214 protein-coding genes, 2 pseudogenes, 3 riboswitches and 1 other annotated feature (2 of these 220 running past the window's edge) are annotated in these 230,686 nt (G+C 35.8%); of the genes and pseudogenes, 15 read left to right on the top strand and 201 right to left on the bottom strand.

Annotation, left to right across the window (positions count from 1 at the left end; translation table 11 throughout):
- The 15 genes from MKY29_RS07650 to MKY29_RS07575 all read right to left on the bottom strand — a co-directional run.
- Nucleotides 1-249, bottom strand: partial view of a hypothetical protein gene (locus MKY29_RS07650; protein WP_241598659.1) — the 5' portion only. It extends 177 nt beyond the left edge of the window; only the first 249 of its 426 coding nucleotides appear in the window; it begins with the start codon at nt 247-249; the stop codon falls past the left edge of the window.
- Nucleotides 250-404: 155 nt separating this feature from the next.
- The gene (locus tag MKY29_RS07645; protein ID WP_241598657.1) at nt 405-1,157 is read right to left on the bottom strand and encodes an aminoglycoside phosphotransferase family protein; all 753 of its coding nucleotides are present in this window, start codon (nt 1,155-1,157) and stop codon (nt 405-407) included.
- A gap of 629 nt (nt 1,158-1,786) precedes the next feature.
- Complete coding sequence (locus tag MKY29_RS07640; RefSeq protein WP_090562214.1) at nt 1,787-2,443, bottom strand: Type 1 glutamine amidotransferase-like domain-containing protein; 657 nt, start codon at nt 2,441-2,443, stop codon at nt 1,787-1,789.
- 154 nt (nt 2,444-2,597) lie between these two features.
- Nucleotides 2,598-4,175 (bottom strand): DUF4179 domain-containing protein, encoded by a 1,578-nt coding sequence (locus tag MKY29_RS07635; RefSeq protein WP_241595685.1) that lies wholly within the window; start codon nt 4,173-4,175, stop codon nt 2,598-2,600.
- Nucleotides 4,153-4,719, bottom strand: a complete 567-nt coding sequence (locus MKY29_RS07630; RefSeq protein WP_093496849.1) for an RNA polymerase sigma factor — start codon at nt 4,717-4,719, stop codon at nt 4,153-4,155. The genes MKY29_RS07635 and MKY29_RS07630 overlap by 23 nt, the downstream gene beginning before the upstream one ends.
- 316 nt (nt 4,720-5,035) lie before the next feature.
- The gene (locus MKY29_RS07625; RefSeq protein ID WP_241595688.1) at nt 5,036-5,392 is read right to left on the bottom strand and encodes an AraC family ligand binding domain-containing protein; all 357 of its coding nucleotides are present in this window, start codon (nt 5,390-5,392) and stop codon (nt 5,036-5,038) included.
- 222 nt (nt 5,393-5,614) lie between these two features.
- Nucleotides 5,615-6,013 (bottom strand): hypothetical protein, encoded by a 399-nt coding sequence (locus MKY29_RS07620; RefSeq protein WP_241595691.1) that lies wholly within the window; start codon nt 6,011-6,013, stop codon nt 5,615-5,617.
- A gap of 142 nt (nt 6,014-6,155) precedes the next feature.
- Nucleotides 6,156-6,677 (bottom strand): DUF5412 family protein, encoded by a 522-nt coding sequence (locus tag MKY29_RS07615; RefSeq protein WP_241595692.1) that lies wholly within the window; start codon nt 6,675-6,677, stop codon nt 6,156-6,158.
- An 819-nt stretch (nt 6,678-7,496) separates the two neighbouring features.
- The gene (locus MKY29_RS07605) at nt 7,497-7,736 is read right to left on the bottom strand and encodes a hypothetical protein (RefSeq protein ID WP_340879432.1); all 240 of its coding nucleotides are present in this window, start codon (nt 7,734-7,736) and stop codon (nt 7,497-7,499) included.
- A gap of 120 nt (nt 7,737-7,856) precedes the next feature.
- Nucleotides 7,857-8,858: a DUF3885 domain-containing protein gene (locus MKY29_RS07600; protein ID WP_340879431.1), complete on the bottom strand. Its 1,002-nt coding sequence runs from the start codon at nt 8,856-8,858 to the stop codon at nt 7,857-7,859.
- Nucleotides 8,859-9,141: 283 nt separating this feature from the next.
- Nucleotides 9,142-9,402: an Imm30 family immunity protein gene (locus tag MKY29_RS07595; protein WP_241595701.1), complete on the bottom strand. Its 261-nt coding sequence runs from the start codon at nt 9,400-9,402 to the stop codon at nt 9,142-9,144.
- Nucleotides 9,403-9,610: 208 nt separating this feature from the next.
- A complete protein-coding gene (locus tag MKY29_RS07590) occupies nt 9,611-9,952 on the bottom strand; it encodes a cell division protein FtsK (RefSeq protein ID WP_241595704.1) in 342 nt (113 codons plus the stop codon).
- Nucleotides 9,953-10,346: 394 nt separating this feature from the next.
- Nucleotides 10,347-10,802 (bottom strand): hypothetical protein, encoded by a 456-nt coding sequence (locus MKY29_RS07585; RefSeq protein ID WP_241595707.1) that lies wholly within the window; start codon nt 10,800-10,802, stop codon nt 10,347-10,349.
- A 479-nt stretch (nt 10,803-11,281) separates the two neighbouring features.
- The gene (locus MKY29_RS07580; RefSeq protein WP_241596333.1) at nt 11,282-11,851 is read right to left on the bottom strand and encodes a CPBP family intramembrane glutamic endopeptidase; all 570 of its coding nucleotides are present in this window, start codon (nt 11,849-11,851) and stop codon (nt 11,282-11,284) included.
- 224 nt (nt 11,852-12,075) lie between these two features.
- Nucleotides 12,076-12,204 (bottom strand): hypothetical protein, encoded by a 129-nt coding sequence (locus MKY29_RS07575; protein ID WP_276517562.1) that lies wholly within the window; start codon nt 12,202-12,204, stop codon nt 12,076-12,078.
- 421 nt (nt 12,205-12,625) lie between these two features.
- On the opposite strand from MKY29_RS07575, the gene MKY29_RS07570 reads away from it, so the two are divergent.
- Entirely contained in the window at nt 12,626-13,819 is a 1,194-nt protein-coding gene (locus MKY29_RS07570) for a winged helix-turn-helix domain-containing protein (RefSeq protein WP_340879430.1), read from the top strand.
- A gap of 627 nt (nt 13,820-14,446) precedes the next feature.
- A complete protein-coding gene (locus tag MKY29_RS07565) occupies nt 14,447-15,412 on the top strand; it encodes an aromatic acid exporter family protein (protein ID WP_241595713.1) in 966 nt (321 codons plus the stop codon).
- A gap of 279 nt (nt 15,413-15,691) precedes the next feature.
- On the opposite strand, the gene MKY29_RS07560 is transcribed toward MKY29_RS07565, so the two are convergent.
- From MKY29_RS07560 to MKY29_RS07550, 3 genes are all read right to left on the bottom strand, one after another.
- Nucleotides 15,692-15,937 (bottom strand): hypothetical protein, encoded by a 246-nt coding sequence (locus MKY29_RS07560; protein WP_093494548.1) that lies wholly within the window; start codon nt 15,935-15,937, stop codon nt 15,692-15,694.
- A 187-nt stretch (nt 15,938-16,124) separates the two neighbouring features.
- Complete coding sequence (locus tag MKY29_RS07555; protein ID WP_241595716.1) at nt 16,125-17,222, bottom strand: DUF418 domain-containing protein; 1,098 nt, start codon at nt 17,220-17,222, stop codon at nt 16,125-16,127.
- Nucleotides 17,215-17,805 carry a TetR/AcrR family transcriptional regulator gene (locus MKY29_RS07550; RefSeq protein ID WP_241595718.1) on the bottom strand — a complete coding sequence of 197 codons (591 nt, stop codon included), beginning with the start codon at nt 17,803-17,805 and terminating at the stop codon, nt 17,215-17,217. The genes MKY29_RS07555 and MKY29_RS07550 overlap by 8 nt, the downstream gene beginning before the upstream one ends.
- Before the next feature lie 266 nt (nt 17,806-18,071).
- Here MKY29_RS07550 and MKY29_RS07545 point away from each other — a divergent pair, with 266 nt between their 5' ends.
- Complete coding sequence (locus MKY29_RS07545) at nt 18,072-18,224, top strand: aspartyl-phosphate phosphatase Spo0E family protein (RefSeq protein ID WP_090562250.1); 153 nt, start codon at nt 18,072-18,074, stop codon at nt 18,222-18,224.
- A 304-nt stretch (nt 18,225-18,528) separates the two neighbouring features.
- Here the strand turns inward: MKY29_RS07545 and MKY29_RS07540 are convergent, their stop codons facing one another.
- The gene (locus MKY29_RS07540) at nt 18,529-19,488 is read right to left on the bottom strand and encodes a serine hydrolase domain-containing protein (RefSeq protein WP_340879429.1); all 960 of its coding nucleotides are present in this window, start codon (nt 19,486-19,488) and stop codon (nt 18,529-18,531) included.
- Nucleotides 19,489-19,853: 365 nt separating this feature from the next.
- A riboswitch (purine riboswitch) is annotated at nt 19,854-19,954 on the top strand.
- Nucleotides 19,955-20,040: 86 nt separating this feature from the next.
- On the opposite strand from MKY29_RS07540, the gene MKY29_RS07535 reads away from it, so the two are divergent.
- On the top strand, nt 20,041-21,210 hold the full coding sequence (locus tag MKY29_RS07535; protein ID WP_241595726.1) for an MFS transporter: 1,170 nt from the start codon (nt 20,041-20,043) through the stop codon (nt 21,208-21,210).
- 450 nt (nt 21,211-21,660) lie between these two features.
- Here MKY29_RS07535 and MKY29_RS07530 read toward each other — a convergent pair whose 3' ends face one another.
- The 10 genes from MKY29_RS07530 to MKY29_RS07485 form a co-directional block, all read right to left on the bottom strand.
- Complete coding sequence (locus MKY29_RS07530; RefSeq protein ID WP_340879428.1) at nt 21,661-22,224, bottom strand: class I SAM-dependent methyltransferase; 564 nt, start codon at nt 22,222-22,224, stop codon at nt 21,661-21,663.
- Between the two features lie 45 nt (nt 22,225-22,269).
- Entirely contained in the window at nt 22,270-22,479 is a 210-nt protein-coding gene (locus tag MKY29_RS07525) for a hypothetical protein (RefSeq protein WP_241595730.1), read from the bottom strand.
- A 27-nt stretch (nt 22,480-22,506) separates the two neighbouring features.
- Entirely contained in the window at nt 22,507-22,920 is a 414-nt protein-coding gene (locus MKY29_RS07520) for an RrF2 family transcriptional regulator (protein WP_093494540.1), read from the bottom strand.
- A gap of 494 nt (nt 22,921-23,414) precedes the next feature.
- The gene (locus tag MKY29_RS07515) at nt 23,415-24,974 is read right to left on the bottom strand and encodes an AraC family transcriptional regulator (protein ID WP_340879427.1); all 1,560 of its coding nucleotides are present in this window, start codon (nt 24,972-24,974) and stop codon (nt 23,415-23,417) included.
- A 152-nt stretch (nt 24,975-25,126) separates the two neighbouring features.
- Nucleotides 25,127-26,104 carry an ABC transporter substrate-binding protein gene (locus tag MKY29_RS07510; protein WP_340879426.1) on the bottom strand — a complete coding sequence of 326 codons (978 nt, stop codon included), beginning with the start codon at nt 26,102-26,104 and terminating at the stop codon, nt 25,127-25,129.
- 904 nt (nt 26,105-27,008) lie between these two features.
- A complete protein-coding gene (locus MKY29_RS07505; RefSeq protein ID WP_340879425.1) occupies nt 27,009-28,001 on the bottom strand; it encodes a glutaminase in 993 nt (330 codons plus the stop codon).
- Nucleotides 28,002-28,362: 361 nt separating this feature from the next.
- Entirely contained in the window at nt 28,363-28,737 is a 375-nt protein-coding gene (locus MKY29_RS07500; protein ID WP_093494536.1) for a YolD-like family protein, read from the bottom strand.
- On the bottom strand, nt 28,734-28,955 hold the full coding sequence (locus MKY29_RS07495; RefSeq protein ID WP_340879424.1) for a transcriptional regulator: 222 nt from the start codon (nt 28,953-28,955) through the stop codon (nt 28,734-28,736). Before MKY29_RS07495 ends, MKY29_RS07500 begins: the two co-directional genes overlap by 4 nt.
- Before the next feature lie 215 nt (nt 28,956-29,170).
- On the bottom strand, nt 29,171-29,476 hold the full coding sequence (locus MKY29_RS07490; RefSeq protein ID WP_093494535.1) for an NIPSNAP family protein: 306 nt from the start codon (nt 29,474-29,476) through the stop codon (nt 29,171-29,173).
- 243 nt (nt 29,477-29,719) lie between these two features.
- Complete coding sequence (locus tag MKY29_RS07485) at nt 29,720-30,190, bottom strand: DUF3291 domain-containing protein (RefSeq protein ID WP_241595743.1); 471 nt, start codon at nt 30,188-30,190, stop codon at nt 29,720-29,722.
- Nucleotides 30,191-30,448: 258 nt separating this feature from the next.
- Between MKY29_RS07485 and MKY29_RS07480 the strand changes: the two genes are divergently transcribed.
- The gene (locus tag MKY29_RS07480; RefSeq protein ID WP_241595748.1) at nt 30,449-30,589 is read left to right on the top strand and encodes a hypothetical protein; all 141 of its coding nucleotides are present in this window, start codon (nt 30,449-30,451) and stop codon (nt 30,587-30,589) included.
- A gap of 196 nt (nt 30,590-30,785) precedes the next feature.
- Here MKY29_RS07480 and MKY29_RS07475 read toward each other — a convergent pair whose 3' ends face one another.
- Nucleotides 30,786-32,051 carry a M48 family metallopeptidase gene (locus MKY29_RS07475; RefSeq protein ID WP_093494576.1) on the bottom strand — a complete coding sequence of 422 codons (1,266 nt, stop codon included), beginning with the start codon at nt 32,049-32,051 and terminating at the stop codon, nt 30,786-30,788.
- Between the two features lie 162 nt (nt 32,052-32,213).
- On the opposite strand from MKY29_RS07475, the gene MKY29_RS07470 reads away from it, so the two are divergent.
- A complete protein-coding gene (locus MKY29_RS07470; protein WP_340879423.1) occupies nt 32,214-34,403 on the top strand; it encodes a YhgE/Pip domain-containing protein in 2,190 nt (729 codons plus the stop codon).
- A gap of 608 nt (nt 34,404-35,011) precedes the next feature.
- Here MKY29_RS07470 and MKY29_RS07465 read toward each other — a convergent pair.
- From MKY29_RS07465 to MKY29_RS07420, 10 genes are all read right to left on the bottom strand, one after another.
- The gene (locus tag MKY29_RS07465) at nt 35,012-35,194 is read right to left on the bottom strand and encodes a hypothetical protein (RefSeq protein ID WP_269915666.1); all 183 of its coding nucleotides are present in this window, start codon (nt 35,192-35,194) and stop codon (nt 35,012-35,014) included.
- 278 nt (nt 35,195-35,472) lie between these two features.
- Entirely contained in the window at nt 35,473-37,440 is a 1,968-nt protein-coding gene (locus MKY29_RS07460) for an LTA synthase family protein (protein WP_269915665.1), read from the bottom strand.
- A gap of 711 nt (nt 37,441-38,151) precedes the next feature.
- Nucleotides 38,152-39,585 (bottom strand): glycogen synthase GlgA, encoded by a 1,434-nt coding sequence (glgA, locus tag MKY29_RS07455; protein WP_340879422.1) that lies wholly within the window; start codon nt 39,583-39,585, stop codon nt 38,152-38,154.
- Between the two features lie 17 nt (nt 39,586-39,602).
- Nucleotides 39,603-40,709 (bottom strand): glucose-1-phosphate adenylyltransferase subunit GlgD, encoded by a 1,107-nt coding sequence (gene glgD, locus MKY29_RS07450; RefSeq protein ID WP_340879421.1) that lies wholly within the window; start codon nt 40,707-40,709, stop codon nt 39,603-39,605.
- Between the two features lie 15 nt (nt 40,710-40,724).
- Complete coding sequence (locus MKY29_RS07445; protein ID WP_340879420.1) at nt 40,725-41,882, bottom strand: glucose-1-phosphate adenylyltransferase; 1,158 nt, start codon at nt 41,880-41,882, stop codon at nt 40,725-40,727.
- Entirely contained in the window at nt 41,872-43,821 is a 1,950-nt protein-coding gene (gene glgB, locus MKY29_RS07440) for a 1,4-alpha-glucan branching protein GlgB (RefSeq protein WP_340879419.1), read from the bottom strand. The genes MKY29_RS07445 and glgB overlap by 11 nt, the downstream gene beginning before the upstream one ends.
- Nucleotides 43,822-44,099: 278 nt before the next feature.
- Nucleotides 44,100-45,122 carry a glycoside hydrolase family 15 protein gene (locus tag MKY29_RS07435; RefSeq protein WP_093494528.1) on the bottom strand — a complete coding sequence of 341 codons (1,023 nt, stop codon included), beginning with the start codon at nt 45,120-45,122 and terminating at the stop codon, nt 44,100-44,102.
- A 479-nt stretch (nt 45,123-45,601) separates the two neighbouring features.
- Nucleotides 45,602-47,059, bottom strand: coding sequence for a D-alanyl-D-alanine carboxypeptidase/D-alanyl-D-alanine endopeptidase (gene dacB / locus MKY29_RS07430; RefSeq protein WP_340879418.1), 1,458 nt, complete (start codon nt 47,057-47,059; stop codon nt 45,602-45,604).
- Nucleotides 47,060-47,650: 591 nt separating this feature from the next.
- Complete coding sequence (locus tag MKY29_RS07425; protein ID WP_090562306.1) at nt 47,651-48,658, bottom strand: LLM class flavin-dependent oxidoreductase; 1,008 nt, start codon at nt 48,656-48,658, stop codon at nt 47,651-47,653.
- A gap of 378 nt (nt 48,659-49,036) precedes the next feature.
- Nucleotides 49,037-49,606: a hypothetical protein gene (locus MKY29_RS07420; RefSeq protein WP_241595770.1), complete on the bottom strand. Its 570-nt coding sequence runs from the start codon at nt 49,604-49,606 to the stop codon at nt 49,037-49,039.
- A gap of 1,038 nt (nt 49,607-50,644) precedes the next feature.
- On the opposite strand from MKY29_RS07420, the gene MKY29_RS07415 reads away from it, so the two are divergent.
- On the top strand, nt 50,645-50,995 hold the full coding sequence (locus tag MKY29_RS07415; RefSeq protein ID WP_340879417.1) for a hypothetical protein: 351 nt from the start codon (nt 50,645-50,647) through the stop codon (nt 50,993-50,995).
- Nucleotides 50,996-51,158: 163 nt separating this feature from the next.
- Here MKY29_RS07415 and MKY29_RS07410 read toward each other — a convergent pair whose 3' ends face one another.
- Nucleotides 51,159-51,866, bottom strand: coding sequence for a TrkA C-terminal domain-containing protein (locus tag MKY29_RS07410; RefSeq protein WP_093494525.1), 708 nt, complete (start codon nt 51,864-51,866; stop codon nt 51,159-51,161).
- 242 nt (nt 51,867-52,108) lie between these two features.
- On the opposite strand from MKY29_RS07410, the gene MKY29_RS07405 reads away from it, so the two are divergent.
- Nucleotides 52,109-53,110, top strand: a complete 1,002-nt coding sequence (locus MKY29_RS07405; protein WP_340879416.1) for a YeiH family protein — start codon at nt 52,109-52,111, stop codon at nt 53,108-53,110.
- A gap of 227 nt (nt 53,111-53,337) precedes the next feature.
- Here MKY29_RS07405 and ileS read toward each other — a convergent pair.
- The 3 genes and pseudogenes from ileS to MKY29_RS07390 all read right to left on the bottom strand — a co-directional run bounded on the left by ileS (nt 53,338) and on the right by MKY29_RS07390 (nt 59,781).
- Nucleotides 53,338-56,433 (bottom strand): annotated as a pseudogene (gene ileS, locus MKY29_RS07400) (isoleucine--tRNA ligase).
- 53 nt (nt 56,434-56,486) lie between these two features.
- Nucleotides 56,487-56,727: a binding site (T-box leader), on the bottom strand.
- 51 nt (nt 56,728-56,778) lie between these two features.
- Nucleotides 56,779-58,215 carry a 4-hydroxyphenylacetate 3-monooxygenase, oxygenase component gene (hpaB, locus tag MKY29_RS07395; RefSeq protein ID WP_340879415.1) on the bottom strand — a complete coding sequence of 479 codons (1,437 nt, stop codon included), beginning with the start codon at nt 58,213-58,215 and terminating at the stop codon, nt 56,779-56,781.
- Between the two features lie 780 nt (nt 58,216-58,995).
- Nucleotides 58,996-59,781, bottom strand: a complete 786-nt coding sequence (locus MKY29_RS07390) for an SDR family NAD(P)-dependent oxidoreductase (protein ID WP_340879414.1) — start codon at nt 59,779-59,781, stop codon at nt 58,996-58,998.
- 249 nt (nt 59,782-60,030) lie between these two features.
- Here MKY29_RS07390 and MKY29_RS07385 point away from each other — a divergent pair, with 249 nt between their 5' ends.
- Nucleotides 60,031-60,354 (top strand): DUF3889 domain-containing protein, encoded by a 324-nt coding sequence (locus MKY29_RS07385; RefSeq protein ID WP_340879413.1) that lies wholly within the window; start codon nt 60,031-60,033, stop codon nt 60,352-60,354.
- A gap of 118 nt (nt 60,355-60,472) precedes the next feature.
- Here the strand turns inward: MKY29_RS07385 and ribH are convergent, their stop codons facing one another.
- From ribH to ribE, 3 genes and pseudogenes are all read right to left on the bottom strand, one after another.
- Nucleotides 60,473-60,937 (bottom strand): 6,7-dimethyl-8-ribityllumazine synthase, encoded by a 465-nt coding sequence (ribH, locus tag MKY29_RS07380; RefSeq protein ID WP_093494516.1) that lies wholly within the window; start codon nt 60,935-60,937, stop codon nt 60,473-60,475.
- A 36-nt stretch (nt 60,938-60,973) separates the two neighbouring features.
- Nucleotides 60,974-61,561, bottom strand: a pseudogene (ribB, locus tag MKY29_RS07375) (3,4-dihydroxy-2-butanone-4-phosphate synthase); the annotation flags it as partial.
- Nucleotides 61,562-61,573: 12 nt separating this feature from the next.
- The gene (ribE, locus tag MKY29_RS07370; protein ID WP_340879412.1) at nt 61,574-62,209 is read right to left on the bottom strand and encodes a riboflavin synthase; all 636 of its coding nucleotides are present in this window, start codon (nt 62,207-62,209) and stop codon (nt 61,574-61,576) included.
- Nucleotides 62,210-62,348: 139 nt separating this feature from the next.
- Nucleotides 62,349-62,480: riboswitch (FMN riboswitch) on the bottom strand.
- Nucleotides 62,481-62,713: 233 nt separating this feature from the next.
- Nucleotides 62,714-62,845, bottom strand: a riboswitch (FMN riboswitch).
- Nucleotides 62,846-63,135: 290 nt separating this feature from the next.
- On the opposite strand from ribE, the gene MKY29_RS07365 reads away from it, so the two are divergent.
- Nucleotides 63,136-63,360: a hypothetical protein gene (locus tag MKY29_RS07365; protein ID WP_090562342.1), complete on the top strand. Its 225-nt coding sequence runs from the start codon at nt 63,136-63,138 to the stop codon at nt 63,358-63,360.
- A 60-nt stretch (nt 63,361-63,420) separates the two neighbouring features.
- On the opposite strand, the gene MKY29_RS07360 is transcribed toward MKY29_RS07365, so the two are convergent.
- Complete coding sequence (locus MKY29_RS07360; protein WP_093494514.1) at nt 63,421-64,281, bottom strand: YitT family protein; 861 nt, start codon at nt 64,279-64,281, stop codon at nt 63,421-63,423.
- Nucleotides 64,282-64,498: 217 nt separating this feature from the next.
- On the opposite strand from MKY29_RS07360, the gene MKY29_RS07355 reads away from it, so the two are divergent.
- Nucleotides 64,499-65,392, top strand: a complete 894-nt coding sequence (locus tag MKY29_RS07355) for a 3-hydroxyacyl-CoA dehydrogenase (RefSeq protein WP_340879411.1) — start codon at nt 64,499-64,501, stop codon at nt 65,390-65,392.
- A gap of 54 nt (nt 65,393-65,446) precedes the next feature.
- Here the strand turns inward: MKY29_RS07355 and MKY29_RS07350 are convergent, their stop codons facing one another.
- The 124 genes from MKY29_RS07350 to MKY29_RS06735 form a co-directional block, all read right to left on the bottom strand.
- Nucleotides 65,447-66,916: a protein adenylyltransferase SelO gene (locus MKY29_RS07350; RefSeq protein ID WP_093494512.1), complete on the bottom strand. Its 1,470-nt coding sequence runs from the start codon at nt 66,914-66,916 to the stop codon at nt 65,447-65,449.
- Between the two features lie 211 nt (nt 66,917-67,127).
- Nucleotides 67,128-67,835: an ABC transporter permease gene (locus MKY29_RS07345; protein WP_093494511.1), complete on the bottom strand. Its 708-nt coding sequence runs from the start codon at nt 67,833-67,835 to the stop codon at nt 67,128-67,130.
- Nucleotides 67,832-68,680 (bottom strand): ABC transporter ATP-binding protein, encoded by an 849-nt coding sequence (locus MKY29_RS07340; RefSeq protein WP_090562359.1) that lies wholly within the window; start codon nt 68,678-68,680, stop codon nt 67,832-67,834. Before MKY29_RS07340 ends, MKY29_RS07345 begins: the two co-directional genes overlap by 4 nt.
- 120 nt (nt 68,681-68,800) lie before the next feature.
- Nucleotides 68,801-69,805, bottom strand: coding sequence for a LytTR family transcriptional regulator DNA-binding domain-containing protein (locus MKY29_RS07335; RefSeq protein ID WP_340879410.1), 1,005 nt, complete (start codon nt 69,803-69,805; stop codon nt 68,801-68,803).
- A 115-nt stretch (nt 69,806-69,920) separates the two neighbouring features.
- A complete protein-coding gene (locus tag MKY29_RS07330; RefSeq protein WP_340879409.1) occupies nt 69,921-71,948 on the bottom strand; it encodes a TRAP transporter permease in 2,028 nt (675 codons plus the stop codon).
- Nucleotides 71,941-72,441 (bottom strand): DUF1850 domain-containing protein, encoded by a 501-nt coding sequence (locus MKY29_RS07325; RefSeq protein WP_340879408.1) that lies wholly within the window; start codon nt 72,439-72,441, stop codon nt 71,941-71,943. The genes MKY29_RS07330 and MKY29_RS07325 overlap by 8 nt, the downstream gene beginning before the upstream one ends.
- A gap of 88 nt (nt 72,442-72,529) precedes the next feature.
- Nucleotides 72,530-73,519, bottom strand: coding sequence for a TAXI family TRAP transporter solute-binding subunit (locus MKY29_RS07320; protein ID WP_241595822.1), 990 nt, complete (start codon nt 73,517-73,519; stop codon nt 72,530-72,532).
- A gap of 229 nt (nt 73,520-73,748) precedes the next feature.
- Complete coding sequence (locus MKY29_RS07315; protein WP_090562374.1) at nt 73,749-74,186, bottom strand: RicAFT regulatory complex protein RicA family protein; 438 nt, start codon at nt 74,184-74,186, stop codon at nt 73,749-73,751.
- Complete coding sequence (gene miaB, locus MKY29_RS07310; protein WP_340879406.1) at nt 74,186-75,733, bottom strand: tRNA (N6-isopentenyl adenosine(37)-C2)-methylthiotransferase MiaB; 1,548 nt, start codon at nt 75,731-75,733, stop codon at nt 74,186-74,188. Before miaB ends, MKY29_RS07315 begins: the two co-directional genes overlap by 1 nt.
- Nucleotides 75,734-76,071: 338 nt before the next feature.
- Complete coding sequence (locus MKY29_RS07305; RefSeq protein ID WP_090562380.1) at nt 76,072-76,938, bottom strand: 2-oxoacid:ferredoxin oxidoreductase subunit beta; 867 nt, start codon at nt 76,936-76,938, stop codon at nt 76,072-76,074.
- A complete protein-coding gene (locus MKY29_RS07300; RefSeq protein WP_340879405.1) occupies nt 76,925-78,679 on the bottom strand; it encodes a 2-oxoacid:acceptor oxidoreductase subunit alpha in 1,755 nt (584 codons plus the stop codon). The genes MKY29_RS07305 and MKY29_RS07300 overlap by 14 nt, the downstream gene beginning before the upstream one ends.
- Nucleotides 78,680-78,898: 219 nt before the next feature.
- Nucleotides 78,899-79,165: a stage V sporulation protein S gene (locus MKY29_RS07295; RefSeq protein WP_090562386.1), complete on the bottom strand. Its 267-nt coding sequence runs from the start codon at nt 79,163-79,165 to the stop codon at nt 78,899-78,901.
- Between the two features lie 84 nt (nt 79,166-79,249).
- On the bottom strand, nt 79,250-80,047 hold the full coding sequence (locus MKY29_RS07290) for a TIGR00282 family metallophosphoesterase (protein ID WP_090563553.1): 798 nt from the start codon (nt 80,045-80,047) through the stop codon (nt 79,250-79,252).
- 93 nt (nt 80,048-80,140) lie between these two features.
- Nucleotides 80,141-81,697, bottom strand: coding sequence for a ribonuclease Y (rny, locus tag MKY29_RS07285; RefSeq protein ID WP_093494503.1), 1,557 nt, complete (start codon nt 81,695-81,697; stop codon nt 80,141-80,143).
- Between the two features lie 713 nt (nt 81,698-82,410).
- Entirely contained in the window at nt 82,411-83,481 is a 1,071-nt protein-coding gene (gene recA / locus MKY29_RS07280) for a recombinase RecA (RefSeq protein ID WP_269915663.1), read from the bottom strand.
- A gap of 179 nt (nt 83,482-83,660) precedes the next feature.
- Nucleotides 83,661-84,917: a competence/damage-inducible protein A gene (locus tag MKY29_RS07275; protein WP_093494502.1), complete on the bottom strand. Its 1,257-nt coding sequence runs from the start codon at nt 84,915-84,917 to the stop codon at nt 83,661-83,663.
- Between the two features lie 14 nt (nt 84,918-84,931).
- Nucleotides 84,932-85,510, bottom strand: coding sequence for a CDP-diacylglycerol--glycerol-3-phosphate 3-phosphatidyltransferase (gene pgsA / locus MKY29_RS07270; protein WP_090563557.1), 579 nt, complete (start codon nt 85,508-85,510; stop codon nt 84,932-84,934).
- A gap of 54 nt (nt 85,511-85,564) precedes the next feature.
- Nucleotides 85,565-86,425: a helix-turn-helix domain-containing protein gene (locus MKY29_RS07265; RefSeq protein ID WP_340879404.1), complete on the bottom strand. Its 861-nt coding sequence runs from the start codon at nt 86,423-86,425 to the stop codon at nt 85,565-85,567.
- Nucleotides 86,426-86,441: 16 nt separating this feature from the next.
- Nucleotides 86,442-87,248, bottom strand: a complete 807-nt coding sequence (locus MKY29_RS07260; protein WP_090562399.1) for a DUF3388 domain-containing protein — start codon at nt 87,246-87,248, stop codon at nt 86,442-86,444.
- Nucleotides 87,249-87,405: 157 nt separating this feature from the next.
- Nucleotides 87,406-88,137, bottom strand: a complete 732-nt coding sequence (ymfI, locus tag MKY29_RS07255) for an elongation factor P 5-aminopentanone reductase (RefSeq protein WP_340879403.1) — start codon at nt 88,135-88,137, stop codon at nt 87,406-87,408.
- Nucleotides 88,130-89,431 (bottom strand): EF-P 5-aminopentanol modification-associated protein YfmH, encoded by a 1,302-nt coding sequence (gene yfmH, locus MKY29_RS07250; protein ID WP_093494499.1) that lies wholly within the window; start codon nt 89,429-89,431, stop codon nt 88,130-88,132. The genes ymfI and yfmH overlap by 8 nt, the downstream gene beginning before the upstream one ends.
- Entirely contained in the window at nt 89,424-90,701 is a 1,278-nt protein-coding gene (gene yfmF, locus MKY29_RS07245; RefSeq protein WP_241595831.1) for an EF-P 5-aminopentanol modification-associated protein YfmF, read from the bottom strand. Before yfmF ends, yfmH begins: the two co-directional genes overlap by 8 nt.
- 161 nt (nt 90,702-90,862) lie before the next feature.
- Complete coding sequence (locus tag MKY29_RS07240; RefSeq protein ID WP_241595834.1) at nt 90,863-91,822, bottom strand: ABC transporter permease; 960 nt, start codon at nt 91,820-91,822, stop codon at nt 90,863-90,865.
- 1 nt (nt 91,823) lies between these two features.
- Nucleotides 91,824-92,870, bottom strand: a complete 1,047-nt coding sequence (locus tag MKY29_RS07235) for an ABC transporter permease (RefSeq protein ID WP_093494496.1) — start codon at nt 92,868-92,870, stop codon at nt 91,824-91,826.
- Nucleotides 92,860-94,410 (bottom strand): ABC transporter ATP-binding protein, encoded by a 1,551-nt coding sequence (locus MKY29_RS07230; RefSeq protein ID WP_241595837.1) that lies wholly within the window; start codon nt 94,408-94,410, stop codon nt 92,860-92,862. The genes MKY29_RS07235 and MKY29_RS07230 overlap by 11 nt, the downstream gene beginning before the upstream one ends.
- A gap of 143 nt (nt 94,411-94,553) precedes the next feature.
- The gene (locus MKY29_RS07225; protein WP_241595840.1) at nt 94,554-95,639 is read right to left on the bottom strand and encodes a BMP family lipoprotein; all 1,086 of its coding nucleotides are present in this window, start codon (nt 95,637-95,639) and stop codon (nt 94,554-94,556) included.
- A gap of 46 nt (nt 95,640-95,685) precedes the next feature.
- Nucleotides 95,686-96,414 carry a GntR family transcriptional regulator gene (locus MKY29_RS07220; protein ID WP_093494493.1) on the bottom strand — a complete coding sequence of 243 codons (729 nt, stop codon included), beginning with the start codon at nt 96,412-96,414 and terminating at the stop codon, nt 95,686-95,688.
- Between the two features lie 198 nt (nt 96,415-96,612).
- A complete protein-coding gene (locus tag MKY29_RS07215; RefSeq protein ID WP_340880827.1) occupies nt 96,613-98,856 on the bottom strand; it encodes an FtsK/SpoIIIE family DNA translocase in 2,244 nt (747 codons plus the stop codon).
- Nucleotides 98,857-99,646: 790 nt separating this feature from the next.
- On the bottom strand, nt 99,647-101,314 hold the full coding sequence (locus MKY29_RS07210; RefSeq protein WP_241595847.1) for a ribonuclease J: 1,668 nt from the start codon (nt 101,312-101,314) through the stop codon (nt 99,647-99,649).
- A gap of 394 nt (nt 101,315-101,708) precedes the next feature.
- Nucleotides 101,709-102,590 (bottom strand): 4-hydroxy-tetrahydrodipicolinate synthase, encoded by an 882-nt coding sequence (dapA, locus tag MKY29_RS07205; RefSeq protein WP_340879402.1) that lies wholly within the window; start codon nt 102,588-102,590, stop codon nt 101,709-101,711.
- A 2-nt stretch (nt 102,591-102,592) separates the two neighbouring features.
- Nucleotides 102,593-103,639 (bottom strand): aspartate-semialdehyde dehydrogenase, encoded by a 1,047-nt coding sequence (locus MKY29_RS07200; RefSeq protein WP_093494491.1) that lies wholly within the window; start codon nt 103,637-103,639, stop codon nt 102,593-102,595.
- Between the two features lie 78 nt (nt 103,640-103,717).
- Complete coding sequence (locus MKY29_RS07195) at nt 103,718-104,305, bottom strand: dipicolinate synthase subunit B (protein WP_090562436.1); 588 nt, start codon at nt 104,303-104,305, stop codon at nt 103,718-103,720.
- The gene (locus MKY29_RS07190; RefSeq protein WP_340879401.1) at nt 104,305-105,105 is read right to left on the bottom strand and encodes an NAD(P)-dependent oxidoreductase; all 801 of its coding nucleotides are present in this window, start codon (nt 105,103-105,105) and stop codon (nt 104,305-104,307) included. Before MKY29_RS07190 ends, MKY29_RS07195 begins: the two co-directional genes overlap by 1 nt.
- Nucleotides 105,102-105,377 (bottom strand): YlmC/YmxH family sporulation protein, encoded by a 276-nt coding sequence (locus MKY29_RS07185; protein WP_090562440.1) that lies wholly within the window; start codon nt 105,375-105,377, stop codon nt 105,102-105,104. The genes MKY29_RS07190 and MKY29_RS07185 overlap by 4 nt, the downstream gene beginning before the upstream one ends.
- A gap of 724 nt (nt 105,378-106,101) precedes the next feature.
- Nucleotides 106,102-107,331, bottom strand: a complete 1,230-nt coding sequence (locus MKY29_RS07180; RefSeq protein WP_340879400.1) for a M16 family metallopeptidase — start codon at nt 107,329-107,331, stop codon at nt 106,102-106,104.
- Between the two features lie 94 nt (nt 107,332-107,425).
- Nucleotides 107,426-109,546, bottom strand: coding sequence for a polyribonucleotide nucleotidyltransferase (pnp, locus tag MKY29_RS07175; RefSeq protein WP_090562448.1), 2,121 nt, complete (start codon nt 109,544-109,546; stop codon nt 107,426-107,428).
- A gap of 155 nt (nt 109,547-109,701) precedes the next feature.
- A complete protein-coding gene (gene rpsO / locus MKY29_RS07170; protein ID WP_090562453.1) occupies nt 109,702-109,971 on the bottom strand; it encodes a 30S ribosomal protein S15 in 270 nt (89 codons plus the stop codon).
- 853 nt (nt 109,972-110,824) lie between these two features.
- The gene (gene ribF, locus MKY29_RS07165) at nt 110,825-111,778 is read right to left on the bottom strand and encodes a riboflavin biosynthesis protein RibF (RefSeq protein ID WP_093494487.1); all 954 of its coding nucleotides are present in this window, start codon (nt 111,776-111,778) and stop codon (nt 110,825-110,827) included.
- A gap of 1 nt (nt 111,779) precedes the next feature.
- Nucleotides 111,780-112,700: a tRNA pseudouridine(55) synthase TruB gene (truB, locus tag MKY29_RS07160; RefSeq protein ID WP_241595861.1), complete on the bottom strand. Its 921-nt coding sequence runs from the start codon at nt 112,698-112,700 to the stop codon at nt 111,780-111,782.
- A 70-nt stretch (nt 112,701-112,770) separates the two neighbouring features.
- Nucleotides 112,771-113,112 carry a 30S ribosome-binding factor RbfA gene (gene rbfA, locus MKY29_RS07155; protein WP_090562463.1) on the bottom strand — a complete coding sequence of 114 codons (342 nt, stop codon included), beginning with the start codon at nt 113,110-113,112 and terminating at the stop codon, nt 112,771-112,773.
- 22 nt (nt 113,113-113,134) lie between these two features.
- Entirely contained in the window at nt 113,135-113,413 is a 279-nt protein-coding gene (locus tag MKY29_RS07150; RefSeq protein WP_090562467.1) for a DUF503 domain-containing protein, read from the bottom strand.
- Nucleotides 113,413-115,779 carry a translation initiation factor IF-2 gene (gene infB / locus MKY29_RS07145; RefSeq protein WP_090562470.1) on the bottom strand — a complete coding sequence of 789 codons (2,367 nt, stop codon included), beginning with the start codon at nt 115,777-115,779 and terminating at the stop codon, nt 113,413-113,415. Before infB ends, MKY29_RS07150 begins: the two co-directional genes overlap by 1 nt.
- A gap of 4 nt (nt 115,780-115,783) precedes the next feature.
- Nucleotides 115,784-116,104 (bottom strand): YlxQ family RNA-binding protein, encoded by a 321-nt coding sequence (locus MKY29_RS07140; RefSeq protein ID WP_090562473.1) that lies wholly within the window; start codon nt 116,102-116,104, stop codon nt 115,784-115,786.
- Entirely contained in the window at nt 116,101-116,379 is a 279-nt protein-coding gene (rnpM, locus tag MKY29_RS07135; RefSeq protein ID WP_090562476.1) for an RNase P modulator RnpM, read from the bottom strand. Before rnpM ends, MKY29_RS07140 begins: the two co-directional genes overlap by 4 nt.
- Before the next feature lie 19 nt (nt 116,380-116,398).
- Nucleotides 116,399-117,532 (bottom strand): transcription termination factor NusA, encoded by a 1,134-nt coding sequence (nusA, locus tag MKY29_RS07130; protein WP_090562479.1) that lies wholly within the window; start codon nt 117,530-117,532, stop codon nt 116,399-116,401.
- Nucleotides 117,533-117,554: 22 nt separating this feature from the next.
- On the bottom strand, nt 117,555-118,034 hold the full coding sequence (gene rimP, locus MKY29_RS07125) for a ribosome maturation factor RimP (protein ID WP_340879399.1): 480 nt from the start codon (nt 118,032-118,034) through the stop codon (nt 117,555-117,557).
- 134 nt (nt 118,035-118,168) lie between these two features.
- Entirely contained in the window at nt 118,169-122,482 is a 4,314-nt protein-coding gene (locus tag MKY29_RS07120) for a PolC-type DNA polymerase III (RefSeq protein WP_340879398.1), read from the bottom strand.
- 73 nt (nt 122,483-122,555) lie between these two features.
- A complete protein-coding gene (gene rseP / locus MKY29_RS07115) occupies nt 122,556-123,821 on the bottom strand; it encodes an RIP metalloprotease RseP (RefSeq protein ID WP_340879397.1) in 1,266 nt (421 codons plus the stop codon).
- A gap of 45 nt (nt 123,822-123,866) precedes the next feature.
- Nucleotides 123,867-125,015 carry a 1-deoxy-D-xylulose-5-phosphate reductoisomerase gene (gene dxr / locus MKY29_RS07110; RefSeq protein ID WP_241595880.1) on the bottom strand — a complete coding sequence of 383 codons (1,149 nt, stop codon included), beginning with the start codon at nt 125,013-125,015 and terminating at the stop codon, nt 123,867-123,869.
- A gap of 17 nt (nt 125,016-125,032) precedes the next feature.
- The gene (locus MKY29_RS07105; protein WP_340879396.1) at nt 125,033-125,824 is read right to left on the bottom strand and encodes a phosphatidate cytidylyltransferase; all 792 of its coding nucleotides are present in this window, start codon (nt 125,822-125,824) and stop codon (nt 125,033-125,035) included.
- Nucleotides 125,821-126,615, bottom strand: coding sequence for an isoprenyl transferase (locus MKY29_RS07100; RefSeq protein ID WP_093494478.1), 795 nt, complete (start codon nt 126,613-126,615; stop codon nt 125,821-125,823). The genes MKY29_RS07105 and MKY29_RS07100 overlap by 4 nt, the downstream gene beginning before the upstream one ends.
- 192 nt (nt 126,616-126,807) lie before the next feature.
- Nucleotides 126,808-127,365, bottom strand: coding sequence for a ribosome recycling factor (gene frr / locus MKY29_RS07095; protein WP_090562503.1), 558 nt, complete (start codon nt 127,363-127,365; stop codon nt 126,808-126,810).
- A complete protein-coding gene (pyrH, locus tag MKY29_RS07090; RefSeq protein WP_090562507.1) occupies nt 127,365-128,090 on the bottom strand; it encodes a UMP kinase in 726 nt (241 codons plus the stop codon). The genes frr and pyrH overlap by 1 nt, the downstream gene beginning before the upstream one ends.
- A 241-nt stretch (nt 128,091-128,331) precedes the next feature.
- Entirely contained in the window at nt 128,332-129,216 is an 885-nt protein-coding gene (gene tsf, locus MKY29_RS07085; RefSeq protein ID WP_093494477.1) for a translation elongation factor Ts, read from the bottom strand.
- Nucleotides 129,217-129,318: 102 nt separating this feature from the next.
- Nucleotides 129,319-130,041 carry a 30S ribosomal protein S2 gene (gene rpsB / locus MKY29_RS07080; protein ID WP_090562513.1) on the bottom strand — a complete coding sequence of 241 codons (723 nt, stop codon included), beginning with the start codon at nt 130,039-130,041 and terminating at the stop codon, nt 129,319-129,321.
- A 151-nt stretch (nt 130,042-130,192) separates the two neighbouring features.
- On the bottom strand, nt 130,193-130,669 hold the full coding sequence (locus tag MKY29_RS07075) for a DUF6115 domain-containing protein (protein WP_093494476.1): 477 nt from the start codon (nt 130,667-130,669) through the stop codon (nt 130,193-130,195).
- A gap of 8 nt (nt 130,670-130,677) precedes the next feature.
- Nucleotides 130,678-130,980, bottom strand: a complete 303-nt coding sequence (locus tag MKY29_RS07070) for an RNA polymerase subunit sigma (RefSeq protein ID WP_340879395.1) — start codon at nt 130,978-130,980, stop codon at nt 130,678-130,680.
- A 149-nt stretch (nt 130,981-131,129) separates the two neighbouring features.
- Nucleotides 131,130-131,900, bottom strand: a complete 771-nt coding sequence (locus MKY29_RS07065) for a FliA/WhiG family RNA polymerase sigma factor (protein ID WP_340880826.1) — start codon at nt 131,898-131,900, stop codon at nt 131,130-131,132.
- A 115-nt stretch (nt 131,901-132,015) separates the two neighbouring features.
- Nucleotides 132,016-132,333, bottom strand: a complete 318-nt coding sequence (locus tag MKY29_RS07060; RefSeq protein WP_093494474.1) for a hypothetical protein — start codon at nt 132,331-132,333, stop codon at nt 132,016-132,018.
- Entirely contained in the window at nt 132,330-132,827 is a 498-nt protein-coding gene (locus tag MKY29_RS07055) for a chemotaxis protein CheD (protein ID WP_090562523.1), read from the bottom strand. Before MKY29_RS07055 ends, MKY29_RS07060 begins: the two co-directional genes overlap by 4 nt.
- A 1-nt stretch (nt 132,828) precedes the next feature.
- Nucleotides 132,829-133,461 (bottom strand): chemotaxis protein CheC, encoded by a 633-nt coding sequence (locus MKY29_RS07050; protein WP_093494473.1) that lies wholly within the window; start codon nt 133,459-133,461, stop codon nt 132,829-132,831.
- Complete coding sequence (locus MKY29_RS07045; protein ID WP_090562528.1) at nt 133,462-133,920, bottom strand: chemotaxis protein CheW; 459 nt, start codon at nt 133,918-133,920, stop codon at nt 133,462-133,464. It lies immediately after the preceding gene.
- 32 nt (nt 133,921-133,952) lie between these two features.
- Complete coding sequence (locus MKY29_RS07040; RefSeq protein ID WP_340879394.1) at nt 133,953-136,022, bottom strand: chemotaxis protein CheA; 2,070 nt, start codon at nt 136,020-136,022, stop codon at nt 133,953-133,955.
- A 14-nt stretch (nt 136,023-136,036) separates the two neighbouring features.
- The gene (locus MKY29_RS07035) at nt 136,037-137,134 is read right to left on the bottom strand and encodes a protein-glutamate methylesterase/protein-glutamine glutaminase (RefSeq protein WP_340879393.1); all 1,098 of its coding nucleotides are present in this window, start codon (nt 137,132-137,134) and stop codon (nt 136,037-136,039) included.
- A complete protein-coding gene (locus tag MKY29_RS07030; protein WP_340879392.1) occupies nt 137,134-138,006 on the bottom strand; it encodes a MinD/ParA family protein in 873 nt (290 codons plus the stop codon). The genes MKY29_RS07035 and MKY29_RS07030 overlap by 1 nt, the downstream gene beginning before the upstream one ends.
- The gene (gene flhF, locus MKY29_RS07025; protein ID WP_340879391.1) at nt 137,990-139,105 is read right to left on the bottom strand and encodes a flagellar biosynthesis protein FlhF; all 1,116 of its coding nucleotides are present in this window, start codon (nt 139,103-139,105) and stop codon (nt 137,990-137,992) included. Before flhF ends, MKY29_RS07030 begins: the two co-directional genes overlap by 17 nt.
- Nucleotides 139,102-141,135, bottom strand: a complete 2,034-nt coding sequence (flhA, locus tag MKY29_RS07020; protein WP_340879390.1) for a flagellar biosynthesis protein FlhA — start codon at nt 141,133-141,135, stop codon at nt 139,102-139,104. Before flhA ends, flhF begins: the two co-directional genes overlap by 4 nt.
- Before the next feature lie 25 nt (nt 141,136-141,160).
- Nucleotides 141,161-142,246, bottom strand: coding sequence for a flagellar biosynthesis protein FlhB (flhB, locus tag MKY29_RS07015; RefSeq protein WP_340879389.1), 1,086 nt, complete (start codon nt 142,244-142,246; stop codon nt 141,161-141,163).
- Between the two features lies 1 nt (nt 142,247).
- A complete protein-coding gene (gene fliR, locus MKY29_RS07010; RefSeq protein WP_340879388.1) occupies nt 142,248-143,024 on the bottom strand; it encodes a flagellar biosynthetic protein FliR in 777 nt (258 codons plus the stop codon).
- 4 nt (nt 143,025-143,028) lie between these two features.
- Nucleotides 143,029-143,298 carry a flagellar biosynthesis protein FliQ gene (gene fliQ / locus MKY29_RS07005; protein ID WP_093263173.1) on the bottom strand — a complete coding sequence of 90 codons (270 nt, stop codon included), beginning with the start codon at nt 143,296-143,298 and terminating at the stop codon, nt 143,029-143,031.
- Between the two features lie 12 nt (nt 143,299-143,310).
- Entirely contained in the window at nt 143,311-143,976 is a 666-nt protein-coding gene (gene fliP, locus MKY29_RS07000) for a flagellar type III secretion system pore protein FliP (protein ID WP_340879387.1), read from the bottom strand.
- Nucleotides 143,969-144,655: a flagellar biosynthetic protein FliO gene (locus MKY29_RS06995; protein ID WP_340879386.1), complete on the bottom strand. Its 687-nt coding sequence runs from the start codon at nt 144,653-144,655 to the stop codon at nt 143,969-143,971. Before MKY29_RS06995 ends, fliP begins: the two co-directional genes overlap by 8 nt.
- 7 nt (nt 144,656-144,662) lie before the next feature.
- The gene (locus tag MKY29_RS06990; RefSeq protein ID WP_241595927.1) at nt 144,663-145,025 is read right to left on the bottom strand and encodes a response regulator; all 363 of its coding nucleotides are present in this window, start codon (nt 145,023-145,025) and stop codon (nt 144,663-144,665) included.
- A 19-nt stretch (nt 145,026-145,044) separates the two neighbouring features.
- Complete coding sequence (gene fliY, locus MKY29_RS06985; protein WP_340880824.1) at nt 145,045-146,205, bottom strand: flagellar motor switch phosphatase FliY; 1,161 nt, start codon at nt 146,203-146,205, stop codon at nt 145,045-145,047.
- Nucleotides 146,198-147,196, bottom strand: coding sequence for a flagellar motor switch protein FliM (gene fliM / locus MKY29_RS06980; RefSeq protein WP_241595929.1), 999 nt, complete (start codon nt 147,194-147,196; stop codon nt 146,198-146,200). Before fliM ends, fliY begins: the two co-directional genes overlap by 8 nt.
- 29 nt (nt 147,197-147,225) lie before the next feature.
- Nucleotides 147,226-147,660: a flagellar basal body-associated protein FliL gene (gene fliL / locus MKY29_RS06975; RefSeq protein WP_340879385.1), complete on the bottom strand. Its 435-nt coding sequence runs from the start codon at nt 147,658-147,660 to the stop codon at nt 147,226-147,228.
- A complete protein-coding gene (locus MKY29_RS06970) occupies nt 147,650-147,871 on the bottom strand; it encodes a flagellar FlbD family protein (protein WP_241595935.1) in 222 nt (73 codons plus the stop codon). Before MKY29_RS06970 ends, fliL begins: the two co-directional genes overlap by 11 nt.
- Before the next feature lie 66 nt (nt 147,872-147,937).
- Nucleotides 147,938-149,194, bottom strand: a complete 1,257-nt coding sequence (locus MKY29_RS06965; protein WP_340879384.1) for a flagellar hook-basal body complex protein — start codon at nt 149,192-149,194, stop codon at nt 147,938-147,940.
- 83 nt (nt 149,195-149,277) lie between these two features.
- Nucleotides 149,278-149,658, bottom strand: a complete 381-nt coding sequence (locus MKY29_RS06960; protein ID WP_445677870.1) for a TIGR02530 family flagellar biosynthesis protein — start codon at nt 149,656-149,658, stop codon at nt 149,278-149,280.
- Between the two features lie 17 nt (nt 149,659-149,675).
- On the bottom strand, nt 149,676-150,317 hold the full coding sequence (gene flgD / locus MKY29_RS06955) for a flagellar hook assembly protein FlgD (protein ID WP_340879383.1): 642 nt from the start codon (nt 150,315-150,317) through the stop codon (nt 149,676-149,678).
- A gap of 3 nt (nt 150,318-150,320) precedes the next feature.
- Nucleotides 150,321-151,547 carry a flagellar hook-length control protein FliK gene (locus MKY29_RS06950; RefSeq protein ID WP_340879382.1) on the bottom strand — a complete coding sequence of 409 codons (1,227 nt, stop codon included), beginning with the start codon at nt 151,545-151,547 and terminating at the stop codon, nt 150,321-150,323.
- 31 nt (nt 151,548-151,578) lie between these two features.
- A complete protein-coding gene (locus MKY29_RS06945; protein WP_340879381.1) occupies nt 151,579-152,175 on the bottom strand; it encodes a MotE family protein in 597 nt (198 codons plus the stop codon).
- Between the two features lie 8 nt (nt 152,176-152,183).
- A complete protein-coding gene (fliJ, locus tag MKY29_RS06940; protein ID WP_340879380.1) occupies nt 152,184-152,633 on the bottom strand; it encodes a flagellar export protein FliJ in 450 nt (149 codons plus the stop codon).
- Entirely contained in the window at nt 152,634-153,956 is a 1,323-nt protein-coding gene (gene fliI, locus MKY29_RS06935; protein WP_340879379.1) for a flagellar protein export ATPase FliI, read from the bottom strand.
- 5 nt (nt 153,957-153,961) lie between these two features.
- Entirely contained in the window at nt 153,962-154,741 is a 780-nt protein-coding gene (gene fliH, locus MKY29_RS06930; RefSeq protein WP_340879378.1) for a flagellar assembly protein FliH, read from the bottom strand.
- Complete coding sequence (gene fliG / locus MKY29_RS06925) at nt 154,725-155,738, bottom strand: flagellar motor switch protein FliG (RefSeq protein ID WP_241595955.1); 1,014 nt, start codon at nt 155,736-155,738, stop codon at nt 154,725-154,727. The genes fliH and fliG overlap by 17 nt, the downstream gene beginning before the upstream one ends.
- A 122-nt stretch (nt 155,739-155,860) precedes the next feature.
- Complete coding sequence (fliF, locus tag MKY29_RS06920; protein WP_340879377.1) at nt 155,861-157,450, bottom strand: flagellar basal-body MS-ring/collar protein FliF; 1,590 nt, start codon at nt 157,448-157,450, stop codon at nt 155,861-155,863.
- Between the two features lie 59 nt (nt 157,451-157,509).
- The gene (gene fliE / locus MKY29_RS06915) at nt 157,510-157,815 is read right to left on the bottom strand and encodes a flagellar hook-basal body complex protein FliE (RefSeq protein ID WP_340879376.1); all 306 of its coding nucleotides are present in this window, start codon (nt 157,813-157,815) and stop codon (nt 157,510-157,512) included.
- 20 nt (nt 157,816-157,835) lie between these two features.
- Nucleotides 157,836-158,297: a flagellar basal body rod protein FlgC gene (gene flgC / locus MKY29_RS06910; protein ID WP_340879375.1), complete on the bottom strand. Its 462-nt coding sequence runs from the start codon at nt 158,295-158,297 to the stop codon at nt 157,836-157,838.
- Nucleotides 158,298-158,299: 2 nt separating this feature from the next.
- A complete protein-coding gene (gene flgB, locus MKY29_RS06905) occupies nt 158,300-158,689 on the bottom strand; it encodes a flagellar basal body rod protein FlgB (protein ID WP_340879374.1) in 390 nt (129 codons plus the stop codon).
- Between the two features lie 281 nt (nt 158,690-158,970).
- Entirely contained in the window at nt 158,971-159,750 is a 780-nt protein-coding gene (gene codY / locus MKY29_RS06900; protein WP_093494454.1) for a GTP-sensing pleiotropic transcriptional regulator CodY, read from the bottom strand.
- Between the two features lie 84 nt (nt 159,751-159,834).
- Nucleotides 159,835-161,226 carry an HslU--HslV peptidase ATPase subunit gene (gene hslU / locus MKY29_RS06895; RefSeq protein ID WP_093494453.1) on the bottom strand — a complete coding sequence of 464 codons (1,392 nt, stop codon included), beginning with the start codon at nt 161,224-161,226 and terminating at the stop codon, nt 159,835-159,837.
- Nucleotides 161,223-161,771 (bottom strand): ATP-dependent protease subunit HslV, encoded by a 549-nt coding sequence (gene hslV / locus MKY29_RS06890; protein WP_090562607.1) that lies wholly within the window; start codon nt 161,769-161,771, stop codon nt 161,223-161,225. Before hslV ends, hslU begins: the two co-directional genes overlap by 4 nt.
- Before the next feature lie 18 nt (nt 161,772-161,789).
- Nucleotides 161,790-162,689, bottom strand: coding sequence for a tyrosine recombinase XerC (gene xerC, locus MKY29_RS06885; RefSeq protein ID WP_338106462.1), 900 nt, complete (start codon nt 162,687-162,689; stop codon nt 161,790-161,792).
- A 71-nt stretch (nt 162,690-162,760) separates the two neighbouring features.
- The gene (gene trmFO, locus MKY29_RS06880) at nt 162,761-164,071 is read right to left on the bottom strand and encodes an FADH(2)-oxidizing methylenetetrahydrofolate--tRNA-(uracil(54)-C(5))-methyltransferase TrmFO (RefSeq protein WP_340879373.1); all 1,311 of its coding nucleotides are present in this window, start codon (nt 164,069-164,071) and stop codon (nt 162,761-162,763) included.
- Between the two features lie 15 nt (nt 164,072-164,086).
- Nucleotides 164,087-166,162, bottom strand: a complete 2,076-nt coding sequence (topA, locus tag MKY29_RS06875; RefSeq protein WP_340879372.1) for a type I DNA topoisomerase — start codon at nt 166,160-166,162, stop codon at nt 164,087-164,089.
- Nucleotides 166,163-166,272: 110 nt separating this feature from the next.
- On the bottom strand, nt 166,273-167,154 hold the full coding sequence (gene dprA / locus MKY29_RS06870; protein ID WP_340879371.1) for a DNA-processing protein DprA: 882 nt from the start codon (nt 167,152-167,154) through the stop codon (nt 166,273-166,275).
- Between the two features lie 728 nt (nt 167,155-167,882).
- Complete coding sequence (sucD, locus tag MKY29_RS06865; protein WP_090562618.1) at nt 167,883-168,785, bottom strand: succinate--CoA ligase subunit alpha; 903 nt, start codon at nt 168,783-168,785, stop codon at nt 167,883-167,885.
- Nucleotides 168,786-168,803: 18 nt separating this feature from the next.
- Entirely contained in the window at nt 168,804-169,964 is a 1,161-nt protein-coding gene (sucC, locus tag MKY29_RS06860) for an ADP-forming succinate--CoA ligase subunit beta (RefSeq protein ID WP_090562621.1), read from the bottom strand.
- Nucleotides 169,965-170,080: 116 nt separating this feature from the next.
- The gene (locus tag MKY29_RS06855; RefSeq protein ID WP_090562623.1) at nt 170,081-170,380 is read right to left on the bottom strand and encodes an EscU/YscU/HrcU family type III secretion system export apparatus switch protein; all 300 of its coding nucleotides are present in this window, start codon (nt 170,378-170,380) and stop codon (nt 170,081-170,083) included.
- Nucleotides 170,377-172,236, bottom strand: a complete 1,860-nt coding sequence (locus tag MKY29_RS06850; protein WP_340879370.1) for a hypothetical protein — start codon at nt 172,234-172,236, stop codon at nt 170,377-170,379. The genes MKY29_RS06855 and MKY29_RS06850 overlap by 4 nt, the downstream gene beginning before the upstream one ends.
- A 4-nt stretch (nt 172,237-172,240) precedes the next feature.
- The gene (locus tag MKY29_RS06845) at nt 172,241-173,011 is read right to left on the bottom strand and encodes a ribonuclease HII (protein WP_340880819.1); all 771 of its coding nucleotides are present in this window, start codon (nt 173,009-173,011) and stop codon (nt 172,241-172,243) included.
- A gap of 238 nt (nt 173,012-173,249) precedes the next feature.
- Nucleotides 173,250-174,101 (bottom strand): ribosome biogenesis GTPase YlqF, encoded by an 852-nt coding sequence (gene ylqF / locus MKY29_RS06840; RefSeq protein WP_090562630.1) that lies wholly within the window; start codon nt 174,099-174,101, stop codon nt 173,250-173,252.
- A 14-nt stretch (nt 174,102-174,115) separates the two neighbouring features.
- Complete coding sequence (lepB, locus tag MKY29_RS06835; RefSeq protein WP_093494445.1) at nt 174,116-174,676, bottom strand: signal peptidase I; 561 nt, start codon at nt 174,674-174,676, stop codon at nt 174,116-174,118.
- 280 nt (nt 174,677-174,956) lie between these two features.
- The gene (rplS, locus tag MKY29_RS06830) at nt 174,957-175,301 is read right to left on the bottom strand and encodes a 50S ribosomal protein L19 (RefSeq protein ID WP_090562635.1); all 345 of its coding nucleotides are present in this window, start codon (nt 175,299-175,301) and stop codon (nt 174,957-174,959) included.
- Between the two features lie 135 nt (nt 175,302-175,436).
- Nucleotides 175,437-176,168 carry a tRNA (guanosine(37)-N1)-methyltransferase TrmD gene (gene trmD / locus MKY29_RS06825; RefSeq protein ID WP_340879369.1) on the bottom strand — a complete coding sequence of 244 codons (732 nt, stop codon included), beginning with the start codon at nt 176,166-176,168 and terminating at the stop codon, nt 175,437-175,439.
- Nucleotides 176,168-176,686 carry a ribosome maturation factor RimM gene (gene rimM / locus MKY29_RS06820; RefSeq protein WP_093494444.1) on the bottom strand — a complete coding sequence of 173 codons (519 nt, stop codon included), beginning with the start codon at nt 176,684-176,686 and terminating at the stop codon, nt 176,168-176,170. Before rimM ends, trmD begins: the two co-directional genes overlap by 1 nt.
- Before the next feature lie 865 nt (nt 176,687-177,551).
- Nucleotides 177,552-177,785 (bottom strand): KH domain-containing protein, encoded by a 234-nt coding sequence (locus tag MKY29_RS06815; RefSeq protein WP_090562641.1) that lies wholly within the window; start codon nt 177,783-177,785, stop codon nt 177,552-177,554.
- A 14-nt stretch (nt 177,786-177,799) separates the two neighbouring features.
- Complete coding sequence (gene rpsP / locus MKY29_RS06810; protein WP_053590001.1) at nt 177,800-178,072, bottom strand: 30S ribosomal protein S16; 273 nt, start codon at nt 178,070-178,072, stop codon at nt 177,800-177,802.
- A gap of 104 nt (nt 178,073-178,176) precedes the next feature.
- Nucleotides 178,177-179,532, bottom strand: a complete 1,356-nt coding sequence (ffh, locus tag MKY29_RS06805; RefSeq protein WP_340879368.1) for a signal recognition particle protein — start codon at nt 179,530-179,532, stop codon at nt 178,177-178,179.
- 13 nt (nt 179,533-179,545) lie between these two features.
- Nucleotides 179,546-179,875, bottom strand: coding sequence for a putative DNA-binding protein (locus MKY29_RS06800; protein ID WP_090562647.1), 330 nt, complete (start codon nt 179,873-179,875; stop codon nt 179,546-179,548).
- A gap of 71 nt (nt 179,876-179,946) precedes the next feature.
- Nucleotides 179,947-180,969 carry a signal recognition particle-docking protein FtsY gene (ftsY, locus tag MKY29_RS06795; protein WP_090562650.1) on the bottom strand — a complete coding sequence of 341 codons (1,023 nt, stop codon included), beginning with the start codon at nt 180,967-180,969 and terminating at the stop codon, nt 179,947-179,949.
- A gap of 13 nt (nt 180,970-180,982) precedes the next feature.
- Complete coding sequence (gene smc, locus MKY29_RS06790) at nt 180,983-184,537, bottom strand: chromosome segregation protein SMC (protein WP_093494442.1); 3,555 nt, start codon at nt 184,535-184,537, stop codon at nt 180,983-180,985.
- 3 nt (nt 184,538-184,540) lie between these two features.
- On the bottom strand, nt 184,541-185,299 hold the full coding sequence (gene rnc / locus MKY29_RS06785; RefSeq protein ID WP_090562656.1) for a ribonuclease III: 759 nt from the start codon (nt 185,297-185,299) through the stop codon (nt 184,541-184,543).
- A 278-nt stretch (nt 185,300-185,577) separates the two neighbouring features.
- Nucleotides 185,578-185,814, bottom strand: coding sequence for an acyl carrier protein (gene acpP, locus MKY29_RS06780; RefSeq protein WP_090562659.1), 237 nt, complete (start codon nt 185,812-185,814; stop codon nt 185,578-185,580).
- Between the two features lie 203 nt (nt 185,815-186,017).
- Nucleotides 186,018-186,764, bottom strand: a complete 747-nt coding sequence (gene fabG / locus MKY29_RS06775) for a 3-oxoacyl-[acyl-carrier-protein] reductase (RefSeq protein WP_340879367.1) — start codon at nt 186,762-186,764, stop codon at nt 186,018-186,020.
- The gene (gene fabD / locus MKY29_RS06770; protein ID WP_340879366.1) at nt 186,757-187,707 is read right to left on the bottom strand and encodes an ACP S-malonyltransferase; all 951 of its coding nucleotides are present in this window, start codon (nt 187,705-187,707) and stop codon (nt 186,757-186,759) included. Before fabD ends, fabG begins: the two co-directional genes overlap by 8 nt.
- The gene (plsX, locus tag MKY29_RS06765) at nt 187,700-188,695 is read right to left on the bottom strand and encodes a phosphate acyltransferase PlsX (RefSeq protein WP_340879365.1); all 996 of its coding nucleotides are present in this window, start codon (nt 188,693-188,695) and stop codon (nt 187,700-187,702) included. Before plsX ends, fabD begins: the two co-directional genes overlap by 8 nt.
- Nucleotides 188,696-188,710: 15 nt before the next feature.
- Nucleotides 188,711-189,277 carry a transcription factor FapR gene (gene fapR, locus MKY29_RS06760; protein WP_090562672.1) on the bottom strand — a complete coding sequence of 189 codons (567 nt, stop codon included), beginning with the start codon at nt 189,275-189,277 and terminating at the stop codon, nt 188,711-188,713.
- A 96-nt stretch (nt 189,278-189,373) separates the two neighbouring features.
- Nucleotides 189,374-191,422, bottom strand: a complete 2,049-nt coding sequence (recG, locus tag MKY29_RS06755; RefSeq protein WP_340879364.1) for an ATP-dependent DNA helicase RecG — start codon at nt 191,420-191,422, stop codon at nt 189,374-189,376.
- Nucleotides 191,412-192,311, bottom strand: a complete 900-nt coding sequence (sdaAA, locus tag MKY29_RS06750) for an L-serine ammonia-lyase, iron-sulfur-dependent, subunit alpha (RefSeq protein ID WP_090562679.1) — start codon at nt 192,309-192,311, stop codon at nt 191,412-191,414. Before sdaAA ends, recG begins: the two co-directional genes overlap by 11 nt.
- Before the next feature lie 12 nt (nt 192,312-192,323).
- Nucleotides 192,324-192,986, bottom strand: a complete 663-nt coding sequence (sdaAB, locus tag MKY29_RS06745) for an L-serine ammonia-lyase, iron-sulfur-dependent subunit beta (protein ID WP_090562682.1) — start codon at nt 192,984-192,986, stop codon at nt 192,324-192,326.
- 567 nt (nt 192,987-193,553) lie between these two features.
- Nucleotides 193,554-195,209, bottom strand: coding sequence for a DAK2 domain-containing protein (locus tag MKY29_RS06740; RefSeq protein ID WP_093494437.1), 1,656 nt, complete (start codon nt 195,207-195,209; stop codon nt 193,554-193,556).
- A gap of 16 nt (nt 195,210-195,225) precedes the next feature.
- Nucleotides 195,226-195,588: an Asp23/Gls24 family envelope stress response protein gene (locus MKY29_RS06735; protein ID WP_093494436.1), complete on the bottom strand. Its 363-nt coding sequence runs from the start codon at nt 195,586-195,588 to the stop codon at nt 195,226-195,228.
- Nucleotides 195,589-196,534: 946 nt separating this feature from the next.
- Here MKY29_RS06735 and rpmB point away from each other — a divergent pair.
- Nucleotides 196,535-196,723, top strand: coding sequence for a 50S ribosomal protein L28 (gene rpmB, locus MKY29_RS06730; RefSeq protein WP_090562690.1), 189 nt, complete (start codon nt 196,535-196,537; stop codon nt 196,721-196,723).
- 49 nt (nt 196,724-196,772) lie between these two features.
- Here rpmB and spoVM read toward each other — a convergent pair whose 3' ends face one another.
- From spoVM to gmk, 13 genes are all read right to left on the bottom strand, one after another.
- Nucleotides 196,773-196,907, bottom strand: a complete 135-nt coding sequence (spoVM, locus tag MKY29_RS06725; RefSeq protein WP_235753847.1) for a stage V sporulation protein SpoVM — start codon at nt 196,905-196,907, stop codon at nt 196,773-196,775.
- On the bottom strand, nt 196,880-197,536 hold the full coding sequence (locus MKY29_RS06720) for a thiamine diphosphokinase (protein WP_093494435.1): 657 nt from the start codon (nt 197,534-197,536) through the stop codon (nt 196,880-196,882). The genes spoVM and MKY29_RS06720 overlap by 28 nt, the downstream gene beginning before the upstream one ends.
- The gene (rpe, locus tag MKY29_RS06715; protein ID WP_093494434.1) at nt 197,533-198,201 is read right to left on the bottom strand and encodes a ribulose-phosphate 3-epimerase; all 669 of its coding nucleotides are present in this window, start codon (nt 198,199-198,201) and stop codon (nt 197,533-197,535) included. Before rpe ends, MKY29_RS06720 begins: the two co-directional genes overlap by 4 nt.
- A gap of 3 nt (nt 198,202-198,204) precedes the next feature.
- Nucleotides 198,205-199,086, bottom strand: a complete 882-nt coding sequence (gene rsgA / locus MKY29_RS06710) for a ribosome small subunit-dependent GTPase A (RefSeq protein ID WP_090562700.1) — start codon at nt 199,084-199,086, stop codon at nt 198,205-198,207.
- An 11-nt stretch (nt 199,087-199,097) separates the two neighbouring features.
- The gene (gene pknB, locus MKY29_RS06705) at nt 199,098-201,089 is read right to left on the bottom strand and encodes a Stk1 family PASTA domain-containing Ser/Thr kinase (RefSeq protein WP_340879363.1); all 1,992 of its coding nucleotides are present in this window, start codon (nt 201,087-201,089) and stop codon (nt 199,098-199,100) included.
- 2 nt (nt 201,090-201,091) lie between these two features.
- Complete coding sequence (locus MKY29_RS06700) at nt 201,092-201,829, bottom strand: Stp1/IreP family PP2C-type Ser/Thr phosphatase (protein WP_090562705.1); 738 nt, start codon at nt 201,827-201,829, stop codon at nt 201,092-201,094.
- A gap of 40 nt (nt 201,830-201,869) precedes the next feature.
- Nucleotides 201,870-203,222 carry a 16S rRNA (cytosine(967)-C(5))-methyltransferase RsmB gene (gene rsmB / locus MKY29_RS06695; RefSeq protein ID WP_340879362.1) on the bottom strand — a complete coding sequence of 451 codons (1,353 nt, stop codon included), beginning with the start codon at nt 203,220-203,222 and terminating at the stop codon, nt 201,870-201,872.
- The gene (gene fmt / locus MKY29_RS06690) at nt 203,219-204,160 is read right to left on the bottom strand and encodes a methionyl-tRNA formyltransferase (RefSeq protein ID WP_340879361.1); all 942 of its coding nucleotides are present in this window, start codon (nt 204,158-204,160) and stop codon (nt 203,219-203,221) included. Before fmt ends, rsmB begins: the two co-directional genes overlap by 4 nt.
- Entirely contained in the window at nt 204,157-204,645 is a 489-nt protein-coding gene (gene def, locus MKY29_RS06685; RefSeq protein ID WP_340879360.1) for a peptide deformylase, read from the bottom strand. Before def ends, fmt begins: the two co-directional genes overlap by 4 nt.
- A 23-nt stretch (nt 204,646-204,668) precedes the next feature.
- Nucleotides 204,669-207,080, bottom strand: a complete 2,412-nt coding sequence (gene priA / locus MKY29_RS06680) for a primosomal protein N' (protein WP_340879359.1) — start codon at nt 207,078-207,080, stop codon at nt 204,669-204,671.
- Nucleotides 207,077-208,282, bottom strand: a complete 1,206-nt coding sequence (gene coaBC / locus MKY29_RS06675) for a bifunctional phosphopantothenoylcysteine decarboxylase/phosphopantothenate--cysteine ligase CoaBC (protein ID WP_340879358.1) — start codon at nt 208,280-208,282, stop codon at nt 207,077-207,079. The genes priA and coaBC overlap by 4 nt, the downstream gene beginning before the upstream one ends.
- Nucleotides 208,283-208,389: 107 nt before the next feature.
- Complete coding sequence (gene rpoZ, locus MKY29_RS06670) at nt 208,390-208,614, bottom strand: DNA-directed RNA polymerase subunit omega (RefSeq protein ID WP_093494426.1); 225 nt, start codon at nt 208,612-208,614, stop codon at nt 208,390-208,392.
- The gene (gmk, locus tag MKY29_RS06665) at nt 208,615-209,235 is read right to left on the bottom strand and encodes a guanylate kinase (protein ID WP_090563572.1); all 621 of its coding nucleotides are present in this window, start codon (nt 209,233-209,235) and stop codon (nt 208,615-208,617) included.
- 342 nt (nt 209,236-209,577) lie between these two features.
- On the opposite strand from gmk, the gene MKY29_RS06660 reads away from it, so the two are divergent.
- Nucleotides 209,578-211,260, top strand: a complete 1,683-nt coding sequence (locus MKY29_RS06660; RefSeq protein WP_340879357.1) for an Rqc2 family fibronectin-binding protein — start codon at nt 209,578-209,580, stop codon at nt 211,258-211,260.
- Between the two features lie 1,190 nt (nt 211,261-212,450).
- Here the strand turns inward: MKY29_RS06660 and MKY29_RS06655 are convergent.
- Nucleotides 212,451-213,287, bottom strand: coding sequence for a YitT family protein (locus tag MKY29_RS06655; RefSeq protein ID WP_340879356.1), 837 nt, complete (start codon nt 213,285-213,287; stop codon nt 212,451-212,453).
- A gap of 57 nt (nt 213,288-213,344) precedes the next feature.
- Nucleotides 213,345-214,241 (bottom strand): LysR family transcriptional regulator, encoded by an 897-nt coding sequence (locus MKY29_RS06650; protein ID WP_090562733.1) that lies wholly within the window; start codon nt 214,239-214,241, stop codon nt 213,345-213,347.
- Nucleotides 214,242-214,509: 268 nt separating this feature from the next.
- On the opposite strand from MKY29_RS06650, the gene MKY29_RS06645 reads away from it, so the two are divergent.
- Both MKY29_RS06645 and MKY29_RS06640 read left to right on the top strand, forming a co-directional pair.
- On the top strand, nt 214,510-214,782 hold the full coding sequence (locus MKY29_RS06645) for a small, acid-soluble spore protein, alpha/beta type (RefSeq protein WP_340879355.1): 273 nt from the start codon (nt 214,510-214,512) through the stop codon (nt 214,780-214,782).
- 150 nt (nt 214,783-214,932) lie between these two features.
- A complete protein-coding gene (locus MKY29_RS06640; RefSeq protein WP_340879354.1) occupies nt 214,933-215,745 on the top strand; it encodes a YgaP family membrane protein in 813 nt (270 codons plus the stop codon).
- 141 nt (nt 215,746-215,886) lie between these two features.
- Here the strand turns inward: MKY29_RS06640 and psiE are convergent, their stop codons facing one another.
- From psiE to lspA, 14 genes are all read right to left on the bottom strand, one after another.
- On the bottom strand, nt 215,887-216,333 hold the full coding sequence (psiE, locus tag MKY29_RS06635; protein WP_093494419.1) for a phosphate-starvation-inducible protein PsiE: 447 nt from the start codon (nt 216,331-216,333) through the stop codon (nt 215,887-215,889).
- A 242-nt stretch (nt 216,334-216,575) separates the two neighbouring features.
- Nucleotides 216,576-217,493: an HPr(Ser) kinase/phosphatase gene (gene hprK, locus MKY29_RS06630; protein WP_340879353.1), complete on the bottom strand. Its 918-nt coding sequence runs from the start codon at nt 217,491-217,493 to the stop codon at nt 216,576-216,578.
- Nucleotides 217,494-217,732: 239 nt separating this feature from the next.
- Nucleotides 217,733-218,365 (bottom strand): orotate phosphoribosyltransferase, encoded by a 633-nt coding sequence (gene pyrE, locus MKY29_RS06625; RefSeq protein WP_340879352.1) that lies wholly within the window; start codon nt 218,363-218,365, stop codon nt 217,733-217,735.
- Entirely contained in the window at nt 218,362-219,072 is a 711-nt protein-coding gene (pyrF, locus tag MKY29_RS06620) for an orotidine-5'-phosphate decarboxylase (protein ID WP_340879351.1), read from the bottom strand. Before pyrF ends, pyrE begins: the two co-directional genes overlap by 4 nt.
- Complete coding sequence (locus tag MKY29_RS06615) at nt 219,069-219,983, bottom strand: dihydroorotate dehydrogenase (RefSeq protein WP_340879350.1); 915 nt, start codon at nt 219,981-219,983, stop codon at nt 219,069-219,071. The genes pyrF and MKY29_RS06615 overlap by 4 nt, the downstream gene beginning before the upstream one ends.
- The gene (locus MKY29_RS06610) at nt 219,980-220,756 is read right to left on the bottom strand and encodes a dihydroorotate dehydrogenase electron transfer subunit (RefSeq protein ID WP_093494418.1); all 777 of its coding nucleotides are present in this window, start codon (nt 220,754-220,756) and stop codon (nt 219,980-219,982) included. The genes MKY29_RS06615 and MKY29_RS06610 overlap by 4 nt, the downstream gene beginning before the upstream one ends.
- Nucleotides 220,753-223,950, bottom strand: coding sequence for a carbamoyl-phosphate synthase large subunit (gene carB / locus MKY29_RS06605; protein WP_340879349.1), 3,198 nt, complete (start codon nt 223,948-223,950; stop codon nt 220,753-220,755). The genes MKY29_RS06610 and carB overlap by 4 nt, the downstream gene beginning before the upstream one ends.
- Nucleotides 223,943-225,043 (bottom strand): carbamoyl phosphate synthase small subunit, encoded by a 1,101-nt coding sequence (locus MKY29_RS06600; protein WP_340879348.1) that lies wholly within the window; start codon nt 225,041-225,043, stop codon nt 223,943-223,945. The genes carB and MKY29_RS06600 overlap by 8 nt, the downstream gene beginning before the upstream one ends.
- The gene (locus tag MKY29_RS06595; RefSeq protein WP_340879347.1) at nt 225,040-226,320 is read right to left on the bottom strand and encodes a dihydroorotase; all 1,281 of its coding nucleotides are present in this window, start codon (nt 226,318-226,320) and stop codon (nt 225,040-225,042) included. The genes MKY29_RS06600 and MKY29_RS06595 overlap by 4 nt, the downstream gene beginning before the upstream one ends.
- Before the next feature lies 1 nt (nt 226,321).
- Nucleotides 226,322-227,200, bottom strand: coding sequence for an aspartate carbamoyltransferase catalytic subunit (locus tag MKY29_RS06590; protein WP_269921341.1), 879 nt, complete (start codon nt 227,198-227,200; stop codon nt 226,322-226,324).
- A gap of 242 nt (nt 227,201-227,442) precedes the next feature.
- Entirely contained in the window at nt 227,443-228,762 is a 1,320-nt protein-coding gene (locus tag MKY29_RS06585) for a solute carrier family 23 protein (RefSeq protein WP_340879346.1), read from the bottom strand.
- Nucleotides 228,763-228,866: 104 nt separating this feature from the next.
- Nucleotides 228,867-229,406, bottom strand: a complete 540-nt coding sequence (gene pyrR, locus MKY29_RS06580) for a bifunctional pyr operon transcriptional regulator/uracil phosphoribosyltransferase PyrR (RefSeq protein ID WP_090562776.1) — start codon at nt 229,404-229,406, stop codon at nt 228,867-228,869.
- A 206-nt stretch (nt 229,407-229,612) separates the two neighbouring features.
- Nucleotides 229,613-230,539, bottom strand: a complete 927-nt coding sequence (locus MKY29_RS06575) for an RluA family pseudouridine synthase (RefSeq protein WP_340879345.1) — start codon at nt 230,537-230,539, stop codon at nt 229,613-229,615.
- Nucleotides 230,539-230,686: the 3' portion of a signal peptidase II gene (gene lspA / locus MKY29_RS06570; protein WP_093494411.1), read on the bottom strand. The gene runs 329 nt beyond the window's last position; only the last 148 of its 477 coding nucleotides appear in the window; its start codon lies off the right edge, out of view — the gene reads right to left on this strand; it ends in the stop codon at nt 230,539-230,541. The genes MKY29_RS06575 and lspA overlap by 1 nt, the downstream gene beginning before the upstream one ends.

Genomic DNA, 230,686 nt, shown 5'->3' with positions numbered 1-230,686 from the left:
ATTATTAGATAATAAATGATTTACTACATCTAGCGATATATTCCCTTTGAAAATAGTAAGATTATTTTCATTAACTGTTTCAAATGAGGCTTTTAGCATAGATTTGACTTCCTCTACAACCTCTTTTTCTTCATTCCAACAATGGATTTCTATAGTATCTGATTGTGATAAAAAATAGTTCATCAAAGGACCCCAGTAATCATTTTTTTCATCTTCATCAGATACACTAAAATACAGTTGGAAAACCATTTTACTTCCTCCTTTACGGGGTTTTTTATATACTTTTGCTCAAATTTCTTATTAAACTAAACGTCGTGTTAGTTCAATAAGAAAAAAGACTTTAATCCTTCTTGAAGTAAAGCAGCCGTTAGCTTAAGTAGGAATATTAACAAAATATGATTTTATTATAATGGATAGTAATGATTAACTATCTTAATAAGACGTTCGTTTTTTTCTGATGATACATTTTCAGATAATCTTGCTCCTGCAATGATTGGAGCCCATTGAAAAATGTCATCTTTAGATAAACCACTTTTTTGACAATAAAGACGCAAATACATATCTGCTAATTCAATTGAGAACTGTTCATACAATAGATACGTTCGATAGACGTCTGCACGTATATCCCCTGCACTGGAATCCACCCAATCAATAATTGTCACTAGGTTATTATCTGACATAATTAAATTAAACATATGAAAATCTCCATGACATAACCTTTTCTTATATATAATCGTATCCATTTTTTGTAGTAAAGCAGACTTATTCCTTTTATCTAACTGTTGTGCTGATTCAATTTGACGGCTTAACTTTAAAGACATTGGTTCAAGCGAATCAGCTCCTATCATATGAATTTTTCGCTGTATATCTATGGAGATATTCATGTAATATTCTGCTTGATCCATGTTTTCGGATAAAATATTACCTATTGTTTTCCCTTTAACAAACTCCATTATTATGGCTTGTTTCCCATTTATTGTCGTGACATCGAATATTTTAGGTACAGAAAGTCCACATGAATGGGCAAACTTTTGTTTATTTGCTTCATATGAAGATTCCGTATCGGGCAAGAAATCATTGAAAACTTTGACAATCTTGTTTTCGTAGAGATAGATTTGTGCTGTATTTCCAATTGCTATTGGAACTCCTAAATTCATGGGTTTCTCTCTCCCTTATTTTATTTAATAAGAATTATTAAACATTATTTCAAATGATTTTTCACGGACTTATTGAACTAAACTGCTTCATTAGTTCAATAAGAGGCTTTACTCCTTCTTGAAGTAAAGCACACAGTTAATTGAATAAGGTACTTACTGTATTACTTTAATTATCATAGTGAGAAATATAATAAACAATAAAACAATATGTATCCATACCATATATTTTATGATTAATGCCGCCCAGACTTTCTTTCGTAAACCATAGTGAAGAACAATAGTAAAAACTAAGAGACTGATTATCCCGCGAAGGATACTACCATCTACAAAGAATAAAACTACATTTATCAATACAGATATAACAAATAAAATGACATATATCTTTTCCTTTCTTTGCACCTCGTGTTGGAACTGAAACATTTCTTTTCACCTTGATTTCTTCATATTATTGATTAATTGATAATACCTTATTCAACTATACTCCCGCTTTAGTTTAAGTGTAACAATTCACAATGCAAATCTGAGAACAACTTAATGTTTGGACATAAAATAGACCATCGAAATGATGGCCAAATTTGCTAAAGCACATTGTTAATCTTTACAGGCAGCCACTTGGCCATTCACTACAACTAGAGCGTCGCATCCAATTTCTGAATCCTCGAGTGGGAAATTAAAAAAACATTGCCAAAAACGTCGATTTTATCTTCCTTTACACGTATAGCGCAATCTTTGTTAGACGCATAAATATTTATTTCTTCCGATAGGAGAGATAGTTCGCTTTGAACCAGTGCAATGTTATTTTCAAGATCAAAATGAGACAGGACGGAAAAATTGTCAAGACCTATTCCGTTGAAAACAGTGCTCATTTTAACTTTATATCCTAAGTTTTTCGAGCATAACCATTTAGCGGACATGTTGATTGCACCAGCACTTGCTCCCATCACTACGGCGCTGCTTTTTTTAATCGAATCCGATAATTCATATTCTATCAAAAAGCCATTTTGTTTAAGAGTATCCCCTCCTAATAAGAAAATGACTGAAGCATTTTGAATTATCGTTTTGGCATCTTCCTTCTGGACGCGATAATTAATTAAATGATATTCATCAAACATAATGCCAGCCTGGTCAAGCCACGAGCGTTCAGTAGCACCAGCTTCTTCATAAATAGATGGATTCGAGCTAATCATAACAAGCGATTTTCTATCAGTTATATCCTGCTGTAACACACTGCACAGATTCACTGGAAATAAATTGTTAAACCAGCCTAAATAATAGTGAGTTTTCATAAGTCCCCCCGTAGTATAGCGTAAATAACATTTATTCCTTGTGTCACTCATTCCGTTTTCTAGTTACCACCACAAAATACTCTCCATATGGCCCAAATGTTGTACACAACAACGCTTATTTATATATTTTTTATTTTCTATCCTATTGACTTATTTATTCATATAATGGAACTCGCCATTTGTTCTCTATCTCAAAATAGTTAGTTGCAGTAAGAAGATGTAAAGATATTTCTTCCGGAATGTCATTTAAACCATTCGTTTTGAAGTATAGCGTATGCTTGAAATCCCCTATTTCACCTGTTGTAGTTTCACTATCAAGTTTAAAATACCTTCCAGTATTTTCTTTCAACAACCACTCACCAAATTCCGTTTCATTACTTTTTTGATTCACTGCCATTTCAATTTCAAATATAGTTGGATCACTTGTATTGGCACTACTTTGTAATTCAGCCTTTTTTATTGTTACCTCATTTCCCATATATTTAAACGATACAGGATTCTCTATAATTTCTTTAGGATTAAACTTAATAGAAAAATCAGTGGGAATTACTTTATAGACACCGTCCAATACGAATGTGAGATTGCTGTCATTTTTATCAGGTACAAATACTTCTTTCCATACAGCATGCCCTATTTTTTCTTTTCCGCTTGCAGAACTTATGATTATTTTATCATCCATAGGTTCGGTCTGAATATAAGGAGAAAATTTCATTATGACATTGTTATCTTCATTTTCTATATGATATTTAATAGATGTTCCAAAGGATGTGAGTTCGCTGACGTCCAATCCGAACTGTTCTTTTAATGCTTTAAAGTTTTTCTCGATTTCTAATTGTTCTGATGCTTCGTACGAAGTTTCATAATGCAAGGTATTCGACGTGGGTGCGAATTGTATTTCTTTTAAATTAATTGCTACTCCATTTATCGTTTGGTTTTCTTTAGTAAGATTCACGTTTTTGGTGTTTTCTTTGTTACCTGATATTTCTACTGGTATTTCTATGTCCCAATTTCCCTGTTTGCCATTTAACTCGACAAGATGAAAATTGATTATTACTTTCTCTAATCCAGGTTCATCACTTATAAACACTTGAAAAGAATTATAATCTAATCCACCATCCAATCTGTAACCCATTGTATAATTGTATTCACCATTAAAACCAGTAACGGAGATTCGGTTACCTTTTATTGAATGATCTATGCTCGGTTTTTCTACAATTCCTTTTTCATTAATAACTTGTAAAGACAAAGCTACTCGGGATGAATCTACAATTATATCCTCCACTTTCAATGTAAGTTGTTGATCTGACACTTCCACATTAATCCTTTCACCTAACCCATCATCTGATGCCATATTTAATCCCTCATCTACCTGCTTGGTACTAAACATGCCACTTATTATCTGCGCAAAGGTAGGGCTTAATGTTGCAGTTAAAACTACAGCTAACGTAATGGTAGCAGCCAGTAGGACGATACGTTTCCAAATCAGTTTTTTTCTTCTAATATCTTTTTTCTTATAAGGTTCCAGTTGGTCCAATACAAGTGATGCAAAATGATCTGGTAATGTTGGTGATTGTAAATTTACCTTTAAAAATTCCTGTTCCTCTTTAAAAAGTTGAACAATACTTGTACAAGTATCACAATTGTTTAAATGAGAAAGTATTTGAGACTGTTCTTGCTCTGTTAGTAGGTTATCAGCGTACTGAGAAAGTTTATCGGCCTTCGGACAGTTCATAAAAATAGCCTCCTTCACGATTTATTGTTTCTCTCATTTTTTTCTTTGCTCTGTGAAGTTTATTTCGAACCCCCGAAAGGGGCACTTCAACCAGTTCACTTATTTCCTCATAGCTTAATTCATTCACATATCGTAATAGAATAATCATTCTTTCATCTTCAGGAAGCGTTAAAATTAGTCGTTCTAACTGTCTACTCTTTTCCTTTTTCAATAAAATAATCTCTGGATGATTAGAATCTACAACTCTTTCTTCGTTAATTTGTATTTGTTTCAATTGATAGCTTTTCTTTCTAAACTCATCCATACAATGGTTAATAGTCACCCGATAAATCCAACTTGAAAATGATCCCTTATGATTATACTTTCCAAGTTGGTGATATACTTTAATGAATGCCTCTTGAACTAAATCTTGTGCAATCTGTGGATTTTTGGTCATCCGTAAAACAGTCGCATAAAGTAAGTTTTTGTATTTATTTATAATGTGAGAATAAGCCTGCTTATTACCAGTTAATATCTCTTGAATCCATTGCAACTCTTCTTCCATATGAACCTCCTTCTAATACAATTATGGGCATGTCTTGTTTTTGTTTTTCCCTCTTCTCTAATAACGAGTTCTATAGTTAAATAATTTCATTTTTAGTGAAATTAATTTTATTCGACATAGTGAATACCTAATTTTAAGTGTGAACGATTTTTTCTTGCTGTACTTAAATCTTTATAAATATAAAAAAGCTTTACCTCTTCTTGAAGTAAAGCACACCGATAGCTGAACAAGTAGTCCGTTTTAAAGTTTTTTAAATTCATAAGAATATCTATCTGGTCCAGACTGTACCCTTTCTTTGCTATGACTTGAATAATATCTATTTCTTTGATGCCATAAATAAGGAAGGATTTAACTCGACACTTTCAAATACAATAGCAGTTAACCCATTTTCTGATTTCGTTTCATGCCATTCATCTTTTTCCCAAAATACCGCATCTCCAGACTGAACTTTAAAATATTCTTCTCTGTCATTACTAACATATCCTTCTCCTGTTATTACTACCAAAAGTTGAGGCACTACTGCTTGATGGTACCCTACAATGCCATTTTCTTCTAAGTGCATATATCCTATATTAGTTGCTTTATCTGTTTGAATAACACGAGACATAAAAAAATTTGAATCAAACTTTGAAATTCTCTTACCGCTATCTTTACTAAATTTATAAAACTCCATCATGTACCTCCAAAGAATTAGTATAGATAATACTTATTCAACCACGTTGAACGATAATCCTTTAATTCTTATTCAACTAAACTGCAGCATTTCTTTATGGGGAACATTTCACAATCTATCGCGGAAAGCTATTCGGATAAAGCTATGTTTTAGAATTGTCCTTCATTCCTGTAAAAATAAAAGATATTATAGTGAATAGTCCCTAAATCCATGATTTCTTATTCAACTAAGCTGTTTCTTTAGTTCAATAAGTACCACAAAAGCTATTAAAACCAGTATAATCACGCTTTTGGTTTTATTCTTATTCCACAGATTTATTGCTGATAAGAATCCTCCTAAAGTAAAAAAACCAATTCCAATTAACTCCATTATCCTAATGGCGAATAAAGACCCTAAATGTGCAAAGAAAGTACCCATTACAATAAATCCAATTGTTAAAACAAAACGGCATGACCTAAAATCATTGATTGCTGATTTTTTATCATCAGTATTCATTTTAAAATAAGTTCTAACAACTATAAAAGCTGGTAATCCCCAAATAACTATAAACGGGATAAGAGAATCAGCATCCATATTAATTATCCATTTCCCCTTTCCACACTTGGGTAAATTACTCTTCAACTAAACTGCACCTTTAGTTTAAGTGTAACATTTCACACTGCATATCTGAGATTCTGAGATTAATTTAAGATTTTGGACATAAAAAATAGGACATCGAAATGATGACCATATTTGGCTAAAGCACCACATTAGTAAAAAAATTTTAATCCAAAAAAGTTTCTCCTTTATCCAAATCCAAAGTGTGATTGTTAATTATAATAATATGGTTATTGTCCCATTCCACATCTACCTTGTGCATAGGGTCTTCATAATAAATCCTCTTTTTAAACCAAAGGGGACCATTTACAATTCCTTCTACACTAATAGAGGTAGCTGCTCCACCGTTTAATGTGTAAAAGTCGATGATGATTTTAGAGTCGGGTGATTGTGCTGTTTCAATGGGTTCTCTCGCAAATGTATTTACTGCTACCCCTAATAGAAAAATTACCGAAAGGGGAAATGTAATTAGCACAGTAAGCCAACTTCTCCATCTTGATGGTCTACTACTTTTGTCTTTCAATCCAATAATGCCCGTAACGAAAGCAATAACAGTGAGTAACCATAAAGTCAAAGCAGGTGGTGCTACTTGCCAAGTTCGGTTATATGATGCATATAACGATTGTAATGAAAGCACTAATAATAACAAACATAAAATGAATGACCACAAATTATATTTTCTTCCCACTAAATTACCTCCCGATTAGAAGTTCTGGTGTTCCCCTAAAAAACTTCTTATTGGATTAACTCGCGGCGCTAGTTAATAAAAAGCTGCCCATAAATACTGCCTCATGTTCTGCTAAAGTACACTGTTAGTGAAATAATTATTATCCAAAATTCCTATCCAAAAACAGAAGTAGATAACTACCTGCACAAAGATAAATTGCAACTTGAGTTATGATATAAATTGAACGTTCAGGAAAAGTTAACTTTCTTTCCCTCTTAATTTTCTTGAAATGTCTAAAATAATAGAATGAACATAGGAGTAGTATTATTGCTGATACTTGGAATAAGGTTTCCAATATACTAACCAAAAAATCGTCTCCCCACATTATAATCTTTTTTATTTTATTCTTCTGTTCCTACTTCAATAAAATAGAATTACTGTTGTTACACTAAAGCTCACAAGAAAAGATTGATATCCATTAACCGCTGTTATTCTAATTGTCCCCATTATTTCTTTTAGGTTGAACAAGCCAAGTTACTAGTAGAAAAAACAGTCCAAAGCAAACTCTATATAATGTATTTATTACTCTACTATTTTCATCAAATAAATCTATTGATAAAATAAAACTTAAACAATATCCAATAATAAAGATAACGAAATAGCGGAATATTATTTCTACACCCCTATTCTTTAAAAAATCCAACTCAAACATCGAAATCAACTTGGTATTCTTGGTATAACAATAGATCTTCAAAAAGTGATAGCCTTGTTTAACTAAGCACCCGTTGATTTAAGTATGATTTTTCACATTTTTTGTTTATTAGTATTAATTCTATTAATTTACTCATATTGAACAGCTAAAAATTCTAAACGCCCCTCTTTAAAATAGCTCTTCAGTTTTCGTTTACTAACAATAATCTTCCTAGTAATATTTTTAAAAATAACGTGCGTACTATTCTTCGTTAGCTGAAAGGTAAAACTTTCGTACTCAACACTTTTAAATCCTATCGAATAGGTTTTGCGGTACTGTAATTTGGGAGGTAGCCAATTAAATTTATGATGTAACATAAATGGCTTCATAATTACATCTCCTTTTTATTCCCTTTTACGACAGTTATCAATGAAAATTGTTTTGTTCTTGTTCAATTAAACTGCTTCGTTAGTCACTTAGAAAAAAGGCTTTAATCCTGGATTTTCAAATTAAAAAGCTTCTTTAACTGACCATCCTTTGTACTCACCTTTATATTTTTTTGAATATAAAGCCATGAGCTCAGTTTGATAATCAACAAGTGCTAAAGCCTCTGTTTTTGTTACTTTAATGTTAGTACACTCGCTATTTTTGTTACTGATCGCAATATTAAATCCTGTTTCACCTATCTCATTGATACATTCTTCTGCATATTCATTTGGTATGGTAAGAGCATGAGTAATGAGACATGTATTGTCCTGAGATAAGTTAATTTTAGTTTCTTTTACTTTTAGTCTGTTTTCTCTATGTCTTTTTTCTCTTTCCTCTATAGTTTCATGATAATTAAATAAACCTTCTTCAAAAGCGTAGTCTATTTCAATACGGTTATAGTCTAAAATCCACTTTCTAAACTTATGGTATACAGGCACAAGAGTAGCTTTATTTAAACCAAAAACATCACATCCACGGTCGTCATACATGTGAAATATTATGCCCTTTTCAGTGCTAATAAAGTAAACAGATTCTCCAATTGAAGGCTCTCTTCCTTGTTCATAATTCCCTATGCCTTCCAACACTTCCTTGTAGCTTATAGACTTTAAACGTGAGTATACAAATTTCATTTTGTATTCATTTTTTATTTCTATTGTTTGACCCGTTAACTCATCATAATACTCATCTATATCGTAAAAAGTTTCCTCTTCTATATTTTGTTTACTCAATAAGTCATACAGGTATTCTGGGGTGTTATTTCCAAACATAACATCCTCTGTTACATTCCAATCTTTTATAAAAAGATAAATAAAATCATTCGGCCTGAACACTTCCTCGAACAATGTGGTAACTCTTGTAACAACTTGATTAATTCTTTCTTCAGTTCCATTTTTATATGGATGACCTAGTTCGAACCTTAGATGCAAATCACTTGATAAGTTAGGGAAATTACTTTCTATGTACATCATTATTTTTTCCTTTATTGTAATTCCTCCCTTAAATAAATTCTGTATAGTTTCCATTCTGCTTGTAAATTCGCCTTTAGTATAATAAGAAGAAAAGCACACGCTTAGTTGAATAGGTTCAATAAAGAGTATTAATCCTATTAAAATCAAAGAAAGTGCTAGTAATACAAAATTATTTTTATCTCTTCAACTTTGCTCCCAAATCTATCAGGAGATTCGTTCTTGATATCATTTAATAAGTTCAATACCATCTCCTGATTTTGAACATCAACCTCTTTTAATGCTTCACCAAATAGTCTCCTATATTCATCATGGTTTAAAATCCTAAAATGCAAAATTTCTATCCACTCTCTGCATTTATCAGCGATTTTAAAGCTTCTTTTGGAGAAAATTCACTTAAATATTCTATTGTGTGTACAAGCCCCCACTTAATTTCTTCGTGTTCAGTATCATCCTCTAATATATCAATCAACTTTCCAATTATATGATAATCACTGGTTTTACCTATTACTGCTAATGCTTCTTCAAATAATAGAATTTCATTTTCAGTTTTCATAAAACGATTTAATTTCAAAGTATTAATTTGATAATCTAATTTCATGTGACTTCACTTCACCTCTTTAGTACCAAATTTCTATATGCACAGACATTTTTATTAGACTAAACTGCTTCGTTACTTCAATAAGAAAAAGGCTTTACTCCTTCTTGAAATAAAGCACCCGTTACTTTAAGTGAAGTCTTTCACAACCGTTATATAAGAGAATACCTTAATATTAATTTTTTTCTTTTCTGAAAACAAAAAAATTGTACTAGATTATTAATTGATGAACTTCACCTGTAATAAACATTAATAACCCCAATAAAGATAATATTATTCCCATAATAAACGTCCAAGGATTATCTTCTTTTTCCTTATCAAAAGTAAAAAAAGTTACTATACAAAAGATCAGAGTAATAATAGAAAAAGGATATTGAGGAAATACGAAAGCAAATCCACTAATAATCATTCCTACCACTCCATACGGATTTTGAGATGGAATGCTATCCATATATTTTATATCATCCTCCGATAAATCCTCGTTCCTGTCTCCCCATATGTCTATGTTCTTCCATCTGTTGAGGAAGTCGATAGTTTTTTTTAATATCTTCATCATAAGTCACCACTTTTCAAATCATCGGACTTTTTTTCCTCAAAAACCTACAATGTCATTCGAGACCACTAAGGTTTTCATCATAAATCATTTTATAAAACTAATCTGAGGCATTACTTAATTACGTTTAAAACAAGTTGAGATTCTATTTTGAAATTAACTTTCCATTTAAACAAGCAAAAAACTATTTTCCTTATTCAACTAACCTGTTGCTTTACTTTAATACGTATGAAATAAATAGAAGTTCCAATTTTAAACAACTTTTCCATTTGAAACAAGCATAAATCCATTTATCTTATTAAGCTAACTTGTTTACTTTAATTTATTTAGAAAAAAGGCTTTACTCCCTCTTGAAGTAAAGCATCTCGTTACTTTAAATATATTTCTTCACAAACTATAAATTCCCCATTAAAGTTGGGTCAGCACCAAACCATGTTTGAATATCATTTTCTTCTGTCAATGGTTGAATCCAACAAACACCAAAATAAAATTTTCTATCTGGAGTATTGTGATATGTTACATATTGAATTCCATCACTTAAATAATCCCCACCATAATCAGTATAATTTTCGTCGTCTGTGAATTCTCCTTCTATCCCAATTGTGAGTTTTATTTCATTTCTGTAAAAAGATATTGCTTCAAGCCTTTCACCATTTTCAAAATCTCCCTTTACATCTATTGAAGGTATACAACATTTAATCTCTTGATTTTTCATATCACTTTTGTATTCATATTGAATTAAATACCTACCACTTACATCTCGACAATGCAATTCTAAATCTAATTTTACAGCAGTAAATCCCACTTCATCATCATTAACAAATAATTTAATAGCACCTAAAGGAGTCAATAACATTTAATCCCCCACTTATTATTATTTTATCTTTTTAAACTAAACTGCTCCGTTAGCCATACATGCAGCAAAAAAAACGCTGCACCACAGAGGATGAAAATTGTTGCAGAACGGGTATAGGATACTACGGCTGGCGAAGAAGGTCGATGAACTATGGCCTTAGAGCCCTTCCGTTAGTCTGACTCCAACGACCACGGTGCATCACAGACTGTCGCACTCTATACGAGTAGCACTCATGGGAGATTAATCCTACTTTGGTTATTGCACCAGCTTGCCTTTATTCTTAGGAGAATGGAGTTGGTTCCTGATTTACCCTTTAACTTCATATAAAAATTCTGAAGGCTCAGCCTTTTTTTAAAAAAGCTTTTTCTGAGTCTTTTTTGTAATGCAATTTTGTTGATTTTGAGCATTTTTTAATTTTCATGGGAGTTCAATAAGAAAAAAAGGCTTTACTTCTTCTTGAAGTAAAGCACCAGTTAGTAGAAGAGTAACACTAACAAATTATACAAAGAGTGAATAATAATTACTGACCAAAGAGAATTACTTTTCTTATATACAACCCCAAATATAATACCCAACACAAAAACTGTTAATATGGAACTTAGAATATAAGGGAATTCAAACAGATCTTTATAAAACCAAATAGGAAAATGAATCAATACAAAGAGTAAAGCTGTAATTGTATTTGCTATCCAGAATCTAAAAGAATCCATTAGTTTTCTTAATAAAAAACCTCTAAAGACAATTTCCTCAGTTATACCAACCAATAGAATAGTATTAAGCCAGCCGTTAAATCCTATTTGAAAATCGATATTTTTTTTAAAAATGATAAAATTTATTAGAAAATAGAATATCAAGGCTAAGGATACCCAACCTGTCCATTTTAGACCTTTTCTAAAGTTATGATGTAACTGTAAATAAGAAAACGGTTTACTTTTTTCCATAATTTTAACTAATAAAATAACAGGAATGATCCAAATACCTACTTTAATAGTGGCTGATGATATAGCTCTTGGGACGGGGGCCATCAAATCTAAATATTGCACCAACCATAATTCTCTGATACACCATAGGGCATAAAATATTATGAAATATACCCAAATATAATTTTTATCTACTTTTAATTCTATCAGAAACTCCCCCTTCTCTTCTTCAACAATATATCCAATTCTACATGTAAGATAGTTGGCATAATAGCTATTTGTGAAAAACAGCCTTTACCTTTTACACCATTACTCAAGCATCCAATAGGTGAAGAACTAGTATTTTATTATTCGTTCAATTGTTTTAACAGTTCAATTATTTCTTTATTTTGTTCATTTGCTTTTCTTAACTTCACTTCAATAGTCAAGCAACTTATAGCTATCACAATAACACCAACGGTTATAATAAAACCCATCTTTAATTCTCCCTCACTACATCTATATTGCTTCATAAAAACCTAGAATCTTCTTCAACTAAACTGCTTCGTTAGTTCGATAAGAAAAAAGCTATACCCTCCTTGAAGAAAAGCACCTGGTTATTTGATAAGCATTTCTCTTTTAAATACCTAATGTATGTTTACCATAACCATTATTTAAGCTTTGAACAAGTAGCTCCACACAATTAACCGCATCTACTATATCTTCAGTTTGTACTACTGTTTCCTCTAAACCTTTTCCACGGAATCATATAACAAATATACCCAACACATACAATAAAAAGTATAAGAAACACTCTTAGCAATAATCATGAAAAAATTCATCTCACCCGTCTCCTTTGTTTTTCCCCTCCACTGTAATATAATAAAAAAACTAAACTAGAGGTAGGTGCGAACAAACATGATTCAATTAACAAACCGACAGGCACGGCAATTTCTGTTGTTGAAGCATGGACTTTTGGGCAAATATAAATTTAGTGGGAAACAGGGCTTATTGGATTTTGCTCGCCAGGTCAACTGTATTCAGTACGACCCCATCGATGTTTGCGGAAAAAACGCTGAATTGGTGCTACAATCGCGAATTAAAGGATTTACCAAGGGAATGCTCTACGAGTTGCTTTATGAAGATAGAAGCCTTGTAGATTATCCCGACAAAAACCTGGCCATTATACCTGTCGAGGACTGGCCGTATTTTGAACGATACAGGCAAGCCGCCCGACAACATGCTGAACGATATCCTGAAATGGAAGCATTAACAGAGCAAGCACGTGCTCACATCCAAAAACACGGTGCACTAAGTTCGAATGATTTAAAATTGGATGGAGATTTCTCGTGGCAATCGGCCATTCACTGGAGTGGAGGAAACAATTCATCTCGATCGGTGTTGGAACAGATGTATTCGACAGGGGAGTTGATTATCCATCATAAAAAAGGAACGCGTAAATATTACGATATCGCCAAGAAGTACATACAGCCAAATCTACTGAATGCATCAGAACCGCTAGAGGATGAGCTTGAACATCATAAGTGGCGGGTACTGCGTCGAATTAGCTCTGTAGGTCTATTATGGAATCGTGCATCAGATGCATGGCTGAACATATGGGGGTTGAAAGCAGCACAGCGCAACGAAGTTTTCCACCAACTATTACAAGAATCTTCCATTGTTGCAGTTGCTGTGGAACAAATGAAGGATACACTGTATTGCCTAGCAGAGGATTTACCGCTTATTGAAGCCGTTCTGCAAAATCAGGAGCAGAAATTTCGTTGCGAGCTTATTGCCCCGCTTGATAATTTCATATGGGACAGAAAACTTATCAAAGAATTGTTTGACTTCGATTATACATGGGAGATTTACACGCCTGCAATCAAACGAAAATTCGGCTATTATGTATTACCTCTATTATATGGAGAGGGTTTCATTGGACGCGCAGAGATAATCGCGGATCGAAAAACTGGAACGCTAATTGTTAAAAACATCTGGTATGAGAACGATGTGAAACAAACAACACGATTACAAACTGCTTTGAACAGTTGTCTCCAAAGGTTTGCGTTATTCAACGGGTGTGAGACGATTACGACAGAGTCTAAGAATTGATATTTGTATAGAAATAATAAAGTTGTTTACTTTTGGAGAAAAATAATAAGAGCATTACTATCTTTCATTTTTGTAGTAAGCACTAATCGAGTAGATGGAATTCTCTCTACCTTGTGGTAGATTGTGTTTCTCCCCCTCCCCAAACCGTGCTTGCGATCTTTAAGCATATGCCTTCTCTTAGTCATCATTCACAGAATGTAACTAATCTCTTTTCATAAGTCGTATATATTCACCTTATTTCTTGATGAAGGTAGCGGATAGGTCTTAAGTAAAAACTGGTTTTATCCCAAGTAAAAGATTTTCTTTGACTTCTTCTATTGAATTGTTGATATAGTAAATAGTAGTTTTCAAAAAGAAACGATTGCTCGACAGAAATACCTGCATACATACACCTGAGGTAAGCAAAAATAATTTTACTACAATAAGATTTTCCATTCTAATTAATCAAATATAACCAGTCTTAATTATGGTTTTAATTTGATTACTCGAGTGCAGGGTTTGTTGCGCAAATTACGTACATGCGTATTATTTGTGCAATTATCACCAGCCTAGTGAATTAACGCGTTTTTTGTAAAACAGGTAGTATGCAAGGATTTACATAGTAAAAAATAATAGGATGGTGCTTCTATGATTGGTTTTGGTTATCGGACGATAAAGACTGCTGTAGGAGCAGGTCTGGCAATTTGGATTGCGAGTTTATTGGATTTGGAATTTGCAACATTTGCAGCAATCATTGTTATTATGTGTATTGAGAAAACGAAGAAAAAAACATTAATTACAATTAAGGATAAATTCTTTACCTCTCTTTTATCTTTGATTCTTGGTGCTTTGTTGTTTGAATTATTGGGTTATAATCCTATTGTCTTTTCCTTATTTATTATTTTATTTGTTCCACTCCTCGTAAGAGCTCATATCCAGGGTGGTTTTGTCACAAGTATGGTTGTCGTTTTACATGTTTATACGGTAAAGGATGCTAACTGGGCTATTCTTCTGAACGAGCTCTATATCATTTTTATAGGTATGGGTATTGCTCTTCTTGTTAATAGTTTTATGCCAAATCTCAAGCGAGATATTGAAATCTTTAAGAGGGAGATTGAACAAAAGTTTGAAGTTATTCTCTTTGAATTCTCTGCCCATTTAAGGGATAGTATGCGAAACTGGGATGGGAAAGAAATACTTGAAGTAGAGGAATTGATTAATCAATCCAAAAGCATAGCCATTCAAGATGTAGAAAATCATCTGTTGCGAAAACAAAATAAAGACTATTATTATTTGGAAATGCGAGAGGATCAACTGGAACTCCTAAAACATATGATGAAAATCGTTGCTATCTTCTCTTCCTCTAGTCTAGACGTCAAACAGAAAGAAATGATTGCAGAGTTTTTGGAGAATTTAAGTCGAAACGTTCATTCGGGAGATACAACCGACATTTCATTAAATGAGTTAGAGGATTTAAATGCCTTGATCCGCAAGATGGATTTGCCAAAGACAAGAGAAGAATTTGAAGTACGGGCAAATCTATTTTATCTGATTTTTGAAATGAAGAACTATTTAAACATAAAGAAAAAACTTTTTGTAAAAAGAAGTCGATAATGGAAGAGCTAGCGAGAATGGATATTTAGTTCATTAACAATAAAAAGCTCTCTTGTAGCTTATTAAATCCAGTCCATCCTATACTTTTTACGGCACTTGTGCGAATCAACTATACTAGTCAACAAACATTTACAGATTAAATTATCACCAATTTATCCCCAGTTTTATAATTTCCAAAACAATATAAAAAAGCGAGGTATTCGATTATTAAATCGACAAATACCTCGCTAATTTAAACTCTATTCCAATGGTCTCGGTGAGTGTTTCTCTGCTGAGCACTTATTTGTTGTTTTTAATATAGTCCATACCTTCTGGTGTTATAGCTAAAACTAGGTTATCTGAACCTTGCCCACTATCTAAGGCATATTCCTTTTCGATAAGGTACTCAATAGCTAGTTTGCTATTGAGGTCAGCATTTACCATTGCTTTAGGTAATACATAACTTCCTCCATTATTAGCAAAATGATAGTCATACAGACTTTGCAATAATATATTTGATAGTTTGTTTATTTCTTCATTAGTCATAAATAATCCCTCCTCACTATCAATATACAACACAAGAGGAAAAAATTCTTTATTTTAGCATTCGATGCACAATATTCATTATGGACCACTTTACACTCCGAGAAAAGTGTTGCATGTAATTCATCCCCTCTAGCAGTATAGATAGCACCAACCATTTATACTATCTGCTATTTCTAATGGAATCATTCTAGTTAACAAGCTTTCTCATAACCAATTCAAGTGGACCTCTTTTAAATTTCATTCTCCATATTATTGAAAACAAAATACTCCCTACAAAAAACAAAACAGAAAATATCAATGAAAATCCAAGTGTCTGATATTCCAATTTACTTAATAAAATCAATATCCCAATACCAACAAATACGTGACTTACATAATGAGTTAAGGCTAATTGGCCTGTTTTAACTAAGGCATTTATTAACCAATTCCTAGAGAATTTACTAGTAATATAAATGGAAATTACTACTACAAGTAAAGCTGAAGAAGTATTTGATATTAGGTAGAATAGATTTGGAGGTATTGGTCCTGTTTGAAATAAATAACTTGCACTTTCTACATCTAATATCCTAAGAGAAAACTGAAGTAAAACTCTAGATATGAACTCAGAGAATATTAAAAGTATTGAGGAAATTATTCCTATTTTTTTAAGGATAATCTTATTTGTTAAATCGTGCCGTCCTATAATCATGCCTATTAAAAAGAAGCAAACCCAAGGAAATATAGGATGGTAACCATTAAACAATAAATTTCTTAAATATCCTTCGGCAGTCCAAAAGTCTGTGTATTCTATAAACGGTCTATCGAGATTCCATCCCTTTAAATAGTTACCTGTTACTTGCATAATTTGAGCAATTAGGCCAAAAAGGATACATATTATTATAATAATTTTGTTAGAAGCAGCAATTAAAAATGAAGCGATAAACATAAACATACCGTAATAATGTAGAATATCTCCAGTCCAACCTGCAACGTATAAAACCATACCTAGTAGAAATAGAAAAACAGATCTTTTCCAGATGATTTTCTTGCTATTTCTTATTAGTAAATCAGAGTTTCCATTTCTAGCTTGCCTAGTCATTAAGGATATACCAATTCCAGCCAACAAAACAAAGATTGCAGAAGCTCTGCCTTGAAAAAGCTCTGTAAACCATATTAACCACTCTGCACCATTACCCTCAGCCCCAACTATTACTTTATAGTTAACAACAAACATTCCAAATAAAGCTAATGCTCTAGCAAAGTCGAGCCCCTCTATCCGTTGATTTGTGATTTGGTGTTTAATCATTTCTAACTCCCTTTAGCACACTTTTTACTGCTTCTTCCCATGTCCCCTTGTAATCTAATTCAAGCCCTGTCAATATAAAATTGCCTATATTATCTATAACCATTACAAGTATATTAGATTTGTTTTCAACATTATCCCTATTAACAACACCAATTTTAACGCCATAATTCATTAACATACTAAAGTTTTCAAAGTAGCTTTTCTGTATTTTATTTAACTGAGTCATATATTTATCATTCCTTGTTGCTAATAAAATATATTCATTAAATATTTTATTAAAATAAACATCTCTTTCCTGTTCCTGGATCATTTTAAATCCAAAGTTAAGCAGAAATTGTTCAAAGTTATTAACTGTCAAATCATCAAGCATAATGGTAGATTGAATCATTATTTCCTTGCAAATTTCCTCAAATAAAAAATCAATTAATTTTTCTTTCGAGTCGAAGTAATAATAAATAGCTGGCTTTGAAATGCCTACTCCTTTAGCAATCATGGCTAAACTAGTTTTATCAAATCCATTTTCTGCAAACATTTTATAAGCAGTTTCTACTATAAGATCATACGTTTCTTTTTTATCTTTCATATTATTACTCCTCAAATTTTACTTACCGGTCGGTAAATTAATGATAGCATCGAATAAAGAAATATAGTAGAGACTAGTTTATTTTTAATAATTTTAAATTTTAGTATATTTATAATTTTCAAATTAAATTATAATATAAGTAATTATATTAAATACATAATTTAAAGTAATAATTTTATTCCTTAAAAATTGAATATCATAATCACTTTATTTAATTTAACCATAGAGACAAAGCTATGATTACCCAATAATCTGGAGGTATTTTTATGAAAAGCTTAGTTAGTAAGAAAAAATTGGAATTTATAATAGAGATCAAAAGAAAAGTTATGTGCAAAAAAGCAATAATTTTAGGATTTACTCATCCAGAAGTGGTTAAATGTAGTCAAGAATTAGATGTATTACTTAATATTAGAAAGTAGTCAAAAACGTCATCGAACTTTAAAGAATATGTTACTTTCTTCGGAATAATTCCAAACTCTAATGTCACGATTCAACAGTACATTACCAAAAACCTTTATTTAATTCATTAAAATATAGATTCTCATAAAAGCGTAATTTTTGCATTACAATTACAAAGAATCATTTTTAGATAAATTGATGCTATACTGGTATTTTCCATCCTTTTAGTCTTATTTTCATATTATTATATCTAGAGAACTGAGCTTGGAGAAAGATTTCCAAGCTCAGTTTATTCTGGCACATTCACTAAACACCCGATTTATCTTATTCGAACAATGGCATAATATGCTTTCTAATCAATTCAATTCTATCCTTGGCACGTGGCATAAATCGAGAAGCAATAGTGATTATCATTTCCTTTTTGAGGTTTATGAAAATTACGTTTCCACCATCACCCAGAGCTGCATAGCAATCATCAACAATCCACCATAAGTAACCGTATGACAACTCTCCCCATCGAGTTTTTTCATTAGTGCTGTCCTTTATCCATTTGGAAGATAGTATTTGATTACCGTTCCATACACCACCACTTAAATATAACTGACCTATTTTTGCCATATCCCGTGCCGTTAAAGTAAGCCCCCAACCGGCGGTGTTTATACCTTTAGGGTCTACTATCCAACCAGTAACATATTTATCCTTAAGAAAAGCTAAATACTCTTCTTTGTTTTGTATAATTACATTTTTAGGAGCTCTGATTTTAAGAGGGTTAAACAAGCTTTCCGTTGCGAAATCAATCACAGATTGACCTGTTGCACTTACAAGTATACCTGATAAAATATGTGTACCAACGGTTGAGTATTTAAACTCTCCAATATCGCCTTTCCCCCCTAGCAAATCCAATGTAGCTTTTATCCAATCATCACTTGTATAAATTTTAGTATATGGCTCTGACTTGTATTTGTACGGTGCGGTCATTGTCATCAAATTTTTTATGGTGATATTTTGTATTGTTTTTTCGCCACGCTTAACTGTGTAATCCGGAAAAAATTCTAAAACTTTCTGTTCTACATTTTTAATATATCCTTTATCTATTGCAATACCAATAAGAACAGATATTATACTTTTGGTTACAGATGCTATATGCAAAACATCGTCTTTGGTGTACCCATCAAAATATTTTTCATAAATCAAACTTTCATCCTTTATAATAACAACGCCTGATATATTGGAATATTCTTTTTTTATTAAATCTTCAAAGTTAGAAATAGGATTATTATTCATTTTCACCTTTTTGTATTGGCATATTGACGTCAAATATATCAATCCATTCCTTTCGTTAAGTTGTTTTATCAATATTGATGTAATAAAGAATAATTTATTATAAAATTATATTCAATTCTTTTTTTTCAATTAAATAAGAATATGCGAGGCAGCACTTTGTCAATTCAAATCCTTTATCCATCTTTTCTTTGTCTTTATAAATAACTAAACAAAACGTAGGCACAAACATGACAAAAATCAGTACAATTGATCAAATAAAAAATAACATAATTCTCATCTGTACTTTCTGAATTATGAGGAACACATATATCGCAAATAACACTTGAATGGTTGGAGAATTGGTAGTAATATCAATAAAGTGATCACACTTAAAACTATATAGAAACTGTATAATCTCTAGAATATGGCTAGAGGGTATCTACCAGGAACCATAACAATCCTGACTACAGAAAATGAATTTTTTCATTTTTTATAGTCAGGATTATTTGTGTTTTCTGTAGATAATCTTCAGAGCAATTTCTTTATTTTAACTTAGAAGGGAAATGAAAGAATATGAATTTGAAAGTATTTATATTAGCATTATCAACCGTTGCGGTAGGATTGGTTGAATTAATCGTTGGTGGAATATTGCCGACGATCGCCGATGATTTTAATATTTCATTAAGTACTGCGGGGCAACTTATTACGGTGTTTGCCCTTATCTATGCCATTGCCGGACCAGTTCTGTTGGTATTGACCAACAAGATAGAGCGTAAAAAATTGTATCTTGCTTCTATGTTTGTATTTTTCATCGGAAATGTAATGACATATTTTAGTCCAAACTTTACCTTTATGATGGTAGCAAGGGTGTTTACGGCAACTAGTACAGCACTTGTAGTTGTCCTTTCATTAACTATCGCTGTTAAGGTTGTTGCTCCTGCTCACCAAGCAAAAGCTTTGGGGCTAATTTATATGGGGATTAGTTCGTCACTAGTGTTAGGTGTACCATTGGGAATACTAATTTCCAATATGTTTGGATGGCGTGTAATATTCCTTGGAATTGCTGTATTATCAATTGGATCGATGGTACTAATTTCTCTATTTTTGGCCCGCATTCCCGGAGAAACAACAATTCCACTTTCACAACAATTAAAGGCTTTAGGAAGTCAGAAAATAATCAGTGCCCACCTTGCTACGATGTTAATGCTAGCAGGACATTATACGATTTATGCCTATTTTACACCATTCTTAGAGACGAATCTTCATTTAAATTCGAACTGGATTAGTATCTGCTATTTTGTATTTGGTATTGCAGCTGTAAGTGGTGGAGCATTCGGAGGAACTCTTTCTGATTGGATTGGTGCTCGCAAAAGTATCATCATCGTTATCAGTGCATTTGCTGTTGTATTGTGTATATTGCCATTTACAACCTCTTCACTCTTTTTATTTATCCCAACGATGATGGTTTGGGGAGCATTGAGCTGGAGCCTAGCACCGCCCCAACAAAGCTATTTGATTCAAATAGATCCAGCTACCTCTGCTATACAGCAAAGCTTTAATAATTCCGCATTACAAATTGGTATTTCACTTGGGTCAGCAATTGGTGGCCTAGTATTAAATCAAACGGGCTCAGTTTCTAGTACAGCTTGGTTTGGGAGCGGCATTGTCATTATTGCGTTATTATGTGCTATTATTTCTATTACGAGACCTATTATATCAAGAGAAAAAAAGGAAGCGGTCTAATTTTCCCAAATGGTTAAGCGCTGGCGATTGTAATATTAAAGTTTATTTTGTGCCATTTCAAAGAGTGTATTTATAAGAAGGGTAACTCCTCAAAATATAAATGCACTCTCAAATGCTGTATTAATACTATTTTATTTATTTTAGAACTTGTTTTAAAAAACATATTTTTCCTTCGTATCTTCGCTGTTTACCCTTTAGTCTTCAGAAAGTAAATTCGACTCTCCGTCAATTTCTTCAATGACCCCTGTTCTTTTATTAAATTTTCGAGATATATAGACTGTTGCTTAGAGTAATTATAATATTGGAAGTCAATTGAACAATATTATTCTTAAAATATGCTTATTGTACGAAAAAATAGACCATCAAAATGATGGCCATGTTACTAAAGCACTTTTATATTAAATACTTTAAAGATACTTAATATCTTTAATTAAGATAAAAGTCAACCGGTTAATTCGTATTCTGCGCAATGAGCATGTATAGAGATTCCGTCGGGAAAAATTTCTCTGTTATCTGGAACCCTGCTTCTTTCAGTTCCTGCTCCATTCCTTCCATGGTAATTCTCGGTGCTTTCTTGGAACTTCCTTTTGGTACAAGTTCCAAACAGATTAGATAGCCTTCTTTTTTCAGTACTTTTTTCATTTGCCGTAACAGCGGAGCTAGCGGCTGAATTTCATGTAGTACCAGGGAAGCAATGATTATATCGATAGAACCTTCAGGTAAACAAAGAGCCTCCATACTGCCCTGTACCGAGACAATATTACTGAGCTGTTCCTCCAAGGCTTTCTCATTTATTATTTCCAGCATGGTAGCGTCGATATCCAGCGCATATACTTTCCCTTTAATTCTTTTTGCCGCAGGGATGGAAAAATAACCGGTACCAGCACCAAAGTCCAACATGCTGTCCGTTTCTTTTACAGGAATCATGTTCAACAGCTGTTCCGGTGAGAACTCTTTTCTTCGTTCAGGACTTTCCAAGTAAGATAATTTTCCTTTATTGTGCGAGTGATGCATATAAATCCTCCTTTTTTAAGCAGCTATTTAAGCGTGCTGTTACTACTAGTTAAATTTTTCTTCTATCAGTTCTGCATTTACAGCTATAGCAGCCATACTGCCTTCCCCCGCAACAATAATTAGTTGAGAGGGACCAGCAATTCTTGTATCCCCGCAAGCAAACCCCCTTTCAGTTTTACGTCTTGATCTTCCAAGTACTAAAGCAGCATTCAGTCCAGCCTGCCCTCCACCAATAATAGCGCAATCTATTATCATCTTTTCCTCTCCATTTAAAATAAAAATTTAACTTTTTACTTCTTTCAGTTTGGATTCTGCCTCTTTAGCAATATCGATCAATAACTTTGATTGAAGTTCACCTTTCATATTCTCCTCTGCCTGCCTCATGACATTCTCAATCAAGCAGCCTTCATGATGAATGGAGCAGTCAAATAAGCTAGTATCTCCTTCAATCGCATTTATAACATCCAAAAAGGATATTTCATGTTTTGTCCTAGAGATTTTATAGCCTCCCTTCGCTCCAGGCGTCGACTCAATCAAACCTGCTTTTGTAAGTTTGGTAAGTATCTTAGAAAGATACGTCGGGGAAAGATGCTGCATTTCGGCTAATTCCTGCACTCCCACCAAGTTTCCTGCAGGCTGCAGTATTAAATGAACCATCGTATGTAAGGCGTAGTTTGTCGCATTTGAATACTTCATACATTACCTCCTTATATTTAAAAGCGATATTAAAGACTTTTAATGTCTCTAATATAAATAAATTTATCACTAGACGTGCAAAATGTCAACTTGGGGGCAATCTTAGAACTAATTCCTAACCTATCAAATTTCCACTCCAAACTTTACATTCCATTTGAAATGGAAGCTAATTTATACTCTTCTCTTAATTCCTCTAGCAAAGCAATTCTTCTACAAATAACTCACAATGACCGACAAAGAGTACAGTAAAACAATTCATTTATTAAATTAATTTCTCCAAGTTCTTCTGCAAAAGTTCCATAATAACGCCTATTTGTATAGTTTAATCTGTATTGCCTTTTAACCTAACTGCTGCTTTGTTTAAAAAAAAAGAATAGTTCGCACTTTGAACTACTCTTTATTAAATATTAATTTCATAGATAGGGCATATTGGATTATTTTGCTTATACAAATATAATGACTTTCCAATATGTGTTCTAGTTATTGTTTCAATATTAAACTAACACTCTAAGTACATCGTCTATTTTTTTACTACTGGCTATTTGGCCATGGTTCATCCATGTCATAAAATCGACTTCGAACGCACGACAATTTCTAACAGCAGGGATTTCCTTCCAATGAGGGTGATTAATCTGACGCCTTTCTGCCCCTATTTCTCCTTCATGCCATTTATCAAACACGAAGAAAATATAATCTGCATCTAGTGATTTTAACCATTCCCATGATACACCTGCTCTACTTTCCTCAAGAGTTAACTTCTGAATCTTAGGATGAAGTATAATTCCTAAATCCTCAGTAAGAAAGGACTTTGTATATTGTTGATCCATAATAATGCAGTCGCTCTTAAATCTTATGAAGGCATACGTTTGACTTTTCTTGGAATGGTTCAACAAATTCCTTGCGCTTGTTAATTTTTCTTCATATTGCTGAATGGCAATCTCTGCTTGTTCAACGCGTCCCAATCGTTTGGCTAGTGTTCGTAATGTTAAACGCCAGTCTGCATCATCTTTTGAAATAATTTCGGTATTTGCAAAATTCTTACATCTCTCATATTGATTGGAATGGTACTCGTATTCACTTTTACGTGCAATAATTAAATCCGGCCCATATTCCGAAAGTGATTCGTAGCTTTCTTGCAAAACATTAAAAGTTGGAACATGTATTAATCCAAGATAATCTAGCTGCCCCCATGCTGGGTGAGCCCACTGAACAACAGGGGTAATCCCTAAAGTTACTAGTAAATCCTCCATAAATAATGAAACAACACGAATAGTACTTTGGTTTTGTTTACGATACTGGCCCGGAGCTAAACCCACAGACTTACTAAAGCATCTATTAAAGTAAAACTCATTGTTGAAACCAACATGATTAGCAATCTCATGTATGCGATCCTCTGTTTTTAATAGTAAATGCTTCGCTTGATCGATCCTCAGATTATTAACAAAACCAAGGGGAGTTTGTCCAGTAAGCTTTTTAAAGATTTGTGAGTATTGCCATGGAAGCATGTTCACATCTTCTGCAAGTGTAGCCACTGTCACCTGCTCGGCAAAATTGTCTTTTAAATATTTAATCGAACCTTTAACTGCACTATGTAAATCCGGTAAAGGTGCTAAACTTTCTTTTTGTTTAAGCACATACCTAATTAATTCCTCGAATCGTACATGATTGTAATATCGCATCAATTCGTCTTTCTCATGACTTTGCCGTTCAATTTCCTCCAACAAATCAATACACTTTGAAAATGGTACACAATTCCATAGACCAGTGCCTGTGAAAATGGAAGATTTGTACTTATCATTAGAACTATCCGAATTTGGGATTTGAATCACATTGAATGTAATAACATAAAAAGAAATGCTATTTTTATATGGATAGATATGAACGGCTTGATTTGGTTTCACGATAGCTATATTACCTCTGACAATTCCTTTCGCACCATATCCAATATCCATATCTGCCTCGCCATCCGTTATTGCAATTAACATGTGTTCACCAGAACTACTAAATTCTTCACCGTTCAATTCATTCAAATTGATATGTCTGATTCCGACCATAATGTAAAAGACTGACGGATAACAAGGAGGAATCACTTCACTACACAATATACATCATCCTTTCCATTACGATAATTATAATCTTAAAGAGAAAGCCCTTCAATGATACTGAAGAGCTTTCCCATTTCTTTTGCTATATAAATATGAAAGCTCTACTTCACTATTAATCTTAGTAAATCTTCCATTTTCATTGTGTTCGCTTTAATAGCCCCTGATTGCCAATGAGATCGATCCAGTTGATAAACATGGTTGTTTTTTACAGCAGGAATTCCTTTCCATAGAGGATCTTGAAGCAGTGCAACAGCCTTCGCATTAGACTCCGAGTCCCAGGTACCATTGGAAGGGAATATGATAATATGATCAGCGTTAAACTCTGGGATTTTTTCCTGTGAAATAACATCATGTGCCTGGATATTTTTCACCCACTCAAACGGTTCCAAACCAAGGTCTTTGTAAATCATTCCCGTATATGGATTATTCAGACCGAATAAACGCAATTCTGGTTTGTCTCCTACATCCAGACGTACTACAGCAACTGTCTCGCGTCCAATAGCCTCTTCCAATTTCACTTTGGTGTCGGCAATCTTTTGCTTGTAATCTGCTAGTACAGTAGTAGCCTTTTCTGGAATACCCAATAAATCAGCGATCGTTTTGAGAGTCTCTTCTGCATCCCAAAGTACTTCATCAGGAACGCGATAAGTAGGTGCGATTTTAGAATACAATTGATAAGATTCATCCATTCCCCCAGTTAGGATTATTAAGTCTGGATTTTTTTCCAACATTGCTTCCAAACTTCCTGTGATATCAAATAACGGAACATCTGACAATCCTAAATAATCTTGTTTACCCCAGCTTGGATGGTACCATTGTACAATTGGTTCAACACCTAGTGCCACCATATAATCCTCTAAGTAAATCCCTGCTATTCTCTTCGGCTTGACAGGAATTTCAACCTCGCCAAAAGCATCTTTAACCTTCCTTGTGTCAGTATTCTCTTCCTTCTTACTTGTTTGTTTATTGTCTTCAACATTCGTGGATGTTTCCTTTCCATTATTACATGCAGCCAAACTTACCATAATAGTGAGTAGGACCACCAACCAACTAATCTTTCTTAATTTTCGCTTTGCCATAATATACTCCCGCTCCTTTATTTCCTATTAATACAATTAAATGATTATGATTATCATTATCATTAATCTCACTTATCATTATATTCTTTATACATAACTGTCTCAATGCACATATCTAAATCTATTTTGCACAAATACTATAACTACAACTTTTTAAATACATCAAAATGTCTTTTTAAAAAAACAATGTCACCAAACCAAAATATATAATCTATCATTCCATATTTAACTAACTTGTCGTATTAGTATAATTTAAGTGTAATGTCTCACAATGGATTGACGAAATCTACTTAATGTTTTGGACGTAAAAAAGACCATCAAAGTAAACTGCCCCGTAAATGTTAGCCACCGACTAACATTTACGGGGTGTTTTTATGTGAGTTAAGCTACAAACGTTAGAACGCTATTTAACTGGAACGAAAGCTATCAAACCATTGCATAAAAGTATTGGCGCAGCAAATTCACAGGTTATTACTCGGGTAAAATAATTTTTGAATAAAAAAAATAGACCATCAAAATGATGGTCGTGATTAACTAAAGTGCCCGTTAGCCACACGTGTAGCGCGAAATCAACGCTACACCACAGAGAATATAAATGTGAAAAACGAGTATAAGATACTACGGCTGAGATAGGAAGGATAGTGAACTATGATGCCATCGAGTCCGTTCTTTAGTCTGACTCCAAAGAACACGGTTCAACACAGACTGTCGCACTCAATATGGGTAGCACTCATGGGAGATTAATCCTGCTCAGCTTTTAAAAACTATTTCTGATCCTCTTTTGTTATGCAATTTAATAGTTTTTCAGCATTTTTTAATTTTCATGGGAGTTAAATAAGGGGTTAACGATTAGCGTAATATTCTTTTGGATTTGTTATTCCATTTTTGTGATAGCACACCACATTTAAAAAATATTAAAGTCCCATTCTCTGGATATTTGCTTTAACAGCATAACTCCTGCAACACTATTACCAAATTCATCAATGGCAGGACCATAAATCCCTATTCCACAGCCATCCATAAATGGGGAATCACCGGATCTACCTCGCGGGGGAATTGCTGCCAATATACCACCCGATACACCACTTTTTGCAGGAATACCTACAAATGCAGCAAATTTACCAGAAGCATTGTACATACCACATGTGACCATTAACGCTTTTGTTAACCTAGCTACTTCCTTAGAGAAGATTTGCTCCTTACGGATAGGATGAAATCCGTCATTTGCAAGGACTAGGCCAATCATGGCAACATCTTCGGTAGTTACTTCAATTGAACATTGCTTTAAGTATACTTCTAATGCTTCTTCTACAGTACAATCTAAGAATCCCATCTCTTTTAGATAATAAGCTAAAGCTCGATTTCGATGAGCCGTTTGCCACTCAGAATGAAACACTTCCTCATTGATAGTTGGATATCTCCCAACGATTCTTTCTATTAATAGAAGTATAGATTCCACTTTTTCGACAGGATTTCGTCCACCTAGTAATGATGCAACTGTGATTGCTCCAGCATTTATCATCGGATTAAAAGGTCTTCCAGGTTTATGAACTTCCAGGCGAATAATCGAGTTAAAAGCATCCCCGGTTGGTTCGACGTCCACCCTTTCTAACACATAAGAAATTCCATAGTCTATACATGCAGCTATAAAGCCAATTACCTTTGATATACTTTGTAAAGTAAAAGCGGTATCAAAATCACCCGTCTTTACCATTGAACCATTTGAATCAATGATACAAATACCTAACTGTGAAGGATTTGCTCTTTCTAACGCTGGTATATAGTTAGCACATTTCCCTAAATTCGTATAAGTTCTGCTATCTTGTACCCATGCTTTTATTTTGCCATGTTCATGATTATTAAATATATTTTGTGTATCTTTCTGTACAACTTTCATATCTTTTCTTCCTTTCGGTATCTAGTGCACAACTGTGGCTTAAATAGCCTAGTAACTACATACATATATACCACAAAAAAAACAAGAAATCTAACTACATTTTCTTTATAAAGGAAAGGTATAAATTCGGTTTATCGAAATAGTAGATGAAGTCAATAGAAAGCTTCTTTTTCATATTCTAAGGGTTCTAATTTTTTCTCCATTTTCTTTATTATTTAAAGTATTGTTCAAAAAGTGCTTAATGAGCTTTCAGGCCGCCACCTAACTTTCCGATCACCTATTCTTGAGAACGCTGGATGGATTGTCACATGAACCGTAAACTCCTTGAAATACTCGAAATGAGCAAGTAAAGTCTTGCTTATTAATCCATAATAGTTACATCTACTATTTCATCTAATTTTAATTGCAACAAAGAAAAAGGATCTTCTAGTTCCATTACTCTACTTCGTAAATCTATACTTTCTACAATACCTCTGTTGTAAATGAATGCTCCATCTCTCCACATCTTCACTTTAGTATCAGCCTTACTTTTAATGGCTATATCCAGTGTGTGATGTATTGCATCGTAATCCCATTCGTCTAAATCTGGTTTAGGTTCTCTCTTAATTTCTTTGCTATACTCTCTAAGTAAAGCTACATGTTCTGGAAGCATCATCGCTACCCACTTCTTACTTCCTCTATCTTGTGCCTTAGATAAGTCAAGGATTTGTTCAGATTCGTAAAATTTATCGTTCATACAACTTCACGCTCCTTATGGATGATGGGAACACATGCGAGCACATTATCAATAATAAAATTACGTTTAGCATTTCGCTTAAAACAAAACACTTGAATAGTATCCCCTTTAATCTTCAAGACTTTTACCTGCCTCTGGCTTATATTACACTTAGAATCCATATACATTAACTCAGCGAGCTGATTACGTTCCATACATTTCATTAAATTTATACGCACACTCGTTCCCTCCATTCTTATGCTTAGTATACGAACGTTTGTTTGATTTTACAACTAGTAATTTATGGACAAATAAAAAAACGATTTACCCATATAGAGTAAGTCGCAAATTTTAATCATTTACTTAACTGGTCACACTTTCAATGAAATCAATAATTTTTTGTGTAACTTCATTATTAAAGCATCCGTTTGGTAATATATGTATAATTATTAATTCACTCGAAAACAGGTCTCATAAAGCTTCTCTCATAACTTAAAATACATCTTGTTTCCTCTGCAAATTTATAAGCTTCCTGACATTCTGCATCCAATGCCATCTTTCTTCGGTACTCTTCATAAGCAGTCAAACTAGGGAAACTGAATAAGGCATATGCAATATTATTAGCACCTTCATGTGGGAGATAATAACCTTGATGTGTACCACCTAACTTATTAACTAATCGAATCCACATTTTACTATATACTTCGAATTCCTTTAATTTATATGGGTCAATAATGTATTTTAAATAGCATGTAATCATCTAATTACCCCCTTTTTCTCATCATAACATAATATTTATCTAACGATTCCTTTCAATAGAAAATTCTAATAATTATTATTTGTACATGAATAGATAAATAAAAAAATCCCGGTCAAATTAATGAACAGGACAGTAGATTTATTTACTATTTAGTTTTGCAATCATACTTATAACAACGCTTTTGTTCCAGACATGAAACAGATATTATAAGTGTAATTTGTTTAACTAAGTACGCTTATTACTTCAAGAAGATTTAATCAAGATGGTCTCCCCATTTTCATCAAATGCTTGCTTAAAATCAAATGCAAAAGGTGTGGAGCCGTTCTGGATATAATAGTTATATCTTTTGAATGCCTCCTCCCATGAGACATCCTTGACCTTTTCTGTCCACCATACTACATATGAAAGATGTTTTTCTGGATATATCTCAATCCATTTGTTTCTATCCCGTAATGCTTGCAAATGCTTTCCTGAATAAGTAAAACGATATAAGGATTGAATGTCTTTCCATACTGTTAATGTAAGAATAGGAGAACCATTACCCTGTATGGTTTCTTCAGAGATAGTGACTCCATCAGGTGAAAATGCCTCTACAAGACCAGATCTAGTTGCATGACGATATACTCCATCTCCCACTTGAAAAAATTCACGAGAGGCAGAGTGATTATAAGGGTGGTTTAGCCTACCAACAGTATAGATTGATACTAATGTCATAAGGACTCCTCCATCATTTAGCCTTCACCTATATATATTCTAATATAAAGTGAAAAATCCTTCTTTTACTAACCTTATTAGTTAGATGAAAAAGTTTACTACAAATCCTTTTTGGCGAGGGAATTTCAATTCTTTTCAGAGATTCATTTTGGGGCTATTAAGAATTTGAAGTTATTACTTTTTTTCAAGAGCATTAGTATATCCGTATTTTTATTATGACTCTGTGCACATTAAACTTTAGGAGGTGACGATAATATCATGTCAAATAAAAGCAAACCAAACTTTAAAAAGAAAGAACCTAATTCAAGAAATGACAATCGTGAGGAATTTGCAGAAGACTTATATTCTAAGCAGACTAAGGGCAAAAATACACAACAAAATAACCAACAGAATCGATAATTCAACCATTAGCAGGATTTAATTATGGAACAACTCTTATCACCATGTAGAAAAGTCAATAAAACCTATTATTTATTCCTACTTCATTGAAACAAAAGATTGACTTCGTAAAGTCAGTCTTTTGTTTGCCCCTTTTTAGAAAACAAAATATAGAGGAAGATTAAAAAAATTTAATCCTTTGATGTTATCGGCCTTTTTACTCTTTGGATTCTATTTCATTGGTCACATTAATAATTCTTTCAAGCGTAGTTGGATGAGAATATCGAAACCATTTAACGAGGAGTGGAGGATTCACCTCGTTCAAACCAGCTTTCGTAAGCTCTTGAAAAGTACTCACAGCAGCACTTGGGTCCTCTACTAACTCTATTGCATACTCGTCAGCTCTTACTTCTAGATATCTAGAAATGTAATTTGAAAGTGGACTTGAAGCAAATAATAGGAAGGAAGTAATAAGGAAAAACAATGGTAATGAATGGATAGCATTTATCTGTTTTATTTTTAAAATATGTTTAAAACGAGCGATAAACCAAAGCATTAATTTCGCTGTTAACCAAAGCCCTAAAAGCGTAGTTATAATGGAACGTGTTATTCCAAAATATATATGTTTCTCCACGTAATGACCCATTTCATGTGCCATAACGAATAGGATTTCACTTTCTGATAAGCGATTTAATGTTGTATCCCATAATACAATCCTCGAATTACTCCCGATCCCCGTAACATATGCATTTAGCGCATTAGTCTTTTCTGCCATATTTACTTCATATACATGTTCTGCTGGTATATTTGCTTGCTTGGACAATGTAAGAATTTTCGTCTCCAATTCTTTGTTAGTGAGTGGGTAGAAATCATTGTATAGTGGGTCGATTAATACAGGTTGAATGAACATGATGAAAATGGAGAATGGAATCATTAGCAAACTAGCAGTTAACCACCATTTCTTTGGATTCCTATTAATTAGCCAATAAAGAACAGTAACAATTACTACAGTCGTTCCGAAGTCCACCCAAAATTCAATTACATTATCACGCATCCAGGAATTGAAAGTCTGGGTACTGATTCCATAGTTTTTGCTTAAGGAATACCTATAATAGTCTAAGGGGAATAAAACGAGAAATATAAAAAGAGAAAGTAAAAATAAGTATAAAGCGTTTTGCAAAAACGCCCATTGGCTCTTCACAGTAGTCCATTTTTCGAACACTTGAGAAAGCCCAGTAATTAGTATAAATAAATAAACAATCCATTCGAAGGGTGTTGCTACAAAATAGAGGAAATTTTTTATTTTTGAATATTCTTCGCTAAGGTACAATTCCTGCTCTGACATAAATACATGCGGATCTACAACAGTTCCTTTCAGAGGTACCGGTATACCCCCACTATTACTATGAAAAATATATACATACATTACTATCGCGTATACCCCAAATAACAATAGGGCTGCAATCCCACATTTTCTTGCCAAATCCACTTCAACTCCATTCACTCTTTCATACATTAAGTGTAATCAGAAAAAAGAAAGATAGAACCACTTTCTATCTCCCTGTCCATACTTACATTAGTCGCTATCTATTGGGGTATACTACAACCATCAAAGACCTATCAAATTCAGTAGGGTGGACTAGTTATGAAAAATAGTTGGGTTATTTTCAAGACAGACATTCAAAATATAAGCAGGAATTGGGTTGCTGCAATTCTTATAGGGGGTTTAGTTTTTCTACCTTCTTTATATGCATGGCTTAATATATACGCTTCTTGGGATCCTTATGCTAAAACTGACCAAATTCCTGTTGCCATTGTGAATGAAGATGCAGGAGCAATGGTTCGCGGAGAACAACTAAATGTTGGAAATCAACTGGTCGACACATTAAAAGATAATCGAGACATGGACTGGTCTTTTGCTTCACGCAAGTTCGCTATGGAACAAGTTGAATATGGTGATTTTTTTGCCGTAATTATTATCCCTAATAATTTTTCCGAAAAGTTAGCTTCCGTTGTTTCAGATAATCCCCAGAAAGCGGATATCGAGTACTATGTAAATGAAAAAATTAACTCCATTGCACCCAAAATAACGGAAAAAGGTGCAACGGTTATTGTTCAAAAAGTTAGTAGTCAATTCATCTCAAGTGTGAATGGAGTCATTTTTGAACTCTTTAATGATTTAGGAATTGCAATAGAAAGTGATCTACCAGATATTCAAAACTTCGAAAACTATGTATTTAAAATGGAAAAAGAATTGCCTACGATCCATAAATTGCTTACTGGTGTTCATAATGATGCTTCTTCCGCACAGAAAATTATCTCACAAGCTAATTCAATGGTGCCACGAGCCGAACAAATAACGACTGAAGGTTTGAGTTCGATTGAAAAAACAATAGATTTCTTGACGAAAGCACAAAATCGTTTAAATGAACTGGCACCTGTAGTTGAAAATGATTTGGAAAAAGTATCGGAGATTGCACAAAGTACAAATGAATTTATTCAAAACGTTCAAAACGTTCAATTGGATTTTACAGAGTTGGACAGAGTAAAAGAGGATTTAGACAACAAGATAACCTCTAATATACAAATAGTTGACTCTATTGGGAAGGACCTTAATTGGTTAAAGGAAGTAGCCAATAGCTCTAATGATTCTAATTTGGAAGAAAACAGCGTAGAACAACAAACAAAACTAGCTCATGCAATTGATAGAACGAACGAACTGAAAGCTTTTTTACAAGAAGCGCAAACAAATGCACGAACAATTGATACCCTTATAAAAGATAATGAACAACAAATGCAAAAAACGTTGAATGATTTACAAAAAATAGCTCAGAATACATCCGTCCAACTGGATGCCTTTATATACGAATACAAGAATACGATTGAACCAACTATTCTTTCCGAAGTAGCTAAAGCAAAAAAGACTTTAGGAAATGCCAAAGAAATGCTAGCCAGTATACAGTCCACTCTACCAGAAGTCACCCGTACCCTAAATAGTACAGACGCCCATATAAAAGAGGGAAAAACAACATTGGATCAAGCATTGGCACAATATCCTTATATAAGTGAAAAAGTAAACCAGTTAGCAGATAGGATACGAAAAGTTCAAGGTGAAACGAATATTAGTGAAATAATCCAGTTACTCCGCAATGATCCACAAGCGGAACGTAGCTTCTTTGAAGAACCAATCGTCTTGAAAGAAAACAAACTTTTCCCTATCGCAAACTACGGAACAGGTATGACTCCTTTTTATACAGTCCTTGCTATCTGGGTCGGTTGTTTGCTTCTTATCTCCCTGCTTGCTACAGATACCAATCATGAAAGTAGTATAAGCGAACGCGCAGTGTATTTCGGTAGATTGTTTACATTTTCAGCTATTGGTCTTCTACAATCATTAATTGTAACAATAGGTGACATTGTTCTTTTAGGTGTTGATGTTAAAGATTCCTTCTGGTTTATATTATTTGGGTTTCTTATTAGTTTCGTTTTCATGTCAATTGTTTATACGCTAGTTTCTGTATTTGGTGATATAGGTAAAGCGTTTGCAATTATTATGCTTGTCTTGCAAATTGCTGGGGCAGGTGGTACCTATCCAGTCGTTCTATTACCAGAGTTTTTTCAGGCGATTAACCCTGCACTCCCTTTTACTTATGCAGTAGATATTATGCGAGAAGCTGTAGGTGGTATAGTGTGGCAGAGAGCAATACGAGATGCTTCCTTCCTTTTGCTATTCAGTCTAGCATTTTTAATATTCGGCACCTTCCTTAAAGAAAAGATTAACCGAAAAACAAAACTAATGTTGAAAAAGTCACGAGAATCCGGATTATTTCACTGAACTATAGTTATATAGAAAATGTGGGGAATGTAAATTAGATATACAAGAGCAATTAGAAATAGGCACCAGGTTCTAATACAATTTAGAGTCGTTCAGAATCTGGAACCAATACTAAAAAACCTCAACTGATTGCCTCTTTAACCATTCTACTAAAGCTAAAGGTGTTACAATTAGCAAAATCAGTATTGAGGAGAACATTACTTCTCCCACAAAAAAAGATAAAAAAGACCCTTTAAACATACCAATGGGGGAATCGCATTTCGACCGTTATCTAGGAAATTCGACGAGTGCATTGATTTGGAGAAGCATGTTGTCTTTCGGCACGACTTTGTAAATCGCCATAAAAAGGAGAATTTTTAGATAGGAGAAAAATTTCTTCTTGATAAGCAGAAACTAGTTGATTTGCGTGGAAGGCGGCGACTTCAGCCGGAATAGCATGAGGTGAAGATCCCAGCAACGAGGAGGCTGAGGCCATGCCGACGAAACGCGTCCGCCTGGAACATATATCAACGGCTCCCCAATTTTAAATAGCGAGTAAGCGAACGATAAATCGTTCACTTACTCGCTATGAAATACCTTTGAGGACTCTTTCAGTGCCCTTTTCAAGGTCAAATAGTTTTTATATCACTGTTCACATATTCTTTAAGGATAAGTAATTCCAAAACGTCTTGCGCCGAATATCTATAAACCGCATGCTTAGGAATTGATTCGTTAAATTGGTTAACTAATTCATTAAGCGTTTCAAAATAAAAATCATTCAATGTTACTTCTAATTTCGTAATAGTGTTCACCTACTTCTTTTTTAGAAGTATGAACTTATCAAGTGAAAACTATTCAGTTTATGGGATGCCAGTGGAAACTGGGACAATTGAAGACTATTAACTACTAATTAATAGTCTTCAATTGTCATATGAGGAGTTTCTTAAACGCTAAAATAAAGTGAGCAATTCAACCTCCGAATGGCTCGATATATACTTCAGTCGATCTTCCAAGATATTTAGGAATTGTGAAATGCATGCCAAACCTATCTATGTGTTACCCACCAACTATATACTAGGTGTATTACTCCCTATTTTTCTTCATTATCAATTTCTTCCGTTACACCCTGATTATAATTGAATTCGGAAGGATTAACTTTAGAAAATCCCGCAGGTGTATAGAATCTCAATAAGTCACCATTTACAACTTTATCGGATAATTGTAATTTTTTATCCACTTCTTTTTTATACTCAATCGCTTTCTCTAATTGCTTATCATCATCTAGTGGTAAACCTGTTGTTGCATCATAGAAATTCTCATCAATCGAATAGATGGTAGGAGTTACATAATCACCATTTCTAAATGTTACTACATTATTATGCTCTTTTGATAATAAGTCAGTACCAAAATGAACGTAATTTTGTGAATCAATACCAAGTAAGTGTAATAAGGTAGGGAGAAGGTCTATTTGCCCTCCGTAAGTATGATTAATTCCACCTTGCATTCCAGGAACGTGAATAATTAATGGTACACGTTGTAAATTGGTACTTTCGTATGGAGTAATTTCTTTTCCTATGATTTGTTCCATTGCTTTATTATGATTTTCTGAAATACCGTAATGGTCACCATAAAAAACAAGCATACTATTATCATATAAGCCAGACTTTTGTAATTCACCAATGAACTGTTCAATTGCTTCATCTGCATAACGAGCAGTTTGGAAATAATCATCTACACTTGCATCACCAGTATCAGCTTTATCAATTGTTGTTAAGTTTTGATCCATTTTATACGGATAATGATTCCCAACTGTTATAAATTTAGAATAGAAAGGCTGAGGTAGAGCTTTTATATAATCTAATGATTGTTCAAAGAATGGCTTATCTAGCAAGCCATATTCAGCCATATCTTCTCCAACAGTAGTGTCATAATAATTGGCATCAAAGAAATGGTCATAGCCGAATGATTTATAAATTTCGTTACGATTCCAAAAGGTTCCGTTATTACCATGGAATACGGCAGATGAATAACCACTCTCTTTTAAGATTGCGGGAGCTGCTTGATAGGTATTCTGACCTTTTGTAATAAATGCAGATCCTTGCGGTAAACCAAATAAAGAATTTTCAAGCATAAATTCAGCATCCGAAGTTTTACCTTGTGCTGTTTGATGGAAGAAGTTATCAAAGTATAATGTATTCGGATCTTTAATTAAAGAATTTAAGAATGGTGTAACTTCTTCACCGTTTATTTTATAATTCATTAGAAAGTTTTGGAATGACTCTAAATGGATATAGATGACGTTCATTTCTTTTGCTGCCCCAAAATATTCTGGGTTAGATTCACCATAGTTAGATTTTGTATAGTTAATAATTTCTGTCATATCATCGCTATCAGCTAAAACCCTTTGTGAAGACGCCTTTATAGTTTCAGTAGCGTCATAAATAGTATAGTTATACATTCCTAAATACTTCACAATATAGCTCCTATCAAAGCCACGAGTTAATAGCTGTGGTCGATCAATGTTAGCTAGTCCTAAATTTAGTGTAGATATTGCTAACACAAAAGCAATTCCTGTAATAGCTTTTTTATATCCAATTCTACTATTATCTTTTTGTGTTTTTTTAGATAAACATAGGTAAATTAACAAGAGTACATCAACAAAGAACAATATATCGTAGGGTTTTAATAAAGAAATTACACTGCCACCTAAGTCTCCAAAGTTCTGCGTTTGAGTAAACGTAGGTAATGTAATAAAGTCACTAAAGAATCTATAATAAACTGTATTTGCATATAAAAGAAAAGACATTAAAGTGTAGAATATTACAAGTAAAGTATATTTTCCTCCTCCTTTGAAAAAGAAAGAAAACCCAAGAAATAACATGGCGGAGCCGAGTGGATTTAATAATAGAAGGAAATGTTCAAGGAATCCTTCTACTCCTAAGTTAAACTGAGTTACTTGTGTGATATATGTTTTAATCCATAGCATGAAAACGGCTAAAAAATATAGACTAGAAAACTTGTTTAAAAAAGTTGCCTTTTTATTACTTAAAATTTCCATTTTATCACCTTCCGATTAGAATAGCTTTCAAGCTTTAAATTATTGGAGTAATTTGGTAACAATATTTTAATATAATTTTATAAAGCTAATATAACCTACATCTTTTTCTGACTTATGTCAAGTAAAAGATTACCTTCTCTCTTTACTACTCCTAATCTTTGTAACTATAGACTCTATTGGTGACAGTTCATTCTTATCGGTAATAGAATTTTTTAACTACAAAATTATTTCAATTGTGCTCTAAACTCAGCAATAAAGTTTCAAACAGTTATGATATCACTTTCTTCTATGTATTTTAAAAAACGAACCTCGCAGTTCTACTACAGTATCAATAGACTCAATAGTAATTAAGGGTTAAAAGAAAAAGCTTTTAAAGTCGAACTTCCATCAATTATTCCTAGCATGTTGGAAATAGTATCTATCCTATGACTAATTATTATATTTTTTTGGCCAACTTCCTCTCTAATTTCGAACGTATTTGTATTAATTAATAAAACTTGCTCCTACAAATATTAATTAAATAAACAGTACTACAATCAACACGAAGTTCGACCCATTATTTTCATTTTCACTAAATAACTATTAACGCATTTGCATTTAAATCCCTAGTTACTTTCAATTTGCAGAACTACACAAAGACGCATCCCTCAATGGAATGCGTCTTTGTGTAGATTATCAGGTTTTACAACCATTGTTAACAATTCTTGATTATTAATGGGACTTAAGGAGATTCTCATACAATTTTATATATTGCTGCGATGATGAAAACCAGCTAAAGTCCAGATCCATAGCGCGACCTACCAGATGGTCCCACTTAGTAGGTTGGGAACGATATAGTGCTACTGCACGCTCAATTGTATGAAGCAATTCGTGTGCATTATAATTAGCAAAGCTGAATCCATTTCCTTCTTCTGTTATTTCATTGTATGGCATAACTGTATCCTTCAGCCCCCCCGTTTCACGGACGATTGGCAAGGTTCCATAGCGAAGTGCGAGCAATTGCCCAATACCACACGGCTCAAACTGAGATGGCATTAAAAAAAGATCCGAACCGGCATAAATCTGTCGTGCCAATGCTTCGTCAAAATAAAGGTTAGCTGACACTTTATCCGGATAAATTCCTTCTAAATAACCGAACGTTTCTTCATACTGCTGATCTCCTGTTCCTAGTAAAACAAATTGAACATCTAGACCAATAATTTCATGGAAGACATGTAAAATCAAATCTATACCTTTTTGATCAACTAGTCTAGTAACCATTGAAATTATGGGAATATCAGCGTGGATAGGTAGCCCAAGTTTTTCCTGAAGGCGCATTTTATTTATAGACTTCCCCTTATAATCGGCGTATGGGAGGAATAGATTTTCATCTACTTTAGGATCGTAGGAATTATTATCTATTCCATTCACGATTCCTTGCAGATTAACACCTCTTTTTCGTAAAAATCCATCCAGTTTTTCCCCATAATAAGGAGACTGTATTTCAGATGCATAGGTTGAACTAACAGTTGTTAGACAATCTGCGAAGGCGAGTCCTCCTTTGAGGTAGCTTACATTACCATAAAACTCTAAGGCGTCCAAATGATAATATTGCTCGTCTAGATCCAACAAATCAGTTAGAACTGATTTAGGATATACACCTTGGTAGCGTAAATTATGAATGGTAAACACAGTTTTAATTCCCTCATAATATATATTGGTTTCATAATTGGCTCTCAATTGAACAGGAATCAGCCCTGTTTGCCAATCATGACAATGTATAATATTCGGTCGCTCCTCTAGAAATGGTAAGGCCTCTAGCACTGCTCGCGAAAAGAAAGCGAAACGTTCACCATCGTCCTCAAAGCCATAACTACCATGCCTTTTAAAATAATATTCGTTATCTAGAAAATATACCGTTACTCCTTGATAATGAATTTTCTCTATACCACAAAATTGACGTCTCCATCCCACTGGTACTTCAATGCTTTTAATCCACTCCATCTGTTCTTTAAAATTCAATTGGAGATCGTCATATTTAGGTAATACTATGCTGACGTTTACTCCCTGTTCTTTTAAAGATTGAGGCAAGGCGCCAATAACATCACCTAGTCCCCCGGTCTTTATAAATGGGGCGCACTCCGAGGCTGCAAATAAAACATTCATGCTAGTGTACCTCCAGTTTAAAATACTACTTCTTTTCTGATTACGATTGGCTTATTCATTGCTGTGATTATTTGATTTTTAGTGATGACAACTTGTTTATCCGTAATCACATTTTCTATATGAGCTCCCTCTTCAATATCACCTTTTTGCATAATGATACTGTTTTTAACTACTGCTCCCTTTTTAACTTTAACCCCTCGGAAAATAATACTATTCTCAACAGTTCCTTCAATAATACATCCATTTGCGATTAATGAGTTAGAAACCTTGGAAGAATTTGCAAATTCGGCAGGTGCTTCATGTTTGATTTTCGTGAAAACTTCCCACGAATCATAAAAAAAGCTTCGAAGAATTTCTGGATTTAGAAATTCCATATTACTAGCATGGTATGTTTCTAGGGAATGAATAAATGGCATATAACCTGTAAATCGATATCCTTGTACTTTAAGGTTGTTTAAATTAGCTTTAACAATATCCTTTAAAAAATCATATTCATCATATTCTATACAATTCTTTATTAAATCTATTAATAGTTGTTTCTTAATCACATATGTTTCCAAACATATATGATCTCCTTTCTTAGGTGACGTAAAAAAATTTATATCACGAACTACACCGTTTTTATCAAGTGAACATTGATGATAAATTGGTCTTTTCACTGACTCCCCATCGTAATCCTTATACAGAACTGTAATATCAGCATCATTACTTTCATGTCGTTTGATCACATCATTAAAGTCAATTTTACAAATATGATGGCCAGGAGCAATAATTACTGTATCTGCAATTGCCCGCTGGAAAAATTCTAAATGATCATAGAACTGCTGCAAATCTCCTTTAATTTTTTCGTCAGGATGGATTGAAGGTAGAATGAACAGACCTTGTGAACGGTGATCGAGATCCCATTCCTTTCCGGAACCTAGATGATCCATCAATGATCGATATTTATCTTTTGCGAAAATAGCAACTTTACTTACAGAGACGTTCATAAAGTTTGACATAGTGAAATCAATCATCCGGTAACGTCCGCCAAATGGTAAGGAGGCTAAGCAACGATGATGAGTCAATTCTTTTAACATAGGTCTTTCATTTACAAGATTAATAACACCTAATACATTCCTCATTGAACCTACCTCCTATTATAAAGCCTTCAGCAAAGCACTTTCCGAGGAAACCTGTTGATTTTCACCAATTAATATGAGTCCTTTTTTAGAGTCAGAGATTACAGCACCATCTTCAATAACTGTACCGCTACCGATAATAACTTTTTCAACAATAACATTATTACCGATTTTCACATTTGGCATGATTACAGAATTTTGTACAATAGAGCCACTGCCAACTTGGACATTATAGGAAAGAACTGAATGATCTACCTTTCCAAACACTAAACAACCTTCATTGACTAAAGATTGTGTTACATCAGCATCTTCAGATATATATTGTGGGGGGTGGTTGGCATTTCCTGCGTATATTTGCCAGTTTGGATCTCCTAACTTGAAATTTGAAGGTTCCTCCAATAAATCCATATGTGCTTCCCACAGGCTTTCAATCGTTCCGACATCTTTCCAGTAGCCTTTAAAGCGATACGCTTGTAGTTTTGCTTCATCCTTCAGCATTTTAGGAATTATGTCTTTTCCAAAGTCATTAGAAGAACTAGTATCCTGTTCGTCTTCTGTTAAATATTTTTTAAGATGTTTCCAATTAAATATATACACACCCATCGAAGCTAAATTACTTTTTGGATATTTTGGTTTTTCATCAAATTCAATAATTTGATCCGTTTCGTTTGTATTCATAATACCAAAGCGATTTGCTTCTCCCCAAGGTACCTCTAAGACAGCTATCGTCGCATGTGCATCCTTTTCAATATGATCTTCGAGCATATTATTGTAATCCATCTTATAAATATGATCTCCTGAGATTACAAGTACATATTCTGGATTATTATGATCGATAAAGTGGAAGTTTTGGTAGACGGCATTTGCTGTACCTTTATACCATTCACCACCATCTTTTCCCTGATAAGGTGGTAGCATCGAAACCCCACCGTTATTCCGATCAAAATCCCATGGACGGCCGTTACCAATATATGAATTTAAAATGTGCGGCCGATATTGAGTTAGTATGCCGACAGTATCAATACCTGAATGTGTACAGTTGCTTAAGGTAAAATCGATAATCCGGTATTTCCCTCCAAATGGCACTGCTGGTTTAGCTAAGTCACTCGTCAATTCCCCGAGTCTCGAACCTTGACCACCTGCTAAAAGCATTGCAATCCATTTTTTAGATGCCATTTGTACTGACTCCCCTTTTTCTTTTTTTCGTTTCTTTCATGAATATAGCTATCCCTAATGGTGGTACAGTTATTTCTAAGCTATAAGGTTGGTTATTGCGAGAAATTTGACTGGCATTCATTGGGGTTGAATTCAACTGTCCCGACCCTCCATATGAAGTAGCATCACTATTAAATGCTTCGAAATATGTACCCTTAGTCGGAACTCCTATTTGATATTTATGGTAAACAACGGCTGAAAAATTACAAACAACAATGCAATAATCCCCCTTCCGTTTTCCTTTTCTCATAAAGGTAATCACGCTTTGATCGGCATTATCCGCTTCGATCCAATGAAAGCCGACTGGCTCATGATCTAATCGCCATAGTGAAGATGTTTCTTGATATAATTTATTTAAATCTTTATAGTACCGAAAAAAAATGGAATGAGCGTCAAAATCTAATAGCATCCAATCCAATTCTTGTTGGTATTTCCATTCGTCAAATTGTGCAAATTCACTACCCATAAATAAAAGTTTCTTCCCTGGATGCGCAAATAAATAGCCAAATAAGAGGCGAAGGTTTGCAAATTTTTGCCAGTAGTCACCGGGCATTTTATTTAGTAATGACCTTTTGCCGTGAACTATTTCATCATGTGAAAATGGAAGGACAAAGTTTTCTGAAAATGCATATAAAAACGAAAATGTTAATAAATGATGATGCTCTGGTCGTTGATTAATATCAAGCATCATATATTTGAGCACGTCATTTGACCAGCCCATATTCCATTTATAATTAAATCCAAGTCCACCTGCACTAGTTGGACTTGTTACCAACGGCCATTCGGTTGCTTCTTCCGCCATCATCAGCGCACCTGGGAATCTTTGAAAAATAGTCTCATTTAACTTTTTTAGAAATTCGATTGCTTCAAGATTCTCTCCACTTCCATATTGATTTTTCAATTCTACAGGGAGAGGATTATCATGATTTAGGTAAATCATGGATGAAACTGCATCTATACGAAAACCGTCTACATGATAGACATCCATCCAAAATATTGCGTTTGAAATGAGGAAGCTGACGACTTCTGGCTTACTATAGTCAAAGCTATATGTTCCCCAAATTGGTCTCTCTGCTCTCAATGGATCTGCCGATTCGAAAAGTGCCGTTCCATCGAACTTTCCGAGTCCATGTATATCCTTACAAAAATGTGCAGGTACCCAGTCAAGTATTACACCAATGTCCTTTTGATGGCATCGATCTATAAAATACATTAGTTGCTCAGGCGTACCATATCTGCTAGTCGCTGAATAGTAGCCAGTTATTTGATAACCCCATGAACCATCGTATGGATGCTCCATAACAGGCATCAACTCAATATGTGTAAAGCCATTATCAATTACATAATTGATCAATTCATCTGCAAGTTCTTGATAATTATAAAACTCCCCACCTTCTTTTTGTTTCCATGAAGCCAAGTGAACTTCGTAAATCATCATCGGTTTGTGATAAATATCCTTTTTTACTCGCTTTGCCATCCATTTTTGATCTTGCCATTTAAAAGTATTCAAATTGTAGACAATTGAAGCTGTTTCTGGTCGGAGCTCCGAATAAAAAGCATACGGATCTGCTTTTAACTCCTTCCGTCCGTCTGGTCCTGTAACCTCATACTTATAGATGTCACCATGAGCAAGTTCAGGAATAAATAAAACCCAGATTCCAGATTGATCCAAGCATTCTAGTTTATGCTGGGTACCATTCCAATTATTAAAATTACCTACAACGGAAACCTGTCTTGCATTTGGTGCCCATACTGCAAAACGAACACCTTGTATACCTTTCTCATCAAGTATATGAGCTCCGAGCATCTTATAACTTTCATACAGTGTTCCTTCATGAAAAAGGTATACATCAAAATCACTTGGGTATAGCTGGTTATTCAACTTCATGACTTCTACCATTTAAACACCCCTTTCAATCTATGATTTTCTCAATATAAATACCAATTCTACTCTAAATTATTCGCCATATATCTTTAAATACCTTTCAATATTTAACTATTCTTAATATTTGATAAATATAGACATAATAAAAAAACCTCCATACAATGGAGGTTTTTTGGAAAATACATTTTGTTCATGCAAAGTTAATAACAATAAAATACTAAGGTCCGTTAATCGTAGAAAAGTTATCAGCTGTCCTCCTTATTAAAAGGTAATCTTATACCTGTATTTTGAGCTCAGTCATTTCCTGTCAATTGTGTAGAATGTGTATTAACCATACGGTTTAAAAATAAATATGAAAGCGCTACGGACCATGCTAGTGGAGTGTTGCCATTCGGGACATTTTTACCGCCAATATATAATTCAGGGACTTCCCAATTTTCTGGTACGATTCTTTCCGTTTTATCCACATATTCATAAGCCTTGTCATGCAACCCCAGTTCAAAATAACACAGTCCAAGCCAAGGTAGTCCAAAGCACCATTCTGCTTCGCTGCCTTCGTTATAATACTGATCGTTACGATAACGAATACAGCCATTTGTCCGCTCAAGTTGTTCGGAAACCATCTCGACTATCTTAAGTGCAGTTTTCCTTTCAATTACACGATACGGATAGATAAGTGAAAGAAGTGATAAATCTGTTTCTTTTGTTTCACTTTCACGAGGTAATAGAAAACGCAGCGTCTCTTCACCTTTTTGAATTAGTTCATCCTTAACATTCACAAGCATTTTCACCGCACTCAAGCCTGCCACACATGCACCTACACTTGAAGCATGTAGTTCCATATTTTCTTCCCACATTCCATTATCCTTTGCTTGCCAGTACCCTAGACACTCTAGATAGTCGACTAGTTTCTGAACAATAGAAAGATCATTCTCATCACGGATAACTTTATGTCCGTGGCTTAATCCCACTCCTACTCCCCATAGGAACGCTCCAATCGCATCATTCTGCGCATGACCCCATTCTTGGCTCAATTCCTCTAAATCTGTGGAATATCGCGAGTGGATATACTCAAAAAGATAAACCGGTTTTTTTTCTCGGTGAATATCTATTTTCCATTCGTATGTTTTAAATAGTTCAAATAAAGCATGATATGCTTTTTCATACCGATCAGAATTGCTTTGTAAAAAAGGCAATACCGTGTATACGACATCACGTATCCAGACAAAATGGTAGTCTTTTGAAACGCTGGCGGTATAAGCTCCATTCGATAGACGCATCCGATCTAAAACTTCAATTGCATTGTTGATTTTCATATACGAGACCTCCCTTAAATAATACCCATACAATGATGGTTAACCATTTGCAATTATTCTAGACAAACAATCGTTTGAAAACGCTTCCATTATGAAATAGAGAAATTTAAGTACTTATATTCTATGTAGGAAATTGTTATTTGGAAAAGCAATCAGACCCAATACCCAAAAATTCATTGACAAACACTTATGAATGACCACAATTCTAATTCTATTAAGGCTGTTAATAAGTAATTTTACTAATACCCGAAAGACAAAACTTCAAATCAACTTTGGACATATGTATTGATTTTTGCCTTTTAATTAGTATTTTTATAGAAGAAACACAAAATTACTCTTCACTTACAAACAAGTAAAAAACACCTTCACGTTGAAAGGGCAAACCCGTTTTTACGTATAGGTGTTTATTTAATATCTAAAAGTTTAGCGGTATCATTCTAAATACTGAATAGGAGAAGTGCTAAGGTTAAACCTAAACCTTATAATTCTTCTGCTATTTCTTTAACAATTTCATCAATCGCAGTGGAAGCTCCAGATTTATTTTGTACTAACACGCTAAAGATGTACGATTGGCCGCTACCTGTTTCTAGATAACCACTCAATGTACTAACACCGGTTAATGACCCGGTTTTTGCATAGACTTTTCCTGCTGTTAATGGATCTTTCAGTCGATTTCTTAAAGTACCTCCTACCATTCGATCTGTATTTGCAGCTACTGGCAAGCTAGTAAAATAGGTAGTAAACCAATCTTCTCGTTGCACTTGATATAACAACTCACTTACCAATAAACTGGAAACCTTATTTTCGTGAGACATTCCTGACCCATCTTCAAATTTCCAATCCGTCATATTTAAGTTAATTGAGTTTCCATAATCTCTAATAGCTTGTAAGCCAGCCTTTGTGCTACCGTGATTATTTTTCACTTTACCCATCGTTTTCACTAAAATATCCGCAATACCATTGTTACTTAGTTTCATATACGGGATTAACAGTTGTTCCAGTGTCATCGATTGCTTCATTGCTACGAGTTGAGCACTATTTGGTGTTGCAGCTTGAAATACTTTTTCTTTTGAATACTCAATTCCTGAATCTACTAAAACTGCCTGGAACATTGTCAATGTATGTGTCGTTGGATGTTTAACAGTCACCCATTCTCTTTTTGTTTTATCGACAGGAAGGTTACCACTAATGACAATCTTGTTTGTTTGATGTAATCTTTCGATCGTTATTGTATTGGCTTTTCCCACTTCCACTGTCTGTGCTTCATTTAATATTTGTAAATCACCATTGTGTGGCGTTACCTTAATGGCCGGTAAGTCTCCAACTACAGTCCCAACTGCTTCTACGATAATCGTACCGGAATCGTAGTCTGTGTTTGGAGAAGTGGTTAAAGCTGAAATAGGTGCAGCGTAATAATAAGACTCGTCCCCAATCCATATTCCCGGTGTTAATAGATCATTATCAAACCATTTGTCATCACCAACAATTCGACCATCAATTTTATGGATACCCTGTGCTTTTAACTCTTCTGCGAACTGTTGTAAGTCTTCTATGGATAAAGTTGGATCACCTTGTCCTTTTAAATAGACATCCCCTTTTAAAACTCCATTCGACACCTTCCCAGAAGTATAAAGGCTAGTATTGAAACGGTAATCCTTTCCCAATATGTCTAAAGCTGCTGCAGTAGTCAAAAGTTTCATATTAGACGCTGGTTTTACAGTTGTAAGACCATTGTAGTCATAAATCGCTTCTCCGGACAAGCGGTCTCTTACAGTAATACTCACATCTGCTCCAGCTAATTTTTCTTCTATAACCCTAGTAATAGAATCGTTTAACGTTTCCTTTAATATTTCTTCTGCTTGAGCAACATTTTGAAAACTGAACATACCCATAACTAATACCCAAGTCATCACCATGGTAATCCATTTTTTCTTCATGATTTTCCTCCTTATTTGAATTTTTTGATTATTACTTAAGTGTATATTCATCAAAAAAAAAATTTATCCTTTACGATTACAAAAAACAGGCTTATCGATCGAGATTAAAAGAATTAATCTAAATAGATAAACCTAAAGTTTTTCAGAAATTATGTCTATTGACCCTGAAAATTTGAACAATATATTATTATTTATAGTTTCATTAAATTTATGTGTGTTAATTCTTTTTAATTTGTTCAGCTCCTGAACACCTAAATAATAATAATAATAATAATAATAATAATAATAATAATCCATGCCTTACACTAGTAACAAAGGATTTAGTGGTTAACTCGATAGAGTTAAATATTAATTTTAGCGAGCAATGTAACAAATAGATTTTCTATCTTTATATAGAAACTGTTTCATTTTTTTGGGGTTGTTGATTCTTATAAGAATAATTACATAATCATTGGATTTTTCTACAAAAAAAGACACTCCGAAAAGGAATGTCTTTTTTAAAACTGACCTTTCACCACCATCTATTGGAAACACAGTTCCAGAGTTCTTTAATTAAAGCATAAGAATTCAATTTGGTAGGAGATGTTTTCCTTAAAGTTGATCAACAGCTTCCTTCAATATTTCATATGAACGTCTTCTTGCTTCTTGATCGTAAATATAAGAAACAGCCATCAATTCATCAACGTGGAATGCTCCTAGGAATGATTTTAATTGGGTACTGATTGCATTTAAATCTCCCTTAAATGTATAAACAGACATTCCACGGACAGCATTTTCTTCTAAATGGTTCCAATGACCATCCATTGTATCTATTGGGGGCTGTAACAAATCCTTTTTACCGCTTACTACATTTAAATAAAAACGATCACTAGATGTTGCAAGCTTTTTAGCTTCCTCATTTGTATCTGCTGCTATCACATTTACACAAACCATCACATATGGTTCTGACAAATACACAGAAGGAACAAACTTATTACGATAAATTTGTATCGCTAGTTCAAATTGTTGAGGGGCAAAATGCGCAGCAAATACATAAGGTAGTCCCAAACGAGCGGCTAACTCTGCGCTTGAAGTACTCGAACCAAGAATGTAAATTGGTACTTTGACACCTACACCAGGAAAAGCACGAACTCCACCTTGCTGATCTAAAGATTTAAAGTAATTTTGCAATTCCACAACATCCTGTGGGAAAGAAAAAGAAGTTTCCTGAGTCGTTCTGCGTAGAGCATGAGCAGTTTGCATATCAGTTCCCGGAGCACGACCCAGTCCTAAATCAAGTCTATTCGGATAGATTGTTTCAAGAGTACCAAACTGCTCTGCAACAACAAGTGGTGCATGATTTGGTAACATAATACCACCTGAACCTACTTTAATAGTTTCTGTTTTTTCCAATACATGACCGATTAAAATAGAAGTAGCAGAACTAATAACAGTCTGCGAATTGTGGTGCTCTGTTAGCCAATATCGATTGTATCCGATCTTTTCCGCATGTTGTGCCAGGCTAACCATATCTTTAAAAGCTTCTTTGTTTGACTGGCCTTCTTTGACAGCCACTAAATCCAAAACTGAAACAGGAATGGGCGTAAGTTTTCTAATCATATTTTTTCTTCCCTTCGTTATTTAAACGTCTCTAATAGATAATAATTCTAGGTAAATATTTGTTCAAGGTATCTGCTTTATAAATGACCGAAACTAAAAATAGACACCTTAGATTGTATAAGTAGAATAATATATCAAGAAAAACGAAAGTAACTTTTTTTAAAATAAAAGAAGCCCCACTACTTTTGCAACAGTGGGACAACTTTATTAAAATTAAGATTCTCTGTGAATTAGGGGGATCTTCAACTTTTCAAAATATATTCTTTCTATTCAACGTTTCATTAGACTCTAGCAATATACATAGCTATAAGTATTGATATTTACCTCACATTACAATAATTATTTTAATACAAGAAAACCTGGAAATATAATTATTTTTTAACCTGTTACTATCTCATAATCTATAACTTTGTCTTCTTCATCAAACCAAATAATTAGGTAAGAGCTATCCATTTGTATGAATCCTAACTCAAGACCAAGCAGGTATTCTATAGCATTCTGTTCGCTGTAAAACGAGTTTTTTTCTGGAACTCCTAATTGCTTTTGGATATCTTTTTTTGTTTGTCCGACTATTTTATTTTCTTGTAAAAAATCATAGACAATATACCTTCTGTCATCAGGATTATTCAACCACTTTTCCGTTGTAAAATTTAGTTTTTCCTCATTCTTCCCTAACATATCTATCAAAAATAAAGGCGGAATGAAACTAAGAATAGCAAAAACCAGTAACAAAGTTCTACCTTTTTGTGCATGCTTAAGATAACTATATTTCCACAAAATTAGTATAAACACTAAAAACAAAAAGAGTGGCACAAGAACTGCAGACAGACTTAATATGCTAAATGTCGCATAAAAAAAAGCTATGAAAGCCGCAAGCCCTAAAAAAAGTAATGAATACAAAATAACGCCTAAGATTAATATAATATCTAATGATTCTTCTTTAGCCAAGTCCTAATCTCTCCTATATTATATTTCCTTAAAATTGCTAGCTTTTATTTTTAAAAATACATTTGGTAGATAGAGAGTATTTGAAAATTCCTCTCCCTGCAACCTATGGATACCCTTAATTCCCACTGAGCCCAGCTAATTAGAAATTATGGAGTTTGCTTATCTCTATACAAATTCCTTTCTTTTCAAAATGCTATGATAAAAACCCTGCACAATATCTCTGAGATCGTATGATTTTTCACTTAGATAAACAAAGTAGCTCCCCTCCTGCGTTCGAATGAGTCCCAAGAATAATCGATCCTCACACCTATTTTCCATATTAACCCACCTCTTGAAGTAACAGTTAGACGAATTGCGCAAAAGAATAGTTTCATTTTACTTTGTATAAAATTTTGAAATAAAAAAAATTCAATAGTTTATGTTAAAATACTAATGGAATAGACCAAGATTAAATAAATGTCGACAAAATTGCAGTGCTTGGCACTGAAAAGGAATGCTTGTATTCGTTTTTTAATTGAGTTCTATAAACATAAAAAAGTTGGCCAAAAGTACAGTGATAATTTTACTTATAAATGAGTCAATTACATAATTACTTGTCTTATTCAAAAATCCGAATATTTACTTCATATTGCAATATATTAAAACCGATTCCGTTGATTGGAGTGGCAGGCGGTGACTCCAACGGGAACAGCGCGAGCTGAAAGCCCCGGAGTAACGTAGTGACGAGGAGATTGAAGCCGTGCTCGCGGAAAGCGTCCGCCAAGAGCGGAAATCAGCATTGTTCGGATTTGACTATATAATATTCTATATGAAATTTATTCAAATATATAAAATGATCAATTATTCACATTTGATGCAACTAAAACTACGTTGTTGTATCTTTCAAAGTTATTGAAGCCTAGGGTAATAGAACTGGGTATATGTGATTAATATAGAAATAGGGGAGATTTTTTGAAGAATTACTTGCCTGGTTTTATCATATCGTTGATTCTATTTATAATCCTAGCTATAGTAAATCAACAAGTTTATAGTAATGTCATGTCTTTAGATTTGCTGATTCCTTTGTTGGTACTTCAAGTTACCTTTTATAAATTTTTTATTGTAGACAAAAAGCGTTTACCGTATTTTATTTTAATTTGTATTTTTTTAATCACTGTTTTATTTTCTTTACCAGAGTTAACTCATAATCAAGCAAAAGAGAAGGTAATTAACAAGTATGAAATGAACATTTTAAAAACAGACACGATTCCGATTGAAAACGACAATATCTGGAATCCTTTCAACCCAAATAGGGCTTACTTTTTTAAAGGATATAGTTCAAATTCAAATAAAGAAGTTTCAGTAATGGTTATACCTAATAACGGTATGATTGTTGTAATAAATCAGTAAGAAAGCGCAAAAATTTCGCATGGGAATAATTATTCTAAACCTCTATTTTTATAATTAAAGCCTAGGAAGATAATGGAGATCTACCCTGGCGATGCAGGTCAATATTTCTAATCTAACTTTATTTAATGTATCTATTCTAATTTAGATAATTTTGGTATTAATTTTAATTCCGACGATCAATTTCGTTCTTTATCTCCTCTTCATGTTCCTTCAGTTCTGCTTTAAAAATTCTTCTAATCACTTCTTTATCACCGAACATTAAAATGAAATCTCCGGCTTGAAGCTCGGTATTTAGTCTTTCCTTTCGGATAACAATTTCTCCCCGCTTTATTGACAAAACATTTATGTCTTCCTCTGAATTTAATTTCTCTATTAGTTTTCCACCAATCATAGTGGAAGAACTGTGGAGAGGAACTTCCACTAAGTAATCATTCTCTTCTGTTAAAAAGACATCTTTTATAGTCATATCTTGAAGATCAAAGTTTCTTTCAAGTTCATGCTCAAATAAGACGGTTAGTTTATTTTTGACTTTACCAACTTTTAAAACAAATAAGAACAAAACCAATGTTCCAGCGACATAACCTATTTTCATAGTGAAAAATTCATCTGACAATATGCTGCTAATTGCAGAAATAATAACCGCTAAAGAAAATGCACCAAAGAGGATTAAAAAAGCACCAAGCCTTCTACGTATGGGGTGATCAATAATTAGTTCTGATTCCCCTGTCGTAAATCCAGTTCCTGTAAGCATGGAGATAACCTGAAATCTGGCAATATTTTTTTTAAGTCCTGTAAAAGTAAACAGGATGGTATTAATTTCTATTACAATTAAAATAATCGTTAAATACACAATAACAAATACATAGCCCATATAGTTCCACCCCTGATTAAAAGTCCTTTAAGTTAATCTTTATTATCCAACAATTTACTAATATATATACTTGGACTTTAAGCTTCACTTTCCCACAAACTGCTTGATTAAAACATTTCACTTAAATAGTTCCCATACCTATATGTCTATTTGTTTCTATTGGTACCCAAAAACAAAGCATGTGTAAATTATGTTAAAATGATTTTTAGCGAGAACAGTAAACTATTTAATGAGGTAGAAAAATGACAAGGAAAATTATAAATCTTTTACCGGGACTATTAGCTTGTATTGCAATTGCAATGTTTGGTATAGCTCTCGGTAGAATATTCCCTAATTTAGGAAGTGGCTTATTTGCGATTTTGATTGGTATATTATTTGGCAATCTAAAAATAGGTTCATATTCTATTTTAAAGTCGGGAGTAAAGTTTTCAGGAAGTAATTTATTATATATTTCTATTGTGCTGTTAGGAGCTACTTTGACTTTCAATTCATTATTGGAAATCGGAATATCAGGACTAACTTTTATTCTCATTCAAATGACAGCGACGATTATGTTTGTTGTTTGGTTAGGAAAAAAACTACGATTCGGCGAGGACTTTGGTTTACTGATGGCTAGTGGAAATGCAGTCTGTGGCTCATCTGCAATTGTGGCAACTGCACCAACCATTCAGGCGAGGGAATCTGACGTTGCCGTTTCTATTACAATTGTTAATCTGCTGGGGACGGTTTTGATGGTCATGTTACCATTGATTATAAGTGTAATTTTTCATGACAATGTATTGCGTTCATCTGCTTTAATAGGTGGAACATTGCAATCTGTTGGACAAGTAGTGGCTAGCGGAAGTATAGTCGGTGAAACAGTTAAGGATCAGGCAGCCGTCTTTAAAATCAGTCGAATTATATTTCTAGTAGGTGTTGTTTTCGTTTTGAAACAAATCAAACTAAAAAAGGTAGAGCAGCCAAAAACAAAGGTCCCATTTCAATGGAATACAATCGTTCCATGGTATGTCGGAGGGTTTTTCATATTATGTTGTATAAATAGTATTCTACATATCCCTGAAATAGCTACTCATTCCATTAAAGGATTCGGAAACTATTTGGAAATAATTGCTTTAGCTGGAATTGGATTGAGTGTTAAAATTAAAGACCTTACCCTAAACGGTTGGAAGTTATCTGCTTATGCCGGTGGAATCGGACTGTTCCAGATTGTATTTGCTCTATTATTGATTTTGCTGTTATTGTAAAATGAGCTTCCTATTGGGAAGAGGATGGGGAGAAGTACTATGAGTTAACTAATAAAGGTTTAACTTAATACAAAAAGAACAATTACAGTTAAAGAATCGATATTCCTTAAAAGATTTATTCCAGCGTCCCTGGAATGGAAATCAATTTTGTGCACAGTAAAAAATACAGCATTTTTCTCACTGAGAAAAATGCTGTATTGGGGTTCTGTCCCAGCCTCTTAGTGCAATTAGTTTAACTGTATGCTAAAGCTTACTTTTTGATTATCTAATATAATAGTTATTGATGAGTCAGATTCAAGATCTGAAACAAATTGTATATGATGAACCAATACATTTGTTTTTATTAAGGAGTCATAACGCTCAATTAATGATTTAGAATCCTCGTTGCAACTTATTGAAAGATTTATATATTTTTCAATTGGATAATTATGCTTTTTACGTGTGTCCTGAATGATACGTATAAAATCACGAATTTGCCCTTCTTCTATTAACTCAGTAGTTAGCTTCGTATTTATAAGTACCTTATAGATTCCATCCTCTAAAAATGCATAACCTTCTTTCATATGGGATTCTGTATTTACATGCTCTTTTAACAATACATAGGATTCATTTGCCAAAACTATTGTTATATTTCCTTCTGATTTTAGTAATTCTTTTTCGGAAACCGTCAAATTCTCCACATACTGTTTCACATCATTCACATTTTTACCAAATACAGCACCAGCTGTTTTGAAGTTTAACTTAAACGAAACTTCTTCTAGCTCTTCCAAATCCGTTACAAAATTTATTTTTTTTATGTTTAGTTCGTCTTGAATAATAGATTCATATTTCTTTAAGTTTTCGTTGGATACTACTGTATAAATGACCATTTCGGCTAGTGGTTGTTTTACTTTCAAGTTATATGAATTTCGGATGCTTCGACCTAACTCCACAATCTTCAATACAGTATTCATATCATCCTCTAATTTTCTATCGATGAAATTACTTTGATGTTTTGGATAGTCCTGAAGATGAACGCTGGCATTTTGTAATTTTAAATGTATGTCCTCTGCGATGTATGGACTAAACGGTGCAACTAATTTACTAACAGTACTTAATACTTGGTATAGAGTATTAAATGCTGCAAGTTTATCGTCAGAAAAACCTGTCGCCCAAAAACGCTGTCTCGATCTACGAACATACCAATTACTTACTTCCTCTACTAATTCAGCAATTTCACGAGTAGCTTGAGTAATTTGATAATCTTCCATAAACTCTGTTACCTTTTGAACTGTACTATTCAGCCTTGAAAGAACCCATCGATCCATTTTTGTTTGTTCACCAGGTTTCGTTCTATCGAAGGTAAACTGATCAATATTTGCATATAGTGAATAAAATTTAAAAATATTATCAAGTGTATCGAGTAGCTTAGAACTAGCTTCTTGTACAATCTTTGACGAAAAACGTTTTGGATTCCATGGAGAACTATCGACTAATAATGACCAGCGTAATGCATCGGCACCATACTGATGCATTAAATCAAGTGGATCTAGTGCATTCCCTTTACTTTTAGACATTTTTTGACCTTGTTCATCTAATACATGTCCGAGTGATAACACATTTTTGTAAGGTGCTTTTCCTGTAAAGAGGGTTGATACAGCAAGCAAACTATAGAAGAATCCTCGAGTTTGATCAATTCCTTCTATTACTACATCTGCAGGGAACTGATCGTTAAATTGTTTATTATCACCAAATGGATAATGGTGCTGTGCAAAAGGCATTGATCCGCTATCAAACCATACATCGATTACTTCAGGCGTACGCAACATTTCCCCACTACATTTTGGACAAGTACAGAGAATTGCATCTATATATGGCTTATGCAACTCTAAGTTTTCAGGCAATGGCTTAGATGCGAGTTTTGCTAAAGATGTAATACTAGTCGGAGCTACTTCATATTCACAGGTTGAACAAATCCAAATGTTTAAAGGGGTTCCCCAGTAACGATTTCGGCTGATATTCCAATCCACCACATTTTCTAAGAAATTCCCAAAACGCCCTTTTTTAATATGGTCAGGATACCAATTTACCGACTCATTATTTTCAACTAGCTGTTCCTTTAATGCTGACATCTTAATGAACCAACTGTCCGTTGCATAATAAAGTAGAGGTGAATCACAACGCCAACAATGAGGATAGCTATGTTCGTATTTCTCCTTATGAAATAATAAGCCGTTATTCGCTAATAACTTAATGATCTCAACGTCACTGTCCTTCACAAATTGGCCAGCTAAATCTGTGACCACTTCTGTATAACACCCTCGTTGATCCACGACATTTACGAAAGTAAGTCCGTTTTGTTGTACTGTTAGATAATCATCCTCACCATATGCAGGGGCAATATGCACTATTCCTGTACCACTCGTTTCTGTTACATAATCCGCTAACACAACAATATGCCCTTTTGTTATATCTATATAATGGAATGGCGGAAGATAAGGAACACCTTCAAATTCGACTCCTGAATGTTCACTTAGGACAATAGCTTTTTCTCCTAACACAGCAGGAACTAATGATTTTGCAAGTATATATATTTCACTTTCTACCTTAGCCCGCACATAGACTAGATTAGGATTCATAGCAAGCGCTACGTTTGCTGGTAGGGTCCAAGGTGTTGTAGTCCAACCAAGAAAGTACTCATCAGCATTTACGAGTTTAAACTTAACCGTAGCAGAGAGATCCTTTACATCTTTATAACCCTGTGCCACTTCATGTGAACTCAAAGATGTTTGTCAGCTAGGACAATAAGGTGATACTCGATGTCCTTTATAAAGCAGTTTATCGTGATGAACCTTACTTAAAATATTCCAAACACTTTCCATATACTCGTTACTTAATGTTAAATATGGGTTATCCATGTCTACCCAATAACCAAGTTCTTCGGTAAAAGAACGCCAAATTTTTTCGTATGTGAATACACTTTCCTTGCACTTCTTAACAAAATCCTCAACACCGTAATTTTCAATATCTTGCTTCCCTGATATTCCTAGCTGCTTCTCTACTCCAAGTTCAACTGGTAAACCATGTGTGTCCCATCCTGCTTTTCGCTCGACTCTAAACCCTTGCATAGTTTTATAGCGAGCTACAACGTCTTTAATCGTTCTTCCTAATGCGTGGCCGACATGCGGTAGGCCATTTGCTGTTGGTGGTCCCTCATAAAAAACAAATGGAGTGTTCTCTTCCCGGTTTTGTACAGACTTTTCAAAAGTTCTATTGCTTTGCCAATACTCTCGAATTCTTTGTTCCCTTTGTACTTTACTTTCTTTTACATCTTGCGCACTCATCACTATTCCTCCTATATATTGTATAAAAGGCATACAAAAAAACCCGTCCCAAGTAAAGGGACGGGGTTAACCGCGATACCACCCTAATTCTATTGAGCCGATCCAATAGCACTTAGCAACGTACAAATCATACGTGTTCTTTTTAACGGTAGACACCCGGATAAGCTTACTAAAATCTTCAGCTCTTCTTCTCAGAGAGGATATTCATGTATAACCTGCACACTGACTTTCACCAAGTTGTCAGCTCTCTGGGGAACAAATCGATACATTACTCTTTCTCTTCAACGAATTTATATGCTTTTATTGAATAGTAATATAGCAAAATTAGAAGATAGTGTCAATTATTTATTGTTCCAAAATATCTTTCACTCGTTGTACATATTCTTCCGTATCATAGGAAAAGTATAACTGACTTGCCAAACGAACAGGATCACCAAAGAAAAAACGTTCATATAGTGTTTGTCGTGTACCAAATGCACTCATAGTTAAATCCCATGCTAATCGGAAAAGTTTGACACGATCCTTTCCAATGTCTTCCCAAGATTGTAAGTAGTGATTTAAATCATTTCTAATAGGCGATTGAAATGCACTTTCGGTTGGGATGGACATTAATCCACTGGCACCTAAGAGCTGAATTATTTCGCTAAAACGCGGATATATGCGTGGAAATACATTCATAGCAATTTGTAATGTGGTGCTGTCTGGTTGCATCCATCCGCCTTTGTCTACTTTGGCCTCTGCTTCTGATTTTAACACCAACGCTTTCATCGTTTCCAAGGCAATAATTATTTCAGTTGCTTTCTCTTGCACATGTTGATATTCTTCAATATTAATTGTTTCAATAATAGATTGGACAATTCCCAATATGAATTCAGTTTTCACAATCTGCCTAGATGCTACTTGATGAAGCGTAAAGGGCAAGAACGAGCTCGACTTCATAAAATTAGTTGATATAAATAAATTGTCATAATAAAATACACGCTCCCAGGGAACTAAAACATCGTCAAATACTACAATACTATCAATTTCTTCGTACTTCGAACTTAATGGATAGTTAAAATTGGAGTCTCCTCCAACAAATGATTCCCTACCGATGAACCTTAAACCTTTTGTATTACAAGGTATGGAAAATGCAAAGCTATTACCTTCTTCTGCTTTCCCCCCTGCTGCAATAACTAATAGTTCATCCGTTATTCCACCTTGTGTCGCAAGTAGTCGTGCACCTTTTATAATGATTCCATCTTTGTTCTTGCCTACTATTTTTGCGGCTATAGGTTCATCTGAACGTTCCACATAAAGTTGTGTGCGATTTACTTGTGGTTCTATAAACGTATGAGTCATAGAGATGTCATTTTCTCTTGCATATTCGTAAAATGATTGTAGATTATCTGGAAAACAATTCTTTTGGTCCCGCAATAAATGAACTGATGAGGCTAATGCCATTAATACTGTGTTCATATAATCCGGACTTCTTCCCATGAGTCCATTATTCGATTTAGCCCATTGCTGTACCATTTCTCGTCTTGCCACTAAATCCTCTTTTGTCTTGGGCTGCAAATATGACATTCCTACCCATTTTTTTGTAGTTGGAGATAAATAAGTTAGAACATTTTTTAAGTCTTTGTCATGCTGAAGATCGTACAATCTAGCCTGACTTTTTATAATTCCTTTAAATGCAGGATGCTCAGAAATGTTCCCTGATACAGGTTTTCCGTCTATCCAAACTTCCGCTTTAAGCTGATCTATCCGATTAATGTACTGCTTGCCTGTTATAGCTGGCATACTTTCACTCCTAATGTATAGGCTGCACTTAGCTCTATAATATTACTTTTAGAGTAGAGTTGTGACTGTATAGGCGGGGATCATTCCGCTGCGCTTTCAGGAGATGGTTTGTGAATTACAAATAACCATGTGGTAAAAAAGTAATATTACAGGATAGCGAGGAAGAAGGTTTAATTCATGGCTATTAGAAAGTCGAAATAGAAATAAGTAATTGTGGGGATATGTTATGACTTCTAAGAAATCAAAAAGAAGTGATTTTCTTATCAAAGCAGATACAATGGAAGAACTTGTACGCAAATGTGAAGTTGACTTGGAGGACTTCAAGCAACTATTAAACTAAAAATTACTGAAAAAGCTACAAATGAGGATTGTGGTCGAGGAAACTCTGCTTATGATCTAATATAAATATTGACTGATTTAAATAACTAGAAACCCTTTTACAATTAGGATTTCTAGTTTTGTTTTCAATTCTATAATATTATTAAATTTACATTTTAATTGAGTCAATTTCATAATTACTTGTATTATTTAAAAGTACGAATGTTTACATAATATTGCAATAAATTATTCGTTTTTAGGGAAAGTTGATCCCGTCGATTGGAGTGGCAGCCGGCGACTCCAGCGGGAACAGCACGAGCTGAAAGCCCCGCAGGAACGTAGTGACGAGGAGATTGAAGCCGTGCCCGCGGAAAGCGTCCGCCTAGAACGGAAATCAGCATTGTTCGGGTTTAACTAAATAATATTTTTTATGAAATTGACTCAATTGATATTCTATTTCCCTTAAAGTGTTCCACCAGATCCACCGTCGATATTTACGGCTGTTCCAGTTACATAGGAAGCAGCATCGGATACTAGAAAAGTAATGACATTTGCTGCTTCAGTTGTTTCACCAATTCGTTGAAGTGGAATCGTAGGACCTACTACATTTCTAGAATATTCTTCCCAAGTAAGTTCTGGAGCATCCTTTTTCCATTTTAATTCGATTTGATTACTTCTGATAAGTCCAATGCAAACTGTATTTACCCGAATATTGTCTTTGCCTAAGTCTTTACTCATAGCTTTAGTCAAAGCCATACCAGCTGCTCGACTAACTGTCGTTGGTAAAGAACTTGCAGGTGGTGTTTTCCCTAAAACTGCTGTTACGTTTACAATAGCTCCTCCGCCTACTTCTCTCATATAGGGAATTGCAGCTTTTGAGGTATGTATTGCTCCAAATAATTTTAAGTCTAAATCTGTTTGCCATAAATCTGTATCCACTGAATCGAAAGGATTGGCAGATGAAGTACCCGCATTATTAACTAAAATATCAATTCGACCATAATGACTAATTGTTTTTTGAATGACTTCTTTACAAGCTTCCTCTTTTGTAATGTCAGCAGGAACAATTAATACGTCTGCTCCTGTTTCAGTTTTAATAAATGCCGCTGCCTCTTTTAATTTTTCTTTTCCTCTTGCACATAATACTACACTTGCTCCCTCTTGCACTAATTGCAAAGCTGTTTGTAAACCTATACCTTTACTTGAACCAGTAACTATTGCTACTTTTCCTGTTAATCCTAATTCCATTATGTTGCCCCCTTGATTTCAGTATCCTGTTCATCTTTCATTATATTACAAGTTTATCATTTTTCAGAATTATTACTCTCATTATATATATAAACAGACTACATGAAAGAATATATGTACTGATGAAGAAATACAACTTCCTTAAAACCTAAATTATGTTGTATTCGATAATGTTTTAATAAACATGGCTCTTCATAGAATTATTTTCAACGAAAGACTCATCCTAAACAAAAGGAAAGGAGTTTAATCATGCAGAAAATAGTTATTGCACTTGGAATTATTACTTCTACCCAATTAGTTCCAGCACATATACAGTCGATTGCACCTACACAACAGGAAATACCAGCTTATGCTAAGTGGGGACAGCTAGCTATGAAAGAAGCACAATCCAAATATCCGAATGCAAGTATTATTGACTACCTACATGAAGGAAAGGAAACTAAAGAAAGTTCTACAATTGAAAAATTTAAGTTATGGTTAAAAGATAGTGGTAAGGAATTTGGAGTATCTGTAATGATTGAATATATTACTGATACTGATGAGCTTGTTAATATTCAAATACAAGAAAATTAGAATTTATTTTCAACATTTTTTACTTACTATTTTAAAAATATTGTAAGGAAAATCATAAGTAAACCAACCAATGACCTGTTGAGTTGGTCATTGGCTTTCTATATTATTATTGCTCTTTTTACATTATCTTCAAAAGATTTGCCATCTCAATTGCTGATATAGCAGCATCGTATCCTTTATTCCCTACTTTTGTACCCGCTCGTTCAATAGCCTGTTCAATGGATTCAGTTGTAACAATACCGAAAATAACTGGTACTCCAGTTTGTAAACCTACTTGAGCGATTCCTTTTGCAGCCTCATTACATACATAGTCATAGTGTGTAGTAGCTCCACGAATTACTGTTCCAAGACCAATAACAGCATTATAATTATGTGATTCAGCCATTTTTTTTGCAATAAACGGTACTTCAAATACACCTGGAACCCATGCGACTTCTATATTTTCTTCCTTTACCCCGTGACGTTTCAATCCATCTATTGCGCCATCAACAAGCTTTGCATTTATAAAATCATTAAAACGCCCTACGACAATACCTATTTTCAAATCTGTTCCGATTAAATTTGCTTCTATTGTTTTTACCATCTTATTCTCTCCTTAGCTAACTTTATTATTTGTTAAGTAATTTGATAATTCTTCAATTGTTACAATCTTCACTTGAAATTGTTGGGCAAATTCCAGTAAATCTGGTAAGCGTGCCATTGTCCCATCTTCGTTCATAATTTCACAAATTACACCAGCTTTTGACGATGCACAGAGTATTCCAAAATCCACGGCAGCTTCTGTATGTCCTCGTCTTTCTAATACACCACCTGGTTTTGCAATAAGAGGAAAGACATGTCCAGGTCGCTTAAATTGTAGTGCTCTAGCTTGTGGATTAATCACTTGCAACATTGTTTTAGATCGATCGAAAGCACTAATCCCTGTTGATGTCGTCTCATGATCAATCGACACAGTGAATGCAGTTTGATGAAAATCTGTATTGTCAGAAACCATCGGATGCAATTGCAATTCCTGGGCAATTTCTTCATGAATAGGCATACAAATCAACCCCCGACCATATTTGGCCATGAAATTAATATTTTCTGGTGTAGCAAATTCTGCTAAGCAAAGAAAATCCCCTTCGTTCTCGCGGTTTTCATCATCTATTAAAATAATGATCTTACCTTGTTTTAAATCCGTTATTGCTTCTTCTATCGTATTTAGCATGTTATTATCTCCTTAAAAACCGTTCTGCTTTAGAAAATCTTGTGTAATAGTTGATTCCTTTTTATTTTTAACATATTGATACATATACTTTCCTAGCATGTCACATTCAATATTGACTAGTTCACGCTCTTTCTTCATCCCTAACACTGTCTCTTTGTTTGTATGGGGAATTAGTGAAATAGTTATTGTCGACTTAGTTATTTCAAAAATAGTTAAACTTGTACCATCTACGGTAATAGATCCTTTGGGAATACAAAAGTGACTTACATCTTCTGGTACAGTAATATCAATATAAACTGCATTTGCAGTAGGTCGTTTCTTCAATATCGTACCTACTCCGTCGACATGTCCGGAAACGAAATGTCCACCAAAACGGCCATTTGCGCCCATTGCTCGTTCTAGGTTAACAGCTGAACCATTTTTTAATAAATTGGTTGTAGTCGCATGAAATGTTTCTGGCATTACATCTACTGTAAATTCAGTTTGAGAAAATGTGATTACAGTTAAACAAACACCATTTACTGAAATGCTATCGCCCAATTTTATATCTTCTAAAATTCTGTCAGCTTGGATAGAAAGTTGCATACTGCTAGCACTTTTTTGAATGTTTTTTACAATACCTTGCTCTTCTACAATTCCTGTAAACATTGTATCCTCCTTTACTAATATGTTTTGAGGAGAAATCAGAAGCTTCTTAAAAACAAAAAACTCCGCCCACAAAGGTGACAGAGGAAAATTAGGTAGATTCAAACAAGCCTTTTGTCAATATTTCTCAAAAAGCATCGAACTACTCCTTCTCCCATCCAGACTATAACTGTCGGCTTTGGATTCACACCAAATCATGCTTTTTACGGCTCACAGGCTTCAAGATTGCTCTCTTACTGTCGATTGGGACTTTCACCCGACCCCGAAGGATAATTATTTAATTTTGAAAAGCGCTAGCTCCTATGTCAGCCTAGACAACCGCATAATAATTGCAATAAAGGCTACCTTTGCCTTTATTGCCCAGACTGAAACGACATGAGGAGCTATTCGTTGTAACTAGACATAAAAAAACACATCCAGAATTCATTGGATGCGAGAGAAGTCGTACTTTAATAAGCCCTTTTATATCGTTTTTTAGTATAACTAAAAAACCTATACAATAGGCACTTATTCCTTCTCCCATCCAGACTATAACTGTCGGCTTTGGATTCACACCAAATCATGCGTTTTACGGCTCACAGGCTTCAAGATTGCTCTCTTACTGTCGATTGGGACTTTCACCCGACCCCGAAGGATAAATTATTTAATTGGTCTAAGAATAACAAGTCCTTAAATTTTTTGCAAGTTATTCCGATTACAAACTCCTAACAAAAATTAAATCAGAAATCTAAAAGTACGTCCACGTTAACCTTTACAATTGCAATGATTGCCTATTTCAGCCTGAACTAGTCTGTCTTGAGTTTATTGTTTTGAACACCTCTTCTTTTTAAATAGATATACAAATATGTTTACAACTTATAGAAGTTCTATATCTTTCAAATAATCATAAAATACATAGATTCTAAAATATAAAATAAGGGGAAATGGAAATGTATGCTGTTCATTTTATGGAGAAAAATATAATTGTTTTAACTCAAGTATTGAGAGATATCCCTGCGGTCGAAGACAATCTAAAAATTAAAGGCCGAAAAGGTAAAGTGATTAGTGTCCAAGAAACCGAAGAAAATGGCATCCATGTACAAGTTGAATTTGAACAGATTGTAGATAAAAATAAAGCTGCTACAAAAGAACTTGGGAAGAAAAAACGAAAATAATTTTTTTATAATAAATACCCGTTAAATGACGATAGTTACTCATTTAACGGGTTTATTGTATTAGTGAATATCACGTTTTTTGAAGCTACCGCCTCTTACTTCTGCCACATCTGTGATCACAACAAAAGCACTTGTGTCCAATTCTTTAATAATCGTCATTAATTTGTTTTCTTCCATACGAGTAATTACACATGTAACAATATCCATTGTTTCATTTGAAAAACCGCCACGTCCACTTGAATATGTAACACCACGACCTAAACGATCTTGAATTGCAGAGCCAATCTTCTCAGATTGTTTACTAACAATACGCACAGATTTAGACTTTTCAAGACCAACTTGAATTACATCAATTACGATTTTAGCTATGTAATAAGTAGTAGCTGAATAAAGTGCACTTTCTAAACCATATATAAAACCTGCACCTACAAAAATAAACGCATTGATAAGTAAAATGATATCTCCTACTGAAAACGGTACTTTTCGAGATACAAGGACTGCTAAAACTTCTGCTCCATCAAGAGCTCCACCGTTTCGAAGGACAACCCCAATACCAACACCTAGCATTACTCCCCCAGATATTACTACTAATAAAGGATCCTTTGCACTTAAAATTGGCTCGATATGATGCAGTAAAACTGTAGAAATAGATAGTGATGCTATTCCAACAATACTCATTATTGCAAAGGTTTTACCGACTTGTTTATATCCTAAATATACAAATGGAATGTTTAATACAAATAGTAATACGCCAAGAGGAATATTAAATAAATATGTTCCCATGATACTAACGCCTGTTACCCCACCGTCAATAACTGAGTTTGGTATTAATACAGCTTCAAGTGCATAACCCGCAATAGCTGCTCCTATTACGATCAAAATTATTCGTCGGGTTGTATCCGCTACTTTGTTCGTCTGCATACGCTTTTAAAACTCCTTTTTCTAAAAATTGAACCTAACTAGATTACTCTTTAATTTTAAAGATAAAAAAGCTATGTTACAAGTTAGAGTTCCTATAATTATCCCTTTCTGAATTATATAGTGTTTGTTATATTCATTTTGCTATACTCTGCTTGAACATTCGCTTAAAGGGTATAGTAAAACGATTATACTTTTTATATTGGAGAGGAGATTGTAAATGAATTACGAACAAATTACAGTTGCCGGTAGTGGAGTTTTGGGAAGTCAAATAGCTTTTCAAACGGCATTTAAAGGTTTTCAAGTTGCAGTATATGATATTAATGATGAGGCTCTTGACAATGCAAAAAATAGAATGATGAATTTAAAATTACGTTATAAAGAAGATTTAGGAGCTACTGACGGAGAAGTTAACGAAGCATATAATCGTATTTCTTTCTACACTGATTTAGAAAAAGCTGTAATTGAAGCGGATCTCGTAATCGAAGCAATCCCTGAAGTTGTACCAATAAAAAATAATTTCTATAAGGACTTAAGCAAAGTTGCACCACAAAAGACAATTTTTGCAACTAACTCTTCTACATTACTACCTAGCCAATTTGCCGAAGAAACAGGTCGACCAGGAAAATTTCTAGCATTACACTTTGCCAATGAAATTTGGATGAACAATACAGCCGAAATTATGAAACATCCTGGGACAGAGAACCAAGTTTTTAATGATGTGATTAAATTTGCCAAAGCTATCGGGATGGTAGCTTTACCATTACAAAAAGAACAGCCAGGATATATATTGAATTCCCTTCTAGTTCCTTTTTTAGAAGCTGCACAACAATTATTAATAAATGACGTTGCTGATCCTGAAACTATCGATAAAACTTGGATGATTGCAACGGGCTCTCCAAAAGGTCCATTTGCTATTCTGGATATCGTTGGAATTAATACCGCATACAATATTGCCAATGCAAAAGGACAATCTGGCAACGATCATTTCATTAAATTGGCCAATATCTTAAAAACAGATTATATCGATAAAGGCAAAACTGGCAGAGAAGCTGGAGAAGGATTCTACAAATATCCAAACCCCAATTATTTGAAACCTGATTTTTTATCCTAATTATTAGTAAAAGCCTGTAAACTTAGAATGTTTACAGGCTTGTTTTAACTTTTTTTAAGTACCGCAAAACGTTTTATACGGTCTTGAGGTATCAGGGGGTAGTGAAGTATAATCCATATGATCAGAACTATAATCGTATGGTTTAGAAATTACTTTAAGAAGGCTCTTTAGCACACTATAATCTTGATTATTCACTGCTGCTTCAATTGCATCTTCTACCCGATGATTTCTTGGAATGACTGCTGGATTACTTTTCTGCATCAGCTGCTGGATAAATTCTTTAGACACATCTTGTTTTTCAACTCTAGCTAGCCACTTCTCATACCATTGGTCAAAATCTTTTTTACCAAACAAAACAGTTTCCTCTAACTTATCAAGAGTCATCAATCGGAATGTATTAGTATAGTCTGCTCTGTATTTCTCCATAAGTTGAAGCAAGTTATCAATTAACGAAAGGTCCTCTTCTTCTATATTAAAAATACCTAGCTTATTCCCCATTCCCGTCAACCAGTAAGTCTCATATTTTTCCGGAAATGCCCCTATTTTTTCTGTTGCAAGTTTGACTGCTTCTTCCTCATCTTCATGAATAAGTGGTAATAAACTTTCTGCCAGCCTTGCTAAATTCCAAGCGGCAATATTCGGTTGATTTTCATAAGCATACCGACCATGAGTATCGATTGAGCTAAATACTGTTTTCGAATCAAAAGTATCCATGAAAGCACAAGGACCATAATCGATTGTTTCACCACTTATTGTCATATTATCCGTGTTCATCACTCCATGAATAAAGCCAACAAGTTGCCATTTCGCAATTAAAGCTGCCTGATGCTCAATCACTTCCTGGAGTAATAATAGATAACGATTTTCTTTATCCAATAGTATCGGATAATGTCTCTCTATTGCATAATCTGCCAAGTCTTTTAAATCGTTTATACTTCCCCATTTTGCAGCAAATTGAAAAGTACCTACACGTAAATGACTAGAAGCTATTCGCGTCATTACAGCTCCTGGTCCAACAGTTTCCCGCATAATATCCTCACCTGTAGTGACTACAGAAAGGCTACGAGTCGTTGGAATACCAAGTGCATGCATAGATTCACTAATAATATATTCACGAAGCATTGGTCCAAGTCCTGCTCTTCCATCTCCTCCACGAGAATATGGTGTTCTACCTGAACCCTTCAACTGGATATCAACTAGTTCTCCCGAAGGCTTAATATGTTCACCGAGCAGCAGAGCTCTACCGTCCCCTAACATAGTAAAATGTCCAAATTGATGCCCAGCATAGGCCTGTGCTAAAGGTATCCCACCTTCTATTGTGCGATTGCCAGCCAGTTCTTCAATACCTTGTCTACTTTCTAAAGCTTTAGGATCTAGTCCTAACGTAGTTGCTAATTCTCCATTTAAGACAACAATTTTGGGGTTGCTAACAGGATTTACGTTAATAACTGTATACATTAATTCCGGCAGATTGGTATAAGTATTTTCCAAGTTCCATCCTACATTTATATTAGCTTCTGTCATCGAATCTTCCTTTCCTTAATTGATAAAACAATACTAGATACTTATTTTTATTATACCCTTACTTAGTCAAGATACGCTTCCTTAGCATTTATACTTATCTTTCAAAAAGAGAATGCCCTATAAAAGGCATTCTCTGTATATTTAAACAAATATTTATTATTCAGGAGCAATAAAGCCCCTACATTTCGCTGATGCTTTATCAGACTTAAAACTAATCCACCATTCGTTTTTTATATACAACCACAGTTAATATATATACGACCACAGTCCAAATTAGAATTATAGCCAGATTTGAAATTACATCACCGAATCCTGCTCCACTTTCCACTTTTGTTGCAAGGTCAATTAGTTGAATGTTTGGCAAATATTCAACTATCTGCAATACTGGATACTTCTCTATCCAAACAGTTACAAATGATCCCATTGTAAAAACAGCAATAACAGGAAGAACTATTACAGAAGATTCCATAACTGATTTTGCAATAAGGCCCAATAAAGTTCCTAAACCTATGAAGAAAACAGATGAAATAACAATAGCTGTTGCAATGATTGCAATATTAGCTGGACGATATTCCGATAAATATGCACAGAAGAATGCAATAACAATAGTTAATACAAATGATAACAGGCTTTTTCCACCAAGAATTTCTAATGTACTGGCTGGAGATAGCATAAGTCCACGTAGTGTGTTCTTTTCTTTTTCTTCAGCTATCAAGCAACATTGGACGTATGTACCAACCATGGCAAACGTCATATTGATATTCATAAAATGAGCTTGTATTGTATCTAATCCCATACGGCCATATACAGCAGCTAAAATTAGTGGTAAGAATACCACGATTGAAACTGCTAAGTTTCTTGAGAAATCCTTAAAGTCTTTTTGAAAAATTGCATTTACTCTCTTCCATGAAAACGTCATACCAATTCTCCTCCAGTCACTTTTACAAATATATCTCCTAAAGTTGGTTCATTTGAATGTACCGTTTGAACTCGATTCTCTTTCATAAGCTGGAACATTTCTTCTGCTCCCTCTGAATCCTTTCGTAGTACAACTTTCTCATTGTTCGATAATTCTACAGTTACTGTCCCATCTGCAAATTGTTTTTTAAGCTCTCCTGGCTTATCAAGAAGTTGAATTTTTCCCTTGTGAAGGAAAGCTACTCGGTTACATAAAACATCAGCTTCTTGCATGTCATGAGTAGTTAGGAATATCGTTGTTCCTCTATTATTTAATGCACGTAAGCCATTATAGATATGTAGTGTATTTACTGGATCCAATGCAGAAGTTGGTTCATCTAAAAATAGCAGTTCAGGTTCATGTAATATTGCTCTAGCTAAATTGACTCGCTGCGTCATTCCTTTAGATAAAGTGGAAATCTTCTTTTTCCCAGCTTCCTTTAAATTGACAAAATCCAATGCCTCATCAACTTTAGAATTGGGTAAGTCGTAAAGTTTGCAGTAAAGCTGAAGATTTTCAATTATTGACAGCCTTCCATATAATCCACTATTATCTGTTAGAACACCAAATCGTTTTCGAGCTGTTGGATTTTTCAGGACAGAAACGCTCTCTCCAAAAACGAAAGCTTCTCCTTCTGTTGCATTCAATTGTCCCGTTAAGATTTTAATAGTTGTCGTCTTGCCAGATCCACTAGGTCCAAGAAATCCAAATATCTCTCCCTTTTTAACTTCAAATTGAACATCTTCAATTGCTTTAAAGTTTGAATAATATTTTGCTAGACCTTTCACTTCGATTGCGTTTTCCATTTAAAAACCTCCTAATTTTTTGGTTGAGCATTTTTGTATGAACAACCTAAGATTAAGAGATATTCTCATTAAAAACCTTATATTTCAGGTGAATGGAGTTAAATTTGGGGTGAACGGAGCTTATTTTAGGCCCAACATTCCTTTTAAATCAGTCATTTTCGTCTTTGAAAGTGGTATAGATGATTTTTCCGTATCATCCAGAACTAAACTGTAACTATTTCTAGTCCATGTAATTACTTCGCGCACTTTTTGTAAATTCACAATATAAGATCTGTGACAGCGAAAAAATCCAAAGGGTAATAATCTTTCTTCTAAATCATTTAACGTAAATGCACACTGAAAACTTTCTCCCTTATTATGCAAAAAAGTTTGTCCCTCAATGCTCTCTATATAATCGATTTCTGGTGGATCAAATAATACAATTTTTTCATTTACCTTAGTTGGTATTTTTTCAAAACGAATAGGTTGAACAATCTTGTCTTTATGTTCATTTCCTGTTTTCTTATTTGAATCATTTTGCGTTTCCACTTCTAATTGAATTGGATGAAGTCCTTTTTCATCCAAGCGGTATATTTGATCAGAATAAGCTAAAGCACTTTCTACTTGCCCCGTCAAAATAAGAATTGTTTTCTGTGACGAACTCAACATTTTAAGTATATTGATAAAGATTTTTTTCGATTCAATATCTAGATTTTGATCGGGTTCTTCCATTATGTATATGGCAGGATTTTGGATAAGTATATGTGCAAGTTGAACACGTTTCTTTTCAGAATATGAAAGTTCTTTTATTCTCTTATTTTTTTTGCTTTCCAACTGCACAGTCTGTAAAACTTCTTCAATTGATTGATCGGATTGATGAATACGATGGAAAAATTGTAGAGATTCCTTCACTGTAAGTCTTTCATATTCCCCTTCACGTAAGAAATAAAATCCTAGTTTTTGCTCGGGATCAAATTCTATCTTGCCTTTCGATAAGTTCGTTTTCCCTAGCAATATGAATAACAGTTGCTCGCGAACATTGACGTTTGAACAAAGTGAAACGATTTCACTTTCATTAATAGATAAGTTAAACTCCGGAAAAAGTATTGCATCATTCATCTGCTTTTCAGCTAGTACAAATTTCATTGACATGTAAAAAACCCCAATTCTTTCTATCTTTACTCTATTATATAAAAACACGAGCCAAAATGGGCTCGTGTTTTACTTTAAATTTATATTTTACTTAAGAAGAAATGAAATTTTAATGTGCTATTGCTTCTGGATTATTCTTACCCTTAGTAAACAATTGAATTGCTAATAGGATTGCAAAGATAATTAATCCGGCAATATCTGAAAAACTTTCTGGGTAAATCAAAAGCAACCCAGTTCCAACTGCAAATATTCTTTCAATCCATGTTACCTTGCGATACCAATATCCAATCATTCCTGCACCAATTGCAATCATTCCGGTAATTGCGGTAAATACAACCCAAATAACTTCAAGGAATGTCGTATCTATCATGAGTAATGCAGGCGAGAATATCACCATATATGGAATGATAAATGCTGCTATTGCTAATTTAGCAGCCACAACTCCAGTTTTAATTGGATCTCCACCAGAAACCCCTGCTGCTGCAAATGCTGCAAGTGCAACAGGTGGTGTAATATCTGCAATAATACCAAAGTAAAATACGAACAAATGCGCAGATAAAGCGACAACTAATGGTACTGTAGCACCTGCAGGCATATCAAGCATCAAAAGTGTGATGATAGCCGGTGCAGCAATTGTTGACGTAATTACATAATTGGCTGTTGTTGGAGAACCCATACCTAAAACAATAGATGCTAACATCGTAAAGAATAGAGTTAAGAGAATATTTCCACCTGATGCAGAAATAAGACCATTTGCCAGGCTTAGTCCTAATCCAGTTTTTACAACTACTCCAACAATAATACCAGCAGCAGCGGTTGCCGCTGCAACTGCTAATGCAGTTCTTGCACCATCAACTAGAGCATCAATTATATCTTTAAAATTCATTCTAGTTTCCTTATCAATTGCACTGAATACTACGGCAGCAACAATCCCCCATAACGCTGCTTGCATCGTTGGTACCCCTATAAACATTAGAACAATAATCGTTATAATTGGTATTAATAAATATAACTTTTTCAAAACTTCTTTGCGATCTGGCATTTCTTCTTTTGACATACCTTTTAGTCCAACGCGTTTTGCCTCAAAATGTGTCATAATCCATATACCAGCAAAGTATAAAACTGCTGGTATCGCTGCTGCTTTTGCAATTTCCCAATAAGTAATACCACCGATAAACTCTACCATTAGGAATGCCGCTGCACCCATAATTGGGGGCATTAATTGCCCGCCTGTAGACGCTGCTGCTTCTACTCCACCTGCAAATTCCTTTCGATAACCTAGCTTTTTCATCATTGGTATCGTATAAGAACCAGAAGTTACTACGTTAGCAACTGAGCTTCCTGAAATAGTACCCTGTAACGCACTGGAGAAAATGGCAACCTTTGCAGGTCCCCCAGTTAAACGACCTGCAAGTGTTACCGCTAAGTCATTGAAGTACTGCCCAACTCCGGTTTTCACTAGGAATGATCCAAATAGCAGGAAGACAAATATAAATGTAGCAGATACACTAATCGGAGTACCTAAAATCCCATCTGTTGTAAAGAACATTAGATGCACTAAACTGCTTAAATCTTGCCCTCTGTGCGCTAAGAAACCTGGAAAATACGGTCCGAAGAATGCATACACTAAGAAAACAGTAGCGATTATTGTAATAGGTAACCCGACAGTACGGCGAGCTGCTTCTAAAGTTAATAATATTGCTAAAGCACCTACTATAAAATCTAAATCTGACATTGTTCCTACTCGAAAAACTAATTCTTGATATTGTATCGGCCAGTAGAGACCTACTCCAATAGATAATATGGATAAAAGATAATCATATATTGGAATTTTTCTTTTTCGAATTGATTTTTTCATTGCGGGGAACATTAAGAAAATAAGGGATAATGCAAACCCTAAATGTATTGACCGTTGAATATAAGCTGTAAATTGACCTTCAATAGCTGTATAAAGTTGAAATAAAGAAAATGCTAATAATCCAAAGAAAATTACCTTCTTCATAATACCATCTACAGATCTTGTATTAGATTCAGGATCGTATTTCTGTAAAATGGCTTGCTGTTCTTCTTCCGATAACTGTTGAAAAGATTCTGTTTCAGACGATTCGCTGTTCGGTTTTGATTGTTTTTCAGTCATTCATCTTAGCTCCTTTCCATTGTTCATATAGAGATACTTTTTTTACTTTAAATTCATAAGCTTTACTACGTTCTAACAATTTTTTTAAGTCATAATCCTTTTGTTTATATTTAAATATTAAATCCATATCAATATCGGCAACAAAAAGCGTAAAGGAATCGATAACTTTATCGTCGTAGGAAAGTTTATAGATTCCATCTTTCTCTTCAAAAGTTTGCCCTTCTTCTGCGTGTCCAGGCATTCCAATTGCTAAATCCTCATACATCATTGATACTAATTGAATTTTAGAATCCTCTGTTATTTTATAAAGTTCTATTACATCACTTTTATGTATAGAATGTGTGAATATAATTTGGAAGTCTCGTGCATCCTCAATCCGTAAATAATATAATTTAGGATCGTCACTTCTAGTTTCAGTAAAAACAAATACTTGTTGATATGGAAAGAAAAATGAAATGCCAACTACGCATAAAAGGACTATTATTCCAAACACCTTAAGAAACCGCATTTCTTTGCTCCACCATTCTTTCAATAAAAAAGGGACATGTAAGCAACAGCAACATGCCCCCGAGCATTTAATTTTATTTATTTACTTCATCAAAATACTTTTGAGCACCAGGATGAATTTTAATCCCAATACCTTCTAGCCCAGTTTCAGGTTTAATAAATTGACCTTTTGGATGAGTAATACTACCAGCATTATCATAAATTGCTTTTGTCATTTCATAAACTAAGTCCTCTGGTAGCTCGTTAGTTACAGCTAGCATTGCTAATACAGATACTGTAGGTACTTCTTCAGTTAATCCATAAGTACCCGATGGCACTACATCTTTAGCGTAATATGGATATTTTTCGATTAGCTCATCAGCTTTTGCATCTTCTACAGGAACGATTACTACATTAGCAACTGCGTTCAACGCTTCTACAGCCCCAGTTGGAGTTCCCGCAGTAATAAATGCCGCATCAATTTGACCAGCTTGTAAACTATCTTGTGATTCACCAAAATCTAAGTTTTGTGGTTCAATATCGTCCATCGTTAATCCATGAATTTCAAGTAGTTGTTCTGCATTTGCATATGTTCCTGATCCAGGAGCACCTACAGAAATTTTCTTACCTTTTAAATCATCGAATGACTTAATCCCAGTTTTGTCCGTAGTTACTAATTGAACTGTTTCTGGATAAAGTGCACCAAGTGCGGAGATTGTATCTACTTTATTGTCCTTAAACATTAACTCTCCTTCTGTTGCATAGAAAGCGATGTCTGTTTGAGTGAATGCAATTTCTGCAGTCCCCTCTTTTAGTGCTGTCATATTTGCTGCTGATGCTTGTGAAACCTCAGCTGTAGTTTTAATCCCAGTTTCACTGCTGATTAATTCCGCAAATGTTCCCCCAAGTGGATAATACGTTCCTTGTACCCCACCTGTTAATAAGCTTAAAAAATCGTAGTCTTCTTTTGTTTTACCAGAATCTCCATCTGACGATGAATCCCCTTCGTTTGAGCCACATGCTGCAAGTATTAATAAAACAAAAATACTTAGTATGCTTAATAGCTTAAATTGCTTTTTCTTCATACAATTTCCCCCTCATATATATATTCCCAAAGTACATAATAATTTTAACACAAAAGTTTATCAAATTGCCAATCAATTATGCATTTTCAGTGTTTTTATACAAGTATATTACAAGTTTCCTTTTCAGTACCGAACTATCATTAACCCAGTTTTGAAAGACTCAGAACAAGTAATTAAAGGCATCCATTTAACCTTTTAGATTAAATGAATGCCTTTTAAAATAATTGTATTATGAACAACTATCGTATGTTGTATTTTTTACTTTTGATCCTGTTTCGCCTCTTAATAGGTCACCATCAGTTGCTTCAATAATTTGATTTGTTACGTTATTAGAAATTGAATTTGCAACTAGTTGTAGCAGACTATTTACGTCACCTTGTGATTGTTTGAATTGTTGTACAATCGGTAGACTATCAATTTCTTCCTCGATTGCTGAAATTTTACCCTCAATAAGTGTAAGAGCTTTTTCTTTCCCTAAATGCTGAAAGTTGACAGCTTGTTTTTGTAAGCTTTTAAGACTCGCTATTTTTTCGCGTACCTTTGTATTTTCATTGATTTGCTCTTCGGCACGTTTGAAGAATTCTACTTCTTCTGTATTTGCAATCATAGTAGCAATTTCTTTTGCTTTTTCAATAATTTCGTCTCTAGTATATTTTGTTGTAGACATTATACTCCCACCTTTTGCTCGATTGTTTCATTTACTAGTTCCCCAGTAAGTGACCATGTTTTTGCTTCTGTTATTTTCACTTTAACTAGTTGACCGATAATCTCTTTAGGACCGACGAAATTAACTAGTTTACTTTTGCTTGTGTATCCTGCAAGTACATCAGGGTTGTTTTTACTCTCACCTTCGACTAAAACTTCCACAATTTGTCCAGCATGTCTTTTCATTGCTTCAGCTGACATATCATTTACTAACTTATTTAAACGCTGAAGTCTTTCTTTTTTCACTTCCATCGGTACGTTATCTATCATTTTTGCAGCTGGAGTACCTTCCCGTGGAGAGTAAATATACGTATAAGCAATTTCGAAACCGACTTCTTTATATAGTGATATTGTTTCTTCAAATTGTTCATCGGTTTCATTTGGGAACCCAACAATTATGTCGGTTGTTAATGAAACATTTGGGATAGCAGCTTTTATTTTACGAACAAGTTCTAAATAATGCTCTCTTGTATATTTACGAGCCATTATTTTAAGGATATCCGATGATCCAGATTGAACTGGAAGATGAATATGATCGACTAAGTTTCCGCCTTTTGCAAGCACTTCGATTAAGTGATCATCAAAGTCCCTAGGATGACTAGTCATGAAACGTATGCGAGCTACGTCAATCTTCCGAAGGTCATCCATTAGATCACCAAAGCGATAATCTAGATCTTCAAAGTCTTTTCCATATGCATTTACATTTTGACCAAGCAATGTTACTTCCTTGTACCCTTGCGCCGCTAGATGTCTAATTTCTTGGATAATATCTTCCGGGCGACGACTGCGTTCTTTTCCACGTGTATATGGAACGATACAATATGTACAGAATTTATCACAGCCATACATTATATTAACCCATGCCTTAATCGAACCCTTACGTACTCTCGGCAAGTTTTCTATAACGTCTCCTTCTTTAGACCAAACTTCCACTACCATTTCTTTAGAAAGGTAAGCCTCGTTTAATATATTAGGAAGACGGTGAATATTATGTGTACCAAAAATCATATCTACTTGATTGTAAGTTTTTAATATTTTGTTGACAACTGATTCTTCCTGCGACATACAACCACAGACGCCGATTAATACATCTGGATTTTTTTGTTTTAAATGCTTAAAATGACCAAGCTCACCAAATACTTTGTTTTCAGCATTTTCACGAATGGCACAAGTATTTAGTAAAACAACATTTGCATCGTCTACAGTATCCGTAGGTTCATATCCTAGTTGCATGAAAATGCCTGCCATTACCTCTGTATCATGCTCGTTCATTTGACAGCCATAAGTACGTATATAAAATTTTCTATTTTGACCCATGCCTTTAAATTGCTCTGCAATAGCAAAGTCGTTGTGGTATTCTACCTCTTCTTTGCCACGTTTCTTCGCATCTTTTAATGATGGTGGAGTATAGACTGCTTGAAAATATTTACTATAATCCTTCTCGGACTTTTTATCCAAAGAGCTAGCTTCCTTCACTTGAGTACTTTGTAAACGTGATTCCTCGTTCATAAGAACTCTCCTTTCCTTCATTCGTGAAAAGTACGAATATCCCTCCTATTATACTGAATAGTTCTCTAATGCCACAAGGCTTTCAACTTAAAATTTCTTATTTAGACAAATTAAGCTCAGATAATTGAATTATTGAGGCGTTTAGGAGCAGTTATGGGCTATTTCTTCATGTTTAAGGTCTATCCAAGCATACTTAAGAGCTATAATCTGTCTATTAAGGGCTAGCATGGTTTTTATGGGCTATCTTCTGCTTGTTATGGGCTATTTTTTAATATTTACGGGCTTTCGCTTGTATAAAAATAGCCCATGAACATTAACGGTTCATGAGCTCAGTTATATCACATAAAGTCTTGAATTAAAGCGTTGAATTCCTGTTCACTCATCTTCAAATTTTGATCGACAAGTGGGGTTGGTGCATAACCAGGAACTTGTTCTTGGTAGGATGGGGCGTTTTCATCTTGATAAATAATACCTGTAACAAGACCTTCTGTTTCCATTACTACTTTCATAGCTTCTTCTCTGTTAGTAGAGTCATATCCTTCTACAGCGGAAAGCTTTGTTAAATGTTCTTTAAACCAGTCATAAGTATTTACCTTATTGTAAGTTACGCATGGGCTAAAAACATTGATGAACGAAAATCCTTTATGATTAATTCCAGCTTCGATAATTGCAGTTAGCTCTTTAATATCAGAAGAAAATCCTTGCGCTACAAAAGTTGCTCCAGAAGTTAGGGCCAGTTCTAACGGTTGAACAGATGGTTCAATTGCTCCACCAGGAGTTGACTTCGTTTTAAAGCCCTCTGCTGAACGTGGGGATGTTTGCCCTTTTGTTAAACCGTAGATTTGGTTGTCCATTACAACATAAGTTATATCGACATTACGACGGATGGAATGAATGGTATGACCCATCCCTATTGCAAATCCATCACCATCACCACCAGAAGCAATAACATGTAAATCTTTGTTTGCCATTTTTAATCCCTGTGCAATTGGAAGTGCACGACCGTGAATACCATGGAAACCATATGAATGAATATATCCAGAAATACGCCCAGAACAGCCGATACCAGAAATTACAGCTAAATCATGTGGTTGAATGCCAACATTTGCTGCAGCACGTTGAATTGCTGCCTGCACCGAGAAGTCACCACAACCTGGACACCAGTTAGGTTTTACATTATTACGAAAATCTTTAAATGTTACCATCTGTTAGCAACTCCTTTACTTGTTTTGCAAGCTGTAATGGTAAAAATGGTGTGCCATCATATTTTGTTACACTTACCAATTTATCATGACCGCCAACATTCATTTTAATGATATTTGCTAATTGACCAGTTGCATTATTCTCTACTACAACTACTTTTTTCGCTTTTGCAACTAGTGAGTGCATTTCTTCCACTGGGAATGGATGAATTAAACGAATATGTGCATGATTTACTTTAATATCACTTTCAATAAATGTTTGTTGTAATTCTTCTAGCACTCCTCTAGTAGAGTTAAAGCCAACAAATAGTATATCCGCTTCTTCGTAAGGTGCGTTTACGTATACCGGCTCTTTGAAGTTAATATGCTGAAGCTTCCCTAAACGTTTATCCATTTGAGCTTTACGATTTGTTGCTGCCTCAGATGGTTTACCTGTTTCATCATGCTCAACCCCAGTTACATGGTGAATTGCATGCTCTGTACCCGGTAGAACACGTGGTGATATTCCATCTTCCGTTACTTCAAAACGCTTGAAGTACGATTTATCTTCAGCTACAGGAATTTCATCATTTTCTACTAATTTACCACGACGGATTTCAACCTTAGAATAATCAAATGGCTCTACTGTTTGTTTACCGAGTGATAGTTGTAAGTCTGATAAAATAATTACTGGAAGCTGCAATTCCTCCGCAATATTGAAAGCTTGAATAGTATCATAGAATGCTTCTTCTCCAGTACTTGGTGCAATAACCACCTTTGGAATTTCCCCATGAGTTCCATAAATCATTTGCATTAAATCGGATTGTTCTTGTTTAGTCGGTAAACCAGTTGAAGGTCCCCCACGCTGTGTATCCACAATTACAAGTGGTTGCTCCGTCATACCGGAAAGACCGATTGCCTCCATCATCAGTGAAAGCCCTGGACCTGCAGATGCAGTAAAAGCACGAACACCACCATAGTTTGAACCAATTGCCATTGTAGCAGCAGCAATTTCATCCTCTGTTTGTATAACAGCTCCACCAAATAATGGTAGTTTTTTAATCATATATTCCATAATTTCCGATGCAGGAGTAATCGGATATGCAGCCATAAAGCGAACACCTGCTGCTAATGCACCAAAAGCAATCGCATCATTTCCTATCATAAACATCCGATGTTTTCCGTCAGCAGGCGCAATTTCCCACTTACCAAGACGATCTCCCAGTTGCTCAGCCATTGTTTCAAAGCCCTGTTGAATAGCTTGCATGTTTTTTTCTACTACTTCTTGTCCCTTTTTACCAAAAATTTCATCTACTACCCCTTGGAATACTGCTTTATCCAAGTTAAGTAGTGCAGCACTTGCGCCAATTGCTACCATGTTTTTCATAAGAGATGTTCCAAGTTCTGCTGCTACCTCTGTGAAAGGAACAATATACATTGGTGCCTTACAATCTTCAGGTGCTACTGGTGAGAATTTCGCATCTGCCAAAACTACACTTTTTTCCGTTAACTCTTTGTAGTTGACATCAATTGTTTCTTGATCGAATGCTACTAAAATATCTAAATCATCTGGAATTGTACGAACTTGCGTTGGACGTACACAGATTTTATTGTTTGTATGGCCACCTTTAATTCGAGAAGAGAAATGACGGTATCCGTACAGATAGTATCCTAGGCGGTTCATCGCCATTGAGAATATTTCTCCTGTACTTTCAATACCCTCTCCTTGCTGCCCTCCTACTTTCCAAGAAAGCTGTTGCAACATATAAACATCTCCTTACTATTCGATTAAATACTAATTTCCTTCATAAGTTTATCACGAACTAGCAGTTATCACTATGTATTCCCCGTATTTTTATAGAAATTCAGACCTTTGACGGAAACGTAGTGTCACAAATTATTCGAAAAAAATCTATAAATTCATTTAGTTAGTACTAATTATTAAAAAGAGAGGTCGCCTACTATAAAAGTAGCGACCCCCCGTCTATTTTGCTTTTTTTTCAACAAGTAACTTTAAAGCTGTTCGATCTTCACCTGATATGACAATATCGGTGAAGGCAGGAGAACAAGTTAGGTCTGTTCCACTTGGGGCTACAAATCCTCGGGCAATTGCTATCGCTTTGATAGCCTGATTTAATGCTCCTGCTCCTACTGCTTGCATCTCTGCATACCCTTGTTCTCTAATTACTGCAACTAATGCCCCAGCAACTGAATTTGGGTTTGATCTGGAAGATACTTTTAAAGAATCCACTATCATTTCTCCTTTTGTCGCTATATTATGAACTTGCTTCTGGTTCATAATCTAACTTATGCGCAGGAGTAATCTTTTAGACTTTTAGCCTTTAAATGGGTAATCCTCGTTTATATAAATTCGTTCCTGGTGTATTGCTTTCCCAGTGGTATTGTCCACTTCTACAAAGAAACCGCTAAGCACAGAACGTCCGGTCTTTGGTACTTCAAAACGAGCTGGCATATTCGTTTGAAAACGGTAAAGAACATCTTCTTTTTTCATACCTAGTACCCCATCGTATGGGCCTGTCATACCAACATCTGTGATATAAGCAGTACCTCCAGGTAATATACGGGAGTCTGCAGTTTGAACATGCGTATGTGTTCCAACTACAACAGAAGCTTTTCCATCTAAATGCCAACCAAATGCGATTTTTTCACTTGTAGCTTCTGCATGAAAATCTACAAAGACAATTGGTGATAGTTTTTTCGCATCTTCAACCATTTCAGTAGCCATCTTAAATGGATCATCATGGGGTGGTAAAAATGTGCGGCCATGCATATTGATCACTGAAATGGTATGCCCCCCTTTAGAGATGGAAGTCATCCCTTTACCAGGTGCATCCTCTGAAAAGTTCGCAGGACGAATTAAATAATCCGTGTCATCGATAAAATCCATTATTTCTTTTTGATCCCAAGTGTGGTTACCCATCGTTACTACATCTACGCCCATATGGAGCAATGATTGAAAAATACTTTTAGTAATCCCACGACCTGCAGCTGCATTCTCCCCATTAGCAATAACTACATCTACATTATATTTTCTTTTTAATCTTGGTAAATAATCTTCTAATGTATCTCGTCCCATCGAACCAACGATATCACCTATAAATAATATTCTCATTACTATTTCATTCCTTTCACGAAAAAAAGGCTTCATTTCGAAGCCTTTTTGTTAATACTAACTTAGCAAACAGTAGAACACCATTATTGAATGTTATTTTGCATATTCTACAGCTCTAGTTTCTCTAATAACAGTCACTTTAATATGACCAGGATAATCTAATTCTTCTTCAATTCGTTTACGGATATCTCTCGCCAAACGATGAGCAGTTAAGTCATCAATCTGATCCGGACGAACCATTATACGAATCTCTCGACCAGCTTGAATAGCAAATGATTTTTCTACACCCTCATAGGATTCAGAAATTTCTTCTAATTTCTCCAAACGACGAATGTAGTTTTCTAATGTTTCGCTTCTTGCACCAGGTCGTGCTGCTGATAATGCATCGGCAGCCGCCACTAATACGGCAATAACAGAAGTAGCTTCTGTATCTCCATGATGGGAAGCAATACTATTAATGACTACTGGATGCTCTTTATATTTTGTTGCAAGCTCAACACCAATTTCTACATGGCTGCCTTCCACTTCATGGTCAATTGCTTTCCCAATATCATGAAGTAACCCTGCACGTCTTGCAAGTGTTACGTCTTCACCAAGTTCTGCAGCTAATAACCCAGCTAAATAGGCAACTTCTGTTGAGTGTTTTAATACATTTTGACCATAGCTTGTACGATAACGAAGTCTACCTAGAATTTTCATAAGGTCGGGATGTAAATTATGAATTCCAATATCGAATGTAGTTTGTTCACCAATTTCGCGAATTTGCTCATCTACTTCTCTTCTAGACTTTTCTACCATTTCTTCGATTCGTGCAGGATGAATTCGTCCATCCTGTACCAGTTTTTCAAGTGCTAAACGGGCAGTTTCTCTTCGAATTGGATCAAAGCCTGAAAGAATCACAGCTTCTGGAGTATCATCGATAATTAAATCAATACCAGTTAACGTCTCAAGTGTACGAATGTTTCGACCTTCACGGCCAATAATACGACCTTTCATCTCATCATTTGGCAAGTTAACTACAGAAACAGTTGTTTCTGCAACATGGTCTGCTGCAAAACGTTGTAACGCAAGGGAAAGAATCTCACGAGATTTTTTATCGGATTCTTCTTTAGCTCTAGTTTCCGATTCCTTTGTCATCACAGCAATATCCGTAGCAAGTTCATTTTCTACTTCTTGAAGAATTATGGATTTCGCCTCTTCACGAGTTAAAGTAGAAATTCTTTCTAGTTCAGTTTGTTGCTTTTTAACTAGTTCATCCACTTTGCTTTCTTTCTGTTCGATATGCTGTTGTCTTTCAGTTAGAGCATCATCTTTACGCTCAAGACCTACTTCTCTCTTGTTTAGAGCATCATCTTTACGATCAAGGTTCTCTTCTCTTTGTAATAACCGATTTTCCTGTTTTTGCAGTTCGCCTCGGCGTTCACGGATGTCAGATTCTGCTTCATTTCGTAATTTGTGAGTTTCATCTTTGGCTTCTAAAAGTGCTTCTTTCTTCAACGCTTCCGCTTCTCGCTTTGCTTCATCTATGATACTTGCTGAAGATTGTTTTGCACCAGTCACTTTTGAATCGTTCACGTTTTTCAGATAAATATAACCAACAACGGCACCGACAATCAGACCAAGCAAAGCGGAGATGATAATTTCTGTCATTCGAACACCCCCTAATGCTATACTTTTTAGTTTCAGTCGGCACGTATATACAAAAACATATACGTAATGCCTATAATCATTTAATAATAAAGAAATTATACAATTTTAATTGTATAGATGTAGAAATACTCTGTCAAGGAAGGGAAGTATAATATATGAAAAGTAGGACAAAATAAACATCTGGATATATGTAGTTTCATTCAAGCGAATAAAAATACAGTTTTTTATTGAAAATTATGGCTAGGTTTGAAAAAGTCTACTTTAAAAAGCATAGGCTTTCTTTACGGTCAAAAACCGTTTCTATCTTTTTTGAGGGCTTTGGTCAAACATCCTACTATATTATACAGATGGACTTTTTGGAGAGTCTGGTCGTGACTAACGTCACGACTAGTCTCTCTATTTTTCGGTAACCTTATTGCATTTTATAAACTTTTGAAAATAGGTTAGTGCGTTTTTGTTTAACTAGAGAAAAGATGATTCGTATTCAAAGTGAAAGGTGGCGACTCTGCCACGATCAGTGAGACTGATGAACCAACATGTTGAGCCGCAAGCGACGGTGATGGTGCATCGCTCACCCATGCAGAACGAGTCCAACTGAAGCGCAAAACAGCTGCATTATACATTCTTAAAAGACCTGTGAACCCAGTATTCACATTACATGTTTATAAACTTTCAAAAAAAGTCTCTCATATGAATGAGAGACTTTCTGGACTTTATTCTTCATCTAATAGTAATTCGAACTCTCCGTCTTCTTCCTCTTCGACTTCATGTCCACCAATCGTTAGTGAACTTGCCGCCATTCCAAGTGATTCACGGATTTTACCAGTTATTTCAGATTTAATAGAAGGATTTTCTTTTAGGTACTGTTTTGCATTTTCTCTACCTTGACCTATGCGCTCTTCATTGTACGCATACCAAGAACCACTTTTTTGAATAATATCAAACTCTGATCCTATGTCAACTACTTCTCCTTCTTGTGAAATCCCTTCACCATACATAATGTCTACTTCTGCAGTTTTAAATGGTGGAGCTACTTTGTTCTTAACTACTTTAATCTTGGTTTTGTTCCCCATAATATCGGTACCTTGTTTGATCGCTTCTGCACGTCTTACTTCTAAACGAACAGAGCTATAGAATTTAAGCGCACGACCACCTGGTGTAACTTCTGGATTTCCGAACATTACTCCAACTTTTTCACGAATTTGGTTAATGAAAATTGCAATCGTATTCGATTTATTAATTACACCTGATAGCTTACGCAATGCTTGTGACATTAAACGTGCTTGAAGTCCGATATGAGAATCTCCCATCTCTCCTTCAATTTCCGCTTTTGGTACTAATGCTGCTACCGAGTCAATTACTAAAATCTCAATTGCTCCACTTCGTACAAGAGCTTCTGCTATTTCAAGTGCTTGCTCCCCTGTGTCTGGTTGCGATAACAGTAATTCATCAATGTTTACACCAAGTTTTTGTGCATAGACTGGATCTAAGGCATGCTCAGCATCGATAAACGCAGCTTGACCACCAGTTTTTTGTATTTCTGCGATGGCATGAAGAGCAACAGTTGTTTTACCTGAACTCTCAGGACCATATATTTCAATAATACGTCCTCTTGGATACCCGCCTATTCCTAGTGCAGCATCCAGTGCTAATGAACCACTAGAAGATGTAGAAATTTCTAGATTTGTTTTTTCTCCTAGTTTCATAACAGAACCTTTACCAAATTGTTTCTCTATTTGTTTTAACGCCATATCTAAAGCTGCTTTACGATCATTGTTAGCCAATTATATTTCCTCCTCAAAAGAAATGATGATGTTTTTTATTTCTATTCTTACTATACTCGGTCTTTGAGAAATTTACAAGAAAAAAGCGAACGTTCATTCGTTTATTTTTTATAACTATTTAATTTTGAGTGTGAAAAACGACTCAAAATTAAATTTTGGGCCGTTTTTATAAATCAAAATTAAATTCCTGATAATTTTAGTTCCCGCAACAAACGTATCAAATAATAGATTGTAAACTTCACTGTTCTAATTCTATTCGTGTTTCGTAAACCTGATAGATTAAGCTTATATGTTACTGGCTTAGTATCGCCTAATGCGATTCCAATCCAAATTGTACCTGCCGGTTGACCCCCATGACCATCAGGACCCGCTGCCCCGGTAATGCCCACACCGATATCCGTCTGAAACTTTTCTTTAACTCGAAGAGCCATTTGCTCAGCACACTGACTAGAAACAACGCTGTATTTCTCAATAATATCAGCATCAACACCTAATTGGTTAATCTTCACATCTTCTGTGTAGGTAATCATTCCACCCACCAATGCTTCTCCCATTCCTGGTACTGCAGCAAGCTCCGATTGGAAAAGTCCCGCCGTCATACTCTCTGCTGCTGAAATAGTTAGACTATTTTCAATAAGGATTTCTCTCAATTTCGATGGTAGAGAGTCATTATTATAACCATAAACAAATTTACCTACACGGTTGAGGATTTCAGCTTGTAACATTTCTATCTTTTTCCAAGCTTCTTCTTCAGAATTACTTTTTGAGGTTAAACGAAGGGTAACCTCACCATCAGATGCAAGTGGAGCAAGTGTTGGATTCGTTTGGTTCTCTAAGAGATCCTGCACTTCTGTTTCCAATTCTGCTTCTCCAATTCCATAGAAACGGATAACATGGGACAAAATAACATTTTCATCCAAAAGGAGTTGAGGTAATAATGGCTTCGCTTCGAATTGGAACATTGGCTCCATCTCTTTCGGCGGTCCAGGAAGTAGCATATATGAATGACTATCCGTAGAAAGTAACATCCCTGGTGCCATACCATGTTTGTTTTCCAGCACGGTGCATCCTTCTAAAACAAGTGCTTGTTTTTTATTGTTTTCCGTCATTTTACGATCCATACGCTTAAAGAAATCTTCAATATACATGATTGCATGATTATCTAGCACTAAGTTCATACCTAGATGCTTTGCAATAGTTTCTTTCGTCAAATCATCTTTTGTCGGACCTAATCCCCCTGTGAAAATAATAAGGTCTGCTCGTTTCTCTGCAATTTTAATCGATTCTAACAGCCGATTCGCATTATCTCCAACAACCGTGTGATAGTATACGTCCAGACCAATCTCTGCTAATTGAGTGGAAATAAAACGGGCATTTGTATTAGAAATCTGCCCTAGTAATAACTCTGATCCTACTGCAATAATTTCTGCCTTCATGAAGAACTTCCTTCCTACTTAGAATCTAGTAACACTTTGCGGTTCAAATAAAAATAATCCCATCCAGACCAGACCGTAAAGAATAGACATACATACAGCATGATCATATCAAATGGTATATGGAACATTTCAAAGAATATATTACCCAATAAAAGGGAGGAAATCGCAACAATTTGTGTCCACATTTTTATTTTACCTAATTGATTGGCAGCTACTACCTCGCCTTCATTCGCTAATATCAATCGAAGACCAGTAACTGCAAACTCACGGCTGATAATTAATATTACTACCCATGATGGTGCCATTCCAAACTCAACTAAAATGATTAAAGCAGCTGAAACTAATAACTTGTCTGCTAAAGGGTCAAGAAATTTCCCCATATTCGTAACTAAGTTATATTTTCTAGCGTAGTACCCATCGATAAAGTCTGTAATCGAAGCAATTATAAAAATAATAGCACCAACTAGATGTCCAACTGGAATAGTTGCTCCCAATAAAGTAATATCTCCCCAATTGAAGTCTACAAGCATAAAAAACATAAAAACAGGTATTAAAAATATACGAAACAAAGAAATTTGGTTTGGTATATTCATTTTCATGAAAAAAACTCCTTTCAATTTCAAATAAAATAGCCATCACTAAGATGACTATTTGTTGAACTGTATTACTACATTTTGAGCAACTTCTGTGCTTTTAAACTCTACCACTTCGTCATTTATTGTAACAGTATTCCCAGGCGCATGCCCAAGACGTATACGGATTTTAGAAAATGCATTTGCATCAAATTCGAAGGTTTCTCCAGCCTTCACCGATTGATCCACAAGAATTTTGTCATTTTCATCCCTAATATTCAACCATGTAGTATTTGCTGCGACCAATTTTACTGCATAATTTTCTGCATTGGTTAAATTATACGTTGAAGTTACACCTTGTATATCTACGAATGATAACTGCTGTGCAGGTGGTTCTGGCTCTTCCACAACTTCTTCTACAGGTTCTTCCTCAACTGGCTCTTCTTCAGAATCAGGTTGTATATTTTCATTGTCTTCAAAAGTTGGTTTATTCTCTTGCGTTAACTCGTCGTTAGTAACTTCTGTATCCGGATCATCGGCTCTATTTTGGTATAAAAACCAAAACATTACGATAATTGCAATAACAAAAACTACAACCATAACCATTGGGAAAATCTCCATCAATTTACTTGACGATCGTCCTCCTAATGCTCGTCTAGATGGTGTTGTAGGAATATTTTTTGTTACTTCCTCATTTGATGGAGAAGGGATTTCTGATTTATACGTTTCTAATAATTCGTCTCCATTCAATCCAACTGCCTCTGCATATTGTTTAATAAATGCACGAACATAAAATGCACCTGGCATAGTTGCATAATTACCTTCTTCAATACCTGCTAAGTACCGTTTTTGAATTTTTGTTATTTCTTGCAAATCGTCAATACTATAACCCTTTGCTGTTCTCGCTTCTTTTAAGCGAGCCCCAAGTTCAGTCAATTAAAACACCTGCCCATTAAAAATTGAATCCACCAAATCCGCCAAAGCCCGTCATTCCTTTGTCAGACATTCCGTGGTTTTTTTCCATCATTTCATATGTGATTTGCTCGTCCGGACTATGACGAAGCTCGATAATATAGTCAAAATCATCAAGAGAATACTCAGAATGCTGGATGAACATATCAGGATGTTCCACAACCTTGATAGTCGGCATCCGCATCATTTCCCTTACTAACTGTAAATGCTTTTCATCATTTGATTTTCTTGTTACAATACCATCTAATATAAAAATATTACGATCACTAAACTCGTCTCCTGCCAATTGACTTCTAATTGTTTGTTTGATCATCGTAGAGGACAAGAATATCCATTTTTTATTTGCACATACACTTGCTGCTACGACTGATTCCGTCTTCCCTACTCTTGGCATTCCTCTAATTCCAATAAGTTTATGTCCTTCTTGCTTAAAGATTTCAGCCATAAAATCTACTAAAAGACCAAGCTCATTACGAACAAATGTAAATGTTTTTTTGTCGTCTGCATCACGTTGAATATATCTACCATGACGAACTGCAAGACGATCTCTTAGCTTAGGTTCCCTAAATTTAGTCAATTGAATCGTTTCCATTGTTGAAGCGATATGTTCAAAACGTTCAATGTTTTCTTTTTTCTCTGCTTTTATAAGCATACCCCGTCTGCCTTCATCTACACCATTAATCGTTACAATATTAACTCGAAGCATACCAAGTAAAGAAGCAATGTCACCTAAAAGTCCTGGACGATTAACTTGAATTTCATATTCAAAAAACCATTCACTAGCCATGTTATATCTTTCCCTTCTCTATAGATGACGTTTCACTTCATGATTAGTTCTATCATATATGATTTTGTAGTCGAATAAAAGAAAAAAAGAAAAGAGCGTGTAATACTCTCTTTTCTTTTTCTATTTGGTTTCACTATTTGCGACATGAAGTAGGATATTAAATATACCATCCACCATTAACCCGAATGATTTGACCTGTTATGTATTTGGCCTTTTCACTCGTTAAAAATTCGACGGCATCCGCTATATCTTGTGTGGATCCCAAAAAACCGGCAGGAATTTCTTCAAGAATCAGCTGACGAGCTTCCTCTTCAATATGAGCGTTCATTTTTGTATCGATAAATCCTGGTGCGACCGCGTTTACCCTTGTACGTTGTAGTGCAACCTCTTTAGCATATGCCTTTACAAAGGCATGCTGAGCTCCTTTTGCAGCAGAGTAGGCAACTTCAAAAGAGGCACCTGTATCTCCCCATATACTGCCAACAAAAATAACTGAACTACTAGACTGCTGACGAAGCTTACTATTTAGTTTTCCTAATAATGCCATAGGATGCTCCACATGCACTTGAAATAATAGACGAATATCATCTAAGCTAGTGTCCTCTAAACCTTTGTACAGACTATGTCCCTGGGCAAATACTATCGCTTGAAGTGTAAATATAGAAGCAACTATTTTTTCAATACAATTCGGATTACTCATATCTGCTTGTACTACGATAAACTCTTGTTCAGGATAAGACTTGTTGAGTTCTGTGACTAATGTTACTATGCTTCCTTTATTGTTTGCATAGTGTAGGTACATGGACCAACCGGCTTCCGCGAGATTACGACATATTGCGTGACCAATTTCACCGGATGCACCTAACACCAATGCAAACTTTTTACTCATTACTTTTCTCATAAGGCAAGATTGTAAAGACAGTATGTGCATTATCGTCTATTAACGATTGGAATGCTGCTTTCACCTGATCCATTGTTAGTTTCTCTAAAGCAGGAACAACATCAAATAAATTCATGTCATTGAAGGAGTATCGTGTAAATTGATTTGCTATATATTCTATGGAATTTAGTGCTCTTAAGAAAAAGCCAATTTTCTTACGGACGATACGTTGTAAATCTTCATCCTCCACATTCCAATTAGAAGCATAATTTTTAATGGTTTCCTTTATTTTCTCGGTTAGTTCAGTCGGGTTAACGGTATCTGATCCAATCATTGTAAAACCATAGCCTTGCTCCATTGAGAAATCTGCTGAATAAGATTCATCAATCCATCCATTCTCATATATTTCTTGATAAAATGCCGAACTTCTACCGAATATCATTTCAATTGCTACTTGCATCGCTAGTTCATAATTTAACATTTCATCGCCAGAGATGTCGGTATTACTTGCTTTAATTCCAAATAATACCTTAGGTTTTTGAACATCCATCTGAAGAGTACGTTCTTTTTTATCGACTGCTTTTTGCTCCTCAGGGTAGAAACGTTTGATCTCCTGTGGTTCCTCAAATGTTTTTGCCGCTTGATCTGCTTTGATGAAGTCCATCATCTCTTCTGGATCAACTGCCCCCACTACGAATAAAACCATATTTGATGGATGATAGAAAGTGTTGTAGCACTCATATAAATGTTCTGCTGTAATATGGCTAATAGTATCAATTGTCCCTGCAATATCAATCTTTACTGGGTGTTCTTTATACATATTTTCGATTGTCCCAAAGTACAAACGCCAATCTGGCTGATCGTCATACATCGTAATTTCCTGACCAATAATACCTTTTTCCTTCTCTACAGTTTGTTCTGTAAAATAAGGCTGTTGAACAAAATCCAACAAAGTTTTCGTATTATCTAATACATGGTCTGTCGAGGAAAACAAGTACGCCGTTCTTGTAAAAGAAGTAAATGCATTTGCAGATGCACCTTTCTCACTGAACTTTTGAAATACATCCCCTTCTTCTTTTTCAAACATTTTATGTTCGAGAAAATGAGCAATGCCATCAGGAACAATAACAGGTTCATCTTTACCTAAAGGAATAAATTCACGGTCTATAGAACCATATTTTGTAGTAAAAGTGACAAATGTCTTCGAAAACCCTCTCTTCGGCAAAATATAAACATCTAAACCATTCGGAAGTGTTTCGTTGTATAATGTTTCTTCTAATTGTTGAAAATAAGTTTTATTCATTTGCTGCACCTTCCTTGCCTGAAAGGAAATAAACAAATTCCTTTTCAATAGTTAATGCCATTTGTTGTATTTGTTCTTTTGTAACATTCATCCATTTTCCGACCCAATCTTCTACGGTAAAGGATGCGTTCAATTCTTTATATTGGTCGTATATTTCAATTTGAGCACGTGCGGAATCTAAAGCTTCTTTCAGTTGATTGGTAAGCATAGATTTCGTTTGGTTTAATTCTAAGTCGGAAATATCACCTGCTTGCATTGCTTTTAGTTGTTCATCTATTAATGCGACCGCTTTTTTCTGCAAATTAGAATCTATTCCTGCTAACACGAATATTAATCCATAGAGTGAAGAGTAGCTACTCGATGCATAATAGGCCATACTTTCTTTTTCACGCACGTTCATAAAAATTTTAGAATGCGAAAATCCACCTAAAATACCATTTGTAAGCTGCATAACCGGAAATTCTTCCGAGAAAAAAGTGATAGGTGTTTGATAGGCAATATGAAGTTTACCTTGTTTCATATCTTGTATTTCATGAAGAAATTTCTTATCAGTTGTTTCGCTTGGTATATCAACTGGCTTTTCAATCTTTTCTGTTCGATCTACAAAGGAAAAATGACTCTGCATTTTTTCTTTTATTTCCTGTATATTTACATCCCCAACTACATAGATAGATAAATCGTCTTTTGTTAGTAAATCATGATGCATTTCAATTAGTTGCTCGTTTGTAATCGCTTTAACAGCCTCCACTGTACCATTAGATGTAATAGAAGCTGGATTATTTGGGCGAATGTTCTCTAACAAACGTTGCTGCGCATATCTGGTTTTGTCATCATACATGGATTGAATTCGTTCAATTACCTGTTCTTTTTCTCTTTTTACAATTGATTCACCAAATTTGCCATTCTCCAAATTTGGTTTAAAAATAACGGTATGTAATAAAGAAAATACTTCATCGACAATTTTTTCATTGGATAAGTATGCATCGTTTACGGTTTCTGCGTTCAGTGAAAAAATATGGTGGCTCCCTTTTTTCGTTGTATCAAAGTATAAAGCAGTTCCATACAAGTCGTCTAAGCGCTTTCTAAAAGCTGCATTTGTAGGGTATACTTCATTGCTGAATTGTAATATATTCGCTAAAACTGCACGAATAGATGCTTTTTCTACTGTTAAAGGTTGTTTCCATTTGAACGAGATATTGATCGTTTTGAATTGTTCTGTAGGTCTCACAAAAAGCTTAACGCCACTTGCAAGTTCGAATTGTTGAAACATAAGTGATCCCCCTTTTTCTTTCTAGTGTATCTCAGTTAGTGATTCACTATACATTTTCTAATTATATCAGTCCAAACAAAAAGGGACCAATTAATTGGTCCCTCTTCCATTTTCTATTTAGTTTGGTTAAGTATAGACTGGCTTAACTACAAAACTTTAAATTATCGTTTTCCTTTAATATAAGGTATTCCACTAGCTTTTGGTGCGTGTGCTTTTCCTATAAATCCGGCTACTGCCAATATAGTTAAAGCATAAGGCAAGATGTGTAAGAAATAAGTTGGTACTTGATCTACATAAGGAATTTGCCCACCAACAATACTTAGTGCTTGAGCAAACCCAAAGAACAAAGCTGCTCCAAGTGCTCCAAGTGGATGCCATTTACCAAAAATCATTGCTGCAAGAGCCATGAACCCTTGTCCATTAATAGTAGTATGACTAAATTCTCCAGAAATAGACTGAGAGTAAACTGCACCACCTAATCCTGCAAGCGCACCAGAAAGGATAACAGCAATATAACGCATTTTAGTTACATTAACACCCATTGTATCTGCAGCCATCGGATGTTCCCCTACAGCGCGTAGACGTAATCCAAATGGAGTTTTGTAAATAACGAACCAAGCCAACACTGCAACTCCGATTGCTAAAATTGAAGTTCCATATACATCTTTAAATAGCATTGGTCCAATTATCGGAATATCACTTAATAGTGGTATATCAAAGCGAATAAATCGCTCTTGAATATAATCTGTTTGACCTTTATCATAGATCATTTTCACAGAGAAAAGAGCAATTGCAACACCTAGCATATTGATCGCAACCCCAGATATTGTTTGGTCCGCACGGAAGGAAATCGATGCTACTGCATGCATAACTGAGAATAGCCCAGAAACAACCATTGCTGCGATTAACGAAACCCACGGAGTCATCGCTCCAAATGTATCTATAAACATTAAGTTAAATAGAATACCGATAAAAGCACCCATAACCATTAAACCTTCTAATCCGATGTTGATAACACCAGATCGTTCTGAGAAAACCCCACCGATAGCTACGAAGATTAAAGGAGCTGCATAGAAAATCGCAGAAGGGATAATAAAATATAATACATCTAAGAAGCTCATATTATTTCGCCTCCTTTTTCTTGTTCGCTTTTTCAAGGAAATAGCGAATAACGTAACCACATGCTACGAAGAATATAATAATAGCTATTACAATTGAAACTATTTCTACTGGAATACCAGCTTCGTTTGGCATATTGAGAGCTCCATATTTTAATGATCCAAATAGCACCGCACCAAAAATTACTCCCAGTGGAGTATTCGCTCCTAATAAGGCAACTGCGATTCCATCAAAACCAATACCAGTAAATCCACCTTTAACATTTGCGTATTGGAACGTACCTAACGCTTCCATCGCACCAGCTAGTCCAGCAAATGCACCGGAAATTACCATAGAAAGAATAATATTTTTGTTCACATTCATACCTGCGTACTCAGACGCATGTTTGTTAAAACCAACTGCTTTTAACTCGTAACCAGTTGTTGTTTTTTCTAATAAAAACCACATCAATAACACCATTGCTAATGCTATGAAAATACCATAATGCAAACGGGAATAATCTGTAATACTTTCGAAAAATGCAGACTTTAAGGAAGCCGTTGCATTAATCGTTCCTGTATTGTCTCCGCCATCCGATACAACTTTTATCAATGCATTTGTTGTATGTAAAGCAATATAGTTCATCATGATTGTTACTATTACTTCATGGACCTGTAATTTTGCCTTTAAAAGACCCGGAATGAAAGCCCATAATGCTCCAGCTAAAGCTGCTGCGATAATTGCAAATGGTAAATGGATATACATAGGTAGATCAAATGCAATCCCAACATAAGCTGCTGCAAACCATCCTACTAATAATTGTCCTTCAACCCCAATGTTAAATAATCCTGTACGGAAAGCAAATGCTACTGATAAACCTGCAAGTAAATACGGAGTAATTTGACGAATAGTCTCTCCAATTGCATAAGTATCCCCAAAAATACCATTCCAAAGTGCAGCATAACCTTGCACCGGATCATATCCACTTACTAGCATGACAATGGCTCCTACGAGCAATCCTAAAATAACAGAAATTACAGGGACAAGTATATTGACTACTCTATTCGACATGAGTTGTTTCCCCCTGTTTATCTATGTTTGAATTCTTTTTTTGACCTGCCATCAATAATCCTAACTCTTGTTCAGAGGTTTCTTTAGGCAATAATGTATCTACAATTTGTCCATCATAGATAACTGCAATGCGGTCGGATACATTCATAACCTCATCTAATTCAAATGAAAGTAAAAGTACCGCTTTACCCTTATCTCGTTGTTCAATAAGACGCTGATGAATAAATTCAATAGCTCCTACATCGAGTCCACGTGTTGGTAATGCCGCGATTAACAATTCTGGATCACGTATAACTTCTCGTCCAATAATTGCTTTTTGCTGATTTCCACCAGAAAGTGCACGAGCAGGTGTGTGTTCCCCTTGTGTGCGAACATCAAAGTCGTTAATAATTTTTTGAGCTAGCTCGGAAACTTTTGAATAATTCATAATCCCATTTTTCGAAATAGGATCTTGATAGTAAGTTTGTAATGCAATATTATGACCGATAGAGAAGTCTAAAACTAAACCATGCTTATGACGATCCTGCGGAATATGACCTACACCAGACTCTGTAATTTTACGTGGTTTTTTATTGGTCAAGTTGGTTCCATTTATCATTATTGAACCAGACTTTGATTTCCGTAGACCAGTGATTGCCTCGATTAATTCACTTTGCCCATTGCCATCAATTCCTGCAATCCCTAATATTTCACCCTTACGGACAGTTAAGTTTAATCCTTTAACTTTATCGATTCCACGATAATCTGCTACGACTAGGTCCTTTATAACGAGTGTATCATCTGTAGGATGTGCTTCACTTTTGACAGTCTTAAATTCTACTTGTCTACCAACCATTAATGATGCCAATTCATTTGGATTTGTTTCCGCGGTAACCACAGTACCAATTCCTTCACCTTTACGAATAACGGTAACTCGATCAGATACATCCATAATTTCTTTTAACTTATGCGTGATCAAAATAATTGATTTACCCTCTTGTATTAAGCGCTTCATAATTTGGATTAGCTCATTAATCTCTTGAGGAGTAAGCGAAGCAGTCGGCTCATCAAATATCAGTATATCTGCACCGCGATAAAGCGTTTTCAATATTTCAACTCGCTGCTGCATGCCAACAGAAATATCTTCAATCTTTGCATTAGGGTCTACATCTAATCCATACATTTCTGAAAGCTTTTGAATTTTCTTTGCTGCATCTTTAATATTGACAATGCCTGCTTTTGTTAGCTCATTTCCTAATATTATATTTTCTGTTACTGTAAAATTCTCAACAAGCATGAAATGCTGATGGACCATCCCAATACCTAACTCATTCGCAACATTTGGGTCCGTAACTTTAACAGTCTTTCCTTTTACTTTTATCTCGCCGGCCTCAGGTTGATATAACCCAAATAATACGTTCATAAGGGTGGATTTACCAGCTCCATTTTCTCCTAAAAGAGCATGTATTTCGCCCTTTTTTAACTGAAGGGTAATGTTATCATTTGCAACAAACGATCCAAACTCTTTCCGTATGCCAAGCATCTCTATTACATATTCCAATGAATTCACTCCCCACTATAATACTAGTACTAAATTAATACAGGAAAGACTTTATACTTTGAAAAGTTAAAATCTTTCATCTATTAATTTAAAATATCATAAAGACCGAGAAAATTCGGTCTTTATGATGTTTGGTAATACTATTATTCTACTGTTTCAGGAACAACGATTTCCCCAGCAGCAATTTTGTCTGAGTATTCTTGAACTTGATCTAAAATTTCTTGTGGGATAGCTCCGCGAGAATCAGCAAGCTGAACTCCTTTTTCTGCTAAACCATAAGTTACTGTTTTCCCGCCAGGGAAGTTTCCAGCCATTGCTTCTTTTGCAATTGTTTGAACTGCAATGTCTACACGTTTTTGCATAGATGTAAGAGTTATATTTTTATCGCCAACTGCACCTTCTTCGTATTGGTCAGAGTCAACTCCGATAACCCATACGTTTGCATTAGCATCTTTTGTTTTACGTTCTTTTGCTTCTGCGAATACACCGTTACCAGTACCACCAGCAGCATGGAAAATAATATCTACGCCTGAAGAATACATACGGTTTGCAGTTGTTTTACCAAGTGCAGCGTCATCAAATTTACCAGTGTATTGTACATCTACTTTAATAGATGGGTCTACAGCTTTAACACCTTCTAAGAATCCAGCTTCAAAACGTTCGATTACTGGAATTTCCATTCCACCAACAAAACCGATTTGTTTAGATTCAGACATTAGAGCAGCAGCAACACCTGCAAGGAATGAACCCTCTTGCTCTTTAAACATTACAGATGCAACGTTTGGTTTATCTACGATAGCATCGATAATTGCAAGTTGTGCTTCTGGTTGTTGGTCTGCAATAGTACCAATCGGTTTTTCCATTAAGAAACCAATCCCATAAACTACATCAAAGTCACGACGTACTAAGCTATTTAAGTTTGTGATATAGTCAGCGTCACCAGTTGATTGAAGGTAGTCATATCCACCATCGCCTTTTTCAAGACCATTTTCTTTACCGAAAGCTTCAATACCTTCCCAAGCTAGTTGGTTGAAAGATTTGTCATCAACTCCACCAACGTCAGTTACCATTGCTAAAGAAAAATCTACTGCTTCAGTAGTACCCTCAGAACCTGTACCCTCTGAATCTTTTGGTTTAGTTGTTTCTTCATCTTTAGATCCACATGCTCCTAGAATTGTTCCAGCAGCTAGTACTAGTGATAGACCTAATCCAAATTTACGTTTTGTCAACTTGAAAACCCCCATTATTTTTCTTATTAGCAGGAATTATTACATTTTACACCCTTTTCCGAACAACGTGAAAGCTAAATTTATCTGCTCGAAAATAATTTTTCGAGTACAAAACCACACGATCGTTTTCATCGTAATGGAGTTGTTTTAAAACAAGCAATGAAGTTTCTGGCTCACAATTCAAAGTTGGTGATGCAATCTCGTGGTAACCCACAGGATCTATAAACGTCACCGCGTACGAAATATGTATTTCCCCAGACTCCTCTAATGCAGTAAAAATAGAGCCTTCTTCTCTAATGAGAAAATCATTAGGTAAATAATTTTTCGGAACCTTATCGACACAATATACAACTGGTTCGCCATTTGCAGTACGGACACGTTCCATCGTAACAATCGATTGCTCATCACCGCATTGAAATCTTAAAATATCATCCTCAGATGGAATCGCTTGCATAGAACTCAAGTAAATAGTACCTGGCTCCATCCCAGCTTTACGAATCATAGAAGAAACGCTTGAAAGCTGTTCGATACCTGATGTGAAAATTGGCTTAGAATTTACAAAGGTACCCACACCATGCCGTCTGATTATTACATTTTCTTCTTCCAATAAGCGAAGAGCCTCTCTTAAAGTTGCACGACTTACTCCTAGCGACTTGGCTAATTCAAATTCAGAAGGAAGTTTTTCCTTTTCTTTAAATATGCCCTTATCGATGTCTTGTTTAAGACGATCAATCACTTGCAGATATAAATGACGATGGTCTACTTTTATTGTCATCTAAAACACCACCATTTTGAAGAGATCAGACCTCTGATGTAAAACTTTCCTACTAATCAGTCATACTATACCATTTTTAAAACGTGAAATAAATACTTTTATTTATATTAGGTTAAAAGTCGTTACAAAAACTTTATTGTTTTGTAATGATTTTGTCATACTTTTTTTAGAAAGTGTTATACTATTAAACCTTTTGACTCAAATAAATTCATCATCTACTGAGTGTTTGGAGAATAGAACCTGTCTTGGCTTACTTCCTTCATAAGGTCCGACAACTCCACTAAGTTCTAGCTGATCAATAATTCTGGCTGCTCTAGAATAACCGATTCTAAATCTTCTTTGAAGTAATGACACCGACGCAGTTTGCATTTCTGTTACAAGTTGAACAACCTCATCATATAATTCATCTCTATCTATTTGCCCTTCAGATTCTTCCACTTCGTCAGGAATCATTTCATCTTGATAATTTGCTTTTTGTTGTTCAATAACAAAATCTACAATTCTTTCAACTTCTGCATCTGACAAATATGCTCCCTGTACTCGCACCGGTTTGGAGCTACCAGCTGGGAGAAATAACATGTCGCCTCTACCTAATAGTTTTTCTGCTCCGCCCATGTCTAAAATAGTTCTAGAATCAATAGCTGAGGAAACTGCAAACGCAATTCTAGAAGGTATATTTGCTTTAATAATTCCTGTGATAACATCTACACTTGGTCTCTGTGTAGCAATAATTAAATGAATACCCGCAGCACGAGCCATTTGGGCTAAACGAGTGATAGAATCTTCTACATCATTAGAAGCTACCATCATTAAATCCGCTAACTCATCTACAATTACAACTATAAATGGAAGTTTTGGATGTTTTTCTTCATTTTCTTCATTCCATCTATCAATATGCTCATTATAACCTTCCATGTTTCGGGTTCCAGTATGTGAAAATAGTTCATATCTTCTTTCCATTTCAGATACGATTTTTTTCAAAGCTTGTGATGCCTTTCGTGGATCTGTTACCACCGGCGCAAGTAAATGTGGAATTCCATTATACATATTAAGCTCTACCATTTTTGGATCAATCATCATCATTTTTACTTCATGAGGTTTTGCACGCATCATAATACTTGTAATTATGCCATTGATACATACGCTCTTCCCACTACCTGTGGAACCTGCAACAAGTAAATGCGGCATTTTATTTAATTGTGCAAGAACAGCTTGTCCAGTAACATCTCGACCAAAACCTATTAGTAGCTTTAGATTCGGTTTATTATTTTCTTCTGATTCTAGGACCTCTCGTAAGCTTACAATTGCTACTTCTTTGTTAGGTACCTCAATACCTATTGCCGATTTCCCAGGAATAGGTGCCTCGATCCTAATATCTCTAGCAGCTAAAGCTAGTGCAAGATCATCATGTAAACTAACGATTCTGCTAACCTTTACCCCAACGTCAGGTAGAACTTCATATTTAGTTACTGCTGGCCCTAAGTGAACTTGAGTAACCTTAGCTTTTACTCCGAAACTTAAAAATGTTTGCTCTAACTTTTTGGCATTTGCTTGAATTGCGTTTAGTTCTCCACTTTGGTCACTATAGCCAGGGGAATCTAATAAGCTAATAGAAGGCAATTGATAATCTTCATTTTCAACTGTCACATTTTCCATATTAATCTCTAATGGTTCAACAGCTTCAGATGGTTCCTCAACCACTTCTTTTCTAGCTATTCTTTCAGTGAATGCAGAAATGATTGGCGACGAAGATTGTTCTACTTCTTCCGTTTCAACAGGAATTGCCTCTATTACAGTAACTGCTTCTTCTTGAGCTGCCTGTTTTTTATTTCGACGGGACTGGCCCTTCGGTGGGGCTGGGGCTGGTTTTACTTTCTTTTTTTTCGTTCTATTTAGGAAACTTTCTTTTAGCTTAGGAAATGTCTCTACTAAGAAAGGAACAAGTGCTTTTCCAGTCAGCAGAACGATCCCTATAAATAACATAAGCCAGCCTGCTACTTTTGCTCCTGCCGAATCGAAGAGAACATGGAATGTCGCAAAAAGAATGGCTCCTATTATTCCCCCACCTAACGAACTATTTCTGTCGGTAATCCCACCACTTTCAACTAGAACACGATAACTTTCTCTTAGAACCGAATTTGTCACCAATGCTTTTCCTTCAAATAATTGCTGAAATAAAGCGATGTGACTAAACAATAGTAAACTGCTTAATATAAATGCACAGCCTAATAGTAATCGATGATTCCATGCTGGAACTGATTGTTTAATCATAATTATAAGTGCATAAACGATGAGCATAAACGGAACCGCAATATGCCAATTACCAAATAAGAAATAACTTATATAAGCCAAGAATTCCCCAACAAGCCCATATTCAAAAAAAGAAATGATGGATAATCCAATAATTAGAAGTCCAATAATTTCATAAAGGAGCGGATGCATTGTTTTTTTTACTGGCTTTTTTGTCGGTCTTTTTTTCTTCCTTGCCAAAGTGTCACCTACTTTCTACATTTTATTGATATCACTTATAAAAAACACCCGGTCCTCTCAGAACAGAAACCCAGATATGCCCGTTGATCTCCGCTCCGAGCGGATGCTTTCCGTGGGCACGGCTTCAGCCGCTTCCTTTGCTCCTGCGCAAGCTCGTCGCAAAAAAGATTTTCGCTACGCTCAGTCAAGGGTCTTCAGCTCGCGCTGTTCCCACTGGAGTCACCTCTCTGCGCTCCATCAACTAGGTCCACTTTATTTAAACGAATAATTGGATATAAAACCGCCTAAATATACGTGTTTTATCTTAAAATAAGTAAGGATGAAGTGAATTCAGATAAAAGAAAATCTATTTTCATCCTTCATAATAAAATAACATACCAACTGGCAGTCGGTTTTTATCCCTATAATAGTTTTAAATAACCTTGTTATCTCAGCGATATGCTTTGCTAAATCTTAAAGTACAGTACTACACATTATATTGATTGTAGTGAAATGTGGCGACTCTGAAAGCCCTGCAGGAACGTAGGGACGAGGAGATTGAAGCCATGCTCGCGGAAAGCTTCGACCTGTTTTTACATTGCTGCGCTTGCTTCGAAACATGAAAGTACGTTGTAACGGAAATAACAGTATTATTCATTCTTTCAAATTCCATGAATCCAGTCTTCACACTACATTTTTAAATACTTCCTTTAAGATAAAAAGGATTTCCTTTCGTATTCGGAAAGGAAATCCTTAATTCACATTAATATTCCATAATAATCGGGATGATCATTGGACGTCTTTTTGTTTGCTGGAATAAATATGAATTTAGCGTATCACGGATTTCTTGTTTTATGTTTGTCCATTCAAACGTTTCTTTATTCACATATTTTTCAACAACTGTTCTAACTAAGTTAGCAGACTCGTCCATTAGCTCTTCAGACTCACGAACATAGACAAATCCTCTCGAAAGAATTTCTGGCCCGGAAGCAATTTTCTTCTGTGCTCTGTTTAACGTTACAACTACAATAAATATACCATCTTGTGAAAGTAGCTTACGATCGCGCAGAACAATATTGCCTACATCACCAACACCAATTCCATCGATTAAAATGTTTCCAGCTTGAACTCGACCACTCATTCTCATTTTACCGCTCTTATATTCAACAATATCGCCTTTATCGGCAATGAAAATTTCCGATTTGGACATTCCAGTTGCTTGAGCCAATTTCGAATGGGCCATCAACATGCGATATTCCCCTTGGATCGGTATAAAGTATTTAGGCTTTGTTAAGTTAAGCATCATTTTCAAATCTTCTTGACTTCCATGACCGGAAACATGGACATTTTTTTCAGAAGTTAGTACTTTCGCTCCAACTTTTGCAATTTGGTTCATCGTGTTATACATCCCTACCTCCATACCAGGAGAAGGAGTAAAAGTGATTAAGACTGTATCTGTATCTTTTATTTTAATATCTTTATGGTGTTTACGAATCATTTTTTCTAAAGCTTCTAATGGTTCTCCTTGCGTACCAGATACAATGATTACAATATTTTCATCATTTTGTTTAGAGATTTCTTTAATAGAAATCATTGTATCCTCTTCTACATTGAAATAGCCTAGATCTAAACCAATTTCAAAAATATTTTCTAAGCTTTTCCCTGCAATCGCAACTTTTTTCCCGGTTTCAATTGCTTTGTCAATTACTTGTTGAATACGGATAAAGTTTGATGCATATAGAGCAACAAGTATACGTCCTTTAGCAGCGTGGAATGTTTCTGATAATTGGTTTTCAATTACCGCTTCTGATGTGGTATAACCCGGTCTTTCTGCTTCAGTTGAATCAGATAGAAGAATAAATACACCATCTTCACCTAAACCAGCTATTTTTGCTATGTCCGGTCGATATTTTCCTTTAGCCGATTGATCAAACTTAAATTCCCCTGTGTGAACAATTGCACCTTCAGACGTATGGAAAACAATTCCCAGCGAATCCGGTATACTATGCGTTGTATGGAAAAAGGTTACATATGTACCTTGGAAATTCATCCGACTTTTGTTTGTTACTTCGAAAAACTTGACTGGTTGCTTTGTCGGCAACGCTTTTAAATGTGTTTTTGCCAGAGCTATAGTCAATTTAGAACCATAAACTGGTGCTTGTACCTTCTGTAGTAAATAAGAAATAGAACCAATCGCATCCTCGTGACCATGCGTTAAAAAGATTCCTTTTACACGTTCTTTGTTTTCCACCAAATACGTAATGTCTGGTATAACGATATCTATTCCTAGCATTTCATTTTCCGGGAACATTAATCCACTGTCTACGATAAATATTTCTTCATCTATTTCTACTACATACATTGCTTTTCCGATTTCCCCAACTCCACCGAGCGGTATAATTCGAATAAGTTCATTTTTTACTTTTACCAAATCTTTTCCTCCTATAAATCAATTACGCCTCGATATTACGTCCAGATTTTGAATTGTACTTAGGCCTGCTTAATGCAGGTCAGTTAGCTACTATCGCATGAATACGACGATTTTATTTCAGCAACTTCTAAGAGTCTGTTCAAATTCTGTGAGATCCGCCAGAGGCTTAAATTATCAGCAAGTGCTAATACTCACCGAGTTGTTATAACATTTTAGTATTCATCTCTACGCTTTCTCCAGAAGTGAGAGACATCTATTCCTACGTTTGCTTGTTAAATTTTTACTGAAGAAGGTAACCCGACCAACATCCACTAATCTTCATTATATCGGACGTCAACGATTCACACAAATAAAAAAAAGGCTGAAATAGGAAATTTTCAGCCTTTCCACTAAATTATTTAGTATTCAAGTATTGTTCCCATACTACATCAAATTCCCTTTTTTCGCTTTCCGCCATTTCAATAAGCGGTAGGCGTAAACTTCCTGCATCTATCCCTACCTTCGAAAGTGCATATTTTACAACAATCGGATTGGGATGTTTGAATAACGCTTGTATTAGCGGCAATAAGGATTGATGAATTCGTGAAGCTTCCTTATGATTACCAGTTCGAAAAGCTTCAATCATTTCATGCATTTCATTCCCCACAATATGAGAAGCAACTGAAATTATTCCGGAGCCCCCTATCGCTAGTAAAGGAAGAGTTAATGAATCATCTCCACTATATACTTCCAAATTACCTTTTGTTTCTGACAGAATTCTGGTCATCTGTTCTAAATTTCCATTAGCTTCTTTTAGAAATTTAATAGATGGAATTTGACTCAACGTTACCATTGTCTCCAACTCCATATTTATAACTGAACGGCTTGGAATATTGTAAACGACAATTGGTAAAGTAGTTGCATTTGCGATTGCAGTAAAGTGGGCAATTAACCCTCGTTGATTTGGCTTATTATAATATGGTGTAACGATCATAAGACCATTTACTCCAAGAGCCTCCGCCTTTATAGACAAGTCAATAGATGCTATTGTACTATTACTTCCTGTACCTGCAATAACAGGAACTCTATTATTCACTTTCTCTACAACGAATTTCAGTAAACTTAGCTTTTCTTCGGTTGATAGGGTAGGAGATTCCCCTGTTGTACCAGTAATGACAAGGGAGTCAGTCCCTGTCGCAAGTAAATGTTCGATTAATAGTTCTGCCTGTTCATAATTGATAGAACCGTCTGACCGAAATGGGGTAACCATTGCCGTAGCAATAGAACCTATATTCATTTTTACACCTCTTTTAATATACCTTCAGAAATAAGTGTTTCTGCAATTTGTATAGAGTTCAGAGCTGCACCCTTCAATAAATTATCTGATACAATCCACATATGAAATCCTTTATCATTCGATGGGTCTTTTCTTAAACGGCCTACAAATACACCGTCCTTATCCTCAGCGTAGTACGGCATAGGGTATAATTGTTGATCAGGAGCATCCTGTAACGTAATACCCTCAGAATCTGCAAGAAGTTGCCTTACCTGATCAAGAGTGACGTTATCTTGTTCTACTTCTATATATACAGATTCGGAATGCCCCGTCACAACTGGTACCCTTACACATGTAGCTGCGATTGAAAGATTCGGTAAAGACATAATTTTTTTCGTTTCATTCATCATTTTATGTTCCTCAAATGTGAAACCATCTTCGGTGAATACATCAATTTGTGGAATAACATTTCCGGCAATAGGATAATGCTTTTCAGCACTTTTCACTGGTAAAATTTCTGGTTTTACTTGTTTATCTTTTATACTTTTGGATTGTGTTGTTAGTTCGTTAATAGCAGCTGCACCTGCACCAGACACTGCTTGATAAGTAGACACTATAACTTTGTTCAAACCAAATTTCTGTCTAATAGGTTCAAGTGCGCAAACCATCTGAATAGTAGAACAATTCGGGTTAGCAATAATCCCTGTTTGTTCATGCAACGCTTGTTTATTCACTTCTGGAACTACTAGTGGCGTATCTTTATCCATCCGGAAGGCGCTTGTATTGTCGATAACTATTGCTCCTCTATTACTAGCTTCTTTTGCTAAAGCTTTCGATATAGAACCACCAGCAGAGAAAAATGCTACGTCAACACCTTCAAAAGCCTCCGGCGTCGCCTCTTCAATTGTATAAGTGCTCCCATTTACTTCTACTTTTTTTCCAGCTGATTTTTTGGAAGCTAATAATTTTAAAGTTGTATATGGAAAACTTCTTTCTACCAATTTTTCGATAATCTTTTGACCGACTGCACCCGTCGCTCCAACTATTGCTACTGTATACCCCTGTGACATGAAAAGCTCTCCTCCTAGAACAATGCTATTTTTCGATATTGTATTATATTATACATGAAAATACATCGTCATCAATATTTATAATTCGTGAGAAATTAGTAAAGGCTGTAATTGTTTAAATTGAATTGCATGTTCTACTGTTGGGACTATTTTCGTAAAATCAGCAATAAGTGAGTTTGGTTTGTTATGAGGGCTATCTTGGCCGAAGGGGATAAAGTATATATTTTTGGTAGAAAGCAGTTTCATAATATTCATACCATTCAATCCTAATGCATCATTTGTTGATATTCCGAGCACTACTGGTTTTCCATTTCGTAATGTAGCCTTTGCTGCCATTAACACCGGAGAATCTGTTTGAGCATTGGCCAGTTTACTAATAGAGTTCCCAGTCATGGGAGCGATTACCATACAATCCAATGGGTTTGTCGGTCCAAATGGTTCTGCTTCTACTATTTTTGATACTACTTTACTACCACTTGCCTGTTCAATTTTCTGTATCCATTCCTCACCTGTTCCAAAACGTGTTGCCGCAGTCAGTACAGAATAGGTAATAATAGGAACTACAGTTGCTCCTAAATCCGTAAACTGTTTAATCATTGGAATTACTTCCTCATAAGTACAATGAGAAGCAGTAATCCCTAATCCAATTCGAAGATCCTTTAACACTATTTTTCCCCCTCCAGTAAAGCCAATTGAGTTTGCACAGCCTTTGCTATTAAATATCCTGCATCCTTCGGAAAATACAAGCCTGGTAAGCTAGTGGAGTGTATATAATTTGTAGGGATTGAATTGGCTGACTCGAGTAGACATCCTGGATTTGAAGCTAGATCATAAACTTTTTTAAATCTAGTCGTATCGGACGGGCTGAGCCATCTATTTGGAATGGTATTAATTAGATAGGTTGAGAGGCCACCTTGTTTTTTAACTGCATGCTCCAATTGCTCTATTTGGTACCCATAACTTTTTGCTTCAAATAACTGATGATCAGAACGTACCGAGATAATTACCTCGGCACCTAAATGATGCAGGGCAAAAGCCAGTCTTTTTCCTACTCTTCCGTAGCCTGTAATGATGAATTTTTTGTTATATATTGATTCTTTTTCGCTTCTATAGAAGTCATTTATGAATCCCTCTGCTGTCAGATTTGCATTTTCCCAAATCCACTGTTCATCCTCTAAATAATAAAAAGCATGGACTTGGCTATTTTGTATTTCCTGTTCAATCTGTTTATTCTTTTTTCCAACGAAAAGGAGAAGACATGACTCTGGCAAAACGAAAGAACTTTCAATTTGTAATGGTGGTATAGGTAAAAAGATTATGTTAGGTTGAAAATCGTTTATTGCAGCTTTGAGTTCTTCCGTCCAAATCATCGTTGGAAATATTTTCACATCTAGTAAGTTATCTAATGTTTCTTGTAAAAACGGTAGACGGGCATCTGTACCTATGATTGCACATTTTTTTTTCACGAATATTCACTATTTCCAATTTCATAGTTTGCTTCATTAAACAGGATTCTGTCTTTTCCAATGAGAATAATTTCTTCCCATGCAATAAATTCTTTTTTCTTACCAGATTTATTCCCTTGAAAAAATGAACCTGTTGTTCTTTGAAAAACTTCAAAACCTTCAATTTTTCCATTCTCAGGATTGAAGAGTAATTCAGTATCTGCTAGCTTGCCATACCTTGCGCCGTCCTTAACTTGGATAAGTTCTTTTTCTGCAAGTTCCGAAAGTAACAATCATTCTCCCCCTTATTGATTTCTATTTATATATATGCCATTTCACAGTACAAAGTGAATAAAAGAAAACCTGGGCTCTAAGACGCACGGTTCTTAAAGTACAAAACCTGCTTCTAGCTTTTTCAGTAGGCTTTAGTCAGACTTGCTATATTATTACCCTATAAATTTTTAGGGATGCTGATCGGTAATTTTATGGCGTTTGTCTGTCCCTTGCACTCCTACAACTCTTAGAAACAGGTTAGTTCGTTTTTGGATAACTAGAGAAAAGATGTTACATATTCATAGAGTAAGCTCTCGAAGATGCAATTTCGTTCGCTATTTTGCTTCTTTAATTAGTGAACACTCACTATTTCCTTTTATTTCTACTAGTTCTAAAGAATATCTACTTTCTTCATCCTTCATGACAAAATAGTATCTCTAATTCAACAGACGGTTTTATCCCTATATTAACATTTACTACTCTTATCATCTAAGCGATAGGCTATTCTATATCTTATAGTATAGTACTACATATTATATTGATTGTAGCGGAAGGCGGCGACTCCAGCGGGATTAGCTTGAGCTGAAGACCCCGCAGGGAGCGCAGCTAACGAGGAGGCTGAAGCCAAGCCCGCGGAAAGCGTCCGCCTAGAGCGAAAATCAGCAGTATTATCCATCATTCCAATTCCCATTACCCCAGTGTTCAATGACCATTTTTATATATTTCCCATATAAAAAAAGCCGATCAGTTTTGATCGACTTTTGGTTTGATGATGGAAATAGCTGGTTTGTGAGAAAATGTTTCTGCAGCAAGGTCCATTACTGATTGTAATGTAACTTCATCAATTGATTCACTTACTTCATCTAATGAACGATGTTCTCCGTAGAGTAATTCATTTTTTCCGTTACGGCTCATTCTAGCATTAGAACTCTCTAATCCAAGAAGTAAATTACCTTTTAGTTGCTCTTTAGCATTAGAAACTTCTGTTTCAGTAAATCCCTTTTCAAGGACGGATTGTATCGTTTGCTGAATAGACTCTGATAGTTCTTCTAGTTGGTTGTTTGAAGTACCACCATATATAGCAAGTGCCCCTGTGTCTTCATAGGAAGAATGATAAGAATAAATAGAGTACGCGAGACCTTTTTCTTCTCTGATTTCTTGGAAAAGCCTAGAGGACATGCTACCACCCAAAATATTATTCATCACGACTAAACTATAAATATTATCAGCTTTTACGCTTAAACTTGGATAAGCTAAACAAAGATGTGCTTGCTCTGTCTCTCTAAAGTTTTCCACATGCACTGCTTTCAAATTAGGGGTTGCTACATGTATTTTCTCATTACTATTTTGATCTAATTGACTAAATAATGTTTCAATATGCTGTATTAGTCCTTCAGGAATATTTCCCGCAACAGAAATGACTACATTTTCTGGCGTATAATGTTTTTTCATATAAGCCAAAATCTTTTCTTTTGTGAAACTATTCAATGTTTCCTCTGTTCCAAGAATAGGAGATCCTAGAGGATCATTTTCGTACATCGCTTGCCATAAATATTCGTGAACGATATCATCTGGTGTATCCTCTACCATATTAATCTCTTCAAGAACAACCTGTCTTTCTTTCTCTATTTCATTTGCATCAAATTGAGAATGAAAAAACATGTCTGCAAGTATTTCTACTGCATGTTCGGCATGATGATCCAATACCTTTGCATAGTAGCACGTATTTTCTTTTGAAGTGAAGGCATTGATATTTCCACCAATACGATCGAATTCTTCTGCAATTTGCTTTGCTGTTCTCTTTTCAGTTCCTTTAAATAACATATGTTCAATGAAATGAGTTAAGCCATTTTCTTCTGGCAGCTCATATCTTGACCCAGCTTGCACCCAAATCCCTACAGCTACAGAACGTACATATGGGATGTGCTCAGACACAATCCGAAGCCCATTCTTACATGTAATTTTGTTTATCAAATTAACACCTCTGTTTATTCTATTCAGCTATTTAAAAAGGTTGCCGTAGCTACATGTCTACGGTCAACCTTTTATGTCGTGCTGATATTGTTGATTATTTGTTTTCTTGTTGCTCAGCGCGTTCTTTTTCTTCCTTAATTACAACTTTACGAGATAAGTTGACACGACCTTGGTTGTCGATCTCGATTACTTTCACTAAAAGCTCATCACCTAATTTAAGGACGTCCTCTACATTTTTCGTACGTTCCTCTTGAATTTCCGAAATATGCAATAAACCATCTTTTCCTGAGAAAATCTCTACGAAAGCACCGAATTTTTCAATTCGTTTTACTTTTCCTAAGTAATATTCGCCAACCTGGGCAACTCTCACGATGTTTTCGATAATTTCTTTTGCACGTGCAATCATCTCTTCATCAGCTGAAGCGATATAAATTGTACCATCTTGCTCTGTATCAATTTTCACGCCTGTTTCATCGATAATTTTATTAATTTGTTTACCACCTGGTCCAATTACATCACGGATTTTATCCGGATTAATCTTGATAACAACAATCTTAGGCGCATATTTAGACAACTTCTCACGTGGGTCAGAAATTGTCGCAAGCATACTTTCTAAAATTTGCATACGGCCAATTTTAGCTTGTTCTAACGCTTCTTCAAGAATTGTTCTTGATAACCCATCAATTTTAATGTCCATTTGAAGTGCTGTGATTCCTTTAGATGTACCAGCTACTTTAAAGTCCATATCTCCTAGATGATCTTCCATCCCTTGAATATCCGTTAAAATTGTATAATGTTCGCCTTTTTTCACAAGTCCCATTGCAATACCCGCAACAGGTGCTTTTAAAGGAACACCTGCGTCCATCATCGCAAGAGTAGACGCACAAATACTTGCTTGTGATGTAGAACCATTAGATTCTAATACTTCAGCTACTAAACGAAGTGTATATGGAAAATCAGCTTCATCTGGAATAACTGCTTCTAAAGCACGTTCTCCTAATGCACCGTGTCCAATTTCACGACGACCTGGAGCACGAATAGGACCAGTTTCTCCAACACTAAATTGTGGGAAGTTGTAATGGTGCATGAAGCGTTTAGTTTCTTCTAGACCGATACCATCAATAATTTGAACATCACCTAGAGGTCCTAAAGTACATATACTCAAAGCTTGTGTTTGACCACGTGTAAACAATCCAGAACCATGTGTTCTAGGTAATACGCCAACTTCTGACGAAAGAGGACGGATTTCCGCTACTCCACGGCCATCAGGACGAATTTTATCTTCTGTAATCAAACGACGAACTTCGTCTTTTACCATTGCGTCTAAAATTTCACGCACTTGTTTCAACGTTTCGTCTGTAGCTTCTTTTTCTGTGTATTGTTCTAAAACTTCTGTTTTTACTTCAGTAATAGCATCTTCACGAGCGTGCTTTTCTTGTACTTGAATTGCTTGTACAAGTTTTACTTCGCAAATGCCCTTCACTTCTTCGAAAAGCTCTTTATCCAACTCAAACAGAGGAATATCTTTTTTCGCTTTTCCAACTTCAGCTACTACTTTTTCTTGGAATTCGATTAACTTGATAATTTCATTATGACCAAACATAATTGCTTCAAGAACCGTTTCCTCTGAAACTTCTTTTGCTCCAGCTTCAACCATGTTGATAGCGTCTTTCGTTCCAGCAACAGTTAGATCTAAAGTGCTCTTCTCCATTTGCTCAACTGTGGGATTAATAATTAGTTCTTCGCCAATTAACCCAACTTGTGCACCTGCAATTGGTCCATCAAATGGAATGTCTGAAACGCTAAGAGCTAAAGAAGACCCTAACATTGCTGCCATCTCTGAAGAACAGTTTTGGTCAACAGACATAACGATTGAAATAACTTGTACCTCGTTACGGAATCCATCAGGGAATAAAGGACGAATTGGACGGTCAATTAAACGACTAGTTAAGATTGCACGTTCCGATGGACGCCCTTCACGCTTAATAAATCCACCTGGTATTTTCCCTACAGCGTAAAGTTTTTCCTCATAGTTAACTGTTAATGGGAAGAAGTCTAAATTCTTAGGGTTTTTCGATGCAGTTGCTACAGATAATACAGTAGTATCCCCGTATCTTACTAAAACTGCTCCGTTCGCTTGTTTTGCAAGTTGTCCTATTTCTACTTGCAACGGGCGTCCTGCCCATTCGTACGTAAATACTTTCTTTTCACTCATGTAATCTGGACTCCTCTCGACTTCAAAAACTCCTTAAAAAAAGGGTATATAATGGTTATATGTATCATAAGTAGTGTATCAAAAATCTTTCAACTATGCGAAGTTTTTTATGCAAAAGAAAAAGCGGGATAAATCCCGCTTTCCTAAATCGAATCTTATCGACGTAATCCAAGTTTTGCGATTAGATCACGGTAACGTGATACTTCGTTTTCACGTAAGTATTTTAACAAGTTACGACGACGTCCAACCATTTTGAATAGACCACGACGTGAGTGATGATCTTTCTTATGAGTACGTAAATGTTCGTTTAAAGAGTTAATCTCTTCAGTAAGAATTGCGATTTGAATATCAGCAGATCCAGTATCACTTTCGTGAGTTCTGTACTCAGCGATTAGTTCATTTTTGCGTTCTTGTGTAATTGCCATGTTGTTTTCCTCCTAAATTCTAGTTATCCCCTAATCCTGAGCAATCGTTGGAGAATCGAAAAAGCCAAGGAAAGGTTAAGTACGGTATTGTACTTATAAAGATTATCATAAAAAGATTAGTGAAGCAACTAATTAGTAATAGAGAAAATTAATGATTCTTGTAAAAATCTGAGAAATTTTTATGTCATTGCACTAAAAACTATATATTAATTCTCTGATTTCCGTTCCATACGGACGCTTTCCGCGGGCGAGGTCGAGCCTCCTCGCTTCACTCGCTGTGGGGTCTCGACTTACTCGCTGTTCCCGCTGGAGTCGCCGTATTGCACTCCTATCATTATGTGAGTAGTACTAATTATGGAGATTGAATACAGAACTTATAATAAAAACTATCACTATCATTTTGACAAGCGTATTGAAAACTTCAAATTATAAAATAGAAATTGAACTCTATTAATGGACGTAACTTCTGAGTAGACCAACCAGGAGTGCACAAAATAATACGTAAATTTTACCAGAACTTTCCGATCCATAAATAATGATTATATCATGGGATTTTTCACTACACTAAATTAGACCAATTTCTATGATCTATTCGATAGACTGTGCTATATCATATGTTGAATGCTACTCACTTCCTTGATTGTAGCGGAAGGCGGCGACTCCAGTGGAATTAGCTTGAGCTGAAGACCTCGCAGGAGTGCAGCGACGAGGAGGCTGAAGCCAAGTCCACGGAAAGCGTCCGCGTGAAGCCAAAATCCGTATCTTTTTTCATTCTTTTAAGTCCCTTAAAACCAATTTTCACATGACTGTTTTAAAAAACTACCGAAATTAAACTTCGGTAGCAAATCTATTATCAGTCATCTTCTTTTTTAAAGAACTCAATTGCAACTTGCTTGTCTTTTCCGATTTGTTCTTTTAATTCTTCAATTCCATTGAATTTTTGTTCTGATCTAATGCGCTTATACCAAAGTACCGTTACTTCTTCACCATAAATAGATTGATCAAAGTTAAAAATATGTACTTCAATTGAAAGCTTTTTCTCTTCGGGATTATTAAATGTTGGTTTATAGCCTACATTACATACACCTTCATGCCAAGTCTCCTGAACACAAATTTTAACTGCATAAACCCCAATTGCTGGTGTAAATTGCCCCTCAGATGGATCGACATTTGCCGTTGGGAAGTTAATAGTTCTTCCTCTTTTGTCTCCATGTATAACTACCCCTGTTAACTTAAAGGGTCTCCCTAATAATTCCTTTACTTGCTCCATATTACCAACAGTTAGCTCTGATCTAATACGAGTTGAGCTAATCTTGTCACCAACTAACTCCTTTTTATCTACAACTGATACTTTAAATCTACCAACAGAAAGAAGCTCCATATCTTTCATAGTTCCTTTTCCAAAAGCTCCAAATGAGAAATCAAAACCTGCTGTAACATGCTTAACATTTGCTTGTACAATAAAAAATTCGATAAATTGCTCAGGTGTTAATTTTGCAAAGTCGGAAGTAAATCGAACAACAAAAACCGCGTCCACTCCCAATTTTTTCAAAATTTCTATTTTTTCTTGAAGAGGTGTTATATAGAATACTTTTTCTTTTCTACCGCCTAACACTAATGAAGGATGGGGATCAAAGGTCATAACTGCCGTTTTAATATTTAACTCTTTTCCTCTATTAAGCGCTTCTTGAATTACTGCTTGGTGACCATTATGCACACCATCGAAAAATCCAATAGCCATAGAATATGCTTCGTTTGATTTATTGTTAAATAAATGATTGGGATAAGCTAAGTGATGTACGTCCATATTAATCTCCTTTTTCAGATGAAAACATTTTTTCTGGTTTCATCATACCATTTTTTGTTGGATGTTTAATATAAACTGCAATCGGATTCTCCAGCAATAAAAATACTACTTTCTCATTTTCAGCTAGTAATGGATGGATTTCTACTACTTGTCCATTCGTAATACTCTTTATGTTTTCATCATTCACTTCAATTGTTGGCCAATCCGATAATGCATCTTTTAAAGGGAGTAATGTATCTGATAAAGTTTGTTCATTAACAGCTTCCTGTACATTGGTTAAAGTTAGGCATTGAGCTTTAGTAAAGCTTCCTGAAGAAGTTCTAACCAAAGACGACATATGTGCAGGATAACCAAGAAGTTCACCAATTTGAACAGCAAGTGTTCGGATATAGGTTCCTTTTCCACAGTCAATTTCTATGTTAAAGGTAACCTCCTTTCCTGAAAAAGTACCTGCATCATCCAATAAGTTAATATTATGAATCATCACTTTCCTACTTGGACGTTCTACTTCTTTTCCTTCACGGGCATATTCATACAACTTTTTCCCGTTCACTTTGACTGCTGAATACATAGGAGGAATTTGAGTAATTTCTCCAGTCAACTTTTCTAATACTCCTAAAATTTGTTCACGGGAAAAAGATTTTAGGCTAGAGTCATTTTCTACAATATCTCCATCTGCATCTTCAGTCGTCGTTGATGTACCAATAGAAATAGTAGCTACATACGTTTTTCCTTGATCCATTATGTATTCAGACACCTTAGTAGCTTGCCCTAAACAGATGGGTAAAACTCCCTCAACACTAGGATCCAATGTTCCAGTATGTCCAATTCGTTTCATTTTTAGTATTTTTCTAAGTTTAAATACACAATCATGTGAAGTCATTCCTTTTTCTTTCCATAAAGGCAATATTCCTTCGTACATGCAGTTCACCCCCGGTATATAACAAAGAAGTCTGCTTCAATAAAATAAGCAGACTTCTTTGTTTGTTTTATTACTCAGATGGTTTATTAATTTGTCTTAATAAATCATCGATACGATTACCATAAGCTGCAGATTCATCATATTCAAAGATTAGTTCAGGCGTAATACGTAAGCGAATACGCTGCCCAATTTCCGAACGAATAAATCCTTTCGCTTTTTCTAATGCTTTTAAAGTATCAGCACGGTTTCCTTCAAGGACTGTAATGTAAATAGTCGCTTGTTGTAAATCACCAGTAACAGCTACATCCGTTACTGTGATAAAACCGATACGTGGGTCCTTTAACTTACGTCCGATTATTTCGCCCAACTCTTTTTTCATTTGTTCAGCAACTCGGTTAGCACGCATTGACATGATCGCTACACCTCATTTTCATTTATAAATATTCTTTACTTATATTAATGCATTCCCATTCAGGATTAGATTCGAGAAAACGGATGGCGTTCATAAGCTCTCGTTCAGCTGCATCTTTTTGTGAGGCAATTGAAACGATCCCTATAGTAGTACGCTGCCATGTATCTTGATGATCTAATTCTGAAATAGAAACATTATACTTCTGTTTTGTTCTAGTGAGCATTCGTTGAAGGACTGCTCGCTTTTCTTTTAAAGAATGTGCAGTAGGAATGAGAAATTCGCAATCTGCATATACAATCATTATCGTTTAATTTCTTCCATGATATACGCCTCTACGATATCGCCTTCTTTGATATCATTAAAGCCTTTAATAGTGATACCACATTCATATCCTTTAGCAACCTCTTTTGCATCATCCTTGAAGCGTTTTAGTGTATCAAGTTCACCTTCAAAAATAACGATTCCGTCACGAATGACACGAACACCACTATCTCTAGAAATTTTACCCTCTGTAACGTAAGAACCAGCAATCGTACCAACTTTAGATACTTTGAAAGTTTCACGAACTTCCGCTTGACCGATGATTTTTTCTTGGAATTCAGGGTCAAGAAGTCCCTTCATCGCATATTCAATTTCTTCGATTACTTTATAGATAATACGGTGCAGACGAATATCTACGCCTTCTTGATCTGCCATACGTTTAGCATTTGTATCTGGACGTACGTTAAATCCAATAACAATTGCATTCGATGCAGCTGCTAAGCTAATATCTGATTCCGTAATAGCTCCTGCTCCAGTGTGAATGATGCGGACATTAACACCTTCAACATCAATTTTCATAAGGGAAGCAGCCATAGCTTCAACAGTACCTTGAACGTCTGCTTTAACGATTAAGTTTAACTCTTTCATTTCACCTTGTTTCATTTGATCAAATAAATTGTCTAATGTCACACGAGTTTTTTCTGAACGTTGAGTTACTTGAGCTTCTGATGCACGAGATTCTCCAACTTGACGAGCTGTTTTTTCATCTTCAAATACGACAAAACGATCACCCGCTTGAGGTACTTCGTTTAAACCAGTAATCTCTACTGGAGTAGATGGACCTGCCTCTTTCACACGACGCCCAAGATCATTAACCATTGCTCTTACACGGCCAAATGCATGACCAACAACGATAGGATCTCCAACTTTTAACGTACCATCTTGAACTAACAATGTAGCAACAGAACCTCTACCCTTGTCAAGTTGTGCTTCAATTACAGTTCCTAATGCAAGGCGATTTGGATTTGCTTTTAACTCTCCAACCTCAGACACAAGTAATACCATTTCTAATAGATTTTCGATTCCTTCACCTTTAAGGGCTGAAATTGGCACGAAGATTGTTTCTCCACCCCATGCTTCTGGAACTAATCCATGCTCTGTTAACTCCTGCATAACACGGTCAGGGTTAGCAGATGGTTTATCCATCTTATTAACTGCAACGATAATTGGAACCTCAGCTGCTTTAGCATGGTTAATGGCTTCTACAGTTTGAGGCATAACACCATCATCTGCTGCAACTACCAGAATCGTAATATCCGTAATTTTCGCACCACGTGCACGCATTGTTGTAAATGCAGCATGTCCTGGTGTATCTAAAAACGTAATCTTTTTGTCATTATCAATAATCTGGTAGGCACCGATATGTTGAGTAATACCGCCTGCTTCCCCTGCAGTTACTTTTGTATTACGGATTGAGTCAAGAAGGGTTGTTTTACCATGGTCAACGTGCCCCATAATTGTAACCACTGGTGGACGCTCCGATTGCTTAGTACTGTCTTCTGGAGTAGGATCGAAGTGAACTTCTAAATCAGTAATATCGATTCGAATTTCTTCTTCCACTTCTACACCATAGTCTGCACAAATAAGTTCGATTGCATCCTTATCTAACACTTGATTTATTGTCGCCATAACGCCAAGTAGGAATAACTTTTTGATGATTTCTGCTGGTTCACGACCAATTTTTTTCGAAAGTTCTAGAACAGTTAAAGAATCGGTAAACGTAATTTTCTCTGGAAGTTCGCGTTCTTTTCTTGGTACTGGTGGTTGAACTGGTGTAGTAGGACCTTTTCTACGTTTTTGGAATTTTTGACCAGGTCTATTACCACCTGGACGATTTTGACCACCCGGACGATAAGCACCAGCTGGAGCTTTGTTGTTAGTAAATGTCTTTTTAGGTTGGTTATTACTTCCTTGTGTGCTACTAGCTTGAGTATTAGTACCTGATGTACCAGGTTTTGTATTCGATTGGTTAGCCGGTCTAGATTGTCCCTGTGAAGCTGGTCTTTGTTGACCTTGGTTAGCTGGTCTCGACTGTCCTTGTGATGTTGGTCTTTGTTGACCTTGGTTAGACGGTCTCGACTGTCCTTGTGATGAAGACCTTTGCTGTTGACCTTGATTAGTTGGTCTTGATTGATTTTGTTGTACTGGTTTTGAAGATGTTTGAGCAGGTTTAGTTGTTTGCTGTGTAGACTTTTTATAAATACCATCAAGTTTTTTGATAGCTTCACCTTCAAGTGTTGACATATGATTCGTTACTTGAATATTCATCTTTCCTAGTTGCTCAATAACTTCTTTACTTGATTTATCTATTTGTTTCGCGTATTCATGAACTCTGATTTTAGTCATTAGCTCACCCCCGGTTATATTCGTTGAGAAGGCCGGACAGTTTTTTAGCGAAACCGTCATCCATAATGGCTATTGCCACCCTGGCCTCTTTTCCCGTCGCATGTCCGAGATCGTGCCGGTCTCCAAAGACATGCAGCTCAACGTTAAAAGATGCACATTTATCGTTAATTTTTTTTGCTGTATTTTTAGAAGCATCATTCGATAAAACAACTAGTTTTGCCTTTTGGCTTCTTATTTCTTTAACTACTAATTCTTCACCAGTTATTGTCTTTCTTGCTCGAGTTGCTAAACCCAATAGATTAGATATTTGTTCTCCTAAAGTCATTTGAGTTTTTCTCTTTCAATAATGACGATTAACTGATCGTATATTTCATTTGGAATTGGTGCTTCTAAATGAGTGCCTAATGAATTTTTCTTTTTCGCTTGGTTTACCGCTTCGATAGATTTAGATACATAAGCTCCACGACCTGATTTTTTACCAGTTAGGTCCACAGATACTTCTCCTTCTTTCGAACGGACGATACGAATCATTTCTTTTTTCGGAAACATTTCACCAGTAGCAACACATTTACGTAACGGTATTTTCTTTTGAACCGCCATACAAAATCACCATCCTTGCTTATTCTTCTTCTTTATAAAAATCGAAATCATCCAATTCTTCTTCATCCAAGTTTTCTATTATAAGTTGTGGAGAATTTTCATTTGGATAAATTCCAAGTTCTCTTGCATCTGTTTCACTTTTAATATCAATCTTCCATCCAGTTAGTTTTGCTGCAAGACGAGCATTTTGACCTCTTTTGCCAATTGCAAGAGATAACTGATAATCTGGAACTACAACAGTTGTAGATTTTTCTTCTTCATTTACTTGAACGTCGATAACTTTAGAAGGACTTAGTGCATTTGCTACAAACACTACCGGATCTTCAGACCATTCAACTATGTCAATTTTCTCTCCACTTAGCTCATTTACAATTGTTTGTACTCGAGCTCCTTTTGCACCAACACAAGAACCAACTGGATCTATTTCATCATTATGTGCAAAAACAGAAATTTTAGAGCGGTCCCCTGCTTCACGAGCAATAGACTTAATCTCGACAATACCTTCAAAGATTTCTGGTACTTCCATTTCAAACAGGCGACGAAGTAAGCCTGGGTGTGTTCTAGAAACGAATACTTGAGGACCACGTGTTGTGCGTTCTACTTTTGTAATATACACTTTTATGCGTTCATGAGGTCGGTATGTCTCTGTTTGAATTTGTTCATTCGCAGGTAGTACTGCCTCTACTTTTCCTAATCCCACGTATATATTTCGTGCATCTAATCGTTCCACAATACCATTTACGATATCATCTTCACGATCCACATATTCTTCGTAAATAAGACCACGTTCAGCTTCACGGACACGTTGAGTTACAACTTGTTTAGCTGTTTGGGCAGCAATACGACCAAAATTACGTGGAGTTACTTCCTCTTCCACTACATCACCAATTGCATAATGTGGGTTTATAACTCGAGCATCCTCTAAAGAAATTTGCAAGCGATCGTCCGCAACTTCTTCTACTACATCTTTTCTTGAATAAACCAGCATAGTACCAGTAGCTAAGTTAATATCCACTCGAACATTTTGGGCTTGGTTAAAATTTCTTTTGTAAGCTGTTACTAAAGCAGCTTCTATTGCTTCTATTAAAACATCTCTTGAAATTCCCTTTTGTTGTTCGAGCGCAGTTAACGCGTCTAATAATTCACTACTCACTGCTTTCACTCCTCCATATACGTTATGCAGAGAAATCAATTGCTAAACGAGCAAGCGCAATTTTCTCTTTTTCAATTTGAATTTTAACTCTTCTAGTTTTAACTCGTACTTCAATTAATGCGCCTTCATCTATTGAATATGAAAGTAATGTGCCTTCAAATTCCTTTGCCCCGTTCACTGGTTCGTATGTTTTGATGTAAACATATTTACCAATTGCCTTCGTAAAGTCAGCATCTTTTTTCAAAGGTCGTTCTGCTCCTGGAGAAGAAACCTCTAAAAAGTAATTTTCCGATATCGGATCTTCTACATCTAGCTTTTCACTTAACTTTTCACTAACTTGAGCGCATTGTTCAATATCTATACCGCCAGTTGGAGTATCGATATAAATACGTAAAAACCAATCTCGGCCTTCTTTTACATATTCTATATCTACAAGATCTAAATTTAACTCTTGTAAAATAGGCGATACAAGCTCTTCAATTTTACTTGTAATATTACTCATATAAGCCTCCTACACAACAATGATTTTCTATATAACAACAGAAAAGAGCGGGAAATCCCACTCTTTCGTCACAGAACTATGAAACATTGGTAGTTTTATATTACCATACATCATGTAGCCTTGCAAATTTCCTACTAAAACAGTGAAAGCTGATTGGCATCTGGTAACCCTTCTAAACAGCCCATCGTATCCATATAATCGATGATTGTCTTCGACACTTTACCTCTCTGCTGAAGGTCTTCCTTCGATAAAAATTCACCATCAATTCTTGCTTTAGCAATTTGGAAAGCAACATTTGTGCCTAATCCTGGTATCGAATTAAAAGGAGGAATTAACGTATTTCCTTCAATTTTAAATTCATTGGCATGCGATTTGTATAAATCCACTTTTTGGATTTTAATACCTCTTTCGGACATTTCAAGCGCAATTTCTAACACCGTTGATAAACTCTTTTCCTTTGGAGATGCTTCCAAACCCTTCGCATTTATTTCATCTAATTTAGCACGAATTGTATGAGAACCATTAACCATAGAGATTAAGTCAAAATCAGATGCTCTTACTGTCAAATACGCTGCATAATATAGTATGGGGTAATGAACTTTAAAATATGCAATACGAACAGCCATTAAAACATACGCGGCAGCATGGGCTTTCGGGAACATGTATTTAATTTTTTTACAGGATTCAATATACCAATTGGCAACTCCCTGTTTCTTCATCTCTGCTTCAAATTCTGGAGTAAGTCCTTTCCCTTTCCGGACGGACTCCATGATCTTAAACGCTAAAGAAGGCTCTAACCCTTGATAGATCAAATAAACCATAATATCATCTCGGCATCCAATTACGTCCGAAAGCTGACAGGTGCCAGCTTGGATCAGTTCCTGAGCATTTCCAAGCCATACATCTGTACCGTGAGATAACCCAGATATTTGGACTAACTCAGAAAATGTAGATGGCTTTGTTTCTTCTAGCATTTGACGAACAAAACGAGTTCCGAATTCCGGAATTCCTAATGTACCTGTTTTACAGTCAATTTGCTCTTCGGTTACACCTAACGATGCCGTTCCACTAAATATCTTCATTACTTCTGGATCATCAGTTGGAATTGTTTTTGGATCAATACCAGATAGATCTTGAAGCATACGTATAACAGTTGGATCATCGTGCCCCAGAATATCTAGTTTTAACAAATTATCATGAATGGAATGGAAATCAAAATGAGTTGTTTTCCATTCGGAGTCTTGGGCATCTGCAGGAAACTGTATTGGTGTAAAGTCATATATATCCATATAGTCTGGAACAACAATTATACCACCTGGATGCTGACCAGTGTTTCGCTTAACTCCAGTACAGCCCTGTACTAAACGATCGATTTCCGCACCACGAAGAGCTATATTATTATCATTCATATAGCCTCTGACATATCCATAGGCTGTTTTTTCAGCTACGGTTCCAATTGTACCAGCACGAAATACATAATCCTCGCCGAATAATTCCTTCGTATAGTTATGTGCAATAGGTTGATACTCACCGCTAAAGTTTAAATCTATGTCGGGTACTTTATCTCCTTTGAATCCTAGGAAAGTTTCAAACGGAATATCTTGTCCATCTTTTACATAAGGAGTATCACATTTAATACAATTTTTGTTTGGTAAGTCGAAGCCAGAACCAACTGACCCGTCCTGGAAAAACTCTGAATGCTGACAACTAGGACATACATAATGAGGTGGTAACGGGTTTACTTCTGTAATTTCAGTCATTGTTGCTACAAGAGAAGAACCTACCGAACCCCTTGAACCAACCAAATAACCATCATTTAATGATTTTTTTACTAATTTATGAGATATCAAATAAATAACAGCAAAACCATGACCTATAATGGATTTTAGCTCTTTCTCAATTCGTGCTTCAACTATTTCAGGCAATTCTTCCCCATAGATTTCTTTAGCTTTAGAATAAGTAAGATTTCTTACTTCCTCATCTGCTCCTTCAATCTTAGGTGTATATAAATCATCTTTTATTGGTTTAATGTCTTCAAGTGAATCTGCTATTTTTTGAGGATTAGTAATTACAATCTCTTTTGCCAGGTCTTCTCCAAGAAACGCAAAGGCATCTAACATTTCATTGGTCGTACGGAAATGTACTTTAGGTAGCCCATGACGATTTAGTGGATTGGCCCCACCTTGTGAGTTTACTAATATTTTTCTAAAAATAGCGTCATTTTCATGCAAGTAATGCACATTACCGGTTGCTGCAACTGGTAAATTTAGTTTTTTACCAAGTTTAATCATTTTACGGATGATATCTTCTAAATTCCATTCATCTCTAACTAATTCTGCTTCGATTAAATGTGCGTATACCTCTTTAGGATGTATTTCTAAATAATCATAGAACTGAGCAATCTCTTCTACTTGTTCTAATGGTTTTTGCATGAGTCCCTCAAAAACCTCTCCTTTATCGCATCCCGATCCAATGATTAGACCTTCTCTATGTTTTTGAAGCACAGATCTTTTTAATCTTGGTACACGATAGAATGTAGTAGTATGAGCAAGGGACACTAATTTAAACAGGTTTTTTAAACCTATTTCATTTTTAGCTAAAATTGTACAATGAGTTGGCCTAGCTCGTTTATAAGAGTCACCTTGTCCAATATGCTTGTTAAAATCATCGTGGTACACTATTTTGTGTTCTTCTGCTTCTTTTAATAAATGAAGCAATAAATAACCTGTTGCTTCACAGTCAAAGATTGCACGGTGGGCTTGTGTGAGCTCAATATTGAATTTTTTAGTTAGAGTTCCAAGTCGATGGGACTTCATCTCTGGATGTAAAAAACGAGCAAGCTCCAAAGTGTCTATAACTGGGTGATTGAAATGTTCTATTCCTGTTCTACGATATCCCTCGTACAAGAATCCCATATCAAAAGATGCATTATGTGCAACAATAATGCCATCTCCAATAAACTCATAAAAGTCTTTAATAACCTGTTCTATCTCAGGTGCATTTCGAACCATTTCATCTGTAATTCCAGTTAACTCAATGGTTGTTGCGGAAAGTGCATGGTGTGGATTTACAAATCGTTCAAACTTATCTATTATATTGCCGTTTTGCATTTTTACAGCGGCCAATTCAATTATTTTATCGTAAGTGGCAGATAACCCTGTAGTTTCAACGTCAAATACAATATAGACAGCATCTTCTAATGCAGTATGTTGCTCATCATAAGCAATAGGAACCCCATCATGTACAAGATTCGCTTCTAATCCATATAGAATTTTAATGCCATTCTTTTTCCCTGCAGCATACGCCTCTGGAAATGACTGCAAATTAGCATGATCTGTAATAGCTATAGCCTTATGCCCCCACTTAGCTGCTTGCGAAACTAGTGATGAAACTGAAGAAACAGCATCCATTTGACTCATCGGTGTATGAAGATGTAATTCTACTCGTTTTTCTTTCGCTGTATCCATTCGAACCATCGGATTTATTTCATTCATATCTTGTGCCATAATGATTAAATCTCGTACAAATGTATCGTTTTGCACTGAACCTCTAACCTTTATCCACATACCTCTCTGCAGTCGTTCCATCATTTGAGCATCTTCTTTATCTCTAGAGAACATCTTCACTAATATGGAGTCTGTATAATCGGTAACTTTTGCAGTTAGAAGTGAACGGCCACTTCGCAACTCTTTAACTTCTACATCGAATACAAATCCTTCAATCGTCACTCTACGTTCTTCATCCTGGATTGTTTTTATATCGATAATAGGCTCATCTTTTTTAAGCGGTACCCCCAGTTGGAAAGGTCCGTCCGTATTTTGGTTTCCATTTTCCTGTCTATTTTGATCGCGTTTTTGCATATCTTCTAACGCTTTTTGACCAAGCATCTCTTCTTCTAAACGTCGTTGTTCTAGAAACTCCATCTGAGCTTTAGCTATTGCTTCAGTATCTTCTACTAATCGAAAGTCGAAGGCTATTTTAGGAAATCCAAACCCGACATATACATCCGATAATTGTTCGATATATTTCTTTTTAAACGTACGTAATTCAATCTCCTGTCCACAGGTTAAATGAATCATCTGACCGTTCCATTCAGGTTGTTGTTTTAATAAGCGCTCTTTTAAAGGTGGAGCCATATCACTTAACTCTTTAAGAACTAACGGCCAATATTGATTGATCAACTCCTGTGAAACATGATTTCCATTACTTTTAATAGTTAGCAATATATTAGCAATACCAGAAAACTTTTCTATTAGCCTTGTCTGGAGTATCGTAAATACATCTATAGGTAGTATAGCCTCTAATTGAATTTGAAAATCCCATTGCCTATTTTTCTTATGTACAGTGAATCGATCTATCGAAGCATGTTCAAAATGCTTTACGAAAGAATCCTCTGTTAAATCCAGCTGTTGCAATAACAAATGCATTCTCATTTTCCCATCATCCATAACTCTAATCCCTCCTTACTCCAAAGATAAAGGAAGGAAGTTCAGATAGTTGAACTCCCCCCCTTTAGAATTTTTACCCATTAAAGAAAAACCTTTGTATGTCATTCCAAGTAACGACAACCATTAATACCATGAGCAGCATAATCCCTACAAAGTGGACCATACCTTCTTTTTGTTTATCTACTGGTTTCCCACGCAGGGCTTCGAACAAGAAGAATAATAACCTTCCTCCGTCTAATGCTGGTAATGGTAATAAGTTCATAATACCAAGATTTATACTAAGAATTGCAGCCCAGTGCATTAAATTATACACACCATATTGAGCAACTTCTTCCGTAGCTTTATAGATTCCAACTGGCCCTGATAAATCATCGATGGAGAAATTACCAGTAATTAATGTTCCAAGTACGGTAAATATACGTTTAGTCCATTCATAAGTCTGTTCTGCTCCAAAAACAACTGCCTTAGCTGGATTTTTTTCCATAGGACTAGTGTATTCAACACCAATTTGCCCAACTTTTTCTTTCTCTACTACCGCTTCATTTGGTGTCATAGATAGATTTACTTCTTGTCCATCACGTTCAACTGTAAATTCCATCAGTTCATTTGAACTAACCTTCACTTTTTCTGATAGTTCGTCCCATGTAGTAATTGAGATTCCATCTATTTTGGTAACTAAATCACCATCTTGCATACCTGCTTGTGCGGCAGGACTGTCTTTAACAACCCTAGTTATAACAGGTTCATATGTTGGTAATCCTTGGAACAAACCAAGTGCTAAGAAAATGAAAAAGGATAGGATAAAGTTAAAAAGTGGTCCTGCAAAAATAGTCATCGTACGTTGTCCAACTGACTTGGAACCGAATTGACGATCTGCAGGTGCAATTATTGTTTCATTGCCTTTTTCATTGATGACAGCATTTCGCGCTACCTTATATCGCACTAACTTTTCTTCTTCATTGTATCCTTCTATAAACATTTGATCTGTTAAATTAGATCTTTCTACTTCTAAAAATAACATATCTGGAAACTGTTTGTTTTGATTTAATAAAATTTGATCGATTTCATCTAAATCATTCAAATGTATACCTAAACGAAAACCTGGCTGTAGTTCAACGGAGTCCATATCTTCACCGGCCATACGGACATATCCACCAATTGGCAATAAGCGCAGTGTATAAAGAGTCTCGCCTTTTGTATATCCAAAGATTTTAGGTCCCATACCAATCGCAAACTCACGGACCATAATTCCTGCTCTTTTAGCAAAGATAAAATGCCCTAGCTCATGGAAAAATACAATACTTCCAAATATAATTATAAACGCAATGGCTGTCTCCATTATATCCCACCTTTAGTTTCTAGCTGATTATACTTTCACATTTCATCATTTTACCATGTTCTCAACGGAATTTCTTGTTTTTGCATCTACATGTAGAATTGTTTCCAAATCTGGATCTGAAAGGCTCTCATGCTCATTCATTGCTCGTTCAATTAACTCATCAATTGTTAAGAAACCGATTTTTTGTTGTAAAAACAAAGATACAGCTGCTTCATTTGCAGCATTTAGCACCGTTGTCATTGTACCACCTGCTCGTCCTGCATCTATGGCCAATTTCAATGCATGATAACGCGTGTAATCCATCTCTTCAAAATTTAATTTCCCTATTTGAGCTAGATTAAGACGCGGTGCGTTTTGTCTTGTCAATCTCTCTGGATAAGACAATGCATATTGAATTGGTACACGCATATCCGGTGTTCCTAGCTGTGCAATAACACTAGTATCTTGGAATTCAACCATCGAATGGATAATACTTTCTCGGTGAAGCAACACTTCAATGTCATCATAAGCAATATCAAAAAGTACTTTCGCCTCGATTACTTCCAGACCTTTGTTCATCATCGTGGCTGAATCAATCGTAATTTTCGAACCCATCGACCAGTTCGGATGATTAAGTGCATCCTGTACTGTTACATTTTTTAATTCGTCCCGTGTACGGTCACGAAAACTTCCACCCGATGCAGTAATTATTAGCTTTGCAATTTCCGATCGTTTTTCTCCGTTCATTGCTTGAAATAATGCTGAATGCTCACTGTCTACTGGTAGAATAGGTACATTATATTCCTTTGCAGCTTTCATTACTAAGTGACCTGCAGTTACTAGTGTCTCTTTATTAGCAATTGCAATTGTTATTCCTTGTTTGATAGCTTCTAATGTTGGTCTTAAACCCACACTACCTAAAACTGCATTCACTAAGACATCCGCATCAGCATGGGCAGCAACTTGTACTAATCCATGGTCACCGAAAACTATTTCGATTTGAGGAAACTCTTTTCCCAAATGAATGGCATCCTCTTCGGATAAAACAGAAACTAAAGGAACAGCAAAGTCTCGAATTATCTGCTTTGTAGTTTCTATATTTTTCCCCGCTGAAAATGCTACTAGTTGAAACTGATCTGGATGTTCTTTTATTATATCCAGTGTTTGTATCCCGATAGAACCAGTGGCTCCTAATAAACTTATTCTTTTCACCATGAAATAATGTCGTCTCCTTATATAAAATGTAAAAAGTGAAGAAGCGGTAAGACAAATAAAATACTGTCAAAACGATCCAAAATTCCACCGTGACCTGGCAACAGATTACCAGAATCTTTCACATTATAATGTCTTTTTATCGCTGATTCCACTAGGTCTCCCAGTTGTCCGAATATAGATGCAACAATAGTAATTCCTATTAAAACTAGAATCGATGAAGTAAGTGGGCTGATCCATTGAATGATAAAAGCAGTAATTAACGCCCATATAATTCCTCCAACAAATCCTTCTACCGTCTTATTTGGAGAAATTTCTGGCCATAATTTCCTTTTCCCGATTTTTCGACCGGTAAAATAAGCACCAGAATCTGTTGTCCATACAATAAGCAATGCAAAGATAACGTATGCCAAGCCTTCATTTCTTGTTTCAATAAAATAATAAAAACCAATTCCAACGTAAAGTGTACTCAAAATTACAAATGCAGCATCATCAAAAGTAAAACGATTTTTTACTAATACTGTATAGATTAACACTAAGAAAACTCCAACAAACAACCATTCTAATTTCGTGTGCCCTGTATATGTTAATATCTCTTCCGCAAAGGATGACGGCAATAATAATAGAAACAGGAGTAGAAACGAAACTAAACCAGCAAATGAAAATATCCTTATACCCTTCATACGCAGCATTTCATGCAAGCCAACCGCTGCTATTATGTATACTAATATCGTGAAAACAGACCCGCCTAATAAAACAATCGGGAGGAATAGTGCTAACGCAATAGCACCAGTAATAATTCGTTGTTTCAATTCACTTCTTCCCCCTTAAGTCCACCGTATCTTCTATTTCTTTTTTGATAGCTTTCGATAGCCTCTAACAAACTAGCCTCATCAAAGTCAGGCCATAACGTATCTGTAAACCAAAACTCAGTGTAAGCAAGCTGCCATAGCATGAAATTGCTCAGTCGCACCTCGCCACTCGTTCGAATAAGAAGGTCAGGTTCCGACAAGTCTTTAGTCATTAAATGACTGTTCAATAACTCTTCCGTAATTTCTTCTTCGGAAATTTCATCTTGCTCTATTTGCTTGGCAATACGTTTAACTGCTTGCACAATTTCATTTCTACTTCCGTAGTTCAAAGCAAAATTAAGTATCAGACCATCATTTTTTGCGGTTTCCTCTACCGCTTTGTTAATAGCTCTTTTAGTATGCTCAGGTAGCACATCTAAATTCCCCATCATACGCACTTGAACATTTTGCTCGATTAGTTCTGGCAAATAAGTCCCTAAAAACTCCTCGGGGAGTCGCATTAAAAAGTCTACTTCCATTTTCGGACGCTTCCAATTTTCTGTTGAAAAAGCATACAAAGTTAACGTGTCGATTCCTACTTCATTGGCGAATCGAGTTATTTTTTTCACAGTCTTCATACCTTCATGATGTCCAGCAATACGGGGAAGGGACCTCTTTTTTGCCCATCTACCGTTCCCATCCATAATAATCGCAATATGGCATGGCAATTGTTCTTTTTGGGCATTTTCTTTTCGTTCATCTAAATGAATATCGATTCTTTTATCATTTTTACGAATAAGTTTTTTAAACATTTAGAAACCCCCAATCTAAACCAAGTCGAACGTCTATACCTATCATATCAAAAAAACGTACATATAAAAAGACGTCCCCTTCAAAGGACGCCTTTTTTAAATAAAAGTTCAAAGGTGCTTGACCAAAATACTTCATTGAAAAAGATATTGGTATTCTTTACTACTTTAATCCCAAACACATCTTCTTAAAGATTAAACATCTAAGATTTCTTTTTCTTTTTCTTTTGTAATTGCATCGATTTTTTCAATATTAGCATCTGTTAGTTTTTGAATTTCATCTGTATAGTTTCTTAACTCGTCTTCTGTTATTTCACCAGATTTTTCAAGTTTTTTCAAGTCGTCATTGCCGTCGCGGCGAACATTACGAACATTTACTTTTGCTTCTTCCGCTTCTTTTTTCACTTGTTTAACTAATTCTTTACGACGCTCTTCCGTTAATGCTGGGATTGCAATACGAATTAATGTTCCATCATTAGTTGGAGTAATCCCTAAATCAGATTTCATAATCGCTTTTTCAATATCCCCTAGAATTGTTTTATCATAAGGTAGAATTGTTATTAAGCGGGCTTCAGGTACAGAAATACCAGCCATTTGATTGATTGGCGTAGGTGCTCCATAATAATCTACTGAAATTTTATCAAGTAAAGAAGCACTAGCACGACCAGCACGGATAGTAGATAATTCTCTACTATAAACTGATATCGTTTTTGCCATTTTATCTGTTGTTTGCTCTATCACTTTTTTCGGCATTATGAATTCCTCCTAACGACTGTACCTATGGTCTCCCCTAGCACAGCCTTTTTAATATTACCTTTTTCCATTATTGAGAATACAATAAGAGCTATGTCATTATCCATACATAAAGTAGAAGCAGTAGAATCCATAACTTGCAGACCTTGTTGAATCACTTCGATAAATGAAAGATTATCATATTTTACTGCTGTACTATCCGTCTTAGGATCAGCAGAATATACACCATCTACATTATTTTTGGCCATTAAAATAACATCTGCTTCTATTTCAGCTGCTCTTAAAGCTGCTGTTGTATCTGTTGAGAAGTATGGATTTCCGGTACCTGCTGCAAAAATAACTACACGCTTTTTTTCTAAATGACGAATAGCTCTTCTACGTATGTAAGGCTCTGCAACTTGTCGCATTTCGATAGATGTCTGAACGCGTGTTTCGACACCTGCTTTTTCAAGAGAATCTTGTAGTGCAAGTGAGTTCATAACTGTAGCAAGCATACCCATATAGTCAGCAGTAGCACGATCCATGCCCATTTCGCTTCCTACTTTACCTCGCCATATATTTCCACCACCAACAACTACCGCAACCTCTACACCAAGATCTACAACTTCTTTCACTTGTTCGGCTACAGATTTAATAATGTCAGGAGATAAACCGAAACCTTGTTCTCCAGCTAATGCCTCGCCACTTAATTTTAAAACGATTCTTTCGTATTGTGGTTTGCTCATAGGTATCCTCCATCTCTATCTTGAAAAATAGGGAACACAAGTTACGTGTTCCCTGGTTGTTATTGTATATTATTTCGAGCAAAAACGCTTATAAGGCGGCTGCCGCTTTTCTATATTGTCCAGCTTCGGCGCCTAGCACCTCGAGTCGCTTCAAAATTTCAGCAAAGGCAAAGTACGCCTTTACTTGAAATTCTTCCACCGCTTTTCGATGCTAGATTAGGCGTCTGCCGCTTTTCTAGTATTAGTTTCCTTTAACCTGGCTCATTACTTCTTCTGCGAAGTTGTCTTCACGTTTTTCGATTCCTTCACCAACAGCATAGCGAGTGAATGAAACTAGTTTACCACCAGTTGATTCAAGAAATACTTTTACTTTTTGGTCTGAGTTTTTAACAAATGATTGCTCTAATACACAAACTTCTTCAAAGTATTTGCCAAGGCGACCTTCTACCATTTTAGCAACGATATTTTCAGGTTTTCCTTCATTTAAAGCTTGTTCTGTTAATATTTTGCGTTCACGTTCTACTTCATCAGCAGAAACCTCATCGCGTGAAATATAAGCAGGGTTTAATGCTGCAATATGCATAGCAACATCTTTAGCTGCTTGCTCATCTGTTGAACCTTCTAATACTGTAAGAACGCCGATACGTCCTCCCATGTGTAGGTATGGACCAAATGCATCTGCATCTGTTTTAGTTTCGATTACGAAACGACGAAGTGTAATTTTTTCTCCGATTTTAGCAACTGCGTTAGAGATTAAGTTTTCTACTGTAACTCCTTCTTCAACAGTTGAAGCTAAAGCTTCTTCTACTGAAGCTGGTTCTGTAGCTAATAAATGAGAAGCTACTGTTTGTACTAATTGTTGGAAAGACTCGTTTTTTGAAACAAAATCAGTTTCTGCATTCATTTCTAATAATACAGCTTTGTTTCCTTCAACTTGAATATAAGTTGTTCCTTCAGCAGCAATACGATCTGCCTTTTTAGCTGCAGATGAAAGACCTTTTTCACGTAAAAAGTCGATTGCTGCTTCTAAATTACCATCTGATTCAACTAAAGCTTTTTTACAATCCATCATACCTGCACCAGTTTTTTCACGCAATTCTTTTACCATTTGTGCTGTAACTGCCATTATAAATTCCTCCTAGTACATTTAATATCATTTTCTCAAAAAAAGGTGATAAGAGGTTTGGCCGCTTATCACCTGTTAATTACAATTTGTATTACTCAGGTCTTACTCAGCTGCAACTTCAGCAGAAGTTACTTCTTCGTCTTCACCTTGTCTTGCTTCAAGTAATGCATCCGCCATTTTAGCTGTTAATAGTTTAACCGCACGAATTGCATCATCATTTGCAGGAATTACATAGTCGATTTCATCTGGATCACAGTTTGTATCAACGATTCCTACTAATGGAATGTTTAATTTGCGAGCTTCTGCAACTGCAATACGCTCTTTACGTGGATCAACAACAAACATTACATCCGGAACAGCTTTCATATCACGGATACCGCCTAAGAATTTAACAAGACGCTCATGTTGTTTTTTAAGTTGAACAACTTCTTTTTTAGGAAGTACTTCAAAAGTACCGTCTTCTTCCATTTTTTCAATTGCTTTTAGACGAGCTACACGTTTTTGAATAGTACCGAAGTTTGTTAAAGTACCACCTAACCAACGTTGGTTAATGTAGTAGTTACCTGAACGTTCAGCTTCTTCTTTAATAGCTTCTTGAGCTTGTTTTTTAGTTCCTACGAAAAGAACTTTCCCACCGTCTTGACCTACTTGACGCATGAAATCATAAGCTTCTTCTAATTTCTTTACCGTTTTTTGAAGATCGATAATGTAGATTCCGTTACGTTCAACAAAAATGTATTTTTTCATTTTTGGATTCCAACGGCGAGTTTGGTGACCGAAGTGTACACCAGCCTCTAATAATTGCTTCATTGAGATTACTGACATGATTTGTTTCCTCCTGGTTTGGTTTAGTCTTCCGCATTCATCATTTTTCTTTAGCTACTCTATAAATAGAGCACCTGCTAAATCCATCCGAAATGCGTGTGTATTCATACCGTTTTCTAATATAACATATGATTTTTATACTTTCAACTATTTAGTCGTTAAATTTTAGAAAAAGCTCCACTTCCGTCTTCCCTATTTGTAACATTTTTGCTATTTCGTCCGGATTTTTTCCTTCTTCATAATGAAATAACACTTTTTCTCTCACAGTTTCAGGAACTTTTTTCGTTGTCGCTTGAGCAGTTTTCAAATAACTGCTTGCAGCTATTTGTTTAGATACAAATGAAGTCTGCGGTTCAAAAGCTGTAGCCTCTTTTATTGATGGTTTTTCTAAAACTTTCGTAGGTGTTGTTCTAGGTACTTCTGTATTTTGCAGTTCCTTCAAAAGTCGATTATTTTCATCTGTAATTTCAGCGATATAGGCACTAAAAGAATCTTCAATGTCGCTCAAAACTTGTTGTTGCTTTTCTTCCATCTTACTAAACTTTGAAATTTTGGCATTTAATAGAGCAATAAAGTAAAAACTCATTACTTGCAATAAGAATAATATTATTAAAATAGTCGTTATCATAACTGCTCCTAACCACTAAAATCTACAAAGTTCCCCTTGAAAGGATGCTTTGTCTCTTTTATTTCCTGTTCTCTCTTTTTTCTATTTTGACGCTCTTGCTCCATTCTTTCTTTTTCATCATCTTGGGAACTTGTCTCCGATGCTTCAGTAGACTTTGTGACCGTTTCTCTATTTTTTTCTAACTGTCTTTCAGAAGCTGCTTGCGCATTAGATTGTTGTATTGCACTTTGTTGTTGGATTTGATCGGCTACTTTACCAGCATCAAACGTTTTAGGAATAGCTATTTGAAGTTCTGCTAACTTTAAGCTCATGGTAGTATCCCCTTTTTCTATATATACCAATTTAATAATTTAATAGTAATATCCGAAAGGTTGATTTTCGCTCCAACGCACTTTATGGATAATTGAATATCACATCACTATTCACGTTTTATATTGAAGTAAGTAATTATGCATTTAACTTATACATTCATCATTTCATTCATTAATAGTTTTCTAAGTTTAAAAAGTGCTTTCGAATGAATTTGAGATATTCTAGAAGTAGACAAACCTAGCATTTCTCCAATAACTGTAAGCGTCAATTCTTCTGTATAAAACAAATTTAATACTAATTGTTCATTTTCATTTAGTTGTTGAATTTGATTTGCTAAATCTTCAATTAGCTCTCGTTTAACCATTTGTTGTTCTGGAGTTTTCTGAGAGTCATCTCGAATGACATATGATTTGTGTTCAGGTTCTTCACTTTCTTGTAGCTGCTCATCAATTGACAATACATTCGAGAAAAAATGCTCTTGTACTGTATGATATACATCTTCTACAGACATTTCGACGAATTCTGCTATTTCTTCTGCAGATGCATGTCTCATCAACTTTTGCTCGAGTTCTTCAATTTTAGATTCTAATTTCTTCGCTTTTTCTCGCGAAGATCGTGGAAGCCAATCTTCTTTCCTCAATCCGTCAATGATAGCCCCTCTTACCCGAAACGAAGCATAAGTATCAAATTTTAACTCTCTACTATAATCAAATTTATTAAGAGCATCAAATAATCCCATCATTCCTAAACTTTTAAGCTCTTCTCTAGATATATTTTTAGGGATACCTGCACCGATTCTTTGCACATGATAGTTAACTAGCGGTATATATTTTTTCATGAGTAAATCTCCGGCCTGAGGATCTTTGCTTTCAGTCCAACTCTTCCAAAGAAGTTGCTCATCTGTCGAATCATGATCTATCAAAATTATCCCCCTTTCCAATATATCTAATCATTATTGTTATTATAACAAAAATCTCACTAAAAAGGGGAGTCGAAACTATCGACTCCCCCGATTTTTAATACATTTTGCGATATTAGTGCTGTGAATTAGGTTGTTCCTCTTCGTTTAGCATTGTCTTTACTAGCTCTGCATAATCTTCTGGAGAAATTTCAGATTTTAAAATTTCAGTATCATTATCTATCGGCATACCTTCCATTTCTTCCGGGGGATTACTTATTATATATCTAATAATTGCTCTACCCAGAAATGTTAGAAGAAAAAATACAACAGCAACAATACACGCATCAAAAATAATTCCCATACCTTCTATAAAAGGATAAGAAAATAAAAAATATACACTAAAAGCAATAAGCGCTACCCAAAAGTTAGAAAGAATAGTTCCTACCATCATATATCTCTCACTCCTTGGTTCACTGTTCTAATATTTAATAGTTTTGTAGTAGGATCAAACTCTATTGTTCTACCACTGTTCCCCCCCGTATCTTCTGCGATAATAGGAATAGAAAACTTTTTTAAATACTCTTTGACTGCCTCGACATTACGCGGCCCAATTCTCATCGTCTCACTAGTAGTAGAGAACTGAAACATTTGAGCCCCACCTGCTATTTTAGCTTTTAACTTATAAGGTTGAATACCTTCAATTTTTAACTGCTCCACCATCGCTGGAATACCAGTATCTGCAAATTTCGCAATATTTATCGCTTCCGCTCTTCCTAGACTCGAATCAGGTAGCATAACATGGATCATACCTACCGTCGTTGATCTCTCGTCATATAGAACAACTCCTACACACGATCCAAGTCCGGAAGTACGTATTTTATCTGGAGCTTTTGCAATATTCATATCTGCTATACCGACTTTGACTATTTGACCTTGTGCGTTCATATTAGTTAACTCCTAAAGCTTTAAAAATAGCTTCAAATGATTCTGGATCCGGTAATAAAAAGAAATGTCCTTTCACACTCTCTTCGTTCGGAACATCCTCTTCATTGATAGCTGTATCTATTACAATGACATAATCACTTATATGAGATAACTCTACCAATCCAAAACTTATAATAGCACCAACCATATCTACGCTTAGGGCAGGTACAGTAGGGTATATTTTTAAACGGGTAAAGTCTGATAATGCAGATAGATAGGAACCAGAAAGTATATTACCAAGCTCTTGCATGGCAGAGGCCCCTATTTCAGATACTTCACCTGTTTGAAAATCGAAAGTTTCATCTTGTACCAATCTTCGTATAAATCGATTCGCCTGTTCCACTGGTAGAACAAAAAACATACTACCAGTAACGTCACCTTCTATACGAAGATAAATACCGGCAACTACACTCTCTGGGCCTCCAGCTAAATCCATCATATCGTCAAATGATACCATTTCCACCTTTGGTACCTTCATATCAATTTTTTTATTTAATAACGTCGACAATGCTGTCGCCGCATGAGCAGCGCCAATGTTTCCTATTTCCTTTAAGACATCTAAATGCATGGAAGTTATTTTACTGTCATACATCATTTAAACTCCTGACTTAATAGGATTTAATACATGATTTAAGTGAAGAAGGATTAACAAACGGCTATCGATTTTCGCAACTCCAGCTATAAAGTCTTGTTCCATACCTCCAACTACCTCTGGCTGTGGTTCAATTGAACCTACTGGTATATCCAATACATCATTAGCAGAGTCAACAATTACTCCAACATCCATATCATCCAACGTTATTATAATAATACGAGTAGATTCGTTTAAACTACTCTCTCCTAATCCAAAACGATTTTTCAAATCAATAATAGGAGTAACTACTCCACGTAAGTTGATAACTCCCTTCACAAATGAAGGGGTTTTAGGGACACGTGTAATATATATAAGTTTCTCAATACCTTGAACCTGACTAACAGGTATAACATATTCTTTATCTGCCAATTGGAAAACTACTACTTTTAAATTTTCATAATCTACTGCTGTTTCTGTCATAACGCTCTCTCATCCTTTCTAGTAGATGCTATTTAACTGATTAATGCATTACAATCTACAATTAGTGCTACCTTACCATTACCTAAAATAGTTGCACCGGAGATTGCGAATACACTTGATAAATATGCACCAAGTGATTTTAAGACAATCTCTTGTTGACCGATAAACGAATCTACTACAAGACCAGCCATTTTGTCTCCTTTTCGAACAAGAACAACAGAGTGAAATTCATCATCAGTACTTTCTCTAGGAACATCAAATACATTTTCTAAGAATACTAACGGAACGACCTTGCCACGGAAATCTATTACTTTTTGATTGTGAGCATTTAATATATCAGATGAACGGATAATCGCAGTCTCAATAATAGAAGAAAGAGGTATAGCATAAATTTCCTCACCAAGTTCTACTAACATTACAGAAATAATAGAAAGCGTCAACGGTAATTGAATAGAGAATAATGAACCTTGCCCTTCCGTTGAAGATATATCAATAGAACCACCAAGGGATTCAATCGTCGTTTTTACTACGTCTAATCCAACGCCTCTACCTGAGACATCCGAAATAACATCAGCAGTAGAGAATCCAGAAGAAAGAATTAGCTCTGCCACTTGTTTATCACTCATTGCTTGAGCACTTTCTTTTGAAACAATTCCTTTTGATATAGCTTTTTTCAAGACTTTTTCACGGTTAATGCCCGCACCATCGTCCTCAATCTCGATAAACACATGATTACCGCTATGGTATGCACGAAGTACTACTGTACCTTCCTCTGGTTTACCTTTAGCTAAACGGATTTCAGGGCTTTCTACTCCATGGTCTAAGGAATTTCTAATTAAATGTACAAGTGGATCCCCAATTTCATCAATTACTGTTCGGTCTAATTCTGTTTCAGCACCGATCACTTCTAAATTGATTTTTTTATTTAAATCACGTGCTAACTGACGTACCATTCTTGGGAATCTATTAAATACTGTTTCTACTGGAACCATACGCATATTTAATATAATATTTTGTAGGTCACCGGTTATGCGGGACATACGTTCTACAGTTTCATCTAACTCACTGTTATGTAAATCTTCCGAGATTGACTGAAGACGTCCGCGATCAATTACTAACTCCTCAAATAAATTCATCAATATATCTAATCTTTCAATATTCACACGAATAGTTTTACTAGATTGGACTTGATTGTTTTTAGATGTCGGCGATTTTTCAGGAGACTTTACTTCCACTATTTGTTGGTTATCTTCAGTAACATCTGTCATTTCCACCACTGAAGTCTCTTCAACTTTGTCTACCTCAAAACTATTACGTTTTTTTAGTTGTTCTAATGTTACTGAGTTTACTAGTACTTCAGTTACTTCAGAAACTTTCATCAATTTCTTTTGCACATCGTCTGAAGGTTCATTTGTCACTAGAGCTACATAGAAAATCTCATCAAAATCTTCACCCTCTAAATTCTCAACAGTTGGGGAAGATTTTATAACGTCACCCATTTTTTCTAATAATTCAAAAACCATGTATACTCTAGCAGCTTTTAGTAAGCAATCTTCACGCAGTTTGACAGAAATTTCATACGTAAAGAAATCCTGTTCGACTGACTGCTGAATTACAGTCATTTCATAATCGTCATAAGTTAACCAGTTATCCTGTGTAGTATTAGTAGTAGTATCATCTATAATAGAGGGTTCTACTGTAGTAGCAGCAACTGAAATTACTTCTCCAGTTTCTATTTTATGGAGCTTTTGTACAGTATCTGTTACATCTAGCTTTCCTTTTCCTCCCGCTGCAATGTCCAATACCATTTCTTCCAATTGATCGACTGCAACGAAAACGACATCTAATAATTCAGCAGTGACATGTAGACGGCTATTTCTAATTTCATCTAAAACATTTTCCATCTTATGCGTTAAATTTGCGATATCTTCATAACCCATTGTTGCTGACATACCTTTTAAAGTATGCGCAGAGCGGAATACTTCATTAACAATTGCTATATTCTCAGGATTTTTTTCTAATTCTAATAAATGTTCATTACAGGCTTGTAAATGTTCCTTACTTTCTTCTATAAACATTTCCAAATATTGATTTGTATCCATTGATTAACACCCCTTTAAGGTAGATATTGTATGATGGTTTTTGCTATTTGATCTAAATCCACTACTTCATTTATTAAATTTGTTTCTACAGCAGCCTTTGGCATTCCATAAACAATGCAAGTACTCGCTGCTTCTGCAATGGCCACAACGTTTCCGCTATTTTTCAACTGTTTAAGACCAAGAGAACCGTCAGATCCCATTCCTGTCATAATAACGGCAATCTTATCAAAATCATTAAACTGGCTATTATCTTCAAAAAGTACATCTACTGCTGGTCTATGTCCAGATCGTGGTGCTTCTTTGTCATCTAGTACTATGTAGTATGATGACCCTCTTTTCTGGATGCGCATATGATAGCCGCCAGGTGCAATATACGCATGTCCATTTTGAAGCACATCGCCATCTTCCGCTTCTTTTACCTCTATTGCTGATAATTGATTGAGCCTTTGTGCCAATGATTTTGTAAATCCAGCAGGCATATGTTGAACAATTAATACTGGAGCCTTTATATTGCTTGGTAGTTTTGTAATCACTTCTTGAAGTGCTCTTGGACCTCCAGTTGAAGTTCCAATTAAGACCATTTTCTTATTCATCTTGTCCCATCTGATAACATTTGGTGAGTCGGTCATTTTCTTTACTTCTACATTTTTTGTAACTCTATTATTTAATGGTAATGGTGAACGTTTCTTCATTTTATTTATTGGTACTTGAGCTGCATTTTCTACTTTTTCTACTAATTCCTCTTTAATCTTATGTAAATCTAAAGAAATAGTGCCACTTGGCTTCGCGATGAAATCAACGGCACCATATTCCATTGCTTGAATCGTACTTTCCGCTCCACTTTTTGTTGTACTAGATAGCATTACAACAGGAACTGGCATATCGGACATTATCTGGCGTAGTGCATCCAAACCATTCATTACTGGCATTTCAACATCCATCGTGATGACATTTGGTTGTAGAGTTTTTATCTTTTCAATTGCGTCTTTTCCGTTTCTAGCGATACCTATTACTTCTATCGATTTGTGATCAATAAAAAAGTCACTAATAAGTTTACGCATAAATGCGGAGTCATCTACTATTAACAACTTCATTTTTGGTTTCACGTCCATCATCTCACGCCCCTATGCGAAAAAAGACTTTTTAATCGAGATATGAATTTATTGTGCTTAGGAATAACTTCTTCCGCGCCATCAAAATCAGTAAATGCAGAAGTAATTTTTTTTAACTTTTTTGTTATTTCAGCTTGTGGATATAAAATAGAAAATGGTATTTGTTCCCTTACTGCTTTGCGAACAACTGAATCCTCAGGCAGAACACCTAATACCGTAATTTCTTTTGATAGAAATTTGGACATTGCTAATTTTAATCTACCGGTTGTGTCTAAACCTTCTTCATCGGTAAATGCTCGATTGCAAATAAGGAAAAAGTTTTTCTCAGAATCTTTATAATAAATATATTTCATCATTGAATAGGCATCTGTAATGGATGTTGGCTCTGCTGTTGTTATAACAATAATATCGTCAACTGATACTAACAAATCCAATGTCTGACTCGTGGCACCAGCCCCCATGTCAAATACAATATAATCAAAGTTCTTCTGTAAATATTCGAATGCTTCTATTAACCGATCAAACATATCTTCTGTCCATTCCATTACACCATTTAACCCTGAACCACCAGATATATATTGTAAATCGTTTGGACCTTCGAACATCACTGATTCTAACAACTGATCTCCCACTAAGTAATCCTTTAAGTTAGAGGAAACTGATTTACCCAGTAATATATGAATATTCCCCATTCCAATATCCATATCAATTAATACAACTTTTTTACCTTGTTCACTTAAAGTTGTAGTGAAATTTATAGAAAAATTACTTTTTCCAACTCCACCTTTACCACTAACAACTGCTATTGATCGCCCAAGCCTATTTTGGTTCCGAAGCATTTTCATTCTAAGTTCTTCAGCTTGATCTCTCATAGTGAATCCCCTTTAAGAACAATTTGAGTAATTCTTCAAGACTAGCTTCCATAATATCCTCCGGGACTTCTTGACCATCTGTATAGTAAGCAAGTCCCTTATTATATTTAACCATTAAATTGATAATTGAGCCAATAGTATTTGTTTCATCTACCTTAGTAAAGATAAATTTTTCAATTGGAAATTCACTAAATTGTTCTATTATTACTTCCATGTCCTTTTGTTTAGATGTTGAAGAGAGTACTAAGAAAGTTTCTGTATTTACTTCAAATTCTATTAACTTTTGTAGATCTCTAACAAATTTAGTTTCTTTATAGTTCCTACCAGCTGTATCTATAAATACGATATCTAAATTTTCAAATTTAACCATTGCTTCTTGCAAGTCCTGTTCGTTGTAGACAATTTCGAGAGGAGCTTGAAGCAAACCAGCATATGTTTTAAGTTGTTCAATTGCAGCAATCCGATATGTATCCGTTGTTATAAATCCGACTTTTTTCTTCTTTTCTAAAACTGCTCGTGCTGCCATTTTAGCTATTGTCGTCGTTTTACCAACACCTGTTGGACCTAGAACATTTATATATTTCTTCGTATACGAAATCCCACCGAACGGAAGGTGCTCCATTTGTGTTTCAAGTATATTTTTCGTTATCGTAATTTGCTCTTCCATTTCAAGAACTCCTGTATTACTTTTCAGATGCACAAAAAGCTCATCACTAACAGGTGTGATAAGCTCCTCTGACAATTCTTGCTCTTGTAAATAGTCTATAAGAGTCTTCATTTCTGTTGGATATGAACTTAACATTTCTGGGCGCCCGATGTTCTTTACCATTAGTTTTAAGTCTTCTAATTCCTTTTTTATCTCTACAGAAACATTTAGATGTTCTTGAGGTACCACCGTTGGCACCTCAAATGTATTACTCGATTGTTCGAATGTGTCCATACCAGCTACTACTTCGATAGATTTTTTCTTTAACAAGCCTAAAAAACCTTTTGAAAAGACTACCTTTGAACTTAAAATAACTGCGTCATCACCAAGTTCTTTACGTATTAACTTCATAGCTTCTGGCATTGAACTCGCTATATATTTTTTCATCTTCAATCTACATTCACCACCCCGACACTTTGTACCTCAATGGAGGATTCTAGTTCATTATAAGAAAGAATTGGTACATGTGGGAAATATCTTTCTGTCATTTGTCTTACATACATTCTAACTGCGGGTGAACAAAGAATGATTGGAGATTGCTCCATCATTGAAGCACGCTCAATCTCTTTAGCCATAGATTCTAGTATCGCTTGAGAATCACTTGGATCTATAGATAAATAGTTCCCATGTTCTGTTTGTTGAATACTATCAGCAATTAGTTTTTCCACTTTACCAGAGACCGTTAACACTTTTAACACATTACTATTTCCAGCGTATTGCGTCGTAATTTGCTTCGCTAAAGATTGTCTTGAGTATTCAGTTAATACATCGGCATCAGAGGTCATTTTTGAATAGTCCGCAAGGGTTTCAAATATGATTGGTAAATTCCGAATTGATACATGCTCTCTTAATAGATTGCTTAATATTTTTTGAATCTCTCCTACTGTCAATGGAGTAGGTGTTAACTCGTCTACTAAGATTGGGTATGTCTCTCTAATATGATCGATTAATTGTTTCGTTTCCTGGCGTCCTAATAACTCATGTGCGTTATTACGAATAATTTCAGTCATATGTGTTGAAACAACACTTGGTGGATCCACAACGGTATATCCAAGTATTTCAGCTTCTTCCTTCACAGATTCCGTTATCCATTTAGCTGGTAAGCCAAAGGAAGGTTCTACAGTATCAATACCCTCAATTGAATCATCGTCTCCAGGACTCATAGCTAAATAATGATCTAAAAGAAGCTCTCCTCTTGCCATTTCATTGCCCTTAATTTTTATGCGATATTCGTTTGGTTGTAGCTGAATATTATCACGTATTCGAACTACCGGAATAACTACCCCTAATTCAAGTGCAAGTTGTCTACGAATCATTACGACCCGATCAAGCAAATCCCCACCCTGAGCAGCATCCACTAAAGGAATCAATCCGTAACCAAACTCAAACTCGATTGGATCCACGTTTAGCAAATTAATAACATTTTCTGGACTTTTCATATTATCAGTTGTTACTTCCTCTTCAAATTCTTCCATCTCATCTGGATCTTCTTTTCTAGCCTTGCTCATCATATAAGCTCCAACAGCAAGTGCAATCGCGATAGGCAAAGTTAAAACTAATCCAATTGGTGTTATAATGCCTAGAAGCGTTATTGTTGCAGCAGCAACATAAAGAAGTTTCGGTTGATTAAATAGTTGGCCGGTAATATCTCCACCAAGATTCCCTTTAGATGCGGCTCTTGTAACAACTATCCCAGTTGCAGTGGAAATTAATAATGCTGGAATTTGGGAAACTAGACCGTCCCCTACTGTTAGTGTTGAAAATTTTACTGCAGCTTCACCAAATGGAAGTCCAAATTGCACAACTCCAATAATAATACCGAATAATAAATTGATAATAACGATGATGATACCTGCAATGGCATCCCCTTTTACAAATTTTGTTGCCCCGTCCATAGCACCATAAAAGTCTGCTTCACCGCCAACCTTTTCACGTCTTTCACGTGCCTCTTTCTCGGAAATCATCCCAGCATTTAAATCCGCATCGATACTCATCTGTTTACCCGGCATTGCATCTAATGTAAAACGAGCTGCCACTTCAGCTACACGCTCGGCACCTTTTGTAATTACGATAAAGTTTATAATTACTAAAATAGAAAATACAACTAAACCAACAAGCATATTTCCGCCCGTTACAAATGTACCAAAGGTTTCAACTACTTTACCCGCGTCACCTTCTGCTAAAATTGCTCTTGTTGTGGAAATATTTAACGCAAGCCTAAACAATGTTATAAGTAAAACGATTGTTGGAAATACTGAGAACTCTAAAGCTTCTTTCATATTCATAGCTGTCATCAATATTAATAACGCTAGTGTAATATTTATAATAATAAGAAAACTTATTAACCAATGAGGAAGAGGTATTACGAGCATCGCCACAATAGATATTACAGCTGCCAATACGGTTATATCGCGGACTTGCATATACTTCCACCTCTATCTTTATCAATTATATTTTTTGTTTAATACGATATACATAAGCCAATACTTCGGCTACTGCTTTGAAAAACTCGTCAGGAATTCGTTGACCAACTTCTACTTGGTCATACATTGACCGAGCAAGTGGTCTATTTTCAACCATGACAACATTATTTTCCTTCGCAATTAGCTTTATCTTTTGTGCAACAAAATCTGCACCTTTTGCTACTACTGTTGGAGCATCCATCGATTCATCGTCGTATTTTAAAGCAATTGCAAAGTGTGTAGGATTCGTAATAATGACATCGGCCGTAGGGATTTCTTGCATCATGCGACGCATCGCCATCTCTCTTTGCCTTTGTCGTATACGTGACTTAATAATTGGATCACCATCCGAGTTTTTATGTTCATCTTTAATATCTTGTTTAGACATTTTAAGATTTTTTTCGTAGTCATATTTCTGATAAAAGAAATCCAGGATAGAAATAAATAATAATACACAAGAAGCACCTATCCCCATTGTTCCAGTTAACCAGCCAACAGTGGAAAGTGCATCCCAAGCAGTTTTAAACGATAGAGATAGAACTTGTTCCAAATTAATCCAAAGGATTAAAGTAGTTACAGAACCAATAAAAGATATTTTCAAAATAGATTTTAATAGCTCTATAATTGCTTTAAGGGAAAAAATCCTTTTGAGACCTTTTATAGGATCAATCTTTTTCAAATCAAACTTCAAGGGCTCTGTAGTAAACAATAACCCAAACTGAAAGAAATTTGCACTAACTGCAGCTACCACAGCTACCAGCATTATTGGTAATAAAATTATAGCCATTTCAAGAAGCATATCTTTATAAATAATTATTGCTGTATCAATTGTCAAAGTTTCTATTAACATGTACTTAGTAAAGGTCATGCTAAAAAACGAGAATATCTCTGTTCTTAAAAAACTAGCAAAGAAAAATAGAAATACAAAAACGGAGAGTAATACAATCGCACTTGTCACATCTGGACTCTTTAATACTTGTCCTTTTTTACGAGAATCCAGTCTCTTTTTAGGAGTAGCTTTTTCTGTTTTTTCTCCCGCAAAACACTGGAGATCCAAGCGTAGAGCAAGCATATTAGCCACCACCTAAAATTATCATTAAGTCACGCATTGCAACAACCAAAGATTCAAATAACCGCTGTACGACTGCCAGAAGTACCCCCATCATCACAAGAAGAACTATAAAACCTACAGCGATTTTAATCGGAAATCCAATAACAAATATATTTAACTGAGGTACAGTCCTTGCAGTAATACCAAGTGCTATATCCACAAGAAATATTGTAGCAACTATTGGTATAGACATTTGAAATGCTACAGCAAAAACTCCAGCGAAAGTTTTCATAATGAATTCTACATAATTCTCTTGTCCAAAAGATAGCCAAACCATTTCCATCGGCATAAATTGATAGCTATAAAAAATACCATCTAACAACAAATGATGACCGTTTAACGCTAACAACAACAATAAGGATAAAGTATTCAAAAATTGTCCTATTAATGGACTTTGAGTACCTGTCTGAGGATCAATAACATTTGCCATTGCAAATCCCATTTGAAAGTCAATAAATCCACCTGCAATTTGAATAGCTGACATAATAATATAAGCAAGTAAACCTATAAATAATCCAAATATAACTTCTTTAATAATCAACAGTATATAATCTCCATTTATTTTAAATGGTTCGACATCGAGGGTATAATACATCATCCATGATAGGACTACAGCAAAGGCTATCCGATGTGTTGCAGGTATTGTTCGATGCGAAAATAGTGGTAACACTACAAAAAATGCGGAAACACGAGCAATTATAAGTAATAACACAGTTAAACTTGGTAAGATCGCATCCATAGTATCAACCAATGTATCGTATTAAATTCTCAAAGATATCGGCTGCATAGGAGGTGACTTGCGAAAGCATCCAAGGACCAAAGAAAACTATAGCAACTAAAACTGCAACAATTTTCGGCACAAATGCAAGGGTTTGTTCTTGGATTTGTGTAGTTGCCTGAAAAATACTAACTGCAAGACCTGTTATTAAGGCAACTAAAAGAAGAGGACCTGATGCAAGAAGAATGACCCAAATTGCTCGTTCTGCAATTGAAATTACCATTTCATTATTCAATACAATCAGCTCCTAAAAACTTTGTAAAATAGATTTCATAACTAAATACCATCCGTCTACTAAAATAAATAGTAAAATTTTAAATGGTAAGGAGATCATAACTGGCGGTAACATCATCATACCCATAGACATTAGTACACTCGCTACAATCATATCAATAACTAAAAAAGGAATAAAAATCATAAAGCCAATTTGGAATGCTGTTTTAATTTCACTAAGTGCAAATGCAGGTACCATAACCGTTAAAGGAATATCCTCGATTGTTTCAGGCCTTTCTGCTTCTGAATACCTTAAGAAAAGTTCTAAATCTTTTTGTCTCGTATGCTTACTCATGAATTCTTTAAAAGGACCACTTGCATTTTTGTAAGCTTCTTCTAGAGTAATATCTTCATCAAATAAAGGAGTTAGTGCCTCTTCATTAACTTGTTGTAATGTTGGTGCCATGATGAAAAATGTTAAAAATAGTGCTAAACCAACTATCACTTGATTTGGTGGCATCTGATTAGTTGCTAATGCCGTTCGAACAAATGAAAGTATAATAACTATTCTGGCAAAGGACGTCATCAATATTAAAATACTAGGAGCCAATGATAAAACCGTTAGCAAAAGCATTAATTTTATAGATGTGGAGAGATTTGATGGGTCGCTGTCCGAGAAAAACTGGACAAATTCATTCATTGTTATCGCGCTCCTTCGTCTTCCAATCCTTTAATACATTACTACGGTCTTTTTGAATTTCTTGTAACCTTTTCTGAAAGGTCTCATCAAACGAAGGTTTTTTATCCTCAGTCTCCGTTCTTGAATTTCCTTTTTCTTTCAAGCGACCTATTAACTCAGATATGTATGGAATATTCTTTCCAATATCTATTTTTTCTTCATATACTTTAGTTAAGTTTTCTATTTCTTCTGGATTAGTTATTTCTTTTAACAAAGTAATATCGTCTCCAATACCAACTAAAAATATGGAATTACCTACTTGCATTAGCTGTAAGGACTTCCCCTGTCCAACTCCAACCCCACCTAAATTATGAATAAGCTGATTGGTCTGAAAGTTTTTGTTTCTGCTATTTACAAAACGAAGTAATCCATAGAGTAAAGCAATAACGAACAAAAGTGCAAATATCATTTTGATATAATCCCAAGCTGTTACAGAAACACCCACAGAAACGGGTTCATCATTCGTTTCTGGAGTTTTTTCTATATTAGCCTCTGTCTCTTTTTCGTTATTTTGATCTTTATTTAATTCTTTATAGTAATCTTCGATACTTTTATTTGAATCTAATTCTGCTTTTACATCTAGCTGGGTTCCAAAAATTAGTAAGAGAAGAACACTTAATAAGAGGGGAAATTTCCTCATCATGTCATTACCCTAATGCTTTTGAGATTGCTTCAATTACACGATCAGCTTGGAAAGGTTTTACAATGAAATCATTTGCTCCGGCTTGAATTGCATCAATTACCATGGCTTGTTGCCCCATTGCAGAGCACATAATGATTGTGGCAGTTGGATCTTTTGCTTTAATCTCTTTTAGGGCAGCAATTCCATCCATCTCAGGCATTGTAATATCCATCGTAACTAAATCAGGTTTAAGCTCATTATACTTTTCAATTGCTTGAACTCCATCTCCTGCTTCTCCTACTACTTCAAAACCATTTTTGCTTAAAATATCTTTAATCATCATTCTCATAAATGCTGCATCATCTACTATTAAAATTCTTTTCGACATAATATGTCTCCTCCAGTGCTTATCTTAAATTATTAATACGTTCAGCTTGACTTAAAATATCTGTAATACGAACACCAAAATTCTCATCAATTACAACGACTTCTCCTTTGGCTACATGTCGATTGTTGACAAGAATATCTACAGGCTCTCCAGCCAATTTGTCGAGTTCAATGATGGAGCCACTTGTCAGTTCCAAAATTTCTTTTACAGTTCTCTTAGTACGACCTAATTCTACTGTTACTTGGAGAGGAATATCAAGTAGTAAATTTAAATTTCTAGACTCATTTTGCGATAAACTTGGTGCTTCAAAGTTAGCAAATTGTGCTTGTTGTACTTCCACTTGTGGGGCTTGTGGTCGTGATTGATGCTGATTATACTGCACTTGCGGATGCATTTCAGCTGCTTGTTGTGTTTGCGGTTTAGACTGCTGTTGAACTGGTTGCTGATGTACTTTTTCTTCTGTAATAGTTGCAGCTACCTCAGGTTCTTCTCCACCTATTAATGATTTCACTAAATTAAGCCCAAACTCTAATGGTAATAGCTGCATAATATTGGAATCTATTAAATCACCAATTTTAAGACGGAAAGATATTTTTATAAGTAATTCATCTTCCGGAAGTGCATCTGTACCTTCACCTTCAATTAGATTCATAAGATCGATGGTAGGAGGTGAAATATCCACTTTTTTATTAAAAACGGTAGACATTGAGGTTGCAGCTGAACCCATCATCTGATTCATCGCTTCTTGTACTGCGCTTAGTTGAATTTCGCTAAGTTCTGGTTTTGGATCTAAACCATCCCCACCAAGCATTAAGTCAGCAATAATAGCAGCATCCGATTGTTTTATAACGAGAAGATTCATACCAATCAGTCCAGTGGTATATTGTACTTGGACCGCTACATAAGGATGAGGAAACTCTTCTTTGAGTTTACTACGGTTAATCATACTAATGTTTGGTGTAGTAATATCTACTTTTTGTCCTAAAAGGGAAGAAAGGGCTGTAGCCGAACTACCAAATGAAATATTACCAATTTCCCCGAGGGTATCCTGAGCAAATGAATCCAAATAGTCTTCTATATTTATCTCTTTCGTATCTACTTCTTTTGTACCTTCTTCATCTATATTCGTTCCTCTAAGGAGGGCCTCAATTTCTTCTTGGGAGAGCATATCATCACTCATCATCATCCTCTCCTCCTTTCACAGTTTCAATGACTTGAACAGCCATTCGTTTTTTTAGTTTACCAGGTTGACCAATAAATTTAGGAATGCCACCAACATTAACTGTTAGCGGGTCATCAATTTTAGTATTTAACTGAATGACATCTCCTAATTGTAAGTACAACAGATCTTCCATAGATATATCCGTTGTCCCAATTTCCGCAACAATCGGAATTTCTGCTGCTTTTACACGTTTTTTTAGAACCTCTAACTGTTCAGGAGATACTTCTTTTTTATTCGTTTGCATCCAGTATCGCACCGATAGATTAGGGACAATCGGTTCTAATACAACATGTGGGATACAAATATTAATCATCCCACTTGTTTCTCCAATGACTGTATTAAAGGAAATGACCACTACTGTTTCATTGGGAGAAATCATTTGTAAAAATTGTGGATTGACTTCTAACTCTGTTAGAATAGGATCGATATCCGCAATATTTACCCATGCTTCCCGTAAATTATCAAACGAACGCTCAAATAAATTGGTCATAATCTTCGTTTCAATTTCTGTTAAATTATCCACTTTTGTATGTGCTTGTCCTTTACCACCCATCATTAAATCCAACATGGAATACGCAATATTTGGGTTAATCTCCATCAGAATATTTCCTTCCAGTGGTGGAACCTCGAACACATTGATCAATGTCATATGTGGTACCGATCGGACGAACTCTTCAAACGGTATTTGATCAACCGACACGACCGATATTTGCACATATGTTCTTAACTGGGCAGAAAAAAATGTAGTTAATAGACGCGCAAAGTTTTCATGGATTCTCGTTAAACTTCGAATCTGATCTTTTGAAAAGCGAAGTGCTCTTTTGAAGTCGTATGTCCTTACTTTTCTAGCCTCTTGCTCACTTTTCATTTCATCTGCTGTCATTTCACCTGTTGAGAGTGCACTTAACAATGCATCTATTTCTGATTGAGATAATATATCACCTGCCAATCTGCCCACCTCCATTCGAAAAAGTTACTTTATTGAATTATATAAGAAGTTATATAAACTTGTTTAATTTTTCCGTCATCCATTAGCTCATCAATTTTTGTTTTTAATGCAGTTTCAAACAACTCTTTGCCATCTTTACCATTTAAGTCTTCAGGAGTCATTTCAGACAGTTCCGTAATTACTATATTTTTCACTTGGAAATCCCTTTTTGTTAACTCTTCCGCTGCTTCCTTACTATCTGTTTGGACCTTTAAAGAAATGCGGATAAATTTGTTAGCTGCTAAATTTGTTGTTATTTCCGGTATATCTACAGAAGACTCGATAATTTCATCAATTGTCGGCTTACTATCACTTTCATCTGGCTTGTTTAACTGCATAACTATTAGCAAAGCGACTACACCTACTAACGTAATCGAAACTAAAATAATAAGCATTATGGTTAATAGTTTATTTTTACTCTTCATCTTGTTCACCTCTTATATGCGGGTTCGATAATATATGTACTTCTTTGTAATACTGAGCGATCTTGTTTTCTACCTCTTCACGAGATTCTAACGCAACATATTTATGACCATTCGTGAGCGTTATAGTAGTATCCGGAAAAGATTCAACCGTCTCTATGTATAATGCATTCAACGAAAACTCTTTGCCGTTTAAACGAGTAAGATTAATCATTATAAAGGGCCGGGCCATTAAAGGAACGGCCCAACCCTCCCTTACAATAAATATTAGTTAAATAGATTAACGTTTTAAGTTAATCAGCTCTTCTAAGATTGAATCAGAAGTTGTAATAATACGTGTGTTTGCTTGGAATCCACGTTGTGCAACTATCATATCAGTGAATTCTTCAGAAAGATCGACGTTGGACATTTCTAGGAAACCTGAGTTTATAGTTCCCAGTCCTGCTTCTGTAGCAGTTTGCAAAATAGGTGCTCCTGAGTTAGAGGTATCTTTGAAATAGTTTGATCCTACTTTTTCCATACCACCCGGATTTGGGAATTTGGCAAGAACAAGTTGACCAGCCCAACGCAATGTTCCTTCTTTGTCAACAAACGTTACAGTACCATCTTGTCCAACATTCATACTTTGTGCATCTGTTGGTATTTTAATTGGTCGATACTCACCATCAACAGTAAGTGATGTATCAGGTAAATAACTGCCAGCTATATCAAGACTACCTGAGATTTCTGGATTTCTAATTACATTTGAAGGTTCTGGATTAATTAGATTAGCTACAGCAGCTTCCTTAACAGATAATGCAGTGGCTGAAGCTTCCGCAGTTTTACCAGCCGTATCAGCTGCCAATCCAAAACCTACTGTCATATCTTTGGAAAGTTTTAACGCATCTTCTGCCGTAGTAAGAGCAGTTTGAAGAGTAGCGTCACTTGGGTTAGCTGCCAGGGCTGCTTTCGCAGTTGCAACAGCCTCTTCTTTTACTTTTACATCATCTGCATAAGTTTTTGAAGCAGTTGCGGCTAATTTTGCATCAGCGGCGGCTTTTGTTGCTGCAGTTACAACATCAGCTTGGGCAGCTTTAAGTTTTGTTTGATCTACTTTAGTAACTCCACCAACTAAAAACTTCCCATCTCCATTTACTAAATATCCTTCATTATCCATATAGAAATTACCTGCACGAGTATAAAGTGGATTTACAAAACCATCACGGTTAGCATTGGTAGAATCAGCTACTTGAAAAAATCCGTCTCCTGAAATAGCAAGGTCTAATGTGTTTCCAGTAGATTGCAATGAGCCCCCAGAATGGATAGTATCAATTGCTGCAAGTTGAGATCCTAAACCTACTTGTTTGGCATTTACACCCCCACGCGTACCTGTCCCAGCAGAAGCACCTGCAGTTGTTTGTGATATTAAGTCTTTAAAAATTGTACGACCTTTTTTAAAGCCGTAAGTGTTAACGTTCGAAATATTATTACCTATTACATCTAGTTTTGTTTGGAAGTTTTTTAAACCTGAAATACCTGAGTACATTGAGCGAATCATATATTTTGTCTCCTTTCAATTTGCGTGCTAGCTTCAATCAATCAGCTACACTTAGCATCCTTTTCAGGTCCTGCTAATTTTTATTAGTTCAGCACAATTGTGCCATCGATATTTGTAAATAATTGATCTCTCGCTTCTATGCGGTCCATTGCAGTAATGACAGTTGAATTTTTTGCACTAACTATTAACGCTGCTTGATCCATCAATACTAATGAGTCATTCACACCTTTTGAGCGTGCTTCTGATACTTTTTCACTTACTATTTGCCATTCCGCTTCAGAAATCTTAATATTTCTTTCTTGTAAACGTTGATTTGCATGTTTACTTACCTTTAATTCTGATTTTGTTGAAGCTTCCTGTAAATGCTGCAAAAAAGATTGTTTAGGTGAAGCTACTTGTCTTGATGTGAGAGGTTGTCGGATAGATGTTTTCAGCGGAATTTGGTTAATAGAAATATTGCCCACATTACATCTCCCCGTTCTTATTTTATAGATACAAATTGATCTGCTTTAATAGATACGCTTCCACTTAAATTATATACGATAGTACCGTCTTTTTTAGTTACAGATTCAACTACCCCAGAAAGTACAGTATTGCCGTCCGTATATTCAACTGTCTTCCCAATAATCATACTAGCTTCTACTAAGCTACTTGAATTATTACTACTATTAAGAACTTCTGAAATATTGCCTGGTGTAATGACTTTACCATCAGCTAAAGTAAATTCTACGTTTCCTCCAACAAACTTAATGCCTTTAATTAATCCAGTACCTTCGTTTGTAATTGGATTACCTTTGTCATCTTTTTTGTCTGTCAGTTCATGCCATTTTACTTCTTTTCCAACAAAGTTACTAAATTCAATCATTTGGCTCTGCTCTTGAATAGCTGCAAATTCTTGAAAAGCAGTTGTTAAGTTAGTCATCTGCTCTAGAGAAGAAAACTGCGCCATTTGTGAAATGAATTGTGAGTCATCCATTGGTTTTGTAGGATCCTGATTTTGAAGCTGGGTCATTAGAATTTTTAAAAATGCATCTTTACCTAACGTACTATTCCCAGTTGTAGGAGTTTTTTTCGCTTGGTTTGAAAGGTACATACTGTCTGTAATTTTAGACATTTCAGCCATAATTTAGGCCTCCATTTCTTGTAAATAATCTTCGAAAGAGAACTGTTCCTCCAGCTGATCATTACTATTTTCTTGTTGATCTTGTTCTTCTTGTTGCTGTTTAAATGATTGTTGAAAATCTTGGTTCTTTTCTTGTCTTGTCGATTCTTGTAAAGCTTGCGTTATTTCTAACTTCTCAAGCTGAATATTTTGACCAGCAAAACCTTGTCTCAATTGACTAGAGTTAGAATCTAACATCTCTTTACCTAGTGCAGTGGATGCCAGTAATTTCGCTGTCAACATTCCATCTTTTTGGATCAATTCAATTCGAATGGTGCCAAGTTGCTCTGGAAATAGTTTAAGAACTAGTCTGTTTGCTCCACCCGCTTGTCCAAATTGCACTCGATTCATCACTTTTTGCAATTCTTTTATGAACTCCTCAGACTGTGCGGCTTTTTCAGTTGGTAGTGTCATAGAAACTGATTCTACTTTTGTTTGTATTACTGTAGTAGTGCTTGCTTGTACATTTGTAGTAGTTTCTTTTGTTTCTGTAACTACCACTTCTGGTTTGATCAACTGAGATACTTGTTTAACTAAAATTTTAGTTTGGACAATTGACTGATTCAGAACTTGTGGTTTCGAAGTTGTTTCATTTGCATAATTCTTCCCTAAAGTTTCCTTCACATTTTCAAGCAATTGCTTTATATCAAAGAGTGTGGACTCTTCCTTAATTGTTAAATCCGATTTATTTCCGATTAACTGTACTGTTTTAAGCAACTCTATAGCCTGTTTGGCATCAGTCGGATTGCTCGGTCCTTGTCCATTAAGAGAAGAAATGATAGCTTCTACAATTTTAGTTGCCTGTTCATTTATTCCTGCAAGTACATCCCAAACATTCGATCCTATTAGTTCTTCACTAGGGTTTGTATTTACTAGTGACTGATTTGTCTCGCCGGCTAATAATTTTTCTAAAAGCTCTTTTAATTCCTTAGTACTAACAGTTAATTCTTCTGAACCTACTAATGATTCAAGCTCTTCTAAAGAAGTTACATTAAGGATTGCTAGCAAGTCTTGTAGTACATCTTCTTCTGAGTTTGCTTGTGGTGTAGCAACAGGTTGTATTTGTGAATTAGATAAAATTTGTCCAAATACAGAACCGAACTTTTGACTGCTATCCATACTTGTTTGCATTTTACTATTTGCTTGAGAAATAGCATTAATATTTGTGTTTACAGCCATTGCAATATTCACGTTTATTTCACCTCCTTTTAATGGGAAAATTTTATTGTTTGGTCATTAACTCTGTATACTTGGCAGCATCTTCTGGAGTCATTTTTTCATAAATACTTGCTACTGTATCGGGTTTAAGACTCGTCAAAATACGTAAAGCTTCTGCATCACTCATTTTAGTAATAACAGGTGCTGCTGTTTTTGCAGACATTTTTTCAAAGGTAGAAACAATTTCTTCGTAATCACGCTTGGCGCTTTCTTGGTCTCTTGTTAATTTTGCAATTTCATCTAATAATCTTTCTTGTTCTATTAAAAGAGCTTCTTTTTCTGTTGCTGAGTTATCTAGTTCTGTTTGAACTTTATCAATTTGAGCTTCTTTTTCTTGGATTTCTGCTTGTAACGAGACAACTTTTTCTTCTAATACATCTGTTTTTTTGTCATCTGTTAAAACCTGTTCCTCACTAAAACCAGTTATCTCTTTTGCTTTTTCAAAAACATTTATATTTGCTATTTGAGCAATTACTAGTAAGAGAAGTAAAGTAAATAAAAGAGGAATTATAAACCAATAAAAGAACATTTTTATTTTACTTATACCTTTTGTTTCACCATTTGCTTCAATGCTTTTATTTGTTTTGTTCTTTTTAGCCATGCTTCTATTCACCTAATCTCTTTGTTTTGATACTTCAAAGAAGATATTTCATCTAATTGAATTGTTTCTAGTCTTTGTTGCTCTTGATGAAAATGCTCGAAATCTTTTTCTTTTATCTTTTCGAACTTTTTCACCTCTAGTGATTTTTCGAGAAGTTTCTCTTCCATCCAGTTCATTTTAGATCTAGCTTGAATGACTTCTTTTTGAATGATATCAATTCTTTTTTGTAGTCCTTCAATATAGTTCGAGTAATGATGGATATTGTTAATGGAAAGGCCAGAAACTAGTAAGCTATTTTGAGTTTCCGTAGTGTCTTCTCTTTTTTTCAGCAAGTTATAGAGTTCTGTTGCAACTTTTTCAAATGCAGATACCGATTCCTTGTAAGCCAATTCAGTTTCTGATTTTTCTTGTTCCCGAATTGTTAAAACTTTGGCAAATTTAAATTCATATGCAACCATCTATGAAACACCACCTGATAATTTCACTAATTCATCTACGGAGGAATCTAAAGAGACTTTATCTAAATATCCTTGTCTTAAAAATGAAGTTATTAAAGGTTCGTACTGTATAGCTTCGTCAATTTCACGTGATGTACCACGCTTATATGCTCCGATATTGATAAGATCTTCCGATTTATTGTACGTAAAATATAAATCTCTCAATCTTTCCGCAGCTTTCACATGATTTTCATCTGAAATATGATTCATCAATCGACTAATACTTTTTAATACATTAATAGCTGGATACTGTCCCTTGTTAGCAAGTGAACGATCCAACACAATATGACCATCAAGAATACCACGAACGGTATCGGCAATTGGCTCATTCATGTCATCACCATCTACTAAAACTGTGTAAAATGCTGTAATAGTACCGTTTTCATTTGTACCTGTTCTTTCTAAAAGCTTAGGTAAAATGGAAAATACAGAAGGGGTATATCCTCTTGTTGCTGGAGGTTCTCCCACAGCAAGACCCACTTCCCGTTGTGCCATTGCTACACGAGTAACGGAATCCATCATAAGCATTACGTTTAACCCTTTGTCTCGGAAGTATTCTGCGATAGCTGTAGCTGTAAATGCACCTTTAATCCGCATTAATGCAGGTTGGTCAGAAGTAGCTGCAACTACAATCGATTTTTCTAATCCTTCTTTTCCCAAATCTCTTTCGATAAACTCTCGAACTTCTCTGCCGCGTTCTCCAATTAGAGCAATGACATTTAAATCAGCGTTAGTGTTTCTAGCAATCATTCCAAGTAATGTACTTTTTCCAACCCCTGATCCAGCAAAAATACCTACCCTTTGACCTTTTCCGACTGTTAACATTCCATCGATTGCCTTTACACCGACCTCAATTTGTTCTTCAATAGGTGGTCTTGTCAACGGATTTGGGGAATCTTTTTCGGTACCAACTGTCATCAAACCTTTAGGTAAAACAGAACCATCAATTGGATTTCCCATCGAATCTAAAACTCTCCCTATTAACTCTGGACCAACCTTAATCTCTAATGGACTATTTGTCCCTTCGACTAAACAGCCAGTTGATATTTCTCTAATATTCGTATAGGGCATTAATACTACGACTTCTTCCTTGAATCCAACTACTTCAGCAAGAATAACGGAGGCACCTGTTTTTGGTGAATTTATATGAATCTTACAAACATCACCAACAGAACTTTCAGGACCTTGTGATTCAATCATTAATCCAACAACTCGACTAACTCGACCATATTTTTTAAAAGTAGGTACATTCGAAATTTGTTGAATTAAATCTACAGCTTTCATCACATTCACTCCATACTATCAAGAATATCTACTAGCTTTCGTCGCAACTCCTGGACCTGCTCGTCAATACTGACAACGATTCTTCCATGATTTGTTTCTATATAACAATCAGTTTCATTCATATCTTCATCTACGAAAATCATAAATGGGACATCTACTGGAAAGATGGAAGAGAGTTCTTGTCTATTATTAGATACGAGTTCAAAGTAGATGGGTGAGACATAAAGTTTGATCTCTTTCATTTCTCTTGCTTCTTTTAAACCTCTTTTAACAATCGATAAAAATAACTCTTCATTTTCATCTAGCTTTGTTGCAATAATTCTCTCTGTGGTTCGTATAGCCAATTCTAAAATGACCTGTTCTTGTTGTTGCAAGTAATTTGCCGCATTCTCATGAGCAGTTTTCAATGCATCATTAGCTAATTTTAATGAGTTTTGCATTTCAGCTTGAGCTTTTAAACGGCCTTCTTCCATTCCTTGCATAAAGCCTTCGTCATACGCTTGTTGCTGATAGGTTATCTTCTCTTCTTCCCATTCACTCAGCTGATTTTCGATATACTGTTTAGTTTCTTCGATATCTTTAGTTAATTTAGAGCGTTTCTCTTCTATTTCTTGATTTACTTCTTCTATCATTTTACTTCGTTCTTGTATAAGAACATCTAAAGTCAACGGCTCGTCTGTGTTCAACACTTCTTGAACATATAAATTCCTTATTTGAATGGGTATTGAATTTTCCTTTGTTTCATTCAAATATACATTTCGGAAAATTTTAGACAATGATGTCATCTCCTCCACCACGAGCAATTATTATTTCGCCTGCGTCTTCCAATCTTCTAATTACAGTAACAATTCTAGATTGTGCTTCTTCCACGTCACGTAGACGAACTGGACCCATGATTTCCATTTCTTCTTTAAATGTCTCAGCCATACGTACGGACATATTGCGGAAAATAACATCTTTAACTTCTTCACTAGAAACCTTCATCGAAAGTAGAAGATCTTCATTTTCACAGTCACGAATAACTCGTTGAATAGAGCGGTTATCAAGTGTGACAATATCTTCGAATACGAACATTCTTTTCTTAATCTCTTCTGCAAGTTCTGGATCTTGTATTTCTAGAGCATCCAAAATTGTTTTCTCAGTTGTTCTATCCACACCATTTAACACTTCTACGACTGCGTCGATACCGCCCGTTTCTGTGTAATCCTGGGTAACCGTCGAAGATAGCTTGCGTTCAAGTACAGATTCAATTTCACTAATCACTTCAGGTGAAGTAGAATCCATTGTAGCTATTCTTTTTGCAATATCTGCTTGTACTTCCTGCGGTAATGACGAAAGAATTATTCCAGCTTGCTGTGCTTCTAAGTAAGAAAGAATCAGAGCAATCGTTTGTGGATGTTCATTTTGAATAAAGTTAAACAGTTGAGCTGGCTCTGCACGCCTTGCAAAATCAAACGGCCTCACTTGTAAAGAAGAAGTAAGTCGATTAATAATTGCCTGTGCATGATCTGTACCTAATGCTTTTTCTAAAACTGTTTTTGCGTACCCAATACCACCCTGCGAAATATAATCTTGTGCTAATGCTATATTGTGAAATTCTTCTATTATATCTTCTTTAATCTCAGGCTCTACTTTTTTTACCCCAGAAATTTCAAGAGTTAAACGCTCGATTTCTTCTTCATTTAAATGTTTATAAATAGAAGCAGACACTTCAGGTCCGAGAGAAATTAATAAGAGCGCGGCTTTTTGTTTTCCACTTAATTCTTTTTCCTGCTTGTTCATAGCCGTCCCCCCAATCAATTACGCTTCGGCGTAATTGTGTCTAGATTTTAAACCCAGCGATATTGGGTTTAAAATCTTTGACATCCCGCCGGAGGCTTTAACTTTATTTTACTAAAACAAAGTTAATCCTCTGATATCCAAGTACGTAATAACTTCGCAAATTCCTCTGGCTTGTTTTTAGCCATTTTTTCGAGTTGTTTTCGTCTTAGTGTCGATTCGGTTTCTTTTTCAGTATTTATATCATCTACCTTAAGCTCTTCTTGTTGCTCTTCTAGAATAAACATTTCTTCCTCATCGTTTTTTCTAGAACGTAGTAAGGATATTACAAGAAGTATTATTGCTACTAGTAAAATTCCACCGATTACATATACCCACCAAGGAATAGTCGATTGCGTACTTGTCGTTGTCGTCGCTTTTCCGTTAAATGGTTGCACAGAAACTACAATTTTTTCTTGTAGTAACTCCTCAGTCAATTCTCTACCTGCTTCTTCATCTATAGAAGTACGAATGATTGTTGCAAGAATTTGTTCTATATCTTGTTCTACACCGTCTGGCATAGTAGTAACATCATCAGGAGTAGGTGGTTCGACCATCACTTGAATACCTATATCTCTAATTTTATATGGGCTTTCTACTATTTCTTTTCGGATACGATTTACCTCACTATTAATCGTGTCCTCAATTCGCTCATAATCACCATTTGACGTAGAACCTTCTACATAGTTTGTAAAGTTATCAGTTGCATCCTCTGTTGCTGGAGTACCACCTGCTACGGGATTATCACCAGTAAAAGTTTCAGAAATACGCTGGGCACTAATTTCAATTCCCGCCATATTTTCTTCATCAACCGGTTCTACTAAATTTTCTTCGCGATTTTCCTGTTTGAAGTCAATGTCTGTAGTAACAGAGACGACTACTTTGTCTTGTCCCATTAAAGTACCTAACATTGTTTGAACTTGACGTTGCAAATCACGTTCAATTGTTTTCTTAATCGACATTTGATCGTTTACATTCGCTCCTGCTGTATTTGCATTTGCTTGTTCTAAGTCAAAGTACTCTAAATACTGATTTCTTATGCTGATATCTTCTGGAGCTAGATTAGGAATTGACTTGGATACTAAGTTATATAAGGACAATATCTGTGAATCTGTAAATTTGTATCCTGCCTCTGTATTCAAAACTATCGCTGCACTTGCAGATTCAGTGGTTTGAGATAAAAATACCCCTTCTTCAGGTAAAGTTATCATTACCTGGGCATCCTTTACTCCTTTGACACCTTTAATCAATTTAGCAAGCTCTGTTTGCATGGAAGCCAGTTTTAACACATTAAACTCATTATCTGTCATACCAAATCCCGCGTTTTGGGAAAAGAAATTATAGTCGATCATACCCGATTCAGGATAACCTTCTGCTGCTAGTTGTACTAATAATGAATCCACTTGCTCCGCTGGTACTAAGATGGACGTTCCACCTGGAGCAATTTCATTTGGCACTCTTTGTGCATCCAATGTTTCTTTAATACGTCCGATTTCAGATGGTGATACATCTGTATAAAGCGGAACAAAGTTAGTTTTATTCATCATTAAAGTTACAGCTATAGCTAGAACGATAATTCCTAACACACTACCAATCATTGTTCCTTTTTGCATTTTAGTGCGACTCCCCCAAAAATTGGTTACATCGCTTGTCATTTTTTTTATACGCTCATTCATTATTATCCTCCGGCTATGGTGAATATTTTTACCCGATATTTAGCGATAACCGAGAGAGGTTATACTGACATACGCATTATTTCTTGATATGCCTCTACTACTTTGTTCCTAACTTCTAATGTCGCATTTAATGTAATACTTGCCTTTTGAGATGCAATCATCACATCGTGTAATTCGATATTCCCACCTGTTAATAGCTTTTCAGTAGCTACATCTGATGCTTTTTGATTATCATTCACAGTTTGAATGGCTGTTTTTAAAAAATCACCAAATTCACCTTGTGCCTCTGCAGGACTTAATTTCGAAGTAGCCGAAACTGGATTTATTTGTGAAGGATTAAATAATGATATGGATTCTATTGGCAATTTAAACTATACCTTCTTTCTTATTTCCCTATTTCTAAAGCCTTAGACAACATCGCTTTGTTTGCATTAAAAACCGTTACGTTCGCCTCATAGGATCTCGTTGCTGATATCAAATCAACCATTTCTCTTAAAGGGTCAACATTTGGCATTTCTACATACCCATCTGCATTTGCATCGATATGTGTCGGATCATACACTAATTTAAAAGGTGTTTCTGTATCCTCTTTTACATCACTAACTTTTACTCCACTACCGACATTTCTATGTTGGGAAGAGCCCATTGCCACATTTAAGAAATTCGAGAAATTACCTTCTAAAGGCTTTAAAGTAACAGACTTTCTTCTATATGCTTGCCACTCACCGTTTACTAACTTTGCTCTAGTTGTATCTACATTCGCCATATTGGAGGAAATTACATCCATTCTCAGTCGTCCCGCAGTTAATGCTGAAGCTGTCGTATTCATTCCATGAAAAATCGACATAATTAGCGTCCTCCTTTAATAACAGTTTGTAATGTATTCAACTTGCCACTTATTCTATCTATTAGAGCATTATAATAGATTTGATTTGTCGCTAGATTTGCTTGTTCTTTATCCATATCAACGCCGTTGCCATTATGGTTATAGCTGTAATTGTAATCGAACACACCTCTTGCACTAGAATTTCTATGAAAATCTATATGTTTTTCTTGTGTTCTATGCGCTGATATAGTCGATTGTTTAGCATCGGATAAGTATTCACTAAAACTAACACTTTTTGCCTTATAATTAGGAGTGTCGACATTTGCTATATTTTGCGCAATTGTCTTTTGCTTTACCGCTGCGAAATCTAATCCTTGCTCTAAACTTGATATTGCACCACCAAATATACTCATTTTGTTCACCTCTTCTTTAAAGTATTCGACATATATTTCTGTAATTTTCTTTTAATATCACGATAATCTTATTGTAATGATTATGTAACATTGTGTCTATTGAATTTTCGATAAATTAATGGGACTTTATACCTTTTTTTTGGGTATGTTCCGTCAATTTATGTCGATTTTAATCATTTTTTTAATATTCAGTTATATTTAAAGTCCTAATAATGTCTCATTTTTATTCCAATCAAAAAAACCCTTCCACATAAAATGGAAGAGTTTTAATTTATTCTTGTTTATTTCATTTTAAGATGAGCTAATTCTGCAAGAAACTTATCATTTAATACTTTGATATATGTTCCTTTCATCCCAAGAGATCTTGACTCAATTACACCAGCACTTTCTAATTTACGAAGTGCGTTTACGATAACAGATCTTGTAATTCCTACGCGATCAGCAATTTTAGATGCTACTAATAGACCTTCACTGCCATCTAATTCTTCAAAGATATGTTCGATTGCTTCTAATTCACTATAAGACAATGAGTTTATAGCCATTTGAACGACTGCTTTACTACGAGCTTCTTCTTCAATTTCCTCTGATTTCTCACGTAGAATCTCCATACCAACAACTGTTGCACCATATTCGCCAAGGATTAAATCATCATCTTCAAACTCTTGTTTTAGACGACCTAAAATTAATGTCCCTAAACGCTCACCACCACCAATGATCGGAACAATTGTTGTTAAACCATCTTTAAATAATTCACGGTTTTCTTCTGGGAAAACAGAGTGCTCACTGAAGACATCTAAATTTGATGATGTTTCGTCCACATGAAAAAGGTTTTTTGTATATTGTTCTGGGAATTGACGCTCTTCCATCATTTTAATCATGCGCTCATTTTCAATTTGTTGATGAACTTCAAAACCTAATAGTTTTCCTTTTCTAGATACGATAAAAGCATTACTTTCGATTACTTCACTTAATGTAGCAGCCATTTCCTTAAAGTTAACTGGCTTACCAGCAGATGCTTGTAACATCGAGTTAATTTTTCTTGTTTTAGTTAATAAATTCATGAATTGAATCCTCCATTTAATTTTCTTATTTATTTTAATATTCTAAAGGTTTTTAATTGTTTTAGATACTAATTTGAATTGATTTTATAAAATAAATTGCGATAAATCTCTATTCTTCACAATTTTGTCAAGTTTTTGGTCTATATAAGCAGGGGTGATCTGAATATGAGCTGGCGAAATGTCAGACGCCTCAAAAGAAAGCTCCTCTAAAATCTTCTCTAGAATTGTGTGTAAACGTCTCGCTCCTATATTATCGGTCTCCTGATTGACTTCATAAGCGATTTCACCAATTCTTTCAATAGATTCTTCTGAGAACGTAATGGTTACTCCTTCAGTTTCTAATAGAGCCTCATATTGTTTAATTAGGGATTGGCGCGGCTCTTTTAAAATACGAACAAAATCTTCTTTTGTCAATTTTTCTAATTCTACACGAATTGGAAAACGTCCCTGTAATTCGGGGATCAAATCTGACGGCTTAGCCATATGGAAGGCTCCCGCTGCTATAAACAAAATATAATCTGTTTTTACTGCACCATATTTTGTAGTAACTGTAGATCCCTCTACAATTGGCAGAATATCTCGTTGAACACCTTCTCTAGATACATCTGCAGAAGAACCGGCACCATTCTTACTTGCTATTTTATCCATTTCATCGATAAATATGATACCTGTTTGTTCTGTTTTTTCTATAGCAATTTGAGATAGTTCATCTTTGTCTATCAACTTGTTCGCTTCTTCTTGCATTAATACTTTACGTGCATCTTTTACTTTCATTTTACGTTTTTTCTTTTTCTTTGGCATTAAATTCGATAGGGCGTCTTGCATATTCATCCCCATACTCTCCATACCACCTGGTTGCAGAGCATCAAATAGTGAAGGGGTTTGTTCCACAACCTCAACAGTTATAAACTCTTCTTCCAATTTTCCATCTCTTAAATCTTCGGCAATTTGCGAACGTTTTAAACGTACATCTGTATCTTCTACATCAGTAGTATCTTCTTCTTTGCCTCCGAATAATGCTTCAAATGGATTGGAATTAGAATTCTTTTTCTTTAAGGAAGGAACAAGTAATTTAACGATTGCATCATTTGCCAAACGAATCGCTTGGTCTTTTACTTCTTCCATCTTTTCTTCTCGAACAATTCGTATAGCTGCTTCTACCAAATCTCTCACCATGGACTCAACGTCTCTACCGACGTATCCTACTTCAGTAAACTTTGTTGCCTCCACTTTTATAAAAGGTGCTTTTGTTAATTTAGCAATCCTTCTTGCAATTTCTGTTTTCCCGACTCCTGTAGGTCCAATCATTAGAATATTCTTTGGAATCACTTCATTTTTCATCTCTTCATCCAATAATTGTCGACGATACCGATTTCGAAGTGCGACCGCTACTGCTTTTTTTGCAGCTTCTTGACCAACGATATATTTATTTAGATGCTCAGTAATTTGTTTTGGGGTTAAGTTAGTTTCCTTCATTCACCTAATACCTCCACAATAATTTGATGGTTTGTAAATACACATATATCTGCAGCCGTAGTTAGCGCTGCCTTAGCAATTTCTTTTGCTGTCATATTCTCTCCAGCGTATTGCTTTAAAGCTCTTCCAGCAGCTAATGCATAGTTCCCGCCAGAGCCGATAGCTAGTATACCATCATCCGGCTCTATCACTTCACCCGTTCCGGATACAAGCAATAAACTATTTTTGTCCATCACTAGCAGCATTGCCTCTAATTGACGTAGCATTTTGTCACCTCGCCATTGCTTGGCAAGCTCAACTGCTGCTCTTTGTAAATTTCCGTTATATTCTAAGAGCTTTCCTTCAAACATTTCAAATAATGTAAATGCGTCTGCTACAGAACCTGCAAAACCTGCTACAACTTGACCATTAAAAAGTCTTCTCACTTTTTTGGCAGTATGCTTCATCACTACTTGGTTACCTAATGTCACTTGCCCATCTCCAGCCATAGCATGGCTGCCATTATGACTAACTGCAAATATCGTGGTTGCATGAATATTACCCATTTTTATTACCTCCAATATTTACGCACGAGGATGCGCATTCATATAAGTTTTACGTAAATGCTCTTTTGTTACATGTGTATATATTTGTGTGGAAGATAAGCTTGAATGTCCTAATAGCTCCTGCACACTTCTAAGATCTGCTCCATTATTCAATAAATGAGTTGCAAATGTATGTCTAAGCATATGTGGATAAATTGTTGAATTTATAGATGCCTTTTTCAACATTTGGTTTAATATATATCTTATCCCGTCTGTTGTTAAGTGTTCTCCCCGACTATTAACGAATAAAAATGAATGGGTTGTTTTCTTCATCAGCTTCGGTCTACTATTGACCAAATAATCATCAATTGCCGCTAATGCATAATCACCTACAGGAACGTACCTCTCTTTTCTTCCTTTACCCATCACTCGCACGACACCATACCCACTATCAATATGACGCAGTTCAATCGCCGTAAGTTCACTAACACGTATTCCAGTAGCATATAACAATTCTAATATAGCGATATTTCGGATTGATAAAGAATCAGTTCCTCTATTCCCTTCAAACAATTGCCTTATTTCCTCTTCATAAAAAAAATGAGGTAGTTTTTTTTCTTTTTTAGGATGAAACAAAGATTGAAATGCATCATCTGGAATATTATATTCTTTATGTAGAAATTTATAGTAAGAACGAATGGAGGAAATCTTTCTAGAAATAGAGGTTCTTGCTAGTTTTTCCTCATATAGCTTTGTCACATATAATCTCGCATGGATATACTCAACCTCATTTAATTCAGAAACTCCCTCGATGTCTAAAAAAGACAAAAATTGCTTTATATCTTTCTCGTACTCCTGAACTGTATGATTCGAATAATTCCTTTCTAATCGTACGTATTCCATAAAAGCATGAAGTTCTTCAAACCCTATAATGATTATCAACTCCGCTCCAGTAAATCTCCATTGTAAAAGCCTCTAAAAGTATACAACTTTTAAGAGGCTTTTAGCAATTATAACGCAGTACTTTTCATAAAATTTTGAATTGTTGTCAACGCTCTATTTGCTAATTGTTCGACTTTTACTTTTTTATCTCTAACTTTCGGCTGTAATTCAGGGAATAAACCAAAGTTGATATTCATTGGTTGGAAGTTTTTCGGGTTCGCTTCTGTAATATATCTTGCCATGCTACCAAGTGCTGTTTCAGCCGGTAATACGACTAATTCTTCACCTTTTACCAATTTCGCCGCATTTATTCCTGCCAACAACCCACTTCCAGCTGACTCCACATACCCTTCTACACCCGTCATTTGACCCGCAAAGAAAATTTGTTTGTTTGCTTTTAGTTGATAAGTTGGTTCTAAGACATATGGCGAATTAATGAACGTATTACGATGCATCACACCATAACGTACTATCTCCACGTTTTCAAGACCAGGTATTAGCTTCAATACCTCTTTTTGCGGTCCCCATTTTAAATGTGTCTGGAAACCAACAATATTATAAAGAGTCCCCGCACCATCATCTTGTCTAAGCTGAACAACCGCATATGGGCGTTTACCTGTTTTAGGATCTTCTAACCCTACAGGTTTCATTGGACCAAATAATAATGTCTTACGACCACGCTCAGCCATTACCTCAACAGGCATACACCCTTCAAAGTAAATTTCTTTTTCGAATTCTTTTAACGGCACTACTTCAGCTGCTACTAATGCATCGTAAAAGCGATTAAACTCATCTTCAGTCATTGGGCAATTTAGATAAGCAGCTTCACCTTTGTCATATCTGGATTTCAAATAAACTTTATCCATGTCGATGCTATCTTTTTCTACAATAGGTGCTGCTGCATCATAGAAATACAAATAGTCTTGACCAGTCATTTCTTTTACTTTTTCTGCAAGTGCCGGAGAGGTTAACGGACCAGTTGCTATAACAGTAATTCCTTCTGGGATTTCTGTTACTTCTTCATTTACAATTTCTATTAACGGATGATTACGTATAGCATCTGTAACTCTTCCAGAGAAATCATGTCTGTCAACAGCAAGTGCACCTCCTGCTGGTACACTGCTGTTATCTGCTGATTGTATAATAATAGAGTCTAACATACGCATTTCTTCTTTAATAACGCCTACAGCGTTAGTTAGGTTGTTGGCTCTAAGCGAATTGGAGCAAACCAATTCAGCAAATTTGTCTGTATGATGCGCTGGAGTTTGTTTAACAGGGCGCATTTCATAAAGACGTACTTTAATACCTCTTTTAGCTATTTGCCATGCTGCCTCGCTTCCTGCAAGTCCTGCACCAATAACGTTTACTATTTCAGTCATGTCGTATCCTTCTTTCTAACTTTGCGGATCTTCTTTATAATCACACGCAACACATTGTATTTGTATACCTTTTTTTAGTTTTTTCTCTACTAACATTTCGTTACACTTCGGACACGGTCGACTTATCGGCTTGTCCCAAGAAACGAATTCACATGTCGGATATTGGTCACAGCCATAAAATAATCGCTTCGTTTTACTTTTTCTTTCAACTATCTGACCTTCTCCACACGCTCGGCAAGGGACGCCAATTTCTTTGATGATTGCCTTCGTGTTACGACAATCCGGGAAATTGCTGCATGCCATAAATTTGCCATATCGCCCTAATTTATACACCATTGGGGAACCACAGTTTTCACAATCTTCCCCAGTTGGTTCATCTTTAATTACGATTTTCTCCATCTCAGCATCTGCATACACGACACGCTTCTCGAAATCCTGATAGAAGCCATCAATTACTTCCACCCATTTAACCTGTCCCTCTTCTACACTATCCAAATCTCTTTCCATCTGTGCGGTAAACTCTATATCTAATATTTCAGGGAAAAATTCTAACACAAGCTGATGAACGATTGTTCCAAGCTCTGTAGGAACAAAACGCTTAGTCTCTAAAGCCACATACCCACGTTTTTGAATCGTATCTAAAGTTGGAGCATAAGTAGAAGGTCTACCTATTCCTAACTCTTCCAATGTTTTCACCAGTCTTGCCTCCGAGTATCTTGGAGGTGGTTGAGTAAAATGTTGCTTTGGATCAATGGACAAAGCATTAACCTTATCTCCGACTTCCAGAACCGGTAATAGTTTATCCTTGTCGTCTGTTTGATCATCTGAACCTTCTACGTACACCTTCATAAATCCAGGGAATTTAACTTGTGAGCCATTTGCTCTAAAGTAAACTTCTCCATTTTTTAGATCAACAGCAACTGTATCTAATATAGCCGATGCCATTTGGCTAGCTATAAAACGCTCCCATATTAACTTGTATAGTTTTAGTTGATCTCGAGTAAGTATCGCTTTTAGTTCATTAGGAGTTCTTAGGACACTTGTAGGTCGAACAGCTTCATGTGCATCCTGTGCTTTTTTCGATTGCTTTTCTACTTTCTTCGTAGAAATGTATTCAGAACCAAATTCATTTTTGATATATTCCTGTGCGTCAGCTTTTGCACTATCCGAAATTCTTGTTGAATCTGTACGCATATAGGTGATTAACCCGACCGTTCCTTGTTTTTTACCTAGATCGATACCCTCATACAATTGCTGTGCTAGCATCATTGTTTTTCTAGCTCTAAAATTTAGTTTTCTTGCAGCTTCCTGTTGAAGCGATGATGTCGTAAAGGATGAAGCTGGATTACGTTTGCGTTCTTTTTTCACTACATTTGCAACTTCGAACTTTTTGCCCTTCATTAACTTCAATACTTCTTTTACTTCTTCTTCTTTAGATAGCTTTCTTTTTTCTTTCTCACTTCCATAATAAAGTGCATCGAAAGCTTTCTTATTCTTATCGAATTGTCCTTCGATTGTCCAATACTCTTCTGGTATGAAATTATTAATTTCATTTTCTCGTTCAATGATTAAACGAAGAGCTACAGATTGCACACGTCCTGCTGAAAGCCCTTTTTTTACTTTTTTCCATAAAATTGGACTTATATTATAACCTACAAGTCGGTCTAAGATTCTTCGTGCTTGCTGAGAATCTACTAAATCCATATTTATTGGTCTAGGGTGTTTAAACGATTCAAGAATAGCATCTTTTGTAATTTCATTAAATACAACTCGGCAATCCGATTCTATATCTACATTTAAAGAATTTGCCAAGTGCCACGCAATAGCTTCCCCTTCTCTGTCGGGGTCAGCCGCGAGATAAATTTTCTTCGCTTTTTTTGCTGCTGTTTTCAATTCTTGTAGTACCGGGCCTTTGCCCCTTATCGTAATATACTTTGGTTCGTAATTATTTTCAGTATCGACACCCATTTGACTTCTAGGTAAATCACGTACGTGACCAATCGATGCTTTCACTTTATATTTTTTTCCAAGATATTTTTCTATTGTTTTTGCCTTTGCTGGCGATTCAACAATTACCAAATAATCCGACATAAATCTGCCTCCTTATAGAAGGTAACTCGCTTTAATCTTCAAAACAAATACCTGTTGCAAAATGTATAACAGTTTTCTTATAAAAGCAAGACTTTTCATTTTTTAGTTTTTTATTTATTTAATTCTTCTAGTATTTGATGTCCATTCCAGATTGGTTTCGCACCTTCTAATATTAGCATATTTGGACCTATTGAAAGCGGAGAGTGTATGGAACCAGGGATTGCAAAAATCTCTTTACCATTTTCTAATGCATGCTCCATTGTGGAAACTGTACCACTCTTTTTTGTTGCTTCTGTAATAACAACACCTTGGGAAAGTCCACTAATAATTCGATTTCTCATAGGAAAATTCCATTTTTGAGGTGTTATATAAGGAGGGTACTCCGTTAATAATAACTGATTTTTCTCCATTTCGTTCGATAATTTCAAATTTTGTTTAGGATATACGTGAAATAATCCTGTTCCAAGAACTGCAATTGTTTGTCCACCTAAATTCATCGTTATTTGATGTGCCAATGTATCCGCACCCTTGGCAAGTCCACTAATAATTACATACTCTTCATTTACTAACGGAGGTAGTATTAATTTGATACTTTCTGCGGAGTAATCCGTAGCCTCTCTCGAACCGATAATTGCTATTTTTTTAGGATTGGCAAGTAATTCTATTTTACCTTTTAGGTAAATTACAGCAGGAGGATCATACAGATTTAATAGACTTTTAGGATAGTTGGGATTGGAAAAAAGAATTGGGGTAATCGAATGCTTTTCATACATTTGAAACATCGGAATTTCGACAAATTCCTTAAACATTTTTTGGAGTTTAATAGCTCGATCGAGGGAGATTTTACATAATTTCGCCAATAAATGCGGGGATATTATATCAAATTGAGCTAGACTTTGATCATATTCAAGTAACGGACGTAGCTTATTTAAAGGTACTGGATAAACATAATGTAAAGCTAAAAAGCGGTTAACAAATTGACTTTTACTCATCGGTTTCCTCCTCTATTATACGACTAGTTTAGTATTGTTTTTCTTTCATACTTAGAATTATTTAAGAAAGACCCAGGCAAAAAGATGCCTGGTCCATTACGAACAGAAACATAGATATGACACTGATTTCCGCTTCGGGCGGACGCTTTTCGTGGGCACGACCTCAGCCGCTTCCTTCGCTTCGCTCGTCCAGGGTCTTCAGCTCGCGCTTGTTCCCAAAGGAGTCACCGCCCTGCATTCCTATCAAGCTTGTATGCTTGAAGTAAGCGGATAATTGAGTTAATAGTACTTACTATATTATCGTGTATTTGGAAATAAGTAATGTTGAACTGGAAACTAGTACAAAGAAATTTTACTGTCCAGAAGTTATCATTGAATAACAGCATTTCTAATTCAACAGAGATTCTAGATGATGTTTTCAATAAATAAAATTGGACCACTCTTACTATCTATGCGATAGGCTTGCCCAATCTTATAATGGAGGAATATACACTTGTTGATGGAAATAGAATGTGGCGACTCGAGCGGGATAAGCGAGAAAGTTTAGACCCACAGGTTGCGGAGTATACGAGGGGGCTCGGCCTCGCCCACGGAAAGCGTCCACATGAAACAAAAGTCACAGGATTATTCATTATTTACCACAAACGAAGTTTTTCTGTTCCATTTTCATCTACCTAGAATTATTTAAAAAAATACGGCAACATCAGTTGATGTGCCGCACTTCTATATTAATGTGTTTTACAAGAATCGTAAATACCTGCTTCTTTAATCGCTTCGATTAAAGTTTCACCAATTACAGATGGAGTTGCTGCAACTTTCATGCCAGCCGCTTCCATTGCTTTGATTTTTCCTTCTGCAGTACCTTGTCCACCGGAAATAATAGCTCCAGCATGACCCATACGTTTACCAGGAGGTGCAGTTTGCCCACCGATGAATCCAATGACAGGTTTTGTCATATTAGCTTTAATCCATTCAGCTGCTTCCTCTTCTGCAGTACCACCAATTTCCCCAATCATAACTGCTGCATATGTGTCAGGGTCATCGTTGAATTCTTTTAGAACATCGATAAAGTTTGTACCGTTAACTGGGTCTCCACCAATACCTACAGAAGTAGATTGACCGATACCTGCATCAGTTAACTGAAGAACTGCTTCATAAGTTAGAGTTCCTGAACGTGAAACTACTCCTACATGACCTTTAGTATTGATGTAACCTGGCATAATACCAATTTTACATTCATCTGCAGTAATAACACCCGGACAGTTCGGTCCAACTAGACGTGTTTTTTTACCTTCCATGTAACGTTTAACGTTAACCATATCTAATACTGGGATGTGCTCAGTAATACAAATAGTCATATCCAATTCAGCGTCAACTGCTTCTAAAATTGCATCTGCAGCAAATGGTGCTGGAACATAAATTACTGAAACGTTAGCGCCAGTAGCTTTAACAGCATCTTCAACTGTATTGAAAACTGGTACTCCTTCTACTTCTGTTCCACCTTTACCAGGTGTTACCCCAGCAACGATTTTAGTTCCATATTCTAACATTTGTTTTGTATGGAAAAGAGCAGTTGAGCCCGTAATTCCTTGTACAATTACTTTAGTATCTTTATTAATGTATACGCTCACTTTTTGTCCCTGCCTTTCTTATCCTACAAGATTAACGATTTTTTGAGCACCGTCTGCCATTGAATCTGCAGCAACGATATTTAAGCCTGATTCATTTAATAATTTTTTACCTAAATCTACGTTAGTACCTTCTAAGCGAACTACAAGTGGTACTTCTAATCCTAATTCTTTCGCTGCAATAATAACACCCTCAGCGATGATGTCACACTTCATAATTCCACCGAAGATATTAACAAAAATACCTTTTACGTTTTTATCAGAAAGGATGATTTTAAATGCTTCTGTAACTTTTTCTGCAGTCGCGCCGCCCCCAACGTCAAGGAAGTTTGCGGGTGATCCGCCGTAATAGCTAATTGTGTCCATTGTTGCCATAGCTAGACCTGCTCCATTAACCATACAACCGATATTTCCGTCTAAAGAAATATAGCTCAAGTCATATTTTGAAGCTTCGATTTCTTTTGGATCCTCTTCATCATAATCACGCATTTCTAATATATCGTTATGACGATATAATGCGTTACCATCGAAGTTGAATTTTGCATCAAGTGCTAAAACATTGTCATCAGCAGTTACTACTAATGGGTTAATCTCAACGATTGAAGCATCTTTTTCTTTATAAACTTGATATAAACCAAGCATGAATTTAGCTGCTTTGTTCACAAGTTTAGCTGGAATATTCATGTTAAATGCCATGCGACGTGCTTGGAAGCCTGTTAAGCCTACAACTGGATCGATTTCTTCATAGAAAAGTTTTTCAGGTGTATTTTCAGCCACTTCTTCAATGTCCATACCACCCTCTTCAGAGCCCATTAATGTTACACGTGAAGTTGAACGGTCTAAAACTAGCCCTACATAATATTCTTTCTTAATGTCGCTTCCTTCTTCGATCAGTAAACGTTTAATTTCTTTACCTTCAGGACCCGTTTGGTGAGTAACAAGTACTTTACCTAATAGTTCCTTCGCGTATTCACGTACCTCATCTAGATTTTTAGCGATTTTTACTCCACCAGCTTTACCACGCCCACCAGCGTGAATTTGAGCTTTAACAACAATGACGCTTGATCCTAATTCTTTTGCTGCTTTCACTGCCTCTTCAGGTGAGAAAGCTACAATTCCGTTAGAAACTGCTACGCCATATTGTCTCAGGAGTTGTTTACCTTGATATTCATGGATATTCATCTTACATCCTCCAATCAAACTTATGTCAAGTAATTTACTACCTTTCTAATTGTATTAAAAGTGTCACATCTTGTCCACAAAAGTATGATATTTAGCTAAAACAACTAATATTCAGACTACGTGTCGAAAGATTTAACCCTGGCTTCTTTTTCTTTATCAATTTTATAAATATAAGCAAATACCTCTGCAACCGCTTGATATAACTCTTCTGGAATCGATTGATTGATATCTAATTGTCCGAGAAGTTCAACTAAACTTGCATCTTCCTGAACCGGTACATTAAATTCTTCTGCTTTTGCCAATATATTTTCTGCTATTTTACCTTTTCCTTTGGCAACTATCTTTGGGGCATCACTAAAACCTGGATTATACGTTATGGCAACTGCTTCTTTTCGAGTATATTTTTCATCTTTCATATACGAATGTCTACTCCTTGCATGTCAAAAGTCTTTGGTTTTGACTTCAAAACAGATGTCATTTTTTGTTCCTCAAAAGTTTTTACGAATACTCCTGATAGTTGATAGCCGACTGAGGATAATCCTGCCTTTAATGTTTCCTTAAATTTATTAGCGAAGGAAACCAACTGCGTATCATTGTTATATAAAGTAATTGATACTACTCTATTTTGCACCTGCATATCTACCACGGTTTCTTCTAAAGTATCTAACTGCAAATAAAACATTATCCTAGCAAACTCAGAATCAATTTTACCATCCTCTTTCATCCGACCATTCCATTCAAGTGTAGCATCCATTTTTTTACCTAAAAACTCTAATGGAACTTGCATTAATAGCTGGTGTTGCGGTCCATTTTCATTGGATAATATTTGTAATCCATTCATGCGTCCAAGTACCACTTCTGCGCTTTCTCTGACCGCTGAAGAAATAGTCTGGTTTTGCAGTAACTCCACAATCTGTGGCTTTAGTTGGGTAGCTAATTGCCTGATTTCGTCACTATTAGCCCCAAGTTTCGCTTCATAACCAAATCCTAGTGATTTCAATACTTCTTTCATTGCATGTTCAAATGCTTTTCCATCTAATTGTTGCATAACTTGCTGTTCTGATTGCACTAGTGTTTGAGTTAATACAATACTACTCGTAGAATTTTTACTAATATCCGTTATTTGCTGTAGAGTCTGAGCAATCGATTCTACAGAACCCCCCTTACCAAGCAATGACACTAAATGATCCTTGGGGGTTAATCCATTCATATCCTTTGTAAAAATTGCTTGCTGACTTTGCTCAGCAAATACTTTCGTCAGGGCATTGTTTATTACTTGAAGCTGGTTAGGCTGATTATCACTTTTCAGTAAAGCTATCACTTCACTTTTTTGGTTTGCCGTTAAAGTAGGTTGCTGAATTACCCAATTACGAAATTGTTCTAACGCTGTTCTTTTTTCTGCTGGGACAGCCTGACCAAGCTTTAACAATTGGTCTCCAGCAGAGTTCACAATTGACTGCTGGTTAGTTAATGGTGTGGGATTTGCAAGACTTGCAGTAGCTGGCAGAACGCTGTAGTCCTTTAATGTTTGTAGCATTGGCAATCGTGAGGATATCGGTTGCTGCTGGTTTTGAAGGGTTTCTATTTGCTTACCAAGTATCGCTCCAGCCACTGGTCCATTAAATGGTTCTGCTATTTTCTGTAGATTTTGAAGCAGATTATTTTTCAAAGCTGGCTCTACCGTTTGATCTTGTTGTAATTGAAACTGCAAATTTTGTAGGATATTATGCAATCCATCGGTAGATTTACCACTCAACACTGTTTGAAACATTGAATTCGTTAAAGGTAACTTCATATCAATTATCTTCTGAATTGTTTCGAGCGCCGCTTTCATCGTCATATCTTTTGGAAGTTGTTTTAATAACTGTTCTACTTGCATTAATGTTTCTTTAGAAACGGGTAATTGTTGTTTTAAAAAAAACTGTATCGCTGCTTGCATTTCAGTTGTTTTTGGTAAGTTCATCGCTTGTAATAATTGTTGCCCTTGTTGCACCAATGTATTTCCTTGCGTGAGAGGTCCTGTAACTACTTTCAGCTGTAATTCAGGAGCGGATTTTTCTACTTGGAAAAAATGAGAATCTCCAGCTTTTAATGGAGTCTCTAATTTAGCTATTACTTTTTGATTTCCTATTTGGACTTCTGCAGTTTGATTTGGATACAGTTTTTTTATCGTACCGTGAATCACTTGACCTTCCTTCATAGGAGTTTGTGACTGAGAAGTAACCCCAGAAGTTAATTGGGATTGAATAGTTGAAAAAGATGTCGAAGTCACTTTATCACCTCATTCTTAATATGGATTTGATCGGTTTGAATGTTTTTCGATGATGCTCAGTTGGACCGAATTTCTCTATCATTTCAACATGTAGCTTTGTACCGTAGCCTGCATGTTTATTAAACAAATACATTGGAAATTGCTCGTGCAATTGATCCATGTATTCGTCCCGTGCTGTTTTTGCTAATATGGATGCTGCCGCAATTGCTAAGCTTTGTGCATCACCTTTTATGATTGAATGGACTTTAATATCAATCGGCAAATTCATTGCATCTACTAATACGACATTTGGTCTAGTTTTTAAACTTAATACAGCTTCTGTCATGGATTGTTTCGTTGCTTCATAAATATTAAGTTGATCTATTTTTTCTACCGATTGGAAGTGGATACTGTATGCAACTGCATTTCGTTTAATCGCTATAGCTAGTTCTTGTCGTTTATTTCTGGATAATTGTTTAGAATCGTCTAGACCAATTAATTCTTCTGTCACATTTTGAAGAATTACTGCTGCTGTTACTACTGGACCGGCTAAAGGGCCCCTACCTGCTTCATCTACCCCTGCTACTAATTCATTTTCCAGAGAACAATAGCTTCTATCGAAGACAACTTTTTGTTCATGCGATTGACGTTCTAATTGTAGAAGCTGTTGTTTTCTTTTCCAGCTCGTCCATAGTTTTCTAGCACCAATTCGTTCATCCTGTTCTAACTCAGTTATCCAATCTTCCGAGCCCGTTGATTGTTCCAATTTATTTTTGATCTCTTTTAGACTTAACAATTTATTCACATTCTTTCTATATCTAATCTATGTATCGGCATTTGAGTCAATTTCATAATTGTTTGTTTCAATTAAAAACGAAAGTATACTTTTATTACAATATTTATTGGTTCTTTAAAAGTCTATATTGTTGATTGGAGCAGAAATCAACATCGCACGTTCCATTATGTACTAATAGGACACTCTTTTGAAAAGAGAAAACCCTTTTTACCAGTGGCAAAAAGGGTAGTATGTCTGTTTAATATTCCTCTACAAAATCAAATGTTAATCTTCCTAGATGTAGGTTTCGAACGTCCCGAACAATCAGTTCCGATACTTGATCGTAATCTATTTCGGTCCCATTTGTATAACATCTTCTTAACTTCCCAATTTTGTCAAATGTTTCTACTAAATCTTCGCTCATCTCTTTTATTTGATACCGTTCTTCCATCCGTTTTGGATAGTGATCTTGCAAGAAGTTTAAGCCATAGACTGCCAAATCTTCCATATTAATCACTGCATCTTTAATAGCACCAGTAAGGGCAAGCTTATAGCCCACTTGTTGATCCTCGAACTTCGGCCATAAGATACCTGGAGTATCTAGCAATTCAATTTCTCTTTCAACTTTGATCCATTGCTGCTTTTTCGTTACACCTGGTGTATTACCGGTTCTCGCAATATTTTTCTTGGCAAATCGGTTAATCAATGTTGATTTACCTACATTTGGTATACCAACAATCATTGCACGTATTGCTCTTGGCTTTATACCCCTGTCCTTCATACGGTCCCATTTAGGCTTTAATAGCTCTTTTGCCGCCTTGAATACAGTTTGTAGCCCTTTACCTTCTAAAGAGTTAATCGCCACCGCAGGGTGACCTTTTTCCTCAAAATAAGCAATCCACTTTTTAGTTTGTGTTTCGTCAGCCATATCCATTTTATTTAATATAAGTAGTCTCGTTTTCTGATGTATAACTTCATCTATCATAGGATTTCTAGATGATAGCGGTAAACGTGCATCTATTAATTCAAATACGATATCCACTAATTTTAAGTTCTCGGTTACTTCTCTTCTTGCTTTGGCCATATGACCAGGAAACCATTGAATTGTCATAGTGCACTTCCTTTTTACTTTATCAAACCAATTTCATTGAGTGGCCAAAAAACAATGTTTGTATTTCCAATAACTTCATCAATTTTAACTAAGCCAATATGTCGACTGTCTTTACTATATCTTCGATTATCTCCCATTACAAAAATATAACCTTCAGGGATTTCTGTCTCCTGAGTAATCTCTTCTAAAGTGAAATCATCTGTAAGAGTACCTTCTGTTATTTCACTTTTGTATTGATCTAAATATGGTTCTTCCATAGCTTCTCCATTTACATACAACTGATCATTTTTATACTCTACATGATCACCAGGAAGCCCAATTACACGTTTTATATAATTTTTTTGCTCTGGGGCATGAAATACTACTATGTCATAACGATCAGGTTCACCAACCATATAGCCGATTTTGTTGACAACCATACGATCCCCATTTTTTAAAGTAGGCATCATTGATTCTCCGTCTACTACGATAGGTGTAAATAAAAAGAAGCGAATTATTGCTGCTAGTCCAAAAGCAATTAATAGAGCTTTTGACCACTCCCATAATTCATTCTTTTCTTTTTTTACTTGTTCCATCAACTTGCCCCCTTTGGTTATTGTCTTTATTGTACAAGGAAATCTCTTTTCAAGCAAAAACAATTGTCCACTTTTCTTGTTGTTTACGTGATTTGTTTATATGAACTAAATAGAAAATAGCCTTTTAATGAATCTATTATGATCATCTGATATAAATGCCATTATACTAAAATATTTGTGAACAAATCATATTAAATATTTCTTTAACTCGGACATAATTATAATAAAAAATGTTGTAGCAAAAGTGTAAACACCTTTACTACAACATTTACTTTTGCTATTAACGACGCTCTTTAATACGAGCTGCTTTACCACGTAGGTCACGTAAGTAGTACAATTTAGCACGACGAACTTTACCACGACGGATAACTTCTAAGTTTGCAATTTTTGGTGTGTGTACAGGGAATGTACGTTCAACACCAACACCGGATGAAATTTTACGAACTGTAAAAGTTTCGCTAATTCCACCACCACGACGTTTAATTACAACACCTTCGTACATTTGGATACGTTCGCGAGTTCCCTCAACAACCTTAACGTGAACACGAACTGTGTCCCCAGGACGGAATGTTGGAAGGTCTGAACGTAATTGTTCTTTAGTGATTTCTGAAATAATGTTTTGCATCATTTTCTCTCCTTCTGTAGAATGCTCTTACACACAGTTGCTGTTGCAGCGGAACACCCAAAATCAGTACTTTTCATAAAAGCACATAGTAAAATATAACACAACTAATTATTGGATGCAATAATTATTAGAAATTTACTCTCCTTTTATTTCTTTTAATAAACTCTCCTCGTCGGAGGTTAGTTCAATCCGCTCCAATAAATCTGGCCTGCGCATGAATGTTCTTTTTAATGATTCTTCTTTGCGCCACTTTTCAATTGCTGCATGGTTTCCAGACATTAAAACATCTGGAACTGTATGACCTCTGAATTCGACTGGACGAGTATAATGGGGATGCTCTAGCAAACCAGTGGAAAAGGAATCTTTCTCATGCGATTCTGCATTACCTAAGACGTTAGGCAATAATCTCACAACACTATCCACCACCGTCATGGCTGCAAGCTCGCCACCTGTTAAAACAAAATCTCCAATAGAAATTTCGTCTGTCACTAAGTGCTCTCGAATTCGTTCATCATAGCCTTCGTAGTGTCCACAAATAAAAACAAGCTCTTCTTCCCGTGCTAGTTCTTCCGCTTTTTTCTGCGTAAAACGTTCTCCCTGAGGACACAAAAGGATAATGCGTCTACTCGGTCCTTTACTTGGCGGAAGAGCCTCTATGGCATTAAAAATAGGTTCTGGCTTTAACACCATCCCTGCACCACCGCCATATGGATAGTCGTCCACTTGATGATGTTTGTTACCTGAGTAATCCCTAAAATTTACTACATTTATCGTTGCTTCATTCTTTTCTTGGGCCTTTTTCAAAATCGATGAATTAAATACACCAGTAAACATTTCTGGAAAAAGAGAAAGAATGTGAATGTTCATCATGATAACAGACCATCCAATACTTCTATTTTGATTTTTTTATTTTCAATATCAATTGATTTCACTACGTCTTCAATATAAGGAATATAGTGGTCTTTTTTTCCTTTTTCGGGTCTCACAGTCCAAACATCGTTGGCGCCAGTTTGAATAATTTCTGTTATAGTTCCAATAATTTCACCTTCAGTAGATTCTACTGTACAACCTATAATTTCGTGAAAATAGAACTCATTTTCTTCTAACTCTGAAAGGTATTTTTCAGAAACCTTTAAAATTGCGTTTCTAAATGCTTCTACATCCTTCAACAATGAGTATCCTTCAAAAGTTAATAAATCAAAATTCTTATGTTGACGATGACTTGCTACTTTAACAATAATTGGTTTAGAACCATCTGCTTTATGTAACGCAAGTTCGCTTCCAACTTCATAGCGTTCGTCAGCAAAGTCTGTCGTAGAGATTACTCGAACCTCTCCCCAAATACCGTGTGTATTTACTATCTTACCTACATTAAACCATTCCATTACGATTACCTCCTAGTAAGAAAACCGGGTAAAAAAAGACGCCAGGACCTTTAAAAATAAAAATGTAGATATGTCATTGATTTCCGCTCCGAGCGGACGCTTTCCGTGGGCACGGCTTCAGCCGCTTCCTTCGCTTTCGCTCAGTCCAGGGTCTTCATCTCGCGCTTTTCCCACTGGAGTCGCCGCTCTGCGCTCCAATCAATTAAATCCACTTAATATGTTTGGCTAACTAGTATAAAATCACCTAAGTACACATGATTTATCTTAAAACAAGTAAAGAAAAAAGGGACTTAGGAAAAAGAAGATCCACTTTCTACATTCTTCTTTACAAAATAGTAGCTCAGTTCAACAGACGATTTTATCCCTATATTACCCTGACTAAATTTATTATCCAAGCGATAGACTATGCAAAATCTTATAGTGCAGTACTATTCACTTAATTGATTGTAGTGAAATGTGGCGACTCCAGCGGGATAAGCGAGAAAGTCGAGACTCCGCTAGGAAGAATCGTAGCGCCTGACTGAGGAGGCTCGACCTCGCCCGCGGATGCCAACAGGATGTTGGTCACAAAGGCTTTGCCACAAGACGTGGCGCACTTGGCCTTTGTTCTCCACTTGTAACGCAAATCAGTAGTATTATTTATTCATTCTTTCATCCTTAAAACACAGTGTACACGGTACAATTTTATATACCTTCTTAATCTTATAGAAATGCGCAGGCGCCTAGGTCAGCCCTGACAACGTTCTTCTGTGACGAGCTTTACATAAAATCCTGAAGCAACTCAGGTGGACTAGGCACTGGAGCTTGACATCTGAGTATAATGTTTTCATAACTATCAAAAAAGGAAGAACAAATTGTTCTCCCTTTAATCTAATATGTCGACATATGTTTTTTTCTTTTGGTGACTGCCTGCTGCTGAGTAAACAATTGTACGAATTGCTTTCGCGACACGCCCTTGTTTGCCAATTACTTTCCCCATATCTTCAGGATGAACAGAAAGTTTATAAACTATACGGTTTATACTTTCTTCTTTTTCAACCTTTACATTTTCTGGATAATCAACTATCGGTTTAACGATTGCTTCGATCAGCTGCTTCACATTGTCCCCTCCGATTATTTGCCGAGTTTTGCGTTATGGAATTTTTCCATAATTCCTTGTTCTGAGAACAAGTTACGTACTGTATCAGATGGTTTCGCACCGTCTTGAAGCCATTTTAACGCTAATTCTTCGTTAATTTTAACTTCAGCTGGTTTAGTAAGTGGGTTGTAAGTACCTACTGTTTCAATTTGACGACCATCACGTGGTGAGCGAGAGTCTGCTACTACAATACGATAGAAAGGAGATTTTTTTGCTCCCATACGTTTTAAACGAATTTTAACTGCCATTTTCATTGCACCTCCGAATAGTTTCACACAAGATAGTATATTATCAAGGTTTTATTTGTTTGTAAAGTGTTTTTTCTTAACACCCTATTTTTTTTAGTAAAACTCTACTTAAACAACGAGTCTAGACCTGGCATTTTCATCTTTTTCTTGCCTTTTTGTTGCATGTTGGTCATTTGTTTCATCATTTTTTTCATGTCTTCGAATTGTTTCAGTAATCTATTTATATCTTGAATAGATGTACCAGATCCTTTAGCAATTCTCTTTTTTCTTGGTCCATTAATAATCTCGGGAGTTGTTTTTTCTTGCGTAGTCATCGAATAAATGATGGCTTCTACACGATCCATCTGTTTTTCATCCACTTTCGCATTTTCCAATCCTTTGATTTTACCTGCACCTGGAAGCATTTTTAGAATTTCGTCTAAAGGTCCCATTTGTTTCACTTGGCCGATTTGCTCTAAGAAGTCATCAAATGTAAAACTCTGCGTACGGAATTTTTCTTCTAATTCCTTCGCTCGTTCCTCATCGACATTTGCCTGGGCTTTTTCGATTAGTGACATCATATCGCCCATACCTAAAATTCGAGAAGCCATTCGTTCCGGGTGGAATGGCTCTAACGCATCCATTTTTTCACCCATCCCGACAAATTTAATCGGTTTTTGAGTAACGGAGCGAATAGATAGTGCAGCACCACCTCGTGTATCTCCATCTAACTTCGTTAAAACAACACCAGTTATGCCTATAGCTTCATTAAAATTATTCGCTACATTGACTGCATCCTGACCAGTCATTGCATCTACAACTAAAAACACCTCATCAGGCTCTTTGATCGCACGGATATCTTTTAGTTCCTGCATAAGTGTCTCATCAATATGAAGACGCCCTGCAGTATCTATAATAACTACATCGTGATGTTCTTCTTTTGCTTGCTCCATAGCCTGTTTGACTATTTCAACAGGAGAAATATCTGTCCCTAATGCAAACACAGGTAATGATAGCTGTTTCCCAATAGTTTGTAACTGTTGGACTGCCGCTGGTCTATAGATATCGGCAGCAACTAATAGAGGCTTTTTATTATACTTTTTACGTAGAATATTGGCCAATTTACCCGTAGTTGTTGTTTTCCCTGCACCTTGCAAACCGACCATCATAATAACTGTCGGGGGTCTAGTAGAGAAAGAAATTTGACTTTGCTCTCCACCCATAAGTTCAGTCAATTCATCTTTAACGATTTTAACAACCTGTTGTCCTGGTGTTAAACTTTTCATCACGTCTTGCCCAACGGCACGATCCGATACATTTTTGACAAATTCTTTTACTACTTTTAAGTTAACGTCTGCTTCAAGAAGTGCATATCGAACTTCTCTCATCATTTCTTTTACATCGGCTTCAGAAACTTTCCCCTTACCTTTTATTTTCTGAAGTGTGCCTTGGAGTCGCTCAGCTAACCCTTCAAATGCCATGCTCGTTCGCCTCCTAATCCCATTCTTTTAATTGATTAATGAGTTGAATCAGTTCTTTTTCAGATGATTGATCTTTTACAAGAGAAAGCAGTTGTTCCACAGTTTCTTGTCTACGTTGAAATTTAGAAAACAGACTAAGCTTTTCCTCATACTCTTCCAACATAGCTTCAGTTCGGCGTATATTATCATATACCGCTTGCCTAGAAATAGTATATTCTTCTGCAATTTCTCCAAGAGATAGATCGTCTAAATAATAAAGCTGCATATAGCTTCTTTGTTTATCTGTTAATAAAGCCTGGTAAAAATCGAAGAGAAAATTCATGCGAGTTGTTTTTTCAATCATTCCCATCTCTCCTTACCATTTCACTTGTCATACTATATTTTAGTAAGAGAAGAGACAACTGTCAAGTAAAATTACTTGTCTGACTCTTCCGCGTCTTCTAAATCCAATCCATCAGCAAAAAGTCCGTATACATACTTCTCAGCATCAAATGGTTGTAAATCATCCATTTTTTCCCCTAGTCCAACAAATTTAACTGGGATATGAAGTTTATTGCGTATAGCAAGCACTATACCACCTTTTGCAGTACCGTCTAGCTTAGTTAAGACTATTCCCGTCACATTTGTTACTTCTTTAAATGTCTGTGCCTGAACAAGTGCATTTTGTCCAGTAGTAGCATCAAGAGCTAATAGCACTTCATGTGGAGCATCAGGTATCTCACGAGAAATTACCCTATGAATTTTTTCAAGCTCATTCATTAAGTTAACTTTGTTTTGTAATCTCCCCGCAGTATCACAGATCAACACATCCACATTGCGAGATTTAGCCGCTCTTACAGCATCATACATAACAGCTGCGGGATCAGAGCCTTCAGACTGCTTAATGACTTCGACTCCTACTCTATCTCCCCAGACTTGAAGCTGATCAATTGCACCGGCACGGAAAGTATCCCCCGCTGCTAACATGACATTTTTGCCTTCCTCTTTTAGTCTATGAGCTAACTTTCCAATAGTTGTTGTTTTACCAACCCCATTTACTCCGACAAACAAAATTACAGACAATCCACTTTCTTCTAGTTGAAGTTCTGCTATATCGTCTTCTCCAGCTTTATAAATTTCTACTAATTTCTCAGAAATAACCGATTGAATTCCAGAAGTATTTTTAATATTTTTGCGTTGTACCTCAAATCTTAAAGAATCCATCAGTTCTGTAACAGTTTCAAAACCTACATCTGCTTGAAGTAAAATTTCCTCAAGTTCCTCAAAAAAGTCTTCGTCCACTTTACGGTATTTGGCAACTAAATCATTAACCTTTGACGTAAATTGGTTCCTTGTTTTGGAAAGACCTTCCTTGAACTTATTGGTAATCGAAACTGTTTCTTCCACTTCTGGAGTAGAACCTAACATTTTCTCTTTGAATTTTTTAAAAAAGCTCATATATAAACTCCTTTTAAGTTACTAGTTCCGCTTCTAATTTAACAGAAACTAATTTAGATATACCAGATTCCTGCATTGTAATACCATACAGGACATCTGCACCTTCCATTGTTCCCTTACGATGTGTAATAACGATAAACTGCGTATTATGACTGAATTTCTTCAAATAATCGCTATAACGAGTTACATTTGCCTCATCTAGAGCTGCTTCCACTTCATCCAAAATACAAAATGGAACCGGGCGTGTACGTAGAATAGAAAATAATAACGCAATGGCAGTAAGTGCTCGTTCTCCACCAGATAGTAAAGAAAGATTTTGGAGTTTTTTTCCTGGAGGTTGAGCAAGAATATCAATACCCGTCTCAAGTAACGAAGTGGGATCAGTTAATACTAAATCTGCCTGCCCACCACCAAACAATTCTCGGAACACCACTTTGAAGTGACGTTGAATTTCATTGAAGGTTGTTTCAAAACGAATCGTCATTTCCTCATCCATTTCTTTAATAACCTCATGTAATGTTTCTTGAGCAGATAATAGATCTTCTCTTTGTTCTGTCAAAAATGAGTGGCGCTCGCTAACTTGTTCATATTCCTGAATCGAACTAAGATTGATAGGACCCAACTCTTCAATAGAACGTTTCAATAATTTAACCTTTTTACGGGCTAAATCCTCATCCATCTCAAATGGATAATCCCGCTCTGCATCTTCCAATATCATTTCATAAGTTTCTTCTAAATGATTTTGTAACGTTCTCATTTCTACTTCTATTTTACCTTGCTTTATATCTAATGCACGTTCTTCCGTAAGTTGAATATTCGCTTGTTGTTGCAGCTGTTTCAATGCAATTTCTGCTTGTAAAATTGTTTGTGCAAGTTCTGCACGCTGAGTTTTACCAGATTGAATTTGGATGATTAAATGTTCTTTTGTCTGTTTGCGTTGATCTATTAGTTTCATTAGTTCTTCAGGAGATGTACCACCCTGGTCATCATTTTCATACCAAGCGATTTCCTTCTGCAGTGTTGCCACTTTTTGTATACTGGCTACGCTAGACTGATCTAATAAAACCTTTTCTTTGTCTTGTTGAGAAATTTGTTCATTGACCACCGCGATAGAAGAAAGTATTTCACCTAATTCATTTTGGAATTTGTCTTTTTCTTGTAGGGATTGTTGTTTCAATGTTTGCAATTCGTCGATTGTCTTCTGAATAGAAGTCAACGACTCGTTAATCTCTGCGCTTCTGGAAGCAGTTTGTTCTTTTTTCCGAACTAAGCCTTCATGTAGATTATTCTTTTCTGTTTTTTCTTCATCGTATTCCAACAACTGATTCGTCAATCTAGAAATTATAGCAGCACATTCTCTGGATTCTGAGAGTAGTTTATGTTCTAGCTCTCTCAATTGCTCACCGGAGAGTCGAGTTTCTTCTAAATCTTTTTTCAATTCTTGAACTTCTTGCTTTCTTTTGGAAACAGAAACTTCTGCTTCCAAAACAGATTTTTCTAGTTCCACTAGTTTAACATTAAGTTGCTCTAGCTCTGCTTTACGGGTAAATAAAGATGATTGCTGTTTAACTGAACCTCCAGTTAAAGAACCTCCAGCATTCACTACATCCCCATCTAGAGTAACGAAACGGAATTTATATTGTAATCGGGCAGCCATTTCATTGGCACCTTTTAAATCTTTGGCAATAATAATATTTCCAAGTAAATTTTCTACAATAATTTGATAACCACCTAAATAATTTACAAGTTTATCCGCTGTATTCACAAAAGACGGATGTTCCTTAATAGAATTTAGTGTGGATTCGTTTATTTTACGAGATTTCATAACCTGTAAAGGCAGAAATGTTGCTCGTCCCACTCTTTTCTTTTTTAACCAATCTATTGCAATTCGAGCATCCTGACTACTATCCGTAATTATATGCTGAGATTGGGGACCAATTGCAGTATCAATTGCAGTCATATATGATTCTGGTATTTGAATTAGCTCGGCAACTGCACCGTGAATTCCTTTAAGTTCCTTTTTATCTCGCGCAATAAGGACCTCTTTAACTCCTTGGAAAAACCCTGAAAACTCAGATTCTAACTCTTCCAATGAATCTCTTCTAGCTTGCATTTGATGTTTCATTTGATAGGCTTTTTGAAGCATTGTCTGCTGCTCTTCAAAAGAACCTTCCAGTCGTTCTGAAACTTCTCGTTTGGTTTTATAATCCTCTAGTTTTTGTTGTAGATCCTTTTGACAATTTACCAATAATGGATCTAGTTCATTTTTGCGGATTGTTAGTTTTTCTAATTCGTCTTTGATTTCCTGATAATCTGCAGTCATTCTTTCAGAAGAAACTAATTCAAATTGAAGTTGCTGCTCCATATGCTTCATTTCGTTTTTCATCGTTGCTTCTTCATTCAGCAAATCGATATACGTACTTTTTAAATCTTCAATTTCTTCTTCCATTTCGGAAGCTGATTTACTCAAAACATGATCGATTTGAACTTTCTTAGTACGAAGCTCTTTGAGTTGAGCTAGCTTTTCAGATTTAGCTAAACCATTAGTTTTCAATTGCTCTTCTAGTGTTTGGACTTTATATTGTTCCTCTTCCAGAGCTTTTTTCAACTGCGATATTTGCTGACTAGCATTTTGCTTTTTCTCTGCCAAAAGTAATTTTCTACCTTCTAATCGTTCTAGCTCAGAACTAGACTCTACAAGTTCGCTTTGCTCTATATCTAGCTTTTCATCAATATCAGACATCAGTTTTCTATGTTGTTGAATATTTTTTTCCAACTCATCAATTTGTACTAGCAAAGACTGTTTGATTTGCTGAAGTTCTTCTAATTTTGTTTGTAACTCCATATTTTCTTGAACATATAATCTTAAGTCGTGGGCAATTACCGCGATTTCAATATCCTTAAGCTCCGCTGACATCATTAAATAATCAGAAGCCAAAGAAGACTGGATTTGTAGAGGCTCCATTCGACCATCTAATTCATGTAAAATATCAAGCACACGATTTAAATTATCATCTGTTTCGATCAGCTTGAATTCAGCTTTCTTTTTACGTTGCTTATACTTTAAAACACCAGCAGTTTCCTCAAAAATCGTACGACGATCTTCTGGTCTACTATTTAATATTTCATCAACTCGTCCTTGAGAAATAATAGAAAAAGCTTCTTTTCCAAGTCCCGAGTCCATAAATAAATCGGTAATATCCTTTAGTCTACATGTTTGTTTGTTTAACAAATATTCACTGTCTCCCGAACGAAACACCCTTCTAGTCACACTAATTTCCGCAAAATCAAGAGCAACCCGTTGATCTGCGTTATCTAATATCAAGGTCACTTCTGCAAAGTTCAAGGCTTTTCTAGAATCACTCCCAGCAAAAATGACATCTTCCATTTTTGCACCTCGAAGGGATTTGGCAGATTGCTCACCTAATACCCATCTAATTGCGTCTGTAACATTACTTTTCCCACTACCATTCGGTCCTACTACTGCAGTTACTCCAGGAACAAAATCAATTCCTATTCGATCTGCAAATGACTTAAATCCAACTATTTCTAATCTTTTAAGGAACAATGATTATTCCTCCCGTTCTGAATCCCTAAAATAAAGTATGGCTAGTCTTGCAGCTTGTTGTTCTGCCTCTTTTTTGGAACGACCATTTCCTATACCCAGTTCTTTAGTGTTTAAAATAACCCGAGAAACAAAAGTTCGATTGTGAGCCGGACCTTTTTCCTCTACAATTTCATAGCTTAACGTACCATTATTTTGTTGTTGAATAATTTCTTGTAATTGACTTTTATAATCCATCACATGCGAAAAAGCACCGAGTTCGATTTTAGGGAAAACAATTTTTTCTAAAAACTCTATCACTGTTTCTAATCCCTGATCTAAGTATAAAGCACCGATAAAAGCTTCAAAAACGTCTGCTAGAAGCGCAGGTCTTTCACGACCACCTGTCAGTTCCTCCCCTTTTCCTAACAATACATATTTGCCGAAGTTTAACTCATTAGCAAATAATACAAGTGATGGCTCACAAACAATTGCTGCTCGAAGTTTAGTTAACTCCCCTTCACTCATACCTGTATACTGTTGAAATAAATATTGAGAAACAGACAGCTCCAACACCGCGTCTCCAAGGAATTCTAATCGTTCGTTATCGGCAAAAAATTTCCGTCGATGCTCATTCACATAAGATGAATGGGTAAAGGCTTGATACAATAATGTTGAGTTTTGAAACCTAATCTGAAAATGCTCCTGGAACTGTTCAAATTGTTCTTTTACAGTTTCCGAAAAAACTGACTTACGTGTAATATTTTTTTTGCGATTTACTTTCATGAATTATCTGCCTTTCTCACTTATCATATGTCCTTCTAAGTTTACCCGTTTCTAAACTAATGTGCAAAAAGAAATAGAGACGTTCTGTACTATTCGCACGGAATAAGTAGAACGTCTCTGCTACTATTAGATTTTATGTAGTAATCTCCAGAAAAGCGCAAGTGCCTATATTAGCCCTAAAAGCACTGGAAGGATTTCGAATGAAGGCTTACTTGGCTTTAACGAAATCCTGAAGCAACTCGAAGGTCTAGGCACTGTAGCTGGACACTTCATAAAATTTAACCTTGTTTGCTTTCAATATACTTAACTGCACTACCTACAGTTGAAATTTGTTCAGCATCTTCATCTGAAATTTCCATATCGAATTCATCTTCTAATTCCATTACTAATTCTACCACATCTAGTGAATCTGCACCTAAATCTTCACGAAAAGATGCTTCTAATTTCACTTCGCTCTCATCTACTCCTAGACGATCAACGATTACTTTTGTTACGCGTTCTAAAACTGTTGACACATTAGTCACCTCCCCTCAATGATTATACAAAATCCTGCAATTTAATGAAAGAGTCACTGTAATTTAAACCCCTGTTATTCACTACTATTATTTTCCGTTGTAGGCGGACCCTTACCCCTAATTTTAATTGAGCTTTTATGTAAACACGATAAATAAGTAAAGTCATATAAAACTCAATCTAAGCACCTTTTGGAATAGATATCTTACATATACATTCCGCCATTAACATGAATTGTTTGACCTGTTATATAATTTGCGTCTTCTGATGCTAAAAATGCAACAGCCTTAGCAACATCCAATGGATTCCCAAACTTAGCCAGAGGGATCTGACTAAGCATTTGAGACTTAATATCCTCTGGCAAGGCATCTGTCATATCTGTTGTAATAAATCCTGGAGCAACCGAGTTCACCGTGATATTACGACTTGCCAATTCTTTTGCAGATGACTTTGTTAAACCAATAACACCTGCTTTTGCAGCGACATAATTTGCCTGCCCTGCATTACCAGATACACCGACAATGGAAGTGATATTTATGATTCGGCCAGCACGTTGTTTCATCATTTGTCTAGTGACAGCTTTTGTACACAGAAAGACACCTTTTAAGTTCGTATTAAGCACATCATCCCACTCTTGCTCCTTCATACGCATAAGAAGATTATCTCGAGTGATACCAGCATTGTTCACTAAAATATCTACAGAACCGTATTGATCTATAGTTGAGCTTATTAGATTTTGAACATCATCTGATTGGTCGACATTCGCTTGAATTGCAAATGCCTTTCCACCAGTTGCCTTAATCTCTTCTACAACTGCATCCGCTCTATCTTTACTACCACTATAGTTTACAGCTACCATTGCTCCTTCTTTTGCTAAATATAGAGCAATATCTCTCCCTATCCCACGAGAGGCACCAGTTACAATTGCAGATTTACCATCTAATTTACCCATTTTGTGCATCTCCTAACTCTGTAATAACTTGCTGTAACGTCACTTCATCATACACACAATAAGTAGTTACAGATCGATCAATTTTTTTCACTAAACCACTTAACACTTTTCCAGGACCACATTCTACAAAGACGGTAGTTCCTAGCGCAATCATTTGTCGAATTGATTCTTCCCATCGAACAGGTGAATACAATTGTTCTACAAGCAAGTTTTTAATATGACTAGCATCTGTAACCGGTTCAGCAGTTACATTGGAAATTACAGGTATAGAAGCTTGTCGTAATTCGACCGCTGAAATAGCGGCGTCTAATTGCTCCGCTGCAGGTCTCATTAATTCGGAGTGGAATGGACCACTAACAACTAAAGGAATTGCTCTTTTTGCACCAGCTTCTTTTGCTTTACTAGAAGCCAATTCTACTCCAGAAGCGGTACCCGAAATAACAATTTGCCCAGGACAATTTAAGTTAGCTATTTGGACAACCTCACCATTTGCTGAAACAAAATCTGTGACAGCTGACAATTCTTCTCTGCCCAATCCTAGTATCGCTGCCATTGCCCCTTCTCCTGCTGGCACTGCCTCGTTCATATATAACCCTCTTTGATGAACCAATAAAACAGCTTCCTCAAAGCTTAGAACATTTGATGCAACAAGGGCAGAATATTCGCCTAAACTATGACCAGCAGTGAAATGCGGAATGATTCCAGCTTGTTTTAGTTTGTATGCAACCATTGAACTTGCAGTTAGCAATGCTGGCTGTGCATTATAAGTTTTAGTAAGATCCTCAGCAGGTCCATATAACATAAGCTCACTCAAAGAAACTCCTAATACCTCATTTGCCCGCTCATAGAAAGTACGGCATTCTTCATTATTCTCTACTAATTGTTGACCCATCCCTACTGATTGAGATCCTTGTCCAGGAAAGATAAAAGCTATTTTAGTCATTGGATGATTCCTTTCTTAATGTGGTAGAAATGATGTCTGCAACATTATGCTCCACCATTGTTCGAGCCTGTCTTATTGCATGATAGATTGCACGACCGTTTGAAGACCCATGGGCTTTAATAACAGGAGCCTTTAGTCCGAATAAACCTGCACCCCCATATTCAGAGTAATCTAGGGTATTTTTTAATCCTTTAAGTTCACTTTTAACCAATAAAGCAGAAATTTTCGTTTTAGCAGATGTATTAAAAGCTTCCTTCAATAAAGTAAATATACCCGAAGCAGTGCCTTCAATCGTTTTAAGTACCATATTACCAGTAAAACCATCTGTTACAACAACGTCTGCTACTCCAGTAAGTAAATCTCGAGATTCAACATTACCTATGAAATTGATCGGGGCGTCTTTTAAGAGAGTATATGTCGCTTTAGTTAGCTCGTTCCCTTTAATATCTTCTGTCCCAATGTTCAACAGCCCAACACGAGGATTTGAAATTCCTCGAACTTTCTCAGCATATATACTACCCATAACCGCAAACTGCTCTAAATGCTCTGGTTTAGCATCCGCATTAGCCCCTAAATCCAGCATAACAAATCCTTTGCCATCTAGTGTAGGTAAGGTTGGCGCTAAAGCAGGTCGATCTACTTGATCGATTCGACCAACTATAAATAATCCTGCTGCCATTAAAGCACCAGTATTCCCGGCTGACACACATGCATTTGAGTCTCCATTTTTCACGGATTCCGCCATTTTAACCAGCGAGGAATTTTTCTTTCTTCTAATTGCACGAACAGGTTCATCCGTTCCTTCAATTACTTCATCTGTATGTATAACCGTTAAACGTTCATGATGTCTGATTAAAGAAGCAAGCTTCCCCTTATCACCGTATAGTTGAATTTCTACATCAGCGAACGCATCTAATGCCTCATAAACACCCTTTACAATTTCATGGGGAGCATTGTCGCCGCCCATTGCATCTATCGAAATTTTCATTTTTTATCACCTTTTTTATGACATTGTAACTCTGTACATACTAAATTGACCTACGAAAACAGTCTCATTTTCAACTTTACTAGTTACCTCTATTATCGTACTATTCTTTTCGGCATCACTATTTGTTACTACCGCTTTTGCAATTACACGATCACCTGCTTTTACAGGTTTGACAAAAGTAAGGTTTGACTTTCGAGTGAGTGCAAGATCATCATTTATAACCGCAACAGCCAGTGAATTTGCCTGGGCAAATAAATGGTGTCCTCTTGCTATACCATTTCTAGCGAATACATGATCTTTTGTAATATCCAATATCGAAATGGCTTGCTTATCAAGATCTATATCTATAATCTCTCCAATTACTTCATCAATTGGAAGGGATTTGACCTCTTCTTCAAAGTTATGAGCAGCTACAGATTTAATACGTTCCCGCAATTCTGGAATAGATAATTCCATTCTATCCAATCGAATAGTTTGAACGCTCACTTTGAAAGTAGAGGCTAAATTTTCATCTGTAATAAACGGATTTTTTTCTAGCGTCTCTAGAAGTAATTTCTGCCTATCTTTTTTGGAGTATTTCATTTCTTCACCACCATTTTAGCACTTGGTACTAATATCAGTATATAAATATTAAAAAAAGAATGCAAGAATTGATTCAAAATCATTCTTACATTCTCTTTAATCAATTCGTTCACCGTCCATAGCTTTTGAATTGATTAGTATATCCCTAAGCAAGGTCATTTCATCAGAATTCCAAAATTCTTCAGAGTCTAATAACCTCTCTGCATCTACCTTAGCAGTATTCAAAGCCCTATAATCGTGTACAAGATCTGCTACTTTAAACTCTGGAAGCCCACTTTGCTTTTTCCCGAAAAAGTCGCCAGCTCCTCGAAGCTCTAAATCTTTTTCTGCTAGGACAAATCCATCGTTTGTCTCGGTCATGGAAATCATTCGCTCTTTTCCTTCTTCGGACTTTGGATCAGCTAGCAATATACAATACGATTGATATTCACCTCGACCAACTCGCCCACGCAATTGATGAAGCTGAGCTAAACCAAAACGTTCTGCATCGAAAATAATCATAAATGTTGCATTCGGAACATTCACGCCAACCTCTACAACAGTAGTGGAAACTAATACTTGGATGATGCCTTCTGAGAAATCTCTCATTACTGCTTCTTTCTCATCAGAATGGAGTCTTCCATGCATTAATCCAACTGTAGAGTTACCCTTCAGTTCCTCAGACATCATATTATACACATCCACTGCATTTTGGACATCGAGCTTTTCAGACTCCTCGATTAAGGGACAAATTATATAAGCTTGTCTCCCAGCGGCCAGTTCATTTTTTAATCGAGCTATTAGTTTATTTAGCTGATCAGGCTTCATCCAATGAGTTTCTATTTTCTTACGACCTGCAGGCATTTCGTCAATAATGGAAACATCCATTTCACCAAAAGCCGTAATTGCTAAAGTACGAGGTATAGGAGTCGCAGTCATAAAAAGGACATCTGGATTTTCACCTTTATCTTTTAGGACTCTCCGCTGCTCCACTCCAAATCGATGTTGCTCATCTGTTATAACTAGACCCAGCCTTTTAAATTCAACATCTGGTTGAATTAATGCGTGTGTACCTATCAAAAGATCTATAGTTCCAGCTTCAAGATTTTCTAATACTGCTCTTCTTGCTTTAGCTTTTGTAGAACCTGTCAGCAATGCAATTCTGACACCCATTGGAGATAGCCATTCATCAAGTGAGCTTGCATGTTGCTCAGCTAATATTTCTGTCGGTGCCATTAGCGCTCCTTGATACCCTGCTGTAATAACTGCATATAAGCAAATAGCAGCTACAATTGTTTTCCCGGATCCAACATCGCCCTGTAGAAGGCGGTTCATACGATGAGGTTCACGTAAGTCTCGACATATTTCATTTACTACTCTTTTTTGAGCACTTGTCAGTTCATAAGGTAAAGTTTCTATTAATTTTTTAACTAAGTCATTATGGAAGGCAATCCCATTTCCGATGTTTTGTTCTTTTCGCACCTTTTTTATAGCCTGCATTTTTAATTGAAAAACTAGTAATTCCTCGTATACAAAGCGTCTTCTCGCATCTTTAGAATGCTCCGCATCTAGTGGGAAATGAATACCTTCTAAAGCATCTGATATACTTGGTAAACGATATGGTACTCGAATAGACTCTGGTAATGGATCTACTAGGGATCCCTTCATTTGAGTTAATGCTTGCCTCATAAATTTTCGAAATGTTTTTTGATTGATTGAACCTTTAAGAGAATATACCGGTTCAAAATCCTGTAAGTCCGTTTTTGGACCAATCGAAAAAGTGGAGACATTAATAACCTGTCTACCTCGATCCCATTTTCCTGTGACTGTTACAATGGAACCAGGAATAATTTTATCTTTTAAATAACCTTGATTAAATAATACAGCTTTTATTAAATGCTGCCCTGCCAGAATACGGACTTGCATTCTGGATTTGTTCTTCCCTAAAAAAAGAAGTGAAGGCTCGCTTTCGACCCTTCCCTCTATCGTAACTCGTTCATTATGCGCTGTTTCTGCTAAGTTCTTCAGTCGGAAATCCTCGTGTCTATATGGAAATGTCATGACTAAATCCTCTAATGTAACAATTCCTAGATCCTGTAATGCTTTAGCTGTTCCAGTTCCAACTCCTTTTAAAGAAGTAACTAGATCATTCTTACTAGTTTCCACTTCCCACTACTGCCCCACCAAAAATTTTAGCTTCCAACCACTTACCGGTAGGAGTTGCTGCAAGACCACCCTGACCTGTTTCTCTTAGAGAAGCAGGCATCGTCTGTCCAATTTTATACATAGCATCAATTACTTCATCACAAGGAATTCGACTCGTCACACCCGCAAGTGCCATATCGGCTGCAACCAACGAATTAGAAGCACCCATGGCATTTCTTTTCACGCAAGGTACTTCGACTAGTCCAGCTACAGGATCACAAACTAATCCAAGCATATTTTTTAAGGTTATCGCAAAAGCTTCGGCACATTGAGCAGGAGACCCGCCAGCCATTTCTACTATTGCAGCAGCAGCCATTCCTGATGCTGATCCAACTTCAGCCTGACAACCACCTGCTGCTCCTGAAATAGAAGCATTATTTGCAACTACAAATCCAAACGCACCAGATGTGAACAAGTAACGTATCATTTGCTCTCTTGTAGGATTCAATTTGTTTTTAACCGCAAATAAAGTACCTGGAACTACTCCTGCAGACCCTGCTGTAGGCGTTGCACATATCGTTCCCATAGCAGCATTAACTTCGTTAGTTGCTACAGCTTTGCTTACGGCATCTAACATCAGCTCTCCAGTTAACGTATTCCCTTTTTTAAGATAGTTTTGTAGTAGAACAGCATCCCCACCAGTTAAGCCTGAAGTAGACTGAACCCCGCGTAATCCTTTTTCTACAGCTTCTTCCATCACCGTCAAATTACGATCCATTTGAGCCATTATTTCTTCTCTTGAACGATCCGTAATCATTATTTCTTGTTCTATCATTATTTCGGAGATAAGTTTATTTTCCTGGGTTGCTCGCTCCACTAATTCGCGAACATTACGAAATAGAACTTCCATTTGTATTCCCCCTTAATCGGCGATTCTAGTTACTTGCGTAATATTAGGTAAATCGCTGATTTCTTTTAATAGTTGTGCATTCACATTTTGATCGACTTCAATAACCATTAATGCCATATTCCCTTTTTCTTTACGTGAAACTTCCATATGTCCAATGTTAATATCATATTTTGCCAAACAGTTCGAAACACTTGCAATACATCCTGAACGATCCTCGTGAACTACTAAAATAGCAGCTAAATCACCAGATAGACGTAGCGGAAAACCATTTAACTCAGTAATTTCCGTCTTTCCTCCACCAATTGAGATTCCGACCATAGACATTTCTGAAGTTTCGTCACCAATAACGATGCGAGCGGTATTCGGGTGCTCAGTATTTGCAGTTTCTGGTATAAATTCATATGTTAAGCCTGCTAGTTGTGCATCTTCAAACGCTGTCTTAATACGTTCATCAAATGTATCGTAATCTAGCAATCCACCAATAATAGCTTTGTCTGTTCCATGTCCTTTATAAGTTTCAGCAAAAGATCCATATAAATGTATTTTAGCCCATGTAGGCTGTTTTCCAAATAAGTCTCTAGCCACTCTTCCAATGCGAGCCGCCCCTGCAGTATGTGAGGAGGAGGGACCAATCATGACAGGTCCGATAATATCAAAAACAGATTTAAATTTCACTGATTAAACCTCCACAAGATGTTTTAGTAATCCCATTTTACACTCAAAGCAGAAAATAAACAAAGTATTGTATTTTGTTAAGTTAAGTGTTGAGCAAATGGATTACGAAGATATATTATCTATTATATGTTTTGAAGTGAATCGAGACAATATAAGGAGTGGTTAGATTTAAAGGATAAATTTTCCCTTCCACATGTAAATCTCACTTAGGAGCAAGAAATCAGCTTGGTTAGCATATTAATTTTCATATGAATGAATCAATTTCATAAAGAATATTATATAGTTAAATCCGAACAAAGCTGATTTCCGCTCTAGGCGGCGCTTTCAGCGGGCACGGCTTCAATCTCCTCGTCCCTACGAAAACATATGCTCCTGCTGTTACTCGTGCTGGTCCCGCTGGAGTCGCCGCCTACCACTCCAATCAACGGGATCGCTTTAAAAAAAACAAATAATATATTGCGATATTAAGTAAACATTCATTTTTAAAAGAAACAAGTAATTATGAAATTGACTCGAATAAAGCAAGAAAAAACCATGTAGAGAAAAATTCTCCACATGGTTTTTGTATTATTCTACAGATAAAATATATGGGTATAATGGCTGTTTACCATTATAGACTTCTACTTCTACATCTCCGTATTGCGCTTCGATAAAAGCAGCAAATTCGTTTGCTTCCTCTTCACTTACGTCTTCTCCGTATATGACAGTAACAATTTCAGCTTCTTCGTCCATTAATGATTGGATCAAGCTAGTAGTTACCTCTTTTAAGGAAGGATTAGAAAGAACAATCTTACCTTCTGCAAGCGCCATAAAATCGTCTTTTTTGATTTCTACACCATCTATTGACGTATCACGAACAGCAAATGTAACTTGTCCAGTTTTGACATGTGCATATGCTTCAGTCATATTGTTTTTATTTTCGTCTACGGTTGCTTGTGGATTAAAGGCTAATATTGCAGCCATTCCTTGTGGGATAGTTTTAGTAGGAACTACCGCAGCTTCAATTCCCAGTATTTCCGCAGCTTGTTCAGCAGCCATTACAATATTTTTATTGTTCGGTAAGATTAAAACTCGCTCAGCTCCAACTGCCTCTACAGCTTTAACAATATCCTCAGTTGAAGGATTCATTGTTTGTCCGCCCTCAATTATTGCTGATGCTCCTAGGCTTTTTAATAATTCCGAAACTCCAGGCCCCATCGCTACAGTAACAATCGCATATGGATGAATTTCAACTTTTTTTGCAGTTGCTTCAGAAGAATATCCTTCTCCAACGATTTCTGTATGCTGCTGACGCATATTTTCTATTTTTATCTTAATGAGGTCCCCGTATTGTTGACCGTATGTTAGAACCTCACCAGGCGTTTCTGAATGAATATGAATTTTAGCAATTTCATCATCAGAAATCACTAGTAAAGAATCGCCATATTCACTTAAATCATTACGGAATGCCGTTTCATTAAATGCTTTTTTGCCTTCTTCAAAACGAACCATAAATTCTGTACAAAAGCCGAATTCAATATCTGCAGTATCCATAAACCCTTGAACATTCATATGATGTTCAGCATTGACAAGGTCATCCATTGAAGTACCTATCGTTTTACTTGGCAACGCTTCACCTTTTAGACTTGCTAAAAACCCTTCATATACAAATACAAGTCCTTGTCCGCCACTATCAACTACTCCAACTTCTTTTAATACAGGTAATAAGTCTGGTGTTCTATCTAAAGATTTTTTTGCTTCTATTACAATTGCTTCCATTAGTTCACGAATATCATCCACATCTTCGCTAACCTCTACAGCTTTTCTAGCAGAATCCTTTGCGACAGTTAAGATGGTACCTTCTACTGGTTTCATTACTGCTTTATATGCAGTTTCAACACCGTAATTAAGTGCATCTGCAAATTGTTTTGCATTTAATACATCTAATTGTTCAATCGATTTACCGAAACCACGGAACAATTGTGATAAAATAACGCCTGAATTTCCACGAGCCCCCATAAGTAACCCTTTAGAAAGTGCTTGAGCTGTTTTTCCAATATGTTCATTTGTATGTGCAGCTGTTTCTTTTGCACCTGAAGTCATGGATAAGTTCATATTAGTTCCTGTGTCACCATCTGGAACAGGAAATACATTTAATGCATCTACATAATCTGCGTTCTGGAAGAGATGATGCGCTCCCATCTGAACCATGTCTGCAAATTGGATACCATTGATTGATTTCATTATTTTCTCTCCTTATTTACACGTTAGCCACGCGAACTCCTTGAACATACACATTAACGGATTTCACTGACATACCAAGAGATTTGTTTAGTGTGTATTTTACTTTTGACTGTACTTGATAGGCTATTTCTGAAATTTTCGTACCGTAGCTAACAATTATATACATATCAATATGTAGATTATCTTTTTCTTGTCTAACTAAAACACCTTTAGTGAAATTTTCTTTTCTTAATATATCTGTTAATCCATCTCGAATTTGATGCTTTGATGCCATACCAACTATCCCATAGCATTCAATAGCTGCTCCACCAGCAATTTGAGCAACTGTATCTTGTGATATATCAATTAGTCCGAATTCATTTTTCAATTCAATTGACATGATAAGACCTCCCAAGTCTTTTTGACTATCCTTTATTGTACTACACCCATTAAAATTATAAAAGAGACGTTTACATTCGTCCACTTTTTCAATGTTTTAGTGATATGTGTTAGTTAGTAAATGAATAAACTTTTAAGTAAATTTGGGAAATCAGGTAAAAAGACACTCTGTCCTTTACTAGTCCTAAGAATACCCTTTTTAAAGATTTTCATAACTAATTTAGAGCCTCTGCGTTGTATACTGTCTTTTTATTCTATAGGCACTTAAAGTCCATAAACACAGATGAAATAAACTCAAGAAGCATTTATATCCTAATATTTAATGAATGATTTGATCTTAATTTAACTTTACTTGCTCTCACCTATCGTTTACTTGCTTCCACCTACAGCTTACTTGCGGTCGCAAAGGATTTACTTGCTCTAAGTCTATATTTACTAGCGATCTATTACCAATTACTTGTGGAAAGGATAATTTTACCAAGATATTTTATTCCTAATGGGGAGAATCAAATTACTAAAGTTACTTTCTACTCGTTGGGTCGAATGCATTGGATAATGCCTTTATATGACCCTGGCATATTCATCGTGTTTATCATAAACGTTTGATATTAATTTATGATTAAGGACTACTACTTAACTGATTGTAGCGTAAGGCGGCGACTCCAGCGGGAAAAGCGTTAGATGAAGACCCCGCAGGAGCATATGTTGGCCAGCTCCAGACGCCAGCAGCTCGATCGCTTCAGAATTGTAGAAAAGGCAAAATACGCCTTTTACTACAATTCTTCCAGCCCTTTTCACTGCTAAACGGCATCTTGCGCTTTTCTATGCTGTAAAGGTTTTTTTCTTGATAAGTCTTGCACTTCATTATGGTCTGTGGTAAATTATTAAAGTATGTGAAATATCGAACTGAAAAATCTTTCAGCTTCTTTTTTAAAGGAGGAAATATAATGCCAAAAGTATGTGCAATCACTGGGCGTAAAGCTCGTTCGGGTAATGCTCGTTCTCACGCAATGAACTCTACAAAACGTACATGGGGAGCTAACCTTCAAAAAGTACGTATTCTTGTAGACGGTAAACCAAAACGTGTATGGGTTTCTGCGAGAGCTTTAAAATCAGGAAAAATTGAGCGCGTTTAATCGCCCTCATAATTAATGCCAGGCCGACACAAGTCGACCTGGCATTTTTTCATTTCTTCTTCTCTTCTTTTTTAAATAGCCGTATACAAACCTTCACAAAACTACTCACCGATTTAGGCAATCTAAATGTGTAGACCTTCACACAATTCCTCCCTTTTAGTCGCTGCTTCTTATCATTAAACATATGCCCGCAGTAAAAGAGATAGTACCAGTTCGATCTTTAAGTTCATTGCTTGTAAATTTAGCATTACCAACATTTATATACTCATCATCTACATCGTATAGAAAACCTTGTAAATTCATATTCTTCACATGTTCTCCAAAAGAGAAGAAAGAAACATACTTATAATGATTATCAAAACTAATGGTATGAGTTCCCGATGGTAAAAATTGAATGATATTTTGATTGTTTTGGATGGTAAAAATAATAGTTGGATTTTCCATTTGAAAACGACAAATATCATGGAGTGCCGCTTCATAATGATCTAAACGTCCACCAGTAACTCCTGTTACGATTACTTCTTCAGGTTTATATTCTAAAGCAGTGAGTATTGCAATATGAGTATCGGTTTCATCTTTTTCCATTTGTAGTTCTGTTACTTTTTGTATTTTTTGCTTCATGAAACTTTGCTCTTCTAGCGTAAGTGAATCAAAGTCCCCTATAGCTTCATTTGGCAATATTCCCGCTTCTAGCAGCCCCAAAGCTCCACGATCAGCGCCTATAAAAATAGCTTCATCTGTATGAAAAGGAAGTTGTTTAAAATCAACAACTTCCTTAGATGGTCCACCTGAACAAACTACTACTCGCTTCATTTTGGAACTACACTTAAACCAGCTTCTTTAATCGTTTGAAGGGCTTTTGCTTTGTCAGGAGCGTTATAAATTGCAGATCCAGCAACTAATATAGTAGCCCCTGCTTCGACACATGGTTTAATTGTTTCTTCATTGATACCACCATCAATTTCTATTTCAATAGATAAATTACGTTCTTTAATAATATCTGATAACTGCTTTACTTTAGGTACAACAGAATGTATAAACTTCTGTCCACCAAATCCTGGATTAACAGTCATGAAAAGAACCATATCAATATCCTCTAATACATGTTGTATTGTTTCGATCGGTGTATGAGGATTTAAGACTACTCCAGGTTTTACACCGAATGAACGGATTAGTTGAATCGTTCTATGCAAATGTGGACATGCCTCTACATGAACTGTAATGTAATCTGCTCCTGCCTTGGCAAAAGATTCAATGTATTGATCCGCATTTTCGATCATCAAATGAACATCTAAAGGTAGCTTCGTGAGTGGGCGAAGCGCTTCTACAACAATTGGGCCCATCGTAATATTCGGAACAAAATGCCCGTCCATTACATCAATATGAATCAGTTCTGCACCCGCTTTTTCAACTTCTAATACCTCTTCTCCTAATTTAGAAAAGTTTGCTGCTAGTATAGACGGCGCTATTTTCACCATAATTTAGTACCTCGGCTTTCTATCCATAATTTCTTCTAAGAATTGTAAATAATGTTTGTACCGATATGATTTTATCTCCCCGGTATCGACTGCTTCTTTCACTGCGCATTTTGGTTCTTTTACATGCATACATTCTCGAAACTTACAGTCATTTTGCTTTACCACAAACTCAGGGAAACAACGGTAAAGTTCCTCTTTTTCCATCAAATCAAACTCAAACGAACTAAAACCCGGTGTATCTGCAAGTAGTCCTCCGCAAACCTCAATAAGTTCCACATGCCTTGTTGTATGCTTACCTCGTCCTAATGCGTTGGAGATTATACCTGTTTTTAAATCTAAGGAAGGTAAAATCGTATTTAACAAGGTTGATTTACCCACTCCGGATTGGCCTGCTAGAACGGTTGTTTTACCTTCTAATAAAGGAGTAATTTTCTCATCAAACGCAGGATCATCTTTATATGTCATAAACAACTGATAACCTATTTTTTCGTAATCCTTCATATATTCCCTAATCTGAGTTTCTAGTTTCTCATCCATCAAGTCGCTTTTAGTCAAACAAATAATAGGCTCAATATGAAATGATTCTAATACAACCAGAAAGCGATCCAATAAGATTGTATTAAAATCAGGTTCTTTAATTGAAAATACCAGTATTGCTTGATCAATATTAGCGATAGGTGGACGGACCAAATTATTCTTTCGTTCATGGATGACTGTAATTGTACCGTCATTTTTTCCTTCCACTGTATAATCAACAAAGTCACCAACTAATGGTGATTCACCTCTGTTTCTAAATACACCTCTTCCACGACATTGAATAACCTTTCCATTATCATAAACATAATAAAATCCGCTTAATGCTTTTCTAATTTGACCTGTTGGCATCCGAAACCTCCCTATTCTAAATCTTCATACGGTATTGTCTCTCGTACAAACTCAGTGGAGTTTATATCAATCCGATATGTTGCTTTTTCACCTTCACTAATTTCTAATTTCAATTGTTTTACTACCGTTTCAGTTAAGACAAATTCTTCGACTGGCTCGGCCATTGTACGAGTTTTATCTTGAATATAAATTCTAACTACTTGCTCTTGAGCAACAGGTTGCTCGTTATTTTCTTCCTCATCACTACCATTTTCTTCATCCGCTTCTTCTACTACAGGCTGTTTATAAGGGATCGTAACAGATTTTACGACAGTCTTTGTAGGCTTGGCCTTTGGACCATCCGAAATAGTTACTTCTATCGTGCTTCCAGGACTCACTTTTGTATTTGGTTTCGGTGTTTGATTTATCACATTTCCTTTTGGAACGGAGTCATTTTTACTCTTCACATATTTTATTTTAAATCCAGAAGATTTTTCATAATCCTTCAAAGCTTTCTCGTTCCAATCAGTCAAATCGCTAACCGTACGTAAGTCAGGACCTTTACTGACAGTAAATAGAAGATCCGTTTCATCTGGAATAATTTCTTCACCTACACCTGGTGTCTGCTCAATTATAGTACCTTTGGGCTGGTCGTCAAAAGCTTCCTCTGTTTCTATATTGAAATTTTGTAATAATATTTTTACTTGATCTATATCTTTACCGACATAATTTTCAAGGACAAAGGATTCTTTTCCTGAAGAAACAAATAAATGAATTTCAGTATTTTTTTCACGAAGCTTGCCCGCTTCCGGTGTCGTTCGAATTATCTTGTTTTCTTCTACTTCTTCTGAAACCTCTAATGTTTCATCGCCAATTATAAATCCTTCTGACTCTAATTGTTCAATAGCTTCTTCTAGTTCTAGGTTTGATACATCTGGTACTGGTATCTTATCAGCCTTAAACAGTCCAGGAAAAACGATGAACAAAAGCAATAATAAAAGAATTATTCCCCCTAGAATTCCACCAATTATTTTCCGTTTTTTGTTCTTATTTTTTGGCTTTACCGGTTTCGTAACCTTATTTGAAGCGGACATTTTTTTTGTTTCAGTAACTTCATCAAATGAAACAGGCTCTTTAATAACTGGCAATACCTTCGTGGCATCATCATCAACAGCTACTACGAATTTCTCCTCACCAGCTCTTTCAGGAGATAATGCAGTAGCCAAATCCGCTTCCATTTCTTCTGCAGAACGGTACCTGTCCTTCGGGTCTTTCGCTGTGGCTTTTAACACTACATTTTCAATACTTTGCGGTATAGATGGAATAATCTTTCGTATCGATGGCGTTTCTGTTTGTAAATGTTTTAATGCGATTGATACCGCGGACTCTCCTGAAAATGGGAGTTGTCCAGTTAAGAGTTCAAATAAAACGATACCTAATGCGTAAATATCTGACTGTTTTGTTGCCGTACCACCTCGTGCTTGTTCAGGCGATAGATAATGTACTGTACCTAATACAGAATTCGTCTGGGTATAGGAAGTTGCACTTAGTGCCATCGCAATACCAAAATCAGTTACCTTTACATTTTCCTCTTCATCCAACAAAATATTCTGCGGTTTAATATCTCGGTGAATAATATGATTATTATGAGCGGTTGAAATAGCCGACGTAAGTTGCTTCATAATCATTACAGATTTCGTTGGGGAAATCGGTGCATTCAGCAGTATGTATTCTTTTAACGTTTTGCCCTTAACATATTCCATGACAATATAGTGAATATCTTCATCTTCACCTACATCGTAAATATTGACAATATGGGGATGGGTAAGGCTTGTTGCAGAAAGGGCCTCACGTTGAAAACGACGGTGTAATTCTTCTTCATTAGAAAAATCATATCGCAACACTTTGATCGCTACATCACGATCTAAAATCATATCATGTGCCAAGTAAACATTGGACATGCCGCCTCCGCCAATCATTTCAAGTAACTTGTATCTGCCACTTATTCTTTTACCTATTAGCATCCTCACACCTCCTTGTCGTTGTTAGATAATAGGATTAAAGAAATATTATCTTCTCCGCCTGACTTATTTGCCTCATCTACTAAAACTTGCCCTTTTTCTTCAAGCGTCTTTTTAGAATATAAAATGGACTGCATAAATGATTCACTTATCTTATTGCTTAAACCGTCTGTACAAAAAAGTAAATAAGAGTTTGGGTGAAAAACAATCTCATAAAAGTCTGGTTGAATTGTACGTTCAGTACCAATCGCTTTCATTAATACATTTTTATTGGGATGTGTCTTCGCTTGTTCCTCACTAATTTCCCCAGAATCTATAAGAACATTTACATACGAATGATCTCGAGTAATTTGAAGGACTTGCTCGGGTGATATTAAATAGACGCGGCTATCCCCAACATGAGCGATAATTCCTTGATGATTTTCAAACAAACCAGCGATTAATGTCGTACCCATACCTGCACATTCTGCACTCACTTTAGAATGCCTACTAACAGTTTGGTTGATCGATTGAAATGTATAGGTTAACCAATCTCTAGCTTTTACGATAAACGGATTGAATGCAGCAAAATATTTTTTAAACTCAGTAACAGCAAGCTCACTCGCAACGTCTCCTGCTTTATGACCACCCATACCATCTGCGATTACAGCCAATAACCGTCCGTCTTCTCGCAAAAAAACCTCTACTCTATCTTCATTTACCGTTCTTTTCATTCCTACATCCGTCTTCACAACAAACTTCATCTTATCATTCACCTCTTTTGAATTTGGCAAAGAGTGGTCTCTATTTCTTTTTTTGAAATAGAGCTACATAAAATCCATCACTACGTAAATCTTGTGGGAAAATCTGAAGCGTTCCTTCGTTTTTCTGATTCTTTATACGTTTAATAACGTCTGGAAATTGTTGAAGTTCCATATCAGGATGTGCATTTAGAAATAGCTGAGTCGTTCCTTCGTTTTCTTCTAAATCAACTGTACACGTACTATAAACCATTAATCCATCCGGTTTTAATAGTTTATATGCTTCTTCTAGTAAGTTCATTTGAATTGGTTTAAGGGAAGCAAAATCCTTCTCCTTCTTTGTATACTTAATATCAGGTTTACGTTTCATCACGCCAAGTCCACTGCATGGCGCATCCACAAGTATGCGATCAAATGATTGTTCTGCATAATTCTCACTAGCTTTTCTTCCATCCATCTCCACTGTTTCGATAAAACTAAAGCCTAAACGCTCTGCATTTTCTTCCACTAGCTTTAATTTATGCTGGTGAATATCCATTGCCACTAGTTTCCCTGTGTTTTTCATTTTTTCGGCAATATGAGTAGTTTTACCTCCGGGTGCCGAACACATATCAAGAACGGTCATTCCGGGTTCCGGTTGAAGAACATAAGCGGGAATCATCGAACTTTCATCTTGAATTGTTACAAATCCCTCCTGATAAGCAGTTGTTCTAGCTGCTTGTCCGTTAAATAGGTATATACACTCTGGAATGATTTCACTTTTAGCCACAATATGTCCTTCTTGTGTCATTAGATGAAGTACTTGATCAACTGTACGCTTAAATAAGTTTACTCGCAAAGTTGTAACAGGTGGTTCATTATTTTCTTTCAGCATTTTCTCCGTCGTTTCAAAACCATATTGAGATATGAAACGCTTTACCATCCATAGAGGGTGGCTTGTTTCGATAGATAGTCGTTCTTCTTTATCCTTAATCTCTTCCGTAGAACGAACGCCTTCTCTTAAAATTGAGCGTAATATTCCGTTTACTGCTGAGGCAATCCCTTTATGTCCTCTTCTTTTCGCGATTTCGACCGCCTCGTTCACAGCCGCGTGATCAGGAATACGCGATAAATAATGGATTTGATACAGAGATAGGCGTAGTAACTGTTTAACCCAATCATCTAATTTACCTTTTACAAACGGTTGTAAATAGTAATCTAATGTCATTTTATATTGAAGTGTGCCATATGTTAATTCCGTAAGTAATGCACGGTCTTTCGGGTCAATCGTATACTTTTCTATCGTTTGGTGTAACAGCAAGTTACTATACGCTTGCTGCTTTTCAACAGCCATTAAAATAGTAAGAGCAGCATCTCGGACATTACCTGTCCAAATTTTTTCGCTTTTTTTCGTCATTCAAATATATCTCCTATTCGCAATTTCGAACCTACGCCACGCAAATAATCTTCTGCGGACATTTTCTTTTTACCAGCTGGTTGTAACTCATTAATGCGAATTGCTTCTGACTTTCCAGTTTGAACAGCAAAATGATCCGATCCAATTTCCACAACAGTACCAGGTTTTTCATTTGTTTGAATAGAGGTAGTATTCGCCTTCCAAATCTTAACTACCTGTCCATCTAAAGTTGTATATGCTACAGGCCATGGGTGAAGCCCACGGATTTGATTGTGTAATTGCAGTGCTGAATTATTCCAGTCTATTCTTTCTTGTTCACGTGAAATATTTCTAGCAAAAGTTACTTTTGTGTCATCCTGTTTAGTACGATTATTCGTTTTTGCAATAATCGAAGGCAATGTTTCTTTAAGAAGCTCAGAACCTACTGCACTAAGTTTTTCAAATAACATACCAGTATCATCATTATGCTCTATAGATATTTCGCTTTGCGATATGATATCTCCGGCATCTAATTTCTCTTCCATATACATTATTGTGACGCCTGTTTTACTTTGTCCATCTATAATTGCTTGATGAATTGGAGCTCCTCCACGGTAGGCAGGTAGTAACGAAGCATGAACATTAATACAGCCCAGGTTAGGAACATCCAACAGTTCTTTTGGGAGAATCTGCCCGAATGCAGCAGTAATGATTAAATCTGGCTTAAGAGCGATAATTTGCTTTAATTCATCTGATCCCTTTAGTTTATTTGGTTGAATGACAGGTAAACCAAGTCTAAGAGCTTCTTCTTTTACTGGAGGTGCTGTCAGCACTTTTTTTCTACCTACTGGTCGATCTGGTTGAGTTACTACAGCCTTTACTTTATAGCCTCCATCCACTAACATTTTTAGGATAGGTGCGGAGAATGCCGGGGTACCCATGAAGATAATAGATGTCATACTTCTTCCACCTCGTTTTCAAGTTCTTCTAACTCAACATAACGAATTACCTTTGTCGTAAATAAAACACCATGCAAATGATCTATTTCATGTAAAATGGCTCTGGCTTCATAATCCTCGGCTGTTAATTCATATAAAGCACCTGTTCGATCTTGAGCTTCTACCTTTACATGAAATGGACGCTCTACTTCCCCATAAATGTCTGGAAAACTTAAACATCCTTCCACTTCTATTTCTGATCCCCCGATTTCCACTATCTCAGGATTAATCATTTCGATAATATCCTGTCCTTCACCTAGGTCTACGATAGCTGCTTGAATAGCCTCTCCGACTTGTGGAGCAGCTATTCCGATTCCATCAGAAGCTACCATAGTGTCGTACATATCATCCAAAAGTTCGGCTAGTTTTGCATCAAATACAGTAATTTCTTTACATTTCTTTAATAATACATCATTTGGATGTGTAATAATTGATCGTATTGCCATTTCTTTTCCTCTTTTCAAACACCTTATAAAATAGTGGATGGATCCAGATCAATTGTTAAAATGATTCCTTTTTTTATCCACTCGGTTCGGTATATTTTGATTAATTGTTGGAGTTTTTCTACTAATATTGGTTCTTTTTTGTATTTTATCAAACATTGGTATCGATATCTATTTTGTATTTTACTGATTGCACTAGAAGTTGGTCCTATTACCATTGTGGTAGAAGATAAATTCGTTCGGAGCCAGTCGGTCGCTAGTTTTGCATATTCGGCCGCTAACAGGACATTTTCATGTGTAACCTGAACAAGTGTTAAATAGTAGAAAGGAGGGTATTCGAACTGTTTTCGCACCAACATTTCTTTATGATAAAAAGGCTCATATAATTGTGATCTTGAATATTCAATTGCATAATGCTCTGGAGTATACGTTTGGATGTACACCTGTCCTTCTTTGTCATGTCGGCCAGCTCGTCCACTTACTTGTGTCATTAGTTGAAACGTTTTTTCTGCTGATCTAAAATCAGCTAAGTGCAAAGTTGTATCTGCATTTAACACTCCAACCAGCGTAATATTTGGAAAATCCAATCCCTTGGCGATCATTTGAGTTCCAAGTAAAATATCCGCTTCTCCATCTCCAAATTGTTTTAAAATTCGTTCATGTGAACCTTTAGTTTTAGTCGTATCTACATCCATTCGTAGAACTCTTGCATAAGGGAATAATTTAGTTATCTCCTCTTCGACTTTCTGGGTACCCGTTCCGAAAAAGCGAATATGCTCACTTGAACATTCTGGACATTGCTTCGGCACTGGTTCTTCATGTCCACAATAATGACATTTTAACTGCTCACCCTCTCGGTGATAGGTAAGCGAAATATCACAATTGTCGCATTCAACTACTGTTCCACAATCTCGACATAAAACAAAGGAGGAAAATCCTCTTTTGTTTAAAAATAAAACGATTTGTTCATTTTTCTCTAACTTTTCTCTGACAGCATCTGCTAGCCCTACACTGAACATAGAACGATTTCCGTTTTTTAACTCAGCACGCATGTCCACTATATTTACAATCGGCAATGACTGTTCCTTTGCACGCATATTCAACGTCAATAAAGTGTAGACATCTTTAGTAGCACGAGCATACGATTCAAGTGAAGGAGTAGCACTGCCTAAAATGACTGGGCAGTTATGAAATTCGCTTCTCCAAATTGCTACATCTCTAGCATGATACCTCGGTGTATCTTCCTGTTTATAGGTAGACTCATGCTCTTCATCTAAAATGATTAAGCCAAGATTTTTAAAAGGAGCAAATATTGCAGATCTTGCTCCAACAACAACCTTTACCTCTCCACGCCAAATTTTACGCCACTCATCAAACTTTTCGCCGGCTGACAATCCACTATGCATCACAGCTACTTGATCATCAAAACGCAATTTAAATCTTCTAGTCATTTGTGGAGTCAATGATATTTCAGGCACAAGCATAATGGCTTGTTTGCCTTCATTGATTGACCTTTCAATAGCATTCAAATATATCTCTGTTTTACCGCTACCAGTAATACCATGTAACAGAAAAGTAGTATTCTGATCATTATCCTGCGCATCATTAATCTTTTGAAGTGCTTCTTGCTGTTCATCCGTCAATTTAAATCTTCGGTCTTGATCACTATATTCTAGGCTGTTTATCTCACGGTATATTTCTTTATTTTCCTTTTCTAAAATTCCTTTGTCGATTAAAGCTTTAACCGTATGATTATTAGTTTTTGCAAAATTTTTAAGTTCTTCCATTGTAAACGAAGGTTGCTTTTGTATTAATAACCATTCAATTAACTCTTTTTGTTTAACAGCATTCTTGGGAAGTTCATTAAGTTGAGTATGAACTAATTCCACGTCCTCCACTTTACGATACTTAGCAATTGTTTTCACTTTAGCATTTTGTTTAATAACAGTTTCTAACCGAAAATTTCCTTGATTCAAATATTTTTTCATCAATCGTAATAAACCAGCTTTTTCAAATACTTCATAAGCAATAGTTTCTTTTGCACCAAATAATGCCAAAGATTCTATATCTACTCCATCTGGTTCTACAAGCATAATTTCTTTTTTATATGTGGCACGAAGAGCAGCTGGCAACATGACTTGCAGTGCATCTATTTCATAGCATAATGTTTTATTGGTCATCCATTTCGAAAGTTGTAATAATTCTTCAGGAATTACGGGTTCCACGTCGATTATAGAAATAATCTCTTTTAGCTTAGAAACATCTAAATCAGAATGTACTTTAATATTCGTTATAAATCCTTGTACCTTTCTATTTCCGAAAGGAACATGAACTCTGCTCCCGCGTTCTATAACCGTTTCTAAATTTTCAGGAACTACATAGTCAAAAGGCCGATCGATAGGATAAGCTGAGACATCTACAATAACTTCTACTATCATTTAGAATCATCTTTTTCCAATTGAATAATTGTTTCCATTAATTGCATCGCAAGCTCTTTTTTGTTTTGATTTGGAAACTGCCGCTCTATATTTTTTCCAACTAACGTCACAGTATTTGTATCTGTTCCAAATCCTGAATCCTCTTCAGTCACATCATTTGCAATGATATAATCCGCGTTTTTCTTCACTAATTTACTTTTTGCATAATGGATAACATCATTTGTTTCTGCTGCAAAGCCTATTAACAATTGGTTTTTTTTTCGTTTACCTAGTTCTAAAAGAATATCTGTAGTTCTTTCTAATACAAGAGCTGAATCACCTGCTTGCTTTTTCATCTTTTGAGAATATACCTCTTTTGGCTTATAATCAGCGACGGCAGCAGTTTTTATGACCATGGAAGCTGTTTCAAAATGAAGTAACACAGCATCTAACATTTCTTTTGCACTTTCCACGGAAACTAGTGTTACATTTGTTGGGGGAACTAAACTGACTGGACCAGAAATCAATATAGTTTCTGCACCAAGACTTGCTGCAGCCTCAGCCATAGCGTATCCCATTTTACCACTAGAAAAATTAGTCAAAAATCGTACAGGATCTATTCTCTCTCTAGTTGGACCTGCTGTTACGACAACTTTTGTTCCTTTTAAAGGTAGTTCTTTCGGTACAAAATACATTCCAACCAACTGTACTATTTTTTCTGGTTCTTCTAATCGACCTTTCCCAACATATCCACAAGCTAAAAAACCTTCAGAAGGTTCGATAAACTGATAACCATCATTTGAAAGTTGGGCAATATTACGTATAACTGCAGCATTTTCATACATATGTACATTCATCGCAGGTGCTATCCATACATCCGCAGTTGTTGCTAGTATAGTTGTAGTTACCATATCATCCGCAATACCATTTGCTAATTTGCCAATTACATTGGCAGTAGCAGGAGCTACAATTACTAAATCTGCCCAGTCTGCTAAATCGATATGCGCAATAACGCTAGAATCTTTTTCATCAAATGTATCAAAATACACATCATTTCTAGACATAGCCTGAAAGCTTAATGGCTGTACAAATTCCATTGCTGATTTTGTCATCATTACTTTTACATTTGCCCCTGCTTGTGTCAATTTACTAACCAATGCTACTGCTTTGTATACGGCAATTCCACCGGTAACACAAACAAGAATTTTTTTAGAAGTTAACATCATGAATTCTCCCCTCTAAACAACAACCTCCCAAAGAACCGTACATTCTTTGGGAGGTTGCAGTTAATCCGCAGCTTATTAAGACATCTACTACGTATTGTTAAATATTATACTTCGTCTTCGTAAACTACAGAATCACTAGATGATTGTATAGTTAGTTCACCAGCTGCAACTTCTTCTAATGCTCTCCCAACTTGCTTATGAGATACATATGAAGTTAGACGTTCTCCGCCTTCTTCTTGTAATTGTCTTGCTCGCTTGGAAGCAACACTCACTAAAGAATATTTTGAATCGATTTGGGTTTTTAATGAATCTACTGATGGATATAACATTTAAAATTCTCCTTCCAGCATAGCTGAATATCTTTTTTCTACACGTTCACGTCGACAATGTTCGGCTACTACTATTGCATTGATTTTCGCACATGCTTTAGCCACTTCATCGTTTTCTACCACATAATCATATAAATGCATCATTTCAAGCTCTTGCCTTGCAGCTTTAATTCTTGAACTAATGACATCCTCCGTTTCCGTCCCTCTACCTATAAGTCTTTGCTCAAGCTCAGAAAGGCTTGGCGGTGCAAGGAAAATAAACAGAGCCTCTGGAGCTTTTTCACGAACTAGAGCTGCGCCTTGAACTTCTATTTCTAAAAAAACATCTCGTCCAGAATCTAATGTAGCGTTTACATAGTCAATAGGTGTCCCATAGTAGTTTCCAACATAGGATGCATATTCTAACAATTTACCTTGTTCGATCAGTTGTTCAAATTCTTCTTTTTGCTTAAAGAAATAATCTACTCCATCTACTTCACCTTCACGAGGGCTTCTCGTAGTCATGGATATAGAATACTCATAGTTTGTACCTGGCTCTGAAAATAATTCTTTTCGGACTGTCCCTTTACCTACTCCAGACGGACCTGATAAAACGATCAATATACCTTTTTCTCTTCGCATAACGTCTCCTTCAAATACAGTCATACTACGTCGACTTCTTCCAATTACATACTTTACTGATTATAACACAAGTACAGTGGAAAATGATAAGATATATTAGAAAAGCGCAAGCGCCTATGAAAGAACCGACACCGCTCTTCTGCGACGAGCTTTGCGCAGGAGCATACGAACTTTCTGCGACGAGCTTTGCGCAGGAGCAAGTGCTGGAAGGATTTCACATAAAGGCGTCCTTTACCTTAGCTGAAAACCTAAGACAGTATTGAAAAGCATAGGACGCCTTTTTACTTTAACACTAGGTACTGGTTACTAAATACAAAATAATGTTTTGAAAGAGGAATACTTATGGCTTTTGATGGTTTATTTACAATTTCGATGACAACTGAATTACAGCAGCTCGTTACAGGTCGTATTTCAAAAATACACCAACCAAATGCACAGGAAATATTAATGCATATAAGGGCTCAAGGTAAAAATTATAAACTATTGTTCTCCGTTCATTCATCCTATTCACGTGTACAAATTACACATGAAACAATTGATAATCCCGCCCAACCACCACTTTTTTGTATGGTTTTGCGAAAGCATTTGGAAGGTGGAATTATTACTGGTATTTACCAACATGAAAGCGATCGAATTATTATTTTCCAAATACAGAGTAAAAACGAGATTGGTGATGATATTTCACGTGAAATTCATATGGAAATCATGGGACGGCACAGCAATTTACTTTTAGTTGACCCTTCTCGTAATCTTATTTTGGAAAGTATAAAACATCTATCTCCATCCATGAATAGTTATCGTACTATTTTGCCTGGTCAACCATATATTGCACCACCATCTCAAAATAAGTTGAATCCACTGGAGATTTCAGAATTAGAAGGAGTACTGCAATCGAGCAGCGATCCTAAAGAAATTATGGACCAAATTTCTGGGTTTTCTCCACTACATGCAAAAGAATTAGTATATAGATTCCAAAATTCTAAAGATAGGGTGAAAACTTATAAAGAATTTATAGATGAGATTAAACAGGGTGGCTCTAATAAACAAATTGTAGAAGTAAATGGGAAAACCTTCTATTCTCCCAATGCATTAACACATTTAGATGGCAACAAATTTAATGAGGAAAGTCTAGGTAATTTACTGGACCGTGTTTATTTCGCAAAAGCAGAGCGAGACCGTGTGAAGCAACAGGCTGGAGATTTGGAACGATGGCTTCAAAACGAATTAAACAAATTAAAGTTAAAAATGAAAAAACTCCAAAAAGATTTCGAGCAAGCTGAAAACTTAGATACGTATCAGCTATTCGGCGAACTGTTAATGGCAAATGCATACGCGATTGAAAAAGGATTAAAAGAAGTAGAGCTTGTTAATTATTATGATGAAAATGAAAAGACTGTTCTTATTCCGTTAGATATTCGGAAAACAGCTACACAAAACGCACAAAGGTACTATAGCCGTTATACAAAAGCAAAAACTGCATTACTTAAAATTGAACAGCAATTTGAAATTACAAAAGAGGATATAGAATACTTCGAGTTACTGCTCCAGCAAGTTATGCAAGCTTCTCCAACCGATATTGAAGAAATTCGAGAAGAACTTATGGAGCAGGGTTTATTAAAAGCAAGGGCATCGAAAAAGAAGAAAAAACCAACGAAACCGATACCAGAAAAATTTATTGCCTCCGATGGTACAGAAATTTCAGTTGGCAAAAACAACAAACAAAATGATTTTGTAACATTTAAATTAGCTCGGAAAACCGATACATGGCTTCATACAAAGGATATCCCTGGATCTCATGTAGTAATACATTCTGATAACCCTTCAGAAACTGCATTATTAGAGGCGGCAAATCTTGCTGCTTATTTTAGCAAAGCTCGTGAATCAGCTTCAGTTCCAGTGGATTATACAGTGATTAAACAAGTGAAAAAACCTAACGGATCAAAGCCTGGGTTTGTTATTTATTTTGAACAGACGACATTGTTTGTAACACCGGATGAAGAGAAAATTAGAAATATGAAAAAGTAGAAATTTCTTGATGAAATATTTCCTATATGGAAAAAATCGACAGGTCAGAAGGAAGTAGCTCCCTTACTTCTATCTGACCTGTTCTTTCTTTATATACACTAATTTTAAAGCTTTTCGTATACCTTTAATTCCTTTACCAAGTAATTTTGTGTTCTCTACAACTTCAATAATAACTACTTCTAACAAAGCAAAACTGAATACAACAAGAAGTATAATTAAAGCAATTTTATCGAAAATGCTTTCGAAGGGACTAGGGGAATTAGAAATATAATTTAGTCTAATATAAAAAAAGATCACTCCTGAACTCAAGGAAAACACTGGTATATATCTTATAAATCTTTTAGATATCTTTATCCCCAAATAAAAAGTAATACAAGCAATTAGACACATTAAACTCAAACAAATAAGTATAGCAAACTTCAAACTCATTGAGCACCTCTTTCATACTAACTAAAATATTTAGATTATTATTCTTCCAATAATCTCTACTCTACTCTATTCTGAAAATTGTATAGATAACACTTCATCATAGAGAAACTAAACTAGTGCATGGTCCGAATTATTGTAGGTGCATAAACTTCCCTATTTCAAATAAAAGTTTACCCAATTCAGGAAAAATTTATGCTGTATTTGAGGATTTAGAAGCATGCCATTACAGTTGAAGAGAAGTAGCTTAACAATAATTTTTCTAATGAATCTGCCATTTAACCATAAAAAATAACCCATCATTGTGTGAGTTAGAACTCTGATGGGTTATTCCTATTAAGCAGTCAATTAATTTGAGTGAGTAACTCTAAAAGGTATATTGTTCCTAAAACCATTTATTTGCCACTTAGGTTAATGAAACGTATAAATCTTTCACTTGACCTTGTTTCCCACAATCTTTTTAATCACTCGATAAAGGAGGAACCATAAAAAGAATGTACAGAGAGCACTTTCAAATATACTAATAATCAAGACAAACAAGATTGAACCAAAGTCCTCTAATTCGTTGAAATGATATAGTTGAAACTTCCAATTTAAAAAACATTATTTATGGCAATTAATAGTAAGACGATCGGAAAGACAATCCGAAAAAAATTAGTATATTCTTTTGGCAGGATTAATCTCATCTTTTCACCCTCTCACAACTCCAAAATCTTCTTTAAAAGTAAATATTTGATTAGAGGCTACTACTATAATCTTCCATTCTACTGAACACTAAAACTACTACCTAATACATCACGTACTTCATGGACGACAACAAATGCCTGCTCATCTACGCTGCTAACAGTTTGTTTTAATTGGACTAATTCCTGTTGGTTGATGACAATATAGAGGACTTCCTTTTGATCCTGGCTATAGCCGCCACGACCTTCAAGAATTGTTACTCCTCGAGACATTTTAGATAATATAAATTGGCGAATTTCTTCGGAACGTTCCGAAATGATTGTCACAGCTGTTCGGCTATTTAGTCCTTCAATTACATAATCAATTACTTTAGAACCTAAAAATACAGCAACAAGTGTGTACATCGCTTTTTCCTGACCAATGATGAATACCGAGCCAGCAATAACGACAATATCAATGATAAGGACACCCTTACCCAGACTCCATCCTAAATATTGATTGGCTAAACGAGCTAAAATAGCGGATCCCCCAGAAGTTCCTCCAGCTCTGAACATTAAACCTAGACCAAGACCAACAAATACCCCAGAGAACAATGCGGCAAGCAATGTGTCACCATTCAATTGATGTCCTACATCTTCTGTGATAAATAGAAATAAGGAGGAAAAAATAATTCCAAGTACTGTATATATCATTGTCTTTCTATCAAAAAACTTATAACCAATCACTAAAAGAATAGCATTGATAATAAGGTTCACAACACCTGGTGACCATTCGAATAAATAATAAGTAATAACAGTTATCCCAATAACCCCACCCTCAGATAATCGATATGGGATTGCAAAATAGTTAATACCGATTGCGAACAATAAGGACCCAATTATAATTAAGAATATTTCTTTAGTACGTTGTTGTGCCATGTTATGTAATTCCTCCTACCAATAACCAAGCAAAAACTCTACATATGTAGTTTACTGTCAGTCTTCAGACTCCCATTTCTTTGCGTGCTTTTCGATTATTTCAATTAATTTATTCATAGCTGGCGTTAGCCACTTATCTTTGTGATATGCAAGTTGGGTAGTTACGAACTCATCGCTATGCACCCAAGGAAGTGCGACTAAACTGCCCCGCTCCAATTCCTCTCTCACCGTCATCAAAGGTAAATAGGATAAACCTAGCCCACACTTCACCGATTGTTTGATTGCTTCAATATTCCAAAAGGCAATGCGTGAACAACCAACACCATCGTCTTTAATCCATCTCTCCAACAAATCACGGTAACTTCCTGCCTCCGTCAGAAGCAATACTTCATCTTCCAAATCATTTGGAGTGATTACCGCTTTACCACATAAACGATGGCCTGCAGGGGCAATCATTACCAGCGTCTCTTTCACTAAATCCCTCGTTATAATATCTGAACCTAATTTTTCAGGATTTGTAAATAGAGCCAAGTCAAACTTTCCGGATTTTAACTCATTGTTAAGCTCCTGACTTTCAGAAGGTTGCAAAATAAGCTGGACTTTTGGATACATCCTTTTAAATTCATACAGTATGGTCGGTAATCTATATACCATTAAAGATTCATTTGCTCCGATTAATACTGTACCAGAAGGCTCATTATTTAATCTGGATGAATCGACCGCTTCTTGATAAAGTTGTAAGATTTCATTGGCATATGTAGCTAGATGTGTACCCGCATCCGTTAAAACTACTGTTTTTCCTAATCGATCAAAAAGGCGGTTCCCTACAGCCTCTTCCAATGCCCTAACATGATTCGTAACAGTTGACTGCGTATAACCCAATTGCTCCCCAGCTCTAGTAAATCCACCGCAATCAGCAACAACCAAAAAGGTTTTTAAATTGCGAAGTTCCATAGTCATTCCCCCATATGAATAATATTCCTCATATTGTATAGGAATCCTTTCTAAAAGACGATAATTTACCGCCAAATGCAATTATAGTATTTATCTAGATATTAAGGAAATGAATTATTTTAATCAAAATCATTTAAAATTTTAGGGTTAAAAGTTAATAGTGTCTACAAAAAAAATTATGCTGCTATAATTATTACTTTGTATTAAATACCAATAGTGTAAAATCTCATTTTTCGTAAAGACTACCTTATGAAGGAGTGAAGACATAATGGCAAATAAAAATAAAATATTAGTACCTTCTGCACGTAAGGAACTAGATAAATTGAAGGTTCGAGTAATGAAAGAGAAAGGTTATAAGGTAAAAAGTAATAATCCGGACGATGTAAAATACGAAATTGCAGATGAATTAAGTATTCCCTTAAATAACGAATATAACGGTAAACTCACTTCAGAACAGGCAGGAAAAATTGGGGGCTCAATTGGAGGGAGTATGGTAAAAGAAATGGTTAGAATGGCACAAGAACAAATGCTTAAGAAATAAATCTTTATCACCGCAGAAATAATATCGTATAAAAATCGATTGTATGGGGATTATAAGGTCTGAAATGGATCATCTGTTTCTTAATTTTACTACTTATTTCTTTGTATTATTTCCCAAGCAATAATGAAATGAATATTAGGAGGTCATGACATGGCATTTAACCAACAAAATCTTAATCCAGGAACTGCATTCTTCCGACTCATGGTAGGTTCAGTAATGACCACTTATGGTACCCTACGCCTTTTACGTGAACCAAAAAGTAGAAGTGGAAAGATGCTTGTCCTTTTTGGGTCTATGAAAGCAGCTGAAGGAGCAACAAAATTTTGTCCAACTAAAGCGTTAGGAACTATTATGGAAAATCTAGCAAGTGAAAATGCAAATCAAGGTGCACAAGCTAATGCAGCTAATGCTAATAATATGATGGCAAACGGAACTTCATCTGGACAATATGCTTCAAGTGGCAATACTGGACAAAAAAGTGGAAACATCATGCAAATGGTTGGAAATATTGCACAAAAATTAACAAGCACATCTTCGTCTCAAACTGCTTCTGGCTCACCAAGTATGGGAAGTAGCCAAAATAGTAGCAGTGCTGGACAAAATTCTATGGGGACCAATGCACAAACAATCGGAAGCATTGCTCAAACTGTCGCACCACAGGTTAGTCAAATGGTCAAAGACGTAGCAGGTATGACCAACTCAAAAAATGCCTCTGGAACAAGTGGGACAGGCAATAAGAAACCAAATACAAATGGGAACACAAACAAGAAAGATGCTTTTACAATTGGGAGCAATACTAAATCAGCCTCTAGTTCAACTATTAAGCAAGCTGCTTCTCAAAAATCAGATACAAAACCGCAGTTAGATGGAACTGCTAAGAATACAAACCTAGATTCAACCATCATTGACGCAGTATCCAAATCTGGTCAAAAAAACATTTCTACACCAAATATTCTTCAATAAAAGAATCCGAAGAATAGGATCATTAATCTCAAGATTTATTTGTAATAAAGATGCACTACAATAAAAACGTGTTGCGTATCAAATATTTACTTAATAAATGCGCAGCACGGTTTTTAGTTAACATTACTGATTTACACCATACTACTCTTTAAAAAACAATTGACGCTTTGGTCTCTCTAGAGGTGTAATATTCATAATGAAATAACCGACTATTAAAATCAGTATAACTAGTGAATAGATTAAGGTATCAATCGGGTGATCATGCTCGACAATAATTAGCCTAATCATGGCAGTAATTCCTACATATAAAAAATACCTAAGTGGAAAATGATAGTCTTCCTTAAAATATTTAACAATCATCGTAATGAACTCAAAATATAAAAAGAAAATGAGGATATTTGCAAGGAATTGCTTGTAATCACTGGACCCAACAGTTATCAAAATTTTAAAGAATACAGTTAACTCTTTAATAAGTAAAAATGATAAAATTAGCGCTAACAATATTAGACAGAAATTCAGAAACGTTTGCAACATCTTTGGGATAATTGATAAAACTATAGAAAATTCTTTTTTAAATAACTTTTCCATTTAAAATCCCCCATTCCAAATTATAAATACAAATTCATCTGCTTTTATTCATATCCTTTCTATTTAGTGTGGAATCCCCAAATAGAGCATTCAAATATTAAGTGGTATCATTTAGAGAATAATAAACTGGAAAACGCTTCCAAGTCTATAATTTTATTTGAAAATAAAAAATATTTTTTGTAAAGCATAAAAAGTACCCACCATTAAAATAAATACGGTGGGCGCTTTTTATGTATTCTTCACTAATCTTCCATTTCTTGCTCTAATCTTTTCACAAATTCTTCTGCAGCACTATATCCCTGCTGCTTTAGGTACCAATTATTTGCGGCAGCTTCAATAAGACCTGCTACATCACGACCTGGTTGTAACTGAATTTGAATATGAGGTATCTGAACGCCCATATAATCTATAAACTTGGTTTCCAATTCTAACTCGTTATTCAATGTATTGCTTTCCCATTTAGTTAACTCAATATCTAATGCTATACGTGTTTCCTCTTGAAATGCTGTACGACCATACAGACGGACTACGTTTAATAATCCAATACTTCGCAAAGCCAAGAATTCTTTGTTTTTTTCATTATGAGATCCCAGAAGCGTCTGTGGACTTAGCTTTTTTAAAACGACAATATCATCTGCAACTAATCTATGACCGCGTCCAATCAATGTATGAGCTGTTTCACTTTTACCTACACCTGATTTACCACGTAACAATATCCCCATTCCGGACACATTCACACAAACACCATGTATCGAAATCTCTGGTGCCATAGCTTTAACAACAAATGCATCAAGTTTTGCACTTACTTCGCTAGTGGAATCAAATGTGCGCAGTAATGGTATTTCATTTTCAACACAATATTGTATTAATCCTGGTGGCTCCTCTTGATTAGATGTAATTATTATACAGGGCGGATCGTATTTAATTATATTGCCTATTCGTAATTTACATTCTACTTCTTGGAGTGTATGTAAGTAGCTTATTTCATTTTTACCTAAAATTTGAACATGTTCCGTTGCTATAAAATCAAATTTATCCATAAACTCCAACCCTGGACGTCGAACTTTTGTTTTCTTTAATACCCGATGGCATTGATCGTGACCAGATAAAACTTCCAAAGAAAATCTATTCACAAGATCTCTCACCATTAAATTCTTCATACCTTACACTCGTCCTCTCAATAACAAGTTCCATATTAAATCTTAAGTTATATGGTCCCGTCCGTTTAAATTAAACGGAATCCAATATCGCTAACTCATAATATAACAAATACCAAAGCAAATAGCACAAATAAAAATAAATTAATTAATCTCGGTACCTATTTTAATCGAGTGTCTAGGTATAAGTTTCTCTATAAGAAAACGATCTCCTTTTTTTAGGGAGATCGTTTTACTATAAGTTATTTCAACAAGCCTTGTTTTAAATCATTATGCCATTTAGAAAGCATTGGAATATCCTCTTCTCCAATTATTCCTGCTTCTTTTGCAGCAGATGTTAACGCATCGTAGTGTGTTAAGCTGACAAAAGATATACCTGCTTCTTTAAATACTTGTTCAGCTTTAGGTAGTCCATAAGTAAATATACTAACTACACCTAGTACTTCTATACCCTCTTTTTGAAGAGCTTCAACTGCAACAAGACTGCTTCCACCTGTGGAGATTAAGTCTTCTATCACTACTACTTTTTGCCCTGCGACTACTTTACCTTCAATTTGATTGCCACGGCCATGTTCTTTTGCTTTTGACCGGACATACATCATCGGCAGCTCCATTAAATCACTTACCCATGCAGCATGTGGAATACCTGCAGTTGCCGTACCTGCTACTGCTTCTGTTCCTGGGAAGTTTTTCTCGATTGCTTCTACTAATCCTAGTGCAATTTCTTTTCTAATTGTAGGCGAAGACATTGTAATTCTGTTATCACAGTAAATTGGAGATTTGATACCAGAAGCCCATGTGAACTGGTCGTTAGGTTTTAATGCAACTGCACCAACATTTAGAAGTGCCTTGGCAATTTTGTTTTCTAAGCTCATGCATTTTCCTCCCACATTTTTAAAATAGTTTCATATACTTGTACTGGGTTTTTCGCTTTTGTGATCGCTCGTCCTACGACAATATGAGAGGAGCCAAGGATTCGTGCATTTGTAGGAGTTGCTACGCGGACCTGATCGTGAGCTTCACCTTCTTCTAAACGTATACCTGGAGTAACTCTTAAAAATTCATGACCACATGCATCTTTAATTTTTCTTGCTTCCAAAACAGAGCAAACGACTCCATCTAGCGCTGCTGTTTTAGCTAGCTCCGCATAATGAACAACCGAAGCATCAATCGTCGTTTGAATCAGTTGTTCCTGTTGCATTTGAGGTTCAGACGTTGAAGTTAGCTGAGTTACAGCAATAATTGAGGGTCTTTTGCTGCCAGTTGTGGTACCAGCCTCTAATCCTTCACGTGCAGCAATCATCATAGCCGCTCCCCCAGCTGCATGCACATTGACTAAATCTGCACCTAAACGAGCTAGTCCTTTCATAGCTTGGCCTACTGTGTGTGGAATATCATGTAATTTCAGATCAAGAAATACATCATGACCCATTTCTTTCAGTCGATAAACAATGGAAGGCCCCTCTTGTAAATAAAGCTCCATACCTACTTTTACAAATAACGATTGATCAAAGGGTGTTAGAAATTGATATGCATCACTTGCATTTGCAAAGTCTAATGCGATAATAGGGCTATTTTTCATAGTCGATGACTCCTTCCCACTAAATCATTTACTGTCTCAAAACCTAGTTCATCTAATTTAGCTGGAAGCTGTTCGATTAACATTGGACAAACAAATGGATCTACAAAATTTGCTGTTCCCACTGCAACCGCGCTAGCACCAACAGATAAGAAGTCAATCACATCATCAATTGTTGTAATTCCACCCATTCCGATAATAGGAATAGACACTCGTTTCGCTACATCATAAATCATACGAAGTGCCACTGGCTTAATAGCTGGACCTGATAATCCACCTGTTACGTTTGCAATTACTGGACGACCAGTTATAGTGTCTAATCGCATGCCAAGTAATGTATTAATCATTGTAATACCATCAGCTCCACCTGCTTCTACCGCTTTTGCAATCTCTCCAATATCAGTTACATTTGGAGATAGCTTCACGTATACAGGGACAGCTGATACTGCTTTTACCGCCTTAGTTAACTCTTCTGCAATAAGGGGGTCTGTTCCAAATGTAATACCACCTTGTTTGACGTTTGGACAAGAGATATTTAGTTCAAGTGCGTGCACATTCGGCGCCTTTGAAATCGCTTCTGCAACAGTGACATAATCTTCAGTTGTATAGCCAGCTACATTTGCAATAATTGGTACTTCGTATTGTTCAAGCCATGTGAGTTCATTTTCCATCACTTTAGTTAATCCCGGGTTTTGTAAACCAATTGCATTTAACATTCCAGCTGGGGTTTCTGCCACACGTGGTGTTGGATTACCTAATCTCGTTTCTGGTGTTGTTGCCTTAATCATAATGGCACCTAACTTAGACAAATCGTATAATTTTGCATATTCCTTTCCAAACCCAAAACAACCAGATGCCGGCATGATTGGGTTTTTCAAAGAAAGACCTGGTAATTGGGTAGCTAATCTATTCATACTTGAACCACTCCTGACGGGAACACTGGACCATCTGAACAAACCTTCACATAATCAGCATCTATTTTCTCAGTTGTATCACAAACACATGCAAAGCATGCACCAATTCCACAACCCATTCGTTGTTCAAAAGATAAGTACCCTTCTTTTTCTGGGTACATTTTTTCTAATGCTGCAAGCATCGGTGTGGGACCACAGCTATAGTAAACCGCAAAATCATCTTGTAATGTTTCTAATACATTTGTTACAAATCCTGCAGAGCCATAACTACCATCCGCAGTCACGATATGGGTATCTCCAAGTTCAATAAACTGCTTTTCATAAAAAACAACGGATTCCGATTGAAACCCTAACACATGGATAGGTTGTACACCTTTTTCCACAAGTCTTTTGGATAGCTCATATAAAGGTGGAACACCAATACCGCCACCTACCAGTAAAGCCTTCTGACCAGCTTCTATTTTATCAATTGGAAAACCATTTCCAAGAGGTCCAAGTACATCGACTTGGTCCCCTTGTTTTTTTTCAGATAGAAGTGCAGTTCCTCTTCCATCTGCTCGGTAAATCATCGTAAATTCTAATGTTTCTTTATTTATAGTTGAAATACTTATTGGTCTTCTTAGCAAAGGTTCCATTTGATCAGACACTCGTAGATGGACAAATTGACCTGGTTGTTTCATATCCAGTACAAGTGGTCCAGTCAATGTGAGTTCAAAAATGTTCGTCGCAATGGATCTTTGGTGTACGACTTCCATTTGCTCCTGTCTAATCATGCTTTAGCCTCCTGATGTTTCATAGTCTCCGTAGAGAATGTCATCGATTCAATAACACGGAGCATCGCTTCTGCAGTATCTAATGAAGTTAAACAAGGAATGCCATTTTCTACAGACTCTCTACGAATACGGAATCCATCTCGTTCAGGCTGCATGCCTTTTGTCAATGTGTTAATGATAAATTGCGCTTCCCCTTTTTGAATTACATCTAATAATGTAGTTCCTTTTGAACCGATTTTATCTACAATATCAACTGGAATTCCTGCATTTTTAATTGCTTTTGCAGTGCCTTGTGTTGCCATAATGCGGAACCCTATTGCATAAAATCTTTTCGCAATTTCTGTGCCCTCTTCTTTATCTTTATCCGATATAGTCATTAGTACGGTGCCGTGGTCTTTGATTTCCATACTAGCTGCTGCTAATCCTTTATATAATGCTTTTTCAAGTGTAATATCTTTCCCCATTACCTCTCCAGTAGATTTCATTTCAGGTCCAAGCGTAATATCTACACGACGAAGTTTTGCAAAACTGAATACTGGAACTTTGACATACACTCCAGGGCTATTTGGGGCAAGTCCCGGTGAATATCCTTGTTCAATAATCGTTTGACCTAAAATTGCTTTTGTAGCAATATTTGCCATTGGGATAGATGTGATTTTACTTAAGAATGGTACTGTTCTACTTGAACGTGGATTTACTTCAATTACGTAAACCTCATCCTTAGAAATGACATATTGAATATTCATCAATCCAACAATTTTCAAACCTTTAGCAAGTCTTGTTGTGTAATCTACCAGTGTATCAATCTGTTGTTGAGAAAGTTTTTGTGGCGGATACACAGCAATTGAGTCACCAGAGTGAACTCCTGCACGTTCAATATGTTCCATAATTCCTGGTATTAATACATTTTCTCCGTCACAAATTGCATCTACTTCAATTTCTGTTCCAGTTAAGTAACGGTCTATTAATACTGGTTTTTCAGGGCTCGCTTCCACTGCGTGCTCCATATAATGTTTGATCTCATCTTCGCTATATACAATTTGCATTGCACGACCACCAAGTACATAAGAAGGTCTGACTAATACAGGGTATCCTATCTCATTGGCAATGCTTGTAGCTTCTTCTACAGAGACTGCAGTTTTACCTAGTGGCTGAGGAATATCTATTTCATGTAGAGCCGCTTCAAACTTGTTGCGGTTCTCAGCACGGTCAATGTCTTCTAACGTTGTACCTAGAATTTTAACTCCTCTTTCTTCAAGCCCAGCAGCTAAGTTAATCGCTGTTTGTCCCCCGAATTGTACAACTACACCTTTCGGCTGCTCTAAGTCAACGATATGCATGACATCTTCTAATGTTAGTGGTTCAAAATATAACTTATCTGAGATGGAGAAGTCGGTTGAAACTGTTTCAGGGTTATTATTTATAATAATCGCCTCGTAGCCTGCTTCTTTAATAGCCCACACAGAATGTACAGTAGCATAGTCAAACTCAACCCCTTGACCGATACGAATCGGACCTGACCCTAGTACAATTACGCTTTCCTTTTCTGAACGAATGGATTCATTTTCCTCTTCGTATGTTCCGTAGAAGTATGGTGTTTCTGACTCAAACTCCCCTGCACACGTATCGACCATTTTGTATACTGGTACAATTCCATTTTCTTTTTTAAAGTTATATACTTCTAATTCAGTGACATTCCAATATTTTGCAATAGTTTTATCTGCAAAGCCCATGCGTTTTGCTTTGTAAAGGACTTCTTGGTTGAACGGATTTTTTTGAATAATTTCTTCATATTTCACGATATTTTGAAGTTTGTTTAAGAAAAATAGATCAATTTGGCTCCATTCATGAATTGTTTCAACAGTTACTCCACGGCGAAGTGCTTCTCCTATGAAGAATAGTCTCTCATCTCCTGCACGACGAATACGTTTTTCCATCCAGGCATCTGTAATGGATTCGCTATTTTTCATTTCGATATGGAAATGACCTGTTTCTAGTGAACGAATTGACTTAAGTATTGCTTCCTCAAATGTGCGTCCTAGGGACATTACTTCGCCAGTAGCTTTCATTTGTGTTCCAAGATTACGTTTAGCCGATTCGAATTTATCGAATGGCCATCTTGGAATTTTCGCTACAATATAATCCAATGCAGGCTCGAAGCAAGCGTATGTTTTTTGAGTAACTGGATTCATCATCTCATCCAATGTAAGACCTACTGCGATTTTAGCTGCAAGTTTTGCGATTGGATAACCAGTTGCTTTTGAAGCCAGTGCAGAAGAACGGCTAACTCTTGGGTTAACTTCGATAATATAATAATTGAAGCTATGCGGATCAAGTGCTAATTGGACATTACATCCACCTTCAATTTTAAGTGCACGAATTATTTTAAGAGATACATTTCGAAGCATTTGGTTTTCACGGTCAGACAATGTTTGTGTTGGAGCAACTACGATTGAATCCCCTGTATGAATTCCAACAGCATCGAAGTTTTCCATATTGCATACAACAATGGCGTTATCGGCAGAATCACGCATTACCTCGTACTCTATCTCTTTATATCCAGCAATCGATTTTTCAAGTAAACATTGAGTAACTGGGCTGTATTTTAAACCACTTGTCACAATTTCAGCTAAATCGGCGTCATTGTAACAAATACCTCCGCCCGTACCACCCATTGTAAATGCCGGACGAACGATAACAGGATAACCAATTCTCTCGACAAATGCTTTCGCTTCTTCTAAATTATGGATAATATCACTATCTGGAACTGGTTCATTTAATTCATTCATCAACGAACGGAATAAATCTCGGTCTTCTGCTTTATGAATTGCTTCTAGTTTTGTACCTAGTATTTCGATTCCTAGTTCATCTAAAATTCCAGATTCATCGAGTTCAATTGCCATATTCAAACCAGTTTGCCCACCAAGTGTAGGTAATATTGCATCTGGACGCTCTTTACGAATGATTTTACTAACAAATGGTAATGTTAGAGGTTCAATATAAACTTTATCTGCAATTTCTGTATCCGTCATAATAGTTGCAGGGTTGGAATTCACAAGAATAACGCTATAGCCTTCTTCTCTAAGTGAAATACAAGCTTGTGTACCTGCGTAGTCGAATTCAGCTGCTTGACCGATAACAATTGGACCGGAACCTATTACTAGTATTGTTTTTATATCTTTACGTTTAGGCATGTGAATTCTCCTTTTTGCTTTCTGTATTCATTAATTTGATAAACTCGTCAAATAGATGTTTTGAATCTTCTGGACCTGAGGATCCTTCTGGGTGGAACTGAACACAAAATACCGGGAACTTAGTATGTCTAACTCCTTCTACTGTGCCGTCATTTAAAGCTATATGTGTAATTTCCAAATCAGTTTGTGCAATGGAATCTGCATCAATTGCATAACCATGGTTTTGAGAAGTTAACTCTGTTCTACCAGTTCTTAAATCTTTTACTGGGTGATTTCCTCCGCGATGACCAAATTTCAATTTGAAGGATTTAGCACCACTTGCCAGTGAAATAAGTTGATGTCCAAGACATACTCCGAAAATCGGTACTTTTCCGATAATTCCTTTTACCATTTCAATTGCTTCTGGAATATCAGTTGGATCTCCAGGTCCATTAGATAGCATGACACCATCCGGGTACATACCTATAATTTCAGTTGCTGAAGTGTTATATGGGACTACAATAATATCGCAATCACGTTTGTTTAGTTCTCTTAATATGCCATGTTTCATACCAAAGTCCACCAGTACCACTCTTTTTCCACGTCCTGGACTTGGGTATGGTCGAGTTATTGAAACTTGTTCTACTAAATTTTTAGGAAGTTCAGTTGCTTGAAGTTCTTGTACTATTTGTTCCACATTCACCTCTTCGTCTGCATTGGTAAGCCTTCCTTTTAATGAACCGTGCATACGAATAATACGTGTTAGCTTTCTTGTATCAATTCCTTCAATTCCGGGAACGTTTTTAGCAACTAAAAATTCACTTATAGTAGCAGTATTTCTGAAGTTCGATGGTTGTTCTGCAAGCTCTCTAATAACAACTCCAGAAAGTCCTATTTCTATAGCTTCAAAATCATCTGGATTTATACCATAGTTACCAACCATAGGATACGTAAACGTTAATATTTGCCCACAGTTAGAAGGATCTGAAATGGATTCCTGATAGCCTGTCATTGCAGTTGTAAAAATTACTTCACCAATTGTTCCTGCATCACTTCCAAATGCATTTCCCTTAAATACCGTACCGTCTTCTAATATTAAGTATCTTGTTTTCATGCTTGTTCCTCCTGCCATACGATTTCTCCGTTATACATTGTAAGTTGTGGCCAACCATTGCAGGCCCATCCGTTAAATGGTGTATTCTTTCCTTTGGATACAAAAGCTTCTTTCACAATATCTTGCTCTTTTTCTAAATCTAATAAAACTAAATCGGCTGGAGCACCTACTTCAAGCTTTCCAAACTCAAATCCAAATACTTCCGCTGGTTTGATAGTTAGGTATTCCAATAGCTGCTTGAGTGTCCAATCGCCTGTTTTAACAAAGTGAGTATATAATAATGGGAATGCTGTTTCTAAACCGACAATTCCGAAAGGAGCTTTCTCAAATCCAAATGACTTTTCTTCCTCAGTATGAGGAGCATGATCTGTTGCGATAAAATCTAAGGTTCCATCTACCAGTCCTTCACGCAGTGCCATCATATCTTCTTTCGCTCTAAGTGGAGGGTTCATCTTCCATGCTGCGTCATTTGATGGAATATCGTCCTCACATAGTAATAAATGATGCGGGCTTACTTCTGCTGTAACCTGAATACCAGCTTTTTTAGCGTCTCTAATCACTCGAACTGATTCTTTCGTACTCACATGACATACATGATAGTGCGCACCTGTGGCTTCTGCGAGTAAAATGTCTCGCGCTATATGTACTGATTCAGAAACAGAAGGTATACCTTTTAAACCAAGTTCTTCGCTGCGTTTCCCTTTATGCATCACGCCACCGTAGATAAGTGTGTTATCTTCACAGTGAGCGACAATCGGGATATTGAATTTTGCTGCTTCCTTCATTGCTTCTAGCATTGTTCCAGCTTCCTGTACACCAACACCATCATCTGTTAAAGCAAAAGCTCCAAGATTTTTTAAAGCTTCGATATCTGTTCTTTCTTTGCCCGCTTGTCGAATTGTAATGGAACCATACGGTAATACGCGTACAAGTGCATTTTTCTCTACTAAATCTAATACATGTGAGAAATTTTCTGCACTGTCAGGTACTGGTCTTGTATTTGGCATAGCGCAAATGGTTGTATAACCACCTTTTGCTGCTGCTTTCGTTCCTGTTTCAATCGTTTCTTTATGCTCTCCCCCTGGTTCACGTAAATGAACATGTACATCAATAAAGCCAGGTGAAAGTAATTGTCCCTTACCATCTATTAGTTGTGCACCATTTGATGCGATACTCGCTCCGATTGCTGCAATTCTTCCATCTTGAACTAAAATAGCAGTTGTTTCTAGATTTCCTTCATTGTTAACTATTTGAACGTTTTGAATAATTTTTGTCATGTTATTCTCTCCCTTTCAAAATCATTTCAATGACAGCCATGCGAACATAAACACCATTTTCCATTTGCTTAAATATCCTTGACCGATCACATTCTACTAACTCACTAGCTATTTCCACGCCTCTATTGAATGGCGCTGGATGTAAGATAATTCCAGTTTTTTTCATTTTCCGTTCACGTTCTATTGTTAGACCATATAAATGATGATATTGCTCTTTAGAAAATGTTGTCTTCCCATCATGTCTCTCATGTTGAACACGGAGCATCATGAGAACATCACTATCTTCTATTACCTCATCGAATTCATTAAACGCTTCGAACTCTCCCTGCCACTCTGGCGGGCATACAAATCGGACTTGTGCGCCTAATTTTGCAAGTGCATCTGCATTAGACCTAGCAACACGACTATGGTTGATATCTCCTACAATCGTGATTACTTTATCTTGTAAAGTGCCAAACTCTTGCCAAATTGTATAAATATCTAACAGGCTTTGCGTTGGATGATTTCCTGTACCGTCTCCCCCGTTAATAATCGCAGGTTTAACTTTCCCAACTAATTCTTCAAAATAATTATTTTGCTCATGCCTAATAATTAATACATCTAGCCCAATGGATTCTAAAACTTTTACTGTGTCATAAAGTGTTTCACCTTTTAATGTACTAGAGAATCCAGCATCAAAAGGAAGGATTTCTAAATTCAATTTTCTTTCAGCCATTTCAAAGCTCATCTTAGTTCTAGTGCTAGGTTCAAAAAACAGGTTCGATACCATGTATTTATTCTTCAGAGTTGAGGTGGTACCATCACGAAACGCTTGTGTTTGTTTTAATATCTGATGTATTTGATCTGCCGATAAGTCTTTCATTGATACTAAATTTTCCATGAATATCCACCTTTCTGTTTAAATCCAATTCTCCTTGGTGGATTTGAGTCTAGACTTTTATTGAGAAGCTCGATAAAGTCTGTGATATCCGCCGGAGGCTTGTATAGTAAATGTAAAAACCTCCTCGAAAAAGTTTCGAGAAGGTTCGTTTTTGCATAGACAAGTAGTAGGATCATACTACATGTCCCAACTTGCTATCCGAACCTTTTGCTGACTCACTGTTCAACTTCTTAAAAGGTCTATTATTTAGTTTGATGTAAATCTGTATTTTCTGCTTGTTTTCTACCTGGTAGGATCAGATTTAGTATAACCCCGATAATTGCCGCTAAAGCCATACCTTCAATACTAAGAGCTTCTGTGACAATGAATTTTGCCCCACCGATTCCTATTACTAGGATTACAGAAGCAATGACTAAATTTCTACTATTGCCAAAATCTACTTTTGCATCAACTAACATACGTAACCCACTTGCTGCGATTATCCCAAAGAGTAAGATAGATACACCGCCTAAAACTGCTGTTGGTATCGTAGAAATAACTGCCATTGCTTTTCCAAAAAATGAAAGTAGGATCGCTACTACAGCTGCACCCAAAATAACATAAACACTATATATACGAGTTATTGCTAACACTCCAATGTTTTCACCGTAAGTAGTTTTAGGTGGCCCACCGATAAGTGCACTTACTAACGTTCCTAGACCATCACCTAGTAATGACTTATGCAATCCAGGTTCTTTTATGTAGTCTCTTCCTACAACTTTCCCTAACACGAGCTGATGCCCAATATGCTCTGAGATTGTGACGATAACGATTGGAACCATCACTAGTAATATATTTGAAGTAACAACAAAATCATAATGTACTCCAGGAACTAAAAAGTCTGGTGAAGCGAACAATTTCGCTTCTTTTATTGGGGTAAAGTCAACAATCCCGATAATAATGGAATATATATAACCTACAACTAATCCTATTAAGATTGGCATTGTACTAATTATATTTTTGAAGTATACCGTACAGATGATCGCTGTAAACAATGTAACTAAAGCTGCTGAGAAGTGCAGGAAGCTATATTCTTTTAAGCCTGATTCTGCATTTGTTATATTCATTGCCATATCGACTGCTGTACTCGACAATCCGAGACCAATTACCATAATGACAGGACCTACGACAATTGCTGGTAAAAGCTTCATGATCCATTTATAACCACTTTTCCAAATTACAAGAGACACAATTCCATAAACTAATCCTACGAAAACTGCCCCGATCATGGCATTACCCGGATTAATAGCTTTTCCCGATTCATTCAACCCATTTACTGCCACAAGAATAGGTGCGATAAATGCGAACGACGATCCTAAATATGCTGGTACTTGGAATTTAGTTACGAGTAAGAAGATAATTGTTGCTATCCCGCTTGTTAACAATGCAATCGCAGGGCTTAAACCTACCAGCTGTGGTACTAATATGGTAGATCCGAACATCGCAAACATATGTTGAAAACTTAAAGTGATGAGCTGCCCACCGGATGGCTTTTCATTTACATCTAAAACGGCATTTGACATGAATTTTACCTACCTTTTAAATATTTTTTTTAATAGACCTGGAAGTATATGCTTCTTACTCAATATCTGTTTATCTCCAGCGCTTGTCGATGCTTTCTCTTTACTTATTCGTAAATGGTTACTGCATCTACTTCGTCTGTTTCTGTAACTTTTACAACAATTCTCTCACTGCTAGAGGTAGGTATATTTTTTCCAACATAGTCTGCTCGAATCGGTAGTTCTCGATGCCCTCTATCAATTAAAACTGCTAGCTGAATTTGAGATGGTCTTCCTAAATCCATTACTGCATCCATTGCAGCTCGGACAGTTCTTCCGGTAAATAAAACATCGTCAACCAAAATAACTTTTTTATCCTTCACATCATGTGTTATATCAACTTGTTGCACTAGCGGTTCAGCTGTATCATTCTTCAAGGAAAGATCATCTCTATATAGCGTTATATCTAGCTCTCCTGTTTTTATCGGTTTGCCCTCAATACGTTCGATTCTACCCGCTAGACGCTGAGCTAAAAATGCTCCTCTAGTTTTGATGCCCACTAGAATACATTCATCAATCCCCTTGTTACGTTCAATAATTTCATGTGCAATTCTTGTGAGTGCTCGATTTATCGCTTGCTCATCTAGAATATTCGCTTTTTCTCCCATCAACTTACATCTCCTTTGAACAAAATAAAAAACCTTCTAAGCTCGAGAGCCCAGAAGGTTGTAAATGCGTAATAAATTAGTGTGATTACTAAAAATCCGCAGATTGATAGTGAGTCACGTTCACAAGTACCTTCTCAGCCTCTCTGGACTGTTATTAAAGGTGAAGCTATATAATTTTTTCTTATTTCTTTCACTAGTATAGAGTACTATTCCTCATTAATCAATGATTGATTTTTTAAATCTTGTATCAAATTAGTGAAATCCTCTGGAAGTGGGTAGGAGAACTCTAAGTATTCTCCCGTTTTTGGGTGAATAAAACCTAATAATCCTGCATGTAAAACTTGTCCATCAAAACTAATAGTTTTTTTCGGACCGTATTTTGGATCTCCAGCAAGTGGATAACCGATATATTTCATATGAACACGGATTTGATGTGTACGTCCAGTTTCCAATTGGCATTCAACTAACGAAAATTTATCAAATCTCTCTATAACACGAAAATGTGTAACAGCGTGCTTACCATTATCTACTACCGCCATACTTTGTCTTTCTTTTTTATCACGAGCAATAGGAGCATCAATCGTCCCTTTATCGTGAGCAATGCGACCATGCACAAGTGCTGTGTACTTACGAGTAACTGTTTTCTTTACAAGTTGGTCCACTAACGAGACATGTGCTACATCATTTTTAGCAACCATCAAAAGACCTGTCGTATCTTTATCAATACGATGCACAATTCCAGGACGCATAACTCCATTAATACCTGACAAATCTTTAATTTGATACATCAAACCATTAACTAGTGTTCCAGTAGTATGTCCAGGTGCAGGATGTACAACCATTCCACGAGGTTTATAGACAACAACTACATCTTCATCCTCATAGATGATTTCTAAGTTCAAGTTCTCGGCAACAATATCAAGTGGAACAGCATCTGGAGGTGTAACGACAATAACATCACCAGCTTTTACTTTATAGCTCGTTTTTGCTGGCTCATTATTTACTGTTACAAAGCCGTCTTTTATAAAATTTTGAATTTGTGTACGTGACCAATCTGATTCAAAAGATGCAATTGCTTTATCAATGCGCTCTTTTGATTGTTCATTTTCAATAATAAATGTTAAATCTTCCATTACTTCACCTTTTTCTTTTCAGCTCGTTCTTCTTGAAATACGAATAATATTATAATTACAACACCAATAGTTAGTGCAGCATCTGCCACGTTAAAGATTGGAAAATCATAATTAATAATAGGTATTAAAACATCGACGAAGTCTACT

It is taken from the genome of Psychrobacillus sp. FSL K6-2365, assembly GCF_038003165.1.
Classification (GTDB): Bacteria; Bacillota; Bacilli; order Bacillales_A; family Planococcaceae; genus Psychrobacillus; species Psychrobacillus psychrodurans.
This window is presented reverse-complemented; position numbering and strand designations above follow the sequence as displayed.

What these genes read in the sequence shown, in the direction of transcription:
- MKY29_RS07645 (WP_241598657.1), bottom strand. Translation starts at nt 1,157, where the DNA reads ATGAATTTAGGAGTTCCAATAGCAATTGGAAATACAGCACAAATCTAT.
- MKY29_RS07640 (WP_090562214.1), bottom strand. Translation starts at nt 2,443, where the DNA reads ATGAAAACTCACTATTATTTAGGCTGGTTTAACAATTTATTTCCAGTG.
- MKY29_RS07635 (WP_241595685.1), bottom strand. Translation starts at nt 4,175, where the DNA reads ATGAACTGTCCGAAGGCCGATAAACTTTCTCAGTACGCTGATAACCTA.
- MKY29_RS07630 (WP_093496849.1), bottom strand. Translation starts at nt 4,719, where the DNA reads ATGGAAGAAGAGTTGCAATGGATTCAAGAGATATTAACTGGTAATAAG.
- MKY29_RS07625 (WP_241595688.1), bottom strand. Translation starts at nt 5,392, where the DNA reads ATGGAGTTTTATAAATTTAGTAAAGATAGCGGTAAGAGAATTTCAAAG.
- MKY29_RS07605 (WP_340879432.1), bottom strand. Translation starts at nt 7,736, where the DNA reads ATGAAGCCATTTATGTTACATCATAAATTTAATTGGCTACCTCCCAAA.
- MKY29_RS07600 (WP_340879431.1), bottom strand. Translation starts at nt 8,858, where the DNA reads ATGGAAACTATACAGAATTTATTTAAGGGAGGAATTACAATAAAGGAA.
- MKY29_RS07595 (WP_241595701.1), bottom strand. Translation starts at nt 9,402, where the DNA reads ATGAAATTAGATTATCAAATTAATACTTTGAAATTAAATCGTTTTATG.
- MKY29_RS07590 (WP_241595704.1), bottom strand. Translation starts at nt 9,952, where the DNA reads ATGAAGATATTAAAAAAAACTATCGACTTCCTCAACAGATGGAAGAAC.
- MKY29_RS07575 (WP_276517562.1), bottom strand. Translation starts at nt 12,204, where the DNA reads ATGGGTTTTATTATAACCGTTGGTGTTATTGTGATAGCTATAAGTTGC.
- MKY29_RS07570 (WP_340879430.1), top strand. Translation starts at nt 12,626, where the DNA reads ATGATTCAATTAACAAACCGACAGGCACGGCAATTTCTGTTGTTGAAG.
- MKY29_RS07565 (WP_241595713.1), top strand. Translation starts at nt 14,447, where the DNA reads ATGATTGGTTTTGGTTATCGGACGATAAAGACTGCTGTAGGAGCAGGT.
- MKY29_RS07560 (WP_093494548.1), bottom strand. Translation starts at nt 15,937, where the DNA reads ATGACTAATGAAGAAATAAACAAACTATCAAATATATTATTGCAAAGT.
- MKY29_RS07555 (WP_241595716.1), bottom strand. Translation starts at nt 17,222, where the DNA reads ATGATTAAACACCAAATCACAAATCAACGGATAGAGGGGCTCGACTTT.
- MKY29_RS07550 (WP_241595718.1), bottom strand. Translation starts at nt 17,805, where the DNA reads ATGAAAGATAAAAAAGAAACGTATGATCTTATAGTAGAAACTGCTTAT.
- MKY29_RS07545 (WP_090562250.1), top strand. Translation starts at nt 18,072, where the DNA reads ATGAAAAGCTTAGTTAGTAAGAAAAAATTGGAATTTATAATAGAGATC.
- MKY29_RS07540 (WP_340879429.1), bottom strand. Translation starts at nt 19,488, where the DNA reads ATGAATAATAATCCTATTTCTAACTTTGAAGATTTAATAAAAAAAGAA.
- MKY29_RS07535 (WP_241595726.1), top strand. Translation starts at nt 20,041, where the DNA reads ATGAATTTGAAAGTATTTATATTAGCATTATCAACCGTTGCGGTAGGA.
- MKY29_RS07530 (WP_340879428.1), bottom strand. Translation starts at nt 22,224, where the DNA reads ATGCATCACTCGCACAATAAAGGAAAATTATCTTACTTGGAAAGTCCT.
- MKY29_RS07525 (WP_241595730.1), bottom strand. Translation starts at nt 22,479, where the DNA reads ATGATAATAGATTGCGCTATTATTGGTGGAGGGCAGGCTGGACTGAAT.
- MKY29_RS07520 (WP_093494540.1), bottom strand. Translation starts at nt 22,920, where the DNA reads ATGAAGTATTCAAATGCGACAAACTACGCCTTACATACGATGGTTCAT.
- MKY29_RS07515 (WP_340879427.1), bottom strand. Translation starts at nt 24,974, where the DNA reads ATGGTCGGAATCAGACATATCAATTTGAATGAATTGAACGGTGAAGAA.
- MKY29_RS07510 (WP_340879426.1), bottom strand. Translation starts at nt 26,104, where the DNA reads ATGGCAAAGCGAAAATTAAGAAAGATTAGTTGGTTGGTGGTCCTACTC.
- MKY29_RS07505 (WP_340879425.1), bottom strand. Translation starts at nt 28,001, where the DNA reads ATGAAAGTTGTACAGAAAGATACACAAAATATATTTAATAATCATGAA.
- MKY29_RS07500 (WP_093494536.1), bottom strand. Translation starts at nt 28,737, where the DNA reads ATGAACGATAAATTTTACGAATCTGAACAAATCCTTGACTTATCTAAG.
- MKY29_RS07490 (WP_093494535.1), bottom strand. Translation starts at nt 29,476, where the DNA reads ATGATTACATGCTATTTAAAATACATTATTGACCCATATAAATTAAAG.
- MKY29_RS07485 (WP_241595743.1), bottom strand. Translation starts at nt 30,190, where the DNA reads ATGACATTAGTATCAATCTATACTGTTGGTAGGCTAAACCACCCTTAT.
- MKY29_RS07480 (WP_241595748.1), top strand. Translation starts at nt 30,449, where the DNA reads ATGTCAAATAAAAGCAAACCAAACTTTAAAAAGAAAGAACCTAATTCA.
- MKY29_RS07470 (WP_340879423.1), top strand. Translation starts at nt 32,214, where the DNA reads ATGAAAAATAGTTGGGTTATTTTCAAGACAGACATTCAAAATATAAGC.
- MKY29_RS07460 (WP_269915665.1), bottom strand. Translation starts at nt 37,440, where the DNA reads ATGGAAATTTTAAGTAATAAAAAGGCAACTTTTTTAAACAAGTTTTCT.
- glgA (WP_340879422.1), bottom strand. Translation starts at nt 39,585, where the DNA reads ATGAATGTTTTATTTGCAGCCTCGGAGTGCGCCCCATTTATAAAGACC.
- glgD (WP_340879421.1), bottom strand. Translation starts at nt 40,709, where the DNA reads ATGAGGAATGTATTAGGTGTTATTAATCTTGTAAATGAAAGACCTATG.
- MKY29_RS07445 (WP_340879420.1), bottom strand. Translation starts at nt 41,882, where the DNA reads ATGGCATCTAAAAAATGGATTGCAATGCTTTTAGCAGGTGGTCAAGGT.
- glgB (WP_340879419.1), bottom strand. Translation starts at nt 43,821, where the DNA reads ATGGTAGAAGTCATGAAGTTGAATAACCAGCTATACCCAAGTGATTTT.
- MKY29_RS07435 (WP_093494528.1), bottom strand. Translation starts at nt 45,122, where the DNA reads ATGAAAATCAACAATGCAATTGAAGTTTTAGATCGGATGCGTCTATCG.
- dacB (WP_340879418.1), bottom strand. Translation starts at nt 47,059, where the DNA reads ATGAAGAAAAAATGGATTACCATGGTGATGACTTGGGTATTAGTTATG.
- MKY29_RS07425 (WP_090562306.1), bottom strand. Translation starts at nt 48,658, where the DNA reads ATGATTAGAAAACTTACGCCCATTCCTGTTTCAGTTTTGGATTTAGTG.
- MKY29_RS07415 (WP_340879417.1), top strand. Translation starts at nt 50,645, where the DNA reads ATGTCTTTAGATTTGCTGATTCCTTTGTTGGTACTTCAAGTTACCTTT.
- MKY29_RS07410 (WP_093494525.1), bottom strand. Translation starts at nt 51,866, where the DNA reads ATGGGCTATGTATTTGTTATTGTGTATTTAACGATTATTTTAATTGTA.
- MKY29_RS07405 (WP_340879416.1), top strand. Translation starts at nt 52,109, where the DNA reads ATGACAAGGAAAATTATAAATCTTTTACCGGGACTATTAGCTTGTATT.
- hpaB (WP_340879415.1), bottom strand. Translation starts at nt 58,215, where the DNA reads ATGCCAGCTATAACAGGCAAGCAGTACATTAATCGGATAGATCAGCTT.
- MKY29_RS07390 (WP_340879414.1), bottom strand. Translation starts at nt 59,781, where the DNA reads ATGGAATTAGGATTAACAGGAAAAGTAGCAATAGTTACTGGTTCAAGT.
- MKY29_RS07385 (WP_340879413.1), top strand. Translation starts at nt 60,031, where the DNA reads ATGCAGAAAATAGTTATTGCACTTGGAATTATTACTTCTACCCAATTA.
- ribH (WP_093494516.1), bottom strand. Translation starts at nt 60,937, where the DNA reads ATGGTAAAAACAATAGAAGCAAATTTAATCGGAACAGATTTGAAAATA.
- ribE (WP_340879412.1), bottom strand. Translation starts at nt 62,209, where the DNA reads ATGTTTACAGGAATTGTAGAAGAGCAAGGTATTGTAAAAAACATTCAA.
- MKY29_RS07365 (WP_090562342.1), top strand. Translation starts at nt 63,136, where the DNA reads ATGTATGCTGTTCATTTTATGGAGAAAAATATAATTGTTTTAACTCAA.
- MKY29_RS07360 (WP_093494514.1), bottom strand. Translation starts at nt 64,281, where the DNA reads ATGCAGACGAACAAAGTAGCGGATACAACCCGACGAATAATTTTGATC.
- MKY29_RS07355 (WP_340879411.1), top strand. Translation starts at nt 64,499, where the DNA reads ATGAATTACGAACAAATTACAGTTGCCGGTAGTGGAGTTTTGGGAAGT.
- MKY29_RS07350 (WP_093494512.1), bottom strand. Translation starts at nt 66,916, where the DNA reads ATGACAGAAGCTAATATAAATGTAGGATGGAACTTGGAAAATACTTAT.
- MKY29_RS07345 (WP_093494511.1), bottom strand. Translation starts at nt 67,835, where the DNA reads ATGACGTTTTCATGGAAGAGAGTAAATGCAATTTTTCAAAAAGACTTT.
- MKY29_RS07340 (WP_090562359.1), bottom strand. Translation starts at nt 68,680, where the DNA reads ATGGAAAACGCAATCGAAGTGAAAGGTCTAGCAAAATATTATTCAAAC.
- MKY29_RS07335 (WP_340879410.1), bottom strand. Translation starts at nt 69,805, where the DNA reads ATGAAATTTGTACTAGCTGAAAAGCAGATGAATGATGCAATACTTTTT.
- MKY29_RS07330 (WP_340879409.1), bottom strand. Translation starts at nt 71,948, where the DNA reads ATGACTGAAAAACAATCAAAACCGAACAGCGAATCGTCTGAAACAGAA.
- MKY29_RS07320 (WP_241595822.1), bottom strand. Translation starts at nt 73,519, where the DNA reads ATGAAGAAAAAGCAATTTAAGCTATTAAGCATACTAAGTATTTTTGTT.
- MKY29_RS07315 (WP_090562374.1), bottom strand. Translation starts at nt 74,186, where the DNA reads ATGTCTACAACAAAATATACTAGAGACGAAATTATTGAAAAAGCAAAA.
- miaB (WP_340879406.1), bottom strand. Translation starts at nt 75,733, where the DNA reads ATGAACGAGGAATCACGTTTACAAAGTACTCAAGTGAAGGAAGCTAGC.
- MKY29_RS07305 (WP_090562380.1), bottom strand. Translation starts at nt 76,938, where the DNA reads ATGGTAACATTTAAAGATTTTCGTAATAATGTAAAACCTAACTGGTGT.
- MKY29_RS07300 (WP_340879405.1), bottom strand. Translation starts at nt 78,679, where the DNA reads ATGTTGCAACAGCTTTCTTGGAAAGTAGGAGGGCAGCAAGGAGAGGGT.
- MKY29_RS07290 (WP_090563553.1), bottom strand. Translation starts at nt 80,047, where the DNA reads ATGAGAATATTATTTATAGGTGATATCGTTGGTTCGATGGGACGAGAT.
- rny (WP_093494503.1), bottom strand. Translation starts at nt 81,697, where the DNA reads ATGACAGAAATTATCATCTCCGCTTTGCTTGGTCTGATTGTCGGTGCC.
- MKY29_RS07275 (WP_093494502.1), bottom strand. Translation starts at nt 84,917, where the DNA reads ATGAAGGCAGAAATTATTGCAGTAGGATCAGAGTTATTACTAGGGCAG.
- pgsA (WP_090563557.1), bottom strand. Translation starts at nt 85,510, where the DNA reads ATGAATATACCAAACCAAATTTCTTTGTTTCGTATATTTTTAATACCT.
- MKY29_RS07260 (WP_090562399.1), bottom strand. Translation starts at nt 87,248, where the DNA reads ATGGCTAGTGAATGGTTTTTTGAATATGAAATTCAAGTTAATCGTCCA.
- ymfI (WP_340879403.1), bottom strand. Translation starts at nt 88,137, where the DNA reads ATGAGTAAAAAGTTTGCATTGGTGTTAGGTGCATCCGGTGAAATTGGT.
- yfmH (WP_093494499.1), bottom strand. Translation starts at nt 89,431, where the DNA reads ATGAATAAAACTTATTTTCAACAATTAGAAGAAACATTATACAACGAA.
- yfmF (WP_241595831.1), bottom strand. Translation starts at nt 90,701, where the DNA reads ATGTTTCAACAATTCGAACTTGCAAGTGGCGTTAAGCTTTTTGTGAGA.
- MKY29_RS07240 (WP_241595834.1), bottom strand. Translation starts at nt 91,822, where the DNA reads ATGAGCTTCTTAGATGTATTATATTTTATTATCCCTTCTGCGATTTTC.
- MKY29_RS07235 (WP_093494496.1), bottom strand. Translation starts at nt 92,870, where the DNA reads ATGTCGAATAGAGTAGTCAATATACTTGTCCCTGTAATTTCTGTTATT.
- MKY29_RS07220 (WP_093494493.1), bottom strand. Translation starts at nt 96,414, where the DNA reads ATGACAATAAAAGTAGACCATCGTCATTTATATCTGCAAGTGATTGAT.
- MKY29_RS07215 (WP_340880827.1), bottom strand. Translation starts at nt 98,856, where the DNA reads ATGCATCCGCTCCTTTATGAAATTATTGGACTTCTAATTATTGGATTA.
- dapA (WP_340879402.1), bottom strand. Translation starts at nt 102,590, where the DNA reads ATGAATATAGGTTCTATTGCTACGGCAATGGTTACCCCATTTCGGTCA.
- MKY29_RS07200 (WP_093494491.1), bottom strand. Translation starts at nt 103,639, where the DNA reads ATGTCACAGGGGTATACAGTAGCAATAGTTGGAGCGACGGGTGCAGTC.
- pnp (WP_090562448.1), bottom strand. Translation starts at nt 109,546, where the DNA reads ATGAGTGAAAAGAAAGTATTTACGTACGAATGGGCAGGACGCCCGTTG.
- rpsO (WP_090562453.1), bottom strand. Translation starts at nt 109,971, where the DNA reads ATGGCAATTACACAAGAACGCAAAAATGAACTAATCGCTGAGTACAGA.
- ribF (WP_093494487.1), bottom strand. Translation starts at nt 111,778, where the DNA reads ATGGACGTACATCACTTAGCTTATCCCAATCATTTATTTAACAATAAA.
- truB (WP_241595861.1), bottom strand. Translation starts at nt 112,700, where the DNA reads ATGTACGAAGGAATATTGCCTTTATGGAAAGAAAAAGGAATGACTTCA.
- rbfA (WP_090562463.1), bottom strand. Translation starts at nt 113,112, where the DNA reads ATGTCAATGCGTGCTAACCGAGTTGCTGAACAAATGAAAAAAGAGTTG.
- MKY29_RS07150 (WP_090562467.1), bottom strand. Translation starts at nt 113,413, where the DNA reads ATGATTGTATATGCAGATTGCGAATTTCTCATTCCTACTGCACATTCT.
- infB (WP_090562470.1), bottom strand. Translation starts at nt 115,779, where the DNA reads ATGACTAAAATCAGAGTTCATGAATACGCGAAACAAATAGATAAATCA.
- MKY29_RS07140 (WP_090562473.1), bottom strand. Translation starts at nt 116,104, where the DNA reads ATGACTTTAGGAGAACAAATATCTAATCTATTGGGTTTAGCAACTCGA.
- rnpM (WP_090562476.1), bottom strand. Translation starts at nt 116,379, where the DNA reads ATGGCGGTTCAAAAGAAAATACCGTTACGTAAATGTGTTGCTACTGGT.
- rimP (WP_340879399.1), bottom strand. Translation starts at nt 118,034, where the DNA reads ATGAGTAATATTACAAGTAAAATTGAAGAGCTTGTATCGCCTATTTTA.
- MKY29_RS07120 (WP_340879398.1), bottom strand. Translation starts at nt 122,482, where the DNA reads ATGGATGATGGGAAAATGAGAATGCATTTGTTATTGCAACAGCTGGAT.
- rseP (WP_340879397.1), bottom strand. Translation starts at nt 123,821, where the DNA reads ATGGAGACAGCCATTGCGTTTATAATTATATTTGGAAGTATTGTATTT.
- dxr (WP_241595880.1), bottom strand. Translation starts at nt 125,015, where the DNA reads ATGGTGAAAAGAATAAGTTTATTAGGAGCCACTGGTTCTATCGGGATA.
- MKY29_RS07100 (WP_093494478.1), bottom strand. Translation starts at nt 126,615, where the DNA reads ATGTTTAAAAAACTTATTCGTAAAAATGATAAAAGAATCGATATTCAT.
- frr (WP_090562503.1), bottom strand. Translation starts at nt 127,365, where the DNA reads ATGCCGAAAAAAGTGATAGAGCAAACAACAGATAAAATGGCAAAAACG.
- pyrH (WP_090562507.1), bottom strand. Translation starts at nt 128,090, where the DNA reads ATGAGCAAACCACAATACGAAAGAATCGTTTTAAAATTAAGTGGCGAG.
- tsf (WP_093494477.1), bottom strand. Translation starts at nt 129,216, where the DNA reads ATGGCAGTTACAGCACAAATGGTAAAAGAATTGCGTGAAAAAACTGGT.
- rpsB (WP_090562513.1), bottom strand. Translation starts at nt 130,041, where the DNA reads ATGTCAGTAATCTCAATGAAGCAATTATTAGAGGCTGGTGTACACTTC.
- MKY29_RS07075 (WP_093494476.1), bottom strand. Translation starts at nt 130,669, where the DNA reads ATGATAACGACTATTTTAATAATATTATTCTTATTGCAAGTAATGAGT.
- MKY29_RS07070 (WP_340879395.1), bottom strand. Translation starts at nt 130,980, where the DNA reads ATGAGCTTAAAGTTAGCAGAACTTCAAATAGCTATTCCTAAAACGTTT.
- MKY29_RS07060 (WP_093494474.1), bottom strand. Translation starts at nt 132,333, where the DNA reads ATGATGGTAGGAACTATTCTTTCTAACTTTTGGGTAGCGCTTATTGCT.
- MKY29_RS07055 (WP_090562523.1), bottom strand. Translation starts at nt 132,827, where the DNA reads ATGAACGCACAAGGTCAAATAGTCAAAGTCGGTATAGCAGATATGAAT.
- MKY29_RS07050 (WP_093494473.1), bottom strand. Translation starts at nt 133,461, where the DNA reads ATGATGTATGACAGTAAAATAACTTCCATGCATTTAGATGTCTTAAAG.
- MKY29_RS07045 (WP_090562528.1), bottom strand. Translation starts at nt 133,920, where the DNA reads ATGACAGAAACAGCAGTAGATTATGAAAATTTAAAAGTAGTAGTTTTC.
- MKY29_RS07040 (WP_340879394.1), bottom strand. Translation starts at nt 136,022, where the DNA reads ATGGATACAAATCAATATTTGGAAATGTTTATAGAAGAAAGTAAGGAA.
- MKY29_RS07035 (WP_340879393.1), bottom strand. Translation starts at nt 137,134, where the DNA reads ATGGACGTGAAACCAAAAATGAAGTTGTTAATAGTAGATGACTCCGCA.
- MKY29_RS07030 (WP_340879392.1), bottom strand. Translation starts at nt 138,006, where the DNA reads ATGAGAGATCAAGCTGAAGAACTTAGAATGAAAATGCTTCGGAACCAA.
- flhA (WP_340879390.1), bottom strand. Translation starts at nt 141,135, where the DNA reads ATGCAAGTCCGCGATATAACCGTATTGGCAGCTGTAATATCTATTGTG.
- flhB (WP_340879389.1), bottom strand. Translation starts at nt 142,246, where the DNA reads ATGCTTGCTCTACGCTTGGATCTCCAGTGTTTTGCGGGAGAAAAAACA.
- fliR (WP_340879388.1), bottom strand. Translation starts at nt 143,024, where the DNA reads ATGGATGCGATCTTACCAAGTTTAACTGTGTTATTACTTATAATTGCT.
- fliP (WP_340879387.1), bottom strand. Translation starts at nt 143,976, where the DNA reads ATGAATGAATTTGTCCAGTTTTTCTCGGACAGCGACCCATCAAATCTC.
- MKY29_RS06995 (WP_340879386.1), bottom strand. Translation starts at nt 144,655, where the DNA reads ATGAGGAAATTTCCCCTCTTATTAAGTGTTCTTCTCTTACTAATTTTT.
- MKY29_RS06990 (WP_241595927.1), bottom strand. Translation starts at nt 145,025, where the DNA reads ATGTCGAAAAGAATTTTAATAGTAGATGATGCAGCATTTATGAGAATG.
- fliY (WP_340880824.1), bottom strand. Translation starts at nt 146,205, where the DNA reads ATGAGTGATGATATGCTCTCCCAAGAAGAAATTGAGGCCCTCCTTAGA.
- fliL (WP_340879385.1), bottom strand. Translation starts at nt 147,660, where the DNA reads ATGAAGAGTAAAAATAAACTATTAACCATAATGCTTATTATTTTAGTT.
- MKY29_RS06970 (WP_241595935.1), bottom strand. Translation starts at nt 147,871, where the DNA reads ATGATTAATCTTACTCGTTTAAACGGCAAAGAGTTTTCGTTGAATGCA.
- MKY29_RS06965 (WP_340879384.1), bottom strand. Translation starts at nt 149,194, where the DNA reads ATGATTCGCTCAATGTACTCAGGTATTTCAGGTTTAAAAAACTTCCAA.
- flgD (WP_340879383.1), bottom strand. Translation starts at nt 150,317, where the DNA reads ATGGCTGAAATGTCTAAAATTACAGACAGTATGTACCTTTCAAACCAA.
- MKY29_RS06945 (WP_340879381.1), bottom strand. Translation starts at nt 152,175, where the DNA reads ATGGCTAAAAAGAACAAAACAAATAAAAGCATTGAAGCAAATGGTGAA.
- fliJ (WP_340879380.1), bottom strand. Translation starts at nt 152,633, where the DNA reads ATGGTTGCATATGAATTTAAATTTGCCAAAGTTTTAACAATTCGGGAA.
- fliI (WP_340879379.1), bottom strand. Translation starts at nt 153,956, where the DNA reads ATGAAAGCTGTAGATTTAATTCAACAAATTTCGAATGTACCTACTTTT.
- fliH (WP_340879378.1), bottom strand. Translation starts at nt 154,741, where the DNA reads ATGACATCATTGTCTAAAATTTTCCGAAATGTATATTTGAATGAAACA.
- fliG (WP_241595955.1), bottom strand. Translation starts at nt 155,738, where the DNA reads ATGAACAAGCAGGAAAAAGAATTAAGTGGAAAACAAAAAGCCGCGCTC.
- fliF (WP_340879377.1), bottom strand. Translation starts at nt 157,450, where the DNA reads ATGAATGAGCGTATAAAAAAAATGACAAGCGATGTAACCAATTTTTGG.
- flgC (WP_340879375.1), bottom strand. Translation starts at nt 158,297, where the DNA reads ATGTCGATTTTTCATGGAATGAATACGACAGCTTCAGCATTAACTGCG.
- flgB (WP_340879374.1), bottom strand. Translation starts at nt 158,689, where the DNA reads ATGAGTATATTTGGTGGTGCAATATCAAGTTTAGAGCAAGGATTAGAT.
- codY (WP_093494454.1), bottom strand. Translation starts at nt 159,750, where the DNA reads ATGAATTTATTAACTAAAACAAGAAAAATTAACTCGATGTTACAAGCA.
- hslU (WP_093494453.1), bottom strand. Translation starts at nt 161,226, where the DNA reads ATGAAGGAAACTAACTTAACCCCAAAACAAATTACTGAGCATCTAAAT.
- hslV (WP_090562607.1), bottom strand. Translation starts at nt 161,771, where the DNA reads ATGGGTAATATTCATGCAACCACGATATTTGCAGTTAGTCATAATGGC.
- trmFO (WP_340879373.1), bottom strand. Translation starts at nt 164,071, where the DNA reads ATGACTGAAATAGTAAACGTTATTGGTGCAGGACTTGCAGGAAGCGAG.
- topA (WP_340879372.1), bottom strand. Translation starts at nt 166,162, where the DNA reads ATGTCGGATTATTTGGTAATTGTTGAATCGCCAGCAAAGGCAAAAACA.
- dprA (WP_340879371.1), bottom strand. Translation starts at nt 167,154, where the DNA reads ATGAGTAAAAGTCAATTTGTTAACCGCTTTTTAGCTTTACATTATGTT.
- sucC (WP_090562621.1), bottom strand. Translation starts at nt 169,964, where the DNA reads ATGAATATCCATGAATATCAAGGTAAACAACTCCTGAGACAATATGGC.
- MKY29_RS06855 (WP_090562623.1), bottom strand. Translation starts at nt 170,380, where the DNA reads ATGAAAGATGAAAAATATACTCGAAAAGAAGCAGTTGCCATAACGTAT.
- ylqF (WP_090562630.1), bottom strand. Translation starts at nt 174,101, where the DNA reads ATGACAATTCAATGGTTTCCTGGTCATATGGCCAAAGCAAGAAGAGAA.
- lepB (WP_093494445.1), bottom strand. Translation starts at nt 174,676, where the DNA reads ATGGAACAAGTAAAAAAAGAAAAGAATGAATTATGGGAGTGGTCAAAA.
- rplS (WP_090562635.1), bottom strand. Translation starts at nt 175,301, where the DNA reads ATGCAAAACATTATTTCAGAAATCACTAAAGAACAATTACGTTCAGAC.
- trmD (WP_340879369.1), bottom strand. Translation starts at nt 176,168, where the DNA reads ATGAACATTCACATTCTTTCTCTTTTTCCAGAAATGTTTACTGGTGTA.
- rimM (WP_093494444.1), bottom strand. Translation starts at nt 176,686, where the DNA reads ATGGAATGGTTTAATGTAGGTAAGATAGTAAATACACACGGTATTTGG.
- rpsP (WP_053590001.1), bottom strand. Translation starts at nt 178,072, where the DNA reads ATGGCAGTTAAAATTCGTTTAAAACGTATGGGAGCAAAAAAATCTCCT.
- ffh (WP_340879368.1), bottom strand. Translation starts at nt 179,532, where the DNA reads ATGGCATTTGAAGGGTTAGCTGAGCGACTCCAAGGCACACTTCAGAAA.
- MKY29_RS06800 (WP_090562647.1), bottom strand. Translation starts at nt 179,875, where the DNA reads ATGATTGAAAAAACAACTCGCATGAATTTTCTCTTCGATTTTTACCAG.
- ftsY (WP_090562650.1), bottom strand. Translation starts at nt 180,969, where the DNA reads ATGAGCTTTTTTAAAAAATTCAAAGAGAAAATGTTAGGTTCTACTCCA.
- rnc (WP_090562656.1), bottom strand. Translation starts at nt 185,299, where the DNA reads ATGAAAGTAAATCGCAAAAAAAATATTACACGTAAGTCAGTTTTTTCG.
- fabG (WP_340879367.1), bottom strand. Translation starts at nt 186,764, where the DNA reads ATGGGTAAATTAGATGGTAAATCTGCAATTGTAACTGGTGCCTCTCGT.
- fabD (WP_340879366.1), bottom strand. Translation starts at nt 187,707, where the DNA reads ATGACTAAAATAGCTTTTATCTTTCCTGGACAAGGATCTCAATCAGTA.
- plsX (WP_340879365.1), bottom strand. Translation starts at nt 188,695, where the DNA reads ATGAAAATTTCGATAGATGCAATGGGCGGCGACAATGCTCCCCATGAA.
- fapR (WP_090562672.1), bottom strand. Translation starts at nt 189,277, where the DNA reads ATGAAATACTCCAAAAAAGATAGGCAGAAATTACTTCTAGAGACGCTA.
- sdaAA (WP_090562679.1), bottom strand. Translation starts at nt 192,311, where the DNA reads ATGGAAGTTCTATTTCGTAATGTTCGCGAATTAGTGGAGCGAGCAACC.
- MKY29_RS06740 (WP_093494437.1), bottom strand. Translation starts at nt 195,209, where the DNA reads ATGAAATCAATCAATGGTATCCAATTTGCAGACATGGTTCAGATGGGA.
- MKY29_RS06735 (WP_093494436.1), bottom strand. Translation starts at nt 195,588, where the DNA reads ATGTCAATTGAATTGAAAAATGAATTCGGACTAATTGATATATCACAA.
- rpmB (WP_090562690.1), top strand. Translation starts at nt 196,535, where the DNA reads ATGCCAAAAGTATGTGCAATCACTGGGCGTAAAGCTCGTTCGGGTAAT.
- spoVM (WP_235753847.1), bottom strand. Translation starts at nt 196,907, where the DNA reads ATGTTTAATGATAAGAAGCAGCGACTAAAAGGGAGGAATTGTGTGAAG.
- MKY29_RS06720 (WP_093494435.1), bottom strand. Translation starts at nt 197,536, where the DNA reads ATGAAGCGAGTAGTAGTTTGTTCAGGTGGACCATCTAAGGAAGTTGTT.
- rpe (WP_093494434.1), bottom strand. Translation starts at nt 198,201, where the DNA reads ATGGTGAAAATAGCGCCGTCTATACTAGCAGCAAACTTTTCTAAATTA.
- rsgA (WP_090562700.1), bottom strand. Translation starts at nt 199,086, where the DNA reads ATGCCAACAGGTCAAATTAGAAAAGCATTAAGCGGATTTTATTATGTT.
- pknB (WP_340879363.1), bottom strand. Translation starts at nt 201,089, where the DNA reads ATGCTAATAGGTAAAAGAATAAGTGGCAGATACAAGTTACTTGAAATG.
- MKY29_RS06700 (WP_090562705.1), bottom strand. Translation starts at nt 201,829, where the DNA reads ATGAAGTTTGTTGTGAAGACGGATGTAGGAATGAAAAGAACGGTAAAT.
- rsmB (WP_340879362.1), bottom strand. Translation starts at nt 203,222, where the DNA reads ATGACGAAAAAAAGCGAAAAAATTTGGACAGGTAATGTCCGAGATGCT.
- fmt (WP_340879361.1), bottom strand. Translation starts at nt 204,160, where the DNA reads ATGACATCTATTATCTTCATGGGTACCCCGGCATTCTCCGCACCTATC.
- def (WP_340879360.1), bottom strand. Translation starts at nt 204,645, where the DNA reads ATGGCAATACGATCAATTATTACACATCCAAATGATGTATTATTAAAG.
- priA (WP_340879359.1), bottom strand. Translation starts at nt 207,080, where the DNA reads ATGATAGTAGAAGTTATTGTAGATGTCTCAGCTTATCCTATCGATCGG.
- coaBC (WP_340879358.1), bottom strand. Translation starts at nt 208,282, where the DNA reads ATGTTAACTTCTAAAAAAATTCTTGTTTGTGTTACCGGTGGAATTGCC.
- rpoZ (WP_093494426.1), bottom strand. Translation starts at nt 208,614, where the DNA reads ATGTTATATCCATCAGTAGATTCATTAAAAACCCAAATCGATTCAAAA.
- gmk (WP_090563572.1), bottom strand. Translation starts at nt 209,235, where the DNA reads ATGCGAAGAGAAAAAGGTATATTGATCGTTTTATCAGGTCCGTCTGGA.
- MKY29_RS06660 (WP_340879357.1), top strand. Translation starts at nt 209,578, where the DNA reads ATGGCTTTTGATGGTTTATTTACAATTTCGATGACAACTGAATTACAG.
- MKY29_RS06655 (WP_340879356.1), bottom strand. Translation starts at nt 213,287, where the DNA reads ATGGCACAACAACGTACTAAAGAAATATTCTTAATTATAATTGGGTCC.
- MKY29_RS06650 (WP_090562733.1), bottom strand. Translation starts at nt 214,241, where the DNA reads ATGGAACTTCGCAATTTAAAAACCTTTTTGGTTGTTGCTGATTGCGGT.
- MKY29_RS06645 (WP_340879355.1), top strand. Translation starts at nt 214,510, where the DNA reads ATGGCAAATAAAAATAAAATATTAGTACCTTCTGCACGTAAGGAACTA.
- MKY29_RS06640 (WP_340879354.1), top strand. Translation starts at nt 214,933, where the DNA reads ATGGCATTTAACCAACAAAATCTTAATCCAGGAACTGCATTCTTCCGA.
- psiE (WP_093494419.1), bottom strand. Translation starts at nt 216,333, where the DNA reads ATGGAAAAGTTATTTAAAAAAGAATTTTCTATAGTTTTATCAATTATC.
- hprK (WP_340879353.1), bottom strand. Translation starts at nt 217,493, where the DNA reads ATGAAGAATTTAATGGTGAGAGATCTTGTGAATAGATTTTCTTTGGAA.
- pyrE (WP_340879352.1), bottom strand. Translation starts at nt 218,365, where the DNA reads ATGAGCTTAGAAAACAAAATTGCCAAGGCACTTCTAAATGTTGGTGCA.
- pyrF (WP_340879351.1), bottom strand. Translation starts at nt 219,072, where the DNA reads ATGAAAAATAGCCCTATTATCGCATTAGACTTTGCAAATGCAAGTGAT.
- MKY29_RS06615 (WP_340879350.1), bottom strand. Translation starts at nt 219,983, where the DNA reads ATGAATAGATTAGCTACCCAATTACCAGGTCTTTCTTTGAAAAACCCA.
- MKY29_RS06610 (WP_093494418.1), bottom strand. Translation starts at nt 220,756, where the DNA reads ATGATTAGACAGGAGCAAATGGAAGTCGTACACCAAAGATCCATTGCG.
- carB (WP_340879349.1), bottom strand. Translation starts at nt 223,950, where the DNA reads ATGCCTAAACGTAAAGATATAAAAACAATACTAGTAATAGGTTCCGGT.
- MKY29_RS06600 (WP_340879348.1), bottom strand. Translation starts at nt 225,043, where the DNA reads ATGAAAACAAGATACTTAATATTAGAAGACGGTACGGTATTTAAGGGA.
- MKY29_RS06595 (WP_340879347.1), bottom strand. Translation starts at nt 226,320, where the DNA reads ATGACAAAAATTATTCAAAACGTTCAAATAGTTAACAATGAAGGAAAT.
- MKY29_RS06590 (WP_269921341.1), bottom strand. Translation starts at nt 227,200, where the DNA reads ATGGAAAATTTAGTATCAATGAAAGACTTATCGGCAGATCAAATACAT.
- MKY29_RS06585 (WP_340879346.1), bottom strand. Translation starts at nt 228,762, where the DNA reads ATGTCAAATGCCGTTTTAGATGTAAATGAAAAGCCATCCGGTGGGCAG.
- pyrR (WP_090562776.1), bottom strand. Translation starts at nt 229,406, where the DNA reads ATGGGAGAAAAAGCGAATATTCTAGATGAGCAAGCGATAAATCGAGCA.
- MKY29_RS06575 (WP_340879345.1), bottom strand. Translation starts at nt 230,539, where the DNA reads ATGGAAGATTTAACATTTATTATTGAAAATGAACAATCAAAAGAGCGC.